Raw genomic sequence first — 230,686 nt, 5'->3', positions numbered from 1 at the left:
TGTCGTTACATGAGGTCCGGGCTGATGCTTGCGCCCCGGAATTTCGCCGGTCTCTTCAAACACGCGGACAATCTCGTCAATTTCCTTCTTCAGCTCGGAGAGAAGCTCGGCTTCAGGCACTTTACGAATCATCTCTCCGTAACGGAAGAGCATGCCTTCGCCTCTTGCGCCCGCAATCCCGATGTCCGCCTCGCGCGCTTCACCCGGGCCGTTAACTGCGCAGCCAAGAACGGAAACCTTAATCGGCACCTTGATTTTGCTGATGTACTCCTCCACCTCATTGGCGATAGAGAACAGGTCGATATCCAGTCGGCCACATGTCGGGCAAGAAACCAGCGTTGCAGCGTTCGTAATCAGACCGAAGGTCTTCAGCAATTCACGCGCTACTTTCACTTCTTCTACAGGGTCCGCGCTAAGGCTGATTCGAACGGTGTTCCCGATGCCCATGGCGAGCAGTGCACCAATACCGGCCGAGCTCTTAATCGTTCCCGTATGAAGGGTTCCGGCTTCCGTAATGCCAAGGTGAAGCGGATAACGAATAACTTCGGCAGCCATACGGTAGGCTTCAATCGCCATCGGCACGTCAGAAGCTTTAAGCGATACGATGATATCGTGGAAATCAAGCTCTTCCAAAATTCCGATATGAAAAAGTGCGCTCTCCACCATGGCTTCGGGAGTAGGGTAACCATACTTCTCAAGTAAGTGGTTTTCCAGCGAGCCGGCATTAACTCCGATACGAATCGGAATGTTCTTCTCTTTGCACGCCTTCACGACAGCTTCGACTTTCTCGCGGCGTCCGATATTGCCCGGATTGATCCGAACCTTATCTACACCGTTCTCAATCGCAGCAAGGGCAAGGCGGTAATCGAAATGAATATCCGCAACAAGCGGAATATGAATGCGTTTCTTGATCTCTTTGATTGCCTCAGCAGCTTCCTTGTTATTGACGGTAACCCGAACAACTTGGCAGCCTGCTTCTTCCAGGCGCAGAATCTCGGCAACGGTAGCCTCAACATCCGCTGTTTTGGTCGTGCACATACTTTGAATAATAACTTCATCACTGCCGCCAATCGTCAGCGGACCGACTTTGACCGGCACTGTATCTTTGCGCAAATACATCAGGTAACCTCTCCCATGAACGTCAAAGTCCACCCCTGCGGTTAGCGTTGCCGCGCCGCAGGGGTGGAAGCATTTGAGGTGTTATTTATTGGATCAGGCGCTTTCTTCCTTCTTCTTGCCCTTCTTGGAAACAAGCTCTGGCATGATCCGGTCTTGAACGACCTTCTCTGTAATCAGGCAGCTGCTAACATCGTCGCGCGAAGGTACTTCGTACATCACGTCGAGCATCAGCCCTTCAATAATCGCTCTCAATCCACGTGCACCTGTATTACGCTTGATCGCTTCTTTCGCGATTGCATCAAGTGCCGCAGCTTCGAACTCAAGCTTCACATTGTCCATCTCAAGCAGCTTCTGATACTGCTTCACGAGCGCATTCTTCGGCTCGGAGAGGATACGGACAAGCGCGCCTTCGTCAAGCGGCTCCAGTGTCGAGATGACCGGTAAACGGCCGACAAACTCCGGAATCAAACCGAATTTGAGCAAGTCTTCCGGAAGTACCATCGACAAATATTCACCCGGCTTCAGATCCTTCTGACCGTCTCCGGCAGCGTTGAATCCAATAACCTTCTTGCCAATCCGGCGTTTGATCAACGATTCAAGACCGTCGAATGCACCGCCGCAAATGAACAAGATGTTTGTCGTATCGATTTGAATAAATTCTTGGTGCGGATGCTTACGGCCGCCTTGCGGTGGTACGGAAGCAACTGTGCCTTCAAGAATTTTGAGGAGCGCTTGCTGTACGCCTTCACCGGAAACGTCACGTGTAATCGACGGATTCTCGGATTTGCGCGCTACTTTATCAATCTCATCGATGTAGATGATGCCGCGTTCAGCCTTCTCCACATCGTAATCTGCAGCTTGAATCAGTTTGAGCAAAATATTCTCAACGTCTTCACCGACATAACCGGCTTCCGTAAGGGAAGTCGCATCCGCGATAGCAAACGGAACGTTCAAAATTTTAGCCATCGTTTGAGCCAGAAGTGTTTTACCTGAGCCTGTAGGACCTACAAGCAAGATATTGCTCTTCTGCAATTCAACATCTTCGAGTTTATTCTGCGAGTTGACGCGTTTGTAGTGGTTGTATACCGCTACAGACAGCGACTTCTTCGCTTGTTCTTGACCAATAACGTATTGATCCAAGATGTTGCGAATATCGCGCGGCTTCGGAATATCTTTCAGATCCAGCTCTTCTTCATGACCGAGCTCTTCTTCAACGATCTCCGTGCATAGTTCGATACATTCATCACATATATAGACGCCAGGTCCGGCTACGAGCTTGCGAACTTGATCTTGCGATTTGCCGCAGAACGAACATTTCAACTGGCCCTTTTCGTCGTTAAATTTGAACATGAGTTTTCACCCCTTCTTGTTGATTCGCGCGACCTACAGAGATGTTACGACCTTATCGATCAGACCGTAGTTCAACGCCTCTTCAGCACTCATGAAATAGTCACGATCCGTATCACGGTCGATTCTGTCATAAGGCTGACCTGTACGATCCACTAAAATCTGATTGAGCTTCTGTTTGGTCTTCAGAATCCAATCCGCGTGAATCTTAATATCCGAAGCTTGACCACGCACGCCTCCAAGAGGCTGGTGAATCATAACTTCGCTGTTTGGCAGCGCGAAACGCTTGCCTTTGGCTCCTGCCGTAAGCAGAAGTGAACCCATGCTGGCAGCCAAGCCTACGCAGATCGTAGATACGTCCGGCTTGATAAACTGCATCGTATCATAAATACCCATTCCTGCGGTAACTGAACCGCCGGGCGAGTTAATGTACAGATGAATGTCCTTCTCCGGGTCATCGGCTGCAAGGAAAAGCAACTGCGCAATGACGGCATTGGCAACATCGTCGTCGATCGCACTTCCCAGAAAAATAATCCGATCCTTCAATAAGCGGGAGTAGATGTCGTAAGAACGTTCTCCCCGATTCGTTTGCTCAACGACCATAGGCACCAGATTCATGCGATCAACCTTCTTTCGTAATCGACTTTTTGAAGAATTCCACCTAACCGGTGATTAACGGCTAAAGCTTTTTCTTCTAATCCGTTCTTATTTTAACATGTTCCAGTTGTAATGTCATTTTTCTGACTATTACATTATACGATACGGGCAAATACATATGTATGTTTCGGTTTCCTCCGCCTGCCGCGAGGCCGCGATGAGGATAAAATAAGGCACGTAAATACGTGCCTTATCGTTTCATTTCTTATGCAACTACTGGAGCTGTTTTGCTGTTGTCAAGCAAGAACTTGATTGTTTTGCGCAGAACAAGATCCTCTTGGATGTTTTCCAAGTTGCCGTTAGCTGTGAAAATCGAACGAATCTCTTCAACCGAACGGCTGTATTGTTTCGCAAGTTTCTCAAGCTCTTCGTTCAGATCTTCTTCGCTTGTAGTGATGCCTTCGTTCTTCGCGATTTGCTCAAGAACAAGGTTGTTGCGAACGCGTTTGATCGCGTCAGCGTGCATTTGAGTGCGAAGAGCTGCTTCGTCTTGGCCGGAGAACTGGTAGTACAGATCCAAGTTCATGCCTTGTTGGCGAAGACGATTCTCGAAATCGCGAAGCATGAACGAAGTTTCGGAATCAACCATTGCATCCGGAATTTCAACTACTGCCGCTTCAGCTGCTTTCTCAACGACTGCTGTTTCGCGAGCTGCTTCGTTTTCTTTTGCTTTTCTGTCAGCAAGTTTAGTTGCCAGGTCCTGCTTGTACTCTTCGAGCGTATCGAACTCGCTTACGTCTTTCGCGAACTCATCGTCAAGTGCCGGAAGGCTCTTACGTTTGATTTCGTGAAGTTTCACTTTGAATACCGCAGGTTTGCCTGCAAGGTGAGCTGCATGGTATTCCTCAGGGAAAGTGATTTCGATATCCTTGAAATCGCCGGTAGCCATACCAACAACTTGATCTTCAAAGCCCGGGATGAACGCGCCGGAACCAAGCTCAAGGGAATGACGCTCGCTCTTGCCGCCATCGAATGCTACACCGTCAACATAACCGTCAAAGTCGATTACTGCAGTGTCGCCGTTCTCAGCTGCGCCTTCTTCGATCACGTTCAATTCAGCGTGACGTTGTTGCAGACGAGTAAGTTCAGCAGTAATTTCTTCTTCCGTTACTACAGCTTCAGCAGAAGGAATTTCGATGCCTTTGTACTCGCCAAGCTCAACTTCTGGCTTAACGGTTACTTTTGCAACATACTTGAACGTTTGGTCTTTCGCGAATTGCTCAACATCGATGTCAGGACGATCAACCGGGATTACGCCGGTTTCTTTCAGTGCCGCTGCATACGTGTCAGGAAGCAAAATGTCGATTGCATCTTGGTACAAGCTTTCGATTCCGAAACGCTTCTCGAAGATACCCCGTGGTACTTTACCTTTACGGAAACCAGGTACGTTTACTTTCTGAACAACCTTCTTAAATGCCTTGTCAATCGCTTCATTAACTTGTCCTGCCTCAACCTCTACGTTGATGGAGACAAGATTCTTGTCTATTTTTTCCCAAGTTGCTGTCATGTTATGCTTTCCCCTCCAAATTAAATAACGCTTCTGCGTCAGATCTTACCCGTAATAAACCATTCTATTATAATCAACATTTTCATTAATATCAAGACTAGCCGCCATCACCGTCCAATTTTAATTGCGCGATTTGCCGTAACGACCTGCAAGCCTGCTCATAACGGAACCGAAGAGCATCGGTAATCCCGTAAGTTTCCCGCACATCGTCGTCATCTACTCTGCCATAAAGTGACAGTTCAAGCACTTGATGCAGTGCAGCCGAATAGCAATCCACGGTCTCATCGTCGTCCGACAAAAGCCGACTGTAAGCCGTCGTGCCGTACAAGCATTGCAAGCATTCTTTCCACAGCTCTCTTGCAAAATGGGGCATCGATGCTTCCTGTACCTCTGTTACCGATTCTACCCGTTCTACGACCCTTGTAACCACCGGCGGAAATTCATCCATCGAAAGCGGCGTCGCTTCGATCTCGAGATCCACCAGCTCCCCGAGACGATCCAGCCTGATTGCCCCGGTTACGCCGCGCTTCTTCAACGATTGCAGCGCCTTGAATTGAAGTGCCGGATGCAAATCCGTTCGCGTCAGCCATGTGATGATGGTTTCGTCGACACTTGGATGATTGAGATAAGCCGCGCGCTCCAATGCCAAAATTTGCTGATCGGCAACAGGATGATGCTGCATGATATAAAGAACCTGCTGCACGTAAGCTTCGTCGTGCTCGCCTGAACTCAGCGCTTCCCGGCGAAGCGACTCCTCATCGCCGTCCGGCTCAGCGGAGTCCATATGTATGCTGTCGTTCGAGTCTCCATAGCCCGGGAAAGCAACATCCAGCCATGATAATAAATTGGTCCATTCTTCGTAATGACGCTTCTCTTCGCCTTGGCAATTCAGCAAGAAACGAAGCAGTCCTTTAGCTTCTCCATATTGTTCGGATTCAAGCATGCGCGTCAGTTGGTTCTGATATTGATCCAGCATATTCGGAAACAAATATACATTCTCTCTGTTATCACCCTGCGAGGGGCCTGAGGTTGTAATAGAATCACCGCCTTATCAGTCAAACTGCCTGCAGAAATGCGTATTATGTACAGTTAGAGTTCGATTATATCACTCTCTGCTGTTGATTTCCATTTTAGGCTGTGCTATTATTTGTCTACTTTGTTTTTTCCGTGCGGGTGTAGTTCAATGGCAGAACGCCAGCTTCCCAAGCTTGAGGCGAGGGTTCGATTCCCTTCACCCGCTCCATGATTTAACAAATACATAGCATTTTAAATTCTTTTCAAAAAAAGTAGTTGCACTACCGGAACACTCCGTGATATACTCCTTCTTACGTGTCCCAGTAGCTCAGTTGGATAGAGCACACGCCTTCTAAGCGTGTTGTCGGGGGTTCGAATCCCTCCTGGGACGCCATTTTTACCTAGCGTTTCAGACACTTATACTAAAGACAGCCTCCTGTTGGATGGTGCTTAGGCACTTTCCCGGGAGGCTTTTTTGTTTTCTATTCCTCTCCCGACAACTCGACAACTTCATTAATTGAGAATCAAGTTTTCGAGCAGGAGTGCCTCAGTTTCCCCAAATAATCATGTTGCCATTAACGCAACATGATTGGGGTTTCTCTACGTTGACGGCCGAAATGTTGCTTGTTAAGCAAAATCCCATCCTAATCAACGTAACTAAAGGCTCATATCAATGAAAATGATGCATGCTAGGCAACAAATTGTGAAGTAACGCCGCTGAGACGGTTAATAAGTTGCAATTTGAGCAGCATTTCTGTGGCCCATGAACAGAGTTGAATTCATAACGAAGCCAAGATCGCTATTCCGGCAAAAAGGCTTAATGGACTTATCGAACAACAGCATCTCCGCAAGGCAATCCCATTATGGAGTCTTCCTTCCAGCCACAAATTTTAGTTCATTGCACACTGCAATAATTCCCATGATTTCTCTGAAAATGTGGTACTATTAGTCTATCATTCTAGCGAATAATGACTATCAATGTCGGAGGCTGTCGAAATGAGCTCATTTGCCGATTCAAATCGCCATACGCGTAAACCCGCTTCGCCCATTCAGCGTGAAAGTGCCGAACAGAGCACCCGTACAGCAGCCTCGTCGGCTAACAGTCGAGAAAGCGATTCGGAACCCGGAAAGCTGCTCCAGATGCAGCGCGCTTCCGGCAATCAGGCTGTGCTGCAGATGATGCAGTCAAGCAAAGGTACGATCATGCGTCAGACCGGTGCGGCTCGGATGGGAAGACCTGACCGTGTAAACAGTCCGGCTTCATCTACAGTCCGAGCGACGCCGGCAGCTGCTCAAGCACCGGTAGCGGCGGAGCAGCAAGCGCAAGAAGCGGCCGCCGCTCCGGTGACGGCTCCGACCGTTACCGCAAGCGCACCGGCGGCTCCCGCAGCCCCTGCCGCGCCTTCAGCTCCGGCCGCCGCCGCTGCGCCGGCAGCGTTCACCCCACCGCCGATCCCCGCCAATTTGAGGGGCAAGGCAGGGTACAGCGAAGTCTACGGCTGGCTGAAAGAACAAGCCACTAAAGAGAAGAAAACCACGCTCTTCGCTTACTTCGACGCCTTGACACCGGAACAGAAAATGTCGGCGATACGCGCAATGAACGGCGGCACCAAACGATTCGTCGATCTGGATAACGTCAAGAAAACGATGGTGAAAGGCCTCATTAGTAAATCGGTCGATTGGGATAAGTTCTCGGTTATCTCTCGGGATGCCAGCAAAGCCGATACCAAAAACTACAATGCGGATACGGACAAAGACTATCTCGGTTACGCTGCAATCGGCACTTCCGCTTCGACGGGCGGCGCCGGCGGTTCGGCTACCATCAGCGCCGGATTAGGGGCAAAGGATGCCCTGCCTGTTGCCGAAGGCATCGGACCTGCCGCCGGAGCGCTTAGCGGACTCGCCTCGATCTCGCAGATCTACAATGCCACCGACAACTATGACGAATCGCTGAGCAACACCGGCAAAGCGCAGCAAATCGTGGGAGAAGGCGGCGCCGGCGCGGCCGATCTGGCCCGTTTCAGCGCAGGGACGGTGAACAGCGTTCGTACCGTTGCGGACATGGGGCTCAACGCCGGCGCGACTGTCGCTGCCGGAGCTGCCGGTATTATCGGCGGCGCGGCCTATATGGTCAGCGGCGTAGCCGGCTACCGCGAGAACAAGAAGAACGCCAAGAACCTGCATGAGATGGAAGACAAAATGAAACAAGCCAGCGATACCCGTGCCGCCGATCTCGGGCATGCCGCTAACCTGGGCGGTTCGACGCAGGAAATGAACAAAGACAAGAACAAAGCAACAGCCGTCAAAGGAGCGCTCATGGTCGCAGGCGGCGCTGCCCTCCTAATCGCCGCCGCTTCCCCTGCCGGCCCAATCCTCATTGCGCTTGCTGCGATTCTCGGCGGTGTCGCCGCGATCGTCAAATTTTATAAGAAATATAAACGGAAAGAATCGTTCGTCGATCGTGTCCTTAAAGTCGACGAAGCGATGAAGAAGCCGGAGAACGAGAAAATCGGCAAAGATACAGTCAGGCAGCAGCTCATTGAAGAGAAGGGCTTTAACAGCGTAAGTCAGTGTTATGCCCAGATCGTCACGGATCTGGCAGGCATGCTGTTTGAGTCCGGGGTACGCGGCGACGATGCGGACAGCAGATCGATTATCGAGAGCATCGGACTTCGCGTTGACAGCGCCAAGCAGAAACCGACGAAAGAAATGATTGCGAAGAAACTGCACAACTAGCGAAGGAGACTGACCCGAATGTCCTTGCAAGAAGACGTGATCAGTATCGATTACTTGAAGCGAACGCTTCGTTTCTACGAAAATATTGATATCGCATCCCAGCTGATGGGACCAACCGATGATGCGCCATACACCTCTCTCATCATCCGTTTTACCGAAATCGGCGAACGGGAAGCAACCATCGATTTGGAGATGAGCTTCCTGCCGGGCTTGCAGGAGCTGAACCAGGAAGGCGTGTATCTCTTCCAATCGTTCGCCGTGCTGGCTCCTCAAACTTCGAAGGAACATGAGGCCCAGCTGCTGAAGGCGATCAGCATCCTCAACATCCAGCTGCCGCTCGGCACATTCGGCGTCTTCCCTGATGGCGGGGCCTTGTATTTGAAGCAAACGGCCATGTTATCCCGCGAAGGGCTGGTCAGCGGTAATGCGGTTAAACTGTTGGATCAGCAGAACGGCGTTCTGCTGCATCAGCTGCATCAATTCACCGATTACCTGCTGGATGTCTCCGCGGGCAAACGGAATGCCGAATCAACCGTGCTGTAATGACGCAAACTACTCCTTGGAAAGGAGTGGTTAACAAGATGACATCCAACCAGCAAGCACCGCAAAGACCGACCTCATTCCCGCCGCAGCATCAGAATCGACAGCCCGGCCTTGAAAGCGAGATGACCCCTCGCCCGCAGTTTGAAGCACCGGCCTATAAGGCGGCAGGCAAGCTCTCGGGCAAAGTTGCCGTCATTACCGGAGGAGACAGCGGTATCGGCCGAGCAGTCGCACTGATGTATGCCAAAGAAGGCGCAGATGTTGCGATCGTCTATTTAGAAGAAGATGGCGATGCGAATGAGATACGAGGATTGATCGAAGGATTAGGCCGAAAATGCTTGACCATCGCAGGCGATATAGGGGATCCCGAGTTTTGCAAGAAGGTCATCTATGATACGACCTCACAATTGGGAAGTCTTGCTATTGTCGTGAACAACGCGGCAGAACAGCATCCGAAGGATTCGCTGGAGCTCATTACGCCGCAACAGCTTGAACGAACGTTCAAAACCAACGTATTCGGCATGTTCTATCTGACTCAAGCCGCTTTGCCGCATCTATCCAAAGGCGCGACCATCATTAACACGACATCGATAACGGCCTATCATGGCAGTGCGAATTTGCTCGATTACTCCTCCACCAAAGGAGCTCAGGTAGCTTTCACCCGCTCCCTCGCGATGAATCTTGCCGCTCAAGGCATTCGCGTTAACGCCGTCGCTCCGGGGCCGATATGGACGCCGCTCATCCCATCGACGTTCGACGAGAAGACCGTAGCCAAATTCGGCTCCGACACACCTATGAAACGTGCGGGACAACCCGAAGAACTCGCACCTGCGTACGTCTATCTCGCTTGCGAGGACTCCTCCTACATGAGTGGACAAGTCCTCCATGTGAATGGCGGGGAGATTGTGAACGGATAATCAGCAGCCATGCAAACAAAGGCCGACCGCCAAGTTAGCTCAAGTCGAGTTAACGCAGCGGCCGGCCTTTTCTCTATCTCAGATTCGTTTTAACAATCGCGCTATCGATCGGTCCGCCTCACGGAGTACCGTTCGTTTATCAACGGTTCTTACTTTCCCTCGTTCCACGACCATCTTGCCGTCGACCCACACATCGGACACATTGCTTCTTGATGCCGCATAGACGACGCGTGAATATGGATCCGCATCATAGGACGGAAAGGTATGAAAATCATTCAAATCCAGCAGAACGAGATCTGCTTTCTTGCCCGGTTCAATACTGCCGATCAGATGATCCAGTCCAAGTGCCTCGGCCCCGCCGATCGTTGCCATACGCAGCACCGTTCGCGCATTCATCGACTCCGGACCACATCGCACTTTATGCAGCAGTGCCGTTAAACGCATCTCCCGAAACATATCCAGCGTATTGTTGCAAGGCGCGCCATCCGCACCGATTCCCATCCCAATCCCCTGCTCCAACAGCTCGGGAACTAATGCAATGCCGGATGACAGCTTCAGATTGGATCCCGGACAATGGGTCATTTTCGTTCCCGTTCGCCTGAGAATATCCTTTTCTTCATCATCCAGCCAAATGCAATGTGCGAGGACAAGCCGCGGCGAAGTCAGCCCGATATGATCCAAATATACGATGTTGCGCATGCCGCGCTGGCGCATAACCAGATCGATTTCCTCGCGATTCTCAGCCGCATGCGTGTGGACGAGCACCTGATAGTGGAACGATAAATCCCGCACCTCTTTGAGCAGCTCTTCCGAACAGGAAACGACGAAACGCGGACAGTAGGCGTAACCGATTCGGCCATTGTCATAGCCATGCCATTTCTCGAGCAACGCCGTGCTTTCTTCAACCGAACGTTTCGTATCTTCCTGCAAACCAACCGGCACATCGCCGCCCGCATCCATCATCACTTTGCCCGAGATCGCTCGGATCCCGCTGCTTGCGATGGCTTGGAAGGCAAAATCCGTATGGCTCACCGTCTCCATATCCAGAATTGTCGTTGTTCCGCTGCGCAATAATTCTCCGATGCCAAGCATCGCGGAGTAATAAACCGATTCCTCATCATGCGCCGCTTCCAGCGGCCAAACCCGGGTCCGCAGCCAATCCATAAGGGCCATATCGTCCGCGCGGCCACGAAATAACGTCTGACACAAATGGATATGCGTTTGCACGAAACCGGGCAGCAGCAGCCTTCCTTTGGCTTCAACGACCGTCGTCGCGGCGGCATCATAACCGCTCGTAATCTGGCCGCCAACAGAGACAATGCGATCATCCTTGAACAGTACATCGCCTACTGCAATTTCGTCCTGTTTATTCATGGTGACAATCGTTGCATTTCGTACCAAGGTTGTTCCCATAGGCTGCCTCGCCTCCCTCACTTGGACTACGTGGTATGGTTTGTCAGTTATGCTTACATTGTACCATGAGGAAATGTGAAAGAGGCAGCATTTTACAGCATTAGGACCAATCCATTAATCGGCCGATCTCCGCCCGAATCCCCGGGAACGACAGCACCTGTTCCTTGAACGACTCCCGCTCCCCCCAATCGGTCTTCATCGTCGGCGTATCGAATAATTCATCGGTGACGTTAGTAAAAGCATGATGCATATTGTTGTCGTACCAATCGATTTCCGTCTTGGCATCATTCTTGACGACCGCAATCATATCGTAATCATTGTCCCGCGAAGCGCCAAAATAAGCGAGCAATTCAGGCGTGCCCGCGTCATTGGTATGAACTTCGATTTCACAGCTGGGAACTCCCTCGCGCTTCACCGCGCGTCTGACGCGTGCATCCGTCACGATCATCTCAAACTCCCCTCTGGAAACAATCCCATCGTGGCAATATGATTCTTCGTCTCTGTTGTGCCCAGCTCGTACAATAGCCGATAGACATCTAGAAGAATCGCATCTACGCCTGCATTCATCTGCTTATCGCTTGCCGAACTAAACGGCGTTGTGGCATATTGGCTCGCTTGCAATTCATCCATCGACGCATATTCCTCAAACAACTCTTGCAAACGGTTTAATTCTTCTTCATTTGCGGTAATCGCAAACTCAAACGAAGTCGCTTCTGGATCCTCTAAGATTGAGCCTGCCTGTACGGACACATAATAGGGTTTACGTGCGTAAAATGACTCATCGTGATCATTGACCATATCGAAAACACCCTCCTTCATTGCTCTAGCATCCCCCCACGGACAGACATTTTATCCATATTTTTCGCATAACCATCATAGTATCGCTGTTTGAAGCTCTAAGAGAAAGGAATGAGCACCATGTGTGGATTCACGGGCTGGATCGACTGGACCGATGACCTGACAAAACAATCCATCACTCTCGAGAAAATGACCGGAACGCTGGCAAACCGCGGCCCGGATGCATCGGGTACCTGGATCTCGCCGCATTGTGCGCTAGGCCATCGGAGACTCTCCGTTATCGATCCTGCGAACGGTGCACAACCAATGGTACGTACGTCTGATGACGATACGTATGTCCTTGTTTATAACGGGGAGCTGTATAACGCACCCGAATTAAAGCGTGAGCTCGAAAGTCGAGGCAGACGGTTTACAACGACCTGCGACACGGAAGTATTGCTCGTGGCCTACATGGAATGGGGTCCTTCCTGCGTGGAGAAGTTTAACGGTATCTTTGCTTTTGCCCTATGGGATTCCAAGGAACAGCAGCTGTTCATCGCCAGAGACAGACTCGGCGTTAAACCGTTCTTCTATGCGAAACAGCTGGGGCGCTTCGTATTCGGCTCCGAGCCGAAGGCGCTGCTTGCGCATCCCGCCGTCAAACCGGAGATTGGCCCTGAAGGGTTAGCCGAGATCTTTATCGTCGGACCTGCACGTACGCCGGGGGTCGGCGTCTACCGGGATATCGGCGAGCTGCTGCCGGGACACTGTGCCATCTATAACCGTTCCGGCTTAAGCGTCCGTACTTATTGGAAACTAGAAAGTAAGCCCCACGCCGAAACCGTGCAGGAGACGGCCAAAACAGTAGGCGATCTGCTGAAAGATACGGTAGAGCGTCAGCTCGTATCCGATGTTCCGCTATGTACGCTGCTCTCAGGCGGCTTGGACTCCAGTGCGCTCACTTCACTTGCGGTGAATTACTACAATGAAACGGGGCAAGGCGTCGTCCATACGTTCTCCGTCGATTATGTAGATAACGATAAACACTTCAAAGCCCATGCGTTCCAGCCTAATGCGGATGCGCCTTGGATCGAACGAATGACCACTCATCTGGGCACGATCCATCATTCGATGGTATTCGATACGCCTGATCTTGTTGCTTCGCTGCGTGAAGCCATGCAAGCCCGTGATATGCCGGGGATGGCGGATGTGGATTCGTCCCTGCTGCTCTTCTGCCGCGAAATCAAGAAGGAAGCAACCGTGGCGATTTCCGGAGAGGCTGCGGATGAAATCTTCGGCGGTTATCCATGGTTCCACCGCGAGGAAGCGCTGAATGCAGGTACATTCCCTTGGTCGCTTGCAGCAGGCATGAGAGCGGATCTGCTCTCGCAGGACGTTGCCGCATGGATTCGGCCGCTTGATTATCTCGGGGATCGGTATTCGGATGCGATTGCTGAGGTGCCGCACCTGGCCGGCGAAGACGCAGCAGCTCGCAAAATGCGTCAAATGTCGTATCTGAACATTACGCGATTCATGCCGACTCTGCTCGACCGCAAAGACCGGATGAGTATGGCGGTTGGCCTTGAAGTACGCGTCCCTTATTGCGATCACAGACTCGTGGAGTATGTATACAACATTCCATGGGCGGTCAAAACAGCCGGTGACCGGGAGAAAGGAATCCTCCGTATGGCACTGGAAGGCGTGCTGCCACATGATGTGCTCTATCGGAAGAAAAGCCCTTATCCGAAAACGCACAACCCGAACTACCTCAACGCGGTGCGCAAGCAGGTTCTGGAGATCATCCATGAAGGCACCTCCCCGCTGCTGCAGCTTATCAATGTGAAGAAGATTCGCGAGCTCGCAGAATCCGAAGCAGCAAGCAGCAACTTGCCTTGGTTCGGTCAATTGATGTCCGGGCCGCAGCTGTTCGCATATCTGTTGCAGGTTGATATGTGGCTGAGGGAGTACAAGGTGGTAATACGCTGATTTACCGATCCGCTTGCTAAGAGGCTGTCTCCAAAGTGTGTAAGCAACCACACTTTACGAGGCGGCCTTTTCGTTGTGCACTGCATATAGCCGCGCTTCCGACGACACAAAAAGACCGTCCCCCTGCCGTAATGAGGCAATGGAAACGGTCCACTTTCGGTTAGGTCTTCATAAATGCCAGATACGCGCGCCTGATTAGGATGATCGACTGCTCTCTTGTTGTTTTGCCAAGCGGATCGATGCGCCCGCCGCCTACGCCGCCCATGACGCCTGCATTAGCTGCGAAGTGAACCGAGTTTTTGGCCCAGGCCGCAATTTTCGCCTCATCCGCGAATGTCGTTTTAACACTCGTATCGTACTTGCCGGCTGGTTTAGCCGCTTTAATCGCCCGGAGGAGCATCACGCACATTTCCTGCCTCGTAATCGTCGCATGCGGCGAGAACTCCGTTAACGTCGAACCAAATACAATGCCCAGTTTATTCGCCTTCAGCACATCCGCATTCACGGTATCGGTGAATGGATTCGAGCTGATCGGACCCGTCATTTTCCCGCTTAAAGCTTCGTACAGCTTCACGGCAATACTTGCGAATTCCTCACGCGTAATCGAATCCTTGTATCGGCCTAATACCGCGTTCGTTGTTAAATTAAGCTTAATCGCATCTTTCACGTCATGCTTCGCCCACTCGCTCGCACCTGCCGCGAGCTGCTCCAGCATCGCTTCCGTAGGCTCTGCCGGCGGCTGCGTTGCCGGGGGAGGATTCGCCGGCTCCTGTTTGGTGCCGCCGCCTCCGGTAAGATCCGGGAGCTTAATCGGGCCTTGGATTTTATCATTACCGATTTCGATAATCAGTAAGACTTTTTTGGTTTTCACGATAAGACTCTTCTCGCCGGTCTTCAAGAAATCAGGCAGCTTGAATTGATCGATCACCGGCAGGACGGAATAGACATACACCGTATCCGAACTCGTCTCTTTATCCAAATACGTTAAATTGCCGGTGTGCTCCATCGTGTCGCGAACATAGAAGATTTTCTCCTTGCCTTTTCCTCCGACGCGTTTGATTTGATAGTACGACTCCATGTTGGTATTGTCCGACCAAGACAAGGTAACCGAACCATTCGCATGGGAAGTCGCTGTGAGATCCGTTATCCCGCCCGCCTGTCTAATCTTAAATGGGCCTAATATGGTTCGGTTGTAACTATTCGAGCCGATTAGCGGGGAGTATAACGTCTCCAACATGATTTGCGCCGAGGTAAGCGTTGGATCCTCGGGCAAGCTGAAGGAGCCGTATGTGCCAAAGCCCGGGTCATTCACTTTCAGATCCAGAACGGGTTTCCAATTCAGCCCGTTGTCCGCCGAATAAGAAATTTTGGCATATTCCAGACTGGTTCCAAGCGCCCGGTCATCGCCGAAACTAAAGTCAATCGTGTCTCCGGCGAGTAAATAGGGTAAACCGTACGTATCGAGTTCAAACGCAAGCACTCTCACAGTCGCATGTGCCCGAGAAGGAGGAATGACAACCAACACAAGCATCATAGACAACATCATGAAAGCAAGCCGCTTGCCAAAAGAATGCCGAAAAGCCACCACACCAACCACTCCTCATCCTACTTCATGCTAGTTGTCGTTTGACACATAGCTGTCTTTTAAGATGTATATGAACGGTCCAATGATCTGATTAACATTGCCTCCGAAGCCGTAGACCATGATGCCGTCGCTGCCTTGCAAATCAATATCCACTTCCGTAACCTCGTCCTTTGCAAGATGAATATCTTCCGTCAACTGCTGCTTCTTGCTGTTATACACTCTGACGGTCAGATCATCTTTACCTACCAGCATCAGATGCAGTTTATTGTACATCGAACCAAAATCCATCTTCACGTTAAAGCTCGGACTATCCGTCAAACGCCGGCGCGTTTTCCGTGAATTCGGTTGGATCAGCCGATGCAGGCAGAGACAGAATTCACCGGGGTTTCGCGGCATCGTGCGGCAGTCCATCAGAACGAACCTGGCATCGGCTCGCTCGGCAAGCCGGCGATATTCAGCGAGAAGGAAGCTTTTGCCCGCGCCGCCTGTTCCGTGAACATTCAATATGCGTCCTTTCGGCGACCTCTCCTTCAATCTTTTCCGAAATAATCGGATCTCGTGCTTTCTGCCTACAAAATAATGACGTTCCAGCTGTTCAATACTTCGGGATACAGCCGGTGGCAGCTCTTCTTGCATGGACATAACCGATCACCTCTTAACCGCGAATAAGGTTTCCGCACACGCCTCTGAAGTTTAATCATTAATTCTGTAAGGAAGGATCATTTACCTCTTAGCGGAAAACAGCCTATAAAAAAAGAGTCCGCAAATTTGCGAACTCCTTACACGTAGCTGCTATGGCGTTCTGCCGCTACTCGCTTACCGCAATCTTCTCCAGCAGTTCAACGAGGGCTGTGCCGCGGTGGCTGATCGCCTGCTTCTCTTCCGTCGTCAGCTCCGCCATGCTTCTGTCTTGCGATTTCAAATAAAACAACGGATCATACCCAAAGCCGCCGTTTCCTCTGGGACGGTCCATAATATATCCGTTAACCACGCCTTCACTTTCAATAAAAGCTTCTGTGGCCGGATCATATAATGCCAACGTGCAAATGAAATTCGCTTCGCTTAGCAGCTTCGTGCCATCCGCGAGCTGCTCCCGTTCGGAGTCTGCCGGGGTTAGGCGAGCCAGCTCCTGCAGCAGCTTCTCATTATTGCGTGCATCTGTCGCACCTTCGCCCGAATATCGCGCGGAGTACACGCCGGGCTCGCCGCCGAGGCGCGCGACTTGAAGACCGGAATCGTCGGCAAGCACAGGCAGTCCCAGCGCCTTGGCAACTGTCTTCGCTTTCTTGCGGGCATTCTCCGCAAACGTCGTTCCGTCTTCCACCACATCCGGCAGATTGGGGTAATCGAACATGCTGACGACCTGCATGCCGAGCTTGCCGAAGGCATGCGCAAACTCGCGCACCTTGCCGGCATTTTTGGTCGCTACAACTACCGTGTCGCCCTGCTTCATGCCTTAGCATTCCCGATACGGCTGCCCATTGCACCCAGCGCATCGCGCTGCTTGGCAATCAGGCTGGCAATACCTTCTTCTGCGCTGGCCAGAAGCTCGTTGAACTCTTCACGCGAGAAAGGCGACTCCTCGCCGGTTCCTTGCACCTCTACGAACTTACCCGCTCCGGTCATGACCACATTCATATCAACCTTCGCTTTGGAATCCTCATCGTAATTCAGGTCAAGCAGCGTACGCTCGCCAATCACGCCTACGCTAACCGAAGCAAGAAAATCCGTCAGCGGGTATTTGGCGAACTCATTGTTGCTGTTTATCTTATGTACGGCCAGCGCCAGAGCTACGAACGCCCCTGTGATCGATGTCGTGCGTGTGCCGCCGTCTGCTTGAAGCACGTCGCAATCCAGCGTAATCGTCCGCTCGCCAAGCGCTTGTAAATCCACAACCGAACGCAGTGCGCGGCCGATCAAGCGCTGAATTTCCATCGTGCGGCCCGTCAGCTTTCCTCTTGCCGATTCCCGTTGATTCCGCACTTGGGTGGCACGCGGGAGCATGGAATATTCCGCGTTGATCCAGCCTTTGCCTTGTCCTTTCATGAAAGGCGGAACGCGCTCTTCGATAGAAGCCGTGCAGAGCACTTTCGTATCGCCGAATTCAATCAGCACGGAGCCTTCCGCATATTTATTAGGATTCATCGTAATTGTAACCGGCCGCAGCTCGTTTGCCTGACGTCCATCTATTCTCATTATGTGTAGCCTCCATCTTTCTGCAGCAATTTCATGTGCCATATCTTGGCGCAAGCGCAATCTAACCTATTTTACCAAACTGGCGCTCGAAAAGCACCCGTCCCCTGAAACAGGGCAAACGGTGGCGCAACAAAAGAAGACCTGCCGCGCGCGCCATTCGCGCATCGCGGCAGGTCTTCTTTTCAAGAGGCTTGATTAGGATTTAAATGCGTTCACATGCTCAGGTCGGCTGACCGGCTCGCTGTAAGACTGGTTGTTCGTATCCACGAAGTCTGTTTTGCCATTGAGCTTGATTTGAACCTTGCTCATTCCCGTGTTCTCGGTCAGAGCGAGTACGACTGCCTGCAGCATTTCGGCCGGTTCCTGCTGACCTTGCTGGTAGCTGTCATCTTGCAGCTCGACGGTCACAACGTCATTCTTCTTCGTGACATTCTTGACCAGTACATCAGGCGTCATTACGGCTTTAAGCGGCAGATCGTTTAGCGGTCCGCTAATCAGCTGCTCGATCGCTGTTTTCGCTTTGTTGTTCGAGCGCGTCACGAGTCTTGTCACCGGTACATAGTATTGTACGTTATCCGGTGTAACAGCGGAGAAGTAGATCGTAACCGGCGTCGATTGGCTGTAATCCACATTATCCGCTGCTTCAAGGTTAATGCCGACCGCACGCGTCAGCTGATCGTCGATTGGCAATCCATCCTGCGGCATTTCGCTCAGCTTCTGCCCTTCAAGATCGATTTCGACGTTTTGCACGCCTTCAAGGCTTGTCAGCGTCCATGTTATGGCTTCAACGATTTTACGCTCGTCCGATACATTGTAGTCGGCGAATGATTTCGTGAAGTCAACAACGGCAAGCTTCTGATCCGGAACGATGTTCAGCCCCTTCACCGTTGTCCCTTTTGGCAGCACCGCTTCGAAGCCATCCGGAATTTCACTTTCGTAAGCGCCGCCTTCCACCATCATCTCAAGCGCCTTCTGTCCCAGCTTCTCGTCCGGTCCGAGCGTTGCCATTACCGTGACCGGTGCCAGCAAGCCGTTGCGGTCCTTCAGATACAGCGTCATCTGCGATTGATCGCCCTCGGTTACAGTTTGTCCTGCATTAAGGTCGGCGTCTACGTTTTGCGTACTGTTTTGCGGTGGATCGATCGATTCACTGGCAGGCTGAGAGAATAATCCGCAGCCGGTCGTCAAAATGGGCAAAGCAAGCACTCCGGCGAGCGCAGCCCGGCGCAACAGTCGATTGTAAGTCATTGTTCATTTTCCTCCCCATTTGAATAGTTCGTTTGCTTTGGTACAAGTTCTGCTTTTGTAGTACTATATATACGAGCCCTCCAAATCAATTAGACCAGTTTTGTCCACCATTTTGAGACAAGGGGTGTAGCGATGACGAAGTCCAGTGAATACCGCTTAAATAGTACGAAAATCGCGGAAGCGACGCGGGAATGGCTCACAAAACGCGGTGTCGAGATCCCGCAAATCGCAGAGCTGGTTCTATTTCTGCAGAAGGATTATTATCCGGAGCTCACGATGCAGGAATGCGAAATGTATGTGGAAGCCGTGCTCACCAAGCGCGAGGTGCAGAACGCCATCTTGACCGGCATCCAGCTGGATCTGCTTGCCGAGGAAGGCAAGCTGCTGTCGCCGCTTCAAGAAATGATAGAAAATGACGAAGGGCTCTACGGGTGCGATGAAATTCTCGCCCTGTCCATCGTGAACGTTTACGGCAGTATCGGCTTTACGAATTTCGGCTATGTCGATAAATTAAAACCAGGCATACTGAAGCATCTGAACGATAAAGAAGATGCGCAGTGCCACACGTTCCTCGACGATATCGTGGGCGCCATCGCGGCTGCCGCAAGCAGCCGGGTCGCTCACCGAAAGCAGGCGGAGCGTGAAGGGAGAGTCGGGCCTCCGATCGATTAATCGAAACCCCAATCAAAGAAGCTTACCGCGCACCGAGCATACTCGGCGAAGCGGTAAGCTTCTTCTTTTAACCCCAACAAGCTAATGCGGAGCCATGTCATTCATGCCGGAATGGAGGATATTCACCTGAACGTTCACCTTCTTCAAGGAATCCTCCGTCAACATCCGTTCACCGCCGATGCCCGATGCGCTAAGCTTTTTCCACTCTTTATTCTTATTCCGATATAGAGTCTGCTCCAAACCAAACAGATCTACATGTTTTGCGATCCCGCTCTTAAAGGTGTTTAGAACTTCATTGCGTATTCCCATTTCGGCCTTCTCCCTAATGATGTCGACCGGCGAATCGTCCAACATTTCCTCAATGATACCCGTGAACTTCAAATCCATCGTAAATACCGGCTTTCCACCCTCAACCGCAATATGGATTTTCTTTTTCGGATTGAATAGGGTAACCATTCCGATTGTTTTATGATTCCGTACAACGGGGATAACGGCCCGTTTCATCTGCGGTTGGATCCACTTTACGCCATTTAATTGTTTTTCGGTGAAGCTATGCTGCGCTTTGCCGTTATTCAATGCAAATGCACCGTTCATGAATAAAACAGGCTGTGGCTTATCGTTATCCTCCCAATCTTTCTTATCGATACTTAATGTAGGAATAAGATCCGTTTCTCCGGGCTCCCCTTCATTGGCCAACACTTTATTCAGCCGAATCGGTGCGATAACCGACAATTGCTTATGAAGCACTACCGGATTGTGCAGCAGATTCGAAATGGGGGAGAAGTTAAAAAAAGTGGAATGCTTAAATAACTCATCAATGGACTCATGCGTCCCGAAGATCCATGAATTATACCGAATCTGCGGAAATCGGGGAATCGAATCAATAAAACGGTTGATATCTTTCTGGAGCACTCTCTCGCTTAAAACAATCGCCATCAGATGATCCCAATACAAGCTTTGCTGCCCCGTTTTATATAATTCATTTATTGCCGCAAACAGCGTCTCTCCTTCGCTCTTGCCTACCCAGACCGTCGCTCGTTCTCCCCCGCCGTCTCCGCCTTCATCTTGATTGCTGATCGAGCCGAAATCCATTAACTCCGTATAGATCTTATATTTGCCTTCCGAATAATCAATGCCCAGTGCAGTTACGAAATTATAGTCGGAGATCGTCTTCACATCCCAACATCCCGTAAGCATTATACAGGCGCATAGGGTCATACCTAGAACTCCGACTGATCTGTTCATGTTCCTTTCTCCTTTCTATCGCTGTCTCCCGTTCTGTAAATGAGGGGTCTTGTGCGGTTAAGCGTTCTCGGTTTGGTCATGAGTGCCATAAGCAAATCTTTAAATACCGGTGGCGACATGGGAGCCAAATATGGGACGCCAAAGGATTCGAGTGTAGATGTATACAAGAGAATCGCGAGTAGCCCCAGAAAAAAACCGTACATACCCAAAAAAGCAGCACAACCTAAAACAAACAATCGCAGCGCCGTAACCAACCCGCCAAGTGATTGATTGACCAACGTATAGGTAGCGACCATCGACATCGCGGTAACGACCAGCATTGCCGGAGAGGTCAAACCCGCCTCGATTGCAGCTTGTCCGATGAACAGTCCGCCCACGACGGTCACCGTTTGTCCAACCCCTTTAGGAAGTCGGATTCCCGCTTCGCGAAACAACTCAAACGTGATTTGCATAAGGAAAGCTTCCAAAGGCGCCGGAATTGGCAGGCCTCTTCGAACGTTTATTACGCTAGCTAAGGTTGTAATGGGGATTTGATCCATATGAAACGTAGTCAGTGCAATGTAGAAACCGGGAACCAATATTCCCAGGAACAGTCCTATATACCTCAGTAGAGATTCGAAGGCTACATATAGATAGGAAGCATGAATATCTTCAGGCGTCTTCAGCAAGGAGGACAGCGTAGTAGGCGCAATTAACACCATTGGCGTTCCATCCACGATTACGATAAATCGTCCCCGCAGCAAGGCTTCCACCGCAAAATCCGGACGTCCGATGTAATCGACTAAGGGGAACAAGCCAAACGGCGAATCCGAAATCGATTCGGCGAGCTCTTCACTGCTGACCAGAGCATCAACATCAATCTTTTGAATCCGTTGGCGTGCCATATCAATAATATCCGGATTAATAATATCGGCTTCGTAAAGAAGAGCCACCTTGGTCCGAGATCTTCGGCCAATCACATAGCTCTCACAGCACAACGATTCCGTGCGAAGCCGTTTACGGATTAGCGCGATGTTCGTAGAAATCTGTTCCGTAAAACCGTCCCTTGGACCTTTAACCGATACTTCCGTGTTGGATTCCTCCGGCTGGCGCTGAGGGGGGTTGGCGATATCCAGCATAAATAAGGAGCTGTTGTTATCGAACAATAGCAGGAGCTTTCCCGAGAATACGGCATCTACAATGGCCTGTTCCTTGTTTTCCAGCGGTTGGAAGGATAAGTTCCCGATCTTACCGTCCACAACTTGATCCACCGATAGCTTCTCCAGCTGCGGCATTACGATTTGATCGATCAGCTTGCTGTCCGATAACCCCTCGCAGTGAATCAACAGCACTTCCCAGCTCTCATCTTCGCTCAATAAGCGAACACGCTGGATGATGACATCCGAGCTGCGATTGAACATTGTACGCAACGCTTTTTCGATAGATTGATGGTCCAGCTCAACCGCCATTAACTCGGATTCACCCTTTCTTTCACGCGTACGATGATGGAGAACAAGAACAACAAAGAGACCATGACCACAATTAGGAGCAATAAATACGAATAGTAAAACTCACGCAAAAACCATACGAACAATGCATCGCTGATCGGCAGGAACGGAACGATAAACATAATGATCGTAATCAAATAAAGTATCAGCTTGCGAATGGCAGCCTTCTTCAGTTGAAGAAGCTCCACCATCAAATACATGCACAAGGAGATTCGGATAAAAGAACCGCTTAACCATTCGAAGATCGATAAGAAATCCAAATGAGAGACATTTTTGCCCAAAGTGACAAGTCCCCACTGCTCGAAGGTCGGAAAACGCTGTCTTGCCGCTTCGGTGGGTCCGAAGTCTAAGATGGATTCCAGCAGCGGCCCGAGAATCATACCAACGGTAATAATCAGCAGAATAATTAATGAGCTATAGCGCACCTTCTCCTTCAAGTGCTGCTGGATCAAGAGGAGCAGCAGGATCTCAAGGACCCCATTGGTTGAATAAATGAGTCCATGCGACAAGGGAGCAACGCCATTTGCCAACATCGGTGTAATATAGTGAAAATTTTTAAATTGAATATTCGCTGTTACCATAAAACCTTCGAACACAAAAACAAACGGAAGCAAAATCCCCGCACAAACCGTGATGGACCACAGTCCGGCATAAGCGGCAAAGAAACAGATGGCGGTCAAAGCCGCGGCGATCACGAAACCGGGCGTCTCCGGCAGAAACGTCACATCAACCCAATTGGTCGTATCCTTTAATGCAATGAGAGAACTCGAGAATAAATAAAGAAATAGAATCAGAACGAGACACACACTCGCGAAAGCGCCAAAATTACGTTTTACCCATGGAATAATAGCTTCTTGAGCGGTCGTTGTCATAATATGCTTGATTACGCCTAACAAAAGAATGCCGGGGACAAAAGCCAACAGGACGCTTAACCACGCATCTCTTCCGGTGGAGTCCAGAAGCAGCGGGACGATCATATTTTGATTCGTTATCACCGTAGTAGTTAGAAGGAGTAGAGCTACTTGTAAGACCGAGAGCTTCCTTTGGCGCATGGTTCGTTTCACACCTTAACGATATTTGTGTTTATCTTTACCTGAATTCCCAAATTAATCCGAAGCTAGATATCGACGCGCACAAAAAAAGAGCGTCGACGATGTCGACACTCTTTCGTTATTTAGAAGTTTGTATAAGATCGCCGCCACCGTCTTACTCGTGATGGCGGTCTTCTATTTAAATTCGCCCAACAGCGACTTGTAGACGCCTGAAGCGGCTTCTTTCCCTTGGCGGATGCAGTCCGGCAGCCCGACACCATCGAATGCGGCGCCGGTTAACCATACACCGGGCATCTTCGCACGCAGCTTCGTGCGAAGCTGCGCGGTCTTCTGAAGATGACCGACCGGATATTGCGGCATGGAATGATGGAGACGAGTAATCTCGGTGAACAACGGCTCAGCCGTTATTCCCATTACCAGTCGAATGTCGCTCCGAACGGCTTCTTTCAATACATCATCCGGCAAATCGACGACGGCTTCGTCGCCGGCGCGGCCGACATAGCAGCGAAGCAGCACTTTATTGCTCGGGCTGGCATGCAGCCATTTGGCCGATGTCCATGTGCAAGCTGTAATCGTAGTACCTTCCGAGCGCGGTACAACAAATCCTGAACCATCGAAATCTACGCCAAGCGAAGCTTTATCGAAGGCCATGACGACGTTCGCTACCGATACGTATCGAATGTCGCGAAGCGCATCAACATTCATGTGCGGCTCCAGTAAGTCCGCGGCATCATAAGCAGGCGCTGTAATGACAATGCCATCTGCCTCCAGTATCTCGCCGTCGCTCAGCAGCACTTCATAAGGCGCGGAATCTTCACCATGCTCGTCGGGATCGTTCTGGCGGAAAGCGACTGCCTTCCGTCCCATACGACGTTCCACCTTGGACAGCGCTGAGTCCAGCGCTTCCAGCATCGTGGCAAGTCCGCCCTTAAACGTCAGGAACATGCTGTTCTTGACGGCTGCAGGCACTCTGCTCACGCTTGGCGGCGCTGAAGCAGCCTTCCGCTTATTGGCGCGCATCCCTCGAATCAAGCTGCCGTGCTTGCGCTCCGCATCCCGAAACTGCGGGAATGTCGCGGCGAGGCTCAAATTCCGCAGCTCGCCGGCATAAATACCCGCAAGCAGCGGCTCCGCAACCCGCTCCATGACTTCGCTTCCCAATCGACGAGACAGAAAGTCTCCGATCGATTCGTCGCCCGTTTCTTTACTCGCAGGCAATACGAAATCCATCGCGGCACGAAGCTTGCCTTTCCATGTCAGCAGGCTCGTCTTGGCAAAAGGTGCAATTTCCGTCGGTATTCCAAGCACGAGACCCGGAGGCATGGCATGCAGCTTACCGTGATGAAGAATATAGGTTTTCTTGGCAGCCGGGTTGGTGCCGGTCAATTCATGCTCGATGCCAAGATCGTAGGCCAAATCAATAATCGGCGTCTTACGTGCCAGGAAGGAATCCGGACCACGCTCGATGATAAAGCCGTCGCGCCGCAGCGTGTTGATTTTGCCGCCGATTCTCTCCGATGGATCCACGAGCGTAATGACCGCTTCCCGGCCGCGCTGCTTCGCTTCCCTGAGCAAATAAAAAGCGGAGCTGAGTCCGCTGATACCGCCTCCGATAACGACAAAGCGATCAAGCTTACCGTTCCCCCGCATGCGAGTCATCTCCTCTGTAATAACGCTATCCGCTAAGCGAAAACCGCTCTTGCCGCGTCCTGAACGGAATCGGCCAAGGTGTCCATATAAAGCGGATCTGTGCCCAGCATCTCAATACGCTGCAGCTTAATCCCCAGTTCACGGGCTTCGGCTTGCGCTTCAATATCAACATCGTAGAGCACTTCCAAGTGTTCGGATACGAAACCAATCGGAGCAGCCAGCACGCCTTTATAGCCCGCAGCAGCAGTTTCCTTCATCGTTTCGAGGATATCCGGTCCAAGCCATGGCTCACGGGTGCGGCCCGCGCTCTGCCATGTAAACTGCCAGTCCGTCACACCGGCACCATCCGCGACAAGCTTGGATGTCTCCAGCAATTGCTGCTCGTAAGGATCATCCATCTCGCGGATTTTGACCGGCAGGCTGTGCGCGCTGAACAGCACTTTCACAGGCTGAACGTCTTGCAGCGCTTCATAAGCGGTTTTGACGCGTGTCACAAGCGCTTCGATCAGCTTCGGATGCGTATGATAGCTGTCTACCGTTGCAAATTGAATGCCGAACTCTTCCGCCTTCTCTTGCGCGCGTTTCATATAGCTGCCGACGCTCATTGTGGAGTAGTGCGGCGCCAGTACGATACCAACCGCATGTTTAATGCCATCTGCTTCCATAGCTGTCACGCCATCTTCGATATAAGGCCTGGCATGCTTCAAGCCTTGATAACAGCTATAACGGCCGGGTGCCGCAGCGTCAAGCGCAGCCTGCAAACCCGCCACTTGACGATTTGTATTCTCGCGCAGCGGGAACACGCCGCCGACGATCGCTTCGTAACGGCTGCTCAGCTCAGCCAGCTGTTCCGGTGTCGGCGCATGGCCTCTGCGGATATGGGTGTAATATTCTTCGATTCCGTCCATGCTCTCCGGCGTTCCGTACGACATCACGAGCACGCCGATTTTACCGTTAGCCATGGCGAAGCTCCTCCTGCTTGCCGCCTAACGCTTTGATCGCCTCAGCGGAGTAATCATGCACATATTCGGTCAACTCGCGCAGCTTGTCGAGCGACGCTTCCGGGAATAAACCATGTCCCAGGTTGAACACGAAGCCCGGCTGCTTGATACCTTCATCAATAATTGCTTTGGCATGTTCCTTTATGACTTCCATCGGTGCAGTGAGGACATACGGATCTAGATTCCCTTGAACGGCGAAAGAACCGCCAAGTCTGCGGCGTCCTTCATTAATCGGCACGCGCCAGTCCAATCCGATCACATCGGCTTTGACATTCGTCAGGGTTGGTAGCAGTTCACCCGACGCTACGCCCGGGAAGTAAATTTTCGGCTGCGGCAAATCCGACAGCTCGCTGAAAATCCGTTCGATCGTCGGCAGCACGAACGTCTTGAAATCATGCGGAGCAAGCGCGCCTACCCAGCTGTCGAACAACTGGAACGCCTTGCCGCCGGCGCCGATATGCGCGCGAAGATAAGCAATGACCATATCCCCAAGCTTGTCCATCAGCTTGAACCAAACAGCCGGTTCAGAGTACATGAGAGACTTAGTTCTGATGTATGACTTCGACGGACGTCCCTCGATCAAGTAGCTGGCAATGGTAAAAGGTGCGCCTGCAAACGTGATCAGCGGCACGTCAAGCTCGCGATCCAAGATGCGGATTGTCTCCAGGACATGCGACAAATCGCCTTCCACATCGATCGGCTTCAGCTTATCCACGTCCGCTGCCGAACGGATCGGGTTCGCAATGACAGGGCCAACATTAGCCACAATGTCAAAATCGATACCGATTGACGCGACCGGGTTCATAATATCGGAATACAAAATAGCTGCGTCCACACCGAGCTTCTTAATCGGCATGAGCGTTACCTCGGCAGCCAATTCCGGTCTCTTGCAAATTTCGAGCAGCGAGTAATTTTCTTTTATTTTACGGTAATCGGGATCGTAACGTCCCGCTTGTCGCATATACCAGACGGGTAAGCGATCGACTTGTTCTCCTCGGCACGCGCGGATGAATCGGTCGTTGTAGCTCATTGAAGTTCCCCATTTCTATCGTTTTCCCTACGTTTCCATTATGCCCTTTTTGCCGAAGTGTAACAACCGCCCGCCCCCTGCTATCATTGACAAACATATGACAATGTTAGGTTTCGGCTATGTTATACTGTCGTTACGATGTTTACAGCCTAACAAATCTGAGACTTATGATTGGAGAAACGCAATGGAACAGTGGAAGAAAAATCTGGCCGTCCTCTGGTTCGGTCAATTTCTCGTCATGGGCGGAATGACGATGATTATCCCTTTTTTGTCGCTCTATTTGCAGTCGGAACGCATCGGATTAACCGATAAACATGAGATTGCGACTTGGGCCGGCGTCATATTTGCAGGCAACTTTGTGACGGCTTTCCTCTTTCAACCGCTGTGGGGAAAACTATCAGACCGCTATGGACGCAAAATGATGCTGCTTCGCTCCGGCTTCGGTATGGCCATCGTCATGATCCTTATGGGTTTCGCTACGTCTCCGTGGCATTTGCTGCTGCTGCGGATGGTCAATGGCACCATCTCCGGCTTCAATCCGGCAGCCGTCTCGCTCATCTCGGTGTCGACGCCGAAGGAACGGATGGGCTTCGCTATGGGGACGCTGCAGTCCGGCGGAATCGCGGGCAGCATCCTCGGGCCGTTCATGGGCGGATTGCTCGCGGATGCTGTCGGGTATCGACCGATTTTCTATTTAACCGGCAGCTTGCTGTTCTTAGCTTCCTTACTGGCCTATTTCATCGTTCGGGAGCGTTTCGATCGGCAAGAGGCGGCGGCTCGTCCGAACCTGTCGGTCATTGACGGCTTTCGCCAACTCTCGCGAGTGCCGCAGCTGATGTCCCTCTTCGCCGTAACGTTCCTGCTGCAGTTTGCGATAATCGGGCCAATGCCGCTCATGCCGCTCTATGTGCAGGATTTGCACGGTACGGTCGTCAATCTGGCGTTCTGGGCCGGATTCGTCGGCTCCGCGGCAGGGCTCTCCAATATGGTCGCCTCACCGCTGCTCGGGAGGCTGAGCGACCGAATCGGCCAAGAGCGCATCCTCGGCATCTCGCTGATTGGAGCTGCGATGATGTTCATCCCGCAAGCATTTGCGGGTTCCGTATGGCAGCTGCTGCTCTTCCGATTGCTGCAAGGCTGCTTCTTGGGCGGCCTGATCCCGTCGGTCAATTCGCTCGTTCGCCGATTCACGCCGGACGGCATGGAAAGCCGGGCGTTCAGCATCAACAGCAGCATGCTGTCGCTCGGCAACATGATCGGTCCGATCGTAGGCGGCTTCATCTCAGGCTGGACAGGGATTCGCGGCGTATTTCTCATCTCCTCGGCCTTGTTTGTAATCAATGCCGTATGGGTCAGACAGACGCTGGTATCCAAGCGGGCTGCGTCCGGCGGCGCAAAACAGGAATAGAAGGCTGGCACGGGGGGAGCCCTGTGCCAGCTTTTTGCTGTTGGCGAAAGTTGTGATTAGCTCGCGGGGGAGCGGAACGTTCGAGTGCAGCGTGCCAGGCGCTGCTTGCCGCGTCCCTCCGCCAAGCGGCAAATCGCATACCCGCGCTCGCATTCCTGCATCTCGCACTTCGCCTCCACATCTCACATCACACTTTCCAGCATCTCACACTTCGCCTCCACATCTCGAATCACACATTCCCGCATCTCACTTCGCATCCACCTCCCTGATCTCGCATCCTCGCCTGCGCACTCTGAATCACGAATCGGTTAATTCGCACCGTCATCTCTCCAACTGCGAACGCTAACGAATCGTAGAAGCCTTATTCATCGCTATTTCGGGGCTACGAGATTCTAACGAATCGTAGAAGCCTTATTTGGTTCCTGTTGACTCCTCACACTGCAAAAACCACCAAATAAGACCTGTACGATTCGTTAGCTTTTTATCCGAGCCATTTATGGACAAATAAGACCTGTACGATTCGTTAGCGCATTCTGCATTCTGCATGCCCGGTGCACTAGCAACTAGCCGAACGAAGCACCTCGCATAACGGGGTTCCCTCAATTCCAAATCAAACAAAAAAAGTGGCTGAGCATCGGATATGCCCAGCCACTTCAATACTCCTACTTCACAACCGCAACAGCGAGGCCGTCATAAGCCGGCAGCAGCGTACCGATGAGCCGCTCGTCACTCACCATCGATGCATTGAACTCGCGCATAGCGAGAACCGAAGGTCCGTTCTTCTCCGGGTCGACCGTTCTGCCGTGCAGCAGCGCATTGTCTCCCGTGATCACAGCGCCCGGGTTGGCGAGCTTGATCGCCCACTCCAGATAGAGCGGATAGCTCTCTTTGTCCGCATCGATGAAGAAGAAATCGAATTTGCGTCCTTCTTCCGCGAGTACAGCCAAACTCTCTTTGGCATCCCCGACGCGGTATTCCACGCGATCCCCCAGACCTGCTGCTTCCAAGCTTCCGCGCGCCACATCCGCATAGTTCTGCAGCAGCTCAAGCGAAGTCAGGCGCCCGCCATCGGATAAGCCTCTGGCAAGGCAAATCCCGCTGTAACCGCCAAGCGCTCCGATTTCCAGCACATTTTTTGCACCGGACATCCGAACAAGCATCGTTAGCAGACGGCCATAACCGGCCGCAATCGAGATCTCCGGCATCCCTAATTGTTGAATCGTCTGATGCACCCGAGCCAAATCCGCATCTTCCCCAAGCAGTCGTTCCACATACTGTTCCGTCGACATCGTTCCTGCTCCTCTCCATAATAACGAATGTAATGTTTGTAATTAATCCCTTGGATGACCTATACTTGATTGTATGATTTTTATGGACCGGAAACAACCGGAGTCGTGAAGGCGGAGTGATACACGAATGGACAAACTGCAGCTGATTGCAACAGCACCTATGGGGCTGGAGGCGGTCGTCGCACGCGAATTGTTGGAACTTGGTTATACCGATCAGAAAGTGGAGAACGGACGCGTTATTTTTACCGGCGGGCTGGCTGATATTTGCCGCGCCAATCTATGGCTCCGCACCTCCGACCGCGTATTGATCAAGATGGCGGAATTTCCCGCCAGAACGTTTGAAGAATTGTTCGAAGGCACCAAGGCGGTCAATTGGCCGGATTGGATTCCCGAGGATGCTGAATTTCCGGTGGAAGGGCGCTCGCATAAGTCGCAGCTGACCAGCGTGCCCGCCTGCCAAAGTATCGTGAAGAAAGCGATCGTCGAGAAAATGAAATCGGTCTACGGCACCGAGTGGTTCCACGAGGACAACGGGCAGCGCTACGTCATTGAAGTATGGCTGCTGAATGACGTGGCGATGCTGACGCTGGACACTACCGGCCCCGGCCTTCATAAGCGCGGATACCGCAAGCTTGTAACGGAAGCACCGCTCAAAGAAACGATGGCGGCGGCAATGGTTCTGCTCAGCAGATGGCGTCCCGAACGGCCGCTGTATGATCCGTTCTGCGGTTCCGGCACCATCCCGATCGAAGCCGCCATGATCGGCTGGAACATCGCACCGGGACTTCGCCGTACGTTTAACAGCGAGGGCTGGTCCATCATCCCGGAAGAGCTGTGGGAGCAAGCCCGCGAGGAAGCTTTCGACTCGGTGAAGGACAACGTCCCGCTTCACATTACGGGATCGGATATCGACCCGCGCGCGCTCGAAATCGCAGAAGCTGCCGTGAAGAAAGCAGGCTTCGCGAAGGAAATCAAGCTGCAGCAGATGGCGGTTTCCCGCGTGAAACCGGAAGGCGACTATGGCTGCATCATCACCAACCCTCCATATGGAGCACGGCTTGGCGACGAAGACGAAGCAGAGAAAGCGATCAGACAGCTCGGACTAAGCTCGCTCTATATCCCGACTTGGTCGATGTTCGCTTTGACGCAATCCCGCACGTTCGAGGATACGATCGGCCGCAAAGCGGACAAGAAACGGAAACTATTCAACGGCCGCATTGAATGTACGTACTACCAGTATTTTGGACCGCTGCCTCCGCGCAACAAAACGGACAGTCCTTCCAAATCGTAGCTGCTCTGAAAGGAATTACCCAATCGATGACTATACCATCTCGAAGCATAAAACGGCGCCGGCAACGGACGTCGTTTTATGCTATTCCCCTCCTTATCGTGCTTGAGCCGCTGCTCTTCATCGGACTCATGCTGATTAAGCTTGTTTTGTTCGACCGGCTGGTCCATGTGCCGAACATGGCGATGAACCGCGATGATGTAATGACCGCGGCCGGAACACTGGCGCTCGCATCCTTCTGGACCTTATGGCTCCCGCCAAAGGGCCGCAGAATTACGCTGATTTTGTTAAACGTCATCCTGACCGCAATCATCTATTCCGATCTCATCTACTTCCGTTACTTTCAGGATCTCATCTCGATTCCTGTATTAATGCAAGCCGGACAGGTGGGTGCACTCGGGGAAAGCATTGATTCCTTACTAAGCCGTGTAGACCTGTGGTTTTTCGCGGATTGGGTGCTGCTGCTCCCTCTTGCCGTGTTCACCTTCTTCCGGATACGGATACGTAGAAACGCAGGAAACCAAATGCAGCTCTCCTACCTTAAACCGAATCGGCTCCGTATCGCCATTCGTCGTTTGGCTGCAGGACTGGTCGTATTTATCATCGGATTTATGCTCGTTTACGTGCCTGTTCATAAAGCCAAACAAAGCTGGGCAGCGGAGCTCTTTACGGGCAATTGGTGGAACCTGTCGCTGTACAATGTAACCGGCGTCCTCGGCTTCCATGGCTATGATCTGTATCGTTATGCGAATGAGCATTGGTTGCAGGACAGCACCGTTACTGCCGAGCAGACGGCGGAGGCGAAACAATGGTTTGAGACTCGCGCCGCTCAGCGCAAGGCACTCGAATCGGATGCTCTGTTTGGCAAATATAAAGGCAAGAATGTTATTCTGCTTCAGCTGGAGGCCTTTCAGAGCTTCGTCATCAACCAGCGCATTAATGGCGCCGAGGTAACGCCGAACATCAATAAGCTGCTTGGGTCATCGGTCTATTTCAGCAACTTCTATCATCAAACCGCTCAGGGGCGCACATCGGATGCCGATCTGGCGGCAAATGTGTCGCTTCAGCCGCTGCCTACGGGCTCCGTCTTCATCCGTTATGCCCAGCATGACTTCGACAGTATGCCGCAGACGTTGAAAGACCACGGTTATACCGCCAACGTCTTTCATGCCTACGACGGGGGCTTCTGGAATCGCAACATGATGTACGACCGATTAGGGTACGATACCTTCTTTAGCAAAAACGCCTATCAAATCGATGAGCCCATCGGCTGGTCGCTGGGCGACAAATCCTTCTTTAAACAGTCCGTGGATCGGATGAAGGACGAGAAGCAGCCTTTCTATTCGTTCCTCATTTCACTGTCAAGCCACCATCCCTACCAACTGCCGAAATCAGCGCAAACGCTGGATGTAGGAAGCTTTAAGAACACCATCTTCGGCGACTATCTGGAGGCCGTTCACTATGTGGATGCTGCGATCGGAAGCTTGATCGATGAGCTCAAGGCAGCGGGATTGTGGGATCAATCGATATTCATGTTCTACGGCGACCACGATAATTCCATCCGGGAATGGGAACCCTTCGAAACGTTCCTCGGTCATCCCTTAAACGAGACCGAACAATTCCGAATTCTGAAAGGCATTCCGTTCGTCGTGCATTTGCCCCATGATGAGAGGGCAGGTAACTACGAGCAGGTCGGCGGGCAGCTGGACATTACGCCAACCGTTCTCCATCTTCTTGGAATCTCCGGTGCCGATAAAACGATGATCGGAACGCCGCTGATTACTGCGCAGCCCGATGCGCAGCAGCATCAGAAGCGGATCGTGTTCCGTAACGGTGCATTCACGGATGGAGCCGTCCTCTATCTGCCCGCAGAGGATGGACTGCCTCAGCATAGTAAGTGTTACGCCTTCACTACGGGACTGGCCGTATCTGATCCGAGTGCGTGCACCGCTGGTGCCACGGCTGCGAGGCTTGAGCTTGAAGCGTCTGATCTCGTGATCGAGCATGACCTGGTCAAGGCGATTCACAGTCCATAGCAGCGTTTCGCCATCGCGTTAATCGAAAAGAACCCCCGGCAAGCTTCACTTCAGAAGCCTACCGGGGGTTCTTCACTTTATTTCTTCACATATTTGCGTGCCTTCTCGATAACTTCATCCTCAGTAGGCGCCGTAATATAGCGGCCGTTAATGAAGACGAAAGCAAATCTCGAGCATGGACCGCAGTACGATTTGCACGCGACTTTGATTTCCGTGCCTGGTGCCATCTGCTCAAGCTTCGGCAGCATGGATTTCGTACGCATATGTTTGCATTTATCGCAAATGAGAATATCGTTAGCCATGTTTCTCTCCCTAACCGTTTACAAATTAATGGTCGCCGTGGTTGCCTTTAGTCGGGTTGGAAATCATGAAGCCTTCCTGAGGTACGTAGAAGTAGTCGATTCGGACACCGTCCAGCAGCTCTACACCTTTCTCCAGCACAACCTTGATGTCTTTATCCGTCTCAATGATTTCGTCATTGTCTGTAGCATCGTCCATCTTCATGCCGTAGTGGGCATGATCGCCGTGCGAATGCGTAATGAAAATACGCAGAAATTTACCTTCGTTCTCAGGGTTGTCCACTTCTTCACGAAGCACTTTCGCGGCGTTGCGCGTAATTTTGCATTTCATCTTCGAGTCATCTCCTTATTTATGGATGCAGCCGTATTGCGTTTATCCGGCGTTCCTGCTTTTATCATCTCTCCTATTGTAAAGAAACGAGGAGCATTGTTCAACCGCTATCTCAATCGATCGCTGTATTTGCGTTCCATGTAGCGTGTATACCATTCGGCGGCAATCATCGTTACCGCGATATCATCGATTGGCAGAAACGGCAGCACGTCAGGCATAACCCAGTACAGCAGCACGGGAATAATATAGAGCAGCTTGTCCGTCAGCCGAACTTCCCTTGCGATAAGCAAGCGGTAGATTCGGACAAACACAGTCCGCCAGTGGCGGAGTGAAAGCAATTTCCTCATGGGAACCGCCTCCTTCTTCCGTCTATTATAGCATATCCGGAACGGACGCCTCCATGGCAGTAATGAGCAGCGGTTTAAGCTCGTCGTACAGTTCGTGAAACGATGACAGCGGCAACGGATTCACCCCGTAACCGACCTCAACGGTAAACCCCGGCTTCCGGTAGTCCTGAATAAACCAATCCTTGTAGCCGGCATCGCTGCCTGTCAGCTTCACCGATTTATAGCCGCTCGCTTTGGCCAGCTTCGCTGCAATCAACTCCGCCGCAGGCGGTTCGTAGCCGCGATAATTCCAATAGATCTCCTGCCCCTGCGTATGCAGCGCAACGACGAGGTCGAATTGCTCCTCCTCGGTAAAGGCGGCAAGCGCCTGTGCCTCCGGCTCCGATAACGGCTGCGGCCCGGGATAATCCCGCGGACCCGGTCCTGCCGCGTCACGCCGCTCCGCTTCGACTTCCCAGAAAGCCGGAAACTGATCATTCAAATCGACGCCGCGAATGTTCGCCTTCCACTTCGAGAACCGGGTTGAACCGCGGTTCCAGTCCAGCAGCTCATGATAATACGGATGCTCCTCGCTCATGCCTTCCTGGACCAGCTCCGCTCCGTCGGGATTAACAAGCGGCACAAGCCATAATGTAACTTGGCGCAGCAGCTGCCTGATGTCGGCGCCGCATATTCGGGTCCCAGACGCTGCCGCCCGGGCCAGATCCTCTGCGAATGTCATTAAGAGCGGTGTCGTGATCCATTCATTTGCATGCATACCTGCATTGATATGCAATTTGGAAGCTCCTTCGCCGAGGCCGATCGCGGTAATCGGTTTGCCCATGACGCTCTGCCCGATTCGTCTGCGCAGCAGAAACGGATAGCCGTTCCGAAGCTGCTCGATATCCGTCTCAAGTTCTCTTGCACCATATTCAGCCTTTCCATTCACGATGCGATCAGTGTCTCCTACCGGAATACAAATGAGCTGACCTTGCTGTAAGAAGGTGAGATCGATATGACTGTTCACCGCTATGAGCGCATGAGTGGAAACAGCAAAAAGAGCCGCAATACGCAGCAGCGTATCACCGGCGTTGACCCGATAAGTAAAGGTTGGCTGTGCGGGTACTGCAAGCAGCAGTCCGGGTATCAATCGTTCACTCGCAAGTACACGCGGATTAGCGGCTAACAGAGCTTCGGGATTAATGCCAAAGCTGCGCGCAATTCGCAGCAGCGTATCACCGGTTTGAACAACATAAGGATGCAGCATGTGATCACCTCTGAATTGGTCTAGTCACATGCTATGCCAATGTTCCGCCCGGCATGCCAATTCATAGGAAAGAGCCGCCTCGGTCATCATGTGACTGTTCGAGGCGGCTCTGCTTGTTGGCGGAACATCTATACGATATTGGGCACCTGCCACACGACAGGCGTTAGTTCGATTTGCTCACCTAACCATTGTTGGGCAATCTTCCTAAACATGCGGGGGTCCCCGCTGCAGAAGAATTGATGCACGGGTAGATCTCCGTCTCGCGTCAATCGATTGCGATCATGCAGAATCGTGCTGATTTCGCGAGCGGTTTCATCCGCCGAGCTGATCAGTGCCACATCATCGCCCATTACCGAAGCAATCGTATCGGATAAGAACGGATAGTGGGTACACCCCAAAATTAACGTATCGATGTCGCGTTTCTTCAGTGGGGCCAATGACGATTCCACCACTTCTTGCGTTTCTTTCGAGCGGAAATTCCCCTGTTCGACAAGCGGAACAAACCGCGGACACGCCAGGCTGATCACTTCGATGTTCGGTGACAGCTGCTTAAGCGCATATTCGTAGGCGCTGCTGCGAATCGTCCCTTCCGTACCGATGACACCGACAATCCCTGTTTGCGTGCGGCCATTTGCAGCGCGAGCGCCGGGATGAATGACGCCGACCACGGGAATGGCGACACGGGAGCGGATATCTTCAAGTGCGACAGCCGTTGCCGTATTACAGGCGATAACAATCATTTTCGGTCGATATTGGATTAAATACTCAACGATTTGCCTAGTAAACCGAGTCACCTCTTCAGCTGGCCGCGGGCCGTACGGGGTACGGGCGGTATCGCCGAAATACATGATTTTTTCCCGGGGAAGCTGGCGCATGACCTCTTTGACGACTGTTAAACCGCCTACACCAGAATCCAATATTGCGATCGGTTGTTGCACAGACACACCGCTTTCTTGAACGTTTTGGCAGGACTTCAATAGAATATGAATACGATGCTGAAAAGGTACCTACATCTTAGCGCAAAACTAGACAAGGTTCAACAATCGTCGCCATGCCGGTACATCCCCGAAAATAAAGCAAAAGCCGCGCCAACTGCCAGAGCATCTAATTGAGCTCGAGCAGCCGGAGCGGCTTTGTCTATAGGTATGGCTTATTTGTAAGCTGGAAGCCAGTCGCCATGTGCCACGATCAGATCATCGCACATTGCTTTGATATCATCCATCGAAAGCTCTGCGCTTGTATGCGGATCAAGCATTGCCGCATGATAGATATGCTCGCGTTTGCCTGTCATCGCAGCTTCGATTGTGAGCAGCTGCGTATTGATGTTCGTGCGGTTAAGCGCAGCACATTGCGGCGGCAGATCGCCAACGAATGTCGGCGTTACGCCATTGCGGTCAACAAGGCAGGAAACCTCTACGCAAGCTTCTTTCGGCAAGTTGGTGATTAGGCCCGTATTCATGACGTTACCGCCGATTTTGAACGGAACGTTCGTTTCGATCGCTTCGAAGATATACGAGGCATACTCATGCGTGCGTTTATGCTGCAGTTCCGGATTGCTGACAAGCTCTTGCTTCAGCTTCTTCCAGTTGCCGATCTGCTCGATGCAGCGGCGCGGATACTCGTCGAGCGGAATATTGAAGCGCTCGATCAGCTCCGGATAATTGCGCTTGATGAAGTACGGGTGGTACTCGGCGTTGTGCTCGGACGATTCGGTAATGTAATAACCGAAGTTGAGCATCATTTCGAAACGGACCATGTCCCAGTGCTTCTCGTTTTGCTTCTCGCGAGCGCGGCGCTTGATTTCCGGATACAGGTCTACGCCGTCCTTGGAAACTTCAAGCAGCCAAGCCATATGGTTGATACCGGCGATCTTGGATTTCACGCCTGTCGCATCTATGCCAAGGTTGTCGAAGAGGTGATCCACGCAAACCTGAACGCTATGGCAGAGGCCGACCGTGTTGATGCCGCCGTACGTGTTCATCACGTTGGTCAGAACCGCCATCGGATTCGTGTAGTTTAGGAACAATGCGTCCGGACACACTTCTTGCATATCCTTGGCAAAATCAAGCATGACCGGAATCGTACGCAGGTTACGGAAAATACCGCCAATTCCTACTGTGTCCGCGATCGTTTGGCGCAAGCCGTATTTCTTCGGAATTTCGAAGTCTGTGATCGTACATGGATCGTAGCCGCCGACTTGAATGGCGTTAACGACGTATTTGGCACCGCGAAGCGCTTCTTTGCGATCCGTGTACGCTTTAATAGTGGAAGTGCTTCCGCACGTATTCTTGATATGGTTCAGCATCGTTTCGGAGTCGGACAGGCGTTCTTGGTTAATGTCAAACAAAGCGATTTCGAATCCTTGGAGCGCCGGTGTATGCAATACATCACCAAGTACGTTTTTTGCAAACACTGTGCTTCCTGCTCCGATAAAAGTAATTTTCGGCATCGTATCCTCCTTGAAAATGGTCCGCCTTGTAAGCGGATTAATGTCTTCTTCTCTTCTCTACTATAGTGCAGGGAATAGCGGATTGAGTAGGAAATAAAGCATGTTTTATATGTACATTTGTAGTTTTTTGATCTACAATTATCCTACTGAATTAATGAGGATTGGGGCGCTGCACATGCCAACCGCAAGCAGTAAGAATACAAATCAGCACCGCACTTCCGATCATTATAAATTTACGGATTATAACAATACGCAGCCGGCTCAAGGTGAATTGTCGCTGCTCTTCAGCGGGGAAGGCAAACCGGTTGCCGGCCATTTCATCGGACCTGCCGTTCATAACTATTACCTCGTGCACACCGTTCTCTCCGGCCGCGGAACGTTCGAAATCGACGGTGTCCGGTACTCGTGCGCCAAAGGCGATACCTTTATTATTTTTCCGGATGAGCTGTTCACGTATCGAGCCGACGAGAAAGAACCGTGGCATTACATGTGGGTTGCCTTCAAAGGCCATATCTCCGAGCATCTGCTGCTGACGCTCGGTTTCTCCCCCGCACGCCCCATCGTTCATACGGACGATGTTCGTCCGCTTGCAGCGTTATATCGCAAAATTCGAGGCGCGCTGGAGTCAACTCCGTTCCCGGAGCTTGCCGATTTGGAAGCCAACGGGCTGCTGCGTATTTTCCTGAAGGAGCTTGGACTGTTGAATGCAGGCAATCTCGCCTTTAATACCATTGCCATCGTGTCAGACATCGACAGGCAAATAAAACAGGCGGTGCGCTGGTTGTCTTACCAATATGCACAGCAAATTTCGATCGAGGATTTATCGCGAAGCCTAGGCTACCATCGCACGCATTTATCCAAAATGTTCAAGCAAGTTACAGGCGTGTCTCCGATGCAGTTTCTGCTCAAGGTACGGATGGAGCGAGCGAAGGAGCTGCTCAATGGCCAGAATCACTTGTCGATCGACCAGGTCGCTTCTTCCGTTGGCTACACCGATGCCCTCTATTTCTCCAAGCAGTTTCGCAAAACATTCGGGTACTCGCCGTCCGAATACCGTCTGCACGCCAGAAACTTCAAATAGCATACACGCAAGAAGGCTTCGCCGCATAATCGATGCGGCGAAGCCTTCTTGGTCTTGCACAATGTAAGTAGTTGCATTAGCTAATGGTTTGAAGCTCTTCTTTGCGGTCTTGCGTTAACTCTTCAACCTTATCTTGAACGGCTTCTCCTGCTTCTTGCACCAGGTCTCCGGCATCATCCAGCACTTCTTCTACCTCTTCTTTGCCGGCTTGGCGCCAGCTGCGAACATTGTCAAGGACAGTGCTTGCCGTTTCTTTCGCTTTGCTTGCCGCTACCGTTACGCCGCCGCTTACTTGTTTGGCGATACGAGTCGTAGAGTCGCCTACTTGACCGGCTATACGAACGGTGTGCTCGGAAACAACCTGTGTTCCGTCTGCGATATCTTTACGAAGTTCACGGCCTGATTTAGGAGCGAGCAACAGAGCTGTTACGGAACCAATTACGCCACCTGCAATTGCACCAACCAAGAAACTTTTCTTTCCACTGACTTTTGCCATCTTCAATACACTCCTTTGGTACAGCGGCTTGCGCTGCTTTCGAACACGCAGCAGCATAGCGGCTGTATAATTAGTTAGTAGTATCCTGCCCTTGGCCATAGCTCGAGCATGCAGAGGAGCGGCTATCTTTCCGTTTGTTTTGCCAAAACTGCCACACCGCATAACTGACCTCAGCCCAGTCAAGCGCTTCCGTGATGCCATGCTTCACTTTCTCGCCTGACTTTGCAGCATGTCGTTCCACCGTTTCGTTCAGGTCTGTGGAAACCCGATTCACGGTGAAGGACAATTGATTCGCCGCATCGCCGATTCGTTTCGTCGCTTCTGCCACTTTGGACATGCCGTCCAGCTGCTTCTGCACGGTTCTGACAGTTGCGGTCACCGGATCCATCAGCGCAGTCACCTGAGCTGCCGCATGCTGTGTATACTGCTCCATCGCTTCGGCTGTTTGAATCAGCTTCCCCAGCTTGCGATCCGCTGAACGCAGCCAGAGCAAAATCCCAATTACCAATGCGACGAAAGCAGCAACCGCTGCTCCCTCAAGCCATATCCGATCCATGAGCGGACACCTCCTAACGTACTGCCTTGCGGGCTATTGCCCATTTCTTACTGACATAATACCCAGCATGGGCTTGTTTTGACACAACACGCGAAAAAAAAAGAGGCGTTAGGACCATCTCCTAACACCTCTTTATGCTTATACACCTGCGATTCGGTAGCTGCACTTGCCGCCGCCTTTAGCCAAACATTCCGTGCGTTCCACGTCCGTTCCAAGCAGCTGCCGGAATAACGACAGCTCACATTGGCAGGCCTGCTGATAGCGATTCGCGACCTGAGCGATAGGACAATTGTATTCGTGCATCACAAGTCCGTTCTCGTCGTTCTCGAGCGATACCATGTAACCGCCCTCGTTCTGAATCGAAGCAAGCTCGGTTACTTTCTCCTCCAGCGACTTCCCATCCATGCGATAGGCATAACGTTCGATCAGCTTGCGTTTACGGCCTTCAAACAATCGGTCAACGATAAGAGCCGTCTCGGGATCATCCTCCAGCTCTTCCAGAAAGTCCAGTGCGAGAACATGGTAGTTCTTCGGGAATAACAGCTCGGCTTGTTCCGTTAGACGGAACATATGGGTCGGTCGCCCCATTGCCTGACGCACAATGGTCGGCGCAATAAGACCGTCCCGCTCAAGCGTGCTGAGATGGCGGCGCACAGCCATTTCCGTAATTTGCAGATGCTTTGCCAGCTCACCGGCATTCATCTGTCCGTTTGTTTTGAGCAGCGTAAGGACGGTTTGCCTTGTCGAGCCTTCCAGCCTAAACAGAGGCTCCTTCTGCATGCTCATCGGAGTTCCATCCTGTTCCATTCCCTCACCACCTTCGGCACTACAGCGCGTTCTAATGTCGTCATTGTAACGCATTTTCGCTGATTCGTAAATCGACAACAGCCTCCGGCAGTTAACTGCCCAGCTCTTGGACGAGATACGCTTCTACAGCGGATTTGAACGCCGTCAGCGTTACCGGCAGCAGCGCCGTTAAGGGATGGAGCTCAGATCGGTTCCATTCAAAATAATCCTGTACAAGCGGTTTGCGCAGCCGAACAAGCTCAATCAGCGTCTCTTGCAGCTCCGCCGGGAATACGCGCTCCCCTTCGATAATCGTTACGATGTCTTCATAGCTGCTTGCGTCGCGCATAATAAATCCGTCAATCAGATAGCTTCCGATATCTGTCACGGCTTCAATGGCCAAATGCAATGCGCGCTCCTGAGCAAGACCTTGCATCAAGCCGCCATCCCAGTTCTTCTCCAGCTGCGTCAGCGCAGCTATGACGTCCGGAATGACGGACAGCCGCACAGCCAGCTGCTCGCGGTTCACATAATACATACCTGCAAAACCCCTGTTCCGTTATTACCTCTTGTTCTTACGTGCTTTGCGTTTCAACCAGACCGTCATGACAATCGCACTGATGATCACGACGATCAGGTAGGTCATCATTTCAAAAACATCACCCATGATTTAAATCGCCCTTTACCCTTTTCTTAGCTCTCGTAGTCCACGGATGCGGATGCTTCACGAACCTCTGTCATATGCGCGATGACTTCCTTATGTACCGGATGAACCTGATAAGCAGCCAGCGCGTCCATCGATTCGAATTTCGTTACAAGCGCGATGTCATACGAACGCTCCGAATGCAGCACATCCGTGCCCACTTCAATGGACAGCAGCTCATCGATTTTGCCTTCCATATTTTTGAGCACTTGAACGGTGCGGGCAACGCTCTCCGGGCTGCCGTCCTTCAATTTGAACAATACGATATGCGTTATCATAATAAGTTCGCTCCTTCGAGATTGGAATGGGATGCGAAGCATCCTTTTGTCACATAATAACCCAAGGTGCCGACTATCGGCAATCTTCCAGCAAAGGAGATTCAACGCATGCGCTATCCGGTAACGATTGCAGCAACGCTTATCGGCGTCGCTTTATGCCTTTATAACTCTACGGGCTACGATCCGCACAATCTGGTGTTCTTCATGTTCAGCGTCCCTGCATGGATTACAGACATGATTGTGGATATTCATGAGGTCAACGTGTACCTCATGTATGTGCTGACGATTGCCAGCTGGGCTCTGCTTGGCTTCATCTGCGATTACGCTGTAGCCAGAGGGCGCAGAAGCCGTCGCCGCTCGTATGATTGAAATGGAACTGAATTTTAAAAAAAGGAGCCGTTAGCGGGCTCCTTTTTGCTTGTTATTCAACGATTAGAACGGATTTCATCTCCAGATGGCCTGTTCCGCAAGCAACGGCACAGTGCATCTCGTACTTACCCGGTTTATCGAATACCACTTCTTGCTCCATCTTGTCGCCTTGAAGATCAATGCCCAGATCAGGAATAGCAAGACCATGCACGCCACTCTTATTGATCAATTTGAGTTTTACTTTATCGCCTGCTTTTACTTTGTACTCTTCTTTGTCGAATACGAAGTCAGATGAGGCTTCAACTTTCAATAATGTAACGCCCGGCGGCAATGACGCTGCCTCGTCAACCGGCTTACCCGGAAGCTGAGTCGTCAGCAAGTATACGCCCAAAACCGAAGCTGCTGCGAAAACGATGAACATAATCCACTTATGCATTGCTTCTTGCTCCCCTTTTCATCAAATGTCTACTCCCTATATTACATAAGATCGTCCGTTCTTCTCAACCTTAAACCGCTTCTGCAAATAAACTTTTTTCGGCTTTTTGACAAAATGATGAACGTCACTTCGTCAAGTAGCTCTTCAGCAGCCGCTCGGATTCAGCCTTCACGAAGGTCCATGGCATAGAGAACGAGTGCCGGTAGCCCATGCAGCTGTATTCCGCGCAGAGCCCTGCCGTGCTTCGTTTCTCCTTATCCACGCCGATGCCGCTGTCCCGGAATTGTCTGCGCATGGCAGCCAGCTCCAGCAGCACGCGGTCTTGGAGCCCTCTGATCATCGATTCATAAAGCCTCGGCAGCTTCGTAGCTGTCGCGCCGATGATGCGAATATCATGGTCGAGAATTTGATTCACGATACCAAGCAGCACGTAGCGTTTCACTAGTTCCAGCTCCTTGCCGATCTGAACGGGCGGTGAAGACCCCACCATATCTACAGCCATACTGACCCCTCCAAGCACTGCGCATAAGAACATTTGTTCTCATTATAACAAGTGCCATTTGAAGTTGCAAGACGTGTCGGCGGTGCAAGGGGAAGAAAAAAAGACCATCCCAAACAGGATGGCCTCAAAACAAGCGAGCTATACTTTACTTTTTGTTCTTAAGGACTTCTATGAGTTGACGGAGGCGGTCGGGCATGGGAACGCCGATCCTGCCTAAATTTTCCGTAATGGAAATCAGTTCATTTGCCAAATAGAAGTAAATGGCTCCGCCCATTGCAATGCTGCTTAGCTCCAGTAATATGTCAATTCGGTGCGCCAGCAGAATCACGACGAGCATGATCCCTTTTCTGGCTATTCCCCATGAACCTATGGAACTGTTTAATTTCTTCTCCTTAATAGCAGCCGTTATCCCCGTGATATAATCCGTCCCCATCGCAACGAGAAGGAGAGTCAAGGATTCCGGCCACATTCCGAAAGAGAAGGTTACAAGTGAACCAAACAAAGCCGTGATGGTGCAGACGATGGTGTGCGGCACAACCTCACTCTCCCTTCGTAGTGCGCTTACAATCTATCATATGCGGGAGAGTATGAGGTTGTCCGTCAAATAGCCCTTTAAACGTATATCGTTTGTATATGTTTTGGCACAGATCTCATGAGAACTATGCTTGTGCTGTAAATCGGTACACCGTGCTGAAAAAATCGCCGCGCGGATTGGATTTGGCTACACCGGCATACATCAGCTCGTCGCCGCCGGCCACCTCATCCGTTCCAATCCAGGCATAGCTGTAATCACTGCGCAGACCTTTAAGCTTCAGCCTGCTAAGCGGCGCGTTCGGCTCATTAAGCTCGACAACATGGACGACCAGCACTTCCCGCTGATCCGGCGACACGAACATCCAAGCCGTCTCGTTGCCCTCGAACGGGCTCAGAAGCCTGTAGAAGGTGCCGTATTGAACCAGCTCGCGCACTTCCTTCACGAGCGCGACTTGGCGTTTCACTTCTTCCTTCTCCGCATCCGTAAATACCGTCAAATCAAGCTCATAGCCGAAATTGCCGGACATCGCCACATCCCCTCGCGTCTTCAGCGGCGTAACACGGCCAACCTGATGGTTCGGCGATGCCGACACATGGGCGCCCATCGAGCTGATCGGGTACACGATGCTTGTGCCGTATTGAATCTTCAGCCTGCTGATCGCATCGGAGTTGTCGCTTGTCCAGGTTTGCGGCATATAGTACAGCATGCCGGGATCGAAGCGGCCGCCGCCGCCGGAGCAGCTCTCGAACAGAACATGCGGGAATGCAGCCGTAATTTGCTCCAGCACGTTATACAGTCCGAGCATGTAGCGGTGCGCCGTTTCACGCTGGCGTTCCGCCGGCAGCAGCGCCGAGCCGATCTCCGACATGTTGCGGTTCATATCCCATTTCACATACGTGATCGGAGCGCTCTTCAGAATCGAGCCTACTGCCTCGATAATGTAAGTCTGAACATCTTCGCGGGAGAGGTCGAGAATGAGCTGCTTTCTGCCCTCGGAACGGCGGCGTCCCGGGACATGCAGACACCAATCCGGATGCGCGCGATAGAGATCGCTGTCCGGCGATACCATCTCCGGCTCAAACCATAGGCCGAACTGCAAGCCGTGGCTGCGCACGCGCTCAGCCAAATCCTCCAAGCCCTGCGGCAGCTTCTTCGGATCGACGATCCAATCGCCGAGCGAGCAGTTATCGCCGTCGCGTTTGCCGAACCAGCCGTCATCGAGCACGAACAGCTCCAGTCCGAGCTCGCTGCCCGCTTTGGCAATCGCTTCGATTTTGTCAGCGTTAAAGTTAAAGTAAGTTGCTTCCCAGTTGTTAACCAGGATGGGCCTTACCGCATCGCGGAAAGCGCCGCGGCACAGACGCGTGCGGTACAATTCGTGGTACGTATGAGACATAGCCCCCAGGCCGGCCGAGGAATAGACCATAACGGCTTCCGGAGTTTGGAACGAGGCTCCCGGCTCCAATCGCCATGAGAAATCAAACGGATTAATGCCAATATAGGCGCGTGCCGTGTGGTACTGATCCACCTCGACGCCTGCCGTGAAGCTGCCGCTGTACACCAAGCTGAAGCCGTAAACGTCGCCATGATCTTCAGTTGCACCTTCGCCAAGCAGCGCGAAGAACGGATTGTTGGCGTGGCTGCTTGATCCGCGGCGGCTCTCGATAGCCTGTACGCCCGGCGTAAGCGCGCGCTTATGGATATAACGCTCGCGCGCCCATGTGCCCGATAGCTGCAGCAGCTCGAATCCATCATGCGGCAGATCGACGCTGACGCTGAGCGCTCTGGTCAACTGCATGACGGATGGGCTGTCATTCGCGATCCGGGCGGAACGAATGACCGCGTCGAACGCCTCAAACACCGTATAGGAAAGTTCGACGGTTAGTCCGGCAAGCTTGTCCGCCAAGGTCACGATCAATGTCTGTGCTTCCTCATCGGATTCCGCATAAACAGCCGGCAGTCCTTCCAACGCCGGTTTGCCGTTAACGATACGGTGCGAAACGTAGAGCAATTCCGTAACGGTTGTCCCGTTGGATAGCTGCACCGCATACGCCGGGTTTCTCAGATCGCTGGAACCATAGCCGGGATATTCCTGCGGAAGCGTATCGAGTGAAATCGTACGGTCTTCCGGAATTGGATTCGGACTGAACGAACACCGTTCCATGCGTTGCAGCAGGCGTGAAGCATCCGGATTATTAAGCTTGCGACCCCAATAGAGATGAGTCGGAAACCCTTCCAATGCTTGGAAAACATAGCTCATGGAACGCGTCTGAAGGTGAAAGAGATTGGTAGCGGATTGGTAAATAATCGACATGAGCAGCTCTCCCTATTATGGAATAAACGATTCTATTTAAAGTTCGTTTGAAACGACTATACCGCAGTCGTCTACCAGTATAGGGCCTTCTGTTCCCTTTCAATATGGATGCTTTTAGCCGTCATATGGATGAATGTAGGATACTGACCCTAAGCTTACTTCATCTCGAAAACGCCTGCATGAATGATTTTGAAGGATACGCTCACCTTGAGGTCGTTCTCATGCGGATGCCAGCCCCCGGCTGATGCTGTCTTCTTCCACTGCCGAAGATGGTACCGATACAGCGTCTCTTCTAAATTAAACAGATCTGCGCCTCGCTCTACTCCGGCCGCGTAAGTCTGATTGATCTCGGTTCGGATGATCTCTCGGATTTTCACTTCAAGCTGCGAAAGTGTCAGCGAGTTGCCCATTTCCGTCAATTCGCCTTTGGCTTTCACCTGCAGTTCGAATGTCGGCCGGCCATTGTTCATCCTTACTTTTTTCTTCACCTTCATATGCCGGATCGTAACGACATCGGTGCCATCCCCTTTGTTCTGCACCGCATACACCGCTCGTTTAAAACTATTACTCGCAAAGCGGATGCCTAACGTTTGCTTCAGCGGCAAATAGAGGGGCTTGTTCTTGCCTTTGAACGCAAACACGCCATCCAGCTCCTGCACGGTAATCGGTTTGGCATTCTCATGCCAAGTATCTTGCGTAACACCGATGCTGGGCAGCAGTGCGGTAACCGCCTTCTCGTTATAATCCGCAACGAATGTCTGCATGGTAACCGGCGGTACCGAGCTGCTCTGTTTGGCCTGCGTCTCCGGGCTGTACATGAGGCTGTACAGCTGAGAAAGGTTAAAGAACGCACTCGAGGTCAGCAAGTCCATCATCTCGCCTCGCGTTCCAAAAATCCACGAGGTATATCTGGTAACCCGAACGCGATTGACGGCATCCAAGATCTCATCCATTTTGACCATTGCCGGCTCGCGTACAATGACTACCTTCACTTGCTCAAAATTAAGGGTGCTCTGCGTCGATATGGCAATTTGATTCGTCGCTGTATGGATACTCTTCCCGCGGCCAACCCCTACCCAAACGGAAGGTTTCATGGATTTGGGGCTCTCTGATTTGGCGATCGAAGAGAAGTCCAGCGTTTGCACATGGACCACGTACTGCCCATCCTGATAATCAATTCCCATTGCCGTGACAAAAGCTTGCGCGCTAAGATCGGTCGTGTCTCCGCATCCGCTCAGCATGCAGGTAAGCAACAGCGTTGGCAGCAAAAGCAACAGCGCCTTGCTTAGCCTAGTCATGATACATTTCGCTTGGCGCGGTATTTCCAAGGCAGCTGCCAAACCGCGGTAAGCATTTTCTTAAACTGGAAAGGAGCGATCGGCTTTAAGAACGGCATGCCAAACGACTCCAGCGTACAGAAGTAGAGCATCACCGAAAAGAACGAAATAAAAAAACCGAACAGCCCCAGAAACGCGGAAGCGACAATAATATAAAATCGGATTACGGTGGCAGAGCCGTTCAACGATTGGTTCACGAGCGTAAACGTCGATACGGCCGTAACAGCGGTTACGACCAGCATGGTAGGTGACGTCAAACCGGCGCGAATGGCGGCATCGCCGACAATAAGCCCGCCTACAACCGTAACCGTCTGGCCGACTGCCCGCGGCAGTCGAACACCGGCTTCACGGAAAATTTCAAACATCAGCATCATCAAAATCAACTCCATCTGCGGACTGAGCGGCAGCCCGATTCTGGACATCGTTACCGTAGCAAGCAGCGCAAACGGGATCTGATCGTTATTGAAAGCGAGCAAGCCCAGCCAGAAGCCGGGGAGTGTGCCGGACATCACGAAGCTGATTAGCCGCAGCGTCCTCTCGAAGGCGACGAAGTAGAACGGCTGATACGCATCCTCCGGGGATTTGACCAGTAAGGAAACATTAACCGGGGCGATCAACGCTGCCGGGCTGCCATCCACCAGAATAGCCACGCGGCCGTTCATCAAGGACTGGACGACAAAGTCCGGCCTGCCTACGTAATCGATAAGCGGCACCAACGCAATGGATCGGTCCGAGATAATGTCTTCCAGCTCTCCGGCTCCATGCAAGGCGGCGATATGAACCCCCTTCAATCTCGTCCTGGCCTCATCGATGACGCTCTGCGAAGTGACGCCTTGCATGGAGAGCAAACAAATTTTCGTCTGCGTCTCCGTTCCTATGGTAAACCACTCTACATGCATCTTCGGCGTGCGCAGTCGTTTTCGAATCAACGCCAAATTGGTTGCGATCTCTTCGACGAACCCATCGCGGGGTCCCTTCACCGACAATTCCAGCGTGGACTCTTCCGGGCTTCGTCCGGGCTGATGCGAACAATCGATGGCATAGAATTGTCCGCTTTCCTGTTTCCAAATGATTACGTGTCCGGAGAACAAACGATCGAACAGCTTCATTCCCTCCGGCCCCGGTTCTACTTTCATGATTAGCGGGCTCTTCTCCGGATCTAACTGCAGGCGGCTTCCGTCTGAGCCCAGCAGGTCCTGCAAAAGATGAGTATCAATCAACCCTCCGGAATACATCATTGTAAAATGTTCGGGCTCCCCGGTCCTGCCCGGGTCGCGCTGCAAATGATGGATTTCCACATCGCCGCAGCTGCGGACTGCCTCAACCAGCCATTCAGAGGTTATTGGTTGCTCCGGCATCAGCTCGTTGTTTCGATTTTTCATCAAGGCCGCCCTCCTTCGGAACTCCTTTGAACGATAACAACCATAACCACGTGGTTACGAAAACGATAATTCCGATATCCAGGATAAAGGTAAGCTGGACGATTTGCTGCGCGGCGTTTAGATGGGCCAAGAGGATTTTGCAGAGCACGATATAAATCAAACTTACCGTAACGATGAAGGTCAGTCTCGCCTTCGGTTTACGCAGCGGGATGAGTTCCATTACAAGTGCTATTCCAAGCGAAATCCTTATGAATGCGCCGGAAATCCATTGATATATGGCGAAGAAATCCACATGCTCGACATATTTCCCAATGGACACAAGCCGCCACTGCGTGAATGCCGGATAAAGCAGCTTATCCGCTTCAACGGGTCCGAACTCGGTAATGGCACCTATAGCCGGCCCCAGCATGAGCAGCATAATAAAGCAAAGCTGAAGAAGCAGCTGCCAATTCTTCATCACGCCGCTGAAAAAGTGCTGGATAAACAAAAGCATGAACAGCTCCATCAAACAGCTGGCGGCGTAAACGGCGCCTTGCAGCGGAACAAACCAGCCGTTCTCCATCATCGGAAGCAAGAGCGCGTAGTTCTTGTTCGGCATATTGGCACTCATGACGAAATCACCCAGAAAAACGACTCCGGGCAGCAGCAAGCAAGACATATAGGCTATGGCTCGCAATCCATTCCAAACTGCAAACCCGATCAGCGTCATGAAACAAATCATCACGACTAACTGAGGCGTTTCCGGTAAATACGTGGAGGATGTCCATGAAGTGGTTTGAATAAACGATTGGAAGCTCGTGTGCAGGAGGAAAAGAATAACAGGCGTAATTAGGATCCACGCTCCGAATGGGGATAACCGCGTCCGCAGCCATTGCCGTATATTAATTTGTTTCGTACGTCTCATCGTCCCGGTAATGAAAACCGTTGCCCACGGTACGAGTACGATAAAGGCGATTATGCCGCACATCCATGCATCCCGGCCGCAATATTCAAGCACGGTCGGCAGCAGGATGACATGAGATGAAAGCCCGACCGATAAGGTCAGCATCATGAATACCGGCCAGAAGCCGAGCGATTTTTCCTTCATAGGGGATCGGGCCCTCCTTCCATTTCGGCATAGTTTTTCCAAGTTAAGCACAAAAAAACCGACCGCCGCCGATTATTCATCGGGGCGAATCGGTTTCGTGATTGCAAGTTAGGCGATAACGCCTTTCTTGAGAATGAGATTTGCATATAAGGCACTTTCGCTTGTAGCGATAATAGCATAGGCTTTGCGCGCACGATCGTAGAATTCGAAGCGCTCGATCATTTCGAATGTCTCGCTTTTCCCGGTCCGCTCTTGGATGATCGTTTCGAAGGTGCCCCAGATCGGCGTCTCTGCCTTGTCGCCCGGCACAACCTGCATAAGCGTTACCGGCTTCTCGACGTATTGATCCAGCGGGAACAATTGCAGAATGGCGTTCAGCACCTCCGGCACATTATGACCGTCACAGCGTACAAGACGCTGTGCGTTGCTGGCTGCCGGGTAGTTGCCGTCTCCGATGACGATTTCGTCGCCGTGGCCCATTTCCATTAAGATCTTGAGCAATTCAGGTGAGATGATGTTAGGAATGCCGTATAACATGGTTTATCCTCCCGGTAGTCGTTCTCTTATTTGTATAGTGCTCCGAAATTGCTGCATGCGCGGTAGTCGGCGCTCTCCGGATTGTCCGTGCCAAACAGCGACCAAGCGCGCGGACGGAAAATGTTCTCTTCAGTCACATTGTGCATATTGACCGGAATACGGAGCATCGAAGCCAGTGTGATCAGATCCGCACCGATATGGCCGTAGCTGATGGAGCCGTGGTTCGCGCCCCAATTGTCCATGACATCATACACGCTGCGGAACGCGCCTTTGCCGGTAAGCGTTGGCGCAAACCAAGTTGTCGGCCAGGTCGGATCCGTCCGTTTGTCGAGCGTATCATGGACATGCTCCGGCAGATCGACCGAATACCCCTCCGCGATTTGCAGAACCGGCCCGATTCCCTTCACCAGATTGATGCGGGACATCGTCATCGGCATACCGCCTCGGGTCAAATAATCCGAAGAATAACCGCCGCCGCGGAAATATTCCAAGGAAGCCGGACGCCATGAAGTGGCATCTAAGCAGCGCTGTGCTTCCTCCTCGCTGATTTCCCAAAACGGCTTCATCACCGGTTTGCCATCGCGTTCCTGCTGACCGGTGCCGTCCAGCGTGGCGGGACCGGAATTGATCAGATGCAGAATGCCGTTCTCGGCATGGCCTTCCAAACGATGGCCCGTCACGCGTTCAACGGAATCCGGGCTCCAGAACGTCCGCACATCGGCGAAGATTTGGGCCGTATTCGTCAAGAGTGAGCCGAACAGCATCACTGCGCCGTTTAGACTGTCATTCTCCGTAGCCACGATGTAAGGCGCACGAATGCCGTTCCAATCGAAGGAGGAATTGAGCATCGCCTCCAAGAAGTCGCCGTTCGGGAAGTGGTCCGTCCATGCCCGCTGCCCCTGGAAGCCTGAAACGATGGCGTTATGGCCAAGCGCTTCTTCGCCATACCCAAGCTCGTCGAGCCTTGGATTGCCGACCATAAGGTCACGGGCAATCTGCGTCATTTTGACAACCGTCTCCCAATCCTTGTCTTTCTGCTCGCGGGTTGTACGGATGGAATCCGGATTGTTGTCCGGCCCTTCCACGCAGTTCTTCTTCACCCATTCCAGTGCCAGCTCATACTCAGCAGGATCGTAAATGCCCTGTTCCATGCGGCGGACAAACTCCGTCATATCCACATAGTCGGTACGCATGCCGAGGTATTCCTGGAAGAAAGCATCGTTGACGATCGAGCCTGCGATCCCCATCGAAACGGAACCCATGGACAGGTACGTCTTGCCTTTCATGTAGGCAACTACAAGACCGGCACGGGCAAATCCGAGCAATTTATCACGAACATCCGACGGAATCGACGTATCGCCGGTATCTTGCACTTCATTCCCGTAAATGCCGAACGCGGGAAGTCCCTTCTGCGCGTAACCGGACAATACTGCTGCCAGATATACCGCACCCGGACGCTCTGTCCCGTTGAAGCCCCAGACGGCTTTGGGAATGGACGGGTCCAGATCGATCGTTTCCGTGCCATAACACCAGCAAGGCGTTACCGTGATGGAAACGCCAACATTCTCGCGCGCAAATTTGGTGCCGCAAGCCGCAGCTTCCGCCACGCCGCCGATGCATGTATCTGCAATCACGCATTCCACCGGTTCCCCGTTCGGATAGCGCAAATTCTCCGAGAACAATCTCGCTACAGATCTCGCCATCTCCATCGTTTGTTCTTCGAGCGATTCGCGGATCCCCTTGCGTCTGCCATCAATTGCGGGTCTAATCCCGATCTTGGGAAATGAGGACTCAAATCGAGTACGGATATCTGCCACAGCTAACCCCTCCATTGTCCATGTTTAAAATAATGTTACCGATAACATTAAAATAGCAATGAAACCGCTTGCTGTCAATCCGTTTGTTGTATATTATAAGTGCATGATTTGTCGACAAGGAGCACGACTGGCATGGTTACAATCTATGATATTGCGGCACAAGCGAATGTGTCGGCTATGACCGTTTCGAGAGTTATCAATAACACTGGCAAGATCAGCGAGAAAACCCGTTTGAAGGTCAAAAAGGTGATGGATGAGCTGGGGTACGTGCCTAATCAGATGGCGCGAAGCCTCGTACTGCAGCAAACCCGTATCTTATTCCTGCTCATAACGGATATCATGAACCCTTTCTACACGACGCTCGCACGCGGCGCCGAGGATGCCGCGCGCAAACACGGGTATCGCCTGCTGTTTGGAAACAGCGACGAGAGCTTGGATAAGGAAGGGGAATATATCAATACGATTCTGACGACACGGGTTGACGGGGCGCTGCTTGCGCCGGCAGGCGATCCTTCGCTCCCCCACCTGGAACAGCTGCGAAAGCACAACGTGCCGTTCGTTCTCCTAGATCGCGAAGTGCCAGGCATCGCGTGCGATATCGTGCTCGGCGACAGCAAGGAAGGCGCCCGCTCGTTGGTAGAGCATCTTGTGAAGCAAGGCCATCGTCGAATTGCACTCGTGAACGGCTCCTCCTCGATCTCAAGCGCTCGTCTTCGGTTGCAAGGCTTCCAAGAAGCGATGAAGCTGAATGATCTGACGCTGCGCGAACGGGATATTCATGAAACCACCTTCGGCCCCCATCTGGATGTGGAGGCTATGGGGCAATGGATCGACACTATGGTCATGGACTCGATGCCTTCTGCCATCATGGCGGGTAACAATGTCCTAGCAGTCGTCCTTATCCGGCTGCTGCGCGCGCGGGGACTGCGCATACCGGAAGATATTTCGGTTGTCTGCTTCGATGATTTCGGATTAAACTCCGAAATGGATCCGTTCATCACGGTGGCCGCGCAGCAAGCCTATCAATTCGGTTATCTCGGCATGCAGATGCTGATCGAGCGCATTCAGGAGCGGAACAGTCCGCCTCCGTGGAAGCGAATCATGCTGCCGGCAGAGCTCATAGTACGGAATTCGGTCAAGACGCAGGGTTAGTGCAATTGGAAGAGACGGGTGACTGGGCAGCGATCGTTGCGTTAACGGCGATCGGCTGTGTCAGCTGCGCGTCTTTTTTGCTTTGTCCTTATGATGAGGATTACTGTATGCTGTGAAATGGTGCAAAACGATGTCGATTTTGGTGAAAGTATACTTTGATTTGAAGCTAGTTTGTCCCTTATCTGAACGGTAATTTATTCGCTCATGCAGCAAATACTGCATTGAAAACGCCTTCAACAAAGTATATATTAGTATGTGTAAGTATACTTACAAGGAGGTTATTTATGAAGAGATTAAAACGTTGGATGATTTGGATGACTTGCTTGGCGGTTCTGATTCCGTTCATTCCGGGTCCAAAGGAGGCCGAAGCGGCCGTGCTGCAGACGGATATCGGAAGCTTCGAAGCCGGGACCGATGGCTGGCAATGGGGAAGCAACGTCACCGGGCTATCAAATGTAACGAGCAGCCTGAATGGTCCGCAAACGCCATACGGCGGCAACCGCATGGGCGAGCTGTCAACCTCATCCGTAGCGGGAACGGCTTGGCGTTCGACCTACAAGAACTTCTCCCCTGCCCTTAACGTTTCCGCAACCCCTTACTTCCACGGCGCTTTCAACACCTACGGCATTAATCCATCGCATACGCAGTTTGAGGTTAGAATTACGTTCACCAGCGGGACTCAAACCTTAGTCTCTACGCAAGCCATTGCCGGCGACTCTTGGAATGAGCTAAGCGTCGACTTAAGCGGCTGGGCTTACCGGACCAATATTACGCAGATTGAAGTTGCATACCGCTCTGTCACTTACACGTCCGCATGGAACGGCAAACATCAGCTGGATCATATCGGCTTCTCCGCTTACCCTGCCGCTTATCCAGGCTCCATAAGCTCCGTGTCCGCCGGCTCTACGCAGATCACAGCTGCCGGAACCTACAGCACCGCTTCTTCCGTCCAACTGGACCTCATCGAGCTTCAAACCTACGAACAATACAACATCAATACCACCTACACGCCTGATGCTACCCAAACCGTAACGCCTAGCGGCGGGGTTGCCAGCTTCTCGCTCGCCACCGCACGGTACGCCTCCTCCCGCGACAAAGCCTACTCCAAGTTTGTGGTCATCAACCACACCACCAAGAAACTCGTAGCAAGCCCTACTTATGTCACGCAGCAGACTGCCTCCGTCAACACCTTCGCTTTTCCGACAGCAAGCTCGATCAAAGGCCTGCAAGTGCAAACGGTCGATGACGCGCAGAAGCTCGGCATCAGCCACGCAGCGCTTAACGTGTCCTTTAACGAGCTGTTCCTGGACAATGCAACAGGGGCCATACCGTTCGTGATGGACGGCACTACTTATTATTTCAAGCAATCCTACATTAACGAACTTGACCATGACATCAAGACATTATCCGATGACGACGTGATCGTGAGCCTTATTCTGATCATGTACAATGCTGCAGGCACGATTAACTCGAAGCTCCTTCATCCCGATTATGCCGGCGGTACTGTCGCGGCCATCAATACGACCAATGCAGATGGCGTCCGGTATTGGAAAGCGGGCGTAGAGTTCCTCGCAAGCAGATACACAAGAAGCGACGAGCTATACGGAAGGGCCGTAAACTATATCGTCGGCAACGAAGTGAACTCGCAAGCCTATTGGTACGATATGGGCAACAAGCAGCTGCAGGATTTCGTAGAGCAGTACGCCCGAGCTTACCGCATTGCGGAGACTGGGGTGAAGAAGTACTATTCCAATGCCAGAACGTATATTTCCCTCGATCATTTCTGGAACGGAAGCGTCGGATCCGATGCGCTGCGCACCTACAAAGGCAAAGGCATTATGGACGAATTCAACAAGCGGATTACGGCAGAAGGCAATATCCCTTGGAATATCGCCTACCATCCGTATCCGGAGGATCTGTTCGATCCGACCATCTGGAACGATACGTCCGTCACGAACAGTCCGAACTCGGTCCGAATCAACTTTAAGAACCTGCAAGTGCTTACGGACTACATCGGAGCGTCGAACTATTTGTATGGCGGGAATAAACGGCGCATTATTTTGTCGGAGCAAGGCTTCCACTCGCTCAGCAACTCGCTGGCAGATCAGAAAACGCAGGCAGCCGCTTACGCTTACTCCTACTACAAAGCCAAATTCCTTGGCGGCATCGACTCCTTCATCCTGCATCGCCATGTTGACCATGGCGGAGAAGGCGGCTTGAACCTCGGATTATGGACGCGGGATACGACGAAATCGGTGTTATATGCGCCGAAGGATCAGAAGTACATCTACAGTGTGTTCCAAAAAATCGATACGAGCGATTCCCAGACGGTGACGGATTTCGCCAAAGCGATAATCGGCATTAGCGATTGGGCCACGGTCATCCCGGGTTATAACGCTTCCTTGCTGGCCGATCGGACACCTCCGGTAGCTGGAACGCTCTCGTCTGTAGGCTCGATCACGCCGACGGCTAACGTGTCTACCTTCGAATCCTCCGCGGATGGTTGGGCCATCTCCGAGTATTCGCAATCGGCCGCGACCGTTTCCGGCTTTGCCAATAGTCCGGGTACACCGTTCAGCGGCACCAAAGCATTCGAGATTAACATTAATAATGCTACGACCGGCGACGGTGAAGGCGGTGCGCGGGCAGAGAAAGGCATCACGAAGGTGTTCGCTTCGCCTATCAACGTGACGAGCGCGCCGAAGTTCCAATTCGCGCTCGATTCGTACGGAGCTTGCCCGGGTGCCACGCAGTATAATGTAACCGTCCGGATTTACAGCGGCAGCAACATCATTGAAGGGAAAGCGACGATGACGCCCGATACGTGGAACAAGTATTCAATGGATTTAAGCGGCTGGGCGTATAAAGGCAGCATCGACAAAATCAAAATTTGGTTCAGCGCCAACTCCACTTCGATCTGGAATGCATACTACCAAGTGGATCAGATTGGATTTAGCTCTTAGCTCTTAGGAAGTAATAAAAAGACCGGGAAAAGCTTCTACAGCTTTTTCCCGGTCTTTTTGCATTTTCTTATTCACGTTCTCTAAGTACCTGAACATGCTGCTCCACATATTCTCGGACTGCATTCGCGTCTTCCAGCTCCAGCACTTTGTCGGCGAGGTCTGCAAGCTGCCCCCGATCAAGGATTGAAATGAGCTCGCGAGCCGGCAATACCGCGGATGCACTCATGCTGAATTCGTCGAGACCCATGCCAAGCAAGATGGGCAGCGCCATCGGCTGGCCGGCCATTTCTCCGCACATGCCTACCCATTTCTTCTCCCTGTGGGCGGCCCGGATAACCATACTGATTAGCCGCAGCACCGCCGGATGCAGCGGATCGGACAAGTAACCGAGCTTCGGATTCATCCGATCGGCAGCCATCGTGTACTGCACCAAATCGTTCGTGCCGATGCTGAAGAAATCAACCTCGAGCGCAAATCGGTCAGCCAGCAAGACTGCTGCGGGAATTTCGATCATAATGCCCGCTTCAATCCGCTCATTATAAGGAATTCCTTCCGCAAGGAGCTCCTGCTTACATGATTCCAGCTGGCCCTTAGCCCTTCTCCACTCATCCAGCGTGGCGATCATCGGAAACATTACTTTCAGATTGCCGTAGGCGCTGGCCCTCAGAATCGCCCGCAGCTGCGTCTTGAACAAGTCGGGACGATCGAGCGAAATTCGAATTGCCCTGTAGCCGAGAAACGGATTATCCTCCTGCTCGAGCTGCAGACTCGGCAGCTGTTTATCCCCGCCGATATCCATGGTGCGTATCACGATAGGCGCTTCGCCGCCGAACACTTCCGCCACGGCCCGATATGCGGCACACTGCTCTTCTTCCGTCGGCAGATCCGGACGTCCCATATACAGAAACTCGGTGCGGAACAAGCCGACCCCTTCAGCGCCTTGCAGTCGTGCTTGCTGCGCATCCTGGACGGACCCAATGTTGGCTACAAGCTCCGCGCGGTGGCCGTCGGCACTTACCGTCGGCAAGCCAAGAAACGCATTCAGCCGCTCCCGCTTCGCCGCCTGTTCGACCTGCAGTTCGCGATATTGCGCCAGTTCGCTCTCTGTCGGTTCCACCAGCGCAACGCCTGCTTTCCCGTCTACGATCACAAGCTGGCCATCCTTCACTTCGTCAAGCGCCGTGCCCGCGCCAACAATCGCGGGAATGCCAACGGATCGGGCGATAATCGCCGAATGCGACGTATTTCCGCCAATCGCGGTCACGAATCCAGCTACCGATGCCGGGTCTAGCTGCGCCGTATCGGATGGGGTCAAATCATGCGCGACCAAGATCGACTTTTCGGCGCCATTCTGCCCGCTTGCGATGCCGGCAGTCTCCGTTCCGCCGCTCAGTACGCGAAGCACTCGGCGGCTCACGTCCCGTATATCGGCCGCACGCTCCTTCAGATAAGCATCATCCAAGCTGGCCAGCAGCGTCGCTACTTTCTCAGCCGCATCGGACATGGCCGACTCAGCCGTATACCGCTCCGTGCGTACGGACTCCTGCGCTTGCCCAATCAGTTCCTCGTCCTCTAGCAGCATGAGGTGCGCTTCGAAAATTTCGGCTTCTTGCTCGCGTCCGTCCGACGCCATTCGGCTGCGCAGCAACTCCAGTTCGTCAGCAGCTCGAGCGACTGCCGCAGCAAATCGCTCAAGCTCTGCCTCCACATGGCCAACCTCTATATATGCCTTTTCTTGAGGGCCGGCCTCCTCGCGCATGACAACCGCACGACCGATCGCCAAGCCTTCAGACGCGGCAATCCCCTTCAATTCCCACTGTGCCATGAACTCAAGCCTCCTAGTGTACTTCCACGGCCGCGAACACCGCTCCAATCGCCTCTACTGCGGCTTCCGCCTGCTCTCCTTCGGCGCTTACCGTTACCGTGTCCCCAAGCTTCGCACCGAGTGCAAGCACATTGACGAGACTTTTCGCGCTTACCTTCTTCCCATCCTTCTCAAGGAACACCGTGCCGCCGCACAGCTTCGCTGCCTCAACGATTTTTTTAGCCGGACGGGCATGAATGCCCGTCGGGTTCACTACTACGAATGATTGTTCCATCCTTATTTTTCTCCTCCTCATCGAATCCTTCTGTGATCGACAGCATCTTTTACATCTTGCGTTTAATTTGCTCTTTCAATCGCTCCGACTGCGTGCCGAAGATGGCTTGAACCGCGCCTTTGCCCAGCCTCATGACGCCTGATGCGCCAAGCTTCTTAAGCTCCGAATCGTTGACGGCTTGATCGTCCTTCACGACCAGACGCAGACGGGTAATGCAGGCATCGATGCTCTCGATATTAGCCGAACCGCCAAGCGCCGCCAGCACCCGCTCGGCTTTATCATCCTCGGTAGCGCCGCCGGGCTTCGCAACTGCGGCTTCTTCGGCAGTATCGTCTTCACGTCCCGGCGTTTTCAGATTAAGCGCAACGATCATGACGCGGAACAGCACATAGTACACGATTGCATAGACCAAGCCTATCGGAATCAACAGAAGCGGCTTGGTTGCGAGCGGATAGTTAATGGCATAATCCAGGAAGCCTGCCGAGAAGCCAAACCCGTGATGGATGCCAAGCTCGGTGACGACCCACGCGGAAACCCCGGTTAGTATCGCATGCACGATGTAGAGCAGCGGTGCCACGAACATAAAGGCGAATTCCAGCGGCTCGGTAATACCGGTCAAGAACGAACAGAGGGCCGTACCGATGAAAATCGAGGAAACCATCTTCCGCTTCTCGGGTTTTGCCGTATGGATGATCGCGAATGCAGCTGCGGGCAAGGCAAACATCATAATCGGAAAGAAGCCCGTCATAAACATACCTGCCGACTTGTCCCCGGCGAAGAAGCGATGCAAGTCCCCGTGCACCACATTGCCTGCCGCATCCGTAAAGTCGCCGATTTGGAACCACGCGATAGAATTAATAACATGATGAAGACCGAATGGAATCAACAATCTGTTAGCCGTCATGAAGATGAACGCGCCCAGGCCGCCAAGCCCTACGATCCATCGGCCGAATTCGTCCAGCGCCTCTTGCACCGGACCCCAGATCAATCCGAACACCAGACCGACCACGACCATAACGAACGAGGTGATAATCGGCACGAACCGTTTGCCGCCGAAGAAGCCCAGCCAATCCGGCAGCTTGATATCATGGTATCGCTTGTATAAATACGATGCGACCAGACCAGCAAGGATACCGCCGAGTACACCCATATTCAACTTCGTTTCCGGATCGACCATGGTCGTAAATACGGTCGGCACCTTCGTTAATACATTGGTCAACACCAGATAGGCAATGACCGCGGCCAGCGTAGCAACCGCATCTCCGACCATGCCAATGGCGACCCCGATGGCGAAGATGAGCGGCAAATTGTCGAATATCGCAGCGCCGCCGGCGGCCAAGAACGGAGCGATGTACTTGTTCAGAAATTCGCCTGCCCCGGCCATATTGAAATCCTTTACATAATCGATATTACCGAATCGCAGCAGCAGCGCCGCTGCCGGTAATGCTGCCACGGGAAGCATCAACGACTTCCCTATTTTTTGCAAGAACGCTAACATGGGAATCTTTCCTCCTATATCCTCTCGAGTTTATGACGATTTCAACGTCACCTTAATGACTGCCGAATCGCCGGCTTTTACCGTATGGAACGAACAATCCACCTTGTCCGCTCCTTCATCGTTAACGACAATGATTGGCGTTACCGTTGAATATCCGGAATTGCGAATGAACTCCGGATCGAATTCGATGAGGGGTTGACCGGACTTCACCTTATCGTCCGTGTTGACCAGCGCTTTGAAGCCTTCACCCTTCAATGCGACTGTATTAATGCCGATATGAATGAGCAGCTGAAGCCCGGACGAATGCTCCACGATGATAGCATGATGCGTATCAATTACATGGCTGATTACGCCGTCAAATGGCGCAACGACTACCCCTTCCGACGGTTCAATCGCGACGCCTTCTCCCATCAATCCTTGCGCGAATGCATCATCCGGCACGCTCTGCAAAGGAACAAGCTCCCCGGTCGCCGGTGCTGCGATGTCCACTGTTTTTTTCGAGGCTTTTCCGCCAAAAAGTTTGGAAATCATGCTGCCCACTCCTTTATTCTGTTCTGGTTGTTATGATTGAACGCCCATATCGATCGTGCGGTTTAAACGGTATAGGTGCATCATGAGATATCCGATTTCATCCTGAGGGACCTCCACGCCAAGCCCGTCATGAATCATCTGTGCCACTTGTCTAGCCAGCTTAAGCTCGTCCGGGAACTGATCCCACTGCTCCTTCACGAACGGATTGTCGACCACTTTATGCTGGACGATCCTCTCGAGCGCGTACCTCAAGTGAGTGATGAGCCTCACGTAATCGCCGCTATCCCTGGAAATCGGATGTCCGCGCCAGCTCTCGATTCGCTCTACGATCGCATGCATCACTTCCGTTAGCCTAACGAGCTGTCCAGCCGATACGGCACCCGATGCCGAATGGATGTGAAACGTCAGAAAGCCGATTTCATCCTCGGGTATGACGACATCGAACCGGTTGCTGATCATTTCCGCCGCGCGGGTGGCGACGTCATAGTCCTTGGGGTAGCACATTTTCGTTTCGTACAGGAAGGGATTCGTGATGTCCATGCCATTGCGAAGCCGATACACCGCAAATTGAATATGGCTCGGAAGCGCGAAATACACTTTCGGATCAACCGGCGAGCCGCGCCGTTTCTGCACGTCGTCGATAATCTGCTCGGAAATTTGGATGACCGCGGGATCCAGCTCCTCAAGCAAAGTGTGATACTGCCGGACTTGATCTTTATCATCGAGCCGGTACCGTTTCTCAATTCGAGGGTCCTCCGCATCGATGTGTTCGAGTCCTTTGAAGGCAAACCCGATCCCTTTGCCAAACAGCACGTACTCGATCGAAGATGCCGGGTCAATCGTCAGAAGGACATTATTGCCAACGATGCGATCAATCCCCAACAAACCCTTCAGCCCCACGTCGAAACCCTCCTTTGCCCTTAAAATCCCCACTTGAACGCAAAAAAACCAAGGAAAGAGACACCGGATTGCTCCGGTGTTCGCTCTTTCCTTGGCTCATGCCTAGTCGGGCTAGTAACACGCCAAATGGCTTGTGTATATGCACAATGAAATTAATATAGATGATGTAAGCGATATCGTCAAGTGTGATTTCGTGGATCGCCGCTCCGTTTGCATGCAATCCGAGCCCAGCTGGACAACCTACAACCATTGGCCTTGCAAGGAGCGTGGAAATAACGATGAATGTGTTGACCTTTGATTCTCAGGAGAAGTTTAACGAAGCCGGGGCAAATATTATAACCAGCCTCGTTCAGACGAATCCGCATGCGGTGCTTGGTTTAGCTACAGGCGGAACGCCGGTCGGCATTTATGAGCAGATCGTGAAGGATTACAAACGCGGTCTTGTCAGCTTTCGCGGGATTACCTCGTTTAATTTGGACGAATACGTCGGATTACCTAGCGATCACTCCGAAAGCTATCGCACGTATATGCAGGAGCATTTGTTTGCCCATGTGGACCTGCAGCCGGAGCAGACCCATATCCCTAATGGCAACGCCCCGGACCCGGAAGCGGAATGCCGCAGCTATGATGAGCTGATCGAGCGTGTCGGTCCGATCGATCTTCAGCTTCTCGGCATTGGCCATAACGGGCATATCGGCTTTAATGAACCTGCCCATGCTTTGCTGCGCGGCACGCACATCGTGGAGCTGGCGGAAGAGACGCGCAAGGCGAATGCCCGTTTCTTTGATCAGCCGGCGCAGGTTCCGCGCCAAGCCATCACCATGGGAGTCGGCACGATTTTACAGGCTAAGATGATCGTTCTCGCTGTCCGAGGCGCGGACAAGGCCGAAATCGTACATCGGGCACTGATCGGACCGATAACGACGGAGTGCCCCGCGTCGCTGCTTCAAACACACCCTCATCTCGTGGTGCTGCTTGATGAAGCGGCCGGAAAACAAGTTAAGGGGCTCTTCAAGTAGCTTGGTTATCATAATGCATTTGCCTTGTGTGCAGCTCTTTAGAAAATAGAAAAAGAGCCGTGTTCCGGTCAGTCCGCTTGGAAGCGGTTGGCCCGGCACGGCTCTTCGTGTTTCAATCATAATTCATCGCTGATCCCGATATCGTCCATCATCACTTTGCCTTGAGTGCTCGTGAAATAGAAGGTAACTTGCGTCAGCTCCTCAGGGTCGAATTCCGGATTCGCTTCCTCGAACCGCTCGAACGGCAAATTGTACGTCTGAAATACCGCTTCAGTAGGCACTTTATACTTCCCGTTCTTGATCGTTTTCTCCAGCCACGGAAACCGAGTAAAGATGGTATAAGGCAGCGGCGTTACCGGCTTGAATTCGTCAAGCGGCAGGCGAACCGTTGCGCCATCCTCGCTCTTGAGCTCGACATCGATGTCGGGAAGCGGGATATCGAGGCCTTCATCATCATCCTTCAGGTCTTGCTCAAGATTGGTCATCGAGAAAATGAGCTGCTGGTTCTCGTCCGCTTCGCCTACCTGCTCCCCGACTGTGTCCGGCAGCTCGAGCGTAAAGCTGCCATCTTCTTCTTTCCACTGGAGCACGACGCCGCGGGAGCCTTTCTTATTACCGTCTCGGTCCTCTGCGCCATCTTCAGACCACTGCAAATTCTCCGCTTTGGCCTTAACGCCGCCGCTCATCTTCGCCTTGTCATAGTCTTCGTCTATTCGGGCAAGCGGCAAGAAGCTGCCGTCCTCATATCGGTTAATATACGACGCTTGCGGTAGCCACTCCAACCCTGTGCGATAATCGCTGAACAGCGGTTCGTATTCCTTCTTTCCATACAACGCCGCTTCCAGGAATGCGCCAATATACACTTTGGCGATTTCACGCTGATCGTCTGCCGGAATCATCCCGCTTCTGCGCAGCAGCAGACCGCCCGGCAAGCTATCGTCCATCGTTCCCCAGTCCGTGTTAAAGCGACTGTGGTTCGCTTCCCCAATATAGAGCGTCGCTTTGAAACGCTCCGAATCGGGCGAGAACGAAGTGCGAATATATTGACGTTCCCCGTTAAAGGTATCCACATCGCCGTCACTAGCACCTTGCAGCGACAAATAATATTTATCCTTCAACTCCGCCTTCATTTTATCGACATTCGTATCTGTCGGCGCCACGCCAACAACAGCCTGTATGTTGATGTTGTTCATGCTTGCCAACGTCTTGTCATCCTTAAACCATTTGTTGCGGTCCGCCGCCATCGCAACGGCCTGCCCGCCCCTGGAATGGCCGATTAACGCCACTTGCTGCAGGTTCACCGCTTGATAGAACGGATTATCCTTCTGTTCACTGAATACGGCAATTTGCTGCAGATGCTTCAGCAGTATCCATGCCCGGACCTTCATATCATTGTTCGGGATGTTGCCCCAGAAGGAGTAATTGAGGAAATTCTCATCGACCGAAACGGCAACAAACCCTCTGCTCGCCAGCATTTCACCGAGGTACTCATAGCCCCCGTCCGAGAATTGCTCCATCAGATGATTTCCGTGAACGATGAGTACAAGCGGATAATTCCCTTTCTCCTCCGGCATCCATACCCGGCCGTTCAAAGGCAGCTCTTGCTGATCGAATCCCCAGAAGAAATGACGCAGCCAATTCCAGCGTTTAATGTATGTCGAGGCATCCACGGATTGCGATGTAAGATCTACGCCTGAGCCGAATTCGTCGCGATGCGTATCATTCCCGCTGCCGTAGGTGAAGCTACGAACACGGTACAGTCCCGGTTCTGCCGGATTGTCGGCTTGCAGCAGCTCAACTCCCGCAGATCCTGCATCCTCGGAAGGCACTACAGTTACAGGAAGCGCAGCAGACTGAACATTCATCGGCCACTTATCGAAGGTCAACCCGGTCAATGTAAGGGCGATAACAAGCGTCACCTTAACCAGGACGGCGATCCTCCGGCTTGCGATCATACCGATGAACAATCCGCCTAGCAAGCCAATCAAGGCAAAACTAGCACTCATAATAATGGATAACGGATTTCCGATATCCGTTTCATCGCAGATTTTATACATAATTACTCCGGCAATGCCGAACACGGCTAGCGTGAGCCGCGGCACAGGCACATAACAAAGTGTCAGTAAATAAGCACCTATCACACCTGCCGCACCTATTACGATTACACCGAGCAGAACGATTAGCACGCAATCGAAGAGGACACCAATCCCCGTCGGCATCCCAAGTGCCGCAATAATGAGTAATGTACTGCACACGATCCACACGCCGACTAAAGCATAGCGCCAAATGGCAGTGTCATATTGAAAGGTATGTTTAGCCCGATCCAGCAGCCAACTCGCAAGTCTCTTCAAGAAGCTCTCTCTCGCAGGAGGCGCCGGCATCGGCGTTATGAGTTCAAGTTCCATAGTTGGCTCCTCGGATTCATAGATTATATCTCGATTATACGCCGCATTTGAGACTCAACCAACAGCTATTTGTTGTCATTGCTGGGACTCGCGAAATTTACCTGAATGGATAAAATCTCGCTCCGGCTCCCAACCCGAATCGGCGGCCCCCACGTTCCGAACCCGGAAGAAACAAATGCATGCAACCGGCCTTTAAGCAGATAACCGTAATCCAGCTCAAATATCCGTCTGGTCACCAAATGATTCGGTGCCATCTGCCCCCGATGCGTATGACCATGCACAGAAAGATCAACGACTCCTGTTTGGGCAATTTCACCGATTGAACTAGGCTGATGATCCATAAGAATGAGCGGCAGCGAGTAATCAAGTCCCTCTATTATCTGGGCTACAGGTTTCCGGTTATGGTCGGATTTATCTTTACGCCCAATGATGTAGAACTTATTGTCAATGAGCTGCGTTTCATCCAGCAGCACCGGAATGCCAACCTCCTTCATTTCCTTGACATAAACGGGAACGCCGCCTCCATAATTCTCATGATTGCCGAGTATAGCAAACGTACCGTTTTTCGCTTTGATCTCCGCCAGTTTGCGTCCATATTTATGTTTCACGAAGGGCTCGACGGCATCGTCCAATACATCGCCCGGCAGCAGCATAAGGTCCGGCTTGAGGGCATTCACTTGATCCACAAGGCGCTGTAAATGCCTTGCGCGCACGGTCGAACCGAGATGTAGATCCGAAGCGACTGCAATGTGAAGCGGCAGCCCATCTCCTGCTGCCTTCGGAATCGTAACCTCATAGCGCCGAACAATCGGACTCCAAGCATTGAATGAGCCCACAGCCAGAATGATGCATACGATTGCGATCACTGCGGAGCCGGTTATTAGGATCGAATCTCCGTTCGAGAACGCCCCGGCGCGAAGGCCCCAAGCAGCTAAATCCGCGAACGGGAGCAGCAGCACCCCATATTGCATCACGGCAATCCAGTAGGAACCGATCCATTTCAGCCCTTCTGCCATAAATCCCGGTAAAGCCCGGCGCAGCAGCCTCGCTAAGAGATAAGAGAAGGCTACAATTCCAAACAACGGCCAAAACAACCCAGCCGGGACATCACTCCCCGCTGCTGAAATAAACAATTGCAAATGCCAACCGATGAAAAGCTGCAAACCCAAAAATATCGATAAAAAGATGGTCAATCTGACTGCCATAGTGCCTCCCCGCATGGAGCTTATCCACGATTTCTTTTTTCACTGAACCTCTTAAACTCACTTCTATCAGTATACCGATTCCATATGAAAATAGCGATTTTACTAAAGCCGTCAAACTCTGTAAAATCACAAAAAACTGCGGCATTATGATGCGCAGTCTGCTTAGAAGTTTCGTGAACGCAAAAAACCGGCCAAGCTCTGCTGGGGGGCGAGAGCCGGACCGGGTGATACCGCGGTTATGTTATTGTTTCCGGAATAGTCTTGGCGGCAAGCTGAAACGCTTCTTAAAAGCACGTTCGAAATGCGGCAGCGTATTAAAGCCTGATGCGAAACAAATTTCCGTGACAGGCAGCTGCGTAGTCTTAAGCAAAGACTTGGCAAATTGCAGCCTCAGCTCCTGAACGTAGCTTTGGAACGTAGAACCTGTCCCTTTACGGAAGCATTCGCTGAAATAATTAGCGGACAGTCCGCAATAGGATGCCACTTCCTCAAGCGGAATGGCCTCGCGGAAATGATGCTGGATATAAATCAGCGCTTTGCGCACCGATGATTGAACCGGCTGCATGGGATCGGGTGTCGAAACCAGTGTAGGCTGAGTTCCTTTGCATTTGCGTGACAAGTCGATGAGCAAGCGCTCCACACTGCCTTGGATCAACAAATCGCTTCCCGCTTGCCAGTGCAGCGTTTCATCCCAAATGCGCTCGTACTCCCGTTCAATCGCATCGATTTCATCGCCGACATACCAGTAGGTATGCTCCGTATTCGGACCGAACAGCAGCTCGAACAGCGGTTCGCGGATGAATTGCTCTTTGAAGATAAAATCGTAAAGCTGGAGCGTCTCTCCCGGATCGGACTTTAAGCTATGAAAGTCAGCCGGAGTCAGCAGAAAAGCCGAGCCTCTCGTAAGTCGAGTAGGCACGCCATTGAGCACATGCGTACCGCTTCCGGAAACCACATAGCCCATTTCAAAAAACTCATGCCAATGCGTATCGATCAATCCGTCTATGGAATGCTTGAAGAGGCGGAAGGGAGCAGACAAAGTCATATAACTGTCGTTTAATAATCGTTCTGGGCCTTTATAGACGCTCATCTCACTCTGCCTTTCGCCTGTTGGTGTTGGTTTGGTTTCGATTCGAAGTTTCGAATCATTCGGTTCGTTATCCGTATTATACGTTAACGAAGTCACTTCCCGCGATATCTTTACCGCGAGCAAGCCAAATCTTGAAGTTCGGGTTCTTCTCCGGAATCACGCGTGCTTCCGTCGAGAAGTAACGCATGGTGTATCCGCAGCGACGGAATGGGCTCGGGTTCGGCGTAGCGCCGTGAATAATCCGCGAATCGTGAATCGAGCATTGTCCCGGCTCAAGCTCGAAGTATACCGCTTTGGATTCATCGATATTCTTGATTTGCGTGTTGAAGATGCTGTCATCCGTTTCCACGTCTTCATAATCGGAGAAGCCATTGTTGTGAGTACCCGGAATAACGCGCATGCAGCCATTTTCTTTCCAGCTGCGGTCAATCGCGAGCCATACGGTTGCGATCTTGTCATAGCGGCTCAGGCGGCCTTTCCAATACGCGGAATCTTCATGCCAAGGTGTCTGTTTACCGATGAGCGGCTCCTTGCAGATAAAGTGACTCGACCACAAACCAATGTTCGGCCCAATGATCGGCTCCACCAAATCAAGCACTTCGTCGCTAAGCAGAAACTTCAACAGACGCTCATCGCGGAAATGCGGCGTGTCGAGCTCGCTGTTCAAGCGACGGCCGACCAGTTCCCACTGTTCCTCGAAAATAGCGGACAATTCAGCTTGCTTCTCGGAACTGAACAGTTGGTTCTTGTATAGGGTATACCCATTTGTATTGTAAAAATCCACTTCTGCTTGTGTCAATCGACCATTTGCGATATTGGACATGTGAATGCCTCCTAAGCGATATCATCTTTGAATCTATTATCGCTTGATCCGCACACTTCTGCTTCGCATCTTCACCGATAAACTATGCATATCTTCGGCAATGACTGTAAACCGCAGCACCGGACGGTGCTGCGGCTCGCATAATCAGCTCATTAATGATACGTAAATTCTCCCATTTCCACGCCGCATGGACCGCCGTCCGGATTTCCCTCCAGCTCGACCTTTGTTCCGTCTGCTTTGTAGAGCGGGTTATAATGTACGTTTATCCGGCTCGCGGAAGAGTTCGCATAATGACAAATGAACGCACGGCGGAATTGGTCCTTCGTTTTGTTCCGATAAGAGCCGTGGATCAAATTCCCGTTAAAGAACAGCACATCGCCCTTCTCCATAATGACCGGCATGACAACGCCGTCTTTAGGCGGCTTCACATAGTGGGTCGTGAAGGATTCCGTCGTATCCGCCTCATCCGGACATGAAATTTCATGTGCATGCGTCTTCGGAACAACGAGCAGGCCGCCATTCTCTTCATAAGCATCATCGACTGCCGTCCATGCCGCGATGCAGTTGCCGGGTTCAACCTGTAAATAGAAATTATCTTGGTGCAGCGCTTGGCCTCTGGAGCCGGGCGGCTTGTAGTAGAACATACTTTGCGCCGCATACGCTTCTTCTCCGTATAGATCAGCCAGCACTTCCATAACCGGTTGATGGAGCATATATTTCATCGCCGTTTCGTTATACCGATGCGGATGCATGACACGCGGATAACGCTGCAGCGGATCGGTAACACCCGGCTGGAGGTTAGGTTCGAAATAACCCGGAATCGTCTCATGACTCATCGTATCAAAGTTCTCTACAATTTCAGACAGGTCTGAAGGTGCGAATAACCCTTTCACAATGAGATAACCTTCCTTATCGAATTGCTTCTTTTGTTCTGCTGTGAGAACTCGCAAAGCGTCTGACATTCCTCTTCCCCCTAGTAAATAAGTAGATGATAACAGTACATCACTGTATCTTTATTGTAGTTAATCTCATGCGGAAGCAGAAGTAAGAATGTTGCTAATAACTCCTACTATCCTGCTATAATGAGTGTCAGAGGAGTGAGCCTGTCATGAGCGCAAAAGGACCCGAATTGCCTTCCTATATCAAAGAACAAGGCGGAAGCATGGTCATCGCCGAGCATTTTCAACAGACTGACAACTACACCATGAAACGGTCTGAAGGAATGGGCGATTGGCTCATCACCTACACGATTGCCGGCGAAGGCTATTTTCAGATTGATGGAGTGGAACGATTCTGCCAGACAGGCGATGTAACCTTGATGCAGCCCGGCGTGCCCCACCAATACGGCACTCGCAGAGGCAGCACATGGAATTTCGTATGGGCACACTTCACGCCGCGGTTCATGGAGACAAGCCTGATGCCAAACGAGAAATTGCTTATTCATGCGATCGACAGCAACGTGGCGAGAAATCGTATCCATCAAGCCTTCAACCGGCTGATCTCCGATTCGATCGAGCGCAGCTTATACTGGAACGAATTATGCGAGAGTACGATGCGCGAAATTCTGCTGCTGCTCGCTCAGCGGCTGTCCAAGCAAGTGGATCCCCGCATTGAGGAGATCCGGCACTTGCTTTCTACGCGTATGCAGGATCCGATTCGAATCGATGAGCTGGCCCGCGCAGTCGGCCTATCTCCATCGAGACTGTCGCACTTATATAAAGAATCCACCGGGTCATCTATAGTAGATTCGCTTAATGACATGCGCATCCGCCAAGCCGCCCTCCTGCTCGAGCATACCGACCGGCAGGCCTCCGAAGTCGCGCTCGATGTCGGCTTCCAGAACTACAATCACTTCTCTGGTCAATTCCGCAAACGCTATGGCATGAATCCACGAGCGTATAAGAATCGCGAGTTGTAAGTTGTGGGTGGCTTGGCAGCGCGGAGTGGGGAACGTGGGAGCGAGGAACCCAGATGTACGGAAGGCTGGAGTAGCGGATAACATCTAATGAAAGAAATGTTGCATAACATGCAGCATTTCACCGCAATATCCACTCCCCCCCTCCTGTTTGTTGCTCAAAAAGCAACATTTCACCCCTACGGTTACCTAAAATGGCCTCGTTCAGCGAAAATGTTGTTTTTTGCGCAACATAGGGTCCCGCTGAGCAAGTAACGGTCTGAAATGATGCATGATTAGCAACATTTTTTACGGACCTTACCTCACTACTCGCTGACAAACGACCACCTTAAATGCACATCCGATCGACCAACTATTTATCCCTCCTGCTTCCATATGCTATACTGAGCCTAGACGAAGAACGTCCTTTTAGCCGCATGCGGCAAGGGGCGTTCTTTTTTTATTTTCATACGTAGAAAGGAGCGTTTGTATACATGTTGGATTTTGAGGAAGAGCATGCAAAGTTTCTGGAACATCATCTGTCCAAACGATCGGGCGAGCGCAAAGGCAGATTATTAAGAGGGCATCAATATGCGGAAAAACTATTGCTCCAAAACGTTTGGTGGCCCCTTTTTGGCAGCTTCGAGCATCTGCATCCTGAATATGAAATTTATGATTGGAATCGCAAATCGCAATTTCTAGACTTCGCGTTTCTCCCCCCTTACGGACGGTTTGGCTTGGAATGCGACGGGTATCAAAGTCATATCAAAGATATGGATCGAGAAAGCTTCAGCTATTCGCTCAATCGCGATACCTTTCTCACGGGAATAGGTTGGAAAATGATTCACTTCTCCTTCGACGATGTGCATAAACGCCCCGATGTATGCCGAATGCTCCTGCAGCTGGTTATCGGCCCCTACTTAATTCGGCCTCATTCACCCGAGTTACTTCCAGCTGATGAGAAGGATGTGCTCCGGTTTGCACTTCAACTGAGTAGATCAGTACGACCTAGGGACGTCATGCTACATTTTCACGTAAGCTTCCGCAGCGCTCGAAATCTTCTGCAAAACCTGGCTCGCCGTGGTCTGATGCAACCAATAACTCGTAACAGCTATACCACCAGCTACGAGTTAACCGACAGTGCGGTTCTTCAATTGTTGTAGCTGAATAGATCCAAGCAGATGTATCCTATTCAATAGCAAAATGTTGCGAAATAAGCATTATTTCAGCCTACTCTCATTCGACTCGGATCAAATGATGCGCATAATGCAACATTTCCGCTGGAATATTGCCTATAAGGCTTATTGTAGAGGAAAATGTTGCATTCCAAGCATCATTTTCAAGTTTTAAGCTGAATACGCATCTATTTGCTGCATGTTATGCAACATTTTTTTATTGCACCTTTCGGTGCGGAGCACCTGTGAAAAAAACCAAAAAGCCCAAATCTAAACTGGTCCCCAAGTCAAGAACACTTTAAAAAAGTGTTCTTGACTTGGGGACCAGTTTAATCTCGGGCTTTCCATTAATTGATTATCCTTCTGAAAAAGTCGCTTCCAACTGTTCATACACGCTAACGCGGTTACGCGTCTTCTTCGCTTCATAGAGGCATTTATCGGCGTAAGCGACCAGCATCTCTTCGTCTTGCTCGTAAGCGGGGATCAACGTCGCAGCTCCCAAACTGATCGTCAGATAACTGCTCACCGTCGACTTGCTGTGAGGGATGCGGTTATTCTCCACGCGTACCCTTACGAACTCCGCCAATTCAGCCGCCTCTTGTTTCGTTGTATTCGGAAGCACGATGCCGAACTCTTCGCCGCCATAACGAGCGATGAAGGAATCCGGAATCAGGAGCGAATCCCGGATTTCTGAAGCGACCGTCTTGAGGCACATGTCGCCGCCTTGATGACCGTAAGTGTCATTGTAGCTTTTGAAGAAATCGATATCCAGCATAATGAGCGACAATGGCGCACGATCAGCCACATGTTTCTCCCATTCCACGCGCAGCTGCTCATTGAAATATCTCCGGTTGTACACGCCTGTCAATCCATCCAAGGAGGATAACTTCTTCAGCTCGTCGTTAGCCCGTTGAAGTTTGGATTCCACGGCGATTCGGCCGGTAATATCCGATAACGAAACCAGCACGCTTGTAAGCTGCCCGCGGCTGTCCATAACCGGCGCTGCGTTACAGGATACGATGACCGTGGTCTGGTCAGCCCGTTTATACACGAATTCGGAATTGGCTACCACTTGTCCCGTTCGAAACACATGCGCGACCGGATAGTCCTCCTTCGGCATCAGATTTCCGCCAAAATCATACAGAACCCAAGCCTCATCCGCGTAGGTTCGACTGAGAATGGCTTCCTTATCGAGTCCGAAAATATCCTCTGCCATCTGATTGGCCATCGTAATCTGTCCGGTATTATCCACAACGACAATCGCATTCGGGACGGTTTCGATAATCGTGCTTAGACGCGATTCGCTGTCTTTGGCCGCTTGCTCGAGTTCCTTACGCTGCGTCACATTCTGGAAGTAGATGGACAACCCATCCTTCGAAGGGTAAATATGCACGCCATACCAGGCTTGCATGAACGGAAGATATTCCTCCGTAAACACCGGCAACTGCTTCTCCATCGCTTCGTGATAAGCGCTGAATACGGCCGTACCGACGATCTTAGGGAAGCAATCCCATAGCAGCCTGCCCATAATGTGCTCGCGATTCTTGCCAAGAATCCGTTCTGCTTCACTATTTACATAAGTGAACGTCCAGTCATTATTCAGTGCCATAAAGGCATCCGTAATGCTTTCCAAAATATTATTCAAACGGTTCTGTGTCGCCTTGAACGCTTCTTCAGTTTGCTTCAACAGCGTAACTTCTCGGCTGACGGAAACGACACCTTTCACTTGACCGCCGTTATCCCGCAGCGGCGAATACGAGGTTTGATGGTAGGTAGAGCCGGTTGGCGAGCTGATCGACCAATCCAGCACGGAGTTTCTCTCGAGCAGTGCCTTCTGCTGGGCCTCTTCATGAAGCATCGCGTTGTCTGCATTGAGCAGCTCATGGATGGTTTTGCCGGAATAGAACGCATGTGCATCATGGATAATCGAATCCATGGCTCTGCCGTACACCCCTGTGAGCTTCAAGTCCGCATCGAAAGTGGATACCACCTCGTCCATCGACCCCACCAGCAGCCGGATCCGCTCTTCATTCTCGATCAAAGCCTGCTCCACCGAACGCTGCTCCGTAACATCGATGCCAATGCTAATTATCGAATCACGTTCGCCCAGCGATCCTTTCAGAATCGTATTCGACCAAGCAATCAGCCGAAGCTCTCCTCTCCGTGTCCGCCAATGATTCTCGTGGCGAGTCTTTTCGTTGGCATTTGCAAGGTTATTGAAATGTACGCGTACAGCCGGCTGTTCTTCCGGCGGAACGAGAAATTCAAAGATCGAGCGTTTCTCCACCTCTTCGAAAACATAGCCGGTAATCTGTTCGCAGCTTTGATTGAAACGAATGATATGACCATCCGGATCGATAACGACAACAAGAGAAGCCGCTGTCTCGATGATCGAAGAAACAAAGTTTCGTTCCGTACTGAGCGCCCCGATCTGATCCAATATCGTATCCGACATCGAATTATACAATCTGCACAGCTGCCTAAATTCCAGCGTCGCGTTATGGAACACTTCCGGTTCGATGCGGTAATGGTAACCGCCTTCTTTGATCTGTTTTACGCCCGTTAACAGATGGTCCAGCGGATCCGTGATCTTCCTGGCGGTTCGGAACATAATGAAGACCGACGCCGCCATCGCGAGTAATATGAACAGACTCGTATATTTGAGCTCCGTATACAGCGAGGCAAACACATCCGCCTTCGCCGCTTCGCCGATGACAAGCCATCTGCCGTTATTCGCATAGGTATACGCACCATAGACGGTTTCACCGCGGTAATTCGTATAAGCAGACTTGGACTCGCTGCCCGTCTTTGCCCTCTCTAAAATGGCGGATTGAATGGGCTTCGAATCGAATTCACCTGTCCCCGCGCCTGCTCCCGTAATTAACATCCCTGCCGAATCGGCGAGATAGGTTTGTCCACTCTTCCCATAAGCGAATTGCTTCATTAAACGTTCAATTGTCGTCAGATCAACCGTTCCGGCGACAAGGCCCATAAATTGCCCTGTCGCGTCTAGGACCGGAGCTGCGAACACGATGATCCTCTTTCCATCCATACGAGACACAATCACATCCGATATGGATTCTTTGCCTTGCCTGGCAGCGATAAAATAAGCCCGGTCCTGCACGTTCAACTCACTTTCAGTTAAGGCGCTGAAGCCGGCTTTGTCGATCAAACTCAGCGCCTTAAAATCTGTATGTTTGCTTTGGGATAATTTCAGTATGGCTCCTATCTCATTTTCCTCCCACCTAGTTACTGTAGGCAGACTTGCGATCATGCTCATTTCCGACATTCGGTCGGACATCCATTTATCAATATACTGCTGCTGCAGCCGAATCGTTTGTTCCAGTTGATTATGAATATCGCGTTCTTGATGATCCTTCTCGAAATAAGAGAAGATCGCCGTGCAGAATACGCCGACTAGGAGTACAAATATGACACCAAGCATACGGAGCCTGCTGTTTAACATGTTGATACTAAATCTATTATGAAGAAAGGCTTTCATTGGCAGTCAACCCCCTGCTGTAAGTCGTAAACATATTTATCCTTCTTTTAGCATTTATTCGACATTTGAGAGTCCAATCCTCTAATTCAGACCTACATTTCTGTCGACTTGTGTCGAGTGAATGGGCATCAAAAAAGCCCGCACAAAGCGCGGGCCTTCTCCTTCTATTTCTCGCAAGCAATGCCGTCTCGATCTCCGTCAAGCTTCGTACTGTAGCCGGGATCGCCTTTGCGCAGCGGTGCTTTGCCGGCTTCCTTCACGGCAGCGCAGCTCCGATATACAACGGCCTTGTCTGAGGCAGACTTGGCATCCTGTGCAGCATCGGAATTCGCTGCTTCATCCAGCGGCGAAGTAACTTCAAGCGCATCCTCCGCGATGATCGGCGTTATCGCTAGAAACCCTCCCGTGTCTTCCCACATTTCTTGAAACTGCGCTGCGAAGGACTCCGCAACCTCGCTGTTTCGAAGCACCATCAATACTTCATCATTATCGGTGCTGGCTGATTTCGAATAATTGAACGAGCCGGTTGTCGCAATTGCGCCATCGGCAATGGTCATTTTCAAATGCATCAGCCCGCTGTGTTTGTTGATTTTCATCGGAATGCCCGCGCTGCCGAGCAGCTTGAGCGCTTCCTTCTGCGCTTTGCCGCCTGACTGCGTCTTATCGGTGATGATCCGAACGTTAACTCCGCGTTTCTTTGCTTTCTTGATCGCATCGACGATGTCCGGTTTCGTCAAGCTGTAGATCGCGATATCAAGAGAGGTTTCCGCGTCATTGATTACCTTTATAAGCAGTTGATCCGGCTGTCCGCCATCCTGCGTAAAAGCCCATTCCGCTTCGATATCCTTCACGGTAGCGGGCTGAGAGGACGAGGAAGAGGCATAGATGACGCCCACTGCAGCACAAGCTGCCAGAATAATAACGGAAAGGATGTATTTCATGATTTTCATGCTGAAGAGGCTCCTTCACTTACCCGTTTTATCCTAGTCTACCACGAAGCGGCAAAGATCAGCCAATGAACCGTTGAGCTAATCCTACACCAAACAGCCGCTGCCTCTTCTATTTGCATAAAAATCCCAGCCGTTCTTCATACTAAGCTAGGCTATTATAGGATACGAAGAAAGTGTGGAATTTCTTGTGAAGGATGCTGCGAAGAACACCGAACCTGAACTGCTTAGCCGGACGCTTCAAGCGCTTAACCATTGTGCCGACCTCGTCCATCAGAAGTTTCCCCTTCATGCCATAGATCTGGTTTATTTCGCCCATCTGACGGGAAAAGAACAACTGCGCAAAGACGTGATCGAGCCATTCGGCGCGGCGGACAACCATCAAGCGCAAATCGAGGAACAGCTGACGCAATCCCAATATGTACAAGCCACATCATCTGAGCAGTTAACGCAAGGCATACTTGGCGGGCAAGTTGCCATTTACTACAGCGGACAAGCTTATTTGTACGACTCCTATTCGCCGGATACCCGCTCGATCACATCATCGGAAACAGAAACCGTTATCAGCGGACCGCAGGATTCTTTCACTGAATCTCTTAGTACGAATTTGTCCCTTATCCGCAGACGACTTCAGGACCCCCGATTAAAATCGCTGTCATTCAAGCTAGGCAGCGAGTCTGGATCGACAATGTCCCTGCTCTACATGGATGGCGTTGCCGACCCTGACGATTTGCAACTAATGTGCGAGAAGCTGCAAGGCATTCATACCCACACCGTTCTCGATACGAACACGCTCACGCAATATTTGGATCCAAGACCTTTCACGGTTTTCCCGCAGTTTCTGACAACCGTTCGACCCGACGTAGCAGTGAGTAAGCTCGCCAAAGGCAATCTGGTAGGCCTGCTGGACGGGAGCCAGATTGCATTCAGCGCACCTGCTACCTTCTATGAATTTTTCTCCTCACCAGACGATTATTACATGTCATGGCTAGTCTCTTCAGCCATCCGGCTTCTGCGGTATATCGCACTATTTATTACGCTGGGCTTTACGGCGTTCTATGTTACTGTCGTCACCTACCACTACGAGATGATTCCGCCTTCGCTGCTAAATAACTTGATGGAATCCCGCAACAAAGTTCCGTTTACGCCATTAATGGAAGCCATCATTATGGAGTTTACCATCGAGCTGCTCCGTGAAGCAGGAGCCCGTTTGCCAACCAAGGTCGGGACAACCATCGGTACCGTTGGAGGTATCGTCATTGGCCAAGCTGCCGTACAAGCCGGGATAACAAGCAATATTCTCATTATTTCCGTATCGATTTCCGCAATTGCTTCCTTCGTCATTCCAAGCTATTCCATGAGCTCGGCGATCCGGCTATTTCGGTTTGCCATCATTGTGCTGGCAGGTTTGCTTGGCAACTTTGGACTCGTTATCGGGCTCGCCTTGTTCGTCATCCAGCTGTCTGGAAAAAATGCGTTCGGTGGTGCCGGTGCATACATGTCACCTGGCAATTGGCTCGATATGATCGTTCGCGCACCTGTGCAATGGATCGATAAAGCCAGAAAGCACGCCAAATCGTCTTCACGCTAGGAGTTCCATATGAATGCAAAACTAACCTTTTCACAAGTCATCATCCTGGCCATGACGTTGCAGTACGGCATTATTTCGTTCGAAATGCCGCGCCTTCTCGCTGAGCAATTCGGCTATAACGGGTGGATATTCTTATTCGGTTTCGGTGCGATGAGCTCCTTAAACCTATGGCTGATTGCTTTAGTCTATCGATACGGCAAAGGCGCAAGTATTTATAAGATCGCGAGCCGCGTGCTGCCCTCCGGTATTGTGGTTGCTCTCTTCAGCTTGCTTACTCTACTATGGACCGTAATAGGTGTCCTTATCAGCAAGCAATTTTTGCTTATATTGCGCTCCACATCGTTTCCGACGATTAACCCGCTCTACCTGTATCTCTTGCTCGGAGTACTCGTTCTATTGCTGGTGAGCAAAGGCATCATCAGTATCGCTACGTCTACCGTGATTTTCTTCGCTTGTATGTTTTGGCTGCTTATCCTGGTACCGCAAACGTTGATCAATCAATTCAGCTTTACCCGATTCACACCTTATATGTTCAAAGATACAGCGTTTACCTTTCAGGGTATTCTTCACATCTATTTTGCATTTCTAGGCTTCGAATTGAGCCTTATGCTATTTCCCTATTCAGGGAAAAAAACTCGCTTAATGCTTGGTTTTCAAATCGGGAACTTCTTTGTGACGCTGCTATATTGTTTTATTGCGTTCTTAACCTTCAGCTTCTATAGCTTTGAACAGTTGAAGCAGCTCGTTTATCCGTCCTTAAATACGTTATCTTTTATCCGCTTCCCGTTCGTGCAGCGCGTAGATGATTTCATCTTCAATCTCTTCCTGCTGCGAGCCCTAATAATAAATAGCATGTATCTTTGGGCGGCGCTTGAATTAGTCAAAAATATGATCACATCCGCAAAAAAGCGGATTATTCCGTATTTGGCATTGGCACTTCTAGCTGCGGCCGTCGTGATGTGGAATCGCGGTGATTTGCAGAAGACCGAACGATGGCTTCACTACGTGGGAATTACGGAAATCGGAGTCGCGTTTCTGCTGCCGGCGTTGCTGCTCATTCTACTTTATATCTATCATTGGAAGGGGCGGCAAAAACATGGTTAGACGAGGATTCATGCTGCTTCTGCTCCTCCTGCTAACAGGGTGTATCAAAGAACAAAAGCTTGAGGACCTGGGTATGGTAAACAGTGCTGCAATCGATGCAGCAGAACAAGAGGACGGCACCACAAAAAGCAAGAAAATCACCGTTGCCGTCGCGATTCCCCGGATTGGCCCCGGAGGGCAGACACTAGTGACCAATTTGCAAACGGAATCGGAGTCTACGAAGGAAGCGCGCCGCAAGCTTTCACTCAAAACGAGCCAAATTCTCGTCTCTGGTCAGCTTCAGAATTTAATTTTCGGCAATGAACTTGCAGCAACCGGAATATGGAAATACTTAGATTCCTACCGCCGGGACTATTCGGTTGGGGAAAAGATCCGTATCGTCATTGCGAATGGGAGCGCGGTTAAATTACTAACCCATCAATACCCTGGCATCCCCTCTATTAGCGATCATATCAGCGCACTCGTCGAGCAGGAAGGTAAAATAAACGAAGTGCCTCCCGGCGGCCTATACGAATTTGTGCGCGATTATTACGATGACGGCATCGATCCGATCCTGCCAATCATTGCGCAGGAGAAAGACTATGTCGAAATCGACGGGATCGCACTGTTTAGTGGCGACAGCTACAAGGGTAAGATGGGATCCGACCAAGCAGTTCAGTTCTTAATGCTGCTTAAGAACATAAAGAACGGCGAACTGCTTATCAAATTCACCAATAGCGTTACCGGCTCGCAAGAAAGAGCCATGCTCTCTCAATTGATTACGAAACGCTCGATCTCCGTCAATAAGGCCGGATCCTCGCAAAAGGTCACGTTAAACGTCCGAGTGAGCGGTGTAATCCTCGAATATGACGGCAAACAGCATTTGGAGAAAGACAACCCATTCACGCAGCTGGAGCAAGATATGTCGAAGTCGCTGCGCGAAGAATTGCAGCTAATCGTTACCCGGCTGCAATCGCTAGGCACTGACAGTTTAGGTGTCGGCATCGCTGTACGGAACAGCATGTCTTATGAAGACTGGAAGCGCCTCGATTGGAAAACCATTTATCCTGAAGTGCCTGTCAAGGTTAATGTCCAAATCAAAGTCCGAGATGCGGGGATGATTGAATCCTAAACAATATAAGCAGGAACAAGGATAGCAATAAGTTATCCTTGTTCCTTCGCATTTCTATGAAATGATTATTCCGCCCAAGTTCATTCCCTCTACGTAGAAATCCTCCGGCGACACCGGACCGTTCATCGAAGTAATCATCAGCTGCTCCCCGGGAAGCAGCGTCAAATAATTACGATCCAGATGGATAAGCTGACTGGCATCACGCTGGATCACATACACGCCAATGGCAGCCATCTCTGACATATTAGTCAATATAAGCTGTTCCGGCCGGTCGCCTTGCCGCAGGCGAACCTCCGCCGCGGGCAGTCTTCTCAAAGGCTCAAGAGGACAAGCGGCATTCACGGTAAACAGATACTCATTCGTTGCAATCTGTTGATTATGCTCGTCGCATACAGCCAATCGCAAGATCAGCAATGAGCCGGGCACATCCTCCACTTGCCAATCGAGCTTGCCAACATAACCGTTCAAGCGACCGACCTCAGCCAAAAAGCGCTGGCTTTGAAGCACCGAGCCGTCCGCCTGCACGAGCTGTGCATCCACTGCAAAAGGCACGAACTGCTGATCCGCCCGATCCGCATGCAGGAAAATTTCGCTGCCAAACGAATCGCCTATACGGTAAGAAAGGCGATCATATTGTACAGATACATGCAAACCGCCAAACACTTTCTTCATGGCATAGTAAACCGGCTTTGGCATCCCGTCATATTCAAGCATGGAGGTATTGGCATTATTGGCGAACGGTTCATTGCCCATCCAAATAATAAAGCCCGATGATCGCGGCTCTCTTCTACGTGTCGCCTCCGCCATGTACCGCAGCGATTCCAGCTGCAAATATCGGCTGGCCTGACAGTACTGCTCCAGCTCATCCCGCTCCTTATCCCAAGGACCAAACATATCGCTGAGCTGCTCCCACTGAATCCACCATGCGCCGCGGTGCAGCCAATAGGCATTTTCCCTTGTAGGTGGCCAGGAAGACATACGATCAGCCAGCCCGCGAATACGCTCCACCCTTGAGGTTCCGGGCGTTCCTGTCTCCGTCTGCACCAAGCTGTCATTGTGATTGAAGAATCGATAGTGGTTCTCTTCCCCCAGATAGAGCCATGGTCCATGGACATCATGATGAAGTCCTTTGTCGAACTCCTCTTCGGTCGCACCGAATCTCGGGCCGGATGCGCTTGACGGGAAGAACGCACGACCGGGGTCCAGCTCTTCCACCAGCTTCTTCAGCATCGCAATATTCCCGTGTCTCTCGTCTATAGGCGAAAAATTCTCCCACATCAGCTCATTGCCGCCGCACCATGCCATCAAACTTGGATGCGAGCGCTTCTCGATGACGGCCGCCCGCGACACACGAGCCAGCTCTTTCAGGAATACAGCATTATCCGGCGGACAATTGTTCAGCCCGCTTGAAGACTGCAGAAACTCCTGCCAGACGAGCAGCCCATTACGGTCACAGTACGCGTAGAAGTCTTCCTTCTCCGTAATCGCTCCGCCCCAAACTCGAAGTACATTCACGTTCATCGCCTTGAATCGACCCAGGTAATGCGCATAATCTTCGCTCGTTACGCCACCGAAGTAAGGTGAAATCGGCACCCAGTTCACGCCATTCAAGAATACCCGCTCACCGTTCACCAGCAGCGTATAAGGCAGCGCACCCGCAGGGGAATCCTCGTTCTGAACAAACCGAAGCGTGCGAAAAGCTACTGTCTTCCCATCTGCCGCACATACTCGGCCTTCCTCATCATAAACCGTAATCCTCGCCTGATAGATTGGCTGCTCCCCATAGCCATTCGGCCACCAGAGGCGGACAGCTTCGATGGACATTTCATGCTCGATTCGATGTATGCCGCCGCGACGCAGCTCATAGGTATTCTTGGCACTATGTAAGATTTCGCCTGCTGCATCGACGAATTCACAAGCCAGCGTGTAGCTGCCCGGCAGCCAAATCTCAGCTTCCACCCCATACTGCACCACGCCGCCCTCACCTTCCTCGGCAGGAACAGCCTTCGGATAGAAATCAATCAGCTTCAGCGCAGAATAAGTCCGCAAACTTACATCCTTCCATATCCCAACCGGTACCATGCGGGGGCACCAGTCCCAGCCGTAATTGAACCGCGACTTCACCTTGCCGATCTCATTCGAGTAGCCGATCTGCCCATCCACCTCAGGACTCGGCAGGAATATAAGCTGAAGCCTGTTCTCGTTTCCCGCCCCTACACGGAGCTTAGCCGCAACATCAATTGTTACCGGTAGAAACATCCCTTCGAACGCGGCAATTTCCTCGCCGTTAAGATAGATGAATCCACCGTAATCCAATCCTTCGAACACCAATTCGCAGCGATCCAGCACCCAGCCTTCCGGCACTTCGAACCTTCGCTCATACACCCAGTCCCGATGGTTCACCCACTCCAGCTCCATGCTGCGCAAGCCTTCGTTCGGATCGGGCAGCCAGCCTGCCGCGATTAAATCTCTTTGCACGGCCCCCGGAACTACAGCCTTAACTGCCGGGAGCATCGGATTGATTGCAAAACCCAGCTCCATGCTCATGCCGAGCTTCCACTGATTGCGATTCCATCCCGTCACTGTCCATTCCGTGCCGCTAAGCAAGATGCGATTAGTCATAAACAAGCCCCTCCCGAGAGTTCGTGTTCAAAGCGGAACGGTTGTCCGCCTTCTTCTGCCGCTAGAATGAAACATGGAAAAGGCGGGACAATGCCCCGCCCGCCTTCTCGCTTCCCTTACTTGCCTGCTGTAAACGCTGCATATTGCTTATTCAATTCGTCAACGATGACTTGTCCTCCTGCTTCTTTGGCCGCATCCACAGCAGATGCGAATCCTTTCGAGGAATCCAGTACGCCGAGTCCGAGCGGCTTCAGAATATCGGTTTCGATCGGCGTCGCTTTGGCAAGCTCGGTCTTAATGGAATCGGTGTTGGCTACAAAGCCATCGTACGGAGATGCCGTAAAGTTGTTCGCATCACGCGCATAATCGAACCATTTCTTGTCGTCCGGCATCATGGTAACGGAAGTACGAACAAGCGTCGGTCTCCATGTCAGCACGTAACCTGGGAAAGAATAGCCGCTGCCTTCTACGGTTTCATACTGATCGTCGCCGACCGCTTTCCAATGCTTGCCTTCAATGCCAAGCTCAAGCAGGTCATGATTCTCTTTCACGGATAGCCAGTCGGACAGCGCAAGCACTTTCTCCGGATGCTTCGAATTTTTGTTCACTACAAGGAAGTTCCATTGTTTAAAGTCGGAATAAGGCTTCGGCGTACCCAAGTTATATGCCGGTACGATTTCCAGCTGCGCGCCCGGAAGCTTCAGCGCATCCAGATACTTCTTGCCTTCCTCGCCGTCTGCAACATATTTGATCGCAGCGAACTTGCCCAGATTGAAGAGCGAAGGAGCATTCTCTTCTTGGGCGATATTATTGGAGAAGATGCCGTCTTTATAGAACTTCGTCATTTTCTCCGTAAAGGATTTGTATTCCGGTACATCTGTCAGCGCCGTAATCTTGCCTTCGGAAGTGCCGACGAAGAACGATACGCCGATCGGCATGTATTTGTTCAGCGCTTCCCACGAAGTTTCGGAGAAGTAGTTCTCCCAAAGCAAGCTGGCATCCATCGCGTTCATGCCGAATGGCGTGATGTCCTTCTCATTCTCTTTCACTTTATATAAGAAAGCTTCCATATCCTTCAGGCTCTGGATTGGACCTAATCCGTATTTCTCTCTAAGGTCTTTACGAATGACGAAACCGTTGATTTTCCCTTGCGCGATCCCAAGCGGAATACCGAAAATCTTGCTCTCAAACTTGTTCGCGTCCCACATTTGCTGCGGAATCGCCTTTACCAGATTCGGCGTCTTTTCGCTATTGATGTAGTCATCGAGCGGAATGATCGAGCCGCTTGTTATCATTTGGTTCATATGCAGCCAAGGCGCATCCAGGAACATATCGAAATCTTCACCTGCGGATGCTTTAACGGAGACAAGATCGCCATAGTCCGACCATGGAATAAATTGAATGTTTAATTTCACGCCGACGTTGTCTTTCGCCAGCTTCTCGTTCACTGCCGAGAGCACCGTGTCGAAATCCTGCGGGGTATCTCCGGGGAATAACCCTTTTACCTCTACCGTTTCAGCCGAACCCTTATCTTCTGCCGGTGCGTTCGCATTCTTTGCTTCAGCTCCATTAGATGCAGCAGGCGCATTGGCTTCATTATTACCGCCGCAGCCCGAGAGCGAAGTCGCAATCAAGATCAGAATCGTTACCATGACCAGCATCGTCGTATGTTTCTTGAACCTCTTCGTAGTTGCAATCATCGCGAAATCCCCCTCTAAGATATATACGCTAAACTGAGCCTAAACCCAGCAACAGCCGCCTGTCTAGCCTTTAATGGCGCCAATCGTCAATCCTTTGACAAAATACTTCTGGAGCAGCGGATACAGCATCACGATCGGCCCGATCGTGATAAGCGTCGTCGCCATTCGAACGGCGAGACTTGGAAAGTCCGTTACATAATTCGCACCAGCCGGCATCAGCCGCTTGGATGCTTCGATGTTCGAGATCAAACGTCGCAGCACGAGCTGCAGCGGAAACTTACTGTCGTCGGTGATGAAGAGCAGACCCATAAACCAATCATTCCAATAAGCCAGTGCAAGGAACAGCCCCACGGAAGCGATAATCGGCTTTGACACCGGAACAATAATGCGGAAGAACACCGTCAGCTCGTTTGCGCCGTCTATACGTCCCGCTTCTTCCAGATCATCCGGAATCGTCCGGAAGAAACTTACCATGAGGAAAACATAGAAAGGCTGGACTGCAATCGGCAGAATAAGCGCCCACAACGAATCGGACAAGTGAAGCCAGTTGGACATCAGAATATAGAACGGCACCATGCCGCCTTGGAAGAGCATCGTGAAGTAGACGTAGAAGCCGATGCCGTTACGCAGCGGATTCCGCCTGCTCGCGATGGAGTAGGCCAGCATGGAACTGACGGTTAGACCGATCAAGGTACCGGTAATCGTTATGAACGCGGTGACCATATAGCTGGACTTTATGACCGGCGATCTCAGAACCGCTTCATAAGCAGCCGTTGACAGCTCCTTCGGAATTAGCGAGTAACCGCTTAACAGCAGCTCCTTCTCCGTGCTGAGTGAACCTGCTACCATGAGCCAGAACGGAATGAGGCAAAACAAGGCAAACAAGGCGATAAATAAGTAAGAGATCAGTTTAAAGGTTTGATCGCCGCGGCTTTCTTTCATGTTGCATTCTCTCCTTCTTTAGAACAGTGCGGAATCTCGTGAGAATCGCTTCACGATGCCGTTAGCAAGCAATACGAATAAGAAACCCATCACCGACTGGAACAAACCGACCGCCGAAGACATACCGAAATCATGCAGCTGTCTCATGGATCTGTACACGAAGGTGTCAATGACATCCGTAGTCGGGAACAAGATGGAATTGTCTTGAATAATCGCGTAAATCATTCCGAAATCCGCGTTGAAGATCCGACCGACCGCAAGTAAGATCAGAATGGAGACGGTAGGCGTTAACAACGGAAGGGTAATGCGCCGCATGATTTGGAAGCGGGAGGCACCGTCAATTCTGGCTGCTTCGTACATATCCTCGGGTATGCCGGAGATGGCGGCTAAGTAGATAATGGCGAGATAACCCGCTCCTTGCCAGACGCGGATGACGGTTAAGATGTACGGCCACAGCTCGGCATTGAAATACCAATTGACTTCAGGCAAGTGAAGCGACGTCAGCCAATGGTTCAAGGTAGGCTCCTGCCCGCCGAGGAAAGCATTCACAATCATGCTAATGACGACCCAGGACATGAAGTAAGGCAGGAAAATCAGGGATTGGGAGACCCGCTTAAACCATTGCACGCGGATTTCGTTTAACAGCAGTGCAATTGCAATCGCGAACACGGTCGTTGCCCCGATGAATAAAGCATTTAGAAACAGCGTGTTCTTCACGACGAGAAACAGCTTATCCGAGGATAAGAAAAACTCGAAGTTCTTGAACCCCACCCACTCGCTTCCCAGTATGCCTTTGGAAATATTGAAATTCTTGAAGGCAATGAGTATTCCGTACAAAGGAACATAGTTGAATAGAAACAGGAACAGCATCCCGGGCACCGCCATCAGAAATAAGAACGGGCTCTTCTTCATCGTCTTCCATACGTTAGCGTACATGCTCATCGTTTCCTTTCGTGCAGCACTCATTGTGTCTGACCTCATCGTTTCGGTACAACCACAGCCTATCAATTCAGCCATCCCATGAATATTGCCGGGATGAGCAGATTTATCTTAATTGCACGGATAACCGCATCTGAAAAAGACAGATTCATCAGATAAACGCAGATCATAAAACGAGACTCATAAGAAATACTAGGCTTTCGCATTAGCCGAATACGATTATGCTATAATTAGCGCTAGCATAACAGCCTACGGAGGGGAAAGAACTTGGCGCGCAAACGACTCTTATTACGCCTACAGAACAGACAAACCTACTTGCGTATCCTGCTCTATTTTGTCAGCATCAGCTTAGGTGCAATGACGATCAGCACATTCTCGATCTACACCATGTTCTCTCGCTCGGCATCCGGGGAAATCGGCGATCACTCCGTTGTATTAATGAAGGAACGCGCCGGTATCGCCTCCTCTTTGCTCGAGTCCACCGCGACTTATGCGATCAACTGGAGCCGAAATACCGATTTCGAAACCTATGCCCTGCAGAACTTCAATGACGCCTATCGAGACAATCAAATCTGGATGAAGCTCAAGGATGTGCTGAAATACAATCCTTTTATTGACTCCGCTTACATTGTAAACGGGTATACGAATCTAGTACTGACTTCCAATTACGGACTGCTGCCGATAGAAGGCTTCTGGGACAAAGAGGTGCTCGCCAACATTCGCGCGACGGACAAGGTGTATAATGTGTCGTTTCTGCCGCGTCAGCTCGCGAAGTTTCCGATTGGCCATCCAGCGCCTAAGAACCTGCTGTCTATCATTATTTCGTATGAAACGAATCGCTCCATCTCTTCCTTCGTCTTAAACGTCGATATGAAGAAGCTCCATTCTTACATCGGCAATGAATTCCAAAGCGGCGGATCCGCGAATGAAATCGCGTTCTTCGATGAGCACCGGCAGCTCGTAACAAGCACCAATGCACAGCCGCTGTTGCAACAGCTCCCGGTCCTATCAAAACCGGCTGAAGGTTGGACCAACGTGGATATTGGCGGCGATGATTACTTGCTCGCGTATGTCGATGTTCCTTTCCAAGGCATCAAGGGTTGGACGATGACAGAACTCATTCCAAAGAACAAACTGTTCAACCATTTACATCTCCTGCGCAATTTAACGTTTGTGTTCTATGGAATATTCTTCTTAGCCCTGCTTATCACCATCTGGCGGTTGTCACGGCGCATTTACTCCCCGCTCGAAGAATTAATTGCGGATGTGAAGAAGAACCATGCCAGTCATAGCCTCACGCAAGAGGATTCGAATCAGCAGACCGATAATGAACTCTCTTATTTGTCCCAAATCTTTAATCGACAGAAGAGCCAGTTGGGCCAGCTGTCGAACTATTGGCGGGAAAATCGGCTTGCCTCCAAGGAATCCGTACTAAGAGAACTGCTGCTTCATCCGGCGGAGAATCAATCCAATCGCATTCTTGAGCGGCTGAGGGAGCAGGAAATCTCGCTGAACCCGGGTCGGCTGTGCGCTGCCATATTCCGGATCGACCATTACGCGGCATTCTGCGAATCGAATAACACGCGCAGCCAGCGTCTGATCAAATATGCGATGCAAAATATCGTCAAAGAGGATCTTGCGTCTCTCTTCGTTGAAACCGCCGGAATGGACGACGATCATATCGCAGCTGTCTTCAACCTTGAAGATGATCAAGAGCCCGCTGATCTGCTGCCACAGCTCGATCAAATTCAAGCTCATTTCAACCAGTATCTATCATTATCAAGCACGGTCGTGATCAGTGGCATCTGCAATTCCTTCAACTCGCTCCATAGCTCGTATTCAAATGCACTGGAACGCTCGAACGAGCGGTTTAAGAGCGGCAGGAGGCGGATTTTCTTCCTGGAGGCGCAAAGCGAGGCTGCAGCTGACTATATTTATCCGGAAGAACAAGAACGTGCCGTATTGGCTGCGCTGAGATTGGGGCATCAAGAGGAATGTATTTCCCATCTGGAGCAGTTTGTTAAACATTTGGCGCCTTATTCCTACTCCGAGTCAAGACTTGCTTTAACGCATTTCATGATTAACTTGGGCAAGACCGTCCGGCAAATCAGGCATGATTACAGCGATCCTCATCTGTGGAGTCTCACGCATATCGAGATGCAGTTAGACAGTTTGGAGACGATTGATAACGTCATGGAATGGCTGCATTCCGTTATCGCATCCGTGCTGGAAACGAATCAGAATGCCAAATCAAACCGTCATTCCAAATTAATGCATGACATTCGCACGATCGTCGAATCGAATATCGGCAATGTGAATCTCTCCTCCAAATTCGTAGCCGATGCACTGGGAATGTCGGTTCCATACTTAAGACCGTTATTCAAAGAAATCATGAATCAATCGTTATCCGATTACATTACGGGGCTGCGGCTGGAAGAGGTCAAACGGCAGCTTGTCGAGACAAACCGCACGGTTGAAGATATTTCAAGGAATGCCGGATTCTCGGCACTCAATTCCTTCTATGCGATCTTCAAGAAAAATTACGGCATCACGCCCGCACAATATCGAAAAGAGAACCAGGCTATGCGAGATGACAGGGTTACAGGATAACAAAGAAAAGGATACAGCCAGGACGACATCGTCCCTGCTGTATCCTTTTTCTTCATTAATTGATCGTAATTTTATCGAGATTACCTGCTGTAATAAAGCTGCCGCCCATCGTGGAAGCATCGTCGGCATCGATTTGAATCTTAATCGTTCCTTGAACGGCTCCGTTCACCGTAACCGTGCTGAATGTATTCCAGCTTCCGGTCGGCGGCAGTACGATCTGCGCCACATCCACGCCATTCACATATAGACTAGCTCGTCCAGTAATAGTGGAGCCATTCGCATAACGAACCGTAAGACTGCTGCCGCTCGCTGCTCCGGTGAACGTCAGCGAACCGCCTTGGTAGAAGCTTCCGACGATCTGTCCGCCGGATGCGCCTCCATTCGTGAAGATTGCAGCCCCGCCTGCCAGCGCAGCTGCCTCCGCCTCGAAGCTGCTTTGACCGCCGCCTCCGCCAGTGCCGGACACCGTGATTTTGTCAATGTTGCCCGCAGTCGTAAAGCTTCCGCCCATTGTCGCCGCATCGTCGGCATCAATCTGAAGCTTAACGGTTCCGCCTACGGTGACATTCACCGTAACCGTACTAAACGTATCCCAGCTTCCGGTCGGCGGCAGCGTCACTTGCGCGACATCCGTGCCTCCCACATATAAGCTTGCCTTTCCTTGTACAGTCGAGCCGTTCGCATACCGAATTTGTACTGAACTGCCGGACGCGACATTGGCAAAGCTGATTGCGCCGCCCTGATAGAACGAACCGGCAATCTGCCCACCTGAAGCATAACTATTCGTATAGGTTGCTACCCCTCCGGTCAATGTTGCGCTTTCCGCCTCATAATTGCCTGACGGTGGTGTAGGTGACGAGTAAGCCTTCCATGTTGCCGCCAGATCGACCGGTCTTAAGAAATGATAGTTTCGTCCTCCTGCATTGTTAAGCATAATCGCCTTCGCAAGCGCAGCATCCTCAGACGGATCTCCCGAGTGGCCTCCATCTCCAACCGAAACAACGACGAACGCAGGCGTTCCTGCAGCGGTGTGGTCCGCTACATATTTGGCGGCATTGGCAATCTCTTGCGGTGTTGCCGTAGATTGCGTGGAACCGCTAATGGTCGTGTCCGGGATTTGACCGATGGACGACCAAGAAACCGGATTTCCGTTCGTTGCCCCTTGATAGCCGCGAATGGAGAAGTAAGGATTAATCGTGGTAATGATGTTATTCGCCGCAGCCGAGGTGTCAAAATAGTTCATCGATCTGAACAGTCCATTGGAATTGCTCAGATAATCTTTATACGCGGTTGTGAATGCCGTTTCGCCTGCGGCCGTGTTCGGCGCGCTTCCATCATTGTAATTGGCAATCAGCTCATAGTTGTTATTGTAATTGTTCGCAGAGAGCCACTGCAGCTTCTTCGGATACAGATCAAGCAGCATCGGCGGCAATGACCAGCCCATAGGCACTTGTCCTTTATATCCGGAATTGCGCCAATAGTTGTGATGGTTGTACTCCGCAATGCTCAGGTTGTCGCCATCGGTGACGTAGAAGGCAACGTAGACGCCGTTATTGTCGATGGTCGACGCTACCGGAGCAGCCGGCGCTGTAATGGCCGCGGGATCGGATGCGTATGAGCTATGGACGGAGTAATTCGCACCATCGAGGAAGGTGAAGAAATAACCGCGGTCCTCGATTTCCTGCAGCTCCGAAAGCTCGCCGTTAATCTCGCCCAGTACCGGTGTACCAGCAGGGTAATTGGTCGTATTCAGCAAGCTCGCGACCTCAGCCCTCTCATTGGTTTTATTAGCGTCAAGGCTATAGATGAACGCTTTGCTCGCCACAAAATAGTCGAAGGTCATCGGAACAAGCGCCGGACTTCCGCCCCAATACTTGAAACCATGTTTGGCTACGAATGCTTTTGTCGTATTCGCATTAAAGTAGTTCGCTTTCGCCCAGCGGAATGCGTCGATTTCATTCGCAAAGCCTCGTGTATCCGCAAGCGATGTATACGTCTTGCCCTCCGTTGTTGACAAATAGCTCTGAATAGCCGAAGACAACGGAATCGCATCGGTTTGCGCCGCTGCCGTAATCGCCGCCATTACCGCACTGTCATTGACAGTCGTGGACAAGCTTGGGTATAAGACGCTTCCTTTAATATAAGATGCGTAATTTTGCACCAAGTAGCTGAGTACCGGGAACCGCTTGGATTGATTCAAGGTCGGGTACGTCTTCGTACCGGGTACGAGCCCATCATCAAGCGCCCACTGATCTGTCGCAGGCGGATTCCAGATCCCCGTCCATTTCTGCGGCGCGTTCACCAAGTAGATTTTCGTACTGCTCGTACGATTGACGATGCCTTGAATCGTCGTGATTGCCAGCAGCGCCTCCGTGGATTCCCACGAATGCTCGCTCTTATCCTTCGTAATGTCCAGAACAACAACGGCCGATGTCGGCGGCATTTTGGGCAGCTTGGCCGTGTAGCCGGCAGCTTCAGCTTTCGAGCCTTGATCTACAGTAAGACTAAAACCAAACAAAGTGAACACCATGGAGCAGGCCAATAAAACAAGCGTCATTTTCTTCTTCATTGTTATTCTCCTTTGTGATTCATAGAGTTGGTCCATACGTCCAATACTTTCTTCCCTCCATGCACCGCCCTTCTGCATCTGCCAAAAAGTTGCTATGTATACGCTTTCACAATCACATCATAGTTTTTCTATGGCATTCGCAGCAACTCTGTTTTCCATAGATTCATCATTTTTCCGAAGCTCTTCTACTACGAATAACACGGTTTATGGCGGTGGATGCATAAAAAAGCCGAGAAAGTCTCATAGACTCTCTCGACACGCGTTCGTTAACCTATCCCTGCAAGAACCAGCGTAAGTACACAGAGCAGTACATTGACAACCATAACGACTAGCTGTGTAGGTTTTCGCTTCACTGCTGCAATGAATGAAGCGAGCGAATCGTTCCGCAGGTTCTGTTCCAGGTAGCTTTTGCAAGAAATTTGAAAAATCCCTGCAACCGTCAAGCTGTTTGCCCGCATGATCAGCCATAATCCCGGGTTCCACGCTCCAAGCACGATTAGCATTGGGGCAATAAGGACAGCCATATGATAGAAACCGATTTGCTGCTTGAATTGGTAAATGACGAAGTTCCAATTCCACAGGGTGTAGGCAATCGCCCAATAGATCATCGCTTCGTTTGTCGTGACGTAATACGTTCCGAGCCACTCTCCTTGAAGCACGAAAGATGAACCTAACAAGGCGATGCCTGAGATCACGTTGTAATAGCTTCGATTCTTGTAATCGGTCAGTGCCGCTTCCAAGATATTGAGGCGCAGCAGCCACACGATGGTCGGGACGAGCCAGTTGTCGGGGAAGAAACCTAAGAAGGTCACGACAACCAATATTCGGCCGATCAGCAGCGTGGAAAGCTTCATCTTTTCAAAGAAATCAGCCTTCAAGACCAATAAAATAACGATCGGTACGACGACATTAATAATACCGTTCCCATAAAGCGGCGAGAATGCGGTGATCACCGTTCCACCGACGATTACAGCCAGAATAATTTCAAATAGAATGGATTGCGGAAGTGGTGCCGGCTTCATCGACATCTGAATTCCTCGCTGTTCATGTGGGTTGTGAAGCTATTTGATTGATATCATCGCTTTCAATGAACGGAGTTGCATAACCATGCCGCGAAACTGCGATCATGGCGCGTCCGACTTTATCCGAAGATGTCATGGCGCTCTTGAACCCTCTCTCCAGCAGCGGATAGAACGGTCTCATGATGATGTATATCGCTTGGTAAAGCTTGGTCTTCGACCTTACGCCATGACGAGGAATAATGCCGCCGGGACGGAACATGTACGCCGCTTTAAAGGGAAGCTTCAACAGATCGTTCTCCGTTTTCCCCTTTACTCGCGCCCACATGCTGCGGCCTTTCTCCGTGCTGTCCGTTCCCCTGCCCGTCACGTAGATGAACGTCATCTGCGGATTCAATCGCGCCAATGTCTTCGCCACGCTAAGCGTCAGATTATAGGTAATCGCAGTATAACGCTCCTCGCTCATCCCCGCAGACGATATGCCGAGGCAGAAGAAGCAGGCGTCGAAGCCCGTTAATTGATTCTCGATAGTAGAGAGGTCGAGCAGATTAGCCTGCTTGATCTCCGTCAATTTAGCATGCTTCTGACCGGTCACATTCCGACCGACGGAGGTGACCGCCGTAACTTGCGGATCTACCAGACATTCGCGAAGCGCGCTTTGCCCTACCATGCCCGTTGCGCCGAATAATAGTACGTTCACAATGAAATCCCCCTCTCGTATCTTCATCTGTTATCTACCAACGATAGCAAATTAAACGATCGCTGAACAGTAGATTTCAAGGGTGATCGCGCCAATCTGCAGCATTGCTTATCAAAATAAAAAAAGCCAAGCAGGTTTACCCCTGCTCGGCCGGCGGATTAGCCACACATCTATCGCAATAGTTCTGCCTTCAATCGTTCCGTATCCTTCACCAGTGCATCCATCTCCTGCACTGCGGATGCTAGGATGGTTCGCTCCGGCGATAGCAGCGCGTAGCTCCGATGAATGCGATTCGCCAAGTCTGCGGGACTAATAGGGAAACGCGCACAGGCGGCAACCGCACCTTTCTCGTTCAGCATATACGTCCGATTGAGTGCGAATAACACCTGTGCCGTACAGCTCACCGTGCGAAACAAATGACCTGCAACATAAGAAACGTCGCCGCGCTTCACACCTTTATGCGCATTGGCTATCGAGAAGCCTGCCTCCCACATGAAGGTATCCGCAACCGCCCTCTGAAGCGCATCCGGATATGGATGACACAAGCTCTTCAACTGCTCGATCCGTCCTTGCGGGTCCCATAAGATGCGGCAAGCGGCTGCCTCCCCCATGTAGATCGGACTGCAAAAGGCATGCGGATGCCCCGGTTGATAATGTACGGATATGTTTCCAAGCTGGCAATCCATCGCTATGGCTGTTACTTTATCAAGCTCCCGATAGAGTAAATCGACGGCAATTCCTCCAATGTGGAGCCAGCCGCCGCCATTAATCCATGGCCCCCAGCCTCCGATTGGCGTAACGAGCTCTGTTCTCCCGGAGTCGTCCAACTCAGTCGCAACCACGGACAACGCTGCGATATCGATAGGTTCAGCCGCATCATAATAGAGGCCGATATCGACATCGGATTCTGCAGTATGCGTTCCCGTAGCCCGAGAGCCGCCGAGCACAATGCCCGCAATGCCGGGAACCCGCTTCAATCGCTCTACGATATTCGTAAGTCTTTGCTCCATTTCCATCATCATCACCTCAAACTAGCTTCGTTCTTCCTGCTAATCATTATGCCCCTTCAATCCCAATCTCTTCAACGACGCGGATGTCCGGGTTGTAGAAGAACAGCTTCTTATCCAAAATATGAATATAATACACCTTATCGTCGCTAAGCTTCTGCGTGGTGCGATCCGATAGATTCATCCGGTACAGTTTCTTGCTGTATTCGCTATAGTTGCTGAAATAGAGCCGGTCACCTTGCCTATTAAGATTGCGCGCATCCAAATCCGATAGTTTCGTTAAGGCCGTTCCATCTGTACCCATCGTGTACAGCTTCCCTTTGAAATTGAAATACAGCGACTGGCCCTGCACCTCAACCCAAGTAATGTAATTCCCGGTGAGCAGCTTCTTCTTATTGCGTCCATCGCTATCCATCACGAATAACTTCTGCGCTTCAATCGTATAGTAGATTTTTCCATTCATCACCGCAATGCTGGATACCTGATGGTTCTCAAGCAGCTCCCCGGATGTCCCGTCCAGCTTCATGCGATAAAGCGGTTTATACATATAGGTGCCTTGCGTGTAGTAGATCCAGTCTCCCGCAATGGATACAAGGTTTGCTCCCAGCCCAAAATCATGCACAAGCGTTCGGTTCTCCCCATCGATACCGATTGAGAAAAGCTTATTGTCGCTTGTATAGTACAGCTCCTGCCCAACTAGATTCAGAGCCCCAACATACTTGTCGTCGCTGACCAGTTGATTCTCCGAGCTGTCATACTTCTCTTTGTACAGCCTGCCGCTATCATCCTGATTGTTGTAATAAATCCATTCTTCGTCGCTCGCATACCAGCCGCCATTATTGAGATTGCCAATGGAATTGCCATGGATAGGTTCGGCGACCGCTGTGTGGATGAGAACTTGATGATTCACATAGTGAACGGTGGCTCCGAATACCTCAGAGAGAACACGAAGCGGAACGAGCGTTCGCCCGTCTATTAATCTAGGCGCTGCTTGCAGCTCGAGCTGCTCCTCATTGATCAGTATCGTTTTGGAACCAATCTTCATACGGATCGTTGCGGTTCCTTTCGTGACGGTTACCTCTTTGTTGCTCCAGCTTGTTATTTGACCGCCCAGCTCATCCGCGACAAAACGAAGCGGGACAAATACGGTGCCATGATCATTCATCGGTTCGGTATCAAAATCTATCGAGCGATCGTTCACAGTAACTGTGATGGCAGCGGCAGCTTGCGCCTCGGATGTTTGGGCAAAGCCTGTTCCGGTGCCTACGAGGCACGTGCATACCAGCATGCCGATCAACCATTTCTTCATGTTTCGAACACCTCACCTCTTCTATTGGTATGGATAGGTAGAAACAGTCTCTTTCCTATCTAGACGAAGCTATGAGGAGATTGTTGCATCGCACGGACACGGGCAAAATAAAAAGCCGTCCCGAATGCCGTAATCGGCACTTCCGGGACAGCCTCTCACTTGCTCCTATAAGGTGAACTCTTTGCCGCCCGCGCTGACTTTCACGCCGGAAGCATCACCATACAGCACCTTCACGTCGACTTCATAACCGCCATCAATCTGCTTCTGACTGTATGTTCCCCACGCTCGCCCCGTGCTCCAGAAGCCGGTATACTCTGCTTCATTAATGACCGGCGCAAACTTCATTTCACCGCGAGCCATATCGAATTCGAAGCCGCTCAGCGCAATGAGAAGTCCCCAACTGGACATCGACCGTGCATAGTGATGACCGCATTCGACTTCATTCCAAGGGCTGCGGCGGAACCCGTCTTGACGGTCGCGCACCGCTTTGACAATCGTGAGGCCTTCTTCGATGAAACCTTCGTAGATCAGATGTGTCGCCACATGATACTCGATGCCGGTCCACACTTCATCGGAATAGACGAAAGGCAGCTTCGGACGTCCGCCTTCAGGCCATGAGCACAGCACTAAGCCCTTCTCGTCATTAAGCGTGTACGTCCGCTGGCAATTGACATGGTTGTAGAAGTCCTCTTTGAAGTTATGCTTGAACACCGCATGAATCGCGCTCTGCACACGTTCCTTCGGCAGCAGATAACCGAGCCCGTACAGATGTGCAAGCTGCTGGCCGAGCAGCTGATCCGACAAACAGCCGATGCCATGCTGATACTTATGCGCATCCACATCATCCAGACGCTGCACATAGTACTCGCCGTTCCAAGTCAGCTCATCAAGTCGTTTGGAGCTCGTTTCGAACGCGTCTGCATATTTCTTCGCGGTTTCTTCTTCGCCAAGATAAGCAGCCATCTCAGCCCCCGCGCGAAGCGCGCCCAAGAAGAATACGCCGGTCAGCGGGTTCGGACCATAGAATTCGATATCATACGTGTTATGCTGCACCCCATCAAACACCAGGTCGCCATCGGTATCCCAGTGCAGCGGCGCGTAATTCAGCGTCTTCTGAATCGAAGGCCACAGTTCACGCAGAAAATCATCATCGCCTGTCAGCTTCCACTCGCGGTAGGCGCGCATGATCGTGCCCATCTGACCGTCGGCTGCGGCAGGTGCAGAAGTTCCTTGCCACGTCCATTCCGATTGGAACATCTTGAATGCTCGGAAATTCATTTTGCCGTCTTCTTCGACTTCCGTCAGAAACTCCGTTCTGCGCATGCTCTGCTCCAGCTCAGGGAAGAGGAACGCAAGCGTTTGAGCATAGTTCCACACATGCGTACAGCTTCCGTCGCAGCAGCCTTGATGATCGAAGCAGCCCTCGTAGCCGAAGAATCTCCCATCCATAAACCGGAAGCAGGTTGGACTGCGAAGCACCGTGATGTTGCTTGCAATGGCATCAAGTACATGCGATGGGAGCGTGGACGCGAACAGCGCACCGTGAAAGAGTTTCGTTTCTTGCGTCAACCGAGCTTGGTTGTTCACCAGATAAGAAGCCGCAGACCAAGCGCTGTCGAATAAACCTGCGTAATAGTTTTGCGTAATTTGCCGTCCTTCTTCCTTCACGCAAATATGATCATTCCAGCCGTTGACGCGGTTAGGAAAATGCCATGCCAGCATGAAAGCAAATGTCTTCGTCTCTCCGGGCGCCAACGTCTCGCAGACGCCAAGGGAGCCGGTATCCGTCCGATTCTTCTCGGAAGGCGTATCGTAGCCGAGATCATTCAGCTGGCCATCCTGGACAAAATCATCCCAGAACTCTTGCAGAAAATCGTACCAGCCGCCGCGAAACCACGCGCGTTTATAGGTTACCTTCGGATTCGTCGTCACCAGGGAAAGGCTGCCGAAATTCAGATCGCCCTCGCCGAATGCATTAGAGGTAAAGTTCAAACCGGTGAAACCATGATCCTCGCGGAACTCGTTGAAGTTTCCCCCGGTGTTTCGAACATCCAAGTTACCGAAGGAATCATAATTCAATCCGCCGATCGGATTCATCAGTGAGCCTGCGATCGTAACATCAACCGGCTTATTCGACGTATTGGTGACGGTGTAAGTCATGTATGCGCCGGGAATGCCGGAATCGTTCGCATTGAGCGGAATAAACGGCGTGAACGCTTCAAGCGAAACCTGTACGGGCAGCTCTTTATCTTCAAAATCGACCCAAGCGAGCGGATACTCGCCGCGCATCGTCGACTTCTCAAGACGAGGCAGTCCGGCGCCTGTAATGGGATGATAGCCATGCGATCGACTGTGAGGCAGCGGCAGTCTCGACTCCAGCACTTTCGCGACGGGCGCTTCCCCTTCTTGCTTCGCCCAGATGGAGAAATACGTATTCGGCAGCAGGTCTCCTTTACCCGGGCGGTTAAAGATCTCCCAATCTCTGAACTCGCCGCGGCTGCCGATTGAGATATTGCCTGTACCGATTCCGCCTAACAGAAAAGCTGCTTCTTTCGCTTCTTCCGAATACGTGCGCTGCCCCGTTGAATCGAATAATTGCTCTTTCGAATAAACCATTTGTCGATCGCTCCTTATAGGCTCGTTTAGGGTTCGGCTATGAATGAGGTGATGTTCGTTCAAGAATGAATGTTTGTAATCGACTTGCACGGAATCACCGTGCACGTGAACGTTTTTAATTGTAACAGCCATGTATATTTTTGTAAACGCTATTATTTTGCGGTCAAACTTGATTTTTGGCCTATCGTGCACATGAACGGATTGACCTGAGCCCACATTCTATACTACGATTATCGCAAACTATGAATCCAAAGTCGGGGGCTGCCGGAAGCTGATGAAAGTGACAAGCAAACAAATCGCGGAGCTGTGCGGGGTAACTCGGGGAACGGTGGACCGTGCGCTTAATAACCGTCCCGGAATCAATGAAGCTACACGTGAGAAAATCATGAAAGTTGCCGGTGAACTGGGATACCGACCGCATTTTCTGGCCCAAAGCTTAGTCAAAGGACAAACCAAGACGCTCGGCATCGTGCTGTTCGATATGTATAACCGCATCTTCTCGCAGCTGTTTCACGCCTTCGAAGCGGAAGCAAGAAGACACGGTTATTTTGTCTACCTCGTGCTGACCAATAAGGACAAAGCTCTTGAACTCGAATATCTCAACAATCTGCTGGACCGCAAGGTCGACGGTATTGCGATGTCACCTGTCAATATGGGCCCGACGTTAGATTCATTCTTGAAGGCATCCGGCGTACCGGTCGTCACCTTCACCAATCGGGTATCGGCAAAGGTGCCGTTCGTCTGGATCGACGACAAACAAGCGATGAAAACAGCCGTTCACCATATCGCATCCAAAGGCTACAAACGCATTCTGTATGTAAGCCCACCGCTGCGTTACAAGGGGAAGAGTAATATTTACGTGCCGGAGCAGCGCTATAAAGGGTTTATCGAGGCTTGCGCCGAGCAGCAAGATATCTCTTATACCGTAATTACGGATTATGATTACTTGGAGAGCTTGCTGCGGCTGATAACGGAATCGGACGAGAAGCCCGCCATTCTCTGCAGCAGCGATATCTACGCCCTCGACATTATGCGGTTTCTGAAGGTGAATGATATTCGGATACCGGAGCAGGCCGGCGTGATGGGCTTTGATAATATCGATATTTTGCACTATGTGGATCCTGCGCTGACCACGATTGATTATCACGTTGACGAGATCGGTCGCAGAGCAGCTGAACAACTGATTGCCAGCATCCAAGGCCAAGACATTCCGCGACGTACCCATGTTGGCTACGCAATTATTGAACGGGATTCGCTTTAGCATCAGGCCCTTACAAGGGGTGAAATTGGTCTTCTTGCCAGGCCGTCGCTCATACATATAGGGGATATACTAGAGACGTATAGGAGGAATCGAGTTCATGACAAATCCTACCCCGGACGATAGGAAGCCGTTTCACATTCCGCAGCCGATCCGAAGCGATGGCGCGGGCGGTCTTGATTTAGGGCCCCGCGATATTATGAGAGATATGGAGAATCCGGATATGCTGGTGCCTCCTGCAACGGATGCAGGCTTGGTGCCGAATATGAAAATGTCGTTCTCCGATACCCACATGGTGCTCAATAAAGGCGGCTGGTCGCGTGAAATTACGGTACGGGATCTGCCCATTGCAACAACGCTCGCCGGCGTGAATATGAGTTTGACGCCCGGAGGCGTTCGAGAGCTGCATTGGCATCAACAAGCGGAATGGTCCTACATGATACGGGGCTGCGCGCGCATTACGTCCATGGATTGGCAGGGGCGCAATTTTATTGCCGATGTCGGTCCGGGAGACCTGTGGTATTTTCCGGCGGGTTTGCCGCATTCCATTCAAGGGCTGGAAGAAGGCTGCGAATTTCTGCTTGTCTTCGATGACGGGTCTTTCTCCGATTTGAATACGCTATCCATCTCCGACTGGTTTGCCCATACGCCCAAAGACGTGTTGTCCGCCAACTTCGGCGTACCGCAAAGCGCATTTGACGCCATTCCGGACGATCAGGTTTATATCTTCCAAGATAATATTCCAGGTTCGATCGCGGAACAGGCCATCCAATCGCCTTACGGCACCGTCCCTCTCACCTTCAAGCACAGCTTGCTCGCCCAAACCCCGGTCAAATCTTCGGGAGGCAATGTCAGAATCGTGGACTCCACCAACTTCCCGATATCTCGAACCGTAGCTGCGGCACTGGTCGAAATCGAACCCGGCGGCATGCGGGAGCTGCACTGGCATCCCAACAATGATGAATGGCAGTATTATTTGACCGGTCAAGGGAGAATGACGGTATTCACCGGCAACGGCGCAGCGCGGACCTTTGATTACAGAGCGGGCGATGTCGGCTACGTTCCTTTCGCCAACGGCCATTATATACAGAACACAGGCAGCCAATCCTTGTGGTTTCTGGAAATTTTCAAAAGCGATCGATTCGAAGACATTTCATTAAATCAATGGATGGCGCTGACGCCTCGGAATCTCGTGGCGCGTAATTTGAACGTCGGTCCCGAGGTGCTCGACGCGCTGCGCAAGGAAGAACAAGCTGTCGTGAAATTCCCGGGTTTCACTTATTACCCGAAGTAAATGTTGCATGCTAACGACGTCGCAGCCGATTATGATCCTGCTTCCTGCTTCTTCTGTTTCTTTAAGCTGTAATTGAACATCATCCGAAGAAGCGGCGGCACCGCGAAGAAGATAAAGAAGGTGCGAAACAGCTGATACCCCGCCACCATCGACAGATCGGCCTGAATTTCATGCGCGATGATGCCCATCTGGTCCATGCCTCCCGGCGCAAGACTGAGCAGTGCTGTAGGCATGGAGATCGGATGAAGTTTGGTCAGCACGACGCCGAATCCCCATGCCCCTAAGATCAGCAAGAGCCCGCTCCCAAGAGCCAGCGATATTGTCCGCAGCTTATTCGGCAGCTGCTGCGGTTTCAAGAGCAGCCCTACATACGTTCCAATCATGAACTGAGCTGCATCTATCAGCAGGGAAGGCAGCGGTGGACCCTGCAATCCGCTGAGCTGAAGGATCGCCGTTCCAAGAGCCGGTCCAAGCAAGTAGGCGGTTGGGAAGTTTACCTTGTTGCCGAATACCGCACATGCAACGCTAACTGGGGCGAAGATAAGGATATTCGGAAACATGCCGTCCCATTCTGCTGTTGCGGCTAGGGTTTGCGACACCGCTGCCGCTCCTTCGGAATGCGCTTGGCCGAAGAACGGATTAAATACGAGCAGCGGCACGCAAATAATGATCATCATGAGCCGGATCACCTGCGTCACCGTTACGATCGTCAGATTAACTCCTTTGGTCTCTTCCGCAAGCGCAAGAACCTGCGTTAACCCGCCGGGCACGCTGCCCAGCAAAGCCGTTTTGAAATCCGTATGCGATAGTTTAGATACGATATATGCAATTCCCGTACAAAACAGCAATAATAATACGATCATCAGCATCATGGAAGGAAGCTGATAGGAGATCTCCCGCAGCGCCTCTGCCGTCATCGATAAGCCGATCGCATAACCGACGATGATCATGCCGGCATTTCTTGCTTGCACCGGCCACTTATACGTTCTGCCCAGCAGATTTGATCCAAGTAATACTGCGATCATCGGTCCGAGCAGCCACGGGATCGGGGCATGCATCAGCTTGAATGCGACTCCTCCGATTAGTGCTGTCAGCAGCGTACTCCACATTCACTTCCACCTTCCTGCTTCTATAACGTCTTTTTACAATACAACGACTTCCCCCTTTAACGCAAAAAAAGAACACGCCAATAGGCGCGTCCGGCAACTTGCGGGATGATGCATTTTTTAGGAAGGGAAACACGTTCCAGCCGCAACCGACATAACATATCCCATGCCAAATGCCTATTATACAAAGAAAGCAGGGAGTGCTATGACGGTTTCATACATGGACTACACGTCTCCGTCGGTCCAATTTACGTATAATCTCAACAACAATACCACGTTCAGAAAAGATGCCCGCAATTATATTAATACATTATCCAATCAACAATTGAATACGCTTGTCGACGTGTCGCTGCTGGATATCTTCATGAGTAAAGGAAATGTCATCGAGCCCCACTATCATCAGAATGCGGCCGAACTCGTTTATCTGATCTCCGGCGCGATGGTTGTCTCGTTAATCAATCCTTTTACGAATGAGCTGCTTAACTTCCCGATCAGCCAGCCGGGACAGGTGGTCAATATTCCGCAGGGATGGTGGCATTACGAAGTCGCAACGATGGATAATACCCATGTATTGGCCATCTTCGACGCACCTGTTCCTCAGTTCATTGGGGGATCCGACCTGCTGAGACTGACTCCGGCGAATGTTCTTGCACATACCTATTGTCTCAACGAAGCGATGGTGAAGGAAACGCTGGCGCCAATTACGCAAACCGTGCTTATTGGCCCGCCTAATACGTGCAACAAAGCAGGACAAATGGTGCAAGGCGTGGCGGCTGCGGCTCCCAGCATACCTGCACCAGCACCCGTACCTGTAACCGGCTATTCTTATCCGAACCGAACCGTCATCGGGAACGGATGGTATCAGTATTAATTATTAGAGCTGAATAATCGGAGAGGCCAGCAGAACGGCTGCGATAAAAACAAGCTGGAGGAGCGTCCTAAGCGGAAGTCCCGGTACAGGTCGGCCGCCGATGGTAAGCTTCTCTCTTGCTGCGCGCACATTCGCCGGGAACATCGCGAGGAATAGAAGCGCCAAGCTGATGGCTGCGGCAGGCGCCGTCAGCGGAATTAGAATGGCCGCTGCACCGGCAAGCTCCAGCCATCCGGTTGCGGATACGATCCATTCCCGCTTCGGCAAGGAGGGCGGTACCATCCGGATCAGATCCGGCCGCCTGCTTCCCCAGTGCGCCGATGCGGTCAACAGCAGCATTAGGGCAACCGCAGCTTGAAGCGGCGTCTGCCATCCGTCAAAGTAGGACAAACCTGCCAACCCCAAGCATCGAAACAATAACCATGAACCTGCCAATACAATAAAAGGTGCCATAACAACATTCCTCCTAATATTAGGTTGTAGGTTTAAGCATGCCGGTAATCAATTGCACGAATTGAACAGCTGTGAATTGGCCGTTTACGATGGAGAACGAGGATCGGACTCGCAGCCCTAATGAAATCAAGACAAACAGCTCTGCCGTACGATCCGCATCGATTGCGGCCGGGATAACGCCATGCTGCTGACCCGCGGTAATCCAGCTTCGCGACAATTGAACGGAGCGGTCATAGAATTGATTCAGCGCCTCCGCTACGGCCGGCTCTTCTTCCTTGCCCAGCAAATAAACAAACACTTTATTCGTAACGTCATCCGATTCTTCCAAGCTGTTTAGACTACCGGCAATACTGCCCATCGGCCCCTCAAACTCGCCGCCTTTTCTCCCCACTTCGCTCATAAACCGGTTGTTTGTTTCCTCAAGCCGCTCCAGCAGCACCCAGGCAAACAATTCATCCTTGCTCTTCACATAATGAAAGATGGCCCCCTTCGAAAGCTCCGATCGCTCCATAATGTCCTTCAGCGTTAACGAAGAGCAGCCTTTCTCGCGAACAAGCGATTTGGTTGCTTCCAGCAATAAGCGAATCGTTTGCTCTCTGCGTTCCTCTTGCTTCACCTTCGACATCTCCTTGTTGATGTAGTTGTTCGTGCATTTCCAGTTGTTGGTTGTTGTTTTTATTATATAAACCGACCATCGGTTTGTAAATAGGTAAATAGCAAAGGCCAAGCATTTTTTTCAGATGCCCGGCCTCCCTATGCTGCTTCCGCTATCCAATCGTCACATATTCTCGTTTACTGCCATTCACTTCGATTGTACAATCGGCATCGCTTATAATTTCAACTACTCGGTTCCCTTCCAAACGAATGCCGACAAGAACGCCATCTGTTATCGTGATCTTATTGCCTCTAAAGGAAAAGCTGCAGTTGATTCGCGATTCCCAGCGTCCTGTCATCGAGAGCACGGCATTGTCGCCATCGTAGGATACTTTGCTGATCGTATTCGGCGGGAGATCCAGCTCTCGCGCATGCGAAAGTGTAACCAATAAGGTTTCAAAATACGACGTAAGCGGCATTTCAAACGAAAAATATTCCACGTTCAATTTGCTAACCCCTATGATGTCGCCATCATGAATCAACGTCGTTTCGCCGGCTAGCGGCGTTAGCGGGAACATGTGCATCTCGATTTTGGATTTGGCGAACCAAATATCCCACTCGACGTATTCATAATCGCCGGTATAGAGCTTGCCAGCGCTCGGGTTAACACATTGAGCGCCGGTTAATTGCTCGAATTCACTGCGAATATCACGGCCTTCCACGGTACACTGCGCCGGCGGGCCGATAAAGATCACTCTTCTCCCCGTAGCGGCATACCCTTGAATCGATTGCCACGCAGCCTCCGGCAACATCGTCGGCCATAACACGATTAGCGTATCGTAACGCTCCAAATCTGCTTCACTCGTCGGAATCAGGTCGATCTCGAGGTGCTCCTGCATCATTTTATCGAGAACAGCCTTCAAACTGAGCCTGTGGTAATGCATGTATTCATTGTTGAAGTAGGCGACCGATTCCCAGACGTACATCATCGCAAGCTTTGGCTTGCTGACTGCTGTGCCAATGAACTGCTGGAACGTTTTCTGCCGCTCCAAGCAAACCTTCGTATCGTCCCAGGTGCTGTGATCGGGATATCCGGGGCCAAACGGCCCTACGTAGCCGTATGCATGGCCGACCCATCTCACATTGCGGACTGCCAGCAGCCGCTGGTAATAATCCAGCTTCCCCTTCGTTGTATTTCGATCCCAGCACATATTGTAGGCATGGCCGCTCGCAGAATATTTGGCAAGCGACTCGGCAAGCATCGTCATGGAAACCATCGTTCGCTCGGCATCAAATTGTGCATCTACAAACCCGCCGCTCAAATTGTCCGTCAGCCTGAAATAGTCGATATTTCCTGCCCACAGATCGCCTGAGTTGCCTTCCCCCCACCAAGTGCTGTGGAAGCCGCCGAACAGGTTCTCGCCGAAACGCTCCGTGTAGCGGTCTTTTACGTATTTCTGCAAGCCATAGGTCAGGTCGATCGTCAGCTGATAGTAATCGTAACGCACTTTTCCCGCGCAAGCATCGACCGCTTCATTCTTCAGCAAGTAGACTCGGTCCAGCAAATCATAGCCATATTTGGCCTTGAAACCTGCTAGATAATGGCCCCCGACAAAATACACGTCCTCGCTCGATCTGCAGCCCGCTCCGAATTCATCGATCGCATAGCCGTCCAGCGGCAAACCTTCATACTGCTCCAAGAACGAATCTACCGATTTGTGCATCCCGCTATAGGCAAAATCCATATAATCCGTATCATACCTCGCATACACGAGAATTTCTCCATCCTGCTCATAGGTGCCGGCAAGTGTAGTCTCGATGTTCATGTCGATGGCGAACGTAATCCGGTCCGTAATGTCGGTGGCTTCTATAATGCGCCGACTTGCGTCCCTGATGATATGGAAAGCTTTCGCGACGCCTCGTACTCTTGGATCGGTATTGATGAATCCGACATTATGCACGCGCTTGATCGCTATGGAGAACCGCTTATCGACGACTTGCCCCGTATGCTCAACCGCCCAAGATTGGCGCGCTTCCGGATGCTCCTTGACGATATTCGGACCGAGCATGGGCATGATCATCAGAAATTGCAAGCCTAGCCGCGTGCACTCCTCTGAGACTACTCGCACCGCCGCTTTGCCCTGCGGATCGTATTCATCATAAATATTATTGCGGAACTCCACGCAAACCGTATCAAAGCCTTTCTCGTAAATATCTGAAACCGCCTGCCGAATGCGATGATGATCCATTGTCATGCTGGTATCCAGCAATAGCATAATCGGTGCCGAGTACATGAACGTTCCCCTTCTCTCCCGCAGCATTAGCTGCTCCGCGTTAACTAATGATTAGCAGTCCATCCCTCTCAAAAGGCGAGCTGCCGACGAATTCATTGCTGTCGAACTGATCGGACGCCGCAAGGCGTTCTCCACTCTCCGGGTTCCACCAAATTGCCGTCTTCCCTTCCACTTCCAGCCCGCTTACATCCAGACAAATCTCACACTTCTCCGGCAAATAAGCCAGCAGCAGGCTGCCATCCTCCGTACTTGCCACTGACACTGTAAAAGGATGTTTGCTGCGCACTCTCTCAGCTGTTGGCCTCAGGTTGAACCATGGCAACGTTGTGAGCAGCTGCTTCATGCGAACCAGATCATAGGCGCCGGGCAGCTCGATTGCATCTCTCCAGCAGTATGCTGATGGGGCTCCGCCAAGCGGAGCTTCACCGATCTTCGCCCAATTCCAGATCCAATAGGCACCGTAAGTGATCCCCGTTAACGACCCCTCCAGCACACTCCGCCAGCCCGCGCGCCGAACCCCATAACGGTCGAAGCGCCGTTCGCGTCCGCTCATGGGATGATGCTCGTAGCACGGCTCTGCGTTAAGCACCGGCTTGGACGGCTGTTTATCCCATTCCTCCCGAATAAGGCCCAGATTATATTCTTGATTCAGACCATGACCGCTTTGCACCATATTAAAATCAAGCCAACTCGCATGATGGTACGTATCGCCGGATTTATGCACCGGATGAGTCGTGATCAGCCGTCCGTATGGCTCGGCTTCTTTCATGGCAAGGCCGACCTCGTTATAGAAGGCCGCGACGCCTTCACCCTTGAATTCATCGTCTCCGCTAACGATCCATACTATATTCGACTCTTCCAGCTTCTCTATCAAATAAGTTCCGTAACGGATCGCCTGCTGCACCGTCATGCCCGGATGAACGGGGATGACATCCAGCCTCGAATTCGGGACATGCTCGAACCAAAGCACGATAAGCGCGATAACCATCCCTTTGTCATTGGCATACGCGATCATTTTCTTCAGCCTGTCAAAATACGCATCTTGAATCGCATCATAATCCCAGTTGAAAATCCGGCCATCCGCGCTCTCCTCATTTAGAAGTGCGAACGGTCGGCAGTCTCCTCGAAAAATCGGCTGAAATGCATCATGCTGGGGCAGCGAATTGAGCTGAATCACGTTAAAGCCTTGAGCGGACCTGATATCCACATAGTCCACCCATTCCTTCCACGTCGCTCGTCCCGGACACGCCCAAGCCGTATCCCCCAGCCAAAAAAACGGCTTCCCTTCTCCGTCTTGGAAGCTTCGCTGATCAGCTGCGATTTGCAGATACCCCTTAATTGCCACTGGCGTACATCTCCTCTTGCTCGATATTCGCTGATTTCGCTAGCATGTAGACCTCTGGATGGGCTTCTTGCGCGAACTCGCATGCAGGTCCTGCTCCTGCATCTCGCTTACCTATGCCGGTCGACTCTCAGCTGTAGTAACATCACTAGCAGGTTAGTTTGCGTGCTGAAAGTCGGGTTTTACGACTCTCAGCATCATTTATCCGGTGTTTGGCAACTGAGAGTCGGATTTATCGACTCTCAGCATCATTTCGGACTTTACGCAGTTTAGAGTCGGTTTACTGAATAACTAATTCCTCACGTTGCCCGACTTTCAAATCCACTTCCACCGTTGCCTTGCCCGCTGCAGCATCATATTGCACGCTCGCGCTCTTGCCCCCGATTGTGACGACGGGTTCTCGCTGCGCGATCAACTTCAATCTGCTCGTTCCCGCGCCTTGCATCTGCGCGCGAATGACGCCGTCTTCATAGGAATAGTCCGACAGCTCGATGCCGAACGCTTTCTGAATGCTAACCGGGTAGGGATTCGCTTGAACTCGGCGCACCGTTATCTGCGAAGCCGCATCCTGCCCCGCTCCCTTCGCAACATCCACAGGCAGCTTGTTAGTCGCTTCGAGCAGTTGACCATCCACTTCAATCGACTCCAAGTACGGACCCGAACCTATCATCGCGATATCTAGTCGTTGATCGCCATAATATAGCCCTTCGAGCGTCATTTCTTCCCCGGCATACGGATGGAAGGTGAAGCCTCCCGCTTCCATGGAAACGCCGACCACGCCATGAATCGCTGCTTGATACCAGCCTCTCATGGAATAGGCATGCCAGGTGCCGTTCTCCGTATTCCAACGGTCCACGTCCGGTTCGGCCGTATCGATATAGCAGGAAATGCCTTCCGGGCATGTCAGCTTCCCGGTCCAATAGCTCACCCAGCCGATCCATTGCTCAATCAGGTCAGGACGATTGCCATCGTTAATCAGCTGCATGAAGTATTCGCCGGTTACCGGCCACCAACAGTGCAGCTGGTTCGCATCCATATCAAAGGCATCCGACCAGACCGGAATTTCACGCAAGCCCGCTTTGCAGACGATATGGTTCGCGAAGAATTCAAGCGCTCCCGCATTCACCTTATCCATCAAATCACTTAAATAATGGCTCTCCCATTTGACCGCGTTGGCGTTGAAGGAATTGCGCTTCTGCAGCGTCCGCGAATCGATGGAACTAACGACGAACTGCTTTTCTTCGTCATAGAACAGCGGCAGAAAGTTCTTCTCAATCCCGCTGAAGACGGCTTTCGCGCGATCCTTTGTCTCCTGATCGCCTACGAGCTCTGCCAGGTACTCCATCGAACGAGCCGCACAGTAGAAAATCGTGTTGTTCAAGCTGCTAATATCGCTGGTCCCCGTTTCATGCATGAACGCCGGAAAATCCGGAAACAAGGAAGCCCCTTCGCAAAAGCCCGTTCCTTGCACTTCCCGCGTCAGAATGAGGTTGAAGATCCGTTTGACAAAATCATAGCGATCCAACACATCCTGCTTATTGCCCGTCGTCGCATAATACTGCTGAAGCAGCGAAATATACATGCTCTGCGCCGGAAGCGCGCTGACGCTGTTCAAGCTCATGTCATGGCGATAGCTGTGCGCAATGCCCCATTCCGCATCTGCCGTCTCTTCGTAGAAGCGAAGCATGTCGCCGATAAACGCTTGATCGCCCCAATAGAGCGAGGCGTAATTGCTCGTAATGCCGTCCCAGCCCCATACCCAGTACTGTTTGTTTTTCGCTTTAATGGCTCCGGGAACGTCCGTAACTTTGCAGGATTCGTGGTACAGCGGAATTAGACTCATGAAGTCGTTTAACCCTTCATAAGGGCTGTTCAGAATAGGCGAACGTTCCCGAATCCGTTCATACCGGGCAAATTGCTTCGACACGGCTTCCTCGATTTCAGCTGACATCACATAGGCTTTATTCAGCAGCGCTTCCTTATCGCAATCAAAACTGATTATGAAGCTGTAAGTCCGGTTTGGTTCTAAAGCCTCGCTGCTAGTGAGCATATACTTCGAATTAAGCGGCCTCTTGGAATAGCCAATCGGAAAATCCGCACCAATGCTAATAAATAGAGGAACCGGCTCCTCGCGGTCGTATTTACTCACATCCGGATTATTGATATTGATATCATCGGGATGGCCGGCTTCCCGCTCTTTCTGAATCTCCAGGAACGAGCCGTGCAGCAGACTCGCTGCTTCATCGTAGGACCATTCCTCCCACACGCGACTTGTGCCGCCGGCGCTGAACCGGAAGTCCTGCGAATCCGCCGGGATTAAGGCGAAGTCTTTGTAAAACTCCATTTTGTAGCGAAAAGAAAGCGGGAGCTCCGGAGGTGTCGTCACTTGAAATACGATCGACTCATCTACCGCCATCATCCGGTGCTGAAGCTTTACGCCATGAACCTCGCACTCGGATTCAACGCCAAACGGCCATAGGTTGGAATTCGAATAAGAGAGCTTCTGTGTTACGCCATCCAGCTCGATAAAATGTCTAAACCCATCCCATAATCGTTGCAGAAATATCGTGTTGCATCCGCGGATGGCAAGCGGGTTGTGATAATTCACCTGGGTCACGGCATTCTGATCGATTTGAAAATTCAATCGGCTGTCCGAGAACCATCTCGGCGATTCCGGGATGCCTTTCTCACTTACGATTACGCCTCTGTTTACGCTATAAGCCGTCTTCATCTCGTCAATTCTCCTCTTTCACTCGTTTTAAGCTAAGTATCCAATCCTCATGATCCGGCGTGAACGTTCTCCACATCATCCCGCTGCCATAGCCGTGATACTGGAGGTCTTCATTTCGGACCGCATGCCACGCTCCCGTACGAGGATTCATCCATTTCCCTTCGTAGGTTTCGCCGCCTTGTTTTGCGCCCAAGACCATGACGAGGACCGGGACCGGAGCTTGGCCGCCTGTACAATAGACGATGTATTGCTCCCTAAGAATGGCCGCGCAGTACACATTGCTTTCCGCCACCGTACTCACCCACTCCGGATGAGGCTCAAGCTCCCGCCAATTGACCGTTTCCATAAGATCGCGTACATGCTTCATCTGGCCAGACCCGGGCAGATTCAAATCATCCTGCCATAAATCAGGCCTCATTTGATCCGTCCATTTATCCTTCTGCTCCCCGTTATATAAGGACCAAATCCCATGCGCACCATAAGTCTGCCCGATACAGCCCTGCAGCAGCGGAACATAAGTGGCGAAACGGATATGTTGATCGTTTATGCGAATGCCGTCATCCAGCACGCAGTTGGGATGATTCTCATACCAGGATTCGCTCATAATCGAGGGTTTGGGCGGCTGCATCTGATAATCGAGATAAGGCAGCATTTCCATGAAATTTTTGAATCCGAGCACATGCCCCACTTGAATGAGGTTGAAATCGTACCACTCTTCCGCATGGTAATGCCGGCTGCCGCTGTGCGGTGCGACGGAGTGAACCGAGGTCGGATGACTGTAAGGATCACTGCGATGAATTTCGTTCCCCAGCTCGCGCCAGCCTTCCACGTCATCCGTGAACAGATATTCGCCTGCCGGCGACCACATCACGTTGAATGCGGCATATCGTGCGACAAGATAACGGAGATAATGCTTGGCGCCTTCCACCTTAATGCCTTGCAAATCCTGGCCCCACATGGCCATTAAACAAGGAACGAATCCCATGCTGAGCATGAGGCGAATGCGCAGGTCCAAATGGCTGAAATAGGCTGGATTAATGAGCGAGTACCGCTCCAGATACGGCGCTCCTCCTTCATTGAGAAAATACTCCGGCTCATATCTGACATAGCTGCTTGTTTCTTCGCTGAATTGGTCTGCTGTCGGATGGCCGACAACCAGCTGGATCACATTGAAGCCTTTTTTCCTGCGGTCTTCCAAATAGGCCGGAAGCGTTTTCTTCAAGTCGCAGCGCAGCGTATGCGCGGACCATAACGTATCCCCCATCCAATAGAACGGCGTTCCATCTCCGTATTCGAACCATCTGCCCGATTCATGAATGCGCACGAAACCTCTTCGATTTGGATTATGCTGAAGCTCCTCTTCTTGCCAAGCGGCAGCTGTTACGATGCCCGTATGGCCGTGAAGTCCGGCATCCGCTTGATCGGAGCAAATCGTCGTATAATGCCATTCTCCCGCAGTAACCGGAGCAAAACGGACCTTCCACAAACTGCCTCCATCCCAGAAGCCGGGAATCATCAGCGTCTCTCCGTTTGGACCGATAAACTGAGCCTGCAGCTCGACTTCCAGGAAGGGATTATCGTACCTTTCCGCTGCTTTGAAAACCAGCTCTGCGCATTCCCACACTTTCGCGTCCATATTGCGGTTCAAGCCCGTCACCTCCTCCATAATAACTTCCGCTTACTTGTCGCCAACTCTATTCTAGTGCAAGCGCTATCAAGGAAAATAGTGAATATACGGCTAACTTATGCTGCAATCTGGAAATGTGAAAAACCAAAAAAACAGCCAACCGGAACATTCCGGTTGACTGTTTGGAAGAAAGCCTTAGTTGGTAATAAGCGCTCTGTCCGCTACTACCCATGTGAAGGAAGAGCTTGCGTTCTTCGTTCCGGTCACGCGAACTTTAACGGTATGGCTGCCGCTCGAGAGCGTCGGGCTGGTGTAGATCAGCGTATTCTTGAGCAGTGTCGCATTGTAGAGATCCACCATGGTTTCGGTTCCACCATCAATGGAAATCGCTGCAATACCGGAAGAGTTGTATTTCTGGCCGTACAGCTCTACCTTCGTTCCGGTGAAATCCACTTGATAATAATCATTCGTATTGCCGGAGTAGTGCTCATCATCCAAGTAAGCGCCTGTGCTCGCTCCTGAACCCCATGAGCCAACGAATTCGAACTGGTTCAGTCCCGTACCGGTCACAAAATCATTAACCGTTGTCGTAATCGTATACGCAGCACTTGCTACGGACGAGTCCGACATGCCGGACTTGATGGCAATCGCCTTCAGCGTCATGCTCGACGAAACGCTGACCGGACCGGTGTACAGCGTGGAAGAAGCTGTCGGCGTGCTGCCGTTCGTTGTGTAACGAATATCGGCGCCGGAGGTTGCCGTCGAGATCGATACCGATTGCGTGCCATTATACGTGCCTGCTGCAAGGCCAAATGTCGGCGTAGCCGCAGGCGTTGCCGAAGCGGTTACGACGATACGATCCGCAACGAGCCAGTAGGCCGATGAGCTGGCATTCTTCGTACCCGTTACGCGGAGCTTCACCGTATGCGTGCCGCTCGTTAATGTCGGGCTTGTGTAAATAAGCGTATTGAGCAGCAGCGTTGGATTGTAAAGATCGATGTTCGTTTCCGCTCCGCCGTCGATCGAAACCGCGGCAATACCGGAGGAACTATACTTCTGAGCATAAACCTCTACCTTCGTGCCTGTGAAATCGAACTGATAGTAATCGTTCGTGTTCCCCGAGTAGTGCTCATCGTTCTGATAAGCACCCGTGCTTGGACCCGAACCCCATGAGCCGACATACTCGAATTGATTTTGCCCCGTACCCGTTACGGTATCATTCACTGTCGTCGTTCCCGGCAGGTTAATCGTATACGCTGCAGTAGCTACCGCAGAGTTCGTCATGCCCGCCTTGATGCCAATCGCCTTCAAGGTCTGAGATGACGAGACGTTGACAGCTCCTGTATACAGTGTCGAAGAAGCTGTCGGTGTGCTTCCATCGGTTGTATACCGGATATCAGCGCCGGAGGTAGAGCTTGAGATCGTAACCGACTGCGCAGAAGTATACGTTCCCGCAACAGGGCTGAACGTCGGCGTTGCCACCGTTGAAACGGGAGCTACATAACCCGGAACCCAATCCGTGCCGCCAAACTCATAGGCTCCGATGTCCGGTGCAGTGCCGACATATCCGTCTGTTACCCCGGAGATGACCGCTCCGGCATCTTTGGCCGGCGACGAAGTCGTGATGCGATATTGCAATCCGCCTGTACCGCTGCCTACGAATAGCGGGTTAGTCGTTTGGAAGATAGAAGTCGTCGATGGATTGTAGTTGATGACTTCGTCGCGGAAAATATTATTTTTCATATTATCCGTCGCTTCATTGGAGTAGGTTACGTAGGATGCATAACCTGATGTTGCTAACGTGTTGTTGAAGATCTTCTGAACATCGGCGGAGGAAGTATGTTGAATATAAATATCCGCAACTACGTTGTTCCACAGCACGTTATGATCGATCTGAGCCAAGCCTGAACCTTGGTCAAAATAAATACCTACTTGGATGCCTTCTCCCGTCGACAAAGCCGAGGAGTCATGAATCCAGTTGTGGTGGATGCGCAAGCCATCCGTTACATAGTCTCGGGAGGAGTAGATCGCTCCCATATCCATATTCAGCATCCCGAAGTTATACATATCGTTGTAGCCGACATTCACGTTCTGGCTGTTCATGAAGTCAATGCTCGCGCGGCCGGTGCGATAGATGGTATTGTTGGTAATCGTTTGGCCATTCGTGCCATCTACAGGCATGACTGCACTCGCGTACGTACCCTCATAGTCAATGTCGTGGATCTTATTGTTGTTCGCTGTCGTGTTCGAGCCGAGTGCAACGCCTACGCTGGAGCTGTAAGCAATTTCGCTGTTCTGAATAATGCTGTTCGCACCCATCAAGCGAATGCCCGTACCTACGCCTGTCACGACTTGACCTGTATGCGTATATGTGACATCCGAATCTGTAATCGTAACCCCATGATTGATATACTTCGCATTCAGTCCGTCAAGCGTAATGTTCGTGCTGCTCGTGTTGGACGTAATGGAAGCCGCGAACAGCTTCAAATTCCGGATCGTAATATACGATCTGCCGCTAAGGTCAAACGCATAGTTCCGTTTCTTCACTTCCACGTTCGTCGGACTTCCTCCGCCCGGCGCATACAGATAAAGCTGCGTGCCATCGTAGAAAAATTCCTTCGCAACGTCCAGTGCGCCAAGGCGTCCCGTTAAGTAATAGTACTTCCGCAGTCTGTCATCGCCGCCGATGATGCCGCCGGATAAGGTCAGCTGTGTTCCCGTTTGTGCCGTAATGGTACGAGTCTGCGAGATAAACCAGCCGTTTACCCAAATCGTGCCGCCAACCCAGCCTCCGCTGATGCTTGGAATGCCGGAGTCATTTACCGTTTGCGCTCCTGATGTTGACCAAGTGCCAAGGGTACCGTTGCGGAAATCGTTGCGGTTAAACAGATCGTTCGAGTCCGGCAGGTTCGGCCAGCGGGCTTCGATCATCATTTGCCCGTTCACGAACACTTGATTGGCGAGCAGTGTCGTGTTGTTCGTCATATTCGCGTTATAGCCGTTCGTCATGGAGATCGTTTTCTTATAAATATTGCCGCTGTGCACCGACCAGCCGCCATCCGCTGTATCGGCACCGCTGACCGTGACATCCGCGCCGCCATCCGGCTCATAAATAATCGGATTGCCGGCCGAACCGGAATTCGTCGGCGTAATCGTTTCGCGGTAGATACCGGTGCGGATCTTAACCGTGTCGCCTGCAGTTGCAACTGTCGACGCTTTCTGAATGGTCGCGAACGGCTGGGACGAAGAGCCCGGATTGCTGTCCGAAGCGCCGGTACCGCCTACGTAAAAGGTGGCGCCTGCCGCAGCCGCATGCTGCGGAGGAGAAATAAAAGGAATGCTGAGTGTTGCAGTCATTGCCAATAAGACCATTTTGCGAAGAAAGCTGCTGCTTTTCATTGAAAAGTTCATACGCACATAATCCCCCTCGAATGATGTTATGCTTCACTTGGCCTTTCACTGTAAAACTACCACATCTCGATTCTCTCTCAAATGCAGAGAGTGTAAACGCTTACTTCTTCTGGAATCTCTAAAAAAGCTGGTTCATTATTCACCCCCTTTATCGTACGTCTTCATATAAAACGGGAGGTCCCATGCCCTATAATTATGACGCAGGACCTCCCGGTGAAGCTGCTCTCTACTAGTTCGTAGTGTTTAACAGGAGATCAATTACTTCAGCTGCTTGCGCTCTGGTGGCTTGAAGCTGCGGCCCAAAGCTGCCATCCGTGAACCCTTTGATCAGGTTAAGCTGCGCAGCGAGTTGTACGGAATCGGAAGCCCAGCCGCTGATTGCCGCTTGATCCGTGAAGGTGGAAGCTGCTGCCGGGTCAGGTTTCGCACCGCCGTTTGCATAGAGATAAGCTTGAACAACGATTTGAGCCATTTGTTCACGTGTAATGACGGCATCCGGCGCAAAGGTTGTGGCCGATGTGCCTTTCGTGATGCCTGCCTGGTTCGCAGCATACACGCTGTCCATGTACCATGCGGAATGCGAAACATCCGTGAATGCTCCCATCGATGAAGCGGATGCAGCCGGAAGCTTCAATGCGCGTGCGATCATCGACACGAATTGAGCGCGAGTCACGGTAGCATTCGGCTGGAACAATTGCTCGGATACACCGTTTACGATTTGTTTGGCAGCCATTCGTTCAATAGCCGCTTGCGCCCAGTGGCCTTGAATATCGCTAAAGGACTTGTCGGATTCCAGCACGGCATATGGTGAGAAATGATCCAAATCAGCGCTAACCGTATGGTCGTTCGTCAACGTTCCGCCCACATACTCCCACTTCTTGGTGGCTTTATTAAAGTAGTAGACCCCAACCTTGTCTTCATCTTCAATTTGGGCAGCTTCTACAGTGAACTGAACCTTTACCGGTTTGCTGAAGGCATGGACAGGCTTGCCGTCTACGGATAAATCGAAATCAAACACGCCTGAGATTTGCTGCAAATCATCTGACCCCGGCAGGTTGCCCGTCGTTGACCAGCTCAGCTTCACGGCATCCCCGTTCTTCACTTTGAATGAACTTGGATCAAACTGCAGCTGCACGCCGTTACTCTGAATAAGGATCGGTTTGCCGAGCTCGGCCGCTTTGGCAATCACTTCTCCGGTGAGTTCAATTTGTACATGCCCGACAGACTCCGACGCAGTCGCGTCGATCGTCAACTGTTTCTCAGTCCCGGCTAATTGCTGAAGCAAGTAGGACGTTTTCGTCGTAACGGTCAATTGGGAAATTCCGCTGACATCTTTGCTTATTTGTTTATCGCTCTGAGCCGTGGATGTTGTCTGGCCCGGCGATGATACCGTAGGCGTCCCATTAATCGAAATGGCTGCACTGCTGTTCACGGCAAACACCGTCTCGCTAAGCTTGGCATCCAACAGCTTCATCGTTTGCAAGGTAACTGCGGCATCGCCGGTTTGCTTAGCCTTGAATGTAATGCTGCCAATGGCAAAATTGCCTTGCTGCACGGCTGCGTTTCCCTTCTGTGTGGCTGCCATCGTAATATGATTGCCCTCTACAATCGCAGGGACCATAAACCCTTCAATAGCAGACTCCGAGCTTACATACTCCAGTTTGCCGGAATCAAAGGTTAGTTTCGCTTCAAAGGCATATAAAGCCTGAACATTCTTACCGGATATCTCGAAGGTGATGGAATCACCGTTCTTGATGGTTGAGGGGCTGGACTTAAGAAGGAAGCTCGTTGCCGGATCGGCTAGCGCAGCGCCGGTGAAAGAGAAACAAGCAGATAGCAGCATCGTGACGAGTAAATAAGCGGTTAGCTTGAGCTTCAACATGGAACACTCCTTAAACGTGAAGGTTACGGGAAGGCCGATGAATCGGCCTTCCCGTACATCGTACTAACGAAACATTTTCATCGCAATAAAGGCCAGTTCGTAAATTCCGATTTCTCCGTCGCCATTAATATCTGCGCGCTTAATCGAATTCCAGTTTGCATCGGCAGAAGTAGCGCCGTAGTTGTAGGAAATGATGCCAAGATCTCCGACGTCATAGCCCGGCGTGCTGTTCAGATCGCCTGTCGTAGCCGTGATGATCAGCGACTGGAAGTGCGTAAGTGCGTTAGTCAAATTCGTAGTGGCTTGCGCAACTTCTTGCGTCGTCGCCGCGCTGTTGTCGCGAACCGCTGCGGCAGCATTCAAGGCTGTAAGCAATGCGGCCTTCGTACCTGCCGGATATTGATCAATCTCAACGCCTTCAACTGCATCGTCATATACGCTTTGTGCGTTACCGATAAGTGCGATCAGCTCTGCTTTATTCGAAGTAACGGTAATCGAATGGCTGACAGGAGCAGCTTGAATCACATCTCCGTTGCCATTGGACAACCCGGCGCTTGTGACGGCAATTGCGCCAGTTCCGGATACCTTCGGATTAAACGTAAGCTTCAGCACGTCTGCCGCGCCTTCGATTGCTCCGTCATGCCCAAGGCTAACGACTGCCAATCTAACCGTTCCAGCCTCTTCATTGTGAACGGTTTGTTGAATCTCCGTGCCTTCCTTAACGGAAGTGGCGCCGACAAAGGTGAACAGATCTTTGTCATAGCTGATCGTGATGTCTTGCGCTGCAACGGCTTCTACGTTCTCGACCCTGTAAGTGAGGTCGAAATCCGTGCCTTGAACAACAGCATCTGTTCCTGTTAATTTGACTGTGCTGCCAGTCTCTTCCTCACCTGCGATGCTGATGTAGTCGATGTTGATAAGTCCCGTATCGCCTGCATCCTTCTTAATGGCGATCGTATTCTCGCCTTCGGCAAGCGTCAGCTTCACGGTTCGGTTGCCCCATGTATCCCAGTTTCCGGTGCCGGAGTAGTGAACTTGCTTAATCTTCGTACCGTTTACGTAAAGCGATAAAGTTCGATCATCGTCTCCATCAGCATAACGGATGGTCACATCTTTGCTGCCTGCAGCAGCTGCATTAACCGTAAAGGTAAGAGATGGAGCATCTCCGTTAAAGCTGTCAACAAATCCGGTGCCGGAATAACCGGGATGATCGGTGTTTTCTTTGACATTCCCACTAAATGCGGAAAGTTCCGCTTCATACTTCATGCCCGGTGCATGTTCTTGATTCGCATCCAATGGAATGCTGATGTTATCGACGTTTACAGCACCGGTATCGCCTGCGTCATATTTGTAGGTAATGGTATTCTCACCGGCTTGCAGGACCAATTGCTCGGTTTTGTAACCCCAGCCATCCCAGCCGCCGGTTCCCATCAAACTCGTTTGTTTGATTTTCTCGCCATTGAGATAAACGCTCAGCGACCGGATATCCGAATCCCCGTTGGCGTAACGCAGCGTAACATCCTTCGTCACGGTTGCGAAGGTATTTACGGTGAAGGTTACTGCTGCTCCTTGACCATTGAAACTATCCACGAAGCCTGTGCCCGTAAAGTCGTCATGATTGGTTGCCAGAGCAGTTCCGCCTTCAAGTGTGGCTTCCTCTGCTTCATAGATAACCCCTGGATCCGGCTCCGTCTCTGCCGTTGGTACTGGCGGATCTGTCGGATCTGTCGGATCTGTTGGATCCGTCGGATCTTCCGGTGTTGGCACCGTCGTAGGCGTCGGCTCATCAATCGCTCCGCTAGTTGTAATGACGATTCGGTCTGCGGTCGTATAGGTGCCGCCCGAGTTCTCATTCTTCTTCCCTGTAATTCTCACTTTCACCGTATGCTGCTCCAGCGGTAAGCCTGGGCTCGTGTACAGCAGCTTATTGGCATCGCGTGAAACATTATACAAATCAACGAGCGTTTCCAGCCCGCCGTCTACGGAGACCGCAATGATACCGAAGGCATCGTTCTTCTCCCCGTATACTTTCACTTGCGTACCCGTAAATTTAAATTGGTAGTAGTCATTTGTTGTCGCGTTAAAATGATCGGTTTCCATGTAAGCCTGACCATTCGCGCTTGCATTCCAAGAACCAACAAACTCATACTGGTTCTCGTCCGTACCTGTATCCGTATCGTCGAAAGTTAATGTCTGCGCAGGCTCAGTATCACTGCTCGTAATAACAACACGGTCTGCGGTTGTATAGATGCCTTTCGATAATGCATTCTTAAGTCCGGTAATTCTGACTTTAAGTGTATGGCTTCCGTTAGACAACGTGTGGCTTGTGTAAAGCAGCGTATTAGCCTTACGTGTCGGATTGTAGAGATCGATCAGCACTTCAGGACCGCCGTCAATCGATGCGGCGACAATACCAAAGGCATCGTTCTTCTCGCCATACATTTCGATCTGGGTGCCCGTAAATCTCACTTGATAATAGTCGTTTGCCGTTCCGCTGAAGTGGTCGGTTTGCAGATACGCTTCAACATTTGCGCTTGCATTCCAAGAGCCTACAAATTCATATTGATTCTCATCTGTACCGGTGTCATCATCGTCAACGGTTGTGGTTTGCGCATCGACGGAACCAAGGATAACAACAACTTTATCCGCAGTATGCCAGTAACCGCCGGAGCTCTCGTTCTTCGTTCCGGTCAATCTAACCTTAAGCGTATGCTCGCCCTTTGGCAGCTCCGCGCTGGTGTAGAGCAGCGTATCTACAATTCTTGTAGCGCTGTAGCTGTCTACCAGCGTTTCTTCGCCACCGTCAATCGAAAATGCCGCAATACTGAAGGAATTGTTTTTCTCCCCGTACACTTGAATTTGCGTGCCGTTAAATTTCACTTGATAGTAATCGTTAGTAGTTCCGCTGAAATGATCGGTCTGCATATAAGCTTGATCGTTCGGACTCAAGTTCCATCCGCCTACAAACTCATACTTATAAAGACCTGTACCTGTCTCATTGTCATCCACCGTCACCGTTCCCGTAGTGACGACTACACGATCGGCAGTTACCCAGTTTCCGCCGGAGCTTGCATTCTTCTCTCCGGTCAGTCGGACTTTCAACGTATGGCTGCCAAGCGGAAGCGTCTCGCTGGAGAAATGCAGTGTATTAACCGACCGTGTCGCACTGTACGTATCGACCATGGTTTCCGGTCCGCCATCGATGGAGAAGGCAGCAATGCCAAAACCGCTGTTTTTCTCGCCGTACACGCGGATTTGCGTTCCGGTAAATTTCACTTGGTAATAATCGTCAGCTTTGTTGTTGAAATGATCGGTTTCCATATAAGCTTTGTCATTTGCGCTTGCATTCCAATCGCCGACAAACTCGTATTTCAATTCAGCCGACCCTGTCTCTGCATCGTCAATCGTGACCATGCCGAGCACAGGAGGAGGCGTCGGAGGCTGAGGTGTTGGTTCCAGCGGTTGTTCCGTAGCGTAATAAGCCGGTACATAACCGTCGGCTGTGTAGCCCGGTACCCACTCTTCGCCGCCTAGCTCGTAAGCTCCGATATCGGGAGCCGTACCTACAAATCCATCTGTTACTCCGGCAACAATGCCACCTTTATCCACTGCAGGCGATTCTGCTTTCAGGCGGTATTTCAGCCCGCCATGGCCATCATTGACGAATTTAGGATCTGTCTTTTGTCTGATGGTATTGATCGCATTATCAACGGACAGAATCGCATCACGGTGAATGTTATTCTGATTTACGTCAATCGCTGGGCTTGTGTAAGTGGTGTAAGACGCTGTAGCCATTGAACCGAACGTATTGTTATAGGTATTAAAAATCTTGATGGGCTTGCCCTCGCCAAATTCATGTTGGTTGTAATAGTCAATCATATTATTCCAGAGGACGTTGTGATCGACTTGTGCCGGACCCGATCCTTGATCGAGATAGACACCTGTTTGGATACCGGTATCCGGGATGTTATAAGGCGCTTTGTTATCATGGATCCAGTTGTGGTGGATTCGCGTTCCCGTCAGATCGGAGGATCTGGAAGAGTAGACCGCACCTAAGTCCATGTTGGCTAAGCCGTAATCGTACATATCGTTATAGCCAATCTCGACATTCGGATTGTTGTACATGTCGATGCTGGAACGACCTGTTCTGTAAATGGTGTTGTGCGTAATCGTTTGGTTCCCTGTAAAAGGTTTCGGTACGATACCGCTCGCATAGGTTCCATCATAGGCAATATCATGCACCAAGTTGTTGTTTGCCGAGTTGCCTTCGCCGAGTACGATACCCGCTCCGGAGCTGTACTCGATTACGCTGTTATGAATGCTGCTTCCCGGACCGATCAGCCTGATTCCCGTTTCGTCCGAGTGAGAGTAAGTCAAATCCGGACCTGGCAGCGTTACGCTGTGGTTGATATATTTGGCTTTCAGCCCGTCAACCGTAATGTTCGAGCTGCTGCCATTCGTCACCAATGAGGCTGCTTCTACATGGATGTTATTTATCGTAATATTGGATTTGTTGTTCAAGTCAAAGGCATAGTTGCGTTTCTTCACCTCGACGTTCTCCGGACTGTTTCCATCGGGAGCCCACAGGTAGAGCTTCGTCCCGTCATAGAACCATTCCTTCGCACTGTCGAGCGCGCCCAGCTTACCCGTGAGATAGTAATAATCACGGAATGCTTCAACTGTGTTCTTCGATAGCGTCAGCTTCGTACCGGTCTGAGCCGTGATCTGTGCGGTAGACGGAATAAACCAGCCTGTCATCCACATTTGACCGCCAACCCAGCCGCCATCCATATTCGGGATCTCGGCATCGTCTACGGTCATACCGGAACCTGCTGTAGCCCAAGTGCCATGCTCGGCGCCTCTCCAATCCGCGCGGTTCATCAGATCATCCGAGTTCGATACGTTCGGCCAGCGTGCTTCGATCATCATTTTGCCATCGACGAACACTTGGTTCGCCATAAGCGTATCGTTAGTGGTCATATGATCGTTATAGCCGTTCACCGGAAGAGAAATCGTCTTCTGATAGATATTGCCTTGATAGACGGACCAATCGCCATCCGCAGCATCCGCACCGCTGATGGTTACCACTGCATCGCCATCCGGTTGATACACGATCGGACTGCCCTCAGTACCGGAATTGGCCGGCGTAACGGTTTCCCGATAGATACCCTCGCGGATCAATACCGTGTCGCCGGCTGCGGCAACACTGGCTGCTTTCTGAATCGTTGCGAACGGCTCCGCGGATGTTCCGGGGTTGCTGTCCGAGGCGTTGTCACCGCCTACATAATAACCAAGCTCTTCTGCTTGGACCTTCTCAATAGGTGCGAGATAGGGGACGATAATCGTCATTGCCAGCAGCGTGGAGCCTGCAGCTCGCAGCAGCTTCTTCTTATTTCGTTGCAATGCGGACATGCTCAAACCTCCTAAAAATTTGTAATCGCTTTCACGATCGAACGATTTTAAGGCCATTTTCACGAAAATAGGCAAAAGAGATCCCTGGCTCTACATGAAGTGAAAATTCATATAAAACCAGGGAGTGTCATTCTTAGAAGCTACTTATTACGGCAACATACCTTCGTTGCTCTTCAAGAAGTAATCATTGATTTCTTTCAGCGTTTGATCATTTGCACCGTTCTTCGTTGCAATGTCGCTGAATGTTTTCCACAATTCTTCGAATTGAGCATCGTCTTTCGCAGCCATTGTTTTCGTCAGCGCTTTCTCGAATGCATCTCTGCCCTTCCAGAATTTATCTGCGCTCGGTACCGGACCGAAGAAGTTCCAGATCGCCGGGTCTACTTTAATGGTTGTCGTAATCGTAGAAGTTGTGTTGTTAGGCAGGTTGCCAGGGTTAAAGAAGCTCAGACCGTCTGCCGGAGATACCACTCTGTCGTAAGCATAGCTAGGCGTTACAGTGGAACCACCCCACATGTAAGTTGGGTATGGCGGCCATTGTTTAGACGAGGAGCCGAGTCTGTTGTTGTGCAGGTTGTATTTGTTGTTGGCGCCGTTGTCTTTGTTGTACACCATTGCATCTTCAAGGTCTTTATCCTTAAATACGCGCTTGCCGTCTGTCTCATCGAACAATCCTGCACTTCTTGGACCCCAAGTGTACATTTTCTCGCCGACTTCAGAGACCATGTAATCGAGGTAATGAATGATTTGCGGCAAATCTTCTTCCGCTACTTTGTCTTTGAAGATCAGGATGCTTTGGTTATTGCCGCTAGGTCCTGTTGGGGAAATGAACGTATCCGTATTGACCGGCGCATCCATGAACACTTTTCTGTATCTGAACTTCTTGCCGGCTGCTTTCAGTACGCTCTCATCCGGAGTATCCCACAGATAAGCGACCGCATATTGACCGTTGTTCATTTTCTCCGTATGTGTCGCTTGGTTCTCAAGCAGCGATTTAGGATCCATTACTTTATCGCGAACCAGCTTATTGAACTCCAGAAGCGTTTGTTTAAACCATTCTTGTTGGAACATGAACTCGATTTCTTTCGTTTTCTTGTCATAGTACGTGAAGTAGTTGTTATTCGCAGGAATGCGGTTAATGTACGTTTGAAGCATAGTCAGCGTACTCCAGTTGTCGCCGCCGCCGAATGCATAGGAGGTTTCAACCGGCTTGCCGTTTTCTTTAATGTTTTCTTTCTTAATCATCGCTTGCATGTCATATAGGAATTTGTAGAAGTCATCCTTCGATTTGATCGGCACATCATACAGTTCTTCTCTCGAGAACTTGCCGCCGTTTTTCACGTATAGGGCATCGATTTCATCCTGTGTTTTGGCTATTGGGTACAGCTTCTTCAAGAGGTCATCACGTACCCAGATCGAGCCCAAACCATCCGGCGCTTGTTGGGAGTTTGGACTGACGAACGACGGATCAAGCACCTTCAGCGTATTGTCCGGATCACCAAGCTCAAGCGGGAATCCGTAGGTTTTGCCATCCAAATTTTTGACCGTAATATTTTCTACGACTTTGGGAAGCTTGTCGAACGGCGTTCTCTTCGCCAGATTCGGTGCATACTTGGCGATGACATCCGTCAAATCGTATACCTTGCCTGCTTTAACGAGGTCAGCCAATGCCGTTGTATCCGAACTCATTACGATATCCGGCCAATCGTTGGCCGCGTTCAGCATGCCCATCTTCACATTCAAATCCTGACCGCCGTTATCGAAGGAGTTTTCTTGGTCGATCTCAACGCCGGTAACCCGCTTAGCTTCAGGCGTTACAACGTCTTGCTCTGCCGAATTATGAGTAGGCTCGCCTGTACCGTGGGAATACCACATTTTCAATTTCAGCTGTTTCCCTTTCCAATCCGGGAAGTCCGAGCTGTCCGTTACTTTATCATACATGTCATAGTAGAATTGCTCAGCAGGAGCTGCATTCTCAGTCGTGTTCGCTGCATTCGTTGTATTGTCTGCAACAGCTTCTTTATTCGTGTTTGTGGCAGCGCTTGCATCGTTCTTCGCAGGTTCATTATTATTGCTCGAGCAGCCGGCCAGCATGGCCACAGACAATGCTGCTGTCAGCGATAGGCGTACGCCTGTTGATAGTTGCTTCTTCACACATAATCCTCCCTTATTTATGTAGCCGTTTATAAAATTAGGTATGGAATGAGCTTACAAAGATATGCGATAATAGAAGTGCTACAATCTCAAGAACATATTCATGAGATCGGCCGGCTAGTAGGTTTGGCGACAGATTAGCCCGCTTTCACTCTTTGATATGTTCTTTTTTCATGGCCTTGCAACCGTATGATCCCCTTATTCTTACATGCTTGATTTCCCCATTACTACTCTATCACAGACAACTGTAGGCCTCACCACCTTTAATAGATGACCTGATTGAACGCGTTACTCTTTCACGGCTCCGAGCGTAATGCCTTGCACGAAATACTTCTGCAGGAATGGATAGATAATGACAATCGGGATGGTCGTAATGATGATATTAGCTGCCCGAATCGCAGCCGGCGTCATTTGGCGCGGCGAACTCGTTGCACCCATCGTGCCCATTCGAATGGCTTCCTCCATCAATTTCGTGACTCTCTCGCCTTCCCTCAAGATTTGCATCAATATATATTGAAGCGTATACAAATGCTTGTCGGTTATAAAATACAGCGTTGTCGTCCAATCATTCCAATGACCTACCGCACTCCATAATGCCAGAACCGCGATAATCGGCATGGATAAGGGGACATAGATTCGGAACATAATGATGAACTCATTCGCTCCGTCAATACGTGCTGATTCTGCAAGACTTCCAGGGATACTGAACAGATACGACCGGATAATGACCATATTATATAAGCTGAAGGAAACCGGGAGCACATACACCAGAAAGCTGTTCAGCATGTGCATTTTGGAGAAAAGCAGGTATTGCGGGATCAATCCTCCGTTAAAATACATCGGGATCATCAGAAACATCAGGACTACCGCTTTGCCTTTGAAGTCCTTAATCGTAAAGGCGTAAGCGCACATATATTGGACAACCAGCGCAATAAGCGTCCCGATGATCACCCGCAAGACCGATATGCCGGTCGCCGTAATCACATCTTTGTTCTGAAGCAATACTTTGAAATTATCAACGGTGAATACCCGCGGCCAGAACGTGATGCCTCCGAATTGCGAATCCATCGGATCGTTAAACGCGATCGCGAGCACATTCACATAAGGAAAAATCATCGCTACGACTAAGATAAACAGGAGGCTGATGTTCCCGTATTTAAATACTTTGTATGCATTGGATTCGTGACTCATCTGGGCCTCCTACCATATCGATACGCCTGATATTTTCTTGGATATTTTGTTTGCAATGATGATTAGCAGCAATGCGACCAACCCTTGCGCGAATCCAACCGCAGTAGCTAAAGAGTAGCTGCCTTGTTGAATACCCGAGGAGAAGATAACGGTTGCGATAACATCGAAGTTAATAAAAGCGTTCTGCATCCCGTAGACGAGCTCGAAATTGCTTGCGAACAACGTTCCGAGTGTGAAGAGCAGCAGCAGAATCGTCGTTTGCTTCAGCCCCGGCAATGTAATATGCAGATGCTGTTTGAACCGATTGGCGCCATCCATCTTAGCGGCTTCGTAGAGATGCGGGTCGATGGAAGTAATCGTTGCGAGATATACGATCGTTCCCCAGCCGACTTCCTTCCACACGCTTAGCAGCAGCAGCAAGGGGAGGAACAAGCCTTGCTGGGACAGGAACATTTCCCGCTCCGTATCCGGACCTAGCACCGCAACTCTCAGGTCGTTCAGCGGTCCGTAGGAATCGAAGAAGGAGTAGCAGAGACCTACAACGGCGATCCAGGACAAGAAGTGAGGCAGATAAGTCAGCGTTTGAACACTTCGCTTGTACAAGCCGTTCTTCAACTCATTTATCATGAGCGCCAGTAAGATCGGCGCCGGGAATCCGACGAGAATAGTGAGCACGCTCAGCTTCAGCGTATTAATAATGGAACCCCACAGCATTGGAATTTGGAAGATTTCCTTGAAATGAACCAATCCCACCCAATCGCTTTTCCATAAACCGGCGAACATATTGTAGTCTTGAAAGGCTGACAATAATCCTGGCATCGGCAAGTAGGAAAATATGAAAGTCAAAACGATGGAAGGCAGCATTAGCAGGTAACCGAACATATTCGTCTGAATGTTTTTAAACACTCTGGCACGTACCGTTTTCTTCACAGGCACTTGAGTCGCAATCGTTTTCAACATATTCCCTCCTCTCTCGTCACTTGCTTTTCTCTTGTATGTTTGAATTATAGAACGCTTTCATTTCTGGAAATAGTAAAAATACGGATTACAAATAACAGAATAAGGATCTCCTTATTTTCACAAAAATGACCTTATCCCGATATCGCAATCGGAATAAGGTCATTGTTAATTACGCTGAAATGGCTTTTACATCCATCCGATCGGCACTGTAATTGGATGGTGTCGTAAGAATAACCTTCGTTCCTCGTCCGGGCTCGCTTTCGATTTCAAGACCGTAGCCTGAGCCATAATAGGTTTCCATCCGATTGCGGACGTTCTTCATCCCGTAGCCGCTGTATTTGCTCTCTTCCGCACCTTCGAGTATGCGCTTAATCTTCTCGGGTCCCATTCCAAGTCCGTTATCTGCAATTTCGAAGCGGATCGTTTCGTTGTCGTCATTTGTGCTGACGCGAATCGTAATGAGACCGCCTGATTCTCGTCCGCTTATCCCATGCAGAAACGCATTCTCCACAATCGGCTGAAGTAAATTCTTGAGCACCAGCTGCTGCCCGGTGTCCGCCTCGATGTGGATGTCGTAATCGAAATCATTGCCGTACGCAAACATCTGCAAGCGCAAATACTCGCGGATCATTTCCGTTTCCTGCTCAATCGTAATGATACTGCTTCCTTTGTTCAATGCAATGCGGTAGTACTTCACCATTGAATCCACGACCTCATGAACCTTCGGATCGTTATAGATCCATCTGAAGGTCGAGAGCGTATTGTACAGAAAATGGGGGTTGAACCGTTCCTGCAGCAGCTGCGTCTCCAATACGGTTTTCTCCAGCTCATAGTCGGTAATTTTGCGATAATATTCCTTGATCCGCATCGTCAGCTCGTAGAAAATCCGTCCCATTTTCCCGAATTCATCTTCCGTTTCCTCGAAAGGCACGAAGCTGTCGCTGCTGATTAAGCTTTCGACATTGGTGTTCATTTTTCTAAAGAGTGCCTCCAGCTTCTTCGTCAGGAAATAAGAAACCATCTCGACCGTAACGAACAGAATGCCGATGAGGAAAATGAAAATAACGAGCACCGTGATCAAATAACCCTTTAATCCTTGGAATACCAGGCTTTTCGGAACGAACATCGAGATGTCGCCGATCCCCGGCTTCAGCTCTTTGTCGATAATATAATAGTCGTCGCCGGCCGAATCCCCCTCTGGGATCGACTCTTCCTCCTCGCCTATCACCCATTGCTTCTTCCCGTCGACCTCGTAAACGATATAACTGCCTTCCGGAATTTCATAGGTGAAGAAGTTCGTAATTTGCTGTATCGGAATTTGCAGCTCAATAATAGCCAGCGGTTTGCCAAGCGACATGATCTTCTTGTAGCCGAACAGATAATTAGATTCCACATCGCTGAATTGGGCTTTAATCGTCCGGTATTTCCATAAAATTTGGGAGTCGTCATACTGCAAAATTTCATCCTTCAAACTGACGCCGTTCGTTACCCGTACGTTCTCCAGGTTCTGAATGCTTCGCAAATAATCCCCATCATAGTTCGTATCTTCGATGGCATAAATCTGGAAATTCACATCCCGATTATCCGACTTCATTGCATTAATGACGCTCTGCAAATAGTCACTGAAATTCATAACCCCAACAAGGTTCTGATCGGTCTTGGTATCCAAATAATTAAAAATATAGAAGTTGTTATTAATCGCCATCAACTTATCCATGTTCGAAGACAGCAGACTGTTTATCCCGTTCACGCTGCTGGTCAGTTGAATGTCGTTCTTGTTAATAATCTCTTGTACTTTGGCGCTCCATACTTTCTGAATCATCAAGGAACCGAGAATAATCATAGGCAGAAAAGCAAACACGAAGATGATCGCGGCGATTTTATGGCGATACGACAGCTTCCCGATCATAAGACAACCTTACTCTTGTATTCAGCAGGCGTCATCCCGACGTTCTTCTTGAATGCAAGGCAGAAATACGACGTATTCATGTAGCCGACCTCTTCGGCAACGGACGCCACTCTGCTGTCCTTGTCCTTCAGCAGCTTCTTCGCCGCATCAATGCGTACTTCAATGACATAGTCGAAAATCGTTTTGCCAACTTCTTTCTTGAACAGCGCGTTGGCATATCTGCCGCTTAAGTAGACTGACTTTGAAATATCCTCGATCGTGATCTGCTCGTGGTATTTCGACTTAATGATCCCTATAATCGTATCGACGACCTTCGTATTCTTACTCGTGTTCTTCTCAGACAAACGATCGATAATGGACATCAGCCATTGGTAGATCTTCTCGCTCACATGGATCGGCGTATCCGGCTGGCTGAATTGTTTCCATATTTTCATATCGTCCTCCGCCAGATCCCGGAACGTTTGATTAGCTTCCTGTAAAATAATTCGCGTAATATTCATGACCATGAACGCAAAGCTCTTCACATAATTGGCATCATGCCGGGATACCCGATCGCCCAGGTATTTATCCACAAACTCTCTGACGTCCGCAGCCGTGCTGTAGATCATCAGTGTTTTCAAATCCTGATAAACCGCTTCGAGATTGGGGAGATCCTCGAACGGGACATCCGTGCGGTCTTCGATTTCTTCAAAGGTGATGATCGGGTTGCTGCCGCTGTAGAATCGGGTGTGGACGGCTTTCTGTGCCTGCTTATATAGTGTTGAGATATCCGCGATCTCCTCGGAAACTTTACTGATGCCTGTAATAGCGGTAAGCTCGACTCTTCTGCTGATCTCCATGCTGATTTCTACGGCTGTATTCATGATGTTGTCTTCATCATCCGCTTCGAAGATAATGGCGGCATAATCCAGGGGGGAGAATTGAATCGGATAGATATAACGGTTGCCTGTGCTCAACGAGGTAATGCTTCTCTTGACGGAATAGGAGACGAAATACGCATCCGCCACGCCATGATCGATCGCTTTCTCTTCTGCTTCGTGAAGCTGGATCGACAGCACATGAATCCGGTCATGCGGCCGGACTGCAACCTTCAGGAACGCCATCCGTTTGATAATATCGGCTTCGTTATGGAAATTCCCGAGCAGCAGTTCTTTGAAGAACTGCTCTTGTACGAGCGGCAGCATCATTTCCAGCTGCTGCAGCATGCGTTCTTTCTCCATCGATTGCGAATGCTTGATATCAATATCATGGACGAGTTTCTTGACCGCCGTCACGAGCTCATCGGCAATAATCGGTTTGAGAACATAGCCGTAGATGCCCAAGTCGACGGCGGACTTGGCGAATTCGAAATCGCTGTGACAGCTGATGAAAATAACTTTTATATCGGGATACCGCTGATAAATGTGCTCCGATAACTGGACGCCGTTCATAATCGGCATCGCGATATCGGTTACGATGAGATGCGGCTTGAGTTCATCAATTCGTTCCAGCGCCTCCGCGCCATTCGGGAAAGTTGCCACCACTTCGATGCCAAGCGATGCCCAATCAATATGATTTTTAAGACCATTACGCTCGTACTTGTTGTCATCCACGATGAACATCCTATACATGCTAGTCCCCCTCAAACCCTTTTTCTGATTCTGTTACCCTAAAAATATAGTGAAAGCGTTTTAATAGCAAGATGTTTTTGGTGCGCTGAATTGTGGTGCAGAGCTTAACCTTTGGCTGACGCAAGCCGCGGTAGCCTCTAACGTGTGGCTGCCTCGCAGGCTCGTCGCCGTGCAAATTTTCTCCACTCGCCGGATTCTCGTCGATGTAGATCCCTAGGCGAGCTACTATCTCCCATTACTCCAACTTTACGCCGTCGTAGATCCCTGGAGGAGCTTCTTTCTCTCGTTTATCCAAATTTCTGATGAAGAGGATCCCTAGATGAGCTACTTATCTATTGAGCTATACCGGCGGCGCAGTACCTCTCTTCTACCTCAAACCGCCAACTCTTGCTCAAGAGCGGTATCCAGTACCCTCTCTTCTACTTCGAACTACCATTTCGCGCCAAGAAGTGGTACACCGTACCTCTCTTCGATCGTTACCCAATGAAAAAAGCTGCCCCTATCATCTAAACGATGATAGAGACAGCTCTTGATCCAAGTGAGCAGTAGATGAAACTCCTAAGATTGCCTCTTGTTCCTCTGCAGCAAAGCTGCTACACCAACCTCTTGCCAATCTCCCAATGGTGCCCGAACGGGTCAATCAGCCGTCCGATTCTCCAGCCGTGGCCCTCATTGACTGGCGCAACTACCTCAGCACCTGCCGAGATTGCTTGCTCAAATAGTGCGTCCGGGTTAGCCACGGTAAGAATCATCCGAACGGAGCCCGGCACATCCGGATTCGGACTAGATTCCGGATCCTCTTGAATCCAGAAGCCCGCTCCTTGCACCGACAGTTCCGCTAGAACCGGCTTTCCCTCTTCTTCCTCCAGCCTGTAGAGCTCAACCGCGCCGAATGCAGCTTCGTAGAATGCTAAAGCTTCAACCGCACTGCGAACCGAAATCCATGGTGCGATTGATGCTGCTGTAGATTGCGACCGAACCTGCGACATCCGCTTCCCCCCTCATTGACAATCCTATTCCCGTACAAGTGCTTTCCAGTAATTCCATGCTTCCAGATACGCCGGCAGATCATGAGGATGGTGTAGCAAGCACACGCCAATCCGATAATAAAGCCCAACCACGACCTCCCATACCAGCTCCTCGCGCTCCATCGGCTCATGGTCAAGAAGCTCGAATGCCGCAAGCAGCGTTTCCATCGTCAAGTCGTCCGGCGAAGAAACGAATGCGAAGATGAAATCATAGAGCAGCGGTCCGGCCATCGGAGTCGGATCGATAACCCCCGCCAGCTGCTGTTCGCGGTACACGAAGTTATGAACGCCGCAGTCGCCGTGAAGCCAATAATCGGGACGTGCTTCCCTGTACACGAGCAGCTTTATCGCAATGGAAACCACCAGTTCAAAATCGGCTTCCGGGAGCAAGCTTCCCATTTCGTTTTTTGCAAAATCCAAACCATTCAGCGTATGATCATCCCATACTAAAGAAGGGTCCGACTGCTCCACTTCCCGGTAATGATTCAACAGGTTCACCGTTAAACGAGGCAACCATTCTTGCTTTAGTCCGCGCTCGTCACCTGTTGTGCCGGGCACGAATGCATAGACGATATAAGAGTTATCCGGGGCTGTAAAATGAACCTTAGGCAGCAGCGCACTAGCCGCATAATCACTCAGAAATTGCGACACTACTGACAAATACTCCGCTTCTTCCGACTTCAGCACATAACGCGGCTGCTCGTCCACCATTAGGATGTAAACGCGCCCTTCTGTCGTGCCGCTCACCTGATGCATAAGCTTGGTATCCGGATGGATGATGTGTTTGACTGCAAGCTCTTGAATGATTTTACAGATATCCGGACTCGCCGTCTGCTCTGCTTCCATCTTGTTCACACACTCCATTCCATTATCGAATTTCAACCACTCGATCTATCATTACCAAGAAGCAATGCAACCGTCTGTTCTTGGTTCGGTTCCGCCAATCAGGACGCCATTCTCATCCCGCCATATAACCTGTCCACAGCCATACGCTTTACGATCTCGCACGATCCGAATCTCATGGCCCTTGCGCTTAAGCTCTTCTACAATATCATTCGGCAGCTCACCTTCAACGGCAACCTGTTTGCCTTCCATCCACTGCCATCTAGGCGCGTCAAGCGCAGCCTGCGGATTCTGATGATGATCCAATAAGTGAGAGATCACCTGCAGATGACCCTGCGGCTGCATAAAGCCGCCCATTACGCCGAATGGGCCGATCGGTGCTCCGTCTTTCGTAATAAAACCCGGAATAATCGTATGATAAGGCCGTTTCCCCGGCTCCAGCACATTGGCATGAGCAGGATCAAGGGAGAAGGAAGCTCCTCTGTTCTGCAGGCTGATCCCGGTTCCCGGCACCACAATCCCCGAACCAAATCCCATGTAGTTACTTTGGATAAAAGAAACCATGTTCCCCTCTCCATCAGCAGCAGCCAAATAAACGGTTCCGCCCTTAGGCAATTGCCCCGGTTCGGGCATCAAAGCCCGTTCTCCGATCAAGCTGCTGCGAAGTGCGGCATAGGAAGGGGACAGCAGCTGTTCCACACTTGCTTTCATTCGGTTAGGATCCGTAATATAATGCTTCCCATCTGCAAAGGCCAGCTTCAGCGCTTCGATCTGCACATGATATCTGTCAGAGCTCTCATAACCGGATAGATCCAGTCCATTCAACATATTCAAAGCCATCAAAGCGACAAGTCCTTGCCCATTCGGAGGCAGCTCCCATACGTCATAACCTCGATAAGCCACTGAAATCGGGTCCACCCATTCCGGTTGAAACGGTGCAAGATCGGTGCTGCGAAGCAGCCCTCCGCTCTCTCTGGCATACCGATCGATGACCTCTGCCAGCTCGCCTCGATAAAACGATTCGCTCGCGGTTTCCGCAATCAGCCGAAGCGTCCGCGCATGATCCGGTGACCGCCACATCTCGCCGGCCCTCGGTGCTCGTCCATTCGGGGCAAAGACACGAAACCACTCTGCGAAGTCAGGATCATTCCCGCTTCTCTGCGAATACACCTCGTGAGCACGCTGCCATTTCAACGCGAGCTCCGGTGAAACCGGGTAACCGCCCTCGGCATAATCAATTGCGGATTCGAGCAGTTGCGCGAATGGCAATGCGCCGAATCGAGCGGATAAACCGGCCCAGGCAGCCGGCGCACCGGGAACGGTCACCGGCAGCCATCCGCTTGACGGCATTTCCGCCTCGAATCCCCGCTGCCGAACCGCTTCCGGCGTCAACAGCTCAGGCGCTCCTCCACTCGCGTTCAATCCATACATTTGCCCTTTATACCAAACTATCGCGAACGCGTCGCTCCCAATGCCATTGCCTGTCGGCTCTACTACCGTAAGACATGCAGCGGCTGCAATCGCCGCATCAATGGCATTTCCGCCTTGCTGCAATACGCGAAGTCCCGCTTGAGAAGCGAGCGGCTGCGAAGTGGCAACCATTCCTTTCTTAGCTACGACTGCCGTCCTTCTCGATGGATATGGATACTCCGATAGATTGAACATGATAGGCTTCCCCCTTAACGTGTAGATCGTGAGATTTGCACCGCTTAATTGGCATTACCCATTTCCTGCGACATCGCAATAAGCTTCGTCAGTGTATTCCAGTTTCGTACGGTCACCGGCGCGTTCAGCTTGTCCACTTGTACGGAAAGCTTGGAATCCCGCACGCTTTGGCGAAATAACAAATAAACATCCCTGCCTGCGATCACATAACGATCCTCTTTAAAATCATAGCTCTCCAGCTTTTCAATTTTACTCGCCTGCGGTGTATCGAGCATCATCGCAATATAGAGGCATTCCCCTTCAAAAGAAGCTTCGGCTGCCGCCACTTCTTCATCCGAGAATGGCCGATTGGCAGCCATTGCTACAAGTTCATCTGCTGTGCGAATAATGACGCGAATGGACAAACCAAATTTGCTCTCAATCAGAGCCTCGATTTTCCCGCGCAATGCCGGTTCATCTTCATCCGACTCAAACAAAATATTGCCGCTCTGAATATACGTTTGAACTCGCGATAACCCCAGTGTTTCCAGCGCTTCCCGCAGCTCTGCCATCTTAATCTTGTTCTTCCCACCAACGTTGATACCGCGCAACAAAGCAATCTGAATCGCCATCTACGCTTACACCACTTTCTGTAAAAGCTATTTTTCAATAGTCTACCATATTCGCGCGTCTGGGGCGTATAGGTTCAGGAGGAATTCATTGACAAATACAAATGAGAACGATTATCATAATCGTAGTTTAAAACCATAGGTCAGGAGAAACGCCCATGCTCCCATTTGATCCATCTGTTATCGTAAACCGGCATAAGTTTAATTTCGGCGCGCCATCCGTCGATACGAACGTATATTCATTTGAAGGAAATGACACTGCAATACGGATTAAAGAACTGGTTGACCGATTTGCCTCACAAATTAACGCACCGGACAGCAAGACGGTCGGCATGTTGTTCTGGAAACGATATTGCGCTTTATTTGCCGGAGCGGTCTATACGTGGCTGCATCATCGCTATCCGCTTGATCTCTCGTTTAACAATCTCAATTTCGTTCAGAGCGGCGCCAATGTGAAGTTCTATGTGCTGAGTGATGCAGCTGTGGTGCAAATCGCCGTATTGGCTAACGAGGAGGAACAAGACGAAGCCTATCTGCGGCATCTTTTCCACGACCATGCGTCGCAAGTAATAGCAGCTGTCGTAAACCATACCGGTGTTCCCACAGCCGGAATGTGGCATACGATTGCTTATTTGCTCGCCCATTGGAAGCAGACCTGGCTGCGCGAATCTCCTTCTGAGGCGGTTACCGCACGCATTGAGCAATGGTTCGAATATGCGACAAGAAGGCTTGAGCCGGCTTGGCTGCCCGGCCGCAACGTCAATCCCATGTCCTGCACCTTTCGGGCCGTTGAAGATCCGCTGCATGAGGGCCGCAGTATATTGGTGCGCAGAGCCTGCTGCATGAATTACAGACTCCCGGGCGATGACGATCCTTATTGCTACACCTGCCCGCTTATTACCGACGAGCTGCGCATTGAGAAATTCCTGAAATCCCATGCATAATCAGCCAAAGAGTTGCCCTACAGTCACATAAAAAAAGCGGCTTGCTTACGCAAGCCGCTTTTTTTATGCATGAACGAGTCCTAACGATAAGGATCTGCCTTTCCCATGCGGGATACACATCGGAGTACCAAATAAGGGATCGGGAATAATGTCTGCTTTCATGCCGAAGACAGCATCGATCATGCCGGAGGTTACAACCTCCTCGGGTGGTCCCTCTGCAAAGACACGATGATTCTGGATCGCCACGATATGATGCGCGTAACGGCAAGCCAGATTAATGTCATGCAGCACCATCACGATCGTGCGGTTCTCCTTTGCATTCAGCTCAAACAGTAAATCAAGCACTTCGATTTGATGCGTTAAATCCAAATAAGTGGTCGGCTCATCCAGCAGTATGATATCCGTGCCCTGTGCCAGAACCATGGCAATCCATGCACGCTGCCTTTGTCCGCCTGATAAGGAATCAACCGTTCGCTCCGCCAGATCCGTTAACCCCGTCGTCTGCAAGGCTAATGTGACATGGCGCTCATCTTCCTTCGACCATTGCTGGAGCCAGCTCTGATAAGGATAACGTCCTTGTTTTACGAGCTGCAGTACGGTCAGTCCCTCGGGTGCAGTCGGTCCCTGAGGCAGAAGCGCCATCCGTTTGGCCACTTCCTTCGTCGCCAGCGAAGCGATGTTATCGCCTTCAAGCAGCACATTGCCGTGCTGAGGCTTCAGTAAACGCGCCATCGTGCGCAGCAATGTAGACTTCCCGCAACCGTTGCTGCCGATTAGCGCCGTGATTTTACCTTGTTCGATCGCGACATTCAAGTCCTTAAATATAAATTGGTTCCCGTATGCTACCGATAATTGGTCGGTCTCAAGAGCATTCACGCGGCGCTCAACTCCTTCTTTTACCATCGATTGTATGAGCATACGATCATCATTGTCAATGCAATTGAAAATCATTATCACAAAAGTATTGAAAATGGTTCTCACTTGAACTAAACTAGCTTAGTATTGTTTTCTTAATTCCATATTCTCACTCCTAAGGAGGAATCAGGTTGAAACGCTATTTCGTCATCGCCATTGCGGCGGCCGCATTAATGACCGCAGGCTGCAATCATACACCTGGCGCAGATCGTTCGCTCACGGGCGAACAGAACGATAACGGTAAAGCAGTATCCCAGGAAGCAGCACTACTGGACGCACAGGAAGCGGAGGCAAATGCAGCGGAACCGGAGAACGTTGAGGCTGAAGTTCCAGCCAATGACGCTGGTACCGAGGAAGCTGTCGTGACCGATGCCCCTGCCGTAACGGAACAGGATAAAGGCGATGACAAATCGTCCGAAGTAACAAGTGAATCTCCCAAGTCAGATGTAAAACCGGCAGAAGAGAAACCCGCCCCGCCCAAGAAAACAACGAGGGTCGAACAGAAAGTAAAAGAAGCTACGAAGAGTAACCTCGATGCAAACAAAGCCGTTACGGATTCCATTATGGACAACAGTGCGGATCAGAAGGCGGCAGCGAAGCAAGTTTCCGAAGCGTTCAAGAAATCCATCGAACAAATCAGATCGCAGGTGAAAGACTTAAAGCAGCATGCTGAGAACAACGACGCTGAACAGATCTTATCCGTCTCCGATCAAATCATCGCCGGCTGGCACGCTATGAAAGCAGATGTCAAAACAGCAGCTCCTGATATGATTAAATTTCTGGATGAGAAAATCGTCAAGCTGTCCGAGCTGAAAAGCGCTGACACGATCGATCAGACCGCCATGCTGCAAATCGACTATGAGCTGTATCAAGGGTTCCGTCAGCTTGCAGATAAAGCCGGCGTGAAGTAATATTCACCCTTCCCTCCATGGAAAAATTTGTATTGACATCGGAAGTGAACTTGTACTATCATTCTTCGTGACAATGATAATCATTATCAATATAAATCGAAAGGTTGTGCACTTCCCCCATGTTTAAACCCGTATTCCGTACGCTCGCTTTATCGCTTACTTTCATTCTGGCGATCGTTTCCATTCCGTTCACCGCAGCGGCAGAATCACCAATCAGCGTCGTTCTTGACGGCAGCAAGCTTTCCTTCGACGTTCCGCCGCAAGTCATCAGCGGCTCCACTATGATTCCTTATCGTCTTATGTCCGAGAAGCTGAATGCGAAGATCGGCTTTGATCAAGCCTCTAAGAAACTTAGCGTTACTCGCGGCAAAACGACCGTGCAATTGACGATTGGCAGCAACCAAGCGACAATCAACGGCAAATCGGTTACCCTCGATGCGAAAGCCGTCGAGAAGAACGGCCGCACGCTTGTCCCTCTTCGCTTCCTTGGTGAAGCATTCGGCTTGTGGGTCAATTGGAACGGCAGCTCCAAGACAGTCAACCTGGAGAGCAAACGCACCATCACCCATGCTATGGGCAAAACAACGCTCAATGCTGTACCCAAACGGATTGCCGTCTTGTTTAACGGCGGGGTCGACGTTTCCCTTACGCTCGGCGTGAAACCGGTCGGTGCAGTTGAATCTTGGGTTCAAACGCCTTGGTACCACTACCTCCGCGCGGATATGGCCGGCGTTACAAACCTCGGCAGCGAGCTGCAGCCGAATATGGAAGCCATCGTTGCTCTGAAGCCGGACCTGATTATCGGCTCCAAAACGCGCCACGAGAAAATTTACGATCAGCTCTCCGCTATCGCTCCTACGATCTTCGTTGAAGAAGTATTCGGCTGGAAAGCGAACATGCAGATGGCTGCACAGGCTTCCAACAAAGAAGACAAAGCCGCTGCTTTCATGGCGGACTGGAACAAACGCGTTGCTGACTTTAAATCCAAGCTCGGCAGCCGCGCAAGCACGCAAGTATCGATCATTCGTTTCCAAGACGATAACACGGCTCGTTTCTATGTAACCGGTTTTGCCGGCAATATCCTGGAAGAAGTTGGCTTGCAGCGTCCTAAAGCCCAGAAGGTGGATGGCAAGGTGCTTGTGAACCTGACTTCCCAAGAGCAAATTCCGCTTATGGACGGGGACGTCATCTTCGATATCACATCAAGCTATGGTGAGGGCGAAGAGTTCAAATCCCAACAAGAATGGCAGAAGAATCCGCTTTGGAAGAATCTGAAGGCGGTTAAGAACAACAAGTATTACAAAGTCAATGACATCACATGGAACATGTCCGGCGGTGCAACTGCCGCGAAAATGATGCTTGACGATCTCTACTTCTACTTCGATCTATAAGAGACAGCATCTACAATAAGTACGTCTGAGAGAATGGGCCGACCGGCTCATTCTTTCGTGCGTCAGGGGACTGGAGCGACGAGCATGGAAAGGTTGTTTGCCGGCATTCCGGCTAAGATTACAGGTCTACTTCTTGGATTCGTTATAATGGTCCTCTTTATTATTGCAAGTATGGTATTTGGCGCAACTCCGATTTCGATTTCGGATGTCTATCATTCCTTCACTCACTACGATGAATCCTCGAACGAGCAGATCATTGTCCAAACCTCGCGTGCGCCAAGAGCTTTCGTGGCAGCCGCCATCGGGGCGAGTCTGGCCGTTGCCGGGTCGTTGATCCAAGGATTAACGCGCAATCCGCTTGCTGATCCGAATGTGCTTGGCATCAATTTTGGCGCATCGTTTGCTGTTGTATTCACCGTAACCATGTTATCGATCAGCTCACTGCCTATTCTTACCGGCGTTTCCTTCCTTGGTGCCGCAGTCGCTGCTTTGGCGGTTTACCTCTTAGGATCAATAGGCCGTGACGGTCTGACGCCGCTCAAAATCATACTTGCAGGTGCAGCACTAAGCGCCTTATTCTCCTCCTTCACGCAAGGCATGCTTGTCCTTGATGAGCAAAGCTTAAACGAAGTCATGTTCTGGTTAACGGGCTCCGTTGCCGGCCGTTCCCTGGATATGCTTCAGGCTGTGCTGCCGTTTATGGCGGCGGGCTGGATTGCGGCATTCTGGATTTCACGGCATATGAACGTGTTAACCATGGGCGATGACACGGCGCAAGGACTGGGGCAGCGGACGATAATCATAAAGCTGGCCGCAGGCATCATTATTATGGCGCTGGCGGGCAGCTCCGTCGCTGTGGCAGGACCCGTCGGCTTTATCGGACTCATCATTCCGACGATTGCCCGCTTATTTGCCGGTAACGATTATCGCTGGATTATCCCTTACAGCGCCTTGCTTGGCGGTATCCTGGTACTTGCAGCAGACATCGGCGCCAGGTTTATTGTGCAGCCCGAAGAGCTGCCGGTTGGCGTCATGACCGCTGTCATAGGGATTCCTGCGTTCATCGTGATCGCCAGAAAGGGGATCGTTAAATCTTGAGAAACTTTACTTTTATCCGCTTCAGTAAGATTCCGGTATCCTTTTTCCTACATAAAAAGACGGTCAAGCTCACGATCGGGCTGCTGCTGGCAAGCTTCTTGTCTTTACTGGTCAGCACAGCGCTCGGCGATATGCGCATCTCTCCAATGAACGTTATCCGAACGTTGGTCGGCGGAGGAACGGAAGAATATAAGCTCATTATCCATACGCTCCGTCTGCCGCGCATTATCGCTGCTTTTCTGGTAGGGGCTTCGCTTGCCGTCGCCGGTGCTATTTTGCAAGGGATCATACGCAACCCGCTTGCTTCACCGGACATTATCGGCATTACGAGTGGTGCATCTGTTGCGGCAGTCGCCTTTATCAGTTACCTCTCAGGTACGCTTAGCATCGTGTGGCTGCCGGTTGCGGCTATGGTCGGCGCAGGCATAACCTCGATCCTGATCTACTTGCTCGCTTGGAAGAAGGGCGTAACGCCAATACGCCTCGTGCTCATCGGCATCGGCATCAATTTTCTGCTTGCATCGGTTACGAAGGTCATGCTCGTTATGAATCCGATCTATACCGCTTCGCAAGCTTATGTCTGGCTTACGGGTACAGTCTACGGCACCGATTGGAAAATGGTATGGACCATCTTGCCATGGGTCTGCGTCTTTATCCCCCTCTCCTTCCTGTTCGCGCGGAACGTCAATGTGCTGCAGCTCGGCGATGATATTGCCAAAGGGGTAGGCAGCGCCGCGCAGCGTCAACGTTTCGTGCTGCTCATGATCAGCGTCGCGTTAGCCGGCGCGGCGGTTTCGGTCGGCGGGGCCATCTCTTTCGTCGGGTTGATCGCACCGCATATGACTCGCAAGCTCGTAGGCCCGGCCTTCGGCGGCGTACTTCCGATCGCTGCCTTGATCGGCGGACTCATGGTCGTACTAGCGGATACAGTCGCCCGCACCGCGTTCTTGCCGTACGACATTCCGGTCGGCGTCTTTACAGCAGGCATCGGAGCGCCGTTCTTCATCTTCTTGCTCTATCGCAATAGAAATGCATAGAACCGGCGTACCTGCTAGTTGAACACTCGCAGTATAACCTTGCATAAAAATATCGTAAAACTCGCAGCCAACCTGCCGTAAGGCGGCGGCCAGACTGTGATAAGACGCGCACGACCTTGAGTCCTGCGCGTTTTTAGTTGGGGGCAAATAGCGCGTTGTTTCACCTGCGCAGCATAGCGCAACTCGCATCTCTCATTCCTGTCTCCGCGTCACGACACTTCACAAATCACACAATCTACATTCAATACTCACATTCCACATCACATGTCACACATTCTACATTTGCAATCCATATCCAAAACTCCCATTTCACATCACACGTCACGAATTCTACATTCGCAATCTACATCCGTTATCCGCATTCCACATCACACGTCACACATTCTGCACTCCACCATCTACTACTAGAACTCGCATTCCACGTCACACGTCACACGTCACACGTCACACATTCTGCACTCCACCATCTACTTCTAGAACTCGCATTCCACGCGGCGCGAAAAGCTAACGAATCGTAGAGGTCTTATTTTGCCGGATTTCGAGGTTCCGAGAATCTAACGAATCGTAGAGGTCTTATTTCGGTGAAATCGACTTCCAAATGCCCAAAAACCCACAAATAAGCCCTGTACGATTCGTTAGAAGTTTATTTGGGCTAATTTGGGGCAAATAAGACCTGTACGATTCGTTAGAGTTTTTTGGACTATTTGGGGGCAGGAAAATTCATATTGCCAATATAAAAAAGACGTGCCCACCGGCACGTCCCCCGCTATTCTCGCATCGCGAGAACGATTAATATTTGAACTTCTCAACCGATTCATTAAGCTTCGCGGCCATATAGGACAGCTCCTGCGAGGAAGCGGCCGTCTCTTCCGCTGCCGCTGCGGATTGTTCGCTGATCGCCGCAACCGAGCTGATCGATTGCATAACTTCGCCTGATGCAGCGGCTTGTCCCTGGCTGTCCTTGAAGATTTCCTCGACTTTGCTAGAGGTCATCTGCACATTCAGGACGATATCACCGAAGGAATCTCGCGTTCTGGCAAACTGGGCCACACTCTCACCGACCGCAAGCACGCTCTTCTCCGCGCTGTTCTGCATGACTTTTATGATTCCTGCGATTTGTCTGGTCGCGTCGCCGCTTCGTTCAGCCAATTTGCGCACTTCATCCGCAACGACCGCAAACCCGCGTCCCTGTTCGCCTGCACGTGCTGCTTCAATGGCCGCGTTCAAGGCCAACAGATTCGTTTGCTCCGCAATATCGTTGATAACCCCGCTAATATCCCCGATTTTGCGCGAATCGCTCTCCAGCTGTGCCATATGCCGGTTCACTTCGTCCATCTGACCGATCGTCTGATTGATCAGGTTCGTGCCTTCTTTTGCAATGTTCACCGTTTCACCGGATAGTGATTTCGCTTCCCTTGCGCTGGTCGAAACGGATCGGATGGAGTTATCCAGACTGCCGAACAATTCAGACATAACGCCTGCTTGCGCTGCCTGATCTACACTGCCTTTGGCTACCTCATCTGTACTGATCGTAATTTGTTCAGCGGAAGAAGCAACACCCACAGAGGCTTTCGAAACCTGCTCGATCATGCTGGATAACCCATCCAGCATCCCGTTCATATGGGCGGCTAATTCACCCAGTTCATCCTTGGAGCGAATTTCGATTCTCGGACGGAAATCGCCGGTCGACAGCTTCTTCACCATCGCTGTAATGTAGATGATCGGCTGAACCATTCTGGTAGTAAACGCATAAATCGCGATCAATGCGGCCAAAGCCACAACGAGCGCCGTGATCAGCGTAGTGCGCATCATTTTATTGATGGGGGCCATGAGTTCACTCTCCGGAACGGCAAGCATGGTCACGAAGCCGGTTTCGGTTCCGTAAGCGAAACCGATTTTCTTCACGCCGCCAAATTCATAGGAATAGGCGGTTGGTTTCCCTTGCTTCGCCGACTCAAACGCCGCAGTAATCTCAGGGACACCTAGATCAGCAATATTTTTCTTCATGATATAAGAGGCATCCGGATAATAGACTAATGTCCCGTTCATATCCAGCAGAACTGCATAGCCGGTGTCTCCGACTTTCGTATCACGGATAACGCGCGTAGCTTCATTGATTTCAATAGCCGAGGAATAGAAACCGTAAGTAATGCCATCCTTCATCAGCGGAGCTGCAAAAGGAACAATCAAAGTCGACGGATCGGCCTTGGAACGTGCAGGAGGCGCAATCGCCGACTCTCCGTTTCTCAGTTGGGGAATATAAGTTCTTCCCGATAGGTCGATGCTCAAACCCGTACTTAAAACGGCGTTCTTGCCCTCCAGATCCATTGAGATGGAAACGCCTTGCCCAAATTCTTTGTGCTGCGAAGCAAAGGCTTTAACCAGCTCCAAATGGCGGGCTTTGTCAGGGCCAAGCAGTTGCGCGTAGCTTGCAATGGACTCCAGCTTGGTTAACTCTACCTGCAGGTTATTATCAAATGAAGTGGCTATATTTTCTGTCGTTAACGCCAACTCTTGATCAATCTGATTACGAAACAAGGTGGAGTTTGGCAAGAAAAGTGCGATTGACATGGCTGCTACGATGGTAATCATGATGAATAGGGTTACTGCTGAGAACCGTGTTGCTAACTTGCGGAATGTGAACAGTTGAAGTGCTTTTCTAACCATCTCTTGATTTGCCCCCTACTTGAAGTGAATAGTTTCTGGTTGACTCCCAGCTATCTCCAAGTTTAAGCGGTAAATGTTTAAGAAGGTTATGCTTAAAAATTAGATCAAAACGAGTTTTATCAAAAAAGTTAAGGAAATGTTAGTTTATCATCCGAATTATGTAGGCTAACTGCCTATAGCAAGTCCATCTCCCCTTGGATCCGCCGCGCCGCTGATGATGCCGTCGCTGCCAATCAGGATACCTTGCGCCTGACCCATCATGCCGTCCCAGCCTTCTACCACATCGACTTTATGTCCCCAAGCTTTCAATCGCTCAGCGGCATCGCCGAGATCGCGGTTCTCCACTCGAAGCCGATCACTATCGTCGCCCCAAGTGCGACCGTACACCCACCGCGGTAAGCAAATGGCTTCTTGGATCGAGCAGCCGTAGTCCAATACTGCGGTAATAAGCGACAGCTGCGTCTGCGGCTGCCCTTCTCCGCCCTGCGTGCCCATCAGCATAATCGGCTTCCCATCCTTCAGCGCCATACCGGGCATAAGGGTGTGGAAGGGACGTTTTCCCGGTGCCAATACATTAGGATGAGCATGATCCAGAGAAAAGTAGGAACCGCGATTTTGCAAAATAATGCCTGTCTGTCCAGCCGTATACGCGGAGCCGAAATCATAATAGAGGCTTTGAATGAATGACACGGCATTCCCCTCTTCATCGACTACCGCCGCATATGCGGTATCTTGACCTGCGGGCTCGGATTCAAATTCACTTGCCTGCGCGGGGTTATTCCGTATCTCGTCGACCAGCTGCTCCGCCAATTCTCTGCTTAGCAGCAGCTCCAGCGGAATCGAGCTGAATGCCGGATCACTGAGATGCATATCCCGGTAACGAAAGGCCCGCTTCACCACCTCGGTTACCAAATGATAGAAGGCGGAAGAGCTGCGCGGAATACGCTTCAGATCAAACAGCTCCAGCATATTCAACATCATGAGGAGGGAAAAGCCTTGCGAGTTGGGGGGCATTTGACAGACCTGTACCCCTCTGTATTCCACAGCAAGCGGCTCCACCCACTCGCTGCGGTGCGAGGTGAAATCCGATTCGGCAAGTAACCCGCCATCCGCACGCACCGCATCGATGATCGCTTTCATCAGTGAGCCTTCGTAGAAGGCATCGCGACCTTCCTGCATCAGCGTGCGCAGCGAATCAGCCAGCTGAGGCTGTTTGAGCTTCGCCCCTTCGGGCCGAATGGTGTTCATTATTGGATCGATGTACAAGTCGCGCAGAATAGGATCAGCTCGCAGCAGCTGCTCATCGCGAGTCATCCATACATGCAAATTGCGCGAAATCGGTACGCCTTCTTCCGCATAACGGAGCGCAGGCCGCAGCACATCTTCCCATGGCAGCTTGCCGTATTGCGACCACGCCTCCCACCATGCATCCACCATGCCGGGAACCGTTATCGCGCTCTGCACACCGCGATCCGGAGGGCGGCTCATCCCATCCTTCAGGAAATGAGTCGGATTCGCGGCCGCTGCTGCTCGACCGCTGCCGTTAAGGCCAACAAGCTTACCTGCTTGCGCGGAGTAGATCATGAAGAAGCTGTCACCGCCAAGCCCGGTCATATGCGGATACACGACTGCGAGTGCAGCGCTGACCGCCACGGCAGCATCTATCGCATTGCCGCCTTGAATGAGAATCGCGCTTCCCACTTGACTCGCCAAGTAATGCGGTGTCGTCACCATATCGCGATAAGATCGAGGCATTAGGTTATGCATCCGGCTTCGCCCCTTCCGCATAAATAAAGAGCGCAGCCGAGATTGCCGCACCCGGAGCAATGCTTGCGCCGTGCAGGGGCAATACCGCTTCGAGCGCTGCCAAGCCAAGCAATATATTGGATTTGCGACAACTGTACCCCATCGTGCCGATCCGCCAAATCTGACCCTTAAGCGGGCCGAATGAGCTCGCGATTTCGATACCGAAATCCGCTAAGAGCTGGCTGCGTACCGCTTCCCCGTCTACACTTGAGGGAATGCAAACGCAAGTAACGACAGGCATCTTGCAGCTATCGTCACCGTATCGCGTTAGTCCCATCGCTTCGAGCCCCGCAACCAGCGCACGCTCATGCAGGCGGTGACGCGCAAACCGCTCCTCCAGCCCTTCTTCCAGCACGAGACGCAGCCCTTCGCGAAGTCCATACAGCATCGCCGTCGCTTCGGTATGATGGTTCAGCCGCTGCGGACTCCAATAATCCTGCAGCTGCGTCAGGTCCAAGTAATTGCTGCGGATGAATAAGGAGGGGTCCTCCTCGATGTATCCTTCCGGCCGGATGCCCTTCTCAATTCTTTTGCGCCGCATGAGCTTCGCCTCTACCCGATCGTTATACGTGATAGGCGACATGCCGGATGGAACAGATAAGCATTTCTGCGTTCCGCCGATCACGGCGTCGAGCTGCCATTCATCCGTCTCAACGGGAACACCGCCGATTGTCGCAACCGCATCCACGATGAGCAGAAGATCCCGTTCGCGGCAGGCTCGGCCAATCGCCTCAAGCGGCTGCATGCGGCCCGTCGAAGTCTCGCCATGTACGATGGCTACGAGATTCGGCTTGAGTCTGTCGATGGCATCGATGACTTCGCTCGGTTCAAACACAGTGCCCCACTCCGTCTCGATGGTCACGACTTCCGCGCCGCAGCGCTCCGAAATTTCGGCGAGCAAATAGCCGAATCGGCCGAAGATCGGTACGAGCACCCGGTCTCCGGGCTCGATGAGTCCGGTTAGCACCGCCTCCAGCCCTGAGCGGGAAGTACCGTCTATGGGGTAGGCCCATCGGTTGGACGTTCGGAAGAGCTCGCGCAGCATTTGCATCGTCTCATTCATGAGCGCCGTGAACTCCGGATCGAATTGACCGAGCATCGGATAGGAAAGGGCTCTGGAAACACGCGGATCAACCTCGACGGGACCCGGTGTCAGTATAATGCGGGGCGAGGGAGATAAATCCTTATATCTCTTCATGGGAGTCCTCCACATAGGCAAGTTGATAGAGTAGTTCAGTTAACAGTTCCGTGCCTCGTGCAATGGCTTCCGGGGCTGTATATTCCAGCGGTGAATGACTGATGCCGCCTTGACTCGGGACGAAGATCATCGCGCATGCGCAGTGCGGCGCGAACAATCCCGCGTCATGGCCGGCCCCGCTGCTGAGCGTCATATGCGAATACCCTTTCCATTCGGCAAGGCGAGCTATGCGTTCTTGAATCACAGCGTCCATCGGCGCAGGACGTTCATTCAGCCAACACGACATCGTCATCCCGCAGCTATGACGAGCCGCAGCCTCATTGAATGCTTCAAACGTCCGCTCGCAGAAGGCGGTAATCACGGCTTCATCCCGGTGCCGAATGTCTACGGAGAAGCGAACTTTACCGGGTATGACGTTGGCGATATTGGGTGAAACATCAAGCTTCCCAACCGTTGCCACAAGACCATCCCCTTGCTCTACGGCAGCTTGGCGCAGCCAGACGAGCATTTCCGCTCCCGCTGCCAATGCATCCTCGCGGATCGCCATTGGCGTCGTGCCCGCATGGCCGCTGCGTCCTTCAATAGCTACGAAATAGCGCCGCTGTCCGCAGATGGCATCTACGACACCGATATCGCATTGCGCCCGCTCCATCACTTCACCTTGCTCAATATGCAGCTCGATATACATGCCGATGTCCGTCCGCTTGCTTTGCCGATGCGCATCCGGATCGAATCCCGCGCCGATCATCGCCTCGCGCAGCGAGATGCCCTGGGTATCCTTCGCTTCCAAAGCTCCATCGAAGCGCTTGCTGCCCGTAACATTGCCCGATCCCCAATACGCCAGCGGGAACCGGCTCCCTTCTTCCTCACAGAACGATACCACTTCAAGCGTCCGGCGGGGCTGTCCATGCTGCAGCTGCAGCTGTGAGAGCGCCGCAATGCCGGCTGCGATTCCCAGAGCGCCGTCATAATGTCCTCCGCAGGGCACCGTGTCGATATGCGAACCGGTCAGCACATGCGACGCCGCGGCATCGGATCCGGCCAGCTTCCCATATACATTGCCGACTTCATCGATGGCGACAGCGAGCCCGGCATCAGCCATCATACGAGCAACCGTTTGCTGCGCCTGGCGCCAGGCTGAATCGTATAGCAGCCGAGTGACGCCTCCGCGCGGATCTTCGCCAATCGTCGCGAGCTCCGCCAACAGCCCTGATGTCCCTTTGCTTGCCTTCAATACCGACGCCCCCTCCCCGCCTATTCAAATCCCCGAAGCACGCGGCCGAAGTCGCTGACCCAGCGATCGGACAGTTGTATCCTTGTCACCTGCATCTGCGCTTCTGTTATAGAGGATATTCCCGCGCAGCAGAGTCATGTCTACTTGGCAGCCAAACGCATAACCGACATATGCGCTGTGCCGATGCCGATATTTCAAATGCTGCTCGGTAAGCACATAGGGAGAATCCAAATCCACAATTGCCAAGTCGGCATCAAATCCGAGCGATATCTGCCCTTTCTTTTCCCCGAATCCGAATCGTTCTGCCGGCGCTGCCGACATGGCCCTCGACAACACGTGAAGCGGAATGCCGCGTTTCAACCCGCCCTCGCTCACGATGCTTTCAAGCAAGCTCTGCGCGCCAAGGATGCCTCCCCAAACGCCGAAATAGTTCCCATCCTTTACTTCCTTCATCGCCGGCGGGCAAGGCGAGTGATCGGAAGCGATAATAGTGATCGCACCTTCAGCGAGCTGTCTCCATAATGCTTCGCGCTCGCGATGGGAACGTATCGGCGGCGAGCATTTCGCACCGGCGCCAATCCGTATCACATCCTCGTCCGTGAAAACCAAATAATGCGGACAGGTTTCCGCGGAGACATCGAGTCCCGATTGCTTAGCCTCACGAATAAGATCAATCGCCTCAGGCGTACTGATATGGACAAAATGCAGCTTGCAGCCCGTTTGCTGCGCCATATGCAGCGCCTGCTTTACCGCCTCCCATTCAGCGGCCGGCGGCCTGGCATCCAAATAATCTCGCATGCTCACCTTGCCTTCCGCTTGCTTGGCAGCAGCCAGCGCCGATACAATCGCTTCATCCTCCGCATGCAGCGCCAAGATCCCGCCCAGCGAGGCGATCGCTTTCATGCCTTCGAGCAATGTCTCGGCGTCCACATTCATGAAGCAGCCATCACCCGTGTCCCCGGGGTAGGACATGAATGCTTTGTACCCGACCACTCCCGCTTCCGATAGTGCCGACAAATCGCCGATATTCCCGGGGACAAGCCCTCCCCAGACGGCAAAATCCACGCGCGAACCGTTCTCTCCGGCTGCTGCATCCAGCTTCAACTTTAAAGCGGGTAGGTTTACGGTTGGAGGCAGCCCATTAAGCGGCATATCTATGAACGAGGTGCAGCCACCGGCAGCCAGTGCCGCAGTCCCGGTAGCGAAGCCTTCCCAATCTCCAAGCCCGGGTTCATTGAAATGCACATGGGCATCCACTACGCCGGCAAAAATATGCTTACCTGCTGCTGAAATGATGAGCTTCGCAGCCTCCGTTGATAGATTCGATGCCAAGCCGGTTATTCGTCCATCCGTAATCCCGATGTCGAGTACCTCAACTCCGTCCGGCAGCACGACGCTGCCGCCTTTAATGAGGAGATCCCATTGCTTATCGTGCATCTCGTCTACCTCCTTTTTTATCAAGAAAGGCGGCAAACCTCGCCTGAAACCATGCTCAAAGTTTGCCGCCTTGCTATACTTAAATTCGATGCGTTAGATTATATAACATAAAACTACTTTTAAATTAATATTATCTTGATTTTTTCGTAATGTCACTGCCTAATTCTTATAACTATTACCTTATGCGGCTAAATCATCAACTAGAACGAGCTATTTCATGGACATGCAGGCAATTCAGCGTTACATAGTCTTACATAATAAAAAAGAAGAGTCACGAAACGCGACTCTTCTAAACGAATCTATTCATGCAGCAGCCCGATCCACTTCCAATAAGGAACGGAAACGACAACGGCGAGCAGCACGGCAAGCGCATACCCGAAAGCAACCTTTTGCCCCTGCCGATGACTGAACGCTCGCTCCTCTGAGCTGAAATAAGCGGTCAAATAAGTAGGCGACTGATAGCTGAAGAAGAATGGATCTGTCGATAGCAAGATGACAAACACCAAGATCCAAGGATGCACGCCTGCTTGCTGGGATAACGGAAGGAGTGCCGTCACCAGCAGGATTACCGCAGGATCATCTCTGACGATCAGCGTCACGATAAAGCACAGTACAATAACGGCTGTCAGGAATAACGCGGGCGAGCTGATAAAGAAAGACATGTTGGAGCCCAGAAAGTCCGTCAGCGACTCCACGATTCCAAGTTCATTGGCCACATTCGCGAAACTAAAGGCGATGCCAAGGAAGATCAGGAACGTCCAGTCGATGCCGCTGATGAGCGACTGCCTGTCAAGCACGCCGCTAATGACCAGAACCGAGAAACCGATCAGCATAATCCACGTGCTGTCTATGCCATGCAGAGGCTGCAGCATCATGAGCACGATACATCCGACCACGGTACATACCGATATGCGTTCCTCGTTGGTCAGCGGCCCCAGCAGACGGATTTGCTCATCGAGCACTTTTCCGGAAACTTGTTTGACCGCAATCGTACTGCCTCTAAACATAAGCGACAACGCTACCAGCATAACGGCCCCGAAGACAACAAAAGCAGGCAGCGCATAGAGCGCCCATTCCAACCAGGTGACCGGCACTGCGGCTCCCGCCAAACTATAGGCCATGACGTTGGTGTAGGATCCGGTTAGCACGAAAGGCGCCGTAAATCCGTAGAACACCATAGCCGCGAGTCCCAAACCGGCAGCGCCATGGCTGCGATCCTTAAAGCCCATCGACTCCGATAACGTTTGGGCGATCGGAACCCCTAAGGAAACTTTGGCCGAGGAGGATGGAATGAGCGGATTCAGCACGATGCCCCCGGCTACGATCCCCCAGAGCTGGCCGCGAAAATGCGGCGGGAATCTTTTTAACGCATGTAGGGACAGCCGATATAGAATGCCTGATTTCGTAATCACAACGCTGATCGACATGATGAAGATCATATACAGCCATGTAGGGGAAGCGAATCCCGACAAAGCCACTTCCGGCTTAACGACGCCTCCGAGCACCCACAGCATCGCCATTCCCAACGCTACAATATAGTCCGGTATAATATTGACGATCCATAGAATAACCGCGGCGATGGCGATTCCGATGAACAGCATGCCTTTGTCAGTTAGGCCGGCGACCGGCGGCATGAAATAGAAGAGCACAATCATGCTGAGCGCCATAACGAGCGCGAGCCAGCGAGCCCATTGACTCGGATGAATGAGGCGGCTTGCCCGCTCCGCGAAGAACATGCTTTTGCGATTCGTCAGCTTCTGCTGGGCAAGCTGATATTCCCGTTCCTCGTCTTGAATCGCCAGCGGCCTGCGACCTGACAATACCTGAGCTGCTGCTTCTGCCAACTGCAGGTACTCCAGCGCCTTATGCCGATTATGCAGCAAGCGGCTTAGCTCAGCTCCCCATTCGTAAAGCGAAATCAGCTTCACTTTATTGTCATTCAGCGTGCCTTCTCTCACGGCATGTTCCACGATCCGCAAGCCCTCTTCCGGGCCATGAAGAAAACCTAAGCGAACAGCCAGCTCCAGTGCATCATAACAGCGCAACAATACCTCGACCGGACATTCCAAGAGCAATCCGAATGCCTGCGTTTCTTCCCGCTCCGACATCGCTTGCTGCCTTATGACGGTGTGTACAACCTTATCCCAGTTGCCTTCATCTTTGTACATAACCGCAAGAGCCAGCCACTGCTCCTGTTCGGTATAGAAGGCCTGCGCATCTTCGATCCATTGCCGTTTCTCCTCGTAGCTGTAAGCAGCGGTTGCCATTTCGATCAAGGCTGACTTGGCTTCGAGCTTGATTTGGCTCCACTGCGGCTCATTCATTCCATCATCATCTATGGATAGGAATTTGGTAAGGACCGGATATTGCTCCATCTTCTCTTGAAGGGAGAACCCGAAACGCAGCTCGATCAGCCCGTTGTGAATCGTAGCCAGATGAGCGGACCAGAGCAGGAATTCGACAAGCGGCTCCGGCAGCTGCTTCAGCTCTTGCATGATCCATTGCGAACGCATTTCCTTCGAATCGCGCAATCGTTCATTCGTATGCATTAAACGCTGCGAGATCAGTCGGATAAAATACGCCGAAATCGTCGGATGCTCCGTAATAAGCGCATCAAAGGTTTCTCGATCCAGCTGCATCAATACGACATTTGTTGTGGCAACCGCCATGGCCGAACGAGCCTCGCCGGTCAGCAGAGCCATTTCCCCGAGCGTGTCCCCTTCATGCAGAAAAGCTAGCGAATGCCGCATCCCATCCGAACGTGTAAACAGCTCAATCGTACCGCTGTCGATAATGTACATCGTATCCCCGGGATCCCCTTGTTCAAACAAGGTAGCACCGGCTTGCAGCGTAAGCCTCTCCAGCTTCCCGAGCAGCTTCGCCAGCTCCATATTGGAAAGCTGCTTGAACATTTCAATTTCAATTAGTTTCATGGACCCTCTTCCCAAACTTTTGACCTATAGCTTCCGATAATCTTCTATGATTTACGACATAAACCGCCTTGTTCCCTTCTTTTGCCCGCGATAATTTCGGAGCATCGCGGTTACCGCCTTAGCAAACAACAAAAAACACGCCGCATTCGGCGTGTTCGATGGCTTCTATATCGGCACTTGGACGCTTAAGAAGGTATGCTTTCCAACATCTCTTTGGCTCTTACTTCCCGCTCTTCCGGCGTCATGCGCGGACAAACATAACATTTGGTCCCGTCGACGCGGCGGTCAAACAGGCAGCAGGAAGAACGCATGACCCAGTTCTCGTCAGGTTTCAAAGGGTTTGCCACATAGCGGCGGGTCCACTGAAACGGATTCCGTTTACGGCTGAAGACTTCCGTAGAAATCGACTCGGTAAGGAGCTTGAAATGATAGTTGAACCCTTCTTTCACTTGCTCCGGCAGCTGCATGGCATGGACAAACTCCATCATCATGCCCGCTAATCCGCCAAACTGCTGCCATATCATCTCCGGTTTCATGGACGCCGCACTCGCGATCGCTTCGACTGCCGGCCTAACCGCCGTAACGATGAACTGCTCCCAGTCCGCCAAGACGAAGGCTTCCCCGTTCTCGGCCGGAATATCTTGCGCAATGAGCTCGTTTATCTTGTAACCCAGATGAGCGTGTCCGTGTCCCTCTTCATAATCGATCTGGAACGTGAGATGCTCCAGGGATAAGTCCAACACCTTGTTGTACGCCGATAGGAAATACAGCTTCGTAATGCATAGATTGCAAAGTGAAGTGCCGAAGAATGAGCCCGCCAGCTGGTTGTCGGTCGCTTGAACCGTTTCCCCCGTCTTGCGCAGCATGTCTTCCAAGCGAGCAGGCTGAAAGAAATCCGTTGCCGGCATTTCATCCAGAATATGATCGGCCCCCTCAGGCGAGATATGTAAATACATATTAATTAAAGAAAAATCATAAGGAATTGTCATCTCTTCACCCCGGCTATGAAAATGATTATCATTGTCGTCATTTTATCATGACAACCACTTTCCTACAATGAAATAAAGAAAAGTCCACGATTGATGAGATCGTGGACTTCAACTTCTCTATTCCGTTCTGGCCCATGTACACGGTTCCCCGTCTTTGAGGCCGAGCGCCGTTCGTATCATGCGCTCCACAACCGAATAATCCTCGGGATTCTCCCGATTGAAATTCATTCGCTCATGCGTCGGTGCTACGCGGTTACACATGAAACGCGGAACGCCCAGCTCATTATCGGATGGAGCGTGATACAGGAACGGATGGCAGATTACCATGTCGCCGGGACCGCCTGTTGTCTCCACTACGCGAAGGGAGTAACCGTCCGGATCTTCGTAAGCAGTATCCATAAACTTCTGCAGGCGCTCCTTCTTCGCTTGACGATTGTCGGAAGGCGTCTCGGCATAGATATCATCGGAGACAGGTTTGTTTTTGCCAAGTAAATCTGCCAGCCAAGGATGTTTATTGCATTCGCGAATCGCCTCGCCAAGACCGATCCCTTCCGGGTGCTTCGCCAGCATCTTCGCTACGATATTATGGGAGCCTTCGGCCACCAATGTCCCGGATCCGCCTTTGTGAACCTCAGAGAACAAGCAAACCAGGAGCACGCCTTGTTCCCAGCTGTCCAGGTAATGACGGAAGTGGCTGCCGTCGTAATGCCAGTTGCCCGGCACCTCCGGTCCGAAGTTAACGATGTAGCCGCCCCAGCTGACGTTCTCTCTTTCTTTGCCCAGCTGCCAGCGGCCTTCGCCGATCAAATCCTCGATCGCGCCTGTCAGCCGATCCGAATTCAAACCGTTGTGGATCGGATGCACGTAGTCGCCAAGCCGGACGACAGGCTGCGTCCATGTGCTTGAATCATCTCGATTCACGCCGCGCTGCGCCAATTCCTCCCACAAGAAATCCTGAACCTTAAGCGCTTCTTCCCGCGGATAGGCTTGCTCGATCTTTACCCAGCCTTTGTCTATAAAATGCTTCACTTGTTCTTCCGAAAGTACTTTAGGCAATCTAAACACTCCCTAGGTTGTGAGATGATTGAACTCGCTTGTCCTTATGTTAGCGCTTTTAGAGGTTCAGTGGGAGAGAGGATTTTCATTAGCTACTGGGAATATCGTAGGAAGCTCTGCATGACTTCTAACAATTATCGGAGGTTCTGAACACAAAATTCCTACCCTATGGGCTGATAACATTTCGCCATCCGGAACGTCTATAGTAATAGCGGAATACATGCAATGAAATAGGAGGAACACAATGAAACGCATCCCCAAGTCCGTAATTGTAACTGTCATCTGCTTTGCCGCCTTACTCACCGGACTTCTTCTGCTTGGCAATTATGTGCTGCAACTAGACATCGTCAAAGAGAATCGAGCTTTCACCGTCCGAATTGATAACAAATCCAGCTTCGACCTCGTCACCGTTGAAACCGGTTTACTGACAAGCGGCGATGCCGGGAACACGATCAAGGTTCAACCGAACTTACACGCAGAGCCTATTCGCAGCGGGACAAGTCGGCACATCAAACCGAAGTTAAGTTCCGTCGGCGAAAGCAGCATCTACCTCAAGTTCACCAATTCAAACGGGGAGTCCTTCGAGCGATCCGTTTGCTCCTATACGGAACATCTTACCGGATATACGAAAGTGAAGGTAACCGATAAAGAAATCACAGTAGATGAAAGCTGTTATTAAGGCTGACCATAAGAACGCAACAAAGCTGCCGGTACCAGCCGGCAGCTTTTTATTTTGCCTATTTATGCTCTTGGATAATTCACTTGCATGATGTCCATGAACGGAACCTTCTGCAAGCCCTCGGCAGTTTCCACATGCACCCGACCTGTCCGTGAATCCATCGTGACGATTTGACCTTGGACAGCCTCTTCTCTTCCCCACACCGATAACACGATGATGGATTCCTCTTGGTACGCTTCAACCAATTGATTACCCAATTCCTCCAGTACGAACTCGTCCCGAGTCGGTCTTTTTGGAACCTTAGCTTTTGCCACTGCCGTCACTCCCTATCTATATGAAACCGTCATTTCTGTTGTTAAATGGCTCTACGAGCGCCTAGCAAGTGCCCAGACATCCTATTATACCAAATAATTTCTACTACAAATAAAAAACCTTTCGGCACTAGAAAGAGGACGAAATAGAAGTGCATAAATATCCCAATTTGTCGCAAAATAACCAAAATGAGTGTAGTGGAGGTGTTCAGCGATGGGGTTGTTCCGCAACATACTTCGAGGCAAGCGGCAAAACAGCCGGCAGCACAAAGCAGCACCTCAACCGAAGAAGCAGCAAGCAGCGAAGCCGCTAAGCGCCGAAATGGACGCCAACATTGCTGATTTACAAGCGCTGCTCACCCAAACTCCCGATCTCATTACTCGACGTTTTCTCATCAAATCGACGCAAGAGCGGGCAGCTCTCGTCTATCTTGATAATATGACGGACAAGGTTGCTATCAATAACGATGTGCTTCGCCCGCTCATGCACGAGACAGTGGCCGATGCTGAAATCGAGCATATCATTACCGTCGGCGGAATTCGTACGGCAACAGATTTATATCAGATCGAACAATCCGTTTTGCAAGGAACAAGTGTCTTATTCGTGGATCATAGCAGCACGGCTACTCTTCTGGATACGCATGGCTGGCCGCAAAGAGCCATCGAAGACCCTCAAATGGAAGCTTCATTAAAAGGGGCTCACCAAGGCTTCGTGGAAACGGGCTGCCAGAATATCGCCCTTATTCGAAGATACATTCCGAACCGGGAATTGAAAATAAAAGAAACCAGCGTCGGAGAACGCGGGATGACGAAGCTCAGCATTTTATATTTGGCTGACGTGGCTAATCCTGAGTTGCTGCAGGAGTTAATCGAACGGATCGATCAAATTGATATCGATGCGATCCTATCCTGCGGCGAGCTGGAGGAGTTCATCGAAGACAACTCGTACTCTCCCTTTCCGCAATTTATTACGACAGAACGGCCGGATTCCGTAGCATCGCATATTTTGCAAGGACGTTTAGCCATCGTGATCGATAAGTCTCCGGAGGTGCTGATCGGCCCGGCTAATTTTGCCATGTTCTTCCAAACGATCGATGATTACAGCAATCGCTGGCAAGTCTCCTCCTTTATTCGGATGCTGCGATTTCTTGCTTTCTTTATTACGATCTTCTTGCCGTCATTCTATATCGCGGTCATCTCGTACAACTTCGAGGTCATCCCGCTTCGGCTGCTGTTGTCGGTTGGACAATCCCGGGCAAGCGTTCCGTTTCCCCCGGTACTTGAAGCTTTGATTATGGAGATTACGCTTGAGATGCTGAAGGAAGCCGGGATTCGACTGCCGGCTCCGATTGGTCAGACCGTCGGGATCGTCGGTGCGATCGTCATTGGACAAGCGACAGTGCAAGCAGGAGTCGTGAGCAATATCATGGTTATCGTTGTTTCGCTGACGGCGCTATCTTCGTTTATCATCCCGAATAACGACATGTCCTCCGCCATCCGGTTAATTCGCTTCCCCATGATGCTGGTTGCCTTCATTTACGGTCTGCTTGGCGTAGCCATTGGCATGCTGGTGCTCCTAATCCATTTGATAACACTGGAATCGCTTGGCACGCCTTACTTCAGCCCCTTCAGCCCATTAAGGTTTAAGGACTTGAAAGACTCCTTCATCCGATTGCCGATTTGGAAAATGACAACGCGTCCGCTCAGTGCCAGAGGCATTCAGAGTAAGAAGCAAGCTTCTGACCGAGGTGATAAAAAGTGAGAAAATATGCGCTCAACGAAATAACCGTCATGCAATATATTTTTATGATCCATGGCGCACAGCTAGGATTTGGCTTATTGTCGCTGCCGGCAGATTTAGCGATGTATGCCGGATCGGACGGCTGGATTTCTCTTCTAATGGGTTGGGCGATTTCCGTTCTTGCCAGCATTCTTATTATTCAGGTGATGAAGAAGCACCAAGATGACACCATCTACGATCTGATCTTTCGCTACTTCGGTAGAGGGATAGGCGTTATTCTAAACGGTTGTATCATCGTCTACTTCATGTTCGGATTTTATGTCACTTTTATCGCATCCATCGGCTTCTTCAAAATGGAGCTGCTGGCCAATACACCCAATTTCCTTATGGTACTCTTGTTTGCCTTGCCCACATACAGCCTTGCCCGTAACCATATTCGAATTCTCGCCAGATATGCGGAAATTACCTTTTGGGGGTTAATTTGGATTATGCTTGTTTGCCTATATCCCTTGAAAGAAGCCCACTGGCTTTATCTGCTGCCGGTCCTCAAGGATGGCTGGATGCCTGTGCTGCATGCCGTAAACACGACAGGCCTATCCTTTCTCGGGTTTGAAATCAGCTTTATTCTGTATCCGTTTCTCAAACATAAAGATAAAGCGACGATTGGCATTATCGCCGGGAATAGCATTACGCTTGTCATTTATATGACGGTCATCTTGATATGTTTTCTGTTTTTCTCGCCTGACGACATCACGTCCTACAAATATCCGACCTTAAAGGTATTGAAGATTATTGAATTCCGCTTCTTGGAACGGATCGAAATTATCGTCTTGGTTGCCTATTTGTTCTTAATCTTTCGAGTGTGGACTTATTATTTGTACGCATCTACGTTTGGGATCAGTCAAGTGCTGGGAAAACAAGACCATGAGCCGTACGTGAAAATGACGATGATCGTTTTACTTCTATTGTCGATATTCTATAAACCCACCAGTAATGCACACCATTCGCTCCTTATGCTATTTGGCCAGACAGGCTGGTATGTTGCGTTCCTCTTGCCGTTGTTCCTGCTGGGGTATACCAGAATTATGAGACCTAAGGGGGCGGTTCGATGACCCGCTTCATGAAACTCCTGGTCACGGCCACAATGTTCGTTCTGCTGCTGCCCGGCTGCTACGATCAAATGAATTTAGAGGATGCCTCGATCTCCCTTATGCTCGGAATCGATGTAGATGAGGAGAATCATATTATCGTCTTCTCGCAGAGCCCGGTCTTCTATAAGGAAGCGCAGGAAAAATCCGAAACGGCATCCGTACACGCGAATTCGATCCGACTCGCACGCGCTGAATTCGATGCCAAGCTAACAGGGATCACTACAGGCGGGAAGCTTCAAACGATTCTAATCGGGAAGCGGCTGCTGCAGCAGAAAGACTGGTATTCGTTATTCGATCTCTTCTATCGCGTGCCGAAACAGACGGAGACCCCGATCGTCGTCATCGTGGATGGCCCGGTAAAGAGCATATTTGACTTAAAACCGATTGATAAACCCCGTCTCTCCCTTCATGTGAGAAAACTGATTGAAACTTCGTTTAATGGCAACATCACGGTATCCAGGAACCTGCAGGAGCTGCGCCGCGAGATGAAGGATAAAGGAATGACAGCATCCTTAACGCAAGTGAAGAAAGAAAAGAAAAACGTCATTGTCACCGGAACTGCATTGCTTAATAAACAAGGAGAGTTGAAGGAGCATTTCTCGCTTCAAGAAACGACGCTGTTTCATCTCTTGCTGAATAAATTCCAGGGAACACCTTCATTAATCTTGAATTTGGCTGAAATGAATCCGGAAGAAGGAGAAGATCGAGACCATGCCGTTCAAAATGTGGTTGCATTCGATATCTTAAAAAGCAATCACATTGTAAAAACCGATGCAGCCAATGGTAAATTCAAGTTTGATGTCTCGCTGAAATTCAACGTTGTCATCACAACCCTGCAATCTGATGATCCTGAATTCACGGCGACTTCCAATCCGAAATTAGAGCAAACCATCGCTGCGCAGCTAGAGCAGCAAATTCAACAAATCATCCGCAAATGTCAGGACCAGAAGATTGATCCATTCGGGTTCGGACTCTACGCGAGAGCGTACCAGTATAAAGCATGGAAACCGATTCAGAATGAATGGGCGAACGCATTCTCCGATGCAGAGGTAAACATCAAGCTGAAGGTGTCTATCAAGAGCACAGGGGTTGTGGATGATTTGCACAGTCCTTTGTAGCCTATATGTAGCGTGGCACTCTTCACCGCCATAGCCGGTATTGGCGAAGACCGTGTAATTAATCTACTGTGGCGGATCGCATGACCATCATCCAGAGGACTCTCACAATTTGCAGTGTAAAATGTTGCTTTATTGCTTATATGCAACTAGGCGCAACATTTCGCTGTCGGTTCTCATACTTAGGGTAGAATGTTTGCAGCTCATGCAGCATTCTACTGGTCACAAATGTCCGCTAAAGGCCAGTAAACCTAACATTGAAATTTGACGGTCATAAATGTCCATTTGAATCCAAAACCTGCTTCAAAACGCTATTGATTCAGCTCTAAGGGACAAAAATAACCGATACAGTCAGACTAATTGCGAAAAATGGATGTAATGCCCATTTATGACCGTTACAACTTTTCAGGTTATGCCCGCCGTTTGCGTCACATCACGTGTACCCACCAGAACCACAAGAACCACACGAACCACGCGAACAGAGACATCGCACGCTCATGTTCCCGCCGCCAACCATTTTTCATGCAAAAGAAAGCTGGCTCAAAAGTCGGATTCCTCGGGACTTTTGAGCCAGCTTTCTTTATCGTTTTATTTGGCGAAGCGATGATGGCCAATTGTCGTAATCACGTCCAGACTGGACCAGAACGATCCTTTGGAAACGGCTGGATTGAAGAAATAGACGGCATCCTTCACGTTATTCTTCCCGTTAAGAGCATCCTTGGCTGCACGCAGCGCACCTGCATGCGGCTGGCTCTTGTCGAGCATCCCGTTGTGGGCCGGCGGAAATTGTCTTCCCGAATAAATAACATCGCGGATCGAATCCGGGAACTTCGAATCCTTCACCCGATTCAAAATCACATTAGCTAATGCAAGCTGGCCTTCATACGATTCATAACCGGCTTCCACCATCGTAATCTTGGCAAGCAGCATGAGATCCGCTTCCGTGAATGGTTTGGCAGCTTTATGAAAGAAAGAAGGAACAACAACTTTTATCTTCTTGTTCGCGGCAATCTTCGACTCGCCGGATAGACCGTTACGCTTAAGGAGCTCTTCCTTCGTGACGCCGAATTGCTCACTGATTTGGTCCAAACCAAATTCGTCCGTAATCTCCGCCGGTTCAACCGTCTTCAGCTCGATCACATCTGTGTCGGCATTCCATTTCAATTCGGCATGGAGCAATTCCGAGAGCTGACGCAATGGCACATAAAGTCTATCATCCGCCAGAAATGGAAGCGCCTCCATCCGGTAACGTGCACCGTTGAAATAAACGACCGGGACTTCATTTCCAAGCACAATCTTATCGCCTAGCGCCGTGTTTATCGTTAATTCCTCATTCGCTTTGTTCCAGCTTGTCTTAGCGCCGAGCAGCTGCGCAACGCGAGCTACGGGTATGTAAGTTCTGTTCCCTACCATAATTGCAGGATCGGCCAGCTTCACCGTCTCGCCATTCAGTTCAATCGCAATATGGGTCTTATTAGTAGTTTCCGCTGCTGAAACGATGGACATTGGCCCAATTCCAATCAGAAGTAATGCCAAAGCCATCGTTACGATAAGCGGCTTGAATGGTCTGATCATGAATACCTCCAAGCTCATCAGTAGTATAATCTGCCAAACTTGCTCTGGGCAAAATTATAACACAGCTAATTGCACCTGTAGGATTAACATTTTCACAGAATTAATAAAAACTTTAACTTTGCGATGAAAAATCACCCTTCTTCGATGTCTGCCACGAGGTCGCTTGCGACTTCTACCATCTTCGGAATGACCGCTTCATTCGTGCCGGAAACGTACAAATCCCCTTGATAATGACGGAAAGGGATCTGGATATCGCCATAGCTCCACATGAAGAAATCACCTTCTATGGACATGGCAGTCGCTCCTTTCACGGTAAAAACGGATGTATAGGTGAAATCCGGCTTGGACGCAAAATACTGCTTGCACTCCTCCAGCGAAATGGTGGAAGCGGCAGCATCCTCATGGGCTTGTAACGATCTCGTAATGCGGTAACGCTGACTCATAATCGGCCTCCAATATAAATTGATGCTTATATTTTAGCAGAAATAAACCCGACCTGCTAAGGTCGGGCCGGGACTGTTACGAATGGAGTGGCTGGTACTGGAGCGATTAGGCTTTCGGGTAGATACCGCTTAAGCTGGCTCCCTCTGCGAAGAAGCGCTTAATGTTCTCCTCCACCACGGGATCCTGCAGCAGCGGCGGTGCTTGATGCGGCTTCGTGCGGGCGTCGATAATCACATTATCGCATGCCCAATGCTTGAATTCGTAATAGCTGTTTACGCCATAGATATCATGGGAGGGATTGCTGCGCGTGAAGGTCGCCCACAAGAAATTATTCAGCGTTTCGCTTACGAATCGGCTGTCGTCACAAACGATAATCATCGGACAAGCATGGATCGCCCCTCTGGCATGAATCGCCTCGGACAACGCCTTGAATTGCTGCTCAGCTTCGGCGTAATTGCTGAATGCTGGCCCTTGGATGGCGACAATGCCCGGCATTACAAGCGAAGCATGCTCATATCCGGGAAGATCTTTCAAGACCTCTGGAACCTCTTGGCACAGCACTCTCTTCTTATCTCCCACCGCGGCGAAAATCACCTTGCTGCCGGTATTTAAGCCGGTTCCGGAATAATCCAGCGTATCGATCGTCGTATTCGTGTAGAAATGGATATCGCGCCGGAGATCCATTCGTTCCAGGATATAGGTAAGGAACCCTTCTATATCATGCGTATCCACCGGTTGATCCTCTTCTGCGGTAATAAACAAATACTTCGCCAGACTCAATTGCCCCGTTCCGAGAATACGGTTCGCAATCGTGAGAATCTCCGCAGGCTGCTTGACTTGTGTATAAGGCGTGTACCTTTCACTGCCAATCGCAAATAGCAGCGGATGAACGCCTGCGGCATCGACAGCATGAACTTCTTTGACGCCGGGAATTTCCTGCTGAATCGCATCCCCCGTCAGTTCATGAATGAGTGCGCCGAATGCCGTGTCCTCTTGAGGCGGGCGACCGACAACGGTGAACGGGAAGATCGCGCCCGGTCTGGCATATACTTTATGCACCTTCATGACCGGGAACTCATGGGTGAGGCTGTAATAGCCCAAATGATCGCCGAAAGGTCCTTCCGGTTTGGTCTCACCCTGATGAATTTCTCCGGTGATGACAAAATCGGCATCATTGCTGATACAAAAGCCATCGATATAGCTGTAGTGGAACCGACGCCCTGCGAGTAATCCCGCGAACGTAAGCTCGCTCATGCCTTCCGGCAGCGGCATGACCGCAGAAAGCGTATGCGCCGGAGGACCGCCGATAAAGCAGCTTACTTTGAGCGGGACGCCCAGCTTGTTTGCTTTCTTCTGATGCACGCCGATTCCGCGATGAATTTGATAATGAACGCCAATTTCTTTATTCATTACATAATCGTTCCCGCTAAGCTGAATCCGGTACATCCCCAAATTGGAATTCATTATGCCCGGTTTCTCGGGGTCTTCCGTATACACTTGCGGCAAGGTGACAAAGGCACCGCCGTCGTCCTGCCAATGTTTGATCAGCGGAAGATCGCTGATTTGAATTTCCTGCATGGCAACAGGCTGTCCGCCGGACTTTCGTACCGGCAGCGCTTTCCGAGCGGCAAGGCCTGTCCCGATATGTTTGAACGGGTTCTTAAGAGCTTGCATAGGATCATTGCGCAGCGCAATGACGTTCTGAACCGAATCCCAGGTATGCCGAAAAATAAATTTACTGCGCTCCACCGTTCCGAAGAGGTTGGAAACGGCCCGAAACTTCGAACCTTTGACCTTCTCGAATAATAAGGCAGGACCGCCGATTTCGAACATTTTCATATGGATCGCCGCCATCTCCAGATGCGGGTCTACTTCTTCCCGAACACGGACCAGATGGCCGTTTCGTTCCAGATCCGTAATGCATTCTTCCAAACTTCGATAGTTCATCGTATGACTCCAATCTCTGAGCTTCCTTTGCTATCTTTCATTATAGCCTTATCGTTAGGAAAATAAAGAGCGTGCCGAGTGGTCTCGGAACGCTCTGTAAGAAGTGCTGGCCGATATTATACCGTAACCGCTTGCTGCTTCTGCTCCAGCCAAGCTGTCATATCCCGAGCCGTCATCGGCTTACTGTAATAGAAGCCTTGCATGACATGGCAGCCTCTGGACTGCAGGATGTCGATTTGATCTTGCGTCTCCACGCCTTCGGCCACTACTTCGAGGTTCAAGTTCTTGGCGATGGCAATGATATTGCTAATGATCGCTTGCTTGGACAGCTGCGCGCTCTTGTGAATAAAGATTTGGTCGATCTTCAGCGTATCCACCGGCAGCTCGTCCAAAGTACCGAGCGAGGAATATCCCGTTCCGAAATCATCAAGCGATACCTTCACGGCCAGATCGCGGATGCTGCGCAATTGCTCAATAATATCGTTAACATCACTCTTCGCAATGGATTCCGTTATCTCCAGCTCCAAATAGTGGCCCGGCAATCCCGATATCCGCAATGCCTCGTCCACCATCTCGAACAGCAGCTGGCTCTCGAAAATCCGAATCGACATGTTCACCGAGATACAGGTGTGAATGTTATCGTTCTCCTGCCAATATTTGTTCTGCTTGCACACCTCTTGCAGCATCCAGCGTGTCATCGGAATGATCATGCCCGTTTCCTCTGCTACCGCAATAAATTCACTTGGCGATACGGAGCCCAGTTCAGGATGCTGCCAGCGCATCAAAGCTTCCATGCCGCTCAATTGGTCAGAGCCTGTATCCCACTTCGGCTGATACATGATCGTGAATTCGCCGTGAACCATCGCTTTGCGCATATCTTTCTCCAGCACCAGCTTGCGAATCTGGTTGCGGCTCATCTCTTCGTCGAAGATGCGGAATCTGTTCTTGCCGTCCACCTTCGCCGCATACATCGCCGTATCCGCTGCTTTCAGCAGCGAAGAACGGTCAACGCCATGATAAGGAGCATGGCTGATTCCGATGCTGCACGTAACATACAGCTCATGCGCTTCAATAAAGTAAGCCTGTTTGATCTGGTTCAACAAATTATGAGCCAGCTGCTCCAATACGGCGATTTCCGACGTTCTTGCCACGACCAGGAACTCGTCGCCTCCGAGCCGGAATATCAGTTCCCCGTCAGTAGCGCATAAGCGCAGTCGATCCGCTACCTGCTGAAGCAGCATATCGCCAACGTCATGTCCGAGCGTGTCGTTAATCATTTTAAACCGATCCAAATCAATAAAGAGGAATGCCCCCTGCTCCAGGCGATCATTCTTCTCGTTGAAAAACCGCTGAAGGTCATGCCGATTAGGCAAGTTGGTTAACTGGTCGTAATAAGCCATCTTCTCCAGTACATGCCGATCGAAGAAAACCGCGCCCCACGAAACAGCCAGTATAAAGAAGGTCGATACGGTTACGCCGAACAGTAGAAAAAACTGCGGTTCTCCGCTGCCCATCGCATGATGGATCTCCCCGCTTGAAGTAAATTTCGCTGCCGCCATGCCCGTGTAATGCATGCCGCAAATGGCGATACCCATTACGATTGCAGAAATGAGCTTCCATAAAGTGAAATCAGGAGAGTAGCGAAGCTTGTGGAACAAATAAAGCGCAGCGTAAGAGGCTGCCAGCGCGATGAAAGCAGATAGTAACCATAACGGTACATCGTATGTAATTTGTCCCGGCATGCGCATCGCGCTCATGCCTGTGTAATGCATCGCCACGATGCCGCATCCCATAATCAAACCGCCTAAAGCATACCTCAGCGGGCTGGACTGGCTTCTGGCCGTAATGCGAAAGGCGATAAACGATGCCAGGATGCTTCCGAGCGACGATAGAATCGTCGTAGTCGTATCGTATGTCACTGTCGTATCCATGTGATAGGCCAGCATCCCGACAAAATGCATCGACCATACGCCCATCCCCATGACCACTGATCCTGCTATCAACCAGATCGTACGTGTTCTGCCACTCGATCGTGTAATTTTACCTGCTAGATTCAATGCTGAATACGAGGCCATAACGGCAATCGCAAATGATAGAAGGACAATCCATATGTTATAGTGACCCTGCATACGCTCTATGGGAACCCCCTCTTTTCGGACGAATTGATATAAGTACTCCTATTATATGTTATTCGACATTTCTCTGATAGCAGAAATATTTGATGTCAAAAAAGATCAAAAAAAGCCACTTCCGGTCGAAGTGGCTTTCTTGCTTAACTTCCTCTATCCTCGGCTGACGAAAAACGGCAGCTTCTCGATACCCGCAATTCGCAGATAGATAAACATTTGACCTTTGTGATGTATTTCATGATCCTTGGCATTCTGAAGCAAGACGCTGCCGCGAAGGACATTGCCGAAGAAATCGATCGGTTGATCCAATTGCTCCGGCATGATCGTTCTCAGAATCGATTCCGTTTGCGCAGTTTCAGCTTCAATATTGGCTTTCAACTCTTCAATAGTCGAGAAGGGTATCGACGGTACTGCCGGCGTATAGGCTCCGTTCTGTACCGTTGAAGCAAACATCCCCATCGACCCGGTGATATGCAGGACAAGACCCGACAAGGACATGCCCTTCTCCCAGGGCTTCATCCCGAGCTGCTCGGTTGTTACGTCCGTCAGCATGTGGTGCAGAACTCTGCGATGGCTCAGCCAGTCTGAAATAAATCCGTTGATCATTGTCATCTGAGTCGTGCTCCTTAGGTTTCTCAGCACGTAGTATATGCACTATGTCCGGCGCATATAAGCTTTTACCGTTATTGGCGCAAAGATTGCCACAATCACAGCAGCACCGATAAGGGAGATGACCAGATCCCAGCCTACCGTACCTTTGTTGGTCAAATCACGGACGGCCGAAATGAGATGCGAGATGGGATTGATTTTGACAAACCATTGGAGCCAGTTCGGCATTGTCTCCGTCGGTACAAACGCATTGGACAAGAACGTAAGCGGGAACAGCACCAGCATCGAAATCCCTTGTACGCTCGAAGCGGTACGGGCGATGACGCCGAAGAAGGCGAAGATCCAACTCATTGCCCAAGAGCAAGCGATAACAAGTACAGCAGCTAAGGCAACATGCTCCAAACCGCCCTCAGGGCGATATCCCATAATGTAGCCCATGCTAAATGTAAGCACCGTGGCAATGGTATACCTTATGGTATCGGCCAGCAATGCTCCCGCAAGCGGGGCAATACGGGCGATCGGCAGCGATTTGAATCGGTCAAACACCCCTTTATCCATGTCCTCCCGCAGCTGCACCCCTGTGACGATGGAGGTGGTAATGACCGTCTGAACAAGAATCCCGGGAATGATGACCGGCAAGTAGCTTGCAACGTCGCCGGAGATGGCTCCGCCGAAGATATAGGTGAACATCAGCGTGAAAATAATCGGCTGCAGCGTGACATCGAACAATTGCTCCGGCGTGCGGCGAATCTTCAATAGTCCCCGGTAAGCCATGGTGAGCGAGTTGCGCAGCGTCTGACCGAGGCTGGTATGGTTCTTTAATTTAAGCTCTGCTGTTGATTTCATGGATGTGCCGCTCATGCTCTTGCCTCCTTCGCTTTGTACACTTCATCGGATGCCTGCGTCGTTGTGGCATCTTCCTTGACGCCTTCGCCTGTAATCGTTAGGAATACTTCGTCAAGCGTCGGTTTCTGCACGCTCATCTCGGACAGATGAATGCCGGCCGTACGCAGCGCTATCAGCAGATCGGTAACGAGGTCGGCATTTGCCATTGGGGCTGTAATTTTGCCCGCTTCGGATGAGATTTTGGTCGGAACGCCCAGCACCTGTTCAATAATTTGGCGCGCACTGTTGTTATCCCCGAGATCCGCAAGCCGCAGATGCAGCGATGAAGTACCGACGGAAGCCTTCAGTTCATCTACGGTACCTTCCGCAACCACTTTACCGGTATCGATAACCGCAATCCGATCAGCCAATTGGTCGGCCTCATCGAGATACTGCGTAGTCAGCAGGACCGTTGAGCCCGTCTTCACAAGCCGGCGGATCGTGTCCCACATCTGTGAACGTGTTCGCGGATCCAAGCCGGTAGTCGGCTCATCCAAGAAGATGAGCGGCGGCTGCGCAATCAAGCTTGCGGCCAGATCCAGCCGGCGCCGCATGCCGCCCGAGAAGTTCTTAAGCGGACGTTTCGCAGCCTCGGACAAACCGAATTCCTCCAGCAGCTCTTCTGCTTTACGGCGCGATTCCGCCCGCCCCAGCCCAAGCAGCCGAGAGAAGATAATCAAGTTCTCGGTAGCGCTAAGGGACTCATCGACAGAGGCATACTGGCCGGTCACGCCGATCAATTGACGGACAATCTGCGATTCCTTCACGACATCATGACCGAATATTCTCGCCGAACCCGCGTCCGGACGGAGCAGCGTAGCCAGCATGCGAATCGTTGTTGTTTTCCCCGCACCATTGGGACCGAGTACGCCATAGATCGAACCTGTACGCACTTTCAGATCCACCCCATCTACTGCACGGTTATCGCCAAATGTTTTGACGAGCCCTCGCGCTTCAACGGCCCATTCGCCGTTTGAGCCGCCCTTGTTTCCATAAACCATTGCAATTCCTCCTAGATAACTGATTACTTAGGATGTTATCTCAACTTTATGAACTGAATGTGAACCATCAGCGGGCGGATCGGATTTTGCATAATTTCCCTCTTCTCGTGACACAATTTATGGAGGAATTATAGAGAAAAGAGGGATTAGAAGTGAGTACAGTCCCAGAGTTTTGGAAGGAGCTTGGTGAATCCGCGGATTTCGTTTGCTACGAACATCAGATGAACGCGGGCACTTTGTTCATCGGCTATTTTAAATCTCTCACGGAGGAAGAAGTCTTGCAGCAGCATATCCTTAGCTGCCTAAGCAACCATTCCGACATGTCCTTCGAGGACTTGTACCACTGTGTCCCCGTAGCGGAAAAAGAAATATCCTCCGATTGGGATCTTATCGAAAGCAAGATCTATCGGGGATATGTTGCGATTCAATTAGGCCGGCAAAGCCATCATTGTATCTTGATCAATGCGGCTGCATCCAAAGGGCGCAATGTCACGATACCCGAGGTCGAATTCACCGTGGAAGGACCCCGAGAGGCCTTCGTTGAATCCTTGGATGTCAATCTTAACTTGATTCGCAAGCGCCTTCCCTATCCTGATTTACGTGTAAAAGAGCTCACTGTCGGAAGTATATCCAAATCGAGGGTTGCGATTATTTATATCAAAGGCATAGCGAACGAACAATATTTAAATACGTGCATACAGCGCATTAAGGATGTGAAATTCGATCAAATCACGGACACCACGCTGCTTCAACAAATGATCGAGGATAATTCCAATTCCATCTTTCCGCAGACAATCGGCACAGAAAGGGCCGATTATGTAGCCTGGGCCGTTTCCTCGGGGCAACTATGTGTAATGAAGGACGGGTCCCCGACTGCCTTTTTTGCCCCGGTCAACCTATGGTCGTTTTTCATCACTTATGAAGATTATTATTTGCCTTGGATCGTCGGTTCCTTATTACGGATGATTCGCGTGTTTGCGGTGCTGTTTTCCGTCTATGCCTCCTCGTTATATGTTGCTGTTATGACCTATCACGGACAAGGTATTTCTAATGTCTTTCTGCCAACGATCGTATCCTCGAGGATCAATGTCCCTTTTCCTCCTATCGTAGAAGTGCTCATTATGGAGCTTGTCATCGAATTGTTACGGGAAGCCGGCGCCAGATTGCCTACGAAAATCGGACAAACCATTGGTATTGTCGGAGGTATCGTGCTCGGAACGGCAGCCGTAGAAGCCGCGCTTACAAGTAATTTTTTATTGATCATTGTGGCGTTATCGGCGTTGGCTTCCTTCACGACACCTATCTTTCGAATGAGCGCGACGATCCGCATTTTGCGTTTTCCATTTATCTTCGCCGCGCAGATATGGGGCTTATTAGGCATTTTCATTTGCACGTTTGCCTTGGTTGCCCATTTATTGCGCCTAACATCTCTCGGGATGCCTTACTTGGTTCCGATCTATCCGTTTCGCACTTCAGACTTATATGATACGGTCGTTCGTCCACCCTATTCCAAGTTTCATCATCGATTTAGCTTCTTGAGATCGCCTAACCCCGTAAGATTCGACAAGAAAAATGCAAACAAAAAGAGGGACCTAAAAAAGAGGGACATCGATGAATGATTAGCTCTGGGGGTGATACAACCATGAAGTCAAAGGAACATCTGCGTTTTACCATATCCCCTTTTCTCGTTTTTATATTGATTCATGCCATGCAGTTCGGGCCGGAATATGTCTCTATGTCGACCAAACCCATTCAATTGGCAGGCCAAGATTCATGGATTTCTGTCATCCTATGCGGAATCAGTTTCCATATTATTATTTGGATGATGTATCGCATTCTCAACCGGAATGAGACTGACCTTATCCAAATTCATAAACGATTTTTCGGGAAATTGTTAGGTGGAGGTCTTAATTTTATCTTTATCGGTTACTTCCTGCTTATAGCAACTTATCTACTACGCATGTTTATCGAGATTATTCAAGTCTGGCTGTTTCCTGATCTTAATACATGGCCGTTAGCGTTGGTGCTGCTCCTGCTCGTTTATTACATCGTCGCGGGAGGGTTTCGTGTGATCGTGGGCATATGTATGTTTAGCATGCTGAGGTATATTACGATATTGTCTTTGTTTTTCCCTTCGACTTTTTATCATTTCAGCAATTTGTCGCCGGTTCTGGATCATTCGCTGAATGAAATCGTCCAAGCAAGTACGACGTTGACATTTCCTTATTTAGGCGTGGAAGTGCTCTTGTTCTGCTACACCTTCATCCGAATGCCCAAAAAATCCGAAAAGTGGGCTCATTTGGCCAATGGAATTACAACCGCTTCTTATTTAATCATTATTTTCTTTTCATTGCTGTTGTTCAAACCCGAACAATTATCGACTGAAATATGGCCGCAGTTAAGCAAGTATAAATTTGTACATTTTCCGTTCATTGAACGATTTGAATACATCGGCGCTACATCACAGATTTTATGGGTGATTCCGATCATATGCCTCAGTCTCTGGGCTTCAAGTCGAGTGTGCAAGCTGATTTTCTCCGTAAAACAATTGACTGTCCTTCCGATCTTATTAATTGTGGTCTTCATTCTTGTATGTCTGATTCCGGGTCGGACTCGCATTGAGGCCTTACAAAACCTGTTATCCGAGATCGGATTCTATATGATTTATGCGTATATTCCATTCGTATTTATCGTCGACGTGGTCAGAATGAAAGTGAGAAGAACCGTATGATTCGATGTTTTTCCTTATTCCTGCTTACCTGTTTTCTGCTGTTGCTGAGTGGGTGCGTCAAGCAAGAAGTGTTGGAGAAAATAACCATTACTTTTGTATGCGCCTTCGATGAGGCGCCGAATGAAGATATCGAATTTACGATAGCGGCGCCTAAATTTCATGCCGGCAAATCCGCTACCGTTACCAATATCTTGTACTCCAAGGTTGGCCACACGACCAAGAACATTACAGAATTAATGGACATGCAATTAAACCGTCCCATTAAACCCGGAAAAGCTTCCATAATCCTATTTGAACAAGAGTTGGCGGCAAAAGGATTGGCAGATCAATTGGATGTCGTTTTGCGGGATCCTCTCGCTTCACGAAGGATGTATTTAGCTGTTGTTGATGGAAAAGCAAAGGCGCTATTGCAATCGAATTTCAGTTCCGATGAGGAGAAAGGGATGTTCTTGTTTAATTTGCTCGATACGAACGTGCGGAACGGACTTGTTCCGAGGCAAAATCTTCATGATTTCGAGTACGCTTATCTGGGAAAAGGAATGGACCCTTTTCTGCCGCTCATTAAACTGCAAAACAATCAAGTGATGATTTCCGGTTTAGCGTTATTTAAGGATGACAAATATATCCTGTCACTGAACGAGAAGCAGATGCGAGTCATGAAGCTGCTTATGGAAAATGTGAAGCATGGCGGTATTCTTGAAACCAAATTGGACAACGGATCTTACATCGCCTTGAAAAATGTAGGTTCGAAAGTGAATTATCGCGTCGGGAAAGATACGCAGCATCCAAAGGTAACGATAAATTTAAACATGAACAGCGAATTAATTGATTCGAGGGGGATTCGCTTAACCTTGCTTGAACAGCAGAAGATGGTAGAAAGCTTTGAAGCGGATATAACCTCAACCGGAATGGATCTGATACAAAGGTGTAAAAAAGAAGGGATAGACCCGTTTGGGTTAGGGGATTTCGTTAGGAGCAAGACGAGAAATTGGAACGAAGCGGAATGGAATCAACAGTATCCAACGATGGACGTAAAGTTAAACGTTAAGGTTATGCTTTCGGAAATGGGAATCCGAAAATAAATCGGATGACCTCGCTTTGTAAGCACACAAAAAATCCGCCTGAGAGGGCGGATTTTCGTTTATTCCTTATTCAGCATCATATCGAGAATCAGATTATCGATATCCGAGGTCGCTTCATTCCCGATCCGGCAGAAGTTATCGATCGTTTTCTCCGCATCATTCTCGATAAAACCATTGGTCGATGAAATGGTCATCCCTTTGGAAGCCAGAAGCGCGGATTGAACGGCTGCGCTTGTGCAGGTCGCAACTTTCATGGCGCAGCCGCCTTTGGCACCATCGCACATCATCCCGGTTACATTTCCGAGCATGTTCTGGATCGCGCCTTTGATCTCCGATTTGCCGCCGCCAAGCAAATAGGTGATGCCGCAGCTCGCACCCGTGCCGGATACCGTCACGCCGCATAATGCGGATAGGCGGCCAAATTTCGATTTAATATAAATCGTGACTAAATGGCTGAGCGCAACTGCGCGGATCAATTGATCCTCCGATGTCCCCAGCTTCTCTGCCGCTGCGATTACGGGATTCGTCGCGGCAATGCCTTGATTGCCGCTTCCCGAATTCGCCATAACAGGCATCGAAGATCCGGCCATACGAGCATCCGATCCCGCCGCTGCCAGAGCCATCGCGTGAGAGATTAAATCATCGGACAGAATGCCTCTTTGCACATTTTCTTTAATCGTCTTCCCGACTTCAAGCCCGTAGGAATGAGCTAATCCGTCCAGCCCGGCTTTTCGGTTCAACTCGATGCTTTGCTTCACCAGATGGAGTTCTCCCGGATCGATCGCATTCACAAAATCCACAATAGCATCGATGGATAGCGAGCCGCGTTCTTCCTTGGAGCTCTTGAAGCTAACATTCGCGCAGCCGCCTGACTCTACGACCTTCCCATCTACTTCAATAAGGGTAATATTCGTGTGATTGTCCGTAATCACAACCTTCGCATAGCGATCTTCCGTTTCGGCAATAACCTCTATATATAATTTTCGAGGCGTGTCTGCAAGCTCAAACGTGGCCGTACCTTGCTCCACCATGGCTTGCGCCGCAGCGATATCCGCAGACGTAATGTCGGCGAGCACTTCCAGCTGCTTGTCGGCATTACCGGCCAAGGCACCTAACGCAGCGACAAAATCAATGCCGGTCAGCTCCGTACCGGGTATTCCCACAGCCAATGCATTCTTAATGATACCTGCACTCGCTTTAACCGTGATGCGTACAATCGGATCAGGCAAATAGGTTTTGGCTTTTGCCGCAGCTAAGGCGATCGCAACCGGTTCCGTACAGCCAAGCGCGACGACAAGCTCATTTTGCAAGATTTGAATGAAACTGTGCTTCTCCAATTCATGTCCTCCTAAAACACCTAAAGGCACCGTACACCTTCGCATAATTCTAAAAATATACTATAGGTTGCTCCTCGGAATCAATCATATTCTCCAGTAAGTTTTAACCTTTCCGAAAAATGAAAAAGGACTGCTTATCGCTAAGCAGTCCCTCTTGTTATTTTGTAACGCTTTGCTTCATCAATTCTTCCGCGTAAGCCGTTAATTCAATCGATTTGCCGCCATCAAGACGGGACGCTTCGGCAGCGAACGCCATTAGATGGCTGCGTACGGAAGCGACTGCTGAAGTTAACGTCTCTTGACCGTGATAGTTCCGCACATCGGTCAGGAAACTTCTGACGATACCGGCATCACCGCCGCCATGTCCGCTCGATTGCGAAGGGATCGTAATTTCTGTTTTCTGATGCGTCAGGAAATCAAATAAGGTGATCTTATCGTCATCGCCGCGCAGTTCGCCGCGCGTACCCATAATTTGAATTCTGCGTTCCTGCTCGAATGTAAAGCCGCACATGCTGAACATCGCCGTTGCACCGTTCGCAAACTCCATGCCAACGACTTGATGATCGACCACGTTATTATCGCTCTTATACACGCAGCGACCGTAATTCGTTTCGCGCAGGCCTTGGACGATATTCTCTTTGGTAAGCTCCGGAGTAAAATGTCTGGCCCAGCCTTTAAATTGCTCGCTTAAATAGAAACGAGGCGCAGAATACGGACAAGTCGTTTCAACCGCACAATCGAGACAACGATCGGCCGACCCTTCCGGTGCGTTCGCTTCATTGAAGTGCATGAGCGATCCGTAGGAGTTCACACGCACACACGGCTGATCCATGAGCCAGGACAGAACATCCATGTCATGGCATGACTTCGCCAAGATCATCGGACTGGAGGTGTCGGAATTGTTCCAGTTCCCTCGGACGAAGCTATGCGCGATATGCCAATAGCCTACATTCTCGTTGAGCTGGATGGATACGATATCGCCGATATGCCCATCGCTCAGAATTTGCTTAATCTTACTCCAGAACGGAGTATAGCGCAGCACATGGCAGATGGATAACAAAACATTATTTTCGCGAGCCGCTTGTTCCATTTGCAGACACTCCAGCGGGTCCGGGGACATCGGCTTCTCCAGCAGAACATGATATTTGTTGTTTAACGCCTGTATCGTTGGGTGAAAATGCATCCGGTCCATCGTGCAAATAACGGCAATATCCGCAAGCTTCGGATTCGCCAGCAGCTGCTCCCAAGATTCGAAGCTCATCTCCTCCGGAATATTATGCTGCTTCGCAAACTTCTCGCGGCGATTCGCATCCGGCTCGGCTACCGCAACGAATTTCAATTCATGCGGATAGTCCAGGGCAAATGGAGCATAGCTTCCCGCTCCCCGTGCACCTGCCCCAATTAGTATTGCAGTAAGTTGAGCCATGTTGTCTCCCCCATTGATTCCCAGAATGAATTCTCTTCCCTAATCCGCAGTTAACCCAGCACTGCGCTGTCTTGCAACTTGACGACAGGCTCGTTACAACCATGCAGCTCGAAAATAATCAGTTCATTCGCACCTTCACGAAGCAGCGGTGCCGGAATATATAACGTCTGCTGTGGTCCAATCTCCCAATAACGACCCAGATTGAAGCCGTTCACATATACAACGCCTTTCGTCCAGCCGCTCAGAGCGAGGAAGGTATCCGCCGCTTCATCAACTTGGAAGGAGCCCTTATAGAACGTAGGCTGCTCTTGCTTCACGCTGCTCTCATGATAGACCAGCTTGCGGAGGTCATCCAGAGGCAGCGGGCGGATCGTCCAATGGTACAGAAATTGCTGGCCAAGCCGTACGCCTTCCGTAATACCCTTCGGATCTTTCATATAGGGACCATAATTAATGCGGCCCATATTCTCGACCAGAATTTCCAGTGTCGACCCTTCTGCCGGGATATCGAGCAGCACATCATGGTTTTTGTTATTGCGTTCGATCGTGCCTTTGTATTCCCCATTTAAGAATATAAGTGCGCGGTCATGCACATCCTGCAAATTAAGACGGGAAGCGGTGATCGGCCCGATCACTCGCGTCGAATACAGAATAAATCCGTAATCCTGCCCAAGCTGCTCCATCGTTTCCGGGCATGTACGCGCTACCGGAACGGAAAGCTTATCTAAAGACGGGAAGAGCGGAGCTTGCTCTGTCAGGGTAACGCTGCCGTAGGTTTTCTTCTTGATTGGCTCCGGGAGGTTAAGCGGTCCAAGCTCCACATACTTCGAAATAACCTCGCGGAATTTATAGAATTTGTCCGTCAGATCGCCGGACTCGCTGATTGCCACGTCATAGTCATAGCTTGTAATCGTCGGTTGGTGTTTCTCCTCACCGAAGTTCGCGCCATTATAGAAACCGAAGTTCGTTCCGCCGTGATACATGTAGGCATTTACCGAAGCGCCTATCTCCATCATATCATCCAGCACGCGTGCCGCATCGTCCGAATCGCGCGTATGGTGCTGCTCGCCCCAATGGTCGAACCAGCCATTCCAATACTCCATGCACATCAGCGGTTGATCTTGCTGATATTCGCCTAATTTATCGAATGACTCTTGCACGCGTGACCCGAAGTTCACGGTCGCCAGAACATCCTCCACCATGCCGCCCTGCAGATAGAAATCGCCCGGTCCGTCGGAGGTGAACAGCAGCACGTCGATGCCTCTGTTCTTCATGCCATGCTCCAAATACTTCAGGTACTTCTTGTCGTTCCCGTAGCTGCCGTATTCATTCTCAATCTGCATCGCGATGATCGGGCCGCCGTTGGTCGAGAGAAGCGGCACCAGCTTCGGCAGCAATACGTCGTAATACGCATCCACTTTATCGAGAAAAGGCTGATGATAGCAGCGCAGACGCATGCCGGGATCAGCAAGCAGCCAAGCAGGCAGGCCGCCAAACTCCCACTCCGCGCAAATATAAGGACTCGGGCGAACGATGACATGCAAGCCCAGCTCACCGGCAATTTCAATGAATCGAACGAGATCCGCAATGCCCTCAAACACGAACTGCCCTTCTTTGGGCTCGTGAATATTCCAAGCTACGTAGGTTTCAACCGTATTGAAGCCGCCTTCCCTTAGCTTCCAAAGGCGGTCCCGCCAATATTCCGGTACAACGCGAAAATAGTGAATAGCCCCTGACAGGATGCGAAACGGCTCGCCATCGAGCAGGAATTGTTGTTTGTCTGTCGTCAATATTGGCATAACTATACCTCTCTCCATCTATATGCGGTAATGTTGTGACAGCCCGAACCACCTAGGTTCGGGCTGTCTGTTATGGAATCACTTGCGCTTATTTCCACTCGCCTTGGACATGGTTAGCTTCTAATTCTTTATTGACTTCGTCAATCATTTCTTTGCCGCCTTTAGCCATGTACTCCTCGACCATTTTATCCCAATCGCTGAGCGGTCTTTCGCCGAAGATCATCTTCGTCGTTTCATCCGTAATATACGTCTGCAGCTCTCCGCTCTTCTCCATGAGCAGCGGCGAGATGATCCGGCTTGTCGGATTTACGTAAAACTTCATGCTATGCAGTCGATCGGCTAACGTTTGTTGGAACTTCTGATCCTCAGGCGTCTTCGCGATCTTGGCAAACGTGAACAGATCTTCGTCGTTCATGAACCATCCGCCTTCGGTAATGTAAGCACCCGGAGCAACGTTCGAGCGGTTCTCCGCGATTGGCTGTGCTACGCCGTCCACCATTTGATAGCCTTTTCCTTCTCCGCCGTAGAGCCAGTCGAAGTATTCGTTTTGCGGGTTGCGCTCTTCGAACGTGACCGGTTTGTGGAAGTAATCGATCATTTCGAGAATGCGTTTTACTTTCTCCGGCTGATCCTTCAATTTCGCCGAGATCATATACATCCGGTACCAGCTGCCGTTGATGGTGAGTCCCTCAGAACCATCCGGAGCTTTGAACGGCGGAATCGGCTCTATCACCGCATTCGGAGCGTTTTGTTTCAGCACATCGAACAATACGCCGTTGTTTCCGCTGTTGCCAGGCTGTTCATACCAAATGCCGACTTTACCCGCATTAAACGCTTTGAAAATATCCTTGTATGCCGTTACTGCCCAGTCCGCTTGCAGGATGCCTTCTTTTTGCAGATCGGCAAGGAAAGTGACTTTCTCTTTATTACCGTCCGCGATAATGCCCGGGATCAGCTGACCGCTGCTGTTCTTGTGATACCATACCGCATTGCCGTAATAAGCCCCGAACGATGGATCGTAATAAATACCTTTGGCCAGACCCAGACCGATCGTATCCGCTTTGCCGTTGCCGTCCGGATCGTCTTTGGTGAAGGCGATGGCAACCTTTTTAAGCTCTTCATAATTCGTCGGCATTTTCAGACCCAGCTTATCCAGCCAGTCCTTGCGAATGATCGGCTTCTTGCCGCCTTTCGAGGAGAAGTAGGTTGGGATGCCATACACTTTTCCTCCTACTTTCAAAGAGTCCCACGAATAATCAGGCACGGCCTTGGTCGACTCATACTGCTTCAAGAACTCGTCCAGCGGCAAGAATGCCCCTTGCTTCGCCCATTTCGTATAGTTCGCGTTTACTTCTTCCATCCCGATAACATCAGGAATATCGCCGGAAGCCATTTTCACGGCAAGCTTCTCTTCATACGTATCAAAAGGAATGTATTGCGGTTTAAAATCGACATTGAATTTCTCGTTGATTTTCTGCACGGCTTCGCTGTTCCCGGTTGGAACCGGGTCTTCCCATGTGCCGTCGAACCAATCAATCGTCAACTTCTCGGCATGCGGATCTGCTGTCGTCGCAGCACCGTTGTTGGTCGTACCCGCGTTGGAGGACGTATTCGAATTGGGATCCTCATTGCCGGATGAACATGCTGCAAGAATAGAGCCGGATAGTGCAACTACCAGAACCGATGAAACTAGTTTGTTACGCATACTTTCGACCTCCTCTTTATGTTGGGCACAGCGATGATCCTCACTTACATGAAAGCTAGCCTTTCACGGAACCGAGCATCACCCCTTTCGCAAAATGCTTTTGCAGGAACGGGTAAAGCGCAAGAATCGGAATAGTTGCGATTAGAATTGCTGCCATGCCGATCGTTTCAGCCGGCGGAGAAGCATTCGCGAGTGCGGCTTGCTGCCCGTCCGAGAGAGAATCGAGACGCTGGCTCAAGATGACAATCTGCCGCAATATGACCTGAATGGTCCATTTGGTCGGATCGCTGATATAAATAAGTACCGTAAAATAGGTGTTCCAGCTGGTCACCGCATAGAAAAGTCCGAATGCGGCGAGCGCGGGTTTGGACAACGGAAGAATGATGCGCGAGAAAATCTGCAGATCATTCGCGCCATCTAGCACCGAGGCTTCCGTAAGATCATTGGGGATGCCAAGAAAGAACTGCCTGAGCACGATCAAATTAAAGGAATTGATGGCCCCCGGAATAATAAGCGCCCAGTAGGTATCGAGCAAATGCGTTTCCTTTACAACCATATAGGACGGAATAATACCCGCTCCGAAGACGAATGTAAACAACACAAGGAAAAGAAAAAATTTCTGCCCTGTAATTCTCCGCGACAGCGAATAGGCCATCATGGAGGTGAGCAATAAACTGAAGAGCGTACCTACCACCGTAACGCAGATGGTGACGATGAGCGCCCGGACAAACACCTTGGAATGGAAGATGTATTCATAAGCATCCACGACCCATTTTTCCGGAAACAGGATAAACGGCTTGGCAGCGCTCTCCGAAACCGATGTAAATGAGGTCGCAATCATGTAATAGAACGGAAACAGCATCGCAAGCCCGACCGCGGCAAGCAAGATTACGTTAAGGGCATTTGCAAATTTTTCCGAAATGGAATGAGTTTTAACCACTGCTCCACCGCCTCCTTAGTAGATTCCTTCTTCTCCGAATTTTTTGGATAACTTATTCGCTCCAACGATTAGAATCAAACCTACGAGTGACTTAAACAGCCCTACCGCCGTTGCAAAGCTGAAGTCCGAATTCTCGATCCCTTTGTAATACACGAACGTATCAAGCACATTCCCAATCTCCTTGTTGAGCGGGTTCAGCATGAGGAAGATTTGTTCAAATCCAACATCAAGCACGCTTCCGAGTCTTAGGATGAGCAAAATAATGATTGTACTGCGGATCGAAGGCAGCGTGATATGCCAGATCTGCCTCATTCGACTTGCGCCGTCGACGACAGCCGCTTCGTACAGATGGGGGTTAACCCCGGCTAATGCCGCGAGAAAGATAATCGTCCCCCAGCCGGACTCTTTCCAAATCACCTCGAGCACAATGATCGGCATGAACCAATGGGGCGACGTCAGAAACGGAATCGGTTCGGTTCCGAAAGCCATTTGAATGAGCTGATTAATAATCCCTTCGGATTTCAGGAATGTCGTTACAATCCCGATGACAACGACCCAGGATAAGAAATGGGGCAAATAGACAAGCGATTGAATGACTCGCTTATATCGTTCGTTGCGCACCTCATTAAGCATGATCGCCAGTACGATCGACACCGGAAAGGCGAAAGCAATTTGAAGGAACGAGAGATACAGCGTATTCCAGATGACTCGGATGACTTCGCTATCTTCGAAGATTTTCTTAAAATGTTTCAGTCCGACCCAGTCGCTGTGCAAGAAACCTTGAAACGGACTGAAATCCTGAAAGGCGATAACGTTTCCCAGCATCGGAATATACCGATAAATGATAAAGTATAAAAGTCCCGGGAGGAGAAGCAGGAACAGGTAGCGCTCATTCCACAGCTTGTCCACGAAGGAACGTTTTCTTTCCCTGTGAGCCATAACTGTTACCGGTGCGTTTGTACCTGGATTTGTATAGTTATTCAATGATGATCCCCCTCTGATTATTTGTAGCGGATGAATCTTGATTTTTCATTCCTAGCGCTATACTATAAGAGTCACGCCTTGAAGAACATCGGAAATATGACCGATTTCCCGCGAATTTCAAGGTTTTCGTAAAATTGCACAGTTTTCGATAATAAGATCAGACCAGGGCAAAAGGGGTTTATTCATGAGGCAGATTTTGCAATTGAAGATTAATACCCGTTCGATCTTAACCAAGATGGTACTCAGCTTTATGGCGATTATTTTGTTATTTGTTTCCTTTAATTTGATCTCCCTCACCTTGTTTAGAAAAAGCATTCACGGCGAGATTATTACGTATAACGATGCGAATCTGTCCCATACAACGAGCGGATTCGAACAATACTTCGCGCTGCTGGATAACGTTATCGTGGGCATGTACTTGAATGATCATCTCAATGACTTGCAGAAATCGAAGCCTTATTATATGGCTGCCGGGAACATCATCGACGATTTAGAGCAAATCACGGTGAATCCAAGAATTTACTTGAACAATTTATTTATGTACGACGTGAAGCATCATTACATATTAGACAAGTATCGCGGCAGTTCGCTTGATGTCATGTTCACCGAACACTATGTGAATGGTACCTACACGCCGGCCTTCTGGGAAAAGGAACTGTCCACAGCCGGCTCCGCATCCAAGCTGTATCCGGCCGCTGTATTCAAAAGTCCGCCGCCGACCTATCAAGATTCTCAGCCCGGCGTCGTCATCCCTTACTTGTTCCGAAGCCAGCTGTATCCCGATTTCAAGTTCCTTGCATTCATTGATGCGGATCAGCTGTATCGCAATTACCATCAATCGATTAACAACACGTTCTATATTCTCAGTCCGCAAGGGGACACGATCTATACCTCCGATCCGGCATTTCACGAAGCTTTACCGGAATTGAAGCCCGGGAGAAACTGGGTGAAACAGAACGGCTACTATTTCTTCTATCAGAAAGGCACAACATCCGAGCTTACTTATGTGAATATCATTCCGGACAGCAGCGTATCGAGCAAAATCGTAAAGCTCACGGTTACCCTGATCGTGCTGCTCGTCGTCACCTCTATAGTCAGCTTGGTTTTATCCGTCATCTTCAGCAGACGGTTCAACAATCCGGTTCGTAAAATCGTGGAGTCGATCCGAAGTTTAAATGAAAATAAGGAGCTCGTTCGCGGCGCTGCGAATGACTTTGAGCTGATCCATGCCAACATCGGCCACATGATTAAAGTGAATCAGGAAGCACAGCGCAGTCTCGAAAGCAGGAAAAACCATCTGCGTCATTATTCGCTCATGAATGTATTGAAACGCATCCGCATTGAATATGAGGACTCGGATCCGGCAGCCGAGCAGGACTACAGGCCGTTTCGTTTTATTCTCTTCCAAATGAATTTCAAACAACGATTCTGGGATGAGATGCCCGAAGAAGAAGAACGGACAATTGCTTTTATCCGCGAATATATGATTCAGGCGATCGGACGGGAGATGGAAGGCGCGCAAACCTTCCAAATCGAAACAAACCAAATCTTATCCGTCATCTACATGAACGATGAGGATGACAACCGCCTCTCTGCGGTCCTTTCGGACATCAAAACGGTGCTGGAGACGGATAACGCCTATAGTTTCTGTACCATCGCCGTGAGCTCGTCTTACCCGCATTCTTCTCAGATGACGAGTGCTTACGCGGAAGTGCTGAAGCTTGTGAAGCTGAGGCCTTTCGATGATACGACATATGTGTCTCAGGCCGGCGAAACGAACGAGAAGCCGATGCTGACGACTTCCATTCTGGAGCAGGAACTGAATGTAAGCTTGCAGGAAGGGAATGATCTGCTTGCCCTGCAGTCGCTGCGCCGAATGCTGGCCAAGATGAAGAAACGGAACATCCCCGCCATCAAGTTCCATCGTTTCGCGGAGGAGACAACCGACAAGGTCATGCGCGTGCTTCATAGCATGCAAATCGATACGGATGAATTGTCCTGCATGCTGCCTTCTATCGAGAAGCAGCATACCATTGAAGAATTGGATTGTTATCTGGAGAAGCTGGTGAGCGAGGCCGGACGGCTTGTTCGATTGAAGAAAGAAGAACGCGATCCGATCATCAGCTTTACCGTCAGCTATACGGAATCGCATTACGGTGAAGAGCTGTCCCTGGACCTCATCGCCGGCAAATTGAATATTAGCGGCGGTTATCTCTCCACCTATTTCAAAGAGAAAATGGGGACGAATTTCGTGGACTTCGTGAACGAGGTTCGCGTGAAGAAAGCGAAGGACTTGTTGCTGCTGTCGGAGATGAAAATACAAGAGATTGCGACCTCAGTTGGCTATACGACGCTCAGCTCCTTCAACCGTTCCTTTAAGAAAATTTCCGGCGTTACGCCAACGGAGTTTAGACGCAATGCCGCTGTTGGTGAGCGGTAAAGCGTCTTATTGGTTAGAGCGGTTCCCCCCTAAGTTTGGGGGGCTGAGAGTTCGCATTTGTGACTCTCGGCTTCTTTTTCCGATGGGGGTTGGTGCTGAGAGTTCGATTTCGAGGCTCTTGGCTGCTGACGGGGTTGAGATAGGGTAGTTTGGGGGCTGAGAGTTCGCATTTGTGACTCTCGGCTTCTTTTTCCGATGGGGTTCGGTGTGGAGAATTCCTTGTACCTGAATCGATCAGCTAGACAGAGGAGGCGTGGACAACGGCGTTATCGGCCCTATCAAGTGGTCAATCTTGACCATTAGAACGAAAATAACGTACATTCACTGTATTTATGGTCACAAATGACCATTAAAAGGAATACTTCACGGTTTTCTCTGTCTTTTCCCTCGCTTATGGACACTAATGACCGCATGAAAACAAAAATGCCAGTTATTCAAGGTTAACGGTCACTAATGACCGCATGAAACTAAACTATATAGCTGAGAGTTCGCATCTGAGACGCTCGACTTCTTAATAGATCCACCTCTTCGTCCAACCACTGAAAATCTGGAAATCGAACTCTCAGCAATCAAATAGAGAGAAAGGTACATCCAAAGTAAATGTTGCTTATTCTGCAACAATTATCGAGAAACGGCGAGCTCCGAGATAAATTGTTGTCTTCTATGCAACATGTACTGCTCCAAACGCTGTATGGCTGCCAATCCGAGAAATAATGTTGCCTTCTGTGCAACAATTGTCTACTTTCAACCATCCACAGAGGTCAAATGTTGCAGATCCTGCAACATTACCGTCGGCAATCCTGTTTCAACTTTTCGCTGATCAATAAAAGGGACTATCCTAACGGACAGCCCCTTTTTTCTGTTTTAGTGAAGCATGATGCCAGCTAGTTCCAAGCTACTTGCTGAAACGTATTCGTATCCGCGGATTCATTGGCTTTCAGGCAAAGCAGCGCGCTCAGCAGTCCATCGTCGAGCGAGGTGGATGAACGCTCTTCTCCGTTCACGATCCGGAAGAAGTTGCGCAGCAGCATGCCATCTCCCCCGCCATGCCCATCCATCGCATTCAAGTCGAACTGATGGGTTTCCACTCGCGCCTCATGATGCATGAAGACCCTCAGCTCACCTGTGTACCAGTCGAATTCCAGCGTTCCTTTATAACCTAACAGTCGAGCTCCGCGTCTCTGTGCGCCTCTTCTTGCGAAGAAGTTCTGCGAGTAGGTGACGTGCATGCCGGATTCGTAACGAATCAAGGCGCTGCCGGAATCTTCGTTGCCGGTATCCGTCGCAAAGCTGCAATAGCTCCCTCGATCGCGATTCACCGGCTTGAGCGTGCTTTCCTCGCAGGAATGCTTCTCGTCGCAATCGCGGCACATCAGGCCGGCAGGCTTATCGCCTTTGAATATTTGTTTCGATTTCATGGCCGATATGGCGGTCGGATTCGCGCCAAGCAAATAGTTGATATAATCGAAATCGTGTGTCGCCTTCTGCAGAAACAAGCCTCCGGTTATGCTCTCATCACGGTACCAGCTGTGATAGTAGACGCCGCCGTAAGGCACATTGTTCACAGCCTGCACATGCTCTACGGTTCCGATTTTGCCTGAATCTATAATTTCCTTGGCAAGCTTTACAAGCGGAGTATTGCGCAGCGGGAATGAAACCACTACCTGCGAGTCCGAAGCCTCGTAGCCCGCTTTCAAGCGATATAAATCTTCATAGGTCGTGGCAACCGGTTTCTCCAGGAATAATGGCAGGCTGCGTTTTAATACTTTCAGTGCCATCTCCGTATGCAAATTGCAGCGTGTACCGATTACGACCCCATCCAGTCCGGCGTTATCCAGCATATCATCCGCGTCCGCGTACCATTCGATTTCGTTTGCTGCCTCGCCCATACGAGCGGCCAGCTCCTGCTCGCGGGGATCCGCAATGGCGACGATTCGGCAGCCCGTTTCCTGTTCATCCAATTTGCCAAACAAGCCGCTGACTCTGAGTCCATACCCGATAATTCCAATTCGTTTTGCCATGTCGCAAATCCCCCATATTAATCAATTGTCTTAGTTATAGTTGTTTATTGTCGCTAACTAATTCGAATGATACTATAGGTTCTATAAGATGTATTTACTCGATATCGCTATAAAGTTGTCTATAATCGACTTTTATCCGGATTAAGGGGCATGGACGCAATGGCACTATCTTCATCAGACAACGGCAAGCCCGATAACTTGACTTGGATGCCCAGCATTCACTGGGCCCAGTACCAGGACTCCGCCTATTATCAAGGCAATGAGCGGCGTCTGTACGACTTCGAAGTGATGGTCGTCATTTCCGGGGAAATGATCGTCCATTTCATCGATGAACCCGAGTCGATTCGTTACTTCCCCGGCGACCTCTTGTTTCTAAGCACCCGTGAAAGACATCGCATTGAAATTCCAACTGCTGCCGGTGCCCAATTGCTCGGCGTTCATTTCGACTTCTATGATGAGTTCGAGCTGACGCCTGAGATCCATATGGTTGTAGATGAATCGCGTGTCCAAGAAGCCTTGTTCTGTCAGCAGCCGCTAGGTCCGGGCGGCGAGCGGCTTTTCACCCGTAAATATTCATCGCTGTCCGTTGATATCGTGAAAGGCATGGAATTGATCTGCGAAGAGTTTACAATGGCAAGGACCGGTTATGAGCTGGTCTGCCGAGGAGCCATGCTGCAGATGCTCGCGTCGATTCTAAGATTGCAGAGCGCTCCGCGGCGAACCGCCTCCGCGGCTTATTTGAAGGCTCTTCGGGAGCTGGTCGACGAGCTCAGCGGCAGCTTGCATTTGACTTGGCCGAACACGGTGATGGCGGAGCGTCTGAACGTAAGCGAGGATCATTTTATCCGGCTGTTTAAAGAACAGTTCGGCGTAACCCCCAATCAATATGTTCAGCATCTCCGCCATCAAGAGGCCAAGCGGTGCCTGAGAGAAACGGATATGAAAATCGAGGCGATCGGCATGCGCATCGGTTACGACAGCCTGCATCAATTCAGCCATGTATTTAAACGATGGCAAGGGGTTTCGCCGCGGGAGTACCGGAAGCTGTGCAGCATTTTATAGGAGGGAGCTCCCTTCCTCAGGGATTAGCTCATTCGTACGACCCCTTTGATGCCAATTCGATCAAATTGAACGGAAACCACTTGTTCAGGAGTAAATTCATCTGTGATCAGGCCGCTCAACGTGCCGGGATAACAACGCTCTACTTGCCCGATCCGATCGATCGCACGGATGAAATCCGGTTTGGAAGCATTAACCGAACCTACCATGCATTGATTGCCGATGACGAAATTCTGATTAATCTGATCCATCGGCACCTGAATGTGGCGGTTCGTCGAAGAAATACCGAGCAACCCGATAATTCCGTTTCGGTTAAGCAAGTGCGTCGCTTCAATAAGCAGCGGAGTGAATCCGGTGCACTCCAGCACGATATCAAAATTCAGATTTCGTTTGTTGCCATAGTGCCTTGCAAGTCCATGGTCGGCGGCATCATCCGAAGCGTCGTTATACGCACTCTGGAATTGAGCGCCGATCTTGGACAAAACATTCGCTTGAAGACTGTCTTGGGCATGCAGCGACCACACATGCGTTTCAATGCCCATAGTCCGAAGCGACAAGGCGGACAGCAAGCCCATCGGACCGGAACCCAGCACCAATGCCCGCTTAGGCTTCCAAACGAATCTTTCTTGGAAATGGGCGATCGTCGACCATAGTTTCTCGAATATGCTTTGCGGCTCTACCCATACGCCCAAATGTCTCATCCCATCCGGAACTTTTACGACATAGTTGGCATCCTCAACCACGTATTCACACATAAATCCGTGAGAACCTTTGATGCCTCTTTCGATGTAGTTTCCGCTCTGGCAATAGTCAGATCGGTCTGCGCGACAATTCGGACAATCCGGATCCTGACATGGCCTCCTTACCAACACGGTGACAGCATCTCCAACGTTAAATCCGGAAGCGGCTCCGGCTTGTTCCACTACACCGATCAGCTCGTGACCAATGATCAGGTCTTCTTCTCCCTCCGGCGGCACGCCGTATCGATGCATAATGATTTCCTTATCGGTACCATCGAGTCCGACGCTAAGCACTTTGATTAATACTTCGTGATCGGCCGGCGATTCCGGGCGAAGTTTTTCCGTTAACGTGACTGCCGCTGATTCAGAATTGGCATTTTTCAATACAATCGCTTTCATCATTTCAGAATAGCTTAAATATTGCGTGATTTGATTGGTAATGAAATGAACCGATTCCCGAAGCTCGTCCAGCCCGTTCACGCCATCTTCGATGGAGATCCAGCCGGTGAACTTCTCTTCTTGCAGAATCCTGAAGATCATGCCGTAATCGTTCATGCCCTTGCCAATGACGCCATGCTCAAGTGCATGGGAGTAGCCTTGGTCCATAAACTCGCGGATGTCATCCATCGAATAGCCTTCTCTTAAATAGCGATCGCTGGCATGCATCGTTACCACTCTGGATCTGACCTGCTCTAACAATCGAATGGGATCATAGCCGGCAACGATCGCATTGGAAGGATCATAATTCACTCCGAACCAAGGCGATTCGATCTGACTGATGATCTCTAAATAAATATCGCATGGCAAAGCGAATTCCGGCGCTGTCCAGTAACCGTCCTTATAGTGGTTCTCCATCACGAGGACAACCTTCTTCTCGGCGGCATATTCGAGCAGCTCTTGGATGCATTCCACGGTCCAGCGAATGCCGTCCTCCCTGGAAACTTCAATCCGCCTTTGTCCGGACAGCACTCTGCAGCTTCTGAAATCTTCCGGACCGAGTATCGCCATGACATCGATCATCGTCTTGATATGCTGAATTTCTTCTCTTCTTAACGCAGGATCCGGTTGCGTGAAATCCGGTGACGAGCACATCATCGGGATGGCTAAACGCGCTTTGTCGCACGCCTCTCGAACAGCTAAAAGGTAGGACGGCTCCGTGCTTTCCAGAAAACGCGGATACATCTCCAACCCATCTGCACCGAGCATGCCGGCTATCTCGATCCATTCCCATAAACTCATCGTGCCATCCGACAACTCATTCATAAATCCTTTTGGAAAAAGCGCTACGCGGGCTGTCGTTGTCATCACGTCACCCCTCGATCCTATTCGCTTTAACGCGGGACACGAATTGCTGCAAGATCCCTTTCAACTGCTCACGGTCCTTGCTTGGTTTGAACTCTTGCTTATCGATAACGAGGGGAGCGCCGATTACGACCAGTGGAGCGCCATTCTTCGGCATGTCTGCGGCTTGGTCGATCGTAAGTCCGCCGACAGCCTGTACAGGAACATTCACCGCTTCGACTACGGCAGCCAGATGATCGTACGGCGTACGTTCCTTGTCTTCTCCGCGCTCATCGAAACTGGTATGGACGATAATGAAGTCGACCCCATTAGCTTCCAGCATTTTGGCGCAAGCCACAGGATCCGGCGAAGCCATAATATCGCCCATTACCTGGATACCGTAATCGCGGGCTGCCTTAACAACAGCACGAATCGTCGCTGGATGTGCCACGCCCATGACGACTACGTGAGTAGCTCCGGCTTTGGCCATCATTTCGGCTTCCAGATAGCCGCCATCCATGGTTTTCAGATCGGCCACGATCGGGTGATTCGGGAAAGCTTGGCGCAATGCCGCAACAGCATGAAGACCCTCCCCAAGCAATAGCGGCGTCCCTGCTTCAATCCAATCCACGCCTGCTTCTACGGCAATCTCGGCCATTTCCAATGCTTCTTTGATGGTTGTTAAATCCAGTGAAATTTGTACGATCGGTTCCATGATAGTCGAATCCTCCCCTTCTATCGTGTAACTGCCTCCAAATGGGAACGCTTATGTTAGTTCAACGCGCGGCCGGACACGTACACATACCTCTCAAATCGCGCCATTACATGACTCTTCTGAGTAGGGAAATTCTCGTACAAATAGTCGATGAAATGTCCCGGATGCTCCGTGTTGCCCTCGAACATGTCGTAATGCGCCGGAATAACGGTATCGATCCCGGCCGCGACCGCAAACTCGGCTGCCTCGCGAAAGTTCATGTTGCCAACGATATTACGCGCAAGCCGGAACGGATCGCGTCCGTTAATCGGCAGAAGCGCGCAGTCGACGTTTTCTGCTTTCACGGTATCAACGAGCCCGGGATAAACCGTCGTATCGCCCGCATGGTAAAACGTAACCCCGTTTAAGTTAAGCACATAACCGACGAACCGGTGATCAAGCGCGGAATCGTACTCCAATTCTTCATGAGCCGCCGGAATCGGTTTGTAGCGGAGCCCTTTGAGCTCCCGCCATTCGCCTGTTATCGCATGAATTCGCCGCTCCGGTGACACGCCGAATTCAGCGAGTGCATCAAGGCAGTAGCCCGGCGCCACATACACCGTATCGCTGCGGTTCTTCGCCATCGCGGGTATCGTGTCCGGATCCAAGTGATCGATATGTTCGTGTGTAATGAGCACGCAGTCGGCGTTCGCCGCCTCCTCCGGACGAAGGGGAGGCTTAAACCGCCGATACGGAGAATCTGCCAAATACGGATCGATATAAACGACCGTATCGCCTCCTTTGACAATGACACTGACCTGCCCAAGAAACCAAATGGCTAGCATGCCGTATGGAACACGGGTTTCGTCGATCTCCCGAATTAGCGCCTCACCTGTACGTACGTTAGGAATATTCATGTTTCTTCTCCTCCGTTAGTCAAGATCGTACTCCTTCATCTTCTACACCGGATACATGTAAACCTTCTCACTCGAAAAAGCCAGGACTCCGTCGTAAGGAGCCCTGGCTAATTCGTTTCGCAGAATGGCAGATAACCATCCCCTTATTCGGCTGAACGCGTCAGCGTCTTCTCCAGCATGCCCCGGACCAGTCTCTCCAGCGCATCTTTGTGAATGAATGGCGCAATAGCGGAGAGAATATCGGCGCCCAGGAATCCGGACTCCACATGCAACAGCAGCTTCTCCATACTCCCCTTCGATAGGAACGGGGCGAGTCCAATAATTCGGTCGGCATCGATGGCACCATCGGCAATCCGATCAACTAATCGGTCCAGCGTATCCCGGCTTATAAATGGCGCCAGCGCTTGTACGATGTCCCAATCGACCGTGCCTTCCTCAGCTTGCCGGACAAGCCGGTCGATCTGTTCGGTGTCCAGGAAAGGTGCGAGTCCTACAAGCTGCTGCATGTCGAACGTTCCGACAATGGCCTTATCCACCAAACGGGTTAATGAGCCTTTACTAATAAAAGGTGCCAAGCCTTGAATGGCGTCAGCGCTCAGACGACCTTCCTCTACGTAACGGAGCATCTCATCAATCGTGTCGCTGCCCAGAAACGGTGCAAGCTGCAAAATCGCATGCAAGCTCGGATGCGAGCCATCATCATCGGATGCGTCCGAACCATCCTCCTGCTCTTCGTCCTGAGCTTCGTCCTGAGCTTCGTCCTGAGCTTCGACAGGCTCACTATCTGCTACTTCTTCATCTGATACTTCGATTTCCTGAACGGTCTCGATGCTGTGAAGCTCCTCACCTGCAGCAGCCTGTACGGATGCTGTTTCCTGCGCAAGCACAATCCGGCTTTCACCGGCCAGCAGCTCATCGATGGACGTTTCGAGTAACCGGCTGATTGCCGGCAACATACCGATATCAGGCAGCGACTCGCCGCGCTCCCACTTTGATACGGCTTGATGACTTATTCCCAAACGCTCGGCGAATTCCGCCTGCGTCATCCCTTTTTCTTTTCTTAGACTGGAGATGAAAGCACCGATCTTACGCATTTCCATTGTAGAACGCCTCCACTTATTCGATTGTACAGTGCGCACTGCCCTGCAATCAGCATAGCACGCTTGGCAGCTCTACTCTATCAATAGACAGTTGAACGCGTCAATTCAACTGACGGTTGAATCCATTCTATTCGGGGTGATTATGCGATTCCGTCCCAAGTGCAAAGGGTGTCGTAATCCCTTCATAGGCGAGATGCATCGACATGCCAACCTTGGCGTGATCCAGATTATGACAATGATCCATCCATATCCCTGGATTATCCGCGAGAAAAGCGACCTCATATCGCTCGCCCGGGCCGACATACAGCGTATCGGACCACCACGGGCTGCCGCTTACCGACTTGCCGTTACGGCTCAATACCAGCATATGATGTCCGTGCAAATGCATGGGATGCTCGACCATACCGCGGTTAACAATGGTTGTTTTGACCAAATCCCCCTGTTTAACCATGTACATCGGCGTTTTCGGGAACAGCTTGCCATTGATGGTGTACAAGGCGCCGAAGCTGCCGTTATAGAAACTGAATTGATTATCCAAGACCATCAGAAACTCTCTGTCAAAGTGACTGTCTAAACTAAAGGGCAGCACTTCCGGTGTTCCGTAAACGGACGGATCGAATATCGTAATGCTCTTTGGCAAATCAAGAGGTTCGCCATTGCCCTTCCCGCTAAATAGAATGCCCTCCTTAGCATCATCGCCGATGTTAATAAAAACCGGCGTCTCCGGCATTACGAAGGTCACGTCATACCGGCCGCCTGTCGTTACTTCAAGACGAGTATTACTGCTCAAATCCGTTGGTCCGTTTAGTTCCGTACCATCGATCGCCGCTACTTGAAAAGGAACGCCTACAACGGTGAATGCGCGCTGTACCCAGTTCTCGGTATTAATCAGGCGCAGCCGCACGGGCGTGCCCGGTTCAGCTTGCACTTGCTCGAGGAGCTCCGAATCCGCTCCTTCGCCAAAGGCGAAGCCGCTATTTTTTAACGAATAGGTCATGATCGTCCGATCTATTCCATAGTTAGTTGCAGGATCAGAAGGATCCTCCACCACTAATGCGCCGAACAACCCTTTCTTGACCGCCTCTGCTGAATCTTGGTGAGAATGGTACCAGAAGGTACCGGTTTGTTCCGCGATGAATCGATACGTATGCGTTTGCCCCGGCATGACCGCATTCTGGGTCGCGCCTGCGACGCCATCCTCTGCATTGGGAACATCCAGACCATGCCAGTGTAACGTAACGCCTACATCTACGTTGTTATTGATCAATGTAACTTCGATCAGCTCCCCCTGCCGCATCCGCAGCTCCGGTCCGGGAATTTGACCGTTATATGTCCATGCCTCCACCATTTTGCCCGAGCTGCTTCGAACCAGCTTCTTCTCTGCCGTCAGCGTGAAACGGCGATCCGGTTCTCCCTCTTCGGGGCCGGTTAACGTCTCCACGCTGACATCGGCTTTCCCGCCCGCAGTTACAGCATGGGCAGCATGCTGATGAGCGTTTTCGCTTTCAATACCTCCGCCGAAATCGGATGATCCGGTCATCATGCTCATCGTTTCCGGGAGACGGCTTGCATCCCGTTCATACATCCAGCCGCCGACGACGATCAGTATCATGATCAGGATTTCGGCAACTCCTTTGGCTACACGCAGCTTACGTCCCAAAGGTACCCAATTCTCATGTTGATGGATGCTCTTGCTGCGGTTAAGCACACGGTAAGCCATAATCGTGATGAACGCCAGCAGTACGAGTAGAACCGTTGCGGCATCCAACCATCTAATCGGTACAACCGGTACGAAATAGAAAAACAAACTGGCCAATGCGGTGTATTTGATTGCTTTGAACGGAATGATCAGAGAGGAGTCGCCTGCCAGACGATAAGCTGCCGCATCGAGGGGCGTATCTTGATTCTCGGCCGGCAACCGCATGATGCGGATGATTCGAGGAATGCCGTAGATCCCGCTTGCCATCATTGCAATCAGAAGAGGCGGAAGTTGGAGAAGAATGCGATCCTGCGAGAATAGCCAGCCAAATTCCGTGTACAACTGCTGCGCAATGACGATTTTACCTGCCAGCGCCAGCACGGATAAGCTGAACAAAACCATAACGGTTCTTGATTTATGTTTCAGTTTCTTGTAGGACGAGCTGTAAACAAGTCGGCCTGCCTTGCCTCCGGCCATCCAGCCGAAGACTACGAGTAACACCGTAGCGAGGGCATCCAGCCCATAAAGTAAAGCATACATCGAACAAATCCCCTTTGGCATCATGAGTTATGCCAACATATTACGGGAATTCGAGGATGACTTTAACAGACTGAGGTTTAGTTTTCCCCCAGTCTAAGGTCGGAACCGGGTCTGGTATCGTTAGAAGGCCCTATCGCACTACATGTACCTGCACGGTCAGTTTGCTGTCTACGGTTGCCAGAATCACGTTTTTCACTAAGACGGGCTGAATTTCCGTCTCCAGCCATACATGGTCCTTGCCGATTTCGCGCAGCAGCGCGTGCTCCATATGGCCATCGGTTATGATCGGTTTAGTCAGGTTGAACGGTTCCGTCGTTAGTTTCAGGTCTGCCGGAGTCACGGGTTGATAGTCCGTATTGACGAAGACAGATAACGTACCGCCCGGCTCCCATGCAGCAAAAGCAACCTTCGTGATATCTTCCACATTCGATTTGCGTAATTCTGCGTACAGGAATTCAATGGCGAGCTTCGCTTTCGAAAGATTCCGGTAATCAAGCTTCCCATTCTGGATAAGGGTGATCGCCGGCGGATCGAAAAATTGTTTAAGCAGCGGCACTTTCAAGCTAAGCCAGATCGCTGCTAAGTACAGCAGCACAAGCGAAATCGTCGTTATCATCGACCCTTTGAGCCCGAGATGCTCATCCGACAGCGGATGAGCAATAATATTGCCGAGAGTCAGCGCGATAATGAAATCAAGGAATCGAAGCTGAGATATGGAACGCTGTCCCATCATTTTGGCAGCGATTAACAGAAAGACAAATCCAACGATGCTGCGCAAAATCCAGCCCATTGCCGATAGTGACTCTTGACTTTTGAAAAAATCCACGCATTCTTCCCTCCGCAACCCTCATTTCAGTCCGATATTGTCCCCCAATTGTTCCCAATGCATACGCATGGACTTTTCTCTGCTCGTTCGGCAGTTGTTTATCCGGGGCGGCCGGTTTAAGTGACTTTAATATTCAGCAGTCTGGTCTTCGTAACCATCCCGGCGCTTTCCAATGTTAATTTAGAAGCTTCATTATAATACCAGCAGCCGCATATAGGCGTTAAATGGTGCTCATAACACCATTTCTTCATTTGTACAATGATGTTCCTCCCAATCCCTTGCTTCCGATACAACGCATTGGTCATCATCCCAATGCTGGCCACGCCGGCAATCAGCTTGGATTGCTCCATCACCCCGATGCCAAGCAGCAAGGAACCTCGATAATAAGTGAATAGTTCCCCGTTATGGATTCGACGCTCATAGTAATCGAGAAAATCGCCGCAAACCTGCTCGATTTGCCGTAAATCGCCAGGTTCAGCGGGGCGGAAGGAATCATCCTCGGAAACCTTATTATCGGAAAGCTCCGCAAGACTGTCTTGAAAGAAGTAAGCTTGTTTATCTACCTTGAAATCCTTATCGATAGCCAAGCTTAGAAACAGTTCATCGCAGGTCGGAACGAAAAGCGTGGTCAGCGAGTTCTCTTCAAGCACCTTGCTAAATAACGGCTGAGCATGCTTGCGGTAGGGACGGCTGATGTAGAACTGGGTAAGCGTTTCGTTATGATGGATCGCAAAGTAGCCGATGGCTGCTGTCCCTTCTTCAATAATGTAGAACGTCGATGCCAGAATATGCTCCTCCAGAAAGGAGTCGAAAGGCGAAGACAGTTCAGCAATATAGGCATCTGCAAGATGTTGAATCTCATTGATTTGACATGGTCTCGTGATCATCCCAAGCAGCCTCCTTTCTTCTTAAGTGGTAAACTGAATCTCCGTCGTTTGCTCCTCGCCAACCGCGAATTTCAACAAATGCCTTCCTTCTTCGGCCAGTTCGTCGGCTTCCCGTGAAGCGAGTTTCCTGAATGGTTCAATCGTTAAAACAGCTGTTCCGCGCCTTTGACTCAGGTTCCATATGCCGCTAACAAATCCATCAACAAGAATAACGGATCGGATGATGCCGTTCTTCGTGAACACTCGATTACGGTAAGCATCGTCGATCATCCGTGTGCGATCCCCATGGGACAGCAGAATATTGTCAAACTCACCCAGATATCGAGGTGGAGACGAACACTCCGCATCGGGCCGCGGTGCATTCGGCAAGTCGAACAACTCATTTCCTTGCTCGTCACGGTAGCTAACGAGCCTGGCTCGGAGCTTCTCGAACTCGCTGCGCAGCCCCGTTAATCCCGACCACATCTGCATGTCTTTCACGGAAGCCGGGCCAAAGGCAGACAAATAGCGGAGAATCATCTCCTCTACCGACGGTTCCGGCGATAGAGGTTGACCTAGCCAAGCTTCTGCAGAAGTATGGATGGCTTGACCGCTTTCGCCCCAAACGCCGCGCGGCGGCAATTGCACCAGCGGCACGGCATTTCGAATGGCGGCCGCGAGGGCTTCGGGATCCCTGTCCGGCCACTTCTGATGAAGTCGTTTGCCAAGCTCGCTTGCTGTCATCGGTTCCGCTTCGACGATTGCACGGCCTGCGTCAGCGAGTTCTTTCGGATCTATACCGACAAGACTTTTACCAAAGCTGCCTTGAAGTCCTCGGGTTAGGACTGGTTGCAGCGCTGGACGCAGCTTCAAAGCATCGCGAGCAGAAACCAAATGCAGGGTCGAGCGCATCAACGCCAAGCGGACTACTTGCCGTTCTTGAATCAGACGGCTCAATTCTTCCTGCCGGAAACCTTCGAGCCGCGCCCACAAACCATAATAAGGGGAATGCGGAGCTTGAGCCTGCAAACCGACTAACTGCTCGATCGCATCCAATGCCGGTAGATCGACGCGTTTCAGCAGCTGCTGTCTGGCAAGCAGCGCACGGTTCAAAGCGCGTTTTCCAAGTACCGGAACCGTATCACTCTTCATGTCTCATCCTCTTTTCAGCCACTGATCGTTTCGTTCGGCTCTTTGCAAACAACTTCTCTATGATTTGCTGATTTCCTCTACTTGTTTCATATCCTTTTGTGTCTGCTTAGATGGAAATTTCTATCAGACTATGAGAAACTAGTAGTGATATCAAATTCGAGGAGGATGATTGTAGAAATGGCAGAAGAACGCAAATATTCCATAGAAACATTAGCCGTACACGCTGGGCAAGAGATTGATCCCGCGACCATGTCGCGTGCAGTACCGCTATACCAAACGACTTCTTATGGGTTCCGCGATTCCGAGCATGCTTCAAATTTATTCTCGCTACAAGAATTCGGCAATATCTACACGCGCATTATGAATCCGACAACAGATGTATTTGAGAAAAGAATTGCAGCGCTCGAAGGCGCGCCGGCAGCATTAGCTACTTCCTCAGGGATGGCAGCCATTACATACTCCATTCTGAATATTGCCGAAGCAGGAGATGAAATTGTCTCTGCAGCGAGTCTGTACGGCGGCACTTATAACTTATTTTCCACTACATTGCCGAAGCTTGGCATTAAAGTTCATTTCGTAGATCCAAGCAACCCGGACAATTTCCGCAGTGCCATTAATGAGCGAACAAAGGCCATCTTCGCTGAAACCATCGGCAATCCCAAGGGAGATGTGCTTGATATTGAAGCCGTAGCCTCCATTGCCCATGAGAACGGTCTTCCTCTGATTGTAGATAACACATTCCCAAGCCCCTACCTGCTTCGCCCGATCGAATACGGAGCTGATATTGTCGTCCACTCCGCAACCAAATTCATTGGCGGACACGGCACTTCGATCGGCGGCATTATCGTAGATGGCGGTAAATTCGATTGGAAAGGAAGCGGTCGTTTCCCTGGCCTGACGGAACCGGATCCGAGCTATAATGGCGTCGTGTATACGGATGCTGTGGGACCGATCGCTTATATTATTAAAGCACGCGTGCAATTGCTGCGTGATATGGGAGCTGCCATTTCACCGTTTAATTCCTTTATGCTGCTGCAAGGCTTGGAAACGCTGCATCTGCGTATGGAGCGTCATTCCGCTAATGCACTGGCAACGGCGCAGTTTCTGGAAGCGCATGAGTCCGTAGAGTGGGTCAGCTATCCGGGCTTGCAAAGCCATGCGTCCTACGACAAAGCGCAAAAGTATCTGCCTAAGGGCCAAGGCGCTATTCTGACGTTCGGGATTAAAGGCGGTTTGAATGCGGGGAAAAAAGTGATCGAGAACGTGAAGCTATTCTCCCACTTGGCGAATGTCGGCGATTCGAAGTCGCTTATTATTCACCCGGCAAGCACTACACATGCGCAGCTTAAGGAAGAGGAACAAATTGCGACCGGCGTTTCCCCGGGGATGATTCGCTTGTCCATCGGTACGGAAGGCATCGCGGATATTCTTCATGATCTGGATCAAGCGATTAAAGCGAGCCAGCAATAATCGCTAAGCTTGCGAGCAATAGAATAGGGCATCGATCGCAATAGGATCGATGCCCTTTATTTTAACTATTTCAGCTTCGCCTCGAAGTTCATGCATGGCTTGCCGGATGAAGTGAGAACGGCAGCACTGGGCATCGCCGAAGTTTTGAACTTAAACGCTTTGCAGCCACGGGGGAACTTCGGGTCCCACGTAACATAATAATGGAGGCATCGCATACAGTTGATTCGCGTCGTCGAGCTCGTCATATCAATCCATCTCAATTAAATCGTTGAATAATAGCTTCGATGGCTTCATCCGCGGATTCGTACGATACTTGGCAAGTTCCGGCAGCTTCATGTCCGCCGCCGCCGAATTCTCTCATTAAGTATCCGACCTGAACGCCGCATGACCGATTCACGATGCTATGTCCGCAAGCGATCGCACAATTCTGTTTCTGGAATCCGTCCACGATCCACAGCGATACGTTCTGCTCGGGATGAAGAGCGTATACCAAGAAACGATTGCCCGGATAGATGGTTTCCACGCCTCTTAAATCGGTAATGATCGCATTTCCTTCTACGCGCGTATGCGCGATAAGCATGTCACGGAACAATTCATCCAATTCAAAGTACCGCTCCACACGTTGTCTCACATCTTCATCCTGCATAATCTCTTCCAGCGATTGTTCCAAGCAAAGCCCAACCAACTTCTCCATCAGTTGGTAGTTGCTTATACGGAAATCGCGATAACGTCCAAGCCCCGTGCGGGAGTCCATAATAAAGGAAAGTAAATCCCAGCCTTGCGGATTCAAAATATCCTCTCTGGTAAACTTTGCGGCATCCGCCTTGTCTACACCTTCCATGATGCTATCGAAGAAAGGACCGAACTTGTCTCGTCCCCCATAGAAATCATAAACGACTCTCGCAGCGCTATCCGCGATTCTAATCTCGCCTTCGTATGTAAATCCCTCTTCTTGCGAACGCTTCAACTCGCTGGCATGATGATCAAACCATAAGCCGCAGCCTTCTATAAAAGGAACATTCGTCAATATATCGTTACTCGTAATCTCGACTAAGCCGTCTTGCATATCTTTCGGATGAACAAACTTCATATCATCGATCATGCCTAACTTTCTGAACAGAACCGCCGTAACCAATCCATCGAAATCCGATCTTGTGACTAACCTCATCCCGATCCCTCCATGTAGTAGATCTATTAGCCTATCAATAGGTCTATTATACCATACCGCTATTAGGAAGGCGTACAACCTAAAACATTTCAAGCTTGCCATATACTTCTTTATCGATAACTACGGTTGCATGCTTGACCAAATCGTCAACGTAAGAGGCAAACTTCTGTTCTTTTACGGCTAGTGCGATAGAATCATTAACTTCCTCCAGTTTATTGAATCCCTCTTCTGTTTTTTCGATGCATTTAACCACATAATAAGCTTTGTTGTACTCGAAAACCCCACTCACCTGCCCTACAGCTAAGCCAACGGCAGTTTCGGTAAATTCATGCGTTGCCGGCATATAATCGTCATGACTGGTCGTAGAATCAAAAATCTGTTCGCCGGATTCGATGGGAATTGCGGAATTCTTGCCATACCGATCGGATAAAGCCTGAACATGATCTCCATTAGCGAGTTTAAGCTGTGCTTCTTCAGCCATTTCCTTTGCAGCTGCCTTACTCTTATCATCTCCGGCTGTAAATAGGAAAGCTATTTTCTCAACCTTTACTCTATCTATCTTTTTATACTTGTTTTCGCTGATGGCTTGATCATAATAATGCTTGATCTCTTCCTCCGATACCGGATGTTGTTCATTTACTTCGTCCATTAACTTATGGGTCATGTCTGTAAACAATTTCGAGAAATAAACGTCTTCCGCATACTGCTCGGGACCGTATATCACTTTCTTATTTGCGACAGCCGTTTTCCGTCTTTCATTCTCTGAATGAAGATCCTTGAGAAATTGGGAATAGCTGATATCCTTCACCAGTTCCTTTTCTTTGCCCGCGATTTGCAGCACTTTTATCGTGATGCACTCATCCAAAGCAGCCTTTTTCAGCATTTCTCCGGGTATCTCGCCATCGAAACTGCTCGTCCAGAACCCTTTATCAGGTTCAACGTTGTGTTTCTTCTTAAAATACGCCAATATTTCAGAGCGATGCTTGACGAGTTTGGGCATGCACTCTTCCACGGTTATAGGCTCATCGTCTACCGTAGCGACAACACTAGACTCCCAATTGTTATCACTGCTATTGCCTGCCAGTATAAAAGCGGTACAGCAAACCGCAATAACTGCGATCCATAACCATAGATAAGTATTTTTGAAACGATACCGTTTGTTTATAACACGCTTCCCCATGCCTAATTCCTCCTTTCAGGAGACGGCTCTTGGAGTAAAAGAGCCATCTCTTGAATGAATGAGTATTCTAATATCGTTTCTGCTGTGACATTACTTCGTTCTAGCAAACATATTCCAAATGACAACAGCTGCTTGCGCCCTTGTTGCCACATCCCGCGGTGCGAAATTCCCATTTCCTACACCGTTGATGATCTTGGCTTGTTGAATAGCCGCTACCGCATTTACGGCGTATGCCGCGATTTCGGATTGATCGTGGAAGGAAGCTGCTTCTCCGTTCACGTTAAAGTTAGCCTTTACCGCTAATCCGACGTTGTAAAGCATGACGGCCATGTCCTGTCTCGAAATCTTTTCATTAACGCCAAACGTACCGTCCGATTTGCCTTTAACAATACCGAGTTGTTGTGCCGATGCGATTGCGCTGTAGTACCAAGTATCCTTCTTCACATCGCTTAGCGAAGTTTTGGCGTTGCCGTCAATCAAATCGAAGGCATTCATCAGCATCGTAATAAATGCTGCTCTTGTCAGTTGATCATTGGGTTTAAAGCTGTCTCCCCCAACGCCTTGGATAATGCCTCTTGCTGCCAATGCTTCGATGCTGTCTTGCGCCCAGGATACGTTGGCAATATCGTTAAAGCTTACTTCGTTAAACGCAATTGCATATTTGCTGAAATGCGCCGTACTGAATGTCACTTGACCGGTTGCGGAATCGAATTTGCCGTTCTTTACGATTTCCGGCTTTCCGTTATCATTCAGGTAATAAATGATGATCTGATTCGGGTCTTCTCCGGACTTCAACTTGTAGTTCAGCTTCACCGTCACGGCTTGATCCCCGAATTGGCTGATTTTCTTCCCGTCGATGCTGAGGTTGAAGTCGTAGACCGGATGGCTCCCAACCGCTTCTTTCGCTTCATCCGATAGTGCCGAGGAATCGACATTCGTAACGGAAAGCTGCACATTGCCGGAAGCTCCGTCTTGCTTCTTCAACAGTTCCGTCGATATCGAGATCACGGCAAGTCCGGTATTGATATTGAACTGCTTGATCTTATTGTCAAGAGCGGTATGAACTGCATCGCCGGAGAGATTTACGGTCACCTCTTTGGCCGATTCCGCTCCTTCAACGATAATGTCTACAATGGATTCTTTCGCATCAAGCAGAGCGGCCTGAAGCTCATTTGCCTTCACCTCGACGACAGCTTTACCGTTTCCGTCAGGGATGGCTGCAATTTTCACGGTCCCGGGCTGCGGGGACGGTGTCGTTGACGGTATCGTTGGTGGCGGCGTTGGTCCAGCCGGCCTGTTAAGCACAGTGATTAGTACATTTTCAGATACGGTGCTCGTTCCATCGGTTACGTTAAACGTGACCGTGTATGCGCCTGATTGCGAATCTGTAGGCGTCCAGCTGAAAACACGTGATGAAGCATTGAATGAAGCGCCTGCAGGCAGATTCTCCGCACTATAGGTCAAAGAATCTCCATTCTTATCCGCTGCATGAATCGTGAACACCAGCGGGTTGTTTTCACGAATCGATTTGTCCCTCATCGGATAAAATTCAGGTTTGCTGTTTGCATCGATGACTTCAACGAGGGAGAAAGGAGCTTCCACGCCCCACCAAGGACCCGACCCATCTTCAAAGCTAGAGTTCTTGATGAGGTTCTCCCCGCCGGGTGTTCCTAAGAACACATCATCAATGAATATCGTACTGACTGGTTCCGTCGTTTTGATACTGACATTAATAACGGAATCCGTTCCGGGATTAAAGTCGATGATTACTTCTTTCCATTCGTCGGTCGCGGTCGCGGTCGCGGTCAGGTCATACTCGTAATACTTAGACCAATCTGCAGTGTATGCGAATTTAACGTTCCCGCTTCCTTTCACCCATGCCTTGAATTGCAAAGCGGTATTCGGCGTAACCGCTATATCGTTGTACCCCATAGATTTCCAGTTGTGTCCAGACGAGTTATGATCGACTTTAATCGCAAAATCTCCACTGTGCACATCAGGTGACGGAGGCGGCGTTTTCTCCTCCAGGGAGAATGGTGCGCTCACGCCCCACCAAGGACCCGACCCATCTTCAAAGTCGGAGTTCTCGATGCCGTTCTCCCCGCCAAAACTTCCAAAGAAAACATCATCTATGAACATCGTAGTGGAGGCATCCGTCGTTTTGAGCATGACATGCATAACATTATTAGATCCGGTATTAATCTCACCTTCACCTTCAACCTTCCCGATGTTTACTTCGGTCCATTCGCCCGTTGCGGGTAAGTCCTTCTCGGCAAGTGTAGACCAATCCGCGTTGGCTATGACGACTTTAACGCCTCCGCTTCCTTTCACCCATGCCTTGAATTGCAAAGCGGTATTCGGCGTAACCGCGATATTGCTGTACCCCATAGACTTCCAGGCACTTCCAGCCGAGTTATTGTCGACTTTGATCGCGTAATCGCCGCTGTGCGCTTCGTTAGGTACCAGCGGCGGTGTTGTCGGCGGCGCTGTCGGTTCGCTTGCATTGGTATCCAAGCCAGTCATACGGAAATAATCGAAATCGGCAATGACGTTCGTTCCGTTACAGTTATACAGACCGATCCGTTTATTGCCGGGGAAGTAAACGGTATAACTGCCTATTTTGGTATAAACAGTACCGTCTTGCGAGTAGTACCCCGTATAAGTTGCGCCTCTCTTCTCCAGCTTCAGGTAATAGTCGGGGTTATCATCGTCGGAATCGTTGATATTCGTGTAAGTACCGCTATTCCATACGCCGGCTTGCTTATAGCCGAACTGGAATTTCAGTTCGCCGTCATGTACCCGGTTAAGTTTAATGTGGTTTGCGCCATCGATATAGACCAATAATCCAGTCTGTTCCCAATCCGCCGTCGGGATTGCGGATATTTTGGTCTCGATCGTAAAATCGCCTTTAGGCGCCCATTGGAGCAAGACGTTTTTCGTAGAATCGACATCTCCGCCGCTGCTCGCGATATTCATTTTCCCCGGATTCGAGGACAGGCTCCATTTTAACGGATCTTCTGAAATCCACTTCCACCTTGCGTTTAAATCGGTGCTGTCGAAATCATCATTCACTTGTCCCGCCGTTGTCGGCAGTTCAGGCTCCGGTTCCGGCGTCGGATCATCAGGATTTGCAGGTGCAATAGTATGGTACAGCGAGAATACATTGTCTATTGTCCACGGCCTTACGCCATATTCAAAACTGCTGTTTTCGAGCAAATTCGGACCGTCGGCGACGCCCAGAAACGCATCGTCGAAGTACGCTGTTCCGGCCGCTCCTCCTGTCTCTGTCAGCGCATAAACCAGCGTCGAGGAATTTCCGCTGTTCACCGGCAGCTGGATTTGAGTCCATTCATTCAAAGCTTCAAAGGATATCTCATCGATAACGGTGGTTCCATCGCCAACCGATAACGTATACCCACCAGCGCCTTTCACCCAAACCCTTGCCTCGTAAGCCTGATTCGGTTGTACACCTGAAAGGGTTTGCTTCATTTCGTTATTCGAAGCTGTGTCTGTAGAAACGGCTTTCACCGACCATCTTCCGGCGTGAATAGCCGGATCTACCGCATCAGGAATAATCAGCGGTTTGGGAGTTACGGTCACCGCTTCCGCTTTGGGACTGCCATACTCATGTGCACCAATATCCGGAGCGCCATCAGAGAGCGCATTGCCCCAGAAATCTCTGCCGCCGTTATCCGCAATGACTGTTCCCGCGTTAATATACGGAGACTCCGAGCTCAACTTGAATACGTCGGCGCCTTCCATGCCATCCGTAGGAACCGCCGGAATAGGGTCGGCAAATTTCGGATCCGCAGTGATGGCATGCAAGTCTTCAACCGGCGCAATATTTCCCGTTCCAAAGTAGCCGTTATAGTCAAAAACGTTATTGGAATCGGAAGCCGAAGGATAGGTCGAAGCTGCGTTCGCATAGAAAATATTGTTCTGGTAATAAATTTTAGCCGTTTCGGTTGCAAGCGACTTGATATGGATTCCTTCATCTTCGATGTTGTTGTAGAACACGTTATTGTAAATGTACGATCCTTCCGAACCCGCGTGATTGATCGATAAGGTCGTATTTTCGTTGACGTTGGTTTTATGGTCGTTGAAGCTCACGTTGTATCTCACGGTCGCGCCTTTGTAGTTCTCCTGGGAATTGCCCATCACCAGCAGAAAACCGCCCGCGTTGTCATGGCTGTAATTATACTGGAACGTCACTCTGTCAATCGTAGCGATGTCGGCGTCGAAAGCCTGCGAATCCCCGTCGTCGTTATCTTGCAGCGGGTCATGATTCGTGTAGGCGACTTCGTTATTTTGGAAAACCGCATTCTTGCTGAGCCATTCCCACATGGAAACGGTATACCCGTACCCTTCGAAGCCGCCGCCCTGATCGTAGGAAGTATTGTATTCGATCAAAGGAGAGTCGCAAAGGCCGACGACGATGTCTCCATTGCCGTTTCGTTCAAAGAAGTTGTTTCTGATCACTACGTTTGTATAAAGCGTACTCTCTTTGACAGCTGCATCTCCGTCGCTTTGAATGCCATGGCTCTCATTGTCGTAGATATGGCTGTCCGCTATAAGGAAGTCATCATACGATGAATTGCTTTTATAAGCATTGAAGCCTATCGCGGCCGACCAGAATCGTAAGCTGCCTGCATAATTGCCTTTCACATTATGAATATCCAAACTCTCAAAGTGCAAACTTCTTAATGTTCGGCCAGTATCGTTCGACACAAAAATTCCGTAACGATGATCATTTTTCGGAGCATCATTCGTAATTTCCAGATTTCGGATCGTTACGTATTCCGCATTATGTAAGAAGATTGTTTTCGGAACGCCGCCCCCCGCAATAATCGGTTTCGGACCTTCACCATATTTGTCAAATGTAATGCGGTTTGCACCATAGCCAGAGTCATCAATGGTCAAATGACCATTCCAACTGCCGCCTGCTTTGAACAAAATCTGATCTCCCGGCACAAAATCCGTGCCGTTTACCTTGTCTAACGTTTTCCAGGCCTGACCTTGACTCAATCCGCTATTGCTGTCATTTCCGTTAACTGAATCCACATAGTAAGTATTTAGAGACGATGCACCGGCTGCCACTGGATGTATACTTAGTAATGATGCAAACAGAGTAAGTATACAGAATAACGTGATGACCTTGTTAAACCTTACCATTTAACGATCTCTCCTTTTAATGGATAGTCGAGATGAAGAAATGTGAGCGATTTCATAACGGTGCACCATTTCTTCACCAGCCTATTTATCATATAGTTGATCGTCGCATGTAAACTACGAAGCAGCATGACCCCATTAACGTTTATATGACGAAAAACAATGTAGTCGGATTTATACATGGATTCGAACGTTAGGCTCGCAATATCCCAGCAAAAGCAAAAAGGCAAGACTCCACAACTGAATGTGAAAGTCTTGCCTCATACGATCGATCAAATAAGTAAACGTACTGACTAATGATTGCTCTATTCCGTTCAGGAAAACCGCCCCGGTAAGAAAGCGTGATAATCTCCCGCCGCTTCCCGCTTCCCTTCGACCCAGTCCGCAGCCAGCTTGGCGGTTGCCGGACTGAGCAGAATGCCGTTGCGGTAATGCCCGACCGCAAACACGACGCGGTCTGTGCTGTCGATTGCACCGATCAGCGGGAATCCATCCTGCGTGGAAGGGCGCAATCCGGCCCAGCGATGAAACGGCTCCCGCTCGCCGAGAAAAGGGAACACCTTCTTGTTCCATCTTGTAAGCCGCTCGATTCCCTTGGCCGTTACGGTAGTATCGAAGCCGGCAACATCCTCGGAAGCACCGCACACGACGGTCCCGTTTTCTTTTGCCACCAGATACCCCTGATTGCCGAAGACCATGTGCTGGACCGGCTTTGCTTCTACTTCATACGCACAAATTTGTCCGCGAATCGGATATACGGGAATTTGGATGCCGAATGTATCTGACAGCTCTTGCGCCCATACTCCTGAGCAAACCAGTAAGCGATCGCCATTGAAATAGCGTCCATCTGCTGATTGGATGCGTATCTCGCTCTCCCACTCATCAACGCTGACCCGCTGGAGATTCTCATGGATACATACCCCTAACACGCGGCAAGCTTGCTCCAATGCTTTGACATAATGAGGGGCATAGAGATGGCTCTCCTCCGGCGTATGCAGCGCAGCCCTTACATTCGTCGACAGATGGGGCTCCAGGCGAAGCAGCGCATCACCCTCGACTATACTGCCGGAAGAACCGTACTGACTCTGCCACAGCAATCTGCCTTCCAGTGCCAGCAAATCCGCATCATGATAAGCAATATAGAGACTGCCGGAGTTCGTGTATTCGAAGGTCTGCCCGGAAATCTCCTTCACGCCTGCTTGCCATTCGGGATACAGCTGCAGACTTTCTAAGCAAAACCGAAAAAAAGCATCGGAGCCTTCCACATTCTCGGAATATGGCGCCAGCATGCCGGCAGCAGCGCCGGATGCCTGACCTCCGCAGCGATTGATTTCCAGAACCGTGACCTGATGTCCCCGCTGCTGCAGCTCCAATGCGCAGGATAACCCGATGACGCCGCCTCCCATGACCACAATGCTCTCTTTCATTTCCAACCCAACTCTCCCAAGCTCTCACTCGTTCCGGCTCGCTTATTTCAATTTATACGCATCCAACCCGCTGCTCGCCGACGCATACCGCTTCTTCTCGATTCTACCCGATAGATAAGCAAGGCGGCCTGCTTCGATGCCCATTCTCATCGCTTGCGCCATGCCGACGGGATTTCTCGCTTTGGCAACAGGCGTGTTCATCAGTACAGCCGATACCCCTAGCTCCATCGCTTGCGTGACATCGCTCACCGAACCAAGGCCGGCATCCACGATGATCGGCACTTGCGCATCTTCAACGATCAGGCTTAGATGAAAGGGATTCAGTATGCCAAGTCCGGTTCCGATCGGAGCTGCACCCGGCATAACGGCCGCTGCGCCCGCTTCTTCAAGTCTTTTGCACATAATCGGATCATCCGTGATATAAGGAAGCACCGTAAACCCTTCCTTGACGAGAATCTCGGTCGCTTTCAAGGTTTCGATCGGATCCGGCAGCAGCGTGCGCTCGTTCGCGCTAATTTCGACTTTAATCCAGTCGCTTAGGCCGGAAGCACGGGCCAATCGGGCAATACGAACCGCTTCATCCGCCGTCCTTGCACCGGACGTATTAGGAAGATAGATATATTCGCCATCCTGCAAATGCTGAAGGATGGAATCATCCTCCGTTGATTCTAAGTTAATGCGGCGAATGGCAAAGGTCAGCACCTCGGCACCCGAAGCTTTGATCGCTTCCATTTGCACATAGGGATTAGGGAAAAGTCCTGTACCGATAAAGAAACGAGAAGATAATTCACGGCCGCCAATCTTAAACACATCCTGCTTCATTCGATCCGTCAACCTCCTCCGACAAAATGTACAAGCTCGATTCGCATGTCCGGACGTACTGTTGCGGTCTCCCATTGCGCGGCCGTAAGAACATCCCCGTCCGCCTCAACCACGATCGGCTTGCCGGCTAACCCATAATGGGCAATGACGTCCTGGATCGTCAGAACATCCAGCTCCTGCTTCTGTCCGTTAATTACAAGCACCATACGCTCACCCCTATTTATTCAGCTTCCCGAGGAACGCTTCGCAAGTCCCGCGCACATCGCTGCTCCCTACAATTCCGCTAACCACGCAGATACGCGTAGCTCCGGCAGCCAGTACTTCATCTACGTTGCCAAGTTTAATGCCGCCAATTGCGACAAAAGGAATGCGGATGTTCGCAGCGACATCGCGTACATACGATACGCCTACCGGATCAACGACATCGACTTTGGTCTTCGTAGCGAAAACAGGACCGACGCCGATATAATCCGCTCCGTCTCGTTCTGCCTGCAGCGCTTCCTCAAGCTTGTGCGTCGAGATGCCGATGATTTTCTCGCCAACGATCCGTCTGGCTTCGTGCAGCGGCACATCATCTTGACCCAGATGAATGCCATCCGCGTCGACCGCCATCGCAACGTCGATGTGGTCGTTCACGATAAACGTAACGCCATGCTTGCTAGTAAGCTCCCGAAGCGCCTTCGCTTTCTGCAGCAGCTCTGCTTTACCGCTTGTTTTATCCCGCAGCTGAATGATATCTACGCCGCCGAGAATCGCTTCCTCCATGACCTCGATCATGTCTCTACCCGGGTGAAATTGCTCGCCTGTAATCGCATATAAACGAAACTCTTTCATTCTACTATTCCCTCCCTATTTATGATCCGATATAGCGGGCATACAAAATCTTGGCGCGAACCAAATCATCCGTTCCCTGCACAAATACACGACCATCCGGGAATAAGACCAGTCTCTCTCCCTCCGGCAGCTCCGCCCGAAGCAAATAAGCATTCACACTCACCTGCACCACCGCAGGCGCAAGCCGCGCTCGCCATATCTCCAGATCGATGGGGCCATTCCCGGCCATTTGCACCGTTTCTCGTCCGCACAAGGAGATCGCCGAGTCTTGCTCCGCCTGATCCAGAGCGGGATATTGCTTTAACCGGCAGCAAGGGCAGTTGTTTCGCGGCTCACCAAGCTTCATATCGTAATAGTGATTCGCCCACAGATCAAAGGTCGCCAGGCTGTTTCTGCGTTTGTCATGCGCACCGACAAGAAACTTCATCGCTTCGACGGCTTGATAGGATGCGACAATATCGACGACTGGCGCAATGACGCCGATCGTATCGCAGGTTTGCCCGCTGGCATCGGCGGATTGAATGAAGCAGCGCAGGCAAGGCGTGCTCCCCGGAACCAGAATCGCGCTCATCCCCCGCGAGCTGACCGCACCGCCATACGTAAACGGAATGCCCCTCTTGAAGCATGCATCATTGAGCAGAAATCTCGTTTGAAAATTATCCGTCCCATCGAGCACCAAATCGATTCCATCCAGAAGGGATTCGATATTATGAACGGTGACATCGGCCACGATCGCTTCGAGACGGACATCGGAGTTGATTTTGCGCAATTTCTTCTCTGCCGCTATAACCTTCGGATATCCTTGCCGGACATCTTCCTCATCAAATAACATTTGCCGCTGCAAGTTGCTCTGCTCCACATAATCGCGGTCCACAAACCGCACCAAGCCTACGCCGGCTCTTACCATATGGTTAGCCAGCACCGTGCCCAGCGCGCCCATGCCGACAATTAAGACCGCACTTTGCTTCAGCTTCTGCTGACCGGCTTCCCCGATAGGCGCGAACAGCATCTGCCTGGAATATCGTTCATTCATCTGTCCGACTCTCCTCGCCTTACAAATTGCGGAATGCTTCTGCTGCCTTAACGTCCTTCGAGATCTGTCCTTGCTCTGTCAGCCAAGTAATCACGTCGTTCCAGGATTGCTCGGACTGACTGGCAAAAGGTTCTGTCCCTGCATCCATCAGCGGCAGCAAGATTGCTAAGCTTTGCTTCTCTACGGCAGCATCCAGAGGAAACTCCTCGCTCTGCTCATCCAGCAGCAGCTGCAGCGACTCATCCGGATGGCTCGCCGTATACGCCTGCCCTTTGGCAGCGGCCTCTATAAACTTCTTAATCGCAGCGCTCTTATTGTTCAGCCCTTCTTCACTAGCGGTAAGCACCAGCTCGTAGTAATCCGGTACGCCGTATTTAGAAGGATCGAAAGCAGTCAGCTTCTCGCCTTCTTTCTCCAATAACAGCTTCTCATGATTCACATAACCGCCGATAATGGCATCAACCTTCTTCGTCGTCATCGCCGGAATCAGATCCCAGCCAACGTCGGTATACGACAGCTTCGATGGGTCGCCGCCGTCTGATTTCACCATCGTATTAACGATCGCTTCATCGAGGGGAATCGAAGGGTACCCGATTTTTTTGCCGATCAGATCCTTGGGACTGTTAATTCCTTCAGAATCCAGAACAAGCAGTTGATTAAGCGGATGACGAACGATTGCGCCGACAGACACAATCGGAATCCCTTCGGAACGTGAGATCGCCACCTGCATTTGATAGCTCAGCGCCAGATCCGCTTTCCCGGTTGCCACCAGCTTCAGCGCATCGTTGGTGTCCGCCGGCGTTTGCAGATTCACTTTCAAGCCTGCGTCTTTAAAATATCCCTGCTCTTGCGCCGCATACAGGAATGTATGCACCGCGTTCGGATACCAATCGAGCAGTACCGTAATTTCCGTCTCCCCGTCAGCTGCTTGCTTATTGGACCCGCAACCTGCAACCACCAGCAATACCAGTGCCAGAGCTGTCGCTTTCCATGTGCTTGTCGACCATTTACGTAGATTCACTGTCATTTCTCCTTTAACCTTAACTTCTGCGATGAACAAGGCATGCGCGCTCTAACCATTGAACCGCGAGGAACAAGATGATCCCCATAGCCGACAGCAAAATCACGCCCGAGAACACCGCTTCGCCGCGCAGCATATTGGATGCCCGCTTCGTGTACATCCCGAGGCCGTTCTCGCCTCCGAGCCATTCCCCAAGCGTAGCGCCTCCGACACTGATCGCGGCAGCCATCTTCAGCCCCGTGAAGAACCCCGGAAGTGCGGATGGAATCTTCCATTTCGTAAGAAGATCGCGTTTGCGAGCTCCCATCGTTCGCATCAGCTCCCCGATATCGGGATCTGCCGAGCGAAGCCCATCCGCCGTATTCACAGCAAGCGGGAAGAAGGTGAACAACACGACAACGGCAATCTTGCTCCAGATCTCATAGCCGAACCACATCACCATAATCGGCGATAAGGCGATGATCGGAATGGTCTGGGAACCGACAATAAGCGGGTAAATCGTCTTCTTCGCTAACCCGGAGCTTTCGATCCAAGCGGCAGCCAGCGTTCCGAACAGCACCGAAATTCCCAGTCCGAGCAGGGACTCTCCCAGCGTGACGCCAAAATGTTTCCCAAGCAGCTGTTTATTCTCCCACATGGAGACAAACACGTCAGATAGCTTCGGAATGATGTAATGCGGGATGTTCATAACCCTTGTTCCGACTTCCCATAACACAGCCAGCATCAGCACGAACAGCAGGACAGGTACATTAGCGATTAAACGTCGTTTCATGACCGGCCTCCTCCGTTCGAGCCGCCTGCACCAAAACCGATCCAATCCAGCAGCTGTCGCTTCAAGCCGATGAACGTCTCATCCAGCGCCACTTCATAGCTGCGGGGGCGAGGCAGATTTACGTTCAGCTCACGAAGAGTCGTAATGGGCGATTCCGCGGCGACAAGTACCCGATCAGATAAGAGCAGCGCCTCATCAACATCGTGCGTGATGAACAGAATCGTCTTGCGATGCTGCTCCCATACTTGCAGCAGCCACTCCTGCATGCTGATCCGCGTCATGGCATCCAAGGCGCTGAATGGTTCATCCAGCAGAAACAGCTCTCCGCCGCCCAGAAGGGAACGCAGAAACGATACGCGCTGGCGCATACCGCCGGATAGTTCATGCGGGTATTTGTTTTCCGTTCCTTCAAGCCCCAGACCCGGCAGCAGCTCCAGCACTTGGCGACGGGCCTCCCGCTTGGAAGCTCCGCGCAGCTCCAAGCCAATTGCCGCATTATCCTGCACGGATCTCCATGGGAGAAGGCAGTCCTTTTGCGGCATATAGCCGATCTTCCCCAGCTTCGTTGCCTCTGTCGCGGAGTCGCCCCCTGCGCCAATGGCAATCGTGCCCGCTGTAGGAACAAGCAGACCGGACAACAGCCGGAATAGCGTTGTTTTGCCGATCCCGCTTGCTGCCAGAATGCTGACAAACTCGCCTGGTTTCATATCGAAGTTCAAAGCTTCGAACAAGGGTGATTCTTGCGGAAAAGAGAAGCTAAGTCCGCGTACCGATAACGCGGCTTGCTGTTTTCCTGTTTCTACTGTTGTGCTCAAACCGGCCACTCCTCTTGCCGATAGGCCATATCCCAGAACATATATTCAAGCTTGGAAGCCATGAGAAATCGCTCCTCCAGCTGCGCAAGCTCTCGTTCAGGCAGGCCTTCTGCCAAACGATCCATTAAACCAATGCACCAATTCGTCAATGCCTCGAATTCCTCGGAGCCGTACATTATGATCCACTCCCGATACAGCGGATGATCCAAGGCCCCCGGAATCTTCATGAACGTTGCCCCGATCTCCTGGTAACTCCACATGCAGGGGAGCAGCGCCGCTACAACTTCCGCGAGCGAACCCTGTTGCGCGACATCCAGCAAATATTTGGTGTACGCAACCGTAGTAGGCGCAGGATGCGTCTGCTCCAGCTCTCCTCGCGTCACGCCGAAACGCTCCGCGTAACCTCGGTGGAGCTCCATCTCGACATGCAGCGTGGAATGGAGCAATTCTGCGAACTTTACCATCGTTTCCATATCTCTGGCCTTCATGCTGCCGAACGCGAACAGCTTGGCGTAATCGATCAGATAGACATAATCTTGCTTCAAATAATAGATGAACCGCTGCGGATCAAGCGTCCCCTCCCGCAATTCCGTCAGAAAAGGATGCTGATGGCTCTTCGCCCAAATCTCATGCGCTGAATGGTACAGCCTTTCACTAAATCGACTCACTGGTATTCCTCCATCCTCTTGCAAGTTCTATCCTTCATGGCCCGGCTTTCTCCGATTACACCAATCCGCGATGAAGCCGATCATGACTTTGACGTAATCCACCAGTTCCTTCATGTCCGTGCTTTCATTAACGGCATGCGCATGCTCAAGCTCGCCGGGACCGTAGATGACCGTCGGTATGCCTGCCCGCCCCAGCCAGCCTGCATCCGTTACGGATGGACTCATGCCCAGCTGCGGTTCGGCACCTAGCACTTGTTGGTGGTTGGCATACAATGCCTTCAGCCCTTTGCTCTCCCTGTCCAGCTCCAGAGATGGGAATATTTCGCCGCGTTCCTCGATCATCGACCGCCCACCCCATCGGAAAACAGGCGGATTGTTCCGCAGCCAAGGATCGGCTTGCGCAATGGCGAGCAAATGCTCCTCGATCTCGGCAGCAACCGTTTCATAATCCTCATCGGGATAGAAATGCACCGTGATCCACAACGCGCATTTGTCTGCAATAAAGGCCGCGTGGCGACCTCCTTCAATAACTGCGGGATTGATCGTATTCGAACCGGCCGGAAAGCCGGGGTAAGATTTGGTCACAGCCCAGTGGCGCTCCAGCTCTTGAAGCCCTGTAATCAGTTTGGCCATCTTCTCGATCGCGCTGGCCCCTTGAACGCCGCCGCCGGCATGGATCATGCGGGCTCGCATGCCATCATGATAGGTAACCGGACTTTGAATCGTCACCCAGCCGGTGATAACCCCGCCTTGTCCTTGTATTGCCATTCCGCTTGTATCCGCCACAACGGCGAAATCCGCCTTATAGCCGCGTTCCATGCAAGCACGCGTCCCCGCTTCACCGGCCTCTTCTCCGATAACCGAATGGAACAGCAGATCGCCTCTTAGCTCTGCTCCCGCTTCGGTTAGCAGTTTCACGGCGAATAGCAGCGCGGCGAGCCCGCCTTTCATATCCGCTGTTCCCCTGCCATAGGCTCTACCCTCTTTCAGAGTTAGCCGGAACGGAGTCTCTTCCCACTCGCTGCTATCTCCAACCTCAGCTACGTCCATATGGCCGTTCAGCAGCAGACTTTGATACGTCTCCCGCTGCGTGCCGTATTTGATCGCAGTCACGTTTGGATCACCGGGATAGACCTCCCACAGCTCCGTCTCAAATCCATTCGTTCGGAGATAGTCCGCCAAGAACTGCTGTGCCTTCCACGTGTTTCGCGCAGGCGGGCTGACCGTCGGGAAAGCGATCAATTCCGTCAGCAGGGCAAACAGTTCATCCTGTCGTTCCTCTACCTGTTGCTGCACATGTGAAATAAAGGAATCTTTCATTACCTATCTTCTCCTTTCCGTAGGAAAGCAGGCACGAACAACAGAAAAAAACCATTCGAGAATATACGAATGGTTTGAATTCGATACGTTCTCTACGCCAGCATTACCTGGTTCAGATTAACGGTCAGGGAAATAACGTTCCCTATCTCAGCCAGACTCCATCCAGCACCCGTACTTTCAATATGAAATTATCCTCACTATAGCCTATTAAGCTGCAATTGACAACAAAAGTTAAACTTTAGACGATTCGTTCACATGAAATCTCTTTACGAGATCATTCAACGTTACGCACAATGCATTGAGCGCATCCGCCTCTTCCACGACTTTCCCGAAGCCCTTCACCTGCTCTGCCATCGTTTCCGATACTTGCTCGGAGGATGCCGCACTCTCTTCCGAGATAGACGACATCTCATGAACCTCGCCGGCTAATTGATTGGAATCTCCGGATACTTCGGTGATGAACGCGCCGTTTGTTCGAAGGATTTCCGTAATTTGATCGATCGTGCCCGACAGCATCCCGAATGCCTGACTTAGCTGGTGAACGGCTTCGGATTGCTCCAGCGATCTCTCCTTCACTTGCTTCATGGCACCCACCGTATGATTTGCATCCGACTGCACATTCAGGATGATTTCGCTGATGTCTTCCGTCGATTTCCGCGACTGCTCCGCCAGCTTCCTAATCTCGCTCGCCACGACAGCGAAACCTTTCCCGGCTTCTCCCGCTCTCGAAGATTCAATGGATGCATTCAGCGCCAGCAAATTTGTCTGAGTCGCGATATGGGTGAGCTGCTCGATGATCGTGCTGATGTTTTGCGTTTTGTCATTTAGATTAAATATTTCCCGCTCGATATTGGTAATCGCCGATCCGTTATCTTGATTAATCGCATGCAGATCTTGCATGAGCGACATGCCGTTCTCGTTGCTGACCTGCATGCCGTCCACGACTTGAAGAATGACATGCGTATTGTCATACAGCTGCTTAAATTTATCCGATAGATTCGCGGATATTTCGGAGCTCTTCTCAATCGAATACGATTGCATCTTATTGCCTTGGGCAATCTCGTGCAGGGAAGCCGATACTTCTTCCGAAGACGCCGTTACTTCCTCCGCTACGGATGCGAGGGAACGAGATGAAGCATGAATGTGTCCGGATACCGTGCGGATACTTCTTGTCAGGGTCTCCAGCTCTTCCACCATGCCGTTGAAATTCGTTCCAATCTCGCCGATCTCATCCTTGCCGAGGATGGATGTGCGGATCGTAAAGTCGCCTTCCTTGACCCGTCTCATATCGAGAATAAGAGTCTTCAGCGGCTTTGAAATTCTTCTGCCCATCAGGTAAGCAACTAGAGCGGCTAGAAGCACAACACCGATTAATACGATCATAATGCGTTTCGTGAGCGTGTTCACATCGCGATAGATATCGCTTTTCGCAGAATCGATAAGCAGTGTTTGGCCGTTGGACAGCTTCGCAAAGGAGATCATCTTGTCCTCGTTATTCTCTTGCACTGTCGTAACACCCAGCTCTTGCTTCTTCATCTGTTCCGCCAGATTGGCATGAATTTTAGCGAGATTATCGGTTTGCTTCAATTGCGGATGAATGAGGAAATCCAGATTCGCGTTCAGCAAGGCGCCGTAGCTGTTCTCGTAAGGTTTGATGCCGGATACGATATCCGTAAACAAGTTAAAGTTAATGTCCATCCCTACGATGCCGATGGATTCGCCGTCTTTGAAGATCGGTACGACGTAACTGATCATTTTGACGTTGATATTTTCGTTCATGTAAGGATCCAACCATACAGGCTTACCTGCGTTAACCGGGATATAATACCACCCCACATGAGCCAGATCGGTCGGGTCATATTGACTGAAATCTGTCGGCGTCAACTGTTCGATCTTGCCGTCTCCGTCCGAATCCGCATGGAACAGCCCAGATGTAGGAGCGGTAAAATCGGGATTGAAACGAATATAGAATGCCATGGCACCCTCGGTATTTTGTGAAAACTGTTCGGCCAAAGGCCTTATTTTCTCCTGGAGGTCTTTCACGTAACCGGCGTCGCTCTTGAACTTCCGTACATCATCAAGCATGGAAATCGTCGAGACGGCCAGCCCATTAACCGACTGCTCGATCGCCTCGATCGTAAGATTCAAGCTCTTGGCTTTAGCATCGACGTTCAGCTTCGCCGCCTCATCAGAGGATTCTTTAAGCATTTGATTCGCCGTATTGATGCCAATCAATCCAACAACCAGCACAGCGACGACCGAACACATAATAATGGCAATCATAATCTTCGTTTTTACGGTTTTCATCTAGATGTCCCTTCCTGCTTATGCATGTATAATCTCGCAAACCTAACAAAAAAACCTCTTATTAGGTAAGAGGTCTTGTAAATAGGTATGTTTGCGTATCTATTATACTAAAATATGGATGCATAACAAGAATATAATCCAACAATTTGAGTACAAATTTCAATAAAATGCAAAGATTCCTCAAATTTAGGTTAAGTAGTGATCCATTTAACCCATACTGCTAACTTGAGCTGCTGCATGCGGGCCTCTTCTTACCAGAAAGAAGTACGCCAGCATCGCGGTGAAACTTGTCATTAAAATAATGACGCCCAGCGGAACGGCTGTGTCTTCTCCCGCAATACCGACGAGCGGAGAGACGACCGCCCCGAGTAAGAAGGGAACAACGCCAAGCAGCGCAGCCGCGCTGCCCGCCATATGCCCCTGACTCTCCATGGCAAGCGGGAACGCTGCCGTTGACGTGATGCCGATTGAGGCCACGAAGAAAAACAGCGGAATCACCAATGCGAACAATGGACCATGTGCGATGCCTACTACCAAGACAACGACGCTCGACGCAAAGGCAAGCCATAAGCCGAACAACAGAAAGGTGTGCTCGGATACGCGATGCGCCATCCGGCCGACCAGTTGGGAGCCGATGATCAGGCTGATGCCGTTTGATCCGAACAATAGCGCGAATACGGTCGGCGATGCCCCGTAAATATTTTGATAGATAAAAGGCGTTCCCGAAACATACGCGAAAACCCCTGCGATCATGATGCCTTGTGCCAGCATGCAGCCGAGAAACTGGCGCTCTCGCAGGAGCGACCCGTAGTTCCGCAGCTGCTCCATGAAATTGCTGGGCCTGCGGAGATTCGATGGCAGCGTCTCCTGCAATCCCCATTTGGTCATCGCCAGAAGGTAGATGCCCAGCAGTCCTAACGCTACAAATACGCCGATCCAAGTACTGAAAGATAGGATTCCGCTGCCGGAAACCGGTGCCACGAGCGGACCTAAATTTCCGACAAGCAAGAGCAGCGAGAAAAATTTCGTTAGTTCATGTCCGCTATACAGATCGCGTGCGATGGCACGTGAAATAACAATGCCCGCCGCTGCGGAGAACCCTTGCATGAACCGGAAAACAATCAACAGCCCGATATTGGGCGAGATTGCGCAAGCTAACGAGGCAGCGACATAAACAGCCATTGAGATAAGCAGCGGATTCCGTCTTCCGTATACGTCACTGAGCGAACCCATGACCAGCTGACCAATGCCGAGCCCTAGTAAACATGCGGTCAAGCTGAGCTGTACCAGTGAAGCTGTCGTATCAAATTGCTTCACGATCTCCGGGAATGCAGGTAAATACATATCGATCGTAAAAGGCCCGAGCGTCGAAAATAAACCGAGCAGCATCGCTAATCTAAACACGTTCCGACTGTTCTTGTTCGTCATAATAAAGCCAATCTCCTATTCTTCCATCCATATCTGAAACTCTTCTATTCCGAGCCGAGAGTCTGTTTCTCATCCTATCACAACTGGACGGATGCCGACAATAAATGCGGATGCAAAAAATAAGCCAACCCGTAGCCAAGGATTGGCTTACCGATACCTGCTCTCCAGCCTTGCCCGCAGTAAAAAATCCCCCTACAATGAAGGTATCCTATTCGAGAGCGAGCGTGATTGCAATGGAAACCATGCAACTAATGGAGTCTGCGGCCCTAACGAACAACACTTTTAGGAGGTTCTATGACAACTACAAATTCCGGCAAAATGCACAATAACGAGGTTCAGATTGACGCCTCGCTGGTGAAACGGTTACTCGAAGTACAATTCCCTCATTGGGCGGAGCTTTCGCTCACTCGGATCAAGTCCAGCGGAACGGACAACGCGATCTTCAGACTTGGCGAGGAATTAGCCGTACGACTGCCTCGCATTGATTGGGCCACGGGACAAGCGGAGCTCGAACGAATATGGCTGCCCAAGCTTGCCCCACACTTGCCGCTTGCCATTCCTGCCCCGATCGCGATTGGGGTTCCCGCTGAAGGTTATCCATGGGAATGGGCAGTCTATCGGTGGTTCAAGGGCGAGGATGCGATTGTCGGGACCATTGACGATCTGGGTCAAGCTGCAACCGATATCGCTCAGTTCGTAGACGCCATGCAGCGCATCGACCTTGGCAGTGAGATTACGCCTCCGCCATCCTCGCGAGGCCTGTCATTGGCACCGAGAGATCTCGGCGTTCGCAAAGCCATCGCCGAACTGGAAGGCATGATTGATCAACGGTCGGCAACCTTAGCATGGGAAGAGGCGCTGCGAGCACCCGATTGGCAAGGAGCCGGCGTCTGGATTCACGGCGACATTCATGCAGGCAATTTGCTCATCGAACAGGGTCGCATTAGCGCCGTGATCGACTTTGGCTGTATGGGCCTCGGCGATCCGGCATGCGACATGCTGTTTGCCTGGAGTATTCTCACGGGCGAAACGAGGCCAATATTCCAAGCAGAGCTGCAGCCGGATGACGCAACCTGGGCTCGCGGCCGCGGTTATGCGCTGTCCATGGGCTTGATTGCATTGCCTTATTACAAGGACACTAACCCTGTATTTGCCTCCGTCGCCAAACGAATTATTAATGAAGTGCTTACGGATTTCAAGAACAGGAACCAAGAATAACTTGTTCCGCGGAACGTATGCCAGCACAACACACAACAAAAACCGCATTGCAACCTTCTGCTGCAGGGTACAATGCGGTTTTCTCTATACGTCCGACTAATGTTTCGGCGACGCAACAGGAAAGCCAATCTTCTCATTTCGCAGCAACCGCTGTGCTTTCACCGGCAGCTGGTCGTACGTTTCCTGAGGAATTTGGATCGTGCCTTCCCGCTGCCTGTTCTCCGAGTAAATTAACGCGATATTCGGTCTGTGCTTGTTCGACTTGTTCGGCGTGCCGCGGTGCCATACGCGGTCATCCCGAATTAAGATCGAGCCTGCCGGCATGAGCATCTTAATGCCGTGCATATGCTCCGCGAGCTTGGATTTGTTGAATGCATTCGGCGCGTACCAGTTATCCGGATGCAGATGCGTCCCGCCCGGCCATATCTCCATCGGACCGTTATTCTCATTCACATCCACAAGCGGATAATTGACGATCAGGTTCGCAATCGGCAGATTCGCTCCATATTTGTCCCCGTAGCGCGAGGAAGTATCCGCATGCACGGGCTGTGATTTCTTACCGCCGGGCATGGAGGTATTCGTCGCAAAATAGGTCATTAAGCAATCCTCGCCCAAGATCCGATCCACGATTGCGGTCACGAACGGGTTCGCAATAATCGCCTCGTCGCAGAACGGCTTCTCAAACGGCAAATACAGACGAACATGATTCGTACCGTCATTAAATCCGTTTTTCGGATTAAGAATCTCTTCGCGATGCTCCTCGAAGTAAGGATCCAGTATGGCTGCGTAGCTGTTGAACAGCTCCTCCACTTGAGCTCTCGGCAATACTTCCTCGAATAACACATACCCGTTGACTTTGATCAGTTGAATCGCAAGCTCTAACGTTTCCGGGGATAACTTGCCGCTTTCCAATTCCTCGGCGCTTAGTCTCATCGCATACCAACCTCCGCTTGAATAGTTATCGAATCGCTACTTAAACGTTTAGGATCATCCCAAGCACAATGAATACAGCCATATTACAGTAACCGCTTAGTGCTCTCCCGTACGATCAATTCATTCTTGAGCACCACGTTGTGGTCGATATCCGTTCCTTCCAGCATCTCGATCAGCAGCTTTGCCGATGCCCAGCCCATCTCGTATTTGTTCTGATGAACGGTAGTCAGCTTCGGCGAACAGTACGAGGAGAGAATGATGTCGTCATAGCCGACAACCGATACGGAGTCGGGGACCTTTCTCCCTCTCTTCTCAAGTGCTCTCATCGCGCCAAGCGCCATTAAATCGCTGGAGCAAAATACGGCCGTAACCCCAGGATGTTCATCCAAAATGCGCATCATCGCTTGTTCCCCGCCTTCTTCGGAGAACTGCCCATCGAAGATTTTCGAGGCATGAAAGGGCAATTCGCGCTCCATGAGCGCCTTCTTAAAGCCTCTTAACCGCTGCTCGCTGACATGTGCTTCGGCATAGCCGTTAATCATCGCGATATTCGTATGGCCCCACTCCATCAAATGATGAATGGCCAATCGAACCCCTTCGATATTGTCGGTCGTGACATTCCCCAGTATTTCGTTGGAGAACGGGATATCGATTAGGACGCACGGAAAATTAGACTTCTTAATGACTTCCTCCAAGTACGGATCGTCCACCTTTAAGCCGAATATGATCGCTCCGTCTACATTTCGTTCCTTGCATAAGTTGTAGTAGGATTTGATCCGCTGTTTGGACGGACTGGTACTGAACAACAAGATATCGTAATTCATCTCATTGGCCCGATCGTTGATCCCGCATAAAATCTCGAAGGCGAGATTATCTTTTCCCCCCGTATATTTGAGTCCCGAGAAAATAACGCCAATCGTGCGCGTCTTGCTCGATACCAAGCTTCTCGCTACCGCATTGGGGGAATAATCCAGTTCCTCGGCAATTTCATGAATTCTTCGTTTAGTATCCTGGCTAACGTCATCATATCCGTTCAGCGCTCTGGAAACGGTAGTCGTCGACACGCCGGCCATCCTTGCAATATCTTTAATCGTCGCCAATAGCACTCACCTGCCACAATAAGAATAAGTTCAGATCAGCCTTTCACGCCGCCGCTGACCACGCTTTGCTGCACCTGCTCCTGAGCCAACATATATAAAATTATGCTTGGCAGCGTCACGAGCGTCAGTGCTGCGAACAGCTGGGTGTAATTATAAGAGAATTGTTCCGTGAAAAACTGCAACGCGACAGGCAGCGTCCGATTCTCCGCGGATGCGGTCAGCATGAATCCATAGAAGAACTCGTTCCAGTTGCCAAGAAACATGAGAATGCCTGCAGTGGCCAAGCCTGATTTGGCAAGCGGCAAATTGATATAGAAGAATACCTGCCAGAAGGTAGCTGATTCCATATAAGCTGCTTCGTCGAGCTCTCTTGGAATGGATAGAAACGTAGCCCGCAAGATGAACAGCGATACGGCAAGTCCGGCTGAGATGTATACGACAATAAGCGCCAGTCTCGTATCGTACAGTCCGGTTAGGTTGATGAAAGAGAAAATCGGCTGAGCCGTTGCGTGACCGGGAATGAGCAGCGTTATCGAGAACAGAACAAACAAGATATGTTTGCCTTTGAAATCGAATTTCGCGAAAGAATACGCCGCCAGCGCATAGAACAGCAGCGCGATCAGCGTCGAAGTGACCGAAATCAAGACAGAGTTCGTTGTATTGCTTAAGAAATTGTTCATCTTCAGCACGGAATAGTAGGCATGGAAATTAATGTCCACCGGTAGCGCGAAGGGCGTGTTTAATATCGCTTTATTGGATTTAAAGGAGGAAACGACAATCCAGAGCAGCGGGACGAGCGATATGCAGACTGTGAATAAGAGCACCAAATAACTGAAAACCCCTACCAGGCCGCGTTTCAAAGGTTCAGCCTTCATAAAGCAGGATCACCCCCTGTCAGTTGTAGACACTTTTGTTCATTTTGAACACTTTGGTCGTAATGGCCAGCACGCCGATCCCCAGTATAATCATGATCGTAGCCACCGCATTGGCATAGCCGAATTGATAGTTGATAATGCCATCGTAGAGCATGACCGAGATATTATAGGTGGAGTTGCCCGGCCCGCCTTTGGTCGTCAAGAAGATCGCTTCGAACATCGTAATTCTCGCAATGATCGATAAGATGACTGCCGTCCCGAGCGAACCGCGAATCAGAGGCAAATTGATCCTCCAGTGGATTTGTCCTTCGGTTGCGCCGTCAATTTTGGCCGCTTCATGCAGCTCCTTAGGAATTGCCATCAGGTCGGATAACACAAGCAGCGTCACGATTACCGCATAGAAGACCCAAGTCAAGCTGATTGCGGAAAACGCGTATTGCTGATCGAAGAACCAGTTCGTATGAAAGTTCGTGAAGCCGAGCTTTCTTATGAAATTGTTCAGCAAGCCCATCTGGTCATTGAAAATAAATCGATAGATGATCGCCCATGCCGACACCGCGATTACGTTGGGAATCATGAATACCCCGCGTACAAATCTCCAGCCTACCGGCCGCTTAAAGATAATGAATGCGACAAGTGCACCGAACGGGACATGGATGAAGGTGGCGATGAGCGACCATTTCAATAGATTCATTAAGGAGACGATAATGGAGTTATCGTCCAGGAAGATCATTTTATAATTATCGAATCCGATAAATTTCGCCGTATTAAAGCCATTCCACTCCATGAATCCGGTTGTAAACACGGTTAGGATCGGAACAAAATAAAAAGTCAGAAAGACAAGCAGAGTAGGCAGGATAAAGAGATACACCCACAGCTTATTGTACTTATACATGACGGAATTCCTCCCCGAAGAGCGGTAATCGATGCATGCCGGTCAAGATGGTACGGGCAAGAAGCGCATTGGCGATTGCCATACGCTTCTTGCCGGCCCTATCCTGCCTGCATTATTTCTTAAACTTCTCGGCTGCGTCTGTCATCGCTTTACAGAACTGTTCGGGCGTCATATCGTTTGTTGCCAGCAGCGGCAAGTTTTTAGCAAACAAATCCGCAACGGATTGCGGTACGATATCATAGATCAATCGGTTGAGCGTTTTCATTTTCGAACCGACTTCATCGTTTAACTGTCTCAGGATAGGATCCAGTTTTGCTTTCGCATCATCCGGCATCGGCATTTTGGGGGCAAAGCCGCCTTCAGCGACCAAGAAAGCATTCAACTCTTCCGGTGAATAGATGAATTTGAAGTATTCGATCAAACCGTCCACCGTTTCCTGCGGTGTATCCTTCGGAATGGAATACCAGTATCCGTCAGCAGAGCCGAGCGCAACCCCGTTCGGATAAATCGTCGCGCCTACTTTACCTGCGAAACCATCAGAGGCTTTGTCGGGATTGCTGAAATCCCCAACCATCCAAGGACCGTTCGCGATCATCGCCGTATTATCGCTGAAGAATTCATTCGCTGCGATGGAATACGTCGCGCCAAGCGCGGACTTTGTTGTGTAATCCGTCAGCAGCTTTTGCACCTTGGCAAAGGTATTAATCCATAGCGGCGAATTAAAGTTCGTTACGATATCGCCTTTCGCCAGCAGATCCTGACCTTCCGGCTCCGAGGCAATCATGGCCGAAGCAAGCAGCATCGTCGTCCAACCATTCTCGCCGGTCATGAGCGCTAACGGGGTAACCCCGGCCGCTTTCAATTTGTCCAGATCGCTGAAGAATCCGTCCCATGTCGTCGACGGCTCCGTAATGCCTGCTTTCTGAAGCAATTCCTTGTTGTAATACAGGCCGATCGGACGCTCGAAGGCGAGTGGCAGCGATACGATTTTGCCGTTCTTGTCCGTGTTATATTTCACTGAATCCTCAATCAGAATAGAGTTGATTTCCGGATTGTTGTCGATGTAAGGTTTCAAATCGAGGAGATCGCCGTTGTTAATCATAATGTCGGCAAGCTCTTTATCGACTTCGATAAGCGGTGGGAGTTTCTTCTGCTGGTAGAGGAGTTTGATTTTCTTCGAGTATTCGTCTTGCACGATTTCCTCGATTTCAATCTTGTACTTGCCTGCATATTTCTGGTTAAAGCGTTCAATCTGAGGAAGGTAGAAGATGGCTCCGACGTTGTTTCCGGTTTTGTAGCTTGGGAACTTTATGACTACCTCTTTGCCGGTATCCGCTTTGTCAGTGCCGCTATTCGAGTTTGCGGTTTCGCCGCCATTATTGTTATTGCTGCCACAAGCCGCCAACGATAGAACAAGAAGTAATGCAACGAGTAAGAAACTTATTTTCTTCACAGATAAACCTCCCTAATTTTAGCTCGTTACTTCCGCTTGAGTGAAGTATGACTGAAAATGCGGTGGGTATCAGTTCGAATCGGCACCATACTGTGTCCCATAGAAAGTTGGAACCCAAGCACTCCTTTCCGGTTCAAAATGAACGAACGCTTCTTCCGAAACGTTTAAGGAAGACTGCGCCTTCATTATAATTACAGTTGAAAGCGATTACAAGACGGTTTTTGCCATTCGATCGAAGTTGTTAAGATTCGACAAAATAGGCTTTCGGCAAATAAAAAACCACTTCTTGTCGAAGTGGTCAACACCTTTTGCATGTTCATTTGATTCGCCGGCGCCCGGCCTATGTCTATGCATCAAGGACAAAACTTTAACGGTTGCCATCGTGGCTATTTGATGCAAATATGCCAATTTGAAAGGCTAACGGTTGTGACAGACGTTATTTGCAGCAATTGGCTCGATTCCCGGTGGTAAACGTTTAAATAAGCTCGCTGGCAACCGTTAGCTTCGTAAAAGAGCAAAATCAAACCAAATAACCGCTCTCACAACCGTTAGAGTTGGAATGTAATCAGCGATCAGCGCGGAGGTACAGAATTAAAAGAAGATTGTCCTCGTGCCGGGTCCGAAGCGATAACCAGACGTTATATCAAACATCGGAGTCTGCCCGCCCTAACAAAAAAGCGTCCACAAGTGGACGCTTATCTTTGATTTATCTACGCTTTCGGAGACTGGCCCGCTTCAAGGAGACGGCGTTTGGCTTCCTCATAAACCTCTGCCGAGAGCACGCCTTTCTGCGCAATCTTAATGTTTTCCGTCAGATGCTCCGGACTCTTGGTCCCGACGATCGTTGTCGTCAAGTCGGGGTGACTTAACGTAAAGCGCAGCAAGAACGCCGTGCGGCTTTCGCCCTCGTCCAACAACTCGTCCAGCTTGGCCTTTTCCCAGGCAGCCCACTTATCACCATTGCCCAGGCCTACGCCAGGTTCACCGCGTCCAACTCCTCCGCGGATGATGGTTCCGGCGCCTGAATGGGCTGCAGCTGAAATCACGTTTTCGTGGTCTCGCTCTAATGCAGAGTAAGGGATTTGGAAGCTGTCGAATACGCCGGTTTCGATGTATTTCGTGATATGGGGAAGCGTTGAAGATACTCCGATCCACCGCACTTTGCCCGTGGCTTGAATTTCCTTCAACACATCGATTAATTGTCCTTCATCGGTTTGTTCAATGGTAGGATTATGAAGCTGCATGAGGTCGATGTAGTCGGTTTTCATTCTTCTTAAGCTGACATCCACATTACGCAATAAATTATCTCTTGTCCATACATGAGGCGTCTCGTCATGATCGCCTGCATCGACGACCGTACAGCCGCATTTGGTAGCTAAGAAATATTCGCTGCGCCGATGGCTGATAAACCGTCCGATGTATTCCTCACTTCGTCCGTAATCATAAGCGGTATCAATAAAGTTGATCCCGGCATCCAGCACGGCACCAAGGATCCGCTCCGCGTCGGAATCCGTAACGGGACGGCCGCCCCAGATCCGGGGTCCGCGAATTTCCATTGCACCGAAACCCAGTGAGGTCACTTCCAGTCCGGTACGTCCCAATTGTCGTTTTTGCATCCATTTTCACTCCATTTCTGATTGTTATACAGATCGGATGATGTGCTCTGGATCACGCCTTGCATGGTGTTTTTCGTTCACGAATGTCTGTCCTAAACGTCCCATTACTAAGAATATAAACAACAATGCCGAAATTGAATAGTACGCACTTTAACTTCAGTAGGTTCCCTTAGGGTTAGTGGCACCTACCCAAGCTTCGAAATAAATAAAGCCCACGAAACTAATCGTGGGCTCCGAGAGCAGCCTATCCAAATAGATTGGACAGATCATCTGCATATAAACTAACCACTCCGGCAGCTATCAATAGGTTTAACAGAGCCGGGAATAATTTGGCGAATGGATGTTTGACTCTAAGATGCGCAATCAGGGCTACGATCATCATAACGCCGACCAATATTCCTGCCAATGCGGCATAGCCCGCTGACCAGTAGCCGATAATGAGTCCAACGCATGCAGCAATTTGAACGATGCCCGTAATGACGCGGAACCACTGGGGAAGTCTCACCGAATCAAATAGGTCGACTTGATGCTGGGCTCCCGCCAGCTTGCTTCCGCCGAAGAATGCCATGGAGAACAGCAGCCAGCTTTGAAGAATAATGGCTAGTATATGCACGTTAATTCCACTTCCTTTATTCGATTTATAATCGGACACCAATAAGTGTCCTAATTTATAATATAACACCTTTAGGTGTCCTGTAAAGCATTTATTAGCAGCCATGCGCTCCTAAAGAAAACCACGCCCAATGGACGTGGTTGAATCGTTATAGAGCTGAACCCTTATCCGGATCCTGCCAGACATTAAATTTGTTCCCATCCGGGTCATTAAACTTAAACTGAAGGCCGCATCCGCCCAGATCAACGATCGGTTCTACATGGGTTCCGCTCTTTCGAAGGGACGCGTGAAGAGCAATAATATCATCGGTCTCGAAGGTGAGCGAAAACATTTCGTAATTGTCGCCTTCCCAATCATCCGTCACAAAGTTTGCGTTTTTATTGCTCTTGGACTCGAGAAGAAACAACCATTGACCATTGCCAAGGATAAGAATCCCGCCATCGTTTCTTGGTGTGCGATTATCGCTAATATGCTTTAACCCGAGGTATTTCATATACCACGCTAATGCTTTTTGCAAATCGGAAACCGGCAAATAGTTATGGGATACTCGTTTCAGAAGCGGTTTAACCGCTTGCTCTTCCTTCTCTTTCATTTTCAACAATTCCTCATTCATGCTCATCATCCTCCAATTGATTATTCAATAAATAGACGAACGCCAATTCGAAAATCCGTCATTCCATTTGAAAATTATTGGGATTGATAGATGCCAAAGCGATTGTTGTCCGGATCGTGGAAGAAAAAGTGTTCGCCCGTCATTACATTTTCTATTTCGCCAACTTGAATGCCATTTTTCTTAAGTCGATCATACACGTCCGTAATATGATCCACCTCAAAGGACAATACGGGCATATTCGCGTCGTCGATTCTGTCTATGGGTTTGAATGGCAATAAGTACAGGATTTGTCCCGATGGGAGGATGAGATCGCCATTCCGATCCGGAAACAAGCCAAATTGCTCAACAAACCAGTTTGCGGTCCGCGTCTTGTCGGATACGGGGATGTAAAAATGGCCTGCCCTTTTTATTATATTAGAAGTTACCTTGGATTTCATCGTCTGTACCGGATAATGATTCCTTAATCCATCGAAGTAAACCTCCATCAATTCTTGCTTTAACAGCTTCCGCGTTCTTCGATGGCAGCTTTCGACCGCACTGATCGACATATTAAGAAATTTCCCTATACTCTCCATGGAAAACCCGCTTATATGAAATAAAACCATAATGATTCGGTTACGTTCATCCAGACCGTTTAATGCTTTCCAGACCTCCGTTTGGATTTCCCGCTTCTCCACGATCTCTTCGAATGAAAGTGAATGGTCTAGGCCAGCCGCCCCTTCAAGCGCTTGTTGAGACTTGTCTAGTTTTCTCTTCACATCCAGGCTTTGCCGATAGGTAATCGCGTATAGCCAACTCCCAACCTTTGCAGCATCCTTTAGCGCATGCAATTGAAAGTAAGCCTTCACCAACGATTCCTGAACGATATCTTGTGCCATATGGAAATCACCGATGACGCCGTATGCAACCGAGCAAAGTGCATTGGAATACTTCTCTACCAATGAAGCAAATGCCTGGACATCCCCTTCAACGGTTGCCGACACAAGCTCTTCATCATTTCGTATATAAATCCCCCCTTGCTCTCCGGCATAAAGTAGTTCCATAGGCAAGGATCATAATCCTTCTAAGCACAAAAAAGACATTGCCCTTAAGTGGACAACGTCTTATCTGCTTACCCTTTTACCGCGCCAACGGTAATTCCTTTAACGAAAAATTTCTGGAAGAATGGATAGATCACCATAATCGGTAAAACGCCGAGCACCGCAACGGCCATTTTGATCGCTGTTGAAGGTAGACTTGCGGACAAGCTGCTGCCCATTCCGGTTGAAGCGCTGCTCATCAGGAATTGAACGTCCAGCAGCATTTTATTGAGAAGAACCTGAATGCTAAACAGATCAGCGTCCGTGACATAATAGAGGCCGTTCAGCCAATCATTCCAATAGGACAAGCCTACGAGCAACCCCAAGGTCGCCATGATCGGCAAAGACATCGGAAGAACCACATTTAGTAAGATTTTGGACTCGCTTCCCCCGTCTATTTTTGCGGCTTCTATGACTTCGTCGGGGATGTTCGTCGTGAAGTAGGTACGCATCATAATGATGTTAAACGCCGTGAGCAGCATGCCCGGAACGATCAATGCCCATATCGTATTTTTAATTTCGAAATATTGCGTCCACATCATATACGACGGTACCAGCCCTCCGCTGAACAACATCGTAAAGAAAATAAAGAACGAGAAAACGTTTCTTCCGGGTAAATCCTTTCTCGATAACGGATACGCCATCAAGGTCGTTAATAGGATATTCGTTACCGTGCCGAGTATCGTTACGAACGCGGTGACCTTATAGGCGTTTACGATGGAGTTCGAATCCTGCAACAGAAACTTATACGCCGAGAAATTAAATGCCGACGGAATAAACGAATACCCGTTTTGAATCAGCATCTTCTCATCCGTAATGGATGAAACGAGCAGAAGCACGAATGGGAGCAAGCAAAATAACGCTAGCAGAATCATCATGAGATGCGCGAAAAGCTGAAATCCTTTATTATTGTCAACCAAGTTGATTCACTCCGTTCCGCTAAAACAAGGCGCTGTCTTGATCTATTTTTTTGACAACATAATTGGCTGCGATTACGAGGACGAATCCCACAATGGATTGATAAAACCCGGCTGCCGATGCCATCCCTACATTGTTGAGTTTCGTTAATCCCCGATACACGTAAGTATCAATGGTGTTCGTAACGTCGATCAAAGCGCCGCTATTCATCGGAACCTGGTAGAATAACCCGAAGTCAGAATAAAAGATTTTACTGATACTCATTAATGTCAGGATGATGATAATGGATTTAAGTCCGGGGAGCGTAATATGCTTCATCTGTTTCCAACGGCTCGCCCCGTCGATCACCGCGGCTTCGTAATAAGACTTGTCGATGCCGACCAGCGTCGCATAATAAATAATGCAGCTATACCCAAAGGACTTCCAGATGCTTACGATAACGATGATATAGGGCCAGTATTTTGCCGTCGAATACCAAGAAATTGGATTCAAGCCGCGCGGCTCCAAAATACTGTTATTGATAAAGCCCGATTCCGAGCTCAGAAAAGCGAACACCAGATAGCTCACGACAACGATCGAAATTAAATGGGGAAGCAGAATGACCGTTTGATAAGACTTCCGCGCCGCATTTTGACTAATCTGATTGAGTAACATGGCGACGCCTACCGAAATAACGGTCCCCAATACGATAAAGACTACATTGTACAGAATCGTATTTCGGGTTATCGTCCATGCCTCATTCGTCTTGAACAGAAATTCGAAGTTTTTGAACCCGACCCAAGGGCTGTCCCAGATCCCGATCTGATAGTTGATCTTCTTGAAGGCAATCACAAGACCGCTCATCGGGATGTAGTTATTGATCAAGATATAGATACATCCCGGAATGAGCATCAAATAGAGCGGAATAAACATTTTGAATCTATCTATCTTTTTTTTGGTGAGCAGTAACATGGCACCCTCCGCTTATCCTCTATCCGCCGAATAGGTCAAGATCTATTATTTATTCGCCGCGAGCCATGCATCCAGCTGCTTTTGTTTTTCTGCGATAATTTTGTCTACGCCGGCAGTCTTTAATTCTTCTAAGTACTTAGGCAGCGTCTTCTCAGGATCCAAGGTACCCGATTCCAAAGCCAGAGCGAATTTCGCGTCAACGTTGCTTACCATCGTAATTTCATTCGCCACGCTTTCAGCATTGAAACGGAAACCTTTCGCCGGAGATTGGTGTGCGGAGCTGTTATACTGTTGCAGATAGTCCCATTTATCCTCAGGCTCGCCTTTCCAGATATAGGCGATCGAAGCGTTAGGCGTTGCCCATGGCAGAGACATCCAGCCCGTATTCCCTCCGTCTACACCTTGCGGATAGTCGATTATGCCCTTCGCTTCATCCACCATCACGTAGTTACGATCTTTGACGCCATAGACAAGCAAGTTTGAAATATCCGCATTCGTGTGCACCAGATTCAAGAACTCGATCGCTTTTTCCGGATTTTCACTGCTGCTTGCAAGCGACCATCCCATTCCGGAAACGTGCCCCGTAATCGAGAACGGCTTCGTCAGTTCAATGACGGTGAATGGTTTGCCTACTTGCTTTGCGATGTCATCGACGTTGCCCGGATTCAATCCGCTGAAGCCCCCCATCACTTTGCCGGCTTTGAGCAGGCTGATTCTGCTTTCGGAGTTGTTGGCTGCGTCCGGCATGACCAGACCGCTGGTCGACCACTTGTACATATGGTTGACGAAGTCTTTATAGCTGTCCGTTTCGATCATGTTAACCACTTTCGTGCTTTCTCCCAATCCGTCGATAACCCCTGAGCCCGTGCCTAGATTATCTTCCGTGCCCGGACGATAGACGTTCGTGAAATCAAGCCCGATCGGATACATCTCGGGATGCAATTTTTTCGCTTTCGTCATGATTGCCTCAAGCTGGTCATAGGTTTTCACTTCTTCAGGCTTGAAGCCAACTTCGTCGGCAATTTCTTTCAGCATAATATAGCCGTAATTCGTCGCTTTTTCTTTTGCGGTCGGGATTGCGTAGATTTCATTGTTAATTGATACTGCGCGACGATCGCCTTCGCTCAAGTTTTTCAGAATGTCTTGTCCATGGCCTTCAAGCAGTTTCGTCATCGGCAAAATTTGACCGCTGCTCGAGAGCGAGCTGATATCCAGGGCGAACGTAACGAACAGATCCATCTTTTCACCGGACGACAACGACAGGTTAGCCTGTTGTTGGAACGACCCGAAACCGACTCTTGTGATGTTGACGTCCGCATTGATGAGCGGTTTCGTAATTTCACTGATTTCATCCTCTACGGCTTGAACGTCTTCCTCCTTGCCGTCGCCTACCATCAAGAGATCAACCGTGTATGGTTTCTCCGCGACCGCGTTTTGGGACGGCTTGGCGTTCTCGCCGCCTGATGTGTTGTTGGTGCCGTTGTTGCTACCGCAAGCAGTAAACAATGCAGTCGACAAAGCCAATACCGAAAGTAACGTGAACATCTTTTTCTGTTTCATTGCTGCAGACTCCCCTCGAAACCTTAGTATGTGATGAAGCTGTATTCATCTTAAATAAAATACAGGTTCTCTCTCTACCGATCTTGTTACGTTTATTATCACTTTTAATCCTAGCCTGCACCGAAGCAATGGCCATTGTTGTAAATGTATCTTTTCGCTGTTCAATTTGTAACTTCAAAGCGAATACCCTCTCGCGCGCCAGCAAGCATGCGGAGGGTATTCCTTTGCTTTCACTATTGCCCGCGATCCTCGGCGGGCGTGACGTTATACGTCTTCTTGTACACCTGAGAGAAATGGGAGAAGTTCGCGTAACCGACCTTCATCGCGATAATGCTGATCGGCAGCTTGGTGGATTTGAGCATGGCTTGTGCCAGCTTCATCTTCTCCGTCACGATAAATTCCTTCAGAGACGTACCCGTCTCAGATTTAAATAATCGGGACAAGTAATTCGGATTCAAATAAACTTCCCTGGCAATATCCGTGCGCCGGATATCTTGATCGATATGATCGCGGATGTACTGGATAATAAGATCGACTTGATTTTTCATTTCTTCTTCTGATTCGGGAAACAGCTTGAAAAACTTCGTCGTATAGGCAATCAATTCTTTCATATCGTCCACGTTCGAATAAGAGTTTAACCATTTCTCGAGACGGTGCTCGTCTTGGAAAATGCGATCAAGCGGAATATCTCTCGTCTCCGCGGTCGTATATAGCATCTGCATAAACTGCTGGTAGAACCGCTTTAGAAATTCAGCGTCGATTTTCCCGTCGATCGCCAGTTGATTCAATAATGCACAGGCTTGGTCGTGAACGACTTCCGTATCGCCTTGCTCAAGCAATTTGCTCCACATTCTCACGTTCGGAATCGAATAGGAAACGGTCTGTTGTTCGATTCGATCCTTCAAATGAAACACTTTGCTCGCGAATGACACATTGTTCTGCATCATCTCGAGCAGCTGTCCTGCCTGCTCGGGCGCTTCCGAAACGACGATTCTGTCGCCGGTATAACAGGCGATGTCGCAGCCGTAATAAGCATGGTAGACCTCGATCAATTTATTCAACTGCCGCAAAACGCCCTCTTGATCGATCAGCTGCCGCTCGGGGGAATACACGAGCAACAACAATTTTTCGTCTTCGATTTGGGCGACCAGCACCTGCTGGCCGTATCGCGCGAACAGCTCCGTTACGATATTGCCGATCGTAAATTTCAACATCCCATTGCGCCAGGATTCCATCGTCTCCTTCAAACGAAAGACATTCATCGTCACGAGGTAGACTTGATCTTGCGGATCCAGCGAAACCTGAATTTGGCTAAGTTCCTTGATGAAGCTTGCCGAATCTTTACTTTTGCGGAATATCCAATCCTTAAAAATATTATCCAGCAGTATCTCTTTGTTTTGCTGAAACATCTTACCATAAGCGTAATACTTTTTCGTTTCGTTCTTCTGAATGATCTTTTGAATGGCGTTTCGGATCGTGCTTTCGATTGTTTCATACCTCGCGGGTTGGA

At 50.6% G+C, this 230,686-nt stretch carries 179 protein-coding genes, 2 tRNA genes and 1 riboswitch (2 of these 182 cut by a window edge); of the genes, 40 read left to right on the top strand and 141 right to left on the bottom strand.

The genetic code is table 11. The features are described from left to right. From ispG to BM412_RS05010, 5 genes are all read right to left on the bottom strand, one after another. Positions 1-1,119, bottom strand: partial view of a flavodoxin-dependent (E)-4-hydroxy-3-methylbut-2-enyl-diphosphate synthase gene (gene ispG, locus BM412_RS05030; protein ID WP_091214737.1) — the 5' portion only. The gene continues 3 nt to the left of window position 1, outside the view; only the first 1,119 of its 1,122 coding nucleotides appear in the window; its start codon is at positions 1,117-1,119; the stop codon falls past the left edge of the window. Positions 1,120-1,212: 93 nt separating this feature from the next. Further along, on the bottom strand, positions 1,213-2,469 hold the full coding sequence (gene clpX, locus BM412_RS05025) for an ATP-dependent protease ATP-binding subunit ClpX (RefSeq protein ID WP_091214734.1): 1,257 nt from the start codon (positions 2,467-2,469) through the stop codon (positions 1,213-1,215). A gap of 33 nt (positions 2,470-2,502) precedes the next feature. Next, positions 2,503-3,084 carry an ATP-dependent Clp endopeptidase proteolytic subunit ClpP gene (gene clpP / locus BM412_RS05020; RefSeq protein WP_091214731.1) on the bottom strand — a complete coding sequence of 194 codons (582 nt, stop codon included), beginning with the start codon at positions 3,082-3,084 and terminating at the stop codon, positions 2,503-2,505. A 244-nt stretch (positions 3,085-3,328) separates the two neighbouring features. Continuing rightward, entirely contained in the window at positions 3,329-4,630 is a 1,302-nt protein-coding gene (gene tig, locus BM412_RS05015; RefSeq protein ID WP_091214728.1) for a trigger factor, read from the bottom strand. 97 nt (positions 4,631-4,727) lie between these two features. Then, entirely contained in the window at positions 4,728-5,606 is an 879-nt protein-coding gene (locus BM412_RS05010; protein WP_091220193.1) for a hypothetical protein, read from the bottom strand. Positions 5,607-5,799: 193 nt separating this feature from the next. Here BM412_RS05010 and BM412_RS05005 point away from each other — a divergent pair. From BM412_RS05005 to BM412_RS04985, 5 genes are all read left to right on the top strand, one after another. Continuing rightward, positions 5,800-5,873: transfer RNA gene (locus BM412_RS05005), tRNA-Gly, on the top strand. 88 nt (positions 5,874-5,961) lie between these two features. Continuing rightward, positions 5,962-6,038: transfer RNA gene (locus BM412_RS05000), tRNA-Arg, on the top strand. Between the two features lie 602 nt (positions 6,039-6,640). After that, positions 6,641-8,380: a hypothetical protein gene (locus tag BM412_RS04995; RefSeq protein WP_091214726.1), complete on the top strand. Its 1,740-nt coding sequence runs from the start codon at positions 6,641-6,643 to the stop codon at positions 8,378-8,380. An 18-nt stretch (positions 8,381-8,398) separates the two neighbouring features. Then, on the top strand, positions 8,399-8,923 hold the full coding sequence (locus BM412_RS04990) for a hypothetical protein (protein ID WP_091214723.1): 525 nt from the start codon (positions 8,399-8,401) through the stop codon (positions 8,921-8,923). Between the two features lie 38 nt (positions 8,924-8,961). Further along, positions 8,962-9,840: an SDR family oxidoreductase gene (locus BM412_RS04985; protein ID WP_091214720.1), complete on the top strand. Its 879-nt coding sequence runs from the start codon at positions 8,962-8,964 to the stop codon at positions 9,838-9,840. Positions 9,841-9,918: 78 nt separating this feature from the next. Here BM412_RS04985 and BM412_RS04980 read toward each other — a convergent pair whose 3' ends face one another. From BM412_RS04980 to BM412_RS04970, 3 genes are all read right to left on the bottom strand, one after another. Then, positions 9,919-11,253 (bottom strand): 5'-deoxyadenosine deaminase, encoded by a 1,335-nt coding sequence (locus BM412_RS04980; protein ID WP_091214719.1) that lies wholly within the window; start codon positions 11,251-11,253, stop codon positions 9,919-9,921. 100 nt (positions 11,254-11,353) lie between these two features. Then, positions 11,354-11,701, bottom strand: coding sequence for a hypothetical protein (locus BM412_RS04975; protein WP_091214715.1), 348 nt, complete (start codon positions 11,699-11,701; stop codon positions 11,354-11,356). Further along, a complete protein-coding gene (locus BM412_RS04970) occupies positions 11,698-12,072 on the bottom strand; it encodes a hypothetical protein (protein ID WP_256256122.1) in 375 nt (124 codons plus the stop codon). Before BM412_RS04970 ends, BM412_RS04975 begins: the two co-directional genes overlap by 4 nt. Positions 12,073-12,171: 99 nt before the next feature. Between BM412_RS04970 and asnB the strand changes: the two genes are divergently transcribed. Next, a complete protein-coding gene (gene asnB, locus BM412_RS04965) occupies positions 12,172-14,016 on the top strand; it encodes an asparagine synthase (glutamine-hydrolyzing) (RefSeq protein ID WP_091214709.1) in 1,845 nt (614 codons plus the stop codon). A gap of 160 nt (positions 14,017-14,176) precedes the next feature. Here the strand turns inward: asnB and BM412_RS04960 are convergent, their stop codons facing one another. The 5 genes from BM412_RS04960 to BM412_RS04940 all read right to left on the bottom strand — a co-directional run bounded on the left by BM412_RS04960 (position 14,177) and on the right by BM412_RS04940 (position 19,045). Beyond that, positions 14,177-15,604: an S-layer homology domain-containing protein gene (locus BM412_RS04960; RefSeq protein ID WP_091214706.1), complete on the bottom strand. Its 1,428-nt coding sequence runs from the start codon at positions 15,602-15,604 to the stop codon at positions 14,177-14,179. A 27-nt stretch (positions 15,605-15,631) separates the two neighbouring features. Further along, entirely contained in the window at positions 15,632-16,243 is a 612-nt protein-coding gene (locus tag BM412_RS04955) for an ATP-binding protein (protein ID WP_091214703.1), read from the bottom strand. Positions 16,244-16,409: 166 nt separating this feature from the next. Continuing rightward, positions 16,410-17,054, bottom strand: a complete 645-nt coding sequence (locus BM412_RS04950) for an XTP/dITP diphosphatase (protein WP_091214701.1) — start codon at positions 17,052-17,054, stop codon at positions 16,410-16,412. Beyond that, positions 17,051-17,797: a ribonuclease PH gene (gene rph / locus BM412_RS04945; RefSeq protein WP_091214699.1), complete on the bottom strand. Its 747-nt coding sequence runs from the start codon at positions 17,795-17,797 to the stop codon at positions 17,051-17,053. The genes BM412_RS04950 and rph overlap by 4 nt, the downstream gene beginning before the upstream one ends. Before the next feature lie 195 nt (positions 17,798-17,992). Next, positions 17,993-19,045, bottom strand: coding sequence for a GerMN domain-containing protein (locus BM412_RS04940; protein ID WP_091214696.1), 1,053 nt, complete (start codon positions 19,043-19,045; stop codon positions 17,993-17,995). 132 nt (positions 19,046-19,177) lie between these two features. On the opposite strand from BM412_RS04940, the gene BM412_RS04935 reads away from it, so the two are divergent. Next, the gene (locus BM412_RS04935; RefSeq protein WP_091214694.1) at positions 19,178-19,717 is read left to right on the top strand and encodes a phosphatidylglycerophosphatase A family protein; all 540 of its coding nucleotides are present in this window, start codon (positions 19,178-19,180) and stop codon (positions 19,715-19,717) included. Positions 19,718-19,798: 81 nt separating this feature from the next. On the opposite strand, the gene BM412_RS04930 is transcribed toward BM412_RS04935, so the two are convergent. The 6 genes from BM412_RS04930 to hemE all read right to left on the bottom strand — a co-directional run bounded on the left by BM412_RS04930 (position 19,799) and on the right by hemE (position 27,182). Beyond that, positions 19,799-20,962, bottom strand: a complete 1,164-nt coding sequence (locus BM412_RS04930) for a Ger(x)C family spore germination protein (RefSeq protein ID WP_091214691.1) — start codon at positions 20,960-20,962, stop codon at positions 19,799-19,801. Then, positions 20,959-22,362: a spore germination protein gene (locus BM412_RS04925; RefSeq protein ID WP_256256121.1), complete on the bottom strand. Its 1,404-nt coding sequence runs from the start codon at positions 22,360-22,362 to the stop codon at positions 20,959-20,961. Before BM412_RS04925 ends, BM412_RS04930 begins: the two co-directional genes overlap by 4 nt. A 47-nt stretch (positions 22,363-22,409) precedes the next feature. Further along, complete coding sequence (locus BM412_RS04920) at positions 22,410-23,501, bottom strand: endospore germination permease (protein WP_091214684.1); 1,092 nt, start codon at positions 23,499-23,501, stop codon at positions 22,410-22,412. 174 nt (positions 23,502-23,675) lie between these two features. Next, on the bottom strand, positions 23,676-25,151 hold the full coding sequence (gene hemG, locus BM412_RS04915) for a protoporphyrinogen oxidase (protein WP_091214682.1): 1,476 nt from the start codon (positions 25,149-25,151) through the stop codon (positions 23,676-23,678). Positions 25,152-25,183: 32 nt separating this feature from the next. Then, complete coding sequence (hemH, locus tag BM412_RS04910) at positions 25,184-26,113, bottom strand: ferrochelatase (protein WP_091214679.1); 930 nt, start codon at positions 26,111-26,113, stop codon at positions 25,184-25,186. Continuing rightward, a complete protein-coding gene (hemE, locus tag BM412_RS04905) occupies positions 26,106-27,182 on the bottom strand; it encodes a uroporphyrinogen decarboxylase (protein ID WP_091214676.1) in 1,077 nt (358 codons plus the stop codon). The genes hemH and hemE overlap by 8 nt, the downstream gene beginning before the upstream one ends. Before the next feature lie 184 nt (positions 27,183-27,366). On the opposite strand from hemE, the gene BM412_RS04900 reads away from it, so the two are divergent. After that, complete coding sequence (locus BM412_RS04900) at positions 27,367-28,590, top strand: MFS transporter (protein ID WP_091214673.1); 1,224 nt, start codon at positions 27,367-27,369, stop codon at positions 28,588-28,590. A gap of 662 nt (positions 28,591-29,252) precedes the next feature. Here BM412_RS04900 and BM412_RS04895 read toward each other — a convergent pair. Next, entirely contained in the window at positions 29,253-29,879 is a 627-nt protein-coding gene (locus tag BM412_RS04895; RefSeq protein WP_091214670.1) for an O-methyltransferase, read from the bottom strand. 127 nt (positions 29,880-30,006) lie between these two features. Here BM412_RS04895 and BM412_RS04890 point away from each other — a divergent pair, with 127 nt between their 5' ends. Further along, positions 30,007-31,170 (top strand): THUMP domain-containing class I SAM-dependent RNA methyltransferase, encoded by a 1,164-nt coding sequence (locus BM412_RS04890; RefSeq protein ID WP_091214668.1) that lies wholly within the window; start codon positions 30,007-30,009, stop codon positions 31,168-31,170. A gap of 26 nt (positions 31,171-31,196) precedes the next feature. After that, entirely contained in the window at positions 31,197-33,203 is a 2,007-nt protein-coding gene (locus BM412_RS04885) for an LTA synthase family protein (protein ID WP_177245668.1), read from the top strand. Between the two features lie 77 nt (positions 33,204-33,280). Here BM412_RS04885 and BM412_RS04880 read toward each other — a convergent pair whose 3' ends face one another. From BM412_RS04880 to BM412_RS04855, 6 genes are all read right to left on the bottom strand, one after another. After that, the gene (locus BM412_RS04880; RefSeq protein WP_090982961.1) at positions 33,281-33,505 is read right to left on the bottom strand and encodes a YuzB family protein; all 225 of its coding nucleotides are present in this window, start codon (positions 33,503-33,505) and stop codon (positions 33,281-33,283) included. A 25-nt stretch (positions 33,506-33,530) separates the two neighbouring features. Continuing rightward, positions 33,531-33,833 carry a heme biosynthesis protein HemY gene (locus BM412_RS04875; protein WP_091214662.1) on the bottom strand — a complete coding sequence of 101 codons (303 nt, stop codon included), beginning with the start codon at positions 33,831-33,833 and terminating at the stop codon, positions 33,531-33,533. Between the two features lie 107 nt (positions 33,834-33,940). Further along, entirely contained in the window at positions 33,941-34,180 is a 240-nt protein-coding gene (locus tag BM412_RS04870) for a hypothetical protein (RefSeq protein WP_091214659.1), read from the bottom strand. A 25-nt stretch (positions 34,181-34,205) separates the two neighbouring features. Beyond that, the gene (locus BM412_RS04865) at positions 34,206-35,426 is read right to left on the bottom strand and encodes a M14 family metallopeptidase (protein ID WP_091214657.1); all 1,221 of its coding nucleotides are present in this window, start codon (positions 35,424-35,426) and stop codon (positions 34,206-34,208) included. Between the two features lie 128 nt (positions 35,427-35,554). Then, the gene (gene racE / locus BM412_RS04860) at positions 35,555-36,364 is read right to left on the bottom strand and encodes a glutamate racemase (RefSeq protein WP_091214654.1); all 810 of its coding nucleotides are present in this window, start codon (positions 36,362-36,364) and stop codon (positions 35,555-35,557) included. Positions 36,365-36,576: 212 nt separating this feature from the next. Further along, positions 36,577-37,875 (bottom strand): alpha-glucosidase/alpha-galactosidase, encoded by a 1,299-nt coding sequence (locus tag BM412_RS04855; protein ID WP_091214652.1) that lies wholly within the window; start codon positions 37,873-37,875, stop codon positions 36,577-36,579. A 175-nt stretch (positions 37,876-38,050) separates the two neighbouring features. Here BM412_RS04855 and BM412_RS04850 point away from each other — a divergent pair, with 175 nt between their 5' ends. Continuing rightward, positions 38,051-38,956, top strand: a complete 906-nt coding sequence (locus tag BM412_RS04850) for an AraC family transcriptional regulator (protein WP_091214650.1) — start codon at positions 38,051-38,053, stop codon at positions 38,954-38,956. A 76-nt stretch (positions 38,957-39,032) separates the two neighbouring features. Here the strand turns inward: BM412_RS04850 and BM412_RS04845 are convergent, their stop codons facing one another. The 5 genes from BM412_RS04845 to BM412_RS04825 form a co-directional block, all read right to left on the bottom strand. Then, positions 39,033-39,452 carry a YtxH domain-containing protein gene (locus BM412_RS04845; protein WP_091214647.1) on the bottom strand — a complete coding sequence of 140 codons (420 nt, stop codon included), beginning with the start codon at positions 39,450-39,452 and terminating at the stop codon, positions 39,033-39,035. Between the two features lie 70 nt (positions 39,453-39,522). Then, the gene (locus tag BM412_RS04840) at positions 39,523-40,008 is read right to left on the bottom strand and encodes a hypothetical protein (protein WP_091214644.1); all 486 of its coding nucleotides are present in this window, start codon (positions 40,006-40,008) and stop codon (positions 39,523-39,525) included. Between the two features lie 138 nt (positions 40,009-40,146). Beyond that, positions 40,147-40,815, bottom strand: coding sequence for a helix-turn-helix transcriptional regulator (locus BM412_RS04835; RefSeq protein ID WP_256256120.1), 669 nt, complete (start codon positions 40,813-40,815; stop codon positions 40,147-40,149). Between the two features lie 91 nt (positions 40,816-40,906). Then, positions 40,907-41,332, bottom strand: coding sequence for a DUF86 domain-containing protein (locus BM412_RS04830; protein ID WP_091214641.1), 426 nt, complete (start codon positions 41,330-41,332; stop codon positions 40,907-40,909). A 155-nt stretch (positions 41,333-41,487) separates the two neighbouring features. After that, positions 41,488-41,775, bottom strand: a complete 288-nt coding sequence (locus BM412_RS04825) for a Dabb family protein (RefSeq protein WP_091214638.1) — start codon at positions 41,773-41,775, stop codon at positions 41,488-41,490. A 108-nt stretch (positions 41,776-41,883) separates the two neighbouring features. Here BM412_RS04825 and BM412_RS04820 point away from each other — a divergent pair, with 108 nt between their 5' ends. Further along, positions 41,884-42,144, top strand: a complete 261-nt coding sequence (locus BM412_RS04820; RefSeq protein ID WP_091214636.1) for a hypothetical protein — start codon at positions 41,884-41,886, stop codon at positions 42,142-42,144. 52 nt (positions 42,145-42,196) lie between these two features. On the opposite strand, the gene BM412_RS04815 is transcribed toward BM412_RS04820, so the two are convergent. The 9 genes from BM412_RS04815 to BM412_RS04775 all read right to left on the bottom strand — a co-directional run bounded on the left by BM412_RS04815 (position 42,197) and on the right by BM412_RS04775 (position 52,106). After that, positions 42,197-42,580, bottom strand: a complete 384-nt coding sequence (locus BM412_RS04815) for a cupredoxin domain-containing protein (RefSeq protein ID WP_090982941.1) — start codon at positions 42,578-42,580, stop codon at positions 42,197-42,199. 124 nt (positions 42,581-42,704) lie between these two features. Beyond that, entirely contained in the window at positions 42,705-43,082 is a 378-nt protein-coding gene (locus BM412_RS04810; protein ID WP_091214633.1) for a YhjD family protein, read from the bottom strand. Positions 43,083-43,227: 145 nt separating this feature from the next. Beyond that, on the bottom strand, positions 43,228-43,617 hold the full coding sequence (locus BM412_RS04805; protein ID WP_091214630.1) for a phage holin family protein: 390 nt from the start codon (positions 43,615-43,617) through the stop codon (positions 43,228-43,230). Positions 43,618-43,741: 124 nt separating this feature from the next. Next, positions 43,742-45,931 (bottom strand): alpha-galactosidase, encoded by a 2,190-nt coding sequence (locus BM412_RS04800; RefSeq protein ID WP_091214627.1) that lies wholly within the window; start codon positions 45,929-45,931, stop codon positions 43,742-43,744. Between the two features lie 155 nt (positions 45,932-46,086). Further along, positions 46,087-47,199 (bottom strand): Ger(x)C family spore germination protein, encoded by a 1,113-nt coding sequence (locus BM412_RS04795; protein WP_177245666.1) that lies wholly within the window; start codon positions 47,197-47,199, stop codon positions 46,087-46,089. Between the two features lie 26 nt (positions 47,200-47,225). Then, positions 47,226-48,650 carry a spore germination protein gene (locus BM412_RS04790; protein WP_091214621.1) on the bottom strand — a complete coding sequence of 475 codons (1,425 nt, stop codon included), beginning with the start codon at positions 48,648-48,650 and terminating at the stop codon, positions 47,226-47,228. After that, on the bottom strand, positions 48,601-49,737 hold the full coding sequence (locus BM412_RS04785; protein ID WP_091214620.1) for a GerAB/ArcD/ProY family transporter: 1,137 nt from the start codon (positions 49,735-49,737) through the stop codon (positions 48,601-48,603). Before BM412_RS04785 ends, BM412_RS04790 begins: the two co-directional genes overlap by 50 nt. Positions 49,738-49,845: 108 nt before the next feature. Continuing rightward, a complete protein-coding gene (locus BM412_RS04780) occupies positions 49,846-50,274 on the bottom strand; it encodes an RbsD/FucU family protein (protein ID WP_091214617.1) in 429 nt (142 codons plus the stop codon). Positions 50,275-50,300: 26 nt separating this feature from the next. Beyond that, the gene (locus tag BM412_RS04775; RefSeq protein ID WP_091214614.1) at positions 50,301-52,106 is read right to left on the bottom strand and encodes an L-fucose isomerase; all 1,806 of its coding nucleotides are present in this window, start codon (positions 52,104-52,106) and stop codon (positions 50,301-50,303) included. Between the two features lie 117 nt (positions 52,107-52,223). On the opposite strand from BM412_RS04775, the gene BM412_RS04770 reads away from it, so the two are divergent. Both BM412_RS04770 and BM412_RS04765 read left to right on the top strand, forming a co-directional pair. Next, positions 52,224-53,243 (top strand): LacI family DNA-binding transcriptional regulator, encoded by a 1,020-nt coding sequence (locus tag BM412_RS04770; RefSeq protein ID WP_091214613.1) that lies wholly within the window; start codon positions 52,224-52,226, stop codon positions 53,241-53,243. Between the two features lie 284 nt (positions 53,244-53,527). Beyond that, complete coding sequence (locus BM412_RS04765) at positions 53,528-56,206, top strand: DUF5722 domain-containing protein (RefSeq protein WP_091214610.1); 2,679 nt, start codon at positions 53,528-53,530, stop codon at positions 56,204-56,206. A 67-nt stretch (positions 56,207-56,273) separates the two neighbouring features. Here BM412_RS04765 and ptsP read toward each other — a convergent pair whose 3' ends face one another. The 5 genes from ptsP to BM412_RS04740 are packed head-to-tail and all read right to left on the bottom strand — an operon-like array spanning position 56,274 to position 61,234. Further along, complete coding sequence (gene ptsP, locus BM412_RS04760) at positions 56,274-58,031, bottom strand: phosphoenolpyruvate--protein phosphotransferase (RefSeq protein WP_091214607.1); 1,758 nt, start codon at positions 58,029-58,031, stop codon at positions 56,274-56,276. A 13-nt stretch (positions 58,032-58,044) separates the two neighbouring features. Continuing rightward, entirely contained in the window at positions 58,045-58,305 is a 261-nt protein-coding gene (locus BM412_RS04755) for an HPr family phosphocarrier protein (RefSeq protein ID WP_091214605.1), read from the bottom strand. Between the two features lie 49 nt (positions 58,306-58,354). Continuing rightward, positions 58,355-59,803 (bottom strand): N-acetylglucosamine-specific PTS transporter subunit IIBC, encoded by a 1,449-nt coding sequence (nagE, locus tag BM412_RS04750; RefSeq protein ID WP_091214603.1) that lies wholly within the window; start codon positions 59,801-59,803, stop codon positions 58,355-58,357. A gap of 30 nt (positions 59,804-59,833) precedes the next feature. Then, a complete protein-coding gene (locus BM412_RS04745; protein WP_091214600.1) occupies positions 59,834-60,334 on the bottom strand; it encodes a PTS sugar transporter subunit IIA in 501 nt (166 codons plus the stop codon). 30 nt (positions 60,335-60,364) lie between these two features. After that, positions 60,365-61,234, bottom strand: a complete 870-nt coding sequence (locus BM412_RS04740) for a PRD domain-containing protein (RefSeq protein ID WP_091214598.1) — start codon at positions 61,232-61,234, stop codon at positions 60,365-60,367. Positions 61,235-61,512: 278 nt separating this feature from the next. Here BM412_RS04740 and nagB point away from each other — a divergent pair, with 278 nt between their 5' ends. Further along, positions 61,513-62,253 (top strand): glucosamine-6-phosphate deaminase, encoded by a 741-nt coding sequence (nagB, locus tag BM412_RS04735; RefSeq protein WP_091214596.1) that lies wholly within the window; start codon positions 61,513-61,515, stop codon positions 62,251-62,253. Positions 62,254-62,369: 116 nt separating this feature from the next. Here nagB and BM412_RS04730 read toward each other — a convergent pair whose 3' ends face one another. The 5 genes from BM412_RS04730 to BM412_RS04710 all read right to left on the bottom strand — a co-directional run bounded on the left by BM412_RS04730 (position 62,370) and on the right by BM412_RS04710 (position 68,738). Next, entirely contained in the window at positions 62,370-64,658 is a 2,289-nt protein-coding gene (locus tag BM412_RS04730) for an alpha/beta hydrolase (protein WP_091214593.1), read from the bottom strand. Positions 64,659-64,723: 65 nt separating this feature from the next. Next, positions 64,724-65,863, bottom strand: coding sequence for a metallophosphoesterase (locus BM412_RS04725; RefSeq protein WP_091214590.1), 1,140 nt, complete (start codon positions 65,861-65,863; stop codon positions 64,724-64,726). A gap of 241 nt (positions 65,864-66,104) precedes the next feature. Continuing rightward, positions 66,105-66,953, bottom strand: coding sequence for a helix-turn-helix domain-containing protein (locus BM412_RS04720; RefSeq protein WP_091214587.1), 849 nt, complete (start codon positions 66,951-66,953; stop codon positions 66,105-66,107). Between the two features lie 76 nt (positions 66,954-67,029). Beyond that, positions 67,030-67,776: a phytanoyl-CoA dioxygenase family protein gene (locus BM412_RS04715; protein ID WP_091214584.1), complete on the bottom strand. Its 747-nt coding sequence runs from the start codon at positions 67,774-67,776 to the stop codon at positions 67,030-67,032. Between the two features lie 152 nt (positions 67,777-67,928). After that, entirely contained in the window at positions 67,929-68,738 is an 810-nt protein-coding gene (locus BM412_RS04710; RefSeq protein ID WP_091214581.1) for a phytanoyl-CoA dioxygenase family protein, read from the bottom strand. 146 nt (positions 68,739-68,884) lie between these two features. On the opposite strand from BM412_RS04710, the gene BM412_RS04705 reads away from it, so the two are divergent. Together BM412_RS04705 and BM412_RS04700 are read left to right on the top strand one after the other, a co-directional pair. After that, positions 68,885-69,694, top strand: coding sequence for a helix-turn-helix domain-containing protein (locus BM412_RS04705; protein WP_091214579.1), 810 nt, complete (start codon positions 68,885-68,887; stop codon positions 69,692-69,694). 470 nt (positions 69,695-70,164) lie between these two features. Next, the gene (locus BM412_RS04700) at positions 70,165-70,833 is read left to right on the top strand and encodes a hypothetical protein (RefSeq protein ID WP_177245665.1); all 669 of its coding nucleotides are present in this window, start codon (positions 70,165-70,167) and stop codon (positions 70,831-70,833) included. 367 nt (positions 70,834-71,200) lie between these two features. Here BM412_RS04700 and BM412_RS04695 read toward each other — a convergent pair whose 3' ends face one another. Both BM412_RS04695 and BM412_RS04690 read right to left on the bottom strand, forming a co-directional pair. After that, positions 71,201-74,311 carry a PAS domain S-box protein gene (locus BM412_RS04695; RefSeq protein WP_177245664.1) on the bottom strand — a complete coding sequence of 1,037 codons (3,111 nt, stop codon included), beginning with the start codon at positions 74,309-74,311 and terminating at the stop codon, positions 71,201-71,203. 200 nt (positions 74,312-74,511) lie between these two features. Continuing rightward, complete coding sequence (locus BM412_RS04690; RefSeq protein WP_091214573.1) at positions 74,512-75,297, bottom strand: phospholipase D-like domain-containing protein; 786 nt, start codon at positions 75,295-75,297, stop codon at positions 74,512-74,514. 175 nt (positions 75,298-75,472) lie between these two features. Here BM412_RS04690 and BM412_RS04685 point away from each other — a divergent pair, with 175 nt between their 5' ends. From BM412_RS04685 to BM412_RS04675, 3 genes are read left to right on the top strand one after another with little or no spacing between them, the layout of a single operon-like run. After that, positions 75,473-76,885 carry a spore germination protein gene (locus BM412_RS04685; protein ID WP_177245663.1) on the top strand — a complete coding sequence of 471 codons (1,413 nt, stop codon included), beginning with the start codon at positions 75,473-75,475 and terminating at the stop codon, positions 76,883-76,885. A 9-nt stretch (positions 76,886-76,894) separates the two neighbouring features. After that, on the top strand, positions 76,895-77,989 hold the full coding sequence (locus BM412_RS04680) for a GerAB/ArcD/ProY family transporter (RefSeq protein ID WP_091214568.1): 1,095 nt from the start codon (positions 76,895-76,897) through the stop codon (positions 77,987-77,989). Beyond that, positions 77,982-79,100, top strand: a complete 1,119-nt coding sequence (locus tag BM412_RS04675; RefSeq protein WP_091214565.1) for a Ger(x)C family spore germination protein — start codon at positions 77,982-77,984, stop codon at positions 79,098-79,100. The genes BM412_RS04680 and BM412_RS04675 overlap by 8 nt, the downstream gene beginning before the upstream one ends. Positions 79,101-79,154: 54 nt before the next feature. On the opposite strand, the gene BM412_RS04670 is transcribed toward BM412_RS04675, so the two are convergent. The 4 genes from BM412_RS04670 to BM412_RS04655 form a co-directional block, all read right to left on the bottom strand. Beyond that, the gene (locus BM412_RS04670) at positions 79,155-81,722 is read right to left on the bottom strand and encodes a glycoside hydrolase family 2 protein (RefSeq protein ID WP_091214562.1); all 2,568 of its coding nucleotides are present in this window, start codon (positions 81,720-81,722) and stop codon (positions 79,155-79,157) included. A gap of 116 nt (positions 81,723-81,838) precedes the next feature. Continuing rightward, positions 81,839-83,422, bottom strand: coding sequence for an extracellular solute-binding protein (locus BM412_RS04665; RefSeq protein ID WP_091214559.1), 1,584 nt, complete (start codon positions 83,420-83,422; stop codon positions 81,839-81,841). Between the two features lie 63 nt (positions 83,423-83,485). Continuing rightward, on the bottom strand, positions 83,486-84,364 hold the full coding sequence (locus tag BM412_RS04660; protein WP_091214555.1) for a carbohydrate ABC transporter permease: 879 nt from the start codon (positions 84,362-84,364) through the stop codon (positions 83,486-83,488). An 18-nt stretch (positions 84,365-84,382) separates the two neighbouring features. Further along, positions 84,383-85,330 carry an ABC transporter permease gene (locus tag BM412_RS04655; RefSeq protein ID WP_256256116.1) on the bottom strand — a complete coding sequence of 316 codons (948 nt, stop codon included), beginning with the start codon at positions 85,328-85,330 and terminating at the stop codon, positions 84,383-84,385. A 240-nt stretch (positions 85,331-85,570) separates the two neighbouring features. On the opposite strand from BM412_RS04655, the gene BM412_RS04650 reads away from it, so the two are divergent. Then, on the top strand, positions 85,571-87,913 hold the full coding sequence (locus BM412_RS04650; RefSeq protein ID WP_091214552.1) for a helix-turn-helix domain-containing protein: 2,343 nt from the start codon (positions 85,571-85,573) through the stop codon (positions 87,911-87,913). Between the two features lie 55 nt (positions 87,914-87,968). Here the strand turns inward: BM412_RS04650 and BM412_RS04645 are convergent, their stop codons facing one another. The 6 genes from BM412_RS04645 to BM412_RS04620 form a co-directional block, all read right to left on the bottom strand. After that, positions 87,969-90,482 (bottom strand): carbohydrate-binding protein, encoded by a 2,514-nt coding sequence (locus tag BM412_RS04645; RefSeq protein ID WP_177245662.1) that lies wholly within the window; start codon positions 90,480-90,482, stop codon positions 87,969-87,971. A 266-nt stretch (positions 90,483-90,748) separates the two neighbouring features. After that, on the bottom strand, positions 90,749-91,510 hold the full coding sequence (locus BM412_RS04640; protein ID WP_091214547.1) for a hypothetical protein: 762 nt from the start codon (positions 91,508-91,510) through the stop codon (positions 90,749-90,751). A gap of 16 nt (positions 91,511-91,526) precedes the next feature. Next, positions 91,527-92,201 (bottom strand): NAD-dependent epimerase/dehydratase family protein, encoded by a 675-nt coding sequence (locus BM412_RS04635; protein WP_091214544.1) that lies wholly within the window; start codon positions 92,199-92,201, stop codon positions 91,527-91,529. A 170-nt stretch (positions 92,202-92,371) separates the two neighbouring features. Next, positions 92,372-93,211 (bottom strand): nucleotidyltransferase domain-containing protein, encoded by an 840-nt coding sequence (locus BM412_RS04630; RefSeq protein ID WP_218163121.1) that lies wholly within the window; start codon positions 93,209-93,211, stop codon positions 92,372-92,374. 46 nt (positions 93,212-93,257) lie between these two features. After that, on the bottom strand, positions 93,258-94,517 hold the full coding sequence (locus tag BM412_RS04625; protein ID WP_091214539.1) for a DUF5050 domain-containing protein: 1,260 nt from the start codon (positions 94,515-94,517) through the stop codon (positions 93,258-93,260). Positions 94,518-94,682: 165 nt separating this feature from the next. Continuing rightward, a complete protein-coding gene (locus tag BM412_RS04620) occupies positions 94,683-97,133 on the bottom strand; it encodes a GH116 family glycosyl-hydrolase (protein WP_091214536.1) in 2,451 nt (816 codons plus the stop codon). 274 nt (positions 97,134-97,407) lie between these two features. Between BM412_RS04620 and BM412_RS04615 the strand changes: the two genes are divergently transcribed. After that, positions 97,408-98,394 carry a LacI family DNA-binding transcriptional regulator gene (locus BM412_RS04615; protein ID WP_091214533.1) on the top strand — a complete coding sequence of 329 codons (987 nt, stop codon included), beginning with the start codon at positions 97,408-97,410 and terminating at the stop codon, positions 98,392-98,394. 97 nt (positions 98,395-98,491) lie between these two features. After that, positions 98,492-99,685, top strand: a complete 1,194-nt coding sequence (locus BM412_RS04610) for an oxalate decarboxylase family bicupin (RefSeq protein WP_091214531.1) — start codon at positions 98,492-98,494, stop codon at positions 99,683-99,685. A gap of 29 nt (positions 99,686-99,714) precedes the next feature. Here BM412_RS04610 and BM412_RS04605 read toward each other — a convergent pair whose 3' ends face one another. Continuing rightward, a complete protein-coding gene (locus BM412_RS04605; protein ID WP_091214528.1) occupies positions 99,715-100,794 on the bottom strand; it encodes an AbrB family transcriptional regulator in 1,080 nt (359 codons plus the stop codon). Between the two features lie 202 nt (positions 100,795-100,996). Between BM412_RS04605 and BM412_RS04600 the strand changes: the two genes are divergently transcribed. After that, positions 100,997-101,662 carry a cupin domain-containing protein gene (locus BM412_RS04600; RefSeq protein ID WP_091214525.1) on the top strand — a complete coding sequence of 222 codons (666 nt, stop codon included), beginning with the start codon at positions 100,997-100,999 and terminating at the stop codon, positions 101,660-101,662. A 3-nt stretch (positions 101,663-101,665) separates the two neighbouring features. Here BM412_RS04600 and BM412_RS04595 read toward each other — a convergent pair whose 3' ends face one another. From BM412_RS04595 to BM412_RS04510, 18 genes are all read right to left on the bottom strand, one after another. Next, entirely contained in the window at positions 101,666-102,115 is a 450-nt protein-coding gene (locus BM412_RS04595; protein ID WP_091214522.1) for a DoxX family protein, read from the bottom strand. Positions 102,116-102,134: 19 nt separating this feature from the next. Beyond that, positions 102,135-102,731, bottom strand: coding sequence for a TetR/AcrR family transcriptional regulator (locus tag BM412_RS04590; RefSeq protein ID WP_091214520.1), 597 nt, complete (start codon positions 102,729-102,731; stop codon positions 102,135-102,137). A 151-nt stretch (positions 102,732-102,882) separates the two neighbouring features. Further along, on the bottom strand, positions 102,883-105,030 hold the full coding sequence (locus BM412_RS04585; protein WP_143111566.1) for a hypothetical protein: 2,148 nt from the start codon (positions 105,028-105,030) through the stop codon (positions 102,883-102,885). A 13-nt stretch (positions 105,031-105,043) separates the two neighbouring features. Further along, positions 105,044-106,348 (bottom strand): glycoside hydrolase family 140 protein, encoded by a 1,305-nt coding sequence (locus BM412_RS04580; RefSeq protein ID WP_177245661.1) that lies wholly within the window; start codon positions 106,346-106,348, stop codon positions 105,044-105,046. A 277-nt stretch (positions 106,349-106,625) separates the two neighbouring features. Continuing rightward, positions 106,626-109,076 (bottom strand): glucosidase family protein, encoded by a 2,451-nt coding sequence (locus BM412_RS04575; protein ID WP_091214511.1) that lies wholly within the window; start codon positions 109,074-109,076, stop codon positions 106,626-106,628. Positions 109,077-109,080: 4 nt separating this feature from the next. After that, positions 109,081-110,724 (bottom strand): glycoside hydrolase family 140 protein, encoded by a 1,644-nt coding sequence (locus tag BM412_RS04570; protein ID WP_177245660.1) that lies wholly within the window; start codon positions 110,722-110,724, stop codon positions 109,081-109,083. 174 nt (positions 110,725-110,898) lie between these two features. After that, positions 110,899-114,114 (bottom strand): chitobiase/beta-hexosaminidase C-terminal domain-containing protein, encoded by a 3,216-nt coding sequence (locus tag BM412_RS04565; protein ID WP_091214506.1) that lies wholly within the window; start codon positions 114,112-114,114, stop codon positions 110,899-110,901. 229 nt (positions 114,115-114,343) lie between these two features. Continuing rightward, positions 114,344-115,996 (bottom strand): S-layer homology domain-containing protein, encoded by a 1,653-nt coding sequence (locus tag BM412_RS04560; protein WP_091214503.1) that lies wholly within the window; start codon positions 115,994-115,996, stop codon positions 114,344-114,346. Between the two features lie 63 nt (positions 115,997-116,059). Further along, positions 116,060-121,408, bottom strand: a complete 5,349-nt coding sequence (locus BM412_RS04555; RefSeq protein ID WP_177245659.1) for a CBM35 domain-containing protein — start codon at positions 121,406-121,408, stop codon at positions 116,060-116,062. Between the two features lie 147 nt (positions 121,409-121,555). Beyond that, complete coding sequence (locus tag BM412_RS04550; RefSeq protein ID WP_091214498.1) at positions 121,556-123,562, bottom strand: type 2 periplasmic-binding domain-containing protein; 2,007 nt, start codon at positions 123,560-123,562, stop codon at positions 121,556-121,558. A 288-nt stretch (positions 123,563-123,850) separates the two neighbouring features. After that, complete coding sequence (locus tag BM412_RS04545; RefSeq protein ID WP_091214495.1) at positions 123,851-124,753, bottom strand: carbohydrate ABC transporter permease; 903 nt, start codon at positions 124,751-124,753, stop codon at positions 123,851-123,853. Between the two features lie 9 nt (positions 124,754-124,762). Beyond that, on the bottom strand, positions 124,763-125,713 hold the full coding sequence (locus BM412_RS04540; RefSeq protein WP_091214493.1) for an ABC transporter permease: 951 nt from the start codon (positions 125,711-125,713) through the stop codon (positions 124,763-124,765). Between the two features lie 169 nt (positions 125,714-125,882). Continuing rightward, positions 125,883-127,622, bottom strand: a complete 1,740-nt coding sequence (locus BM412_RS04535; RefSeq protein ID WP_091214490.1) for a sensor histidine kinase — start codon at positions 127,620-127,622, stop codon at positions 125,883-125,885. Beyond that, positions 127,619-129,232 (bottom strand): response regulator transcription factor, encoded by a 1,614-nt coding sequence (locus tag BM412_RS04530; protein ID WP_091214487.1) that lies wholly within the window; start codon positions 129,230-129,232, stop codon positions 127,619-127,621. The genes BM412_RS04535 and BM412_RS04530 overlap by 4 nt, the downstream gene beginning before the upstream one ends. Positions 129,233-129,825: 593 nt before the next feature. Beyond that, entirely contained in the window at positions 129,826-130,221 is a 396-nt protein-coding gene (locus BM412_RS04525; RefSeq protein ID WP_091214484.1) for a VOC family protein, read from the bottom strand. A gap of 24 nt (positions 130,222-130,245) precedes the next feature. After that, entirely contained in the window at positions 130,246-131,124 is an 879-nt protein-coding gene (locus tag BM412_RS04520) for a phosphotransferase (protein ID WP_143111564.1), read from the bottom strand. 33 nt (positions 131,125-131,157) lie between these two features. Continuing rightward, entirely contained in the window at positions 131,158-132,768 is a 1,611-nt protein-coding gene (locus BM412_RS04515) for a gamma-glutamyltransferase family protein (RefSeq protein WP_091214479.1), read from the bottom strand. Between the two features lie 44 nt (positions 132,769-132,812). Next, positions 132,813-133,379, bottom strand: a complete 567-nt coding sequence (locus BM412_RS04510) for a DUF1697 domain-containing protein (protein ID WP_091214476.1) — start codon at positions 133,377-133,379, stop codon at positions 132,813-132,815. Positions 133,380-133,534: 155 nt separating this feature from the next. On the opposite strand from BM412_RS04510, the gene BM412_RS04505 reads away from it, so the two are divergent. After that, the gene (locus BM412_RS04505; protein ID WP_091214474.1) at positions 133,535-134,320 is read left to right on the top strand and encodes a (2Fe-2S)-binding protein; all 786 of its coding nucleotides are present in this window, start codon (positions 133,535-133,537) and stop codon (positions 134,318-134,320) included. A 63-nt stretch (positions 134,321-134,383) separates the two neighbouring features. On the opposite strand, the gene BM412_RS04500 is transcribed toward BM412_RS04505, so the two are convergent. Beyond that, positions 134,384-135,196, bottom strand: coding sequence for an ABC transporter ATP-binding protein (locus tag BM412_RS04500; RefSeq protein WP_091220180.1), 813 nt, complete (start codon positions 135,194-135,196; stop codon positions 134,384-134,386). A 170-nt stretch (positions 135,197-135,366) separates the two neighbouring features. Between BM412_RS04500 and BM412_RS04495 the strand changes: the two genes are divergently transcribed. The 4 genes from BM412_RS04495 to BM412_RS04480 all read left to right on the top strand — a co-directional run bounded on the left by BM412_RS04495 (position 135,367) and on the right by BM412_RS04480 (position 139,672). Beyond that, the gene (locus BM412_RS04495) at positions 135,367-136,146 is read left to right on the top strand and encodes a hypothetical protein (protein ID WP_091214471.1); all 780 of its coding nucleotides are present in this window, start codon (positions 135,367-135,369) and stop codon (positions 136,144-136,146) included. Between the two features lie 119 nt (positions 136,147-136,265). Continuing rightward, positions 136,266-137,537, top strand: coding sequence for a stalk domain-containing protein (locus BM412_RS04490; protein ID WP_091214469.1), 1,272 nt, complete (start codon positions 136,266-136,268; stop codon positions 137,535-137,537). Between the two features lie 84 nt (positions 137,538-137,621). Beyond that, entirely contained in the window at positions 137,622-138,635 is a 1,014-nt protein-coding gene (locus BM412_RS04485; RefSeq protein ID WP_091214466.1) for a FecCD family ABC transporter permease, read from the top strand. Then, positions 138,632-139,672, top strand: coding sequence for a FecCD family ABC transporter permease (locus BM412_RS04480; protein ID WP_371264713.1), 1,041 nt, complete (start codon positions 138,632-138,634; stop codon positions 139,670-139,672). Before BM412_RS04485 ends, BM412_RS04480 begins: the two co-directional genes overlap by 4 nt. 789 nt (positions 139,673-140,461) lie before the next feature. On the opposite strand, the gene BM412_RS04475 is transcribed toward BM412_RS04480, so the two are convergent. From BM412_RS04475 to BM412_RS04440, 8 genes are all read right to left on the bottom strand, one after another. Continuing rightward, on the bottom strand, positions 140,462-142,339 hold the full coding sequence (locus tag BM412_RS04475; protein WP_091214461.1) for a methyl-accepting chemotaxis protein: 1,878 nt from the start codon (positions 142,337-142,339) through the stop codon (positions 140,462-140,464). Between the two features lie 165 nt (positions 142,340-142,504). Then, positions 142,505-144,106, bottom strand: coding sequence for a gamma-glutamyltransferase (gene ggt, locus BM412_RS04470; RefSeq protein ID WP_091214458.1), 1,602 nt, complete (start codon positions 144,104-144,106; stop codon positions 142,505-142,507). After that, entirely contained in the window at positions 144,099-145,343 is a 1,245-nt protein-coding gene (locus BM412_RS04465; protein ID WP_091214456.1) for a pyridoxal-phosphate-dependent aminotransferase family protein, read from the bottom strand. The genes ggt and BM412_RS04465 overlap by 8 nt, the downstream gene beginning before the upstream one ends. Beyond that, the gene (locus BM412_RS04460; RefSeq protein WP_256256112.1) at positions 145,330-146,577 is read right to left on the bottom strand and encodes a Zn-dependent hydrolase; all 1,248 of its coding nucleotides are present in this window, start codon (positions 146,575-146,577) and stop codon (positions 145,330-145,332) included. Before BM412_RS04460 ends, BM412_RS04465 begins: the two co-directional genes overlap by 14 nt. A 24-nt stretch (positions 146,578-146,601) precedes the next feature. Then, entirely contained in the window at positions 146,602-148,014 is a 1,413-nt protein-coding gene (gene allB / locus BM412_RS04455) for an allantoinase AllB (RefSeq protein ID WP_091214451.1), read from the bottom strand. Between the two features lie 299 nt (positions 148,015-148,313). Next, on the bottom strand, positions 148,314-150,947 hold the full coding sequence (locus tag BM412_RS04450) for an SLC13 family permease (RefSeq protein ID WP_091214449.1): 2,634 nt from the start codon (positions 150,945-150,947) through the stop codon (positions 148,314-148,316). A 185-nt stretch (positions 150,948-151,132) separates the two neighbouring features. Then, positions 151,133-151,903 carry a (2Fe-2S)-binding protein gene (locus BM412_RS04445; protein ID WP_143111563.1) on the bottom strand — a complete coding sequence of 257 codons (771 nt, stop codon included), beginning with the start codon at positions 151,901-151,903 and terminating at the stop codon, positions 151,133-151,135. A gap of 150 nt (positions 151,904-152,053) precedes the next feature. Then, positions 152,054-152,992, bottom strand: coding sequence for a phytanoyl-CoA dioxygenase family protein (locus BM412_RS04440; RefSeq protein ID WP_091214443.1), 939 nt, complete (start codon positions 152,990-152,992; stop codon positions 152,054-152,056). A gap of 244 nt (positions 152,993-153,236) precedes the next feature. Here BM412_RS04440 and BM412_RS04435 point away from each other — a divergent pair, with 244 nt between their 5' ends. Next, on the top strand, positions 153,237-153,671 hold the full coding sequence (locus BM412_RS04435; protein WP_091214441.1) for a hypothetical protein: 435 nt from the start codon (positions 153,237-153,239) through the stop codon (positions 153,669-153,671). Between the two features lie 62 nt (positions 153,672-153,733). Here the strand turns inward: BM412_RS04435 and BM412_RS04430 are convergent, their stop codons facing one another. Beyond that, positions 153,734-153,985 carry a YolD-like family protein gene (locus BM412_RS04430; protein ID WP_091214438.1) on the bottom strand — a complete coding sequence of 84 codons (252 nt, stop codon included), beginning with the start codon at positions 153,983-153,985 and terminating at the stop codon, positions 153,734-153,736. A gap of 211 nt (positions 153,986-154,196) precedes the next feature. Here BM412_RS04430 and BM412_RS04425 point away from each other — a divergent pair, with 211 nt between their 5' ends. Genes BM412_RS04425 through BM412_RS04415 form a run of 3 tightly spaced genes read left to right on the top strand, consistent with a single transcriptional unit; the run spans position 154,197 to position 157,992 of the window. Then, positions 154,197-155,744, top strand: a complete 1,548-nt coding sequence (locus BM412_RS04425) for a spore germination protein (protein ID WP_091214437.1) — start codon at positions 154,197-154,199, stop codon at positions 155,742-155,744. Then, entirely contained in the window at positions 155,741-156,835 is a 1,095-nt protein-coding gene (locus tag BM412_RS04420; protein WP_091214434.1) for a GerAB/ArcD/ProY family transporter, read from the top strand. Before BM412_RS04425 ends, BM412_RS04420 begins: the two co-directional genes overlap by 4 nt. Continuing rightward, the gene (locus tag BM412_RS04415) at positions 156,832-157,992 is read left to right on the top strand and encodes a Ger(x)C family spore germination protein (RefSeq protein ID WP_091214431.1); all 1,161 of its coding nucleotides are present in this window, start codon (positions 156,832-156,834) and stop codon (positions 157,990-157,992) included. Before BM412_RS04420 ends, BM412_RS04415 begins: the two co-directional genes overlap by 4 nt. A gap of 585 nt (positions 157,993-158,577) precedes the next feature. Here the strand turns inward: BM412_RS04415 and BM412_RS04410 are convergent. The 7 genes from BM412_RS04410 to BM412_RS04380 form a co-directional block, all read right to left on the bottom strand. Beyond that, complete coding sequence (locus BM412_RS04410) at positions 158,578-159,564, bottom strand: cell wall hydrolase (protein ID WP_091214429.1); 987 nt, start codon at positions 159,562-159,564, stop codon at positions 158,578-158,580. 131 nt (positions 159,565-159,695) lie between these two features. Beyond that, a complete protein-coding gene (locus tag BM412_RS04405; RefSeq protein ID WP_091214426.1) occupies positions 159,696-160,007 on the bottom strand; it encodes a hypothetical protein in 312 nt (103 codons plus the stop codon). A 106-nt stretch (positions 160,008-160,113) separates the two neighbouring features. Further along, a complete protein-coding gene (locus BM412_RS04400; RefSeq protein WP_091214423.1) occupies positions 160,114-161,955 on the bottom strand; it encodes a UbiD family decarboxylase in 1,842 nt (613 codons plus the stop codon). Positions 161,956-162,071: 116 nt separating this feature from the next. After that, positions 162,072-164,084, bottom strand: a complete 2,013-nt coding sequence (locus tag BM412_RS04395; protein WP_091214421.1) for a bifunctional diguanylate cyclase/phosphodiesterase — start codon at positions 164,082-164,084, stop codon at positions 162,072-162,074. A gap of 153 nt (positions 164,085-164,237) precedes the next feature. Beyond that, positions 164,238-164,696 carry a DinB family protein gene (locus BM412_RS04390; protein WP_091214418.1) on the bottom strand — a complete coding sequence of 153 codons (459 nt, stop codon included), beginning with the start codon at positions 164,694-164,696 and terminating at the stop codon, positions 164,238-164,240. Positions 164,697-164,738: 42 nt separating this feature from the next. Next, positions 164,739-165,554 carry an ABC transporter permease gene (locus tag BM412_RS04385; RefSeq protein WP_091214416.1) on the bottom strand — a complete coding sequence of 272 codons (816 nt, stop codon included), beginning with the start codon at positions 165,552-165,554 and terminating at the stop codon, positions 164,739-164,741. Next, positions 165,551-166,579 (bottom strand): ATP-binding cassette domain-containing protein, encoded by a 1,029-nt coding sequence (locus BM412_RS04380; protein ID WP_091214414.1) that lies wholly within the window; start codon positions 166,577-166,579, stop codon positions 165,551-165,553. Before BM412_RS04380 ends, BM412_RS04385 begins: the two co-directional genes overlap by 4 nt. Positions 166,580-166,731: 152 nt before the next feature. Between BM412_RS04380 and BM412_RS04375 the strand changes: the two genes are divergently transcribed. Genes BM412_RS04375 through BM412_RS04365 form a run of 3 tightly spaced genes read left to right on the top strand, consistent with a single transcriptional unit; the run spans position 166,732 to position 170,392 of the window. Next, positions 166,732-168,198 carry a spore germination protein gene (locus BM412_RS04375; RefSeq protein WP_091214412.1) on the top strand — a complete coding sequence of 489 codons (1,467 nt, stop codon included), beginning with the start codon at positions 166,732-166,734 and terminating at the stop codon, positions 168,196-168,198. 23 nt (positions 168,199-168,221) lie between these two features. Beyond that, complete coding sequence (locus tag BM412_RS04370) at positions 168,222-169,310, top strand: GerAB/ArcD/ProY family transporter (protein WP_177245657.1); 1,089 nt, start codon at positions 168,222-168,224, stop codon at positions 169,308-169,310. After that, positions 169,307-170,392: a Ger(x)C family spore germination protein gene (locus BM412_RS04365; protein ID WP_091214407.1), complete on the top strand. Its 1,086-nt coding sequence runs from the start codon at positions 169,307-169,309 to the stop codon at positions 170,390-170,392. Before BM412_RS04370 ends, BM412_RS04365 begins: the two co-directional genes overlap by 4 nt. Positions 170,393-170,451: 59 nt before the next feature. Here BM412_RS04365 and BM412_RS04360 read toward each other — a convergent pair whose 3' ends face one another. The 6 genes from BM412_RS04360 to BM412_RS04335 form a co-directional block, all read right to left on the bottom strand. Further along, complete coding sequence (locus BM412_RS04360; RefSeq protein ID WP_091214404.1) at positions 170,452-171,729, bottom strand: L-cysteine desulfidase family protein; 1,278 nt, start codon at positions 171,727-171,729, stop codon at positions 170,452-170,454. A 157-nt stretch (positions 171,730-171,886) separates the two neighbouring features. Then, complete coding sequence (locus BM412_RS04355; RefSeq protein ID WP_091214401.1) at positions 171,887-173,155, bottom strand: Gfo/Idh/MocA family oxidoreductase; 1,269 nt, start codon at positions 173,153-173,155, stop codon at positions 171,887-171,889. A gap of 50 nt (positions 173,156-173,205) precedes the next feature. Then, entirely contained in the window at positions 173,206-174,954 is a 1,749-nt protein-coding gene (locus BM412_RS04350; RefSeq protein ID WP_091214399.1) for a glycoside hydrolase family 35 protein, read from the bottom strand. An 88-nt stretch (positions 174,955-175,042) separates the two neighbouring features. Next, positions 175,043-176,659, bottom strand: a complete 1,617-nt coding sequence (locus tag BM412_RS04345; protein WP_091214396.1) for an extracellular solute-binding protein — start codon at positions 176,657-176,659, stop codon at positions 175,043-175,045. A gap of 55 nt (positions 176,660-176,714) precedes the next feature. Then, positions 176,715-177,599, bottom strand: coding sequence for a carbohydrate ABC transporter permease (locus tag BM412_RS04340; protein WP_256256111.1), 885 nt, complete (start codon positions 177,597-177,599; stop codon positions 176,715-176,717). Positions 177,600-177,614: 15 nt separating this feature from the next. Then, entirely contained in the window at positions 177,615-178,538 is a 924-nt protein-coding gene (locus BM412_RS04335; protein WP_091220176.1) for an ABC transporter permease, read from the bottom strand. Positions 178,539-178,767: 229 nt separating this feature from the next. Between BM412_RS04335 and BM412_RS04330 the strand changes: the two genes are divergently transcribed. After that, on the top strand, positions 178,768-181,023 hold the full coding sequence (locus BM412_RS04330; RefSeq protein WP_091214393.1) for an AraC family transcriptional regulator: 2,256 nt from the start codon (positions 178,768-178,770) through the stop codon (positions 181,021-181,023). An 884-nt stretch (positions 181,024-181,907) separates the two neighbouring features. Here BM412_RS04330 and BM412_RS04325 read toward each other — a convergent pair. Then, positions 181,908-183,044, bottom strand: coding sequence for a Gfo/Idh/MocA family protein (locus BM412_RS04325; RefSeq protein ID WP_091214390.1), 1,137 nt, complete (start codon positions 183,042-183,044; stop codon positions 181,908-181,910). Between the two features lie 159 nt (positions 183,045-183,203). Between BM412_RS04325 and BM412_RS04320 the strand changes: the two genes are divergently transcribed. Further along, the gene (locus BM412_RS04320) at positions 183,204-184,106 is read left to right on the top strand and encodes an AraC family transcriptional regulator (RefSeq protein ID WP_177245656.1); all 903 of its coding nucleotides are present in this window, start codon (positions 183,204-183,206) and stop codon (positions 184,104-184,106) included. Between the two features lie 23 nt (positions 184,107-184,129). On the opposite strand, the gene BM412_RS04315 is transcribed toward BM412_RS04320, so the two are convergent. The 8 genes from BM412_RS04315 to BM412_RS04280 all read right to left on the bottom strand — a co-directional run bounded on the left by BM412_RS04315 (position 184,130) and on the right by BM412_RS04280 (position 193,918). After that, positions 184,130-186,148, bottom strand: coding sequence for a TIM barrel protein (locus tag BM412_RS04315; RefSeq protein ID WP_091214384.1), 2,019 nt, complete (start codon positions 186,146-186,148; stop codon positions 184,130-184,132). A 4-nt stretch (positions 186,149-186,152) separates the two neighbouring features. Continuing rightward, complete coding sequence (locus BM412_RS04310) at positions 186,153-186,839, bottom strand: orotidine 5'-phosphate decarboxylase / HUMPS family protein (protein ID WP_091214381.1); 687 nt, start codon at positions 186,837-186,839, stop codon at positions 186,153-186,155. Between the two features lie 56 nt (positions 186,840-186,895). Continuing rightward, a complete protein-coding gene (locus BM412_RS04305; RefSeq protein WP_091214379.1) occupies positions 186,896-187,735 on the bottom strand; it encodes an MBL fold metallo-hydrolase in 840 nt (279 codons plus the stop codon). Positions 187,736-187,878: 143 nt separating this feature from the next. Then, positions 187,879-188,835 (bottom strand): helix-turn-helix domain-containing protein, encoded by a 957-nt coding sequence (locus tag BM412_RS04300; RefSeq protein WP_091214376.1) that lies wholly within the window; start codon positions 188,833-188,835, stop codon positions 187,879-187,881. Positions 188,836-188,962: 127 nt separating this feature from the next. Beyond that, complete coding sequence (locus BM412_RS04295; RefSeq protein ID WP_091214373.1) at positions 188,963-191,074, bottom strand: multicopper oxidase family protein; 2,112 nt, start codon at positions 191,072-191,074, stop codon at positions 188,963-188,965. 130 nt (positions 191,075-191,204) lie between these two features. Then, on the bottom strand, positions 191,205-191,900 hold the full coding sequence (locus BM412_RS04290) for a DUF421 domain-containing protein (protein WP_091214371.1): 696 nt from the start codon (positions 191,898-191,900) through the stop codon (positions 191,205-191,207). A gap of 116 nt (positions 191,901-192,016) precedes the next feature. Continuing rightward, on the bottom strand, positions 192,017-192,787 hold the full coding sequence (locus BM412_RS04285) for an N-acetyltransferase (RefSeq protein WP_091214368.1): 771 nt from the start codon (positions 192,785-192,787) through the stop codon (positions 192,017-192,019). 21 nt (positions 192,788-192,808) lie between these two features. Beyond that, positions 192,809-193,918: a winged helix DNA-binding domain-containing protein gene (locus BM412_RS04280; RefSeq protein ID WP_091214365.1), complete on the bottom strand. Its 1,110-nt coding sequence runs from the start codon at positions 193,916-193,918 to the stop codon at positions 192,809-192,811. Between the two features lie 177 nt (positions 193,919-194,095). On the opposite strand from BM412_RS04280, the gene BM412_RS04275 reads away from it, so the two are divergent. Beyond that, positions 194,096-195,388 carry a homocysteine synthase gene (locus BM412_RS04275; protein WP_091214363.1) on the top strand — a complete coding sequence of 431 codons (1,293 nt, stop codon included), beginning with the start codon at positions 194,096-194,098 and terminating at the stop codon, positions 195,386-195,388. Positions 195,389-195,644: 256 nt separating this feature from the next. On the opposite strand, the gene BM412_RS04265 is transcribed toward BM412_RS04275, so the two are convergent. The 15 genes from BM412_RS04265 to BM412_RS04195 all read right to left on the bottom strand — a co-directional run bounded on the left by BM412_RS04265 (position 195,645) and on the right by BM412_RS04195 (position 215,352). Continuing rightward, positions 195,645-196,556, bottom strand: a complete 912-nt coding sequence (locus tag BM412_RS04265; protein WP_091214357.1) for an exopolyphosphatase — start codon at positions 196,554-196,556, stop codon at positions 195,645-195,647. A 79-nt stretch (positions 196,557-196,635) separates the two neighbouring features. Continuing rightward, positions 196,636-197,736 (bottom strand): peptidylprolyl isomerase, encoded by a 1,101-nt coding sequence (locus BM412_RS04260; RefSeq protein WP_091214355.1) that lies wholly within the window; start codon positions 197,734-197,736, stop codon positions 196,636-196,638. Between the two features lie 90 nt (positions 197,737-197,826). Further along, the gene (locus BM412_RS04255) at positions 197,827-202,761 is read right to left on the bottom strand and encodes an S-layer homology domain-containing protein (protein WP_177245655.1); all 4,935 of its coding nucleotides are present in this window, start codon (positions 202,759-202,761) and stop codon (positions 197,827-197,829) included. A 458-nt stretch (positions 202,762-203,219) separates the two neighbouring features. After that, on the bottom strand, positions 203,220-204,332 hold the full coding sequence (gene thiO, locus BM412_RS04250; RefSeq protein WP_091214351.1) for a glycine oxidase ThiO: 1,113 nt from the start codon (positions 204,330-204,332) through the stop codon (positions 203,220-203,222). A gap of 42 nt (positions 204,333-204,374) precedes the next feature. Further along, entirely contained in the window at positions 204,375-205,154 is a 780-nt protein-coding gene (locus BM412_RS04245; RefSeq protein ID WP_091214348.1) for a thiazole synthase, read from the bottom strand. 8 nt (positions 205,155-205,162) lie between these two features. After that, the gene (gene thiS / locus BM412_RS04240; RefSeq protein ID WP_091214346.1) at positions 205,163-205,360 is read right to left on the bottom strand and encodes a sulfur carrier protein ThiS; all 198 of its coding nucleotides are present in this window, start codon (positions 205,358-205,360) and stop codon (positions 205,163-205,165) included. Between the two features lie 10 nt (positions 205,361-205,370). Next, a complete protein-coding gene (gene thiE, locus BM412_RS04235; protein ID WP_091214343.1) occupies positions 205,371-205,988 on the bottom strand; it encodes a thiamine phosphate synthase in 618 nt (205 codons plus the stop codon). 19 nt (positions 205,989-206,007) lie between these two features. After that, on the bottom strand, positions 206,008-207,021 hold the full coding sequence (locus tag BM412_RS04230) for a ThiF family adenylyltransferase (protein ID WP_091214341.1): 1,014 nt from the start codon (positions 207,019-207,021) through the stop codon (positions 206,008-206,010). 19 nt (positions 207,022-207,040) lie between these two features. Beyond that, complete coding sequence (locus BM412_RS04225; RefSeq protein WP_091214338.1) at positions 207,041-208,048, bottom strand: ABC transporter substrate-binding protein; 1,008 nt, start codon at positions 208,046-208,048, stop codon at positions 207,041-207,043. Positions 208,049-208,061: 13 nt separating this feature from the next. Continuing rightward, positions 208,062-208,814, bottom strand: coding sequence for an ABC transporter permease (locus tag BM412_RS04220; protein WP_091214336.1), 753 nt, complete (start codon positions 208,812-208,814; stop codon positions 208,062-208,064). Continuing rightward, positions 208,811-209,629: an ABC transporter ATP-binding protein gene (locus tag BM412_RS04215; RefSeq protein ID WP_256256110.1), complete on the bottom strand. Its 819-nt coding sequence runs from the start codon at positions 209,627-209,629 to the stop codon at positions 208,811-208,813. Before BM412_RS04215 ends, BM412_RS04220 begins: the two co-directional genes overlap by 4 nt. Beyond that, positions 209,626-210,297 (bottom strand): thiaminase II, encoded by a 672-nt coding sequence (tenA, locus tag BM412_RS04210; protein ID WP_091214333.1) that lies wholly within the window; start codon positions 210,295-210,297, stop codon positions 209,626-209,628. Before tenA ends, BM412_RS04215 begins: the two co-directional genes overlap by 4 nt. Positions 210,298-210,324: 27 nt before the next feature. After that, a complete protein-coding gene (locus BM412_RS04205; protein ID WP_091214331.1) occupies positions 210,325-211,617 on the bottom strand; it encodes an acetylornithine deacetylase in 1,293 nt (430 codons plus the stop codon). 72 nt (positions 211,618-211,689) lie between these two features. Beyond that, positions 211,690-211,800: riboswitch (TPP riboswitch) on the bottom strand. Positions 211,801-211,848: 48 nt separating this feature from the next. Continuing rightward, positions 211,849-213,924 carry a methyl-accepting chemotaxis protein gene (locus tag BM412_RS04200; protein WP_091214329.1) on the bottom strand — a complete coding sequence of 692 codons (2,076 nt, stop codon included), beginning with the start codon at positions 213,922-213,924 and terminating at the stop codon, positions 211,849-211,851. A 207-nt stretch (positions 213,925-214,131) separates the two neighbouring features. Further along, complete coding sequence (locus BM412_RS04195; RefSeq protein WP_091214326.1) at positions 214,132-215,352, bottom strand: multidrug effflux MFS transporter; 1,221 nt, start codon at positions 215,350-215,352, stop codon at positions 214,132-214,134. A gap of 294 nt (positions 215,353-215,646) precedes the next feature. Between BM412_RS04195 and BM412_RS04190 the strand changes: the two genes are divergently transcribed. Beyond that, positions 215,647-216,570 carry an aminoglycoside phosphotransferase family protein gene (locus tag BM412_RS04190; RefSeq protein WP_218163120.1) on the top strand — a complete coding sequence of 308 codons (924 nt, stop codon included), beginning with the start codon at positions 215,647-215,649 and terminating at the stop codon, positions 216,568-216,570. A gap of 96 nt (positions 216,571-216,666) precedes the next feature. Here the strand turns inward: BM412_RS04190 and BM412_RS04185 are convergent, their stop codons facing one another. From BM412_RS04185 to BM412_RS04125, 13 genes are all read right to left on the bottom strand, one after another. Further along, a complete protein-coding gene (locus BM412_RS04185) occupies positions 216,667-217,503 on the bottom strand; it encodes a phytanoyl-CoA dioxygenase family protein (protein WP_091214324.1) in 837 nt (278 codons plus the stop codon). A gap of 83 nt (positions 217,504-217,586) precedes the next feature. Next, a complete protein-coding gene (locus BM412_RS04180; RefSeq protein WP_091214321.1) occupies positions 217,587-218,603 on the bottom strand; it encodes a LacI family DNA-binding transcriptional regulator in 1,017 nt (338 codons plus the stop codon). 35 nt (positions 218,604-218,638) lie between these two features. After that, a complete protein-coding gene (locus BM412_RS04175; protein WP_091214320.1) occupies positions 218,639-219,478 on the bottom strand; it encodes a carbohydrate ABC transporter permease in 840 nt (279 codons plus the stop codon). 19 nt (positions 219,479-219,497) lie between these two features. Beyond that, the gene (locus BM412_RS04170; RefSeq protein ID WP_091214317.1) at positions 219,498-220,373 is read right to left on the bottom strand and encodes a carbohydrate ABC transporter permease; all 876 of its coding nucleotides are present in this window, start codon (positions 220,371-220,373) and stop codon (positions 219,498-219,500) included. 112 nt (positions 220,374-220,485) lie between these two features. Then, positions 220,486-221,826, bottom strand: coding sequence for an ABC transporter substrate-binding protein (locus BM412_RS04165; protein ID WP_091214314.1), 1,341 nt, complete (start codon positions 221,824-221,826; stop codon positions 220,486-220,488). A 710-nt stretch (positions 221,827-222,536) separates the two neighbouring features. Beyond that, positions 222,537-223,442 (bottom strand): aldo/keto reductase, encoded by a 906-nt coding sequence (locus BM412_RS04160; RefSeq protein WP_091214309.1) that lies wholly within the window; start codon positions 223,440-223,442, stop codon positions 222,537-222,539. Between the two features lie 244 nt (positions 223,443-223,686). Beyond that, a complete protein-coding gene (locus tag BM412_RS04155) occupies positions 223,687-224,124 on the bottom strand; it encodes a DoxX family protein (RefSeq protein WP_256256109.1) in 438 nt (145 codons plus the stop codon). A gap of 79 nt (positions 224,125-224,203) precedes the next feature. Next, positions 224,204-224,668: a VOC family protein gene (locus tag BM412_RS04150; RefSeq protein ID WP_091214307.1), complete on the bottom strand. Its 465-nt coding sequence runs from the start codon at positions 224,666-224,668 to the stop codon at positions 224,204-224,206. 74 nt (positions 224,669-224,742) lie between these two features. Then, positions 224,743-225,711, bottom strand: coding sequence for a sigma-70 family RNA polymerase sigma factor (locus BM412_RS04145; RefSeq protein ID WP_143111562.1), 969 nt, complete (start codon positions 225,709-225,711; stop codon positions 224,743-224,745). 68 nt (positions 225,712-225,779) lie between these two features. After that, the gene (locus BM412_RS04140) at positions 225,780-226,625 is read right to left on the bottom strand and encodes a carbohydrate ABC transporter permease (RefSeq protein WP_091220166.1); all 846 of its coding nucleotides are present in this window, start codon (positions 226,623-226,625) and stop codon (positions 225,780-225,782) included. Positions 226,626-226,686: 61 nt separating this feature from the next. Then, positions 226,687-227,577: an ABC transporter permease gene (locus BM412_RS04135; protein WP_256256108.1), complete on the bottom strand. Its 891-nt coding sequence runs from the start codon at positions 227,575-227,577 to the stop codon at positions 226,687-226,689. An 84-nt stretch (positions 227,578-227,661) separates the two neighbouring features. After that, positions 227,662-229,176, bottom strand: a complete 1,515-nt coding sequence (locus BM412_RS04130; protein WP_091214298.1) for an ABC transporter substrate-binding protein — start codon at positions 229,174-229,176, stop codon at positions 227,662-227,664. A gap of 233 nt (positions 229,177-229,409) precedes the next feature. After that, positions 229,410-230,686: the 3' portion of a helix-turn-helix domain-containing protein gene (locus BM412_RS04125; RefSeq protein WP_091214296.1), read on the bottom strand. It continues 307 nt past the right edge of the window; only the last 1,277 of its 1,584 coding nucleotides appear in the window; the start codon falls outside the window, past its right edge; the stop codon is at positions 229,410-229,412.

Source organism: Paenibacillus sp. BC26 (assembly GCF_900116125.1).
Lineage (GTDB): Bacteria > Bacillota > Bacilli > Paenibacillales > Paenibacillaceae > Paenibacillus_Z > Paenibacillus_Z lignilyticus.
The sequence above is the reverse complement of the archived record's forward strand: the minus strand, read 5'-3'. Positions and strand labels throughout refer to the sequence as shown.

What these genes read in the sequence shown, in the direction of transcription:
- BM412_RS04585 (WP_143111566.1), bottom strand. Translation starts at nt 105,030, where the DNA reads ATGCTGCGGGAGAGAAGGGGAACGTTCATGTACTCGGCACCGATTATG.
- BM412_RS04665 (WP_091214559.1), bottom strand. Translation starts at nt 83,422, where the DNA reads ATGATTGCAACTACGAAGAGGTTCAAGAAACATACGACGATGCTGGTC.
- BM412_RS04940 (WP_091214696.1), bottom strand. Translation starts at nt 19,045, where the DNA reads ATGACTTACAATCGACTGTTGCGCCGGGCTGCGCTCGCCGGAGTGCTT.
- BM412_RS04395 (WP_091214421.1), bottom strand. Translation starts at nt 164,084, where the DNA reads ATGCAGGGTCACTATAACATATGGATTGTCCTTCTATCATTTGCGATT.
- BM412_RS04955 (WP_091214703.1), bottom strand. Translation starts at nt 16,243, where the DNA reads ATGTCCATGCAAGAAGAGCTGCCACCGGCTGTATCCCGAAGTATTGAA.
- rph (WP_091214699.1), bottom strand. Translation starts at nt 17,797, where the DNA reads ATGAGAATAGATGGACGTCAGGCAAACGAGCTGCGGCCGGTTACAATT.
- BM412_RS04990 (WP_091214723.1), top strand. Translation starts at nt 8,399, where the DNA reads ATGTCCTTGCAAGAAGACGTGATCAGTATCGATTACTTGAAGCGAACG.
- BM412_RS04690 (WP_091214573.1), bottom strand. Translation starts at nt 75,297, where the DNA reads ATGAAAATCATGAAATACATCCTTTCCGTTATTATTCTGGCAGCTTGT.
- BM412_RS04880 (WP_090982961.1), bottom strand. Translation starts at nt 33,505, where the DNA reads ATGGCTAACGATATTCTCATTTGCGATAAATGCAAACATATGCGTACG.
- BM412_RS04980 (WP_091214719.1), bottom strand. Translation starts at nt 11,253, where the DNA reads ATGGGAACAACCTTGGTACGAAATGCAACGATTGTCACCATGAATAAA.
- clpX (WP_091214734.1), bottom strand. Translation starts at nt 2,469, where the DNA reads ATGTTCAAATTTAACGACGAAAAGGGCCAGTTGAAATGTTCGTTCTGC.
- BM412_RS04720 (WP_091214587.1), bottom strand. Translation starts at nt 66,953, where the DNA reads ATGAGCGTCTATAAAGGCCCAGAACGATTATTAAACGACAGTTATATG.
- BM412_RS04145 (WP_143111562.1), bottom strand. Translation starts at nt 225,711, where the DNA reads ATGGAACTACTTTATGCCGGAGAGCAAGGGGGGATTTATATACGAAAT.
- BM412_RS04870 (WP_091214659.1), bottom strand. Translation starts at nt 34,180, where the DNA reads ATGAGGAAATTGCTTTCACTCCGCCACTGGCGGACTGTGTTTGTCCGA.
- BM412_RS05010 (WP_091220193.1), bottom strand. Translation starts at nt 5,606, where the DNA reads ATGCTGGATCAATATCAGAACCAACTGACGCGCATGCTTGAATCCGAA.
- BM412_RS04675 (WP_091214565.1), top strand. Translation starts at nt 77,982, where the DNA reads ATGGTTAGACGAGGATTCATGCTGCTTCTGCTCCTCCTGCTAACAGGG.
- BM412_RS04855 (WP_091214652.1), bottom strand. Translation starts at nt 37,875, where the DNA reads ATGCCGAAAATTACTTTTATCGGAGCAGGAAGCACAGTGTTTGCAAAA.
- BM412_RS04900 (WP_091214673.1), top strand. Translation starts at nt 27,367, where the DNA reads ATGGAACAGTGGAAGAAAAATCTGGCCGTCCTCTGGTTCGGTCAATTT.
- BM412_RS04225 (WP_091214338.1), bottom strand. Translation starts at nt 208,048, where the DNA reads ATGACAGTGAATCTACGTAAATGGTCGACAAGCACATGGAAAGCGACA.
- BM412_RS04280 (WP_091214365.1), bottom strand. Translation starts at nt 193,918, where the DNA reads ATGAAGAGTGATACGGTTCCGGTACTTGGAAAACGCGCTTTGAACCGT.
- BM412_RS04780 (WP_091214617.1), bottom strand. Translation starts at nt 50,274, where the DNA reads ATGTTATACGGCATTCCTAACATCATCTCACCTGAATTGCTCAAGATC.
- BM412_RS04450 (WP_091214449.1), bottom strand. Translation starts at nt 150,947, where the DNA reads ATGAAACTAATTGAAATTGAAATGTTCAAGCAGCTTTCCAATATGGAG.
- BM412_RS04475 (WP_091214461.1), bottom strand. Translation starts at nt 142,339, where the DNA reads ATGGTTAGAAAAGCACTTCAACTGTTCACATTCCGCAAGTTAGCAACA.
- ptsP (WP_091214607.1), bottom strand. Translation starts at nt 58,031, where the DNA reads ATGGCACAGTGGGAATTGAAGGGGATTGCCGCGTCTGAAGGCTTGGCG.
- BM412_RS04575 (WP_091214511.1), bottom strand. Translation starts at nt 109,076, where the DNA reads ATGAAGACGGCTTATAGCGTAAACAGAGGCGTAATCGTAAGTGAGAAA.
- nagE (WP_091214603.1), bottom strand. Translation starts at nt 59,803, where the DNA reads ATGTTAGCGTTCTTGCAAAAAATAGGGAAGTCGTTGATGCTTCCCGTG.
- BM412_RS04175 (WP_091214320.1), bottom strand. Translation starts at nt 219,478, where the DNA reads ATGAAGGCTGAACCTTTGAAACGCGGCCTGGTAGGGGTTTTCAGTTAT.
- BM412_RS04540 (WP_091214493.1), bottom strand. Translation starts at nt 125,713, where the DNA reads ATGTTGAAAACGATTGCGACTCAAGTGCCTGTGAAGAAAACGGTACGT.
- BM412_RS04160 (WP_091214309.1), bottom strand. Translation starts at nt 223,442, where the DNA reads ATGCAAAAACGACAATTGGGACGTACCGGACTGGAAGTGACCTCACTG.
- asnB (WP_091214709.1), top strand. Translation starts at nt 12,172, where the DNA reads ATGTGTGGATTCACGGGCTGGATCGACTGGACCGATGACCTGACAAAA.
- BM412_RS04505 (WP_091214474.1), top strand. Translation starts at nt 133,535, where the DNA reads ATGCTCCCATTTGATCCATCTGTTATCGTAAACCGGCATAAGTTTAAT.
- BM412_RS04410 (WP_091214429.1), bottom strand. Translation starts at nt 159,564, where the DNA reads ATGATCAGACCATTCAAGCCGCTTATCGTAACGATGGCTTTGGCATTA.
- BM412_RS04615 (WP_091214533.1), top strand. Translation starts at nt 97,408, where the DNA reads ATGAAAGTGACAAGCAAACAAATCGCGGAGCTGTGCGGGGTAACTCGG.
- BM412_RS04970 (WP_256256122.1), bottom strand. Translation starts at nt 12,072, where the DNA reads ATGAAGGAGGGTGTTTTCGATATGGTCAATGATCACGATGAGTCATTT.
- BM412_RS04920 (WP_091214684.1), bottom strand. Translation starts at nt 23,501, where the DNA reads ATGCGCCAAAGGAAGCTCTCGGTCTTACAAGTAGCTCTACTCCTTCTA.
- BM412_RS04820 (WP_091214636.1), top strand. Translation starts at nt 41,884, where the DNA reads ATGCGCTATCCGGTAACGATTGCAGCAACGCTTATCGGCGTCGCTTTA.
- ggt (WP_091214458.1), bottom strand. Translation starts at nt 144,106, where the DNA reads ATGCATAACCTAATGCCTCGATCTTATCGCGATATGGTGACGACACCG.
- BM412_RS04840 (WP_091214644.1), bottom strand. Translation starts at nt 40,008, where the DNA reads ATGGATCGGATATGGCTTGAGGGAGCAGCGGTTGCTGCTTTCGTCGCA.
- BM412_RS04345 (WP_091214396.1), bottom strand. Translation starts at nt 176,659, where the DNA reads ATGCGTAACAAACTAGTTTCATCGGTTCTGGTAGTTGCACTATCCGGC.
- BM412_RS04530 (WP_091214487.1), bottom strand. Translation starts at nt 129,232, where the DNA reads ATGTATAGGATGTTCATCGTGGATGACAACAAGTACGAGCGTAATGGT.
- hemE (WP_091214676.1), bottom strand. Translation starts at nt 27,182, where the DNA reads ATGAGCTACAACGACCGATTCATCCGCGCGTGCCGAGGAGAACAAGTC.
- BM412_RS04930 (WP_091214691.1), bottom strand. Translation starts at nt 20,962, where the DNA reads ATGAACAGATCAGTCGGAGTTCTAGGTATGACCCTATGCGCCTGTATA.
- BM412_RS04835 (WP_256256120.1), bottom strand. Translation starts at nt 40,815, where the DNA reads ATGGAACAGGATGGAACTCCGATGAGCATGCAGAAGGAGCCTCTGTTT.
- BM412_RS04545 (WP_091214495.1), bottom strand. Translation starts at nt 124,753, where the DNA reads ATGAGTCACGAATCCAATGCATACAAAGTATTTAAATACGGGAACATC.
- BM412_RS04680 (WP_091214568.1), top strand. Translation starts at nt 76,895, where the DNA reads ATGAATGCAAAACTAACCTTTTCACAAGTCATCATCCTGGCCATGACG.
- BM412_RS04895 (WP_091214670.1), bottom strand. Translation starts at nt 29,879, where the DNA reads ATGTCGACGGAACAGTATGTGGAACGACTGCTTGGGGAAGATGCGGAT.
- BM412_RS04535 (WP_091214490.1), bottom strand. Translation starts at nt 127,622, where the DNA reads ATGATCGGGAAGCTGTCGTATCGCCATAAAATCGCCGCGATCATCTTC.
- BM412_RS04275 (WP_091214363.1), top strand. Translation starts at nt 194,096, where the DNA reads ATGGCAGAAGAACGCAAATATTCCATAGAAACATTAGCCGTACACGCT.
- thiS (WP_091214346.1), bottom strand. Translation starts at nt 205,360, where the DNA reads ATGGTGCTTGTAATTAACGGACAGAAGCAGGAGCTGGATGTTCTGACG.
- BM412_RS04190 (WP_218163120.1), top strand. Translation starts at nt 215,647, where the DNA reads ATGACAACTACAAATTCCGGCAAAATGCACAATAACGAGGTTCAGATT.
- BM412_RS04510 (WP_091214476.1), bottom strand. Translation starts at nt 133,379, where the DNA reads ATGGCGATTCAGATTGCTTTGTTGCGCGGTATCAACGTTGGTGGGAAG.
- BM412_RS04435 (WP_091214441.1), top strand. Translation starts at nt 153,237, where the DNA reads ATGAAACGCATCCCCAAGTCCGTAATTGTAACTGTCATCTGCTTTGCC.
- BM412_RS04525 (WP_091214484.1), bottom strand. Translation starts at nt 130,221, where the DNA reads ATGTCGCAGGTTCGGTCGCAATCTACAGCAGCATCAATCGCACCATGG.
- BM412_RS04645 (WP_177245662.1), bottom strand. Translation starts at nt 90,482, where the DNA reads ATGAAGAAGAAAATGACGCTTGTTTTATTGGCCTGCTCCATGGTGTTC.
- BM412_RS04985 (WP_091214720.1), top strand. Translation starts at nt 8,962, where the DNA reads ATGACATCCAACCAGCAAGCACCGCAAAGACCGACCTCATTCCCGCCG.
- BM412_RS04380 (WP_091214414.1), bottom strand. Translation starts at nt 166,579, where the DNA reads ATGGTTTATGGAAACAAGGGCGGCTCAAACGGCGAATGGGCCGTTGAA.
- BM412_RS04700 (WP_177245665.1), top strand. Translation starts at nt 70,165, where the DNA reads ATGTTGGATTTTGAGGAAGAGCATGCAAAGTTTCTGGAACATCATCTG.
- BM412_RS04185 (WP_091214324.1), bottom strand. Translation starts at nt 217,503, where the DNA reads ATGAGACTAAGCGCCGAGGAATTGGAAAGCGGCAAGTTATCCCCGGAA.
- BM412_RS04415 (WP_091214431.1), top strand. Translation starts at nt 156,832, where the DNA reads ATGACCCGCTTCATGAAACTCCTGGTCACGGCCACAATGTTCGTTCTG.
- BM412_RS04890 (WP_091214668.1), top strand. Translation starts at nt 30,007, where the DNA reads ATGGACAAACTGCAGCTGATTGCAACAGCACCTATGGGGCTGGAGGCG.
- BM412_RS04465 (WP_091214456.1), bottom strand. Translation starts at nt 145,343, where the DNA reads ATGAAGAGATATAAGGATTTATCTCCCTCGCCCCGCATTATACTGACA.
- BM412_RS04625 (WP_091214539.1), bottom strand. Translation starts at nt 94,517, where the DNA reads ATGAAGAAATGGTTGATCGGCATGCTGGTATGCACGTGCCTCGTAGGC.
- BM412_RS04245 (WP_091214348.1), bottom strand. Translation starts at nt 205,154, where the DNA reads ATGAAGCAGGATGTGTTTAAGATTGGCGGCCGTGAATTATCTTCTCGT.
- BM412_RS04515 (WP_091214479.1), bottom strand. Translation starts at nt 132,768, where the DNA reads ATGTTCAATCTATCGGAGTATCCATATCCATCGAGAAGGACGGCAGTC.
- BM412_RS04400 (WP_091214423.1), bottom strand. Translation starts at nt 161,955, where the DNA reads ATGAACTATCGAAGTTTGGAAGAATGCATTACGGATCTGGAACGAAAC.
- BM412_RS04265 (WP_091214357.1), bottom strand. Translation starts at nt 196,556, where the DNA reads ATGAGGTTAGTCACAAGATCGGATTTCGATGGATTGGTTACGGCGGTT.
- allB (WP_091214451.1), bottom strand. Translation starts at nt 148,014, where the DNA reads ATGCACGATAAGCAATGGGATCTCCTCATTAAAGGCGGCAGCGTCGTG.
- BM412_RS04485 (WP_091214466.1), top strand. Translation starts at nt 137,622, where the DNA reads ATGGAAAGGTTGTTTGCCGGCATTCCGGCTAAGATTACAGGTCTACTT.
- BM412_RS04305 (WP_091214379.1), bottom strand. Translation starts at nt 187,735, where the DNA reads ATGAATATTCCTAACGTACGTACAGGTGAGGCGCTAATTCGGGAGATC.
- BM412_RS04295 (WP_091214373.1), bottom strand. Translation starts at nt 191,074, where the DNA reads ATGTATGCTTTACTTTATGGGCTGGATGCCCTCGCTACGGTGTTACTC.
- BM412_RS04325 (WP_091214390.1), bottom strand. Translation starts at nt 183,044, where the DNA reads ATGGCAAAACGAATTGGAATTATCGGGTATGGACTCAGAGTCAGCGGC.
- BM412_RS04425 (WP_091214437.1), top strand. Translation starts at nt 154,197, where the DNA reads ATGGGGTTGTTCCGCAACATACTTCGAGGCAAGCGGCAAAACAGCCGG.
- BM412_RS04995 (WP_091214726.1), top strand. Translation starts at nt 6,641, where the DNA reads ATGAGCTCATTTGCCGATTCAAATCGCCATACGCGTAAACCCGCTTCG.
- BM412_RS04745 (WP_091214600.1), bottom strand. Translation starts at nt 60,334, where the DNA reads ATGATTTCCAAACTTTTTGGCGGAAAAGCCTCGAAAAAAACAGTGGAC.
- BM412_RS04975 (WP_091214715.1), bottom strand. Translation starts at nt 11,701, where the DNA reads ATGATCGTGACGGATGCACGCGTCAGACGCGCGGTGAAGCGCGAGGGA.
- BM412_RS04730 (WP_091214593.1), bottom strand. Translation starts at nt 64,658, where the DNA reads ATGGAACTTGAACTCATAACGCCGATGCCGGCGCCTCCTGCGAGAGAG.
- BM412_RS04310 (WP_091214381.1), bottom strand. Translation starts at nt 186,839, where the DNA reads ATGGAACCGATCGTACAAATTTCACTGGATTTAACAACCATCAAAGAA.
- BM412_RS04490 (WP_091214469.1), top strand. Translation starts at nt 136,266, where the DNA reads ATGTTTAAACCCGTATTCCGTACGCTCGCTTTATCGCTTACTTTCATT.
- BM412_RS04315 (WP_091214384.1), bottom strand. Translation starts at nt 186,148, where the DNA reads ATGACAACGACAGCCCGCGTAGCGCTTTTTCCAAAAGGATTTATGAAT.
- BM412_RS04630 (WP_218163121.1), bottom strand. Translation starts at nt 93,211, where the DNA reads ATGGAGCAAAGACTTACGAATATCGTAGAGCGATTGAAGCGGGTTCCC.
- BM412_RS04335 (WP_091220176.1), bottom strand. Translation starts at nt 178,538, where the DNA reads ATGGCTCACAGGGAAAGAAAACGTTCCTTCGTGGACAAGCTGTGGAAT.
- BM412_RS04320 (WP_177245656.1), top strand. Translation starts at nt 183,204, where the DNA reads ATGGCACTATCTTCATCAGACAACGGCAAGCCCGATAACTTGACTTGG.
- BM412_RS04715 (WP_091214584.1), bottom strand. Translation starts at nt 67,776, where the DNA reads ATGTCCAATATCGCAAATGGTCGATTGACACAAGCAGAAGTGGATTTT.
- BM412_RS04390 (WP_091214418.1), bottom strand. Translation starts at nt 164,696, where the DNA reads ATGACAATGATCAACGGATTTATTTCAGACTGGCTGAGCCATCGCAGA.
- BM412_RS04775 (WP_091214614.1), bottom strand. Translation starts at nt 52,106, where the DNA reads ATGGAGGGGTTAGCTGTGGCAGATATCCGTACTCGATTTGAGTCCTCA.
- BM412_RS04260 (WP_091214355.1), bottom strand. Translation starts at nt 197,736, where the DNA reads ATGGGGAAGCGTGTTATAAACAAACGGTATCGTTTCAAAAATACTTAT.
- tig (WP_091214728.1), bottom strand. Translation starts at nt 4,630, where the DNA reads ATGACAGCAACTTGGGAAAAAATAGACAAGAATCTTGTCTCCATCAAC.
- BM412_RS04355 (WP_091214401.1), bottom strand. Translation starts at nt 173,155, where the DNA reads ATGGCTCAACTTACTGCAATACTAATTGGGGCAGGTGCACGGGGAGCG.
- nagB (WP_091214596.1), top strand. Translation starts at nt 61,513, where the DNA reads ATGAATGTGTTGACCTTTGATTCTCAGGAGAAGTTTAACGAAGCCGGG.
- BM412_RS04230 (WP_091214341.1), bottom strand. Translation starts at nt 207,021, where the DNA reads ATGAATGAACGATATTCCAGGCAGATGCTGTTCGCGCCTATCGGGGAA.
- BM412_RS04660 (WP_091214555.1), bottom strand. Translation starts at nt 84,364, where the DNA reads ATGAAAGAAAGCCGCGGCGATCAAACCTTTAAACTGATCTCTTACTTA.
- BM412_RS04845 (WP_091214647.1), bottom strand. Translation starts at nt 39,452, where the DNA reads ATGGCAAAAGTCAGTGGAAAGAAAAGTTTCTTGGTTGGTGCAATTGCA.
- BM412_RS04140 (WP_091220166.1), bottom strand. Translation starts at nt 226,625, where the DNA reads ATGATGATTCTGCTAGCGTTATTTTGCTTGCTCCCATTCGTGCTTCTG.
- BM412_RS04370 (WP_177245657.1), top strand. Translation starts at nt 168,222, where the DNA reads ATGAAGTCAAAGGAACATCTGCGTTTTACCATATCCCCTTTTCTCGTT.
- BM412_RS04875 (WP_091214662.1), bottom strand. Translation starts at nt 33,833, where the DNA reads ATGAAATGCAAAATTACGCGCAACGCCGCGAAAGTGCTTCGTGAAGAA.
- BM412_RS04620 (WP_091214536.1), bottom strand. Translation starts at nt 97,133, where the DNA reads ATGGTTTATTCGAAAGAGCAATTATTCGATTCAACGGGGCAGCGCACG.
- BM412_RS04810 (WP_091214633.1), bottom strand. Translation starts at nt 43,082, where the DNA reads ATGGCTGTAGATATGGTGGGGTCTTCACCGCCCGTTCAGATCGGCAAG.
- BM412_RS04790 (WP_091214621.1), bottom strand. Translation starts at nt 48,650, where the DNA reads ATGAAAAATCGAAACAACGAGCTGATGCCGGAGCAACCAATAACCTCT.
- BM412_RS04600 (WP_091214525.1), top strand. Translation starts at nt 100,997, where the DNA reads ATGACGGTTTCATACATGGACTACACGTCTCCGTCGGTCCAATTTACG.
- BM412_RS04195 (WP_091214326.1), bottom strand. Translation starts at nt 215,352, where the DNA reads ATGACGAACAAGAACAGTCGGAACGTGTTTAGATTAGCGATGCTGCTC.
- BM412_RS04755 (WP_091214605.1), bottom strand. Translation starts at nt 58,305, where the DNA reads ATGGAACAATCATTCGTAGTAGTGAACCCGACGGGCATTCATGCCCGT.
- hemG (WP_091214682.1), bottom strand. Translation starts at nt 25,151, where the DNA reads ATGCGGGGGAACGGTAAGCTTGATCGCTTTGTCGTTATCGGAGGCGGT.
- BM412_RS04765 (WP_091214610.1), top strand. Translation starts at nt 53,528, where the DNA reads ATGAAGAGATTAAAACGTTGGATGATTTGGATGACTTGCTTGGCGGTT.
- BM412_RS04725 (WP_091214590.1), bottom strand. Translation starts at nt 65,863, where the DNA reads ATGGCAGTCAGATTGACCATCTTTTTATCGATATTTTTGGGTTTGCAG.
- BM412_RS04150 (WP_091214307.1), bottom strand. Translation starts at nt 224,668, where the DNA reads ATGAATGAGGAATTGTTGAAAATGAAAGAGAAGGAAGAGCAAGCGGTT.
- BM412_RS04330 (WP_091214393.1), top strand. Translation starts at nt 178,768, where the DNA reads ATGAGGCAGATTTTGCAATTGAAGATTAATACCCGTTCGATCTTAACC.
- BM412_RS04170 (WP_091214317.1), bottom strand. Translation starts at nt 220,373, where the DNA reads ATGTATAAGTACAATAAGCTGTGGGTGTATCTCTTTATCCTGCCTACT.
- BM412_RS04800 (WP_091214627.1), bottom strand. Translation starts at nt 45,931, where the DNA reads ATGTCGATTATTTACCAATCCGCTACCAATCTCTTTCACCTTCAGACG.
- BM412_RS04205 (WP_091214331.1), bottom strand. Translation starts at nt 211,617, where the DNA reads ATGAAAGATTCCTTTATTTCACATGTGCAGCAACAGGTAGAGGAACGA.
- clpP (WP_091214731.1), bottom strand. Translation starts at nt 3,084, where the DNA reads ATGAATCTGGTGCCTATGGTCGTTGAGCAAACGAATCGGGGAGAACGT.
- BM412_RS04135 (WP_256256108.1), bottom strand. Translation starts at nt 227,577, where the DNA reads ATGTTTATTCCGCTCTATTTGATGCTCATTCCGGGATGTATCTATATC.
- BM412_RS04695 (WP_177245664.1), bottom strand. Translation starts at nt 74,311, where the DNA reads ATGTTAAACAGCAGGCTCCGTATGCTTGGTGTCATATTTGTACTCCTA.
- BM412_RS04925 (WP_256256121.1), bottom strand. Translation starts at nt 22,362, where the DNA reads ATGTTCAATCGCAGCTCGGATGTCATCATCCAGCGTGTTCGCTTATTG.
- BM412_RS04520 (WP_143111564.1), bottom strand. Translation starts at nt 131,124, where the DNA reads ATGGAGTGTGTGAACAAGATGGAAGCAGAGCAGACGGCGAGTCCGGAT.
- BM412_RS04830 (WP_091214641.1), bottom strand. Translation starts at nt 41,332, where the DNA reads ATGTATTATGTGAACCGCGAGCAGCTGGCTGTGCGGCTGTCCGTCATT.
- BM412_RS04850 (WP_091214650.1), top strand. Translation starts at nt 38,051, where the DNA reads ATGCCAACCGCAAGCAGTAAGAATACAAATCAGCACCGCACTTCCGAT.
- BM412_RS04605 (WP_091214528.1), bottom strand. Translation starts at nt 100,794, where the DNA reads ATGTGGAGTACGCTGCTGACAGCACTAATCGGAGGAGTCGCATTCAAG.
- thiO (WP_091214351.1), bottom strand. Translation starts at nt 204,332, where the DNA reads ATGAAAGAGAGCATTGTGGTCATGGGAGGCGGCGTCATCGGGTTATCC.
- BM412_RS04670 (WP_091214562.1), bottom strand. Translation starts at nt 81,722, where the DNA reads ATGACTAATCGCATCTTGCTTAGCGGCACGGAATGGACAGTGACGGGA.
- BM412_RS04405 (WP_091214426.1), bottom strand. Translation starts at nt 160,007, where the DNA reads ATGAGTCAGCGTTACCGCATTACGAGATCGTTACAAGCCCATGAGGAT.
- BM412_RS04200 (WP_091214329.1), bottom strand. Translation starts at nt 213,924, where the DNA reads ATGAAAACCGTAAAAACGAAGATTATGATTGCCATTATTATGTGTTCG.
- BM412_RS04595 (WP_091214522.1), bottom strand. Translation starts at nt 102,115, where the DNA reads ATGGCACCTTTTATTGTATTGGCAGGTTCATGGTTATTGTTTCGATGC.
- BM412_RS04285 (WP_091214368.1), bottom strand. Translation starts at nt 192,787, where the DNA reads ATGATCACGAGACCATGTCAAATCAATGAGATTCAACATCTTGCAGAT.
- BM412_RS04350 (WP_091214399.1), bottom strand. Translation starts at nt 174,954, where the DNA reads ATGCCAATATTGACGACAGACAAACAACAATTCCTGCTCGATGGCGAG.
- BM412_RS04655 (WP_256256116.1), bottom strand. Translation starts at nt 85,330, where the DNA reads ATGAGTGCTGCACGAAAGGAAACGATGAGCATGTACGCTAACGTATGG.
- BM412_RS04865 (WP_091214657.1), bottom strand. Translation starts at nt 35,426, where the DNA reads ATGCTGCATCCTTATGTTGTTCAAACCGGTGATACGCTGCTGCGAATT.
- BM412_RS04710 (WP_091214581.1), bottom strand. Translation starts at nt 68,738, where the DNA reads ATGTCAGACGCTTTGCGAGTTCTCACAGCAGAACAAAAGAAGCAATTC.
- BM412_RS04950 (WP_091214701.1), bottom strand. Translation starts at nt 17,054, where the DNA reads ATGAAGCAGGGCGACACGGTAGTTGTAGCGACCAAAAATGCCGGCAAG.
- BM412_RS04555 (WP_177245659.1), bottom strand. Translation starts at nt 121,408, where the DNA reads ATGTCCGCATTGCAACGAAATAAGAAGAAGCTGCTGCGAGCTGCAGGC.
- BM412_RS04365 (WP_091214407.1), top strand. Translation starts at nt 169,307, where the DNA reads ATGATTCGATGTTTTTCCTTATTCCTGCTTACCTGTTTTCTGCTGTTG.
- BM412_RS04560 (WP_091214503.1), bottom strand. Translation starts at nt 115,996, where the DNA reads ATGTTGAAGCTCAAGCTAACCGCTTATTTACTCGTCACGATGCTGCTA.
- BM412_RS04130 (WP_091214298.1), bottom strand. Translation starts at nt 229,176, where the DNA reads ATGAAACAGAAAAAGATGTTCACGTTACTTTCGGTATTGGCTTTGTCG.
- BM412_RS04300 (WP_091214376.1), bottom strand. Translation starts at nt 188,835, where the DNA reads ATGGAAATGCGTAAGATCGGTGCTTTCATCTCCAGTCTAAGAAAAGAA.
- BM412_RS04770 (WP_091214613.1), top strand. Translation starts at nt 52,224, where the DNA reads ATGGTTACAATCTATGATATTGCGGCACAAGCGAATGTGTCGGCTATG.
- BM412_RS04445 (WP_143111563.1), bottom strand. Translation starts at nt 151,903, where the DNA reads ATGTATTTACATATCTCGCCTGAGGGGGCCGATCATATTCTGGATGAA.
- BM412_RS04885 (WP_177245668.1), top strand. Translation starts at nt 31,197, where the DNA reads ATGACTATACCATCTCGAAGCATAAAACGGCGCCGGCAACGGACGTCG.
- BM412_RS04815 (WP_090982941.1), bottom strand. Translation starts at nt 42,580, where the DNA reads ATGCATAAGTGGATTATGTTCATCGTTTTCGCAGCAGCTTCGGTTTTG.
- BM412_RS04705 (WP_091214579.1), top strand. Translation starts at nt 68,885, where the DNA reads ATGAGCGCAAAAGGACCCGAATTGCCTTCCTATATCAAAGAACAAGGC.
- BM412_RS04220 (WP_091214336.1), bottom strand. Translation starts at nt 208,814, where the DNA reads ATGAAACGACGTTTAATCGCTAATGTACCTGTCCTGCTGTTCGTGCTG.
- BM412_RS04610 (WP_091214531.1), top strand. Translation starts at nt 98,492, where the DNA reads ATGACAAATCCTACCCCGGACGATAGGAAGCCGTTTCACATTCCGCAG.
- thiE (WP_091214343.1), bottom strand. Translation starts at nt 205,988, where the DNA reads ATGAAAGAGTTTCGTTTATATGCGATTACAGGCGAGCAATTTCACCCG.
- BM412_RS04785 (WP_091214620.1), bottom strand. Translation starts at nt 49,737, where the DNA reads ATGAAGGAAAAATCGCTCGGCTTCTGGCCGGTATTCATGATGCTGACC.
- BM412_RS04640 (WP_091214547.1), bottom strand. Translation starts at nt 91,510, where the DNA reads ATGTCGATGAAGCCGGCACCACTTCCGCAATCCATTCTATTTGAAATT.
- hemH (WP_091214679.1), bottom strand. Translation starts at nt 26,113, where the DNA reads ATGGCTAACGGTAAAATCGGCGTGCTCGTGATGTCGTACGGAACGCCG.
- BM412_RS04825 (WP_091214638.1), bottom strand. Translation starts at nt 41,775, where the DNA reads ATGATAACGCATATCGTATTGTTCAAATTGAAGGACGGCAGCCCGGAG.
- BM412_RS04935 (WP_091214694.1), top strand. Translation starts at nt 19,178, where the DNA reads ATGACGAAGTCCAGTGAATACCGCTTAAATAGTACGAAAATCGCGGAA.
- BM412_RS04385 (WP_091214416.1), bottom strand. Translation starts at nt 165,554, where the DNA reads ATGAGCGGCACATCCATGAAATCAACAGCAGAGCTTAAATTAAAGAAC.
- BM412_RS04565 (WP_091214506.1), bottom strand. Translation starts at nt 114,114, where the DNA reads ATGAACTTTTCAATGAAAAGCAGCAGCTTTCTTCGCAAAATGGTCTTA.